Annotated in this window: 161 protein-coding genes, 1 tRNA gene and 1 pseudogene; 95 read left to right on the top strand and 68 right to left on the bottom strand. The window is 72.3% G+C overall.

Going from position 1 to position 181,464, the window contains the following annotated elements:
- Positions 1–76: 76 nt before the first annotated feature.
- From fxsT to ACZ7GJ_RS15870, 6 genes are all read right to left on the bottom strand, one after another.
- Positions 77–4,072: an FxSxx-COOH system tetratricopeptide repeat protein gene (gene fxsT, locus ACZ7GJ_RS15895; protein WP_470752086.1), complete on the bottom strand. Its 3,996-nt coding sequence runs from the start codon at positions 4,070–4,072 to the stop codon at positions 77–79.
- Positions 4,056–5,435 carry a TIR-like protein FxsC gene (locus ACZ7GJ_RS15890; RefSeq protein ID WP_470752160.1) on the bottom strand — a complete coding sequence of 460 codons (1,380 nt, stop codon included), beginning with the start codon at positions 5,433–5,435 and terminating at the stop codon, positions 4,056–4,058. The genes fxsT and ACZ7GJ_RS15890 overlap by 17 nt, the downstream gene beginning before the upstream one ends.
- 43 nt (positions 5,436–5,478) lie before the next feature.
- Complete coding sequence (locus ACZ7GJ_RS15885) at positions 5,479–6,207, bottom strand: AAC(3) family N-acetyltransferase (protein WP_470752085.1); 729 nt, start codon at positions 6,205–6,207, stop codon at positions 5,479–5,481.
- Between the two features lie 104 nt (positions 6,208–6,311).
- Positions 6,312–8,576, bottom strand: a complete 2,265-nt coding sequence (fxsBH, locus tag ACZ7GJ_RS15880) for a radical SAM/SPASM protein FxsBH, inactivated beta-hydroxylase extension form (protein WP_470752083.1) — start codon at positions 8,574–8,576, stop codon at positions 6,312–6,314.
- Between the two features lie 29 nt (positions 8,577–8,605).
- Entirely contained in the window at positions 8,606–8,770 is a 165-nt protein-coding gene (fxsA, locus tag ACZ7GJ_RS15875) for an FxSxx-COOH cyclophane-containing RiPP peptide (protein ID WP_470752082.1), read from the bottom strand.
- A gap of 235 nt (positions 8,771–9,005) precedes the next feature.
- On the bottom strand, positions 9,006–9,908 hold the full coding sequence (locus ACZ7GJ_RS15870; RefSeq protein ID WP_470752081.1) for an alpha/beta fold hydrolase: 903 nt from the start codon (positions 9,906–9,908) through the stop codon (positions 9,006–9,008).
- Positions 9,909–10,208: 300 nt separating this feature from the next.
- Between ACZ7GJ_RS15870 and adhE the strand changes: the two genes are divergently transcribed.
- The gene (gene adhE, locus ACZ7GJ_RS15865) at positions 10,209–12,866 is read left to right on the top strand and encodes a bifunctional acetaldehyde-CoA/alcohol dehydrogenase (protein ID WP_470752080.1); all 2,658 of its coding nucleotides are present in this window, start codon (positions 10,209–10,211) and stop codon (positions 12,864–12,866) included.
- A gap of 86 nt (positions 12,867–12,952) precedes the next feature.
- Here the strand turns inward: adhE and ACZ7GJ_RS15860 are convergent, their stop codons facing one another.
- From ACZ7GJ_RS15860 to ACZ7GJ_RS15850, 3 genes are read right to left on the bottom strand one after another with little or no spacing between them, the layout of a single operon-like run.
- A complete protein-coding gene (locus tag ACZ7GJ_RS15860) occupies positions 12,953–14,137 on the bottom strand; it encodes an AAA family ATPase (RefSeq protein ID WP_470752079.1) in 1,185 nt (394 codons plus the stop codon).
- Positions 14,134–14,796 (bottom strand): acetate uptake transporter, encoded by a 663-nt coding sequence (locus ACZ7GJ_RS15855; protein ID WP_470752078.1) that lies wholly within the window; start codon positions 14,794–14,796, stop codon positions 14,134–14,136. Before ACZ7GJ_RS15855 ends, ACZ7GJ_RS15860 begins: the two co-directional genes overlap by 4 nt.
- Positions 14,793–15,947: a DUF3533 domain-containing protein gene (locus tag ACZ7GJ_RS15850; protein WP_470752077.1), complete on the bottom strand. Its 1,155-nt coding sequence runs from the start codon at positions 15,945–15,947 to the stop codon at positions 14,793–14,795. Before ACZ7GJ_RS15850 ends, ACZ7GJ_RS15855 begins: the two co-directional genes overlap by 4 nt.
- A gap of 194 nt (positions 15,948–16,141) precedes the next feature.
- Between ACZ7GJ_RS15850 and ACZ7GJ_RS15845 the strand changes: the two genes are divergently transcribed.
- The 3 genes from ACZ7GJ_RS15845 (at position 16,142) to ACZ7GJ_RS15835 (ending at position 21,791) form a co-directional block, all read left to right on the top strand.
- Complete coding sequence (locus tag ACZ7GJ_RS15845) at positions 16,142–19,729, top strand: DNA polymerase III subunit alpha (protein WP_470752076.1); 3,588 nt, start codon at positions 16,142–16,144, stop codon at positions 19,727–19,729.
- Positions 19,726–20,721: a DinB/UmuC family translesion DNA polymerase gene (locus ACZ7GJ_RS15840; RefSeq protein ID WP_470752074.1), complete on the top strand. Its 996-nt coding sequence runs from the start codon at positions 19,726–19,728 to the stop codon at positions 20,719–20,721. The genes ACZ7GJ_RS15845 and ACZ7GJ_RS15840 overlap by 4 nt, the downstream gene beginning before the upstream one ends.
- Positions 20,722–20,933: 212 nt before the next feature.
- Positions 20,934–21,791, top strand: coding sequence for an esterase/lipase family protein (locus ACZ7GJ_RS15835; RefSeq protein ID WP_470752073.1), 858 nt, complete (start codon positions 20,934–20,936; stop codon positions 21,789–21,791).
- Positions 21,792–21,827: 36 nt separating this feature from the next.
- Here ACZ7GJ_RS15835 and ACZ7GJ_RS15830 read toward each other — a convergent pair whose 3' ends face one another.
- The 3 genes from ACZ7GJ_RS15830 to ACZ7GJ_RS15820 all read right to left on the bottom strand — a co-directional run bounded on the left by ACZ7GJ_RS15830 (position 21,828) and on the right by ACZ7GJ_RS15820 (position 24,503).
- Positions 21,828–22,829 (bottom strand): lytic polysaccharide monooxygenase, encoded by a 1,002-nt coding sequence (locus ACZ7GJ_RS15830; protein ID WP_470752072.1) that lies wholly within the window; start codon positions 22,827–22,829, stop codon positions 21,828–21,830.
- Between the two features lie 214 nt (positions 22,830–23,043).
- Positions 23,044–23,526: a ribonuclease FAU-1 family protein gene (locus tag ACZ7GJ_RS15825; RefSeq protein ID WP_470752070.1), complete on the bottom strand. Its 483-nt coding sequence runs from the start codon at positions 23,524–23,526 to the stop codon at positions 23,044–23,046.
- Positions 23,523–24,503: a GNAT family N-acetyltransferase gene (locus ACZ7GJ_RS15820; RefSeq protein WP_470752069.1), complete on the bottom strand. Its 981-nt coding sequence runs from the start codon at positions 24,501–24,503 to the stop codon at positions 23,523–23,525. Before ACZ7GJ_RS15820 ends, ACZ7GJ_RS15825 begins: the two co-directional genes overlap by 4 nt.
- A gap of 71 nt (positions 24,504–24,574) precedes the next feature.
- On the opposite strand from ACZ7GJ_RS15820, the gene ACZ7GJ_RS15815 reads away from it, so the two are divergent.
- Complete coding sequence (locus ACZ7GJ_RS15815; RefSeq protein ID WP_365917859.1) at positions 24,575–24,961, top strand: GntR family transcriptional regulator; 387 nt, start codon at positions 24,575–24,577, stop codon at positions 24,959–24,961.
- A 44-nt stretch (positions 24,962–25,005) separates the two neighbouring features.
- Here ACZ7GJ_RS15815 and ACZ7GJ_RS15810 read toward each other — a convergent pair whose 3' ends face one another.
- Positions 25,006–26,106, bottom strand: a complete 1,101-nt coding sequence (locus tag ACZ7GJ_RS15810) for a DUF5925 domain-containing protein (RefSeq protein ID WP_470752067.1) — start codon at positions 26,104–26,106, stop codon at positions 25,006–25,008.
- Positions 26,107–26,312: 206 nt separating this feature from the next.
- Here ACZ7GJ_RS15810 and ACZ7GJ_RS15805 point away from each other — a divergent pair, with 206 nt between their 5' ends.
- Positions 26,313–27,119, top strand: coding sequence for an SGNH/GDSL hydrolase family protein (locus ACZ7GJ_RS15805; RefSeq protein ID WP_470752159.1), 807 nt, complete (start codon positions 26,313–26,315; stop codon positions 27,117–27,119).
- A gap of 45 nt (positions 27,120–27,164) precedes the next feature.
- On the opposite strand, the gene ACZ7GJ_RS15800 is transcribed toward ACZ7GJ_RS15805, so the two are convergent.
- The gene (locus ACZ7GJ_RS15800) at positions 27,165–28,901 is read right to left on the bottom strand and encodes a serine/threonine-protein kinase (RefSeq protein ID WP_470752065.1); all 1,737 of its coding nucleotides are present in this window, start codon (positions 28,899–28,901) and stop codon (positions 27,165–27,167) included.
- 262 nt (positions 28,902–29,163) lie between these two features.
- Here ACZ7GJ_RS15800 and ACZ7GJ_RS15795 point away from each other — a divergent pair, with 262 nt between their 5' ends.
- Positions 29,164–29,433 carry a hypothetical protein gene (locus ACZ7GJ_RS15795; RefSeq protein WP_172671376.1) on the top strand — a complete coding sequence of 90 codons (270 nt, stop codon included), beginning with the start codon at positions 29,164–29,166 and terminating at the stop codon, positions 29,431–29,433.
- A 37-nt stretch (positions 29,434–29,470) separates the two neighbouring features.
- Here the strand turns inward: ACZ7GJ_RS15795 and ACZ7GJ_RS15790 are convergent, their stop codons facing one another.
- The gene (locus ACZ7GJ_RS15790) at positions 29,471–30,670 is read right to left on the bottom strand and encodes a CaiB/BaiF CoA transferase family protein (protein ID WP_470752064.1); all 1,200 of its coding nucleotides are present in this window, start codon (positions 30,668–30,670) and stop codon (positions 29,471–29,473) included.
- A 126-nt stretch (positions 30,671–30,796) separates the two neighbouring features.
- Here ACZ7GJ_RS15790 and ACZ7GJ_RS15785 point away from each other — a divergent pair, with 126 nt between their 5' ends.
- On the top strand, positions 30,797–31,747 hold the full coding sequence (locus ACZ7GJ_RS15785) for a hypothetical protein (RefSeq protein WP_470752062.1): 951 nt from the start codon (positions 30,797–30,799) through the stop codon (positions 31,745–31,747).
- A gap of 38 nt (positions 31,748–31,785) precedes the next feature.
- Here the strand turns inward: ACZ7GJ_RS15785 and ACZ7GJ_RS15780 are convergent, their stop codons facing one another.
- Positions 31,786–32,910, bottom strand: coding sequence for a type ISP restriction/modification enzyme (locus tag ACZ7GJ_RS15780; RefSeq protein WP_470752158.1), 1,125 nt, complete (start codon positions 32,908–32,910; stop codon positions 31,786–31,788).
- 141 nt (positions 32,911–33,051) lie between these two features.
- On the opposite strand from ACZ7GJ_RS15780, the gene ACZ7GJ_RS15775 reads away from it, so the two are divergent.
- Positions 33,052–33,213, top strand: coding sequence for a hypothetical protein (locus tag ACZ7GJ_RS15775; RefSeq protein ID WP_470752060.1), 162 nt, complete (start codon positions 33,052–33,054; stop codon positions 33,211–33,213).
- 54 nt (positions 33,214–33,267) lie between these two features.
- Here ACZ7GJ_RS15775 and ACZ7GJ_RS15770 read toward each other — a convergent pair whose 3' ends face one another.
- A complete protein-coding gene (locus tag ACZ7GJ_RS15770) occupies positions 33,268–34,017 on the bottom strand; it encodes a GntR family transcriptional regulator (RefSeq protein WP_470752058.1) in 750 nt (249 codons plus the stop codon).
- 60 nt (positions 34,018–34,077) lie between these two features.
- The gene (hmgA, locus tag ACZ7GJ_RS15765) at positions 34,078–35,412 is read right to left on the bottom strand and encodes a homogentisate 1,2-dioxygenase (protein WP_470752057.1); all 1,335 of its coding nucleotides are present in this window, start codon (positions 35,410–35,412) and stop codon (positions 34,078–34,080) included.
- Positions 35,413–35,609: 197 nt separating this feature from the next.
- Here hmgA and ACZ7GJ_RS15760 point away from each other — a divergent pair, with 197 nt between their 5' ends.
- The 8 genes from ACZ7GJ_RS15760 (at position 35,610) to ACZ7GJ_RS15725 (ending at position 47,204) form a co-directional block, all read left to right on the top strand.
- Positions 35,610–37,739, top strand: a complete 2,130-nt coding sequence (locus tag ACZ7GJ_RS15760; protein WP_470752055.1) for a right-handed parallel beta-helix repeat-containing protein — start codon at positions 35,610–35,612, stop codon at positions 37,737–37,739.
- A gap of 104 nt (positions 37,740–37,843) precedes the next feature.
- Entirely contained in the window at positions 37,844–38,683 is an 840-nt protein-coding gene (locus ACZ7GJ_RS15755; RefSeq protein ID WP_470752156.1) for a cupredoxin domain-containing protein, read from the top strand.
- Positions 38,680–40,017, top strand: coding sequence for a hypothetical protein (locus ACZ7GJ_RS15750; protein ID WP_470752054.1), 1,338 nt, complete (start codon positions 38,680–38,682; stop codon positions 40,015–40,017). Before ACZ7GJ_RS15755 ends, ACZ7GJ_RS15750 begins: the two co-directional genes overlap by 4 nt.
- Before the next feature lie 52 nt (positions 40,018–40,069).
- Positions 40,070–40,690 (top strand): TetR/AcrR family transcriptional regulator, encoded by a 621-nt coding sequence (locus ACZ7GJ_RS15745; protein ID WP_470752154.1) that lies wholly within the window; start codon positions 40,070–40,072, stop codon positions 40,688–40,690.
- 160 nt (positions 40,691–40,850) lie between these two features.
- The gene (locus ACZ7GJ_RS15740; protein WP_470752052.1) at positions 40,851–43,103 is read left to right on the top strand and encodes a molybdopterin oxidoreductase family protein; all 2,253 of its coding nucleotides are present in this window, start codon (positions 40,851–40,853) and stop codon (positions 43,101–43,103) included.
- Positions 43,104–43,176: 73 nt separating this feature from the next.
- Positions 43,177–44,571 carry a CitMHS family transporter gene (locus ACZ7GJ_RS15735; protein ID WP_470752050.1) on the top strand — a complete coding sequence of 465 codons (1,395 nt, stop codon included), beginning with the start codon at positions 43,177–43,179 and terminating at the stop codon, positions 44,569–44,571.
- A 123-nt stretch (positions 44,572–44,694) separates the two neighbouring features.
- Complete coding sequence (locus tag ACZ7GJ_RS15730; protein ID WP_470752049.1) at positions 44,695–46,107, top strand: aldehyde dehydrogenase family protein; 1,413 nt, start codon at positions 44,695–44,697, stop codon at positions 46,105–46,107.
- 17 nt (positions 46,108–46,124) lie between these two features.
- Entirely contained in the window at positions 46,125–47,204 is a 1,080-nt protein-coding gene (locus ACZ7GJ_RS15725) for a Zn-dependent alcohol dehydrogenase (protein WP_470752048.1), read from the top strand.
- 53 nt (positions 47,205–47,257) lie between these two features.
- On the opposite strand, the gene ACZ7GJ_RS15720 is transcribed toward ACZ7GJ_RS15725, so the two are convergent.
- The gene (locus tag ACZ7GJ_RS15720; RefSeq protein WP_470752046.1) at positions 47,258–47,899 is read right to left on the bottom strand and encodes a TetR/AcrR family transcriptional regulator; all 642 of its coding nucleotides are present in this window, start codon (positions 47,897–47,899) and stop codon (positions 47,258–47,260) included.
- An 88-nt stretch (positions 47,900–47,987) separates the two neighbouring features.
- On the opposite strand from ACZ7GJ_RS15720, the gene ACZ7GJ_RS15715 reads away from it, so the two are divergent.
- The 3 genes from ACZ7GJ_RS15715 to ACZ7GJ_RS15705 are packed head-to-tail and all read left to right on the top strand — an operon-like array spanning position 47,988 to position 50,199.
- Positions 47,988–49,139, top strand: coding sequence for an acyl-CoA dehydrogenase family protein (locus ACZ7GJ_RS15715; RefSeq protein ID WP_470752045.1), 1,152 nt, complete (start codon positions 47,988–47,990; stop codon positions 49,137–49,139).
- Positions 49,140–49,198: 59 nt separating this feature from the next.
- The gene (locus ACZ7GJ_RS15710; RefSeq protein ID WP_470752043.1) at positions 49,199–49,504 is read left to right on the top strand and encodes a YiaA/YiaB family inner membrane protein; all 306 of its coding nucleotides are present in this window, start codon (positions 49,199–49,201) and stop codon (positions 49,502–49,504) included.
- A 59-nt stretch (positions 49,505–49,563) separates the two neighbouring features.
- Positions 49,564–50,199 (top strand): TetR/AcrR family transcriptional regulator, encoded by a 636-nt coding sequence (locus tag ACZ7GJ_RS15705; protein ID WP_470752042.1) that lies wholly within the window; start codon positions 49,564–49,566, stop codon positions 50,197–50,199.
- Here the strand turns inward: ACZ7GJ_RS15705 and ACZ7GJ_RS15700 are convergent.
- Positions 50,190–50,651, bottom strand: coding sequence for a MaoC family dehydratase (locus ACZ7GJ_RS15700; RefSeq protein ID WP_470752039.1), 462 nt, complete (start codon positions 50,649–50,651; stop codon positions 50,190–50,192). The two genes, ACZ7GJ_RS15705 and ACZ7GJ_RS15700, sit on opposite strands and share 10 nt — an antisense overlap.
- A 98-nt stretch (positions 50,652–50,749) precedes the next feature.
- Here ACZ7GJ_RS15700 and soxR point away from each other — a divergent pair, with 98 nt between their 5' ends.
- Positions 50,750–51,193: a redox-sensitive transcriptional activator SoxR gene (gene soxR / locus ACZ7GJ_RS15695; protein ID WP_470752037.1), complete on the top strand. Its 444-nt coding sequence runs from the start codon at positions 50,750–50,752 to the stop codon at positions 51,191–51,193.
- On the opposite strand, the gene ACZ7GJ_RS15690 is transcribed toward soxR, so the two are convergent.
- From ACZ7GJ_RS15690 to ACZ7GJ_RS15675, 4 genes are all read right to left on the bottom strand, one after another.
- Positions 51,174–51,974, bottom strand: coding sequence for a 3-keto-5-aminohexanoate cleavage protein (locus ACZ7GJ_RS15690; protein ID WP_470752035.1), 801 nt, complete (start codon positions 51,972–51,974; stop codon positions 51,174–51,176). The genes soxR and ACZ7GJ_RS15690 overlap by 20 nt on opposite strands.
- Positions 51,971–52,618 (bottom strand): hypothetical protein, encoded by a 648-nt coding sequence (locus ACZ7GJ_RS15685; RefSeq protein WP_470752033.1) that lies wholly within the window; start codon positions 52,616–52,618, stop codon positions 51,971–51,973. Before ACZ7GJ_RS15685 ends, ACZ7GJ_RS15690 begins: the two co-directional genes overlap by 4 nt.
- Positions 52,619–52,745: 127 nt before the next feature.
- Positions 52,746–53,993, bottom strand: a complete 1,248-nt coding sequence (locus ACZ7GJ_RS15680; RefSeq protein WP_470752153.1) for a serine-threonine protein kinase — start codon at positions 53,991–53,993, stop codon at positions 52,746–52,748.
- 269 nt (positions 53,994–54,262) lie between these two features.
- Positions 54,263–55,528: an exo-beta-N-acetylmuramidase NamZ family protein gene (locus tag ACZ7GJ_RS15675; RefSeq protein WP_470752031.1), complete on the bottom strand. Its 1,266-nt coding sequence runs from the start codon at positions 55,526–55,528 to the stop codon at positions 54,263–54,265.
- An 89-nt stretch (positions 55,529–55,617) separates the two neighbouring features.
- Between ACZ7GJ_RS15675 and ACZ7GJ_RS15670 the strand changes: the two genes are divergently transcribed.
- From ACZ7GJ_RS15670 to ACZ7GJ_RS15660, 3 genes are all read left to right on the top strand, one after another.
- Positions 55,618–56,382, top strand: coding sequence for an SDR family oxidoreductase (locus ACZ7GJ_RS15670; protein WP_470752030.1), 765 nt, complete (start codon positions 55,618–55,620; stop codon positions 56,380–56,382).
- On the top strand, positions 56,367–58,067 hold the full coding sequence (locus ACZ7GJ_RS15665) for a class I adenylate-forming enzyme family protein (RefSeq protein ID WP_470752029.1): 1,701 nt from the start codon (positions 56,367–56,369) through the stop codon (positions 58,065–58,067). Before ACZ7GJ_RS15670 ends, ACZ7GJ_RS15665 begins: the two co-directional genes overlap by 16 nt.
- Positions 58,068–58,133: 66 nt before the next feature.
- Positions 58,134–58,739, top strand: coding sequence for a TetR/AcrR family transcriptional regulator (locus ACZ7GJ_RS15660; protein ID WP_470752028.1), 606 nt, complete (start codon positions 58,134–58,136; stop codon positions 58,737–58,739).
- A gap of 23 nt (positions 58,740–58,762) precedes the next feature.
- On the opposite strand, the gene ACZ7GJ_RS15655 is transcribed toward ACZ7GJ_RS15660, so the two are convergent.
- The 8 genes from ACZ7GJ_RS15655 to ACZ7GJ_RS15620 all read right to left on the bottom strand — a co-directional run bounded on the left by ACZ7GJ_RS15655 (position 58,763) and on the right by ACZ7GJ_RS15620 (position 64,628).
- Complete coding sequence (locus ACZ7GJ_RS15655; protein ID WP_470752026.1) at positions 58,763–59,395, bottom strand: acetate uptake transporter; 633 nt, start codon at positions 59,393–59,395, stop codon at positions 58,763–58,765.
- A 104-nt stretch (positions 59,396–59,499) separates the two neighbouring features.
- Positions 59,500–60,714: an acyl-CoA dehydrogenase family protein gene (locus tag ACZ7GJ_RS15650; RefSeq protein WP_470752024.1), complete on the bottom strand. Its 1,215-nt coding sequence runs from the start codon at positions 60,712–60,714 to the stop codon at positions 59,500–59,502.
- An 11-nt stretch (positions 60,715–60,725) separates the two neighbouring features.
- A complete protein-coding gene (locus ACZ7GJ_RS15645; RefSeq protein WP_470752023.1) occupies positions 60,726–61,793 on the bottom strand; it encodes a phosphotransferase family protein in 1,068 nt (355 codons plus the stop codon).
- A 129-nt stretch (positions 61,794–61,922) separates the two neighbouring features.
- On the bottom strand, positions 61,923–62,834 hold the full coding sequence (locus tag ACZ7GJ_RS15640; RefSeq protein WP_470752022.1) for an MBL fold metallo-hydrolase: 912 nt from the start codon (positions 62,832–62,834) through the stop codon (positions 61,923–61,925).
- Positions 62,835–62,949: 115 nt separating this feature from the next.
- Entirely contained in the window at positions 62,950–63,246 is a 297-nt protein-coding gene (locus ACZ7GJ_RS15635; RefSeq protein WP_470752020.1) for a hypothetical protein, read from the bottom strand.
- A gap of 104 nt (positions 63,247–63,350) precedes the next feature.
- On the bottom strand, positions 63,351–63,689 hold the full coding sequence (locus ACZ7GJ_RS15630) for a DUF202 domain-containing protein (RefSeq protein ID WP_470752018.1): 339 nt from the start codon (positions 63,687–63,689) through the stop codon (positions 63,351–63,353).
- Complete coding sequence (locus ACZ7GJ_RS15625; protein WP_470752017.1) at positions 63,686–64,084, bottom strand: YidH family protein; 399 nt, start codon at positions 64,082–64,084, stop codon at positions 63,686–63,688. The genes ACZ7GJ_RS15630 and ACZ7GJ_RS15625 overlap by 4 nt, the downstream gene beginning before the upstream one ends.
- A gap of 22 nt (positions 64,085–64,106) precedes the next feature.
- Positions 64,107–64,628, bottom strand: a complete 522-nt coding sequence (locus ACZ7GJ_RS15620; RefSeq protein WP_470752015.1) for an NUDIX hydrolase — start codon at positions 64,626–64,628, stop codon at positions 64,107–64,109.
- An 83-nt stretch (positions 64,629–64,711) separates the two neighbouring features.
- Here ACZ7GJ_RS15620 and ACZ7GJ_RS15615 point away from each other — a divergent pair, with 83 nt between their 5' ends.
- Positions 64,712–66,367, top strand: coding sequence for an FAD-binding dehydrogenase (locus tag ACZ7GJ_RS15615; protein WP_470752014.1), 1,656 nt, complete (start codon positions 64,712–64,714; stop codon positions 66,365–66,367).
- A gap of 82 nt (positions 66,368–66,449) precedes the next feature.
- Here ACZ7GJ_RS15615 and ACZ7GJ_RS15610 read toward each other — a convergent pair whose 3' ends face one another.
- The gene (locus ACZ7GJ_RS15610) at positions 66,450–66,875 is read right to left on the bottom strand and encodes an ASCH domain-containing protein (protein WP_470752012.1); all 426 of its coding nucleotides are present in this window, start codon (positions 66,873–66,875) and stop codon (positions 66,450–66,452) included.
- 194 nt (positions 66,876–67,069) lie between these two features.
- On the opposite strand from ACZ7GJ_RS15610, the gene ACZ7GJ_RS15605 reads away from it, so the two are divergent.
- The 3 genes from ACZ7GJ_RS15605 to ACZ7GJ_RS15595 all read left to right on the top strand — a co-directional run bounded on the left by ACZ7GJ_RS15605 (position 67,070) and on the right by ACZ7GJ_RS15595 (position 71,315).
- On the top strand, positions 67,070–68,020 hold the full coding sequence (locus tag ACZ7GJ_RS15605) for a hypothetical protein (protein WP_470752011.1): 951 nt from the start codon (positions 67,070–67,072) through the stop codon (positions 68,018–68,020).
- 91 nt (positions 68,021–68,111) lie between these two features.
- The gene (locus tag ACZ7GJ_RS15600) at positions 68,112–69,656 is read left to right on the top strand and encodes an APC family permease (RefSeq protein ID WP_470752010.1); all 1,545 of its coding nucleotides are present in this window, start codon (positions 68,112–68,114) and stop codon (positions 69,654–69,656) included.
- A gap of 219 nt (positions 69,657–69,875) precedes the next feature.
- Positions 69,876–71,315, top strand: coding sequence for an amino acid permease (locus ACZ7GJ_RS15595; protein ID WP_470752009.1), 1,440 nt, complete (start codon positions 69,876–69,878; stop codon positions 71,313–71,315).
- Positions 71,316–71,401: 86 nt separating this feature from the next.
- On the opposite strand, the gene ACZ7GJ_RS15590 is transcribed toward ACZ7GJ_RS15595, so the two are convergent.
- Both ACZ7GJ_RS15590 and ACZ7GJ_RS15585 read right to left on the bottom strand, forming a co-directional pair.
- Positions 71,402–73,030, bottom strand: a complete 1,629-nt coding sequence (locus ACZ7GJ_RS15590; RefSeq protein ID WP_470752007.1) for a protein kinase domain-containing protein — start codon at positions 73,028–73,030, stop codon at positions 71,402–71,404.
- A 73-nt stretch (positions 73,031–73,103) separates the two neighbouring features.
- A tRNA-Leu gene (locus ACZ7GJ_RS15585) sits at positions 73,104–73,191 on the bottom strand.
- Positions 73,192–73,360: 169 nt separating this feature from the next.
- On the opposite strand from ACZ7GJ_RS15585, the gene ACZ7GJ_RS15580 reads away from it, so the two are divergent.
- The 3 genes from ACZ7GJ_RS15580 to ACZ7GJ_RS15570 all read left to right on the top strand — a co-directional run bounded on the left by ACZ7GJ_RS15580 (position 73,361) and on the right by ACZ7GJ_RS15570 (position 76,071).
- Positions 73,361–74,686 (top strand): M20/M25/M40 family metallo-hydrolase, encoded by a 1,326-nt coding sequence (locus ACZ7GJ_RS15580; protein WP_365917940.1) that lies wholly within the window; start codon positions 73,361–73,363, stop codon positions 74,684–74,686.
- 137 nt (positions 74,687–74,823) lie between these two features.
- Entirely contained in the window at positions 74,824–75,057 is a 234-nt protein-coding gene (chpH, locus tag ACZ7GJ_RS15575; RefSeq protein WP_470752006.1) for a chaplin ChpH, read from the top strand.
- Between the two features lie 150 nt (positions 75,058–75,207).
- A complete protein-coding gene (locus ACZ7GJ_RS15570; RefSeq protein ID WP_470752005.1) occupies positions 75,208–76,071 on the top strand; it encodes a chaplin family protein in 864 nt (287 codons plus the stop codon).
- A 44-nt stretch (positions 76,072–76,115) separates the two neighbouring features.
- Here the strand turns inward: ACZ7GJ_RS15570 and ACZ7GJ_RS15565 are convergent, their stop codons facing one another.
- Positions 76,116–76,304 (bottom strand): DUF5703 family protein, encoded by a 189-nt coding sequence (locus ACZ7GJ_RS15565; RefSeq protein WP_112452273.1) that lies wholly within the window; start codon positions 76,302–76,304, stop codon positions 76,116–76,118.
- 47 nt (positions 76,305–76,351) lie between these two features.
- Here ACZ7GJ_RS15565 and ACZ7GJ_RS15560 point away from each other — a divergent pair, with 47 nt between their 5' ends.
- Positions 76,352–77,035, top strand: coding sequence for a hypothetical protein (locus tag ACZ7GJ_RS15560; protein WP_470752003.1), 684 nt, complete (start codon positions 76,352–76,354; stop codon positions 77,033–77,035).
- A 55-nt stretch (positions 77,036–77,090) separates the two neighbouring features.
- Here ACZ7GJ_RS15560 and ACZ7GJ_RS15555 read toward each other — a convergent pair whose 3' ends face one another.
- Positions 77,091–79,238: an ATP-dependent DNA helicase gene (locus tag ACZ7GJ_RS15555; RefSeq protein WP_470752002.1), complete on the bottom strand. Its 2,148-nt coding sequence runs from the start codon at positions 79,236–79,238 to the stop codon at positions 77,091–77,093.
- Positions 79,235–80,227: an aldo/keto reductase gene (locus tag ACZ7GJ_RS15550; RefSeq protein ID WP_470752000.1), complete on the bottom strand. Its 993-nt coding sequence runs from the start codon at positions 80,225–80,227 to the stop codon at positions 79,235–79,237. The genes ACZ7GJ_RS15555 and ACZ7GJ_RS15550 overlap by 4 nt, the downstream gene beginning before the upstream one ends.
- A gap of 106 nt (positions 80,228–80,333) precedes the next feature.
- On the opposite strand from ACZ7GJ_RS15550, the gene ACZ7GJ_RS15545 reads away from it, so the two are divergent.
- Together ACZ7GJ_RS15545 and ACZ7GJ_RS15540 are read left to right on the top strand one after the other, a co-directional pair.
- Positions 80,334–81,383: an LLM class F420-dependent oxidoreductase gene (locus tag ACZ7GJ_RS15545; RefSeq protein WP_470751999.1), complete on the top strand. Its 1,050-nt coding sequence runs from the start codon at positions 80,334–80,336 to the stop codon at positions 81,381–81,383.
- Positions 81,384–81,618: 235 nt separating this feature from the next.
- On the top strand, positions 81,619–82,407 hold the full coding sequence (locus tag ACZ7GJ_RS15540) for a ferritin-like domain-containing protein (RefSeq protein WP_470751997.1): 789 nt from the start codon (positions 81,619–81,621) through the stop codon (positions 82,405–82,407).
- Positions 82,408–82,425: 18 nt separating this feature from the next.
- Here ACZ7GJ_RS15540 and corA read toward each other — a convergent pair whose 3' ends face one another.
- Positions 82,426–83,418 carry a magnesium/cobalt transporter CorA gene (corA, locus tag ACZ7GJ_RS15535; RefSeq protein WP_470751996.1) on the bottom strand — a complete coding sequence of 331 codons (993 nt, stop codon included), beginning with the start codon at positions 83,416–83,418 and terminating at the stop codon, positions 82,426–82,428.
- A 54-nt stretch (positions 83,419–83,472) separates the two neighbouring features.
- Here corA and ACZ7GJ_RS15530 point away from each other — a divergent pair, with 54 nt between their 5' ends.
- The 4 genes from ACZ7GJ_RS15530 (at position 83,473) to mshC (ending at position 87,096) form a co-directional block, all read left to right on the top strand.
- Entirely contained in the window at positions 83,473–84,207 is a 735-nt protein-coding gene (locus ACZ7GJ_RS15530; protein WP_470751994.1) for a histidine phosphatase family protein, read from the top strand.
- A 77-nt stretch (positions 84,208–84,284) separates the two neighbouring features.
- A complete protein-coding gene (locus ACZ7GJ_RS15525; protein WP_365917962.1) occupies positions 84,285–84,875 on the top strand; it encodes a DUF3090 domain-containing protein in 591 nt (196 codons plus the stop codon).
- The gene (locus tag ACZ7GJ_RS15520) at positions 84,839–85,756 is read left to right on the top strand and encodes an SCO1664 family protein (protein WP_470752151.1); all 918 of its coding nucleotides are present in this window, start codon (positions 84,839–84,841) and stop codon (positions 85,754–85,756) included. The genes ACZ7GJ_RS15525 and ACZ7GJ_RS15520 overlap by 37 nt, the downstream gene beginning before the upstream one ends.
- Before the next feature lie 110 nt (positions 85,757–85,866).
- Positions 85,867–87,096: a cysteine--1-D-myo-inosityl 2-amino-2-deoxy-alpha-D-glucopyranoside ligase gene (mshC, locus tag ACZ7GJ_RS15515; RefSeq protein ID WP_470751992.1), complete on the top strand. Its 1,230-nt coding sequence runs from the start codon at positions 85,867–85,869 to the stop codon at positions 87,094–87,096.
- Between the two features lie 82 nt (positions 87,097–87,178).
- On the opposite strand, the gene ACZ7GJ_RS15510 is transcribed toward mshC, so the two are convergent.
- From ACZ7GJ_RS15510 to ACZ7GJ_RS15490, 5 genes are all read right to left on the bottom strand, one after another.
- Positions 87,179–88,273 (bottom strand): PAC2 family protein, encoded by a 1,095-nt coding sequence (locus ACZ7GJ_RS15510; RefSeq protein ID WP_470751990.1) that lies wholly within the window; start codon positions 88,271–88,273, stop codon positions 87,179–87,181.
- Between the two features lie 127 nt (positions 88,274–88,400).
- Positions 88,401–90,008, bottom strand: a complete 1,608-nt coding sequence (locus ACZ7GJ_RS15505) for a glycerol-3-phosphate dehydrogenase/oxidase (protein WP_365917968.1) — start codon at positions 90,006–90,008, stop codon at positions 88,401–88,403.
- 44 nt (positions 90,009–90,052) lie between these two features.
- Entirely contained in the window at positions 90,053–91,579 is a 1,527-nt protein-coding gene (gene glpK / locus ACZ7GJ_RS15500) for a glycerol kinase GlpK (protein WP_470751989.1), read from the bottom strand.
- 75 nt (positions 91,580–91,654) lie between these two features.
- The gene (locus tag ACZ7GJ_RS15495; RefSeq protein ID WP_470751988.1) at positions 91,655–92,437 is read right to left on the bottom strand and encodes an MIP/aquaporin family protein; all 783 of its coding nucleotides are present in this window, start codon (positions 92,435–92,437) and stop codon (positions 91,655–91,657) included.
- Between the two features lie 312 nt (positions 92,438–92,749).
- Positions 92,750–93,517 (bottom strand): IclR family transcriptional regulator, encoded by a 768-nt coding sequence (locus ACZ7GJ_RS15490; protein WP_470751987.1) that lies wholly within the window; start codon positions 93,515–93,517, stop codon positions 92,750–92,752.
- 263 nt (positions 93,518–93,780) lie between these two features.
- On the opposite strand from ACZ7GJ_RS15490, the gene metH reads away from it, so the two are divergent.
- From metH to ACZ7GJ_RS15470, 4 genes are all read left to right on the top strand, one after another.
- Positions 93,781–97,290, top strand: a complete 3,510-nt coding sequence (gene metH / locus ACZ7GJ_RS15485; RefSeq protein WP_470751986.1) for a methionine synthase — start codon at positions 93,781–93,783, stop codon at positions 97,288–97,290.
- A 110-nt stretch (positions 97,291–97,400) separates the two neighbouring features.
- Positions 97,401–98,102 carry an HAD family hydrolase gene (locus ACZ7GJ_RS15480; protein ID WP_470751985.1) on the top strand — a complete coding sequence of 234 codons (702 nt, stop codon included), beginning with the start codon at positions 97,401–97,403 and terminating at the stop codon, positions 98,100–98,102.
- A gap of 480 nt (positions 98,103–98,582) precedes the next feature.
- Positions 98,583–100,187, top strand: coding sequence for an ABC transporter substrate-binding protein (locus ACZ7GJ_RS15475; protein WP_470751984.1), 1,605 nt, complete (start codon positions 98,583–98,585; stop codon positions 100,185–100,187).
- Positions 100,188–100,258: 71 nt separating this feature from the next.
- On the top strand, positions 100,259–101,839 hold the full coding sequence (locus ACZ7GJ_RS15470; protein ID WP_470751983.1) for an ABC transporter substrate-binding protein: 1,581 nt from the start codon (positions 100,259–100,261) through the stop codon (positions 101,837–101,839).
- 87 nt (positions 101,840–101,926) lie between these two features.
- Here ACZ7GJ_RS15470 and ACZ7GJ_RS15465 read toward each other — a convergent pair whose 3' ends face one another.
- Positions 101,927–102,598: a response regulator transcription factor gene (locus tag ACZ7GJ_RS15465; protein WP_365917983.1), complete on the bottom strand. Its 672-nt coding sequence runs from the start codon at positions 102,596–102,598 to the stop codon at positions 101,927–101,929.
- Positions 102,599–102,663: 65 nt separating this feature from the next.
- Positions 102,664–103,620, bottom strand: a complete 957-nt coding sequence (locus tag ACZ7GJ_RS15460) for a RecB family exonuclease (RefSeq protein WP_470752149.1) — start codon at positions 103,618–103,620, stop codon at positions 102,664–102,666.
- Between the two features lie 196 nt (positions 103,621–103,816).
- Between ACZ7GJ_RS15460 and ACZ7GJ_RS15455 the strand changes: the two genes are divergently transcribed.
- The 3 genes from ACZ7GJ_RS15455 (at position 103,817) to ACZ7GJ_RS15445 (ending at position 106,730) form a co-directional block, all read left to right on the top strand.
- Positions 103,817–105,016, top strand: a complete 1,200-nt coding sequence (locus ACZ7GJ_RS15455) for a site-2 protease family protein (protein WP_470751982.1) — start codon at positions 103,817–103,819, stop codon at positions 105,014–105,016.
- 18 nt (positions 105,017–105,034) lie between these two features.
- Positions 105,035–105,931: a tRNA (adenine-N1)-methyltransferase gene (locus ACZ7GJ_RS15450; RefSeq protein ID WP_470751980.1), complete on the top strand. Its 897-nt coding sequence runs from the start codon at positions 105,035–105,037 to the stop codon at positions 105,929–105,931.
- A 208-nt stretch (positions 105,932–106,139) separates the two neighbouring features.
- Positions 106,140–106,730 carry a hypothetical protein gene (locus ACZ7GJ_RS15445; protein WP_470751979.1) on the top strand — a complete coding sequence of 197 codons (591 nt, stop codon included), beginning with the start codon at positions 106,140–106,142 and terminating at the stop codon, positions 106,728–106,730.
- 4 nt (positions 106,731–106,734) lie between these two features.
- Here ACZ7GJ_RS15445 and ACZ7GJ_RS15440 read toward each other — a convergent pair whose 3' ends face one another.
- Entirely contained in the window at positions 106,735–107,055 is a 321-nt protein-coding gene (locus ACZ7GJ_RS15440; RefSeq protein ID WP_470751977.1) for a ferredoxin, read from the bottom strand.
- Positions 107,056–107,319: 264 nt separating this feature from the next.
- Between ACZ7GJ_RS15440 and arc the strand changes: the two genes are divergently transcribed.
- The 6 genes from arc to prcA all read left to right on the top strand — a co-directional run bounded on the left by arc (position 107,320) and on the right by prcA (position 113,471).
- Complete coding sequence (gene arc, locus ACZ7GJ_RS15435) at positions 107,320–109,086, top strand: proteasome ATPase (RefSeq protein ID WP_470751975.1); 1,767 nt, start codon at positions 107,320–107,322, stop codon at positions 109,084–109,086.
- Positions 109,087–109,338: 252 nt separating this feature from the next.
- Positions 109,339–110,850, top strand: coding sequence for a depupylase/deamidase Dop (dop, locus tag ACZ7GJ_RS15430; RefSeq protein ID WP_470751973.1), 1,512 nt, complete (start codon positions 109,339–109,341; stop codon positions 110,848–110,850).
- A gap of 176 nt (positions 110,851–111,026) precedes the next feature.
- Positions 111,027–111,239 (top strand): ubiquitin-like protein Pup, encoded by a 213-nt coding sequence (locus ACZ7GJ_RS15425; protein WP_133898495.1) that lies wholly within the window; start codon positions 111,027–111,029, stop codon positions 111,237–111,239.
- Positions 111,240–111,560: 321 nt separating this feature from the next.
- Positions 111,561–111,869, top strand: coding sequence for an endonuclease VII domain-containing protein (locus ACZ7GJ_RS15420; RefSeq protein WP_470752148.1), 309 nt, complete (start codon positions 111,561–111,563; stop codon positions 111,867–111,869).
- A complete protein-coding gene (gene prcB / locus ACZ7GJ_RS15415) occupies positions 111,821–112,660 on the top strand; it encodes a proteasome subunit beta (RefSeq protein WP_470751971.1) in 840 nt (279 codons plus the stop codon). The genes ACZ7GJ_RS15420 and prcB overlap by 49 nt, the downstream gene beginning before the upstream one ends.
- Before the next feature lie 46 nt (positions 112,661–112,706).
- Positions 112,707–113,471, top strand: coding sequence for a proteasome subunit alpha (gene prcA / locus ACZ7GJ_RS15410; protein WP_470751970.1), 765 nt, complete (start codon positions 112,707–112,709; stop codon positions 113,469–113,471).
- Between the two features lie 59 nt (positions 113,472–113,530).
- Here the strand turns inward: prcA and ACZ7GJ_RS15405 are convergent, their stop codons facing one another.
- On the bottom strand, positions 113,531–114,523 hold the full coding sequence (locus ACZ7GJ_RS15405; RefSeq protein WP_470751969.1) for a LacI family DNA-binding transcriptional regulator: 993 nt from the start codon (positions 114,521–114,523) through the stop codon (positions 113,531–113,533).
- 156 nt (positions 114,524–114,679) lie between these two features.
- Here ACZ7GJ_RS15405 and ACZ7GJ_RS15400 point away from each other — a divergent pair.
- From ACZ7GJ_RS15400 to ACZ7GJ_RS15340, 13 genes and pseudogenes are all read left to right on the top strand, one after another.
- Positions 114,680–115,979: pseudogene (locus ACZ7GJ_RS15400) on the top strand (MFS transporter).
- Between the two features lie 9 nt (positions 115,980–115,988).
- Positions 115,989–117,350 (top strand): Pup--protein ligase, encoded by a 1,362-nt coding sequence (pafA, locus tag ACZ7GJ_RS15395; RefSeq protein WP_030016332.1) that lies wholly within the window; start codon positions 115,989–115,991, stop codon positions 117,348–117,350.
- 139 nt (positions 117,351–117,489) lie between these two features.
- Positions 117,490–118,428, top strand: a complete 939-nt coding sequence (locus ACZ7GJ_RS15390; protein WP_470751968.1) for an FKBP-type peptidyl-prolyl cis-trans isomerase — start codon at positions 117,490–117,492, stop codon at positions 118,426–118,428.
- 28 nt (positions 118,429–118,456) lie between these two features.
- Positions 118,457–118,852: an FKBP-type peptidyl-prolyl cis-trans isomerase gene (locus tag ACZ7GJ_RS15385; protein WP_470751966.1), complete on the top strand. Its 396-nt coding sequence runs from the start codon at positions 118,457–118,459 to the stop codon at positions 118,850–118,852.
- A gap of 130 nt (positions 118,853–118,982) precedes the next feature.
- Positions 118,983–119,939 (top strand): helix-turn-helix transcriptional regulator, encoded by a 957-nt coding sequence (locus ACZ7GJ_RS15380; protein ID WP_470751964.1) that lies wholly within the window; start codon positions 118,983–118,985, stop codon positions 119,937–119,939.
- Positions 119,940–119,987: 48 nt separating this feature from the next.
- Entirely contained in the window at positions 119,988–120,956 is a 969-nt protein-coding gene (locus ACZ7GJ_RS15375) for a helix-turn-helix transcriptional regulator (protein ID WP_470751962.1), read from the top strand.
- Positions 120,957–120,971: 15 nt separating this feature from the next.
- A complete protein-coding gene (locus ACZ7GJ_RS15370) occupies positions 120,972–121,220 on the top strand; it encodes a CpXC domain-containing protein (RefSeq protein ID WP_365918009.1) in 249 nt (82 codons plus the stop codon).
- A gap of 26 nt (positions 121,221–121,246) precedes the next feature.
- The gene (locus tag ACZ7GJ_RS15365) at positions 121,247–121,447 is read left to right on the top strand and encodes a hypothetical protein (protein ID WP_470751960.1); all 201 of its coding nucleotides are present in this window, start codon (positions 121,247–121,249) and stop codon (positions 121,445–121,447) included.
- A 173-nt stretch (positions 121,448–121,620) separates the two neighbouring features.
- Positions 121,621–121,914 (top strand): Sec-independent protein translocase subunit TatA, encoded by a 294-nt coding sequence (tatA, locus tag ACZ7GJ_RS15360; RefSeq protein ID WP_470751959.1) that lies wholly within the window; start codon positions 121,621–121,623, stop codon positions 121,912–121,914.
- A 52-nt stretch (positions 121,915–121,966) separates the two neighbouring features.
- Entirely contained in the window at positions 121,967–122,932 is a 966-nt protein-coding gene (gene tatC / locus ACZ7GJ_RS15355) for a twin-arginine translocase subunit TatC (RefSeq protein WP_470751958.1), read from the top strand.
- A gap of 17 nt (positions 122,933–122,949) precedes the next feature.
- Positions 122,950–123,837, top strand: a complete 888-nt coding sequence (locus ACZ7GJ_RS15350) for a diacylglycerol kinase (protein ID WP_470751956.1) — start codon at positions 122,950–122,952, stop codon at positions 123,835–123,837.
- A 46-nt stretch (positions 123,838–123,883) separates the two neighbouring features.
- The gene (locus ACZ7GJ_RS15345; protein WP_470751955.1) at positions 123,884–126,736 is read left to right on the top strand and encodes a DEAD/DEAH box helicase; all 2,853 of its coding nucleotides are present in this window, start codon (positions 123,884–123,886) and stop codon (positions 126,734–126,736) included.
- Positions 126,737–126,827: 91 nt separating this feature from the next.
- Complete coding sequence (locus tag ACZ7GJ_RS15340) at positions 126,828–127,493, top strand: TetR/AcrR family transcriptional regulator (protein ID WP_470751954.1); 666 nt, start codon at positions 126,828–126,830, stop codon at positions 127,491–127,493.
- Positions 127,494–127,514: 21 nt separating this feature from the next.
- Here the strand turns inward: ACZ7GJ_RS15340 and ACZ7GJ_RS15335 are convergent, their stop codons facing one another.
- The 4 genes from ACZ7GJ_RS15335 to ACZ7GJ_RS15320 form a co-directional block, all read right to left on the bottom strand.
- Positions 127,515–128,471, bottom strand: coding sequence for an RluA family pseudouridine synthase (locus ACZ7GJ_RS15335; protein WP_470751952.1), 957 nt, complete (start codon positions 128,469–128,471; stop codon positions 127,515–127,517).
- 42 nt (positions 128,472–128,513) lie between these two features.
- Positions 128,514–130,049, bottom strand: a complete 1,536-nt coding sequence (locus tag ACZ7GJ_RS15330; RefSeq protein WP_470751951.1) for a serine hydrolase — start codon at positions 130,047–130,049, stop codon at positions 128,514–128,516.
- Positions 130,050–130,128: 79 nt separating this feature from the next.
- Complete coding sequence (locus ACZ7GJ_RS15325) at positions 130,129–130,968, bottom strand: siderophore-interacting protein (RefSeq protein WP_470751948.1); 840 nt, start codon at positions 130,966–130,968, stop codon at positions 130,129–130,131.
- 49 nt (positions 130,969–131,017) lie between these two features.
- On the bottom strand, positions 131,018–131,923 hold the full coding sequence (locus tag ACZ7GJ_RS15320; RefSeq protein ID WP_470752147.1) for a 5'-3' exonuclease: 906 nt from the start codon (positions 131,921–131,923) through the stop codon (positions 131,018–131,020).
- Positions 131,924–132,226: 303 nt separating this feature from the next.
- Here ACZ7GJ_RS15320 and ACZ7GJ_RS15315 point away from each other — a divergent pair, with 303 nt between their 5' ends.
- Both ACZ7GJ_RS15315 and ACZ7GJ_RS15310 read left to right on the top strand, forming a co-directional pair.
- Positions 132,227–132,775, top strand: coding sequence for a helix-turn-helix domain-containing protein (locus tag ACZ7GJ_RS15315; RefSeq protein WP_365918120.1), 549 nt, complete (start codon positions 132,227–132,229; stop codon positions 132,773–132,775).
- A 5-nt stretch (positions 132,776–132,780) separates the two neighbouring features.
- Positions 132,781–133,512 (top strand): helical backbone metal receptor, encoded by a 732-nt coding sequence (locus ACZ7GJ_RS15310; protein WP_470751946.1) that lies wholly within the window; start codon positions 132,781–132,783, stop codon positions 133,510–133,512.
- Here ACZ7GJ_RS15310 and ACZ7GJ_RS15305 read toward each other — a convergent pair.
- A complete protein-coding gene (locus tag ACZ7GJ_RS15305; protein ID WP_470751944.1) occupies positions 133,481–134,602 on the bottom strand; it encodes a TDT family transporter in 1,122 nt (373 codons plus the stop codon). The genes ACZ7GJ_RS15310 and ACZ7GJ_RS15305 overlap by 32 nt on opposite strands.
- Positions 134,603–134,672: 70 nt before the next feature.
- On the opposite strand from ACZ7GJ_RS15305, the gene ACZ7GJ_RS15300 reads away from it, so the two are divergent.
- Positions 134,673–135,596, top strand: coding sequence for a LysR family transcriptional regulator (locus ACZ7GJ_RS15300; RefSeq protein ID WP_470751942.1), 924 nt, complete (start codon positions 134,673–134,675; stop codon positions 135,594–135,596).
- 857 nt (positions 135,597–136,453) lie between these two features.
- Here ACZ7GJ_RS15300 and ACZ7GJ_RS15295 read toward each other — a convergent pair.
- The 3 genes from ACZ7GJ_RS15295 to ACZ7GJ_RS15285 form a co-directional block, all read right to left on the bottom strand.
- Positions 136,454–137,167, bottom strand: coding sequence for a gamma-glutamyl-gamma-aminobutyrate hydrolase family protein (locus ACZ7GJ_RS15295; protein WP_470751941.1), 714 nt, complete (start codon positions 137,165–137,167; stop codon positions 136,454–136,456).
- 37 nt (positions 137,168–137,204) lie between these two features.
- Positions 137,205–138,686 carry an ethanolamine permease gene (eat, locus tag ACZ7GJ_RS15290; RefSeq protein WP_470751940.1) on the bottom strand — a complete coding sequence of 494 codons (1,482 nt, stop codon included), beginning with the start codon at positions 138,684–138,686 and terminating at the stop codon, positions 137,205–137,207.
- 128 nt (positions 138,687–138,814) lie between these two features.
- Positions 138,815–139,561 carry a FadR/GntR family transcriptional regulator gene (locus ACZ7GJ_RS15285; protein WP_470751938.1) on the bottom strand — a complete coding sequence of 249 codons (747 nt, stop codon included), beginning with the start codon at positions 139,559–139,561 and terminating at the stop codon, positions 138,815–138,817.
- 77 nt (positions 139,562–139,638) lie between these two features.
- On the opposite strand from ACZ7GJ_RS15285, the gene ACZ7GJ_RS15280 reads away from it, so the two are divergent.
- The 4 genes from ACZ7GJ_RS15280 (at position 139,639) to ACZ7GJ_RS15265 (ending at position 144,633) form a co-directional block, all read left to right on the top strand.
- Entirely contained in the window at positions 139,639–141,021 is a 1,383-nt protein-coding gene (locus ACZ7GJ_RS15280) for a glutamine synthetase family protein (protein ID WP_470751936.1), read from the top strand.
- A 34-nt stretch (positions 141,022–141,055) separates the two neighbouring features.
- Entirely contained in the window at positions 141,056–142,435 is a 1,380-nt protein-coding gene (locus ACZ7GJ_RS15275) for an aldehyde dehydrogenase family protein (RefSeq protein ID WP_470751933.1), read from the top strand.
- 5 nt (positions 142,436–142,440) lie between these two features.
- The gene (locus ACZ7GJ_RS15270) at positions 142,441–143,226 is read left to right on the top strand and encodes a 3-oxoacyl-ACP reductase (RefSeq protein ID WP_052877158.1); all 786 of its coding nucleotides are present in this window, start codon (positions 142,441–142,443) and stop codon (positions 143,224–143,226) included.
- A 108-nt stretch (positions 143,227–143,334) separates the two neighbouring features.
- A complete protein-coding gene (locus ACZ7GJ_RS15265; protein WP_470751931.1) occupies positions 143,335–144,633 on the top strand; it encodes a haloacid dehalogenase-like hydrolase in 1,299 nt (432 codons plus the stop codon).
- Positions 144,634–144,724: 91 nt separating this feature from the next.
- On the opposite strand, the gene ACZ7GJ_RS15260 is transcribed toward ACZ7GJ_RS15265, so the two are convergent.
- Complete coding sequence (locus ACZ7GJ_RS15260; protein ID WP_470751930.1) at positions 144,725–145,918, bottom strand: amino acid deaminase/aldolase; 1,194 nt, start codon at positions 145,916–145,918, stop codon at positions 144,725–144,727.
- A gap of 404 nt (positions 145,919–146,322) precedes the next feature.
- Between ACZ7GJ_RS15260 and ACZ7GJ_RS15255 the strand changes: the two genes are divergently transcribed.
- Genes ACZ7GJ_RS15255 through ACZ7GJ_RS15245 form a run of 3 tightly spaced genes read left to right on the top strand, consistent with a single transcriptional unit; the run spans position 146,323 to position 149,038 of the window.
- On the top strand, positions 146,323–147,090 hold the full coding sequence (locus ACZ7GJ_RS15255) for a hypothetical protein (protein ID WP_470751929.1): 768 nt from the start codon (positions 146,323–146,325) through the stop codon (positions 147,088–147,090).
- Positions 147,087–148,295, top strand: coding sequence for a type VII secretion-associated serine protease mycosin (mycP, locus tag ACZ7GJ_RS15250; protein ID WP_470751926.1), 1,209 nt, complete (start codon positions 147,087–147,089; stop codon positions 148,293–148,295). The genes ACZ7GJ_RS15255 and mycP overlap by 4 nt, the downstream gene beginning before the upstream one ends.
- Positions 148,296–148,297: 2 nt before the next feature.
- Positions 148,298–149,038, top strand: coding sequence for an SseB family protein (locus tag ACZ7GJ_RS15245; RefSeq protein WP_470751924.1), 741 nt, complete (start codon positions 148,298–148,300; stop codon positions 149,036–149,038).
- Between the two features lie 65 nt (positions 149,039–149,103).
- On the opposite strand, the gene ACZ7GJ_RS15240 is transcribed toward ACZ7GJ_RS15245, so the two are convergent.
- Entirely contained in the window at positions 149,104–149,478 is a 375-nt protein-coding gene (locus ACZ7GJ_RS15240) for a DUF1844 domain-containing protein (protein WP_393816998.1), read from the bottom strand.
- Between the two features lie 326 nt (positions 149,479–149,804).
- On the opposite strand from ACZ7GJ_RS15240, the gene infC reads away from it, so the two are divergent.
- The 10 genes from infC (at position 149,805) to ACZ7GJ_RS15190 (ending at position 160,898) form a co-directional block, all read left to right on the top strand.
- Positions 149,805–150,539, top strand: a complete 735-nt coding sequence (gene infC / locus ACZ7GJ_RS15235) for a translation initiation factor IF-3 (protein ID WP_470751921.1) — start codon at positions 149,805–149,807, stop codon at positions 150,537–150,539.
- 106 nt (positions 150,540–150,645) lie between these two features.
- Positions 150,646–150,840, top strand: coding sequence for a 50S ribosomal protein L35 (gene rpmI, locus ACZ7GJ_RS15230; RefSeq protein ID WP_266598480.1), 195 nt, complete (start codon positions 150,646–150,648; stop codon positions 150,838–150,840).
- Between the two features lie 100 nt (positions 150,841–150,940).
- Positions 150,941–151,327 (top strand): 50S ribosomal protein L20, encoded by a 387-nt coding sequence (gene rplT, locus ACZ7GJ_RS15225; RefSeq protein ID WP_030157251.1) that lies wholly within the window; start codon positions 150,941–150,943, stop codon positions 151,325–151,327.
- Between the two features lie 124 nt (positions 151,328–151,451).
- The gene (locus tag ACZ7GJ_RS15220; protein ID WP_470751917.1) at positions 151,452–152,312 is read left to right on the top strand and encodes a TrmH family RNA methyltransferase; all 861 of its coding nucleotides are present in this window, start codon (positions 151,452–151,454) and stop codon (positions 152,310–152,312) included.
- A gap of 55 nt (positions 152,313–152,367) precedes the next feature.
- On the top strand, positions 152,368–153,648 hold the full coding sequence (locus ACZ7GJ_RS15215; RefSeq protein WP_470751915.1) for a sensor histidine kinase: 1,281 nt from the start codon (positions 152,368–152,370) through the stop codon (positions 153,646–153,648).
- A gap of 156 nt (positions 153,649–153,804) precedes the next feature.
- Entirely contained in the window at positions 153,805–154,932 is a 1,128-nt protein-coding gene (gene pheS / locus ACZ7GJ_RS15210) for a phenylalanine--tRNA ligase subunit alpha (RefSeq protein ID WP_470751913.1), read from the top strand.
- Positions 154,932–157,460, top strand: a complete 2,529-nt coding sequence (gene pheT / locus ACZ7GJ_RS15205) for a phenylalanine--tRNA ligase subunit beta (RefSeq protein ID WP_470751911.1) — start codon at positions 154,932–154,934, stop codon at positions 157,458–157,460. Before pheS ends, pheT begins: the two co-directional genes overlap by 1 nt.
- Positions 157,461–157,673: 213 nt before the next feature.
- Complete coding sequence (locus ACZ7GJ_RS15200) at positions 157,674–158,636, top strand: PP2C family protein-serine/threonine phosphatase (RefSeq protein WP_470751910.1); 963 nt, start codon at positions 157,674–157,676, stop codon at positions 158,634–158,636.
- 337 nt (positions 158,637–158,973) lie between these two features.
- Positions 158,974–160,314: a tetratricopeptide repeat protein gene (locus ACZ7GJ_RS15195; RefSeq protein ID WP_470751909.1), complete on the top strand. Its 1,341-nt coding sequence runs from the start codon at positions 158,974–158,976 to the stop codon at positions 160,312–160,314.
- A 62-nt stretch (positions 160,315–160,376) separates the two neighbouring features.
- Positions 160,377–160,898 carry an NUDIX hydrolase gene (locus ACZ7GJ_RS15190; protein ID WP_470751907.1) on the top strand — a complete coding sequence of 174 codons (522 nt, stop codon included), beginning with the start codon at positions 160,377–160,379 and terminating at the stop codon, positions 160,896–160,898.
- Here ACZ7GJ_RS15190 and ACZ7GJ_RS15185 read toward each other — a convergent pair.
- Entirely contained in the window at positions 160,895–161,788 is an 894-nt protein-coding gene (locus tag ACZ7GJ_RS15185; protein ID WP_365918069.1) for a 3-hydroxybutyryl-CoA dehydrogenase, read from the bottom strand. The genes ACZ7GJ_RS15190 and ACZ7GJ_RS15185 overlap by 4 nt on opposite strands.
- Positions 161,789–161,942: 154 nt before the next feature.
- Between ACZ7GJ_RS15185 and ACZ7GJ_RS15180 the strand changes: the two genes are divergently transcribed.
- On the top strand, positions 161,943–163,214 hold the full coding sequence (locus ACZ7GJ_RS15180) for a glycoside hydrolase family 10-like protein (protein WP_470751904.1): 1,272 nt from the start codon (positions 161,943–161,945) through the stop codon (positions 163,212–163,214).
- 49 nt (positions 163,215–163,263) lie between these two features.
- On the opposite strand, the gene ACZ7GJ_RS15175 is transcribed toward ACZ7GJ_RS15180, so the two are convergent.
- The gene (locus ACZ7GJ_RS15175; protein ID WP_214938290.1) at positions 163,264–163,461 is read right to left on the bottom strand and encodes a DUF1918 domain-containing protein; all 198 of its coding nucleotides are present in this window, start codon (positions 163,459–163,461) and stop codon (positions 163,264–163,266) included.
- Positions 163,462–163,518: 57 nt separating this feature from the next.
- Complete coding sequence (locus ACZ7GJ_RS15170) at positions 163,519–164,424, bottom strand: DMT family transporter (protein ID WP_470751902.1); 906 nt, start codon at positions 164,422–164,424, stop codon at positions 163,519–163,521.
- Between ACZ7GJ_RS15170 and ACZ7GJ_RS15165 the strand changes: the two genes are divergently transcribed.
- Both ACZ7GJ_RS15165 and ACZ7GJ_RS15160 read left to right on the top strand, forming a co-directional pair.
- Entirely contained in the window at positions 164,423–165,940 is a 1,518-nt protein-coding gene (locus ACZ7GJ_RS15165; protein ID WP_470751899.1) for an aminotransferase-like domain-containing protein, read from the top strand. The genes ACZ7GJ_RS15170 and ACZ7GJ_RS15165 overlap by 2 nt on opposite strands.
- A 31-nt stretch (positions 165,941–165,971) precedes the next feature.
- On the top strand, positions 165,972–166,547 hold the full coding sequence (locus ACZ7GJ_RS15160) for a histidine phosphatase family protein (protein ID WP_470751898.1): 576 nt from the start codon (positions 165,972–165,974) through the stop codon (positions 166,545–166,547).
- Between the two features lie 19 nt (positions 166,548–166,566).
- On the opposite strand, the gene ACZ7GJ_RS15155 is transcribed toward ACZ7GJ_RS15160, so the two are convergent.
- The 3 genes from ACZ7GJ_RS15155 to ACZ7GJ_RS15145 all read right to left on the bottom strand — a co-directional run bounded on the left by ACZ7GJ_RS15155 (position 166,567) and on the right by ACZ7GJ_RS15145 (position 169,002).
- On the bottom strand, positions 166,567–167,475 hold the full coding sequence (locus ACZ7GJ_RS15155) for a hypothetical protein (RefSeq protein ID WP_470751897.1): 909 nt from the start codon (positions 167,473–167,475) through the stop codon (positions 166,567–166,569).
- A gap of 102 nt (positions 167,476–167,577) precedes the next feature.
- Positions 167,578–168,312 carry a DUF6215 domain-containing protein gene (locus ACZ7GJ_RS15150; protein WP_470751895.1) on the bottom strand — a complete coding sequence of 245 codons (735 nt, stop codon included), beginning with the start codon at positions 168,310–168,312 and terminating at the stop codon, positions 167,578–167,580.
- A 75-nt stretch (positions 168,313–168,387) separates the two neighbouring features.
- Positions 168,388–169,002, bottom strand: coding sequence for a TetR/AcrR family transcriptional regulator (locus ACZ7GJ_RS15145; RefSeq protein ID WP_470751894.1), 615 nt, complete (start codon positions 169,000–169,002; stop codon positions 168,388–168,390).
- 100 nt (positions 169,003–169,102) lie between these two features.
- On the opposite strand from ACZ7GJ_RS15145, the gene ACZ7GJ_RS15140 reads away from it, so the two are divergent.
- Positions 169,103–170,056 (top strand): oxidoreductase, encoded by a 954-nt coding sequence (locus ACZ7GJ_RS15140; protein WP_470751893.1) that lies wholly within the window; start codon positions 169,103–169,105, stop codon positions 170,054–170,056.
- Here ACZ7GJ_RS15140 and ACZ7GJ_RS15135 read toward each other — a convergent pair.
- Positions 170,028–170,486 (bottom strand): hypothetical protein, encoded by a 459-nt coding sequence (locus ACZ7GJ_RS15135; protein ID WP_470751892.1) that lies wholly within the window; start codon positions 170,484–170,486, stop codon positions 170,028–170,030. The two genes, ACZ7GJ_RS15140 and ACZ7GJ_RS15135, sit on opposite strands and share 29 nt — an antisense overlap.
- 272 nt (positions 170,487–170,758) lie before the next feature.
- Here ACZ7GJ_RS15135 and argC point away from each other — a divergent pair, with 272 nt between their 5' ends.
- The 5 genes from argC (at position 170,759) to ACZ7GJ_RS15110 (ending at position 175,696) form a co-directional block, all read left to right on the top strand.
- Positions 170,759–171,787, top strand: coding sequence for an N-acetyl-gamma-glutamyl-phosphate reductase (gene argC / locus ACZ7GJ_RS15130; protein WP_365918131.1), 1,029 nt, complete (start codon positions 170,759–170,761; stop codon positions 171,785–171,787).
- 88 nt (positions 171,788–171,875) lie between these two features.
- The gene (argJ, locus tag ACZ7GJ_RS15125) at positions 171,876–173,033 is read left to right on the top strand and encodes a bifunctional glutamate N-acetyltransferase/amino-acid acetyltransferase ArgJ (protein ID WP_470751891.1); all 1,158 of its coding nucleotides are present in this window, start codon (positions 171,876–171,878) and stop codon (positions 173,031–173,033) included.
- A complete protein-coding gene (gene argB / locus ACZ7GJ_RS15120; RefSeq protein WP_470751890.1) occupies positions 173,030–173,938 on the top strand; it encodes an acetylglutamate kinase in 909 nt (302 codons plus the stop codon). Before argJ ends, argB begins: the two co-directional genes overlap by 4 nt.
- Positions 173,935–175,152 (top strand): acetylornithine transaminase, encoded by a 1,218-nt coding sequence (locus tag ACZ7GJ_RS15115; protein ID WP_470751888.1) that lies wholly within the window; start codon positions 173,935–173,937, stop codon positions 175,150–175,152. Before argB ends, ACZ7GJ_RS15115 begins: the two co-directional genes overlap by 4 nt.
- Before the next feature lie 7 nt (positions 175,153–175,159).
- On the top strand, positions 175,160–175,696 hold the full coding sequence (locus ACZ7GJ_RS15110) for an arginine repressor (protein WP_266937803.1): 537 nt from the start codon (positions 175,160–175,162) through the stop codon (positions 175,694–175,696).
- A gap of 11 nt (positions 175,697–175,707) precedes the next feature.
- On the opposite strand, the gene ACZ7GJ_RS15105 is transcribed toward ACZ7GJ_RS15110, so the two are convergent.
- From ACZ7GJ_RS15105 to ACZ7GJ_RS15095, 3 genes are read right to left on the bottom strand one after another with little or no spacing between them, the layout of a single operon-like run.
- Positions 175,708–176,382, bottom strand: coding sequence for a L,D-transpeptidase family protein (locus tag ACZ7GJ_RS15105; protein WP_470752146.1), 675 nt, complete (start codon positions 176,380–176,382; stop codon positions 175,708–175,710).
- 18 nt (positions 176,383–176,400) lie between these two features.
- Positions 176,401–176,982 carry a pyridoxamine 5'-phosphate oxidase family protein gene (locus ACZ7GJ_RS15100; RefSeq protein WP_470751886.1) on the bottom strand — a complete coding sequence of 194 codons (582 nt, stop codon included), beginning with the start codon at positions 176,980–176,982 and terminating at the stop codon, positions 176,401–176,403.
- Positions 176,983–176,987: 5 nt separating this feature from the next.
- On the bottom strand, positions 176,988–178,403 hold the full coding sequence (locus ACZ7GJ_RS15095) for a hypothetical protein (RefSeq protein ID WP_470751885.1): 1,416 nt from the start codon (positions 178,401–178,403) through the stop codon (positions 176,988–176,990).
- 167 nt (positions 178,404–178,570) lie between these two features.
- Between ACZ7GJ_RS15095 and ACZ7GJ_RS15090 the strand changes: the two genes are divergently transcribed.
- Positions 178,571–179,764 (top strand): argininosuccinate synthase, encoded by a 1,194-nt coding sequence (locus ACZ7GJ_RS15090; RefSeq protein ID WP_470751884.1) that lies wholly within the window; start codon positions 178,571–178,573, stop codon positions 179,762–179,764.
- 110 nt (positions 179,765–179,874) lie between these two features.
- Entirely contained in the window at positions 179,875–181,302 is a 1,428-nt protein-coding gene (gene argH, locus ACZ7GJ_RS15085) for an argininosuccinate lyase (protein WP_470751883.1), read from the top strand.
- Positions 181,303–181,464: the final 162 nt, after the last annotated feature.

Genomic DNA, 181,464 nt, shown 5'->3' with positions numbered 1-181,464 from the left:
GGCTGCTTTGGGGGGCCCCGGCGTCGGGGGGGGGGCCGTTGGACCTCGGTCCCTCCCCCCCCCCCCCGCCGTGGGATCACACGGCGAGGGGCTCCAGGTCGCGGTGGACCCGCCGCTCGTCGCGCGCGTAGCGGGTCAGACCGTGGTCCTCCCCGAGCAGCCGCGCCAGTTCGGCCACCGCCTCGGCCCGTACCCGGGTCGCCTCCTCCTTGCGGCCCATCGAGTCCAGGCTGATCGCCATGTTGGAGGCGCTCGCCAGGGTCTCCGGGTGGTGCGCCCCGAGCGCTTCGCGCAGCCGCATCACCGCGAGTCGCTCCAGCTCCAGGGCGCCCTCCGGATCACCCAGGTCGGCCCGGCTGTTGGCCAGGTTGAGGTGGGCGAAGATGGTGTGCGGGTGGTTGTCGCCCAGCACCTCGCGCATGTACCGGATGGTCTGGCGCAGCATCGGCTCGGCCGTCTCCGCCGCCCCCGTGCCCCAGTGGAAGACCGCGAGGTTGTTGACCGCGGCCAGGGTGTACGGGTGCCGCTCGCCCGGCACCTTCATGTACTCGTCCACCACCTCCTGGGCCAGGTCCCGCGCCCCGCCGGGGTCCCCGGTCGCGAACATGTCCGCGGCCAGGTTCAGTTCGCAGGCCAGCAGGTCCGGGTTGACCGAGGTGTACTTCGCCCGGTAGCGGTTGCGGGTCGCCGTCGTCAGCCGCAGCGCGTCCTCCGTGACGCCCGCCCGGCGCAGCGACACCGCCAGGTTCTTCGCCGCCGACAGGGTGCCCGGGAAGGCCCGGCCCAGCGTCCGCTTGTAGATCTCGTACGTCCGGCTCAGCAGTTGCACCGAGTCGTCGTACCGGCCGACCTCGCGCAGGTCGCGCGCGAGGTTCTGCGCCGAGGACAGCGTGTACGGATGGTCCGTGCCCAGCACCTCGGTGCGCCGGTCGAAGACCTCCTGGTCGATCTCCCTGGCCCGCGCGTACTGCCCGACCATGCGCAGGTTCAGCGCCAGGTTGTTCGCGGCGGCCAGGGTGCGCGGGTGCGCCTCGTGGAAGATCTGCCCGAAGCCCTCGTGCGCGGCCGTGGCCAGCTCCATCGCCTCGCCGTACCGGCCGAGCGCGCCCAGGTCCATCGCGAGGCCGCTGGTGGTCATGTACGTGTGCGGGTGCGAGGGACCGAGCGCGTCCCGCTGCCGCTCCAGCGTGCCCTCGTCCAGCTCCATCGCCTCCACGAACCGGCCCTGCGAACGCAGGATGTTGGAGAGGTGGAACCGCAGGTAGAGGTACTGGAGGTCGTCGCCTCCCAGGGTCTCGCGCCAGGTCTCGCGCAGCTCCTCGCCCAGCTGGTAGGCAGCCTTGAAGTCACCGCGCTTCCACAGGTACCGGACGCGGTCGATCAGCAGCCGACGGGTCTCCGGCTCCTTGCAGAACCGGGCCTCCGACGGCGTCAGGTGCGGCCAGATGGTGTTGAACCGGGGCCAGGTCTCCGGGTTGTCTATCGGCTCGTCGTCGTCCGGCCGGGCACCGGCGAGGATCCGGTGCACCGCGTGCCGGGCCTCGCGCTGCTCCTCCTCCGAGAGCTGCGCCCGGATCACCGCCTGTACGAGGCGGTGCACCTGGATGCTGTTGCTGACCTGGTCGACCTTGGCCAGCGCGAAGCGGCCGATCTCCCGGATCACGCGGCCGAGCACCAGCTTCTCCTGGAGCGAGGAGTCGTACGGCTTGAGCGCGTCGATCATCTCCTTGCTGTAGAGGAGGTTCGCCGAGATCGGCTCGGGCGCGAAGAAGGCGCACAGCTGGAGCAGCCGTACGGCGGCGGGCGAGCGGGACTGGAGCCGCTCTATGGACACGTTCCAGGTCGCGGCGACCGGCTCCGGGTATCCCGGCGGCTGGTTCAGCGCCAGTACCCGGGCCGCCTGCTGGGCCAGCTGCTCGATGTACGCGGACACCGGCGTCGCGGTCTCCGCGATCCAGGCACCCGCCTGCTCGACGGCGAGGGGCAGGTCGCCCACCGCCACGGCCACCTGCTCGGCGTCGTCCTTGCTGAGCCCGGGGGCCCGGCGCTGGAGGTGCTCGATGGACTCCTCGCGCAGGAAGACGTCGACCGGGAGCGCGTCACCGTACTGCGACCAGGACTGGTTGCGGGAGGTCACCAGCACGTGCCCCGGGCCGCCCGGCGGGAAGAACCGCTTGAGCGTCTCGGGATCGTCGGCGTTGTCGAAGACCAGCAGCCAGCGCGCCGAGGGCACCCCGCGCCGCAGCAGGTCGATCGCCTCCTGGGAGGCGGCCGACATGTCCTCGCCGGTCTGCGCACCGAGGCGTACGGCCAGCTCCGCGAGGGCGGCGACCACGTCGTCGGTCTGCTCCGAGGAGATCCACCAGACCAGGTCGTAGTCGGCCATGAACCGGTGTACGTACTCCAGCGCCACCTGGGTCTTGCCCACGCCGCCGAGCCCGTACAGGGTCTGCGGCTGCGGCAGCACCACGGCCATGCCGCCGCCGAGCTGGTCGCGCATCCGCTCCAGCACGATCGAGCGCCCGGTGAACCCCGGGTTGCGCGGCGGCGCGTTCCAGATCTTCGGGACCGTCCCGGGGAACCGGGGGCCGGGCTGGGAGGCGCTGGCGACGCTGTCGGGCAGCGCCATGGGCCGCTCCACCGCACGCAGCAGCGCGGTGGTGGCGTGCACCTCGTCGAGCCGGAACAGGTCCACCGGATTGCGGTCGATGTACGGCGTGGACAGGCGTACGTCGCCCACCCTCAGCGGCACCAGCTGGCGCCGCCCGCCGGTCGGGTCCTCGGCGGCCGCGCGCTCCCACACGTCCACGGCCCGGGCGGACTTGAGGTAGGCGCTGGAGAGCAGCACCACGGTCCGGGCGGCGGTGTCGATGCTGATGCCCGTCCCGCCGCCCAGGGTGTCCCCGGCGCCGGGCGCGGCGGCCGGTACCCGCTCGGCCGAGACGTCCTTGGGGACGACCCGGAAGCCGGCCCGGGTGAGCACCGACTCGATCCAGTCGGCCCACATCCGGTTCTCGGCGACGTAGGAGAGGAACAGGTCGGCGGGCAGCGCCGGGCGGCGCCGGGTGAAGGCGTCCCGGATCCGCAGGCGCACCTCCTCGCCGATGGCGGGCATGGAGGTGATGTCGCCCTCGGTGACCACGGCCGTGAGCCGTTCGAAGGCGGACAGCAGGGAGTTGGTGAGCCCGGCCTCGTCGCCGAAGGTGGCCAGGGTCTCCTCGTAGGCGTAGTAGGGGCGGTACGGGATCTCCACCGCGCCCCAGTAGGAGGTGAGCTCGTCCCCGACGAGGCCGTTGGGGAAGCGGTCGAACTTGATGCGGGCCAGGGCGCGGCCCGCGTCCGCCTTCTCCTTCTCGCCCTCGTCGATGCGCATCGGGACCGGGTAGATCTTGATGCCGCGGTCGTTGAAGCGCTCGTCGATCTGCCGGGCGACCGAGGCGGCGCCGTCGATCGACTGGTCGGAGAGGGTGAAGCAGTCCACCAGGATGTCGGGGAGGTGGACCGTGCAGATGTCCGCGATGTCGGAGAGGCCCGTGCGGCTGTCGATCAGGACGTAGTCGTAGTTCTTCTTCATGTCGGCCCTTAAGGCGTCGAAGAAGAGCCCGCCGCCGAGCCGGTCGTAGAAGTTGTCCCAGTCGAAGGTGGACACGGTCGCCGAGTACTCGCGGTTCTGCCGGCCCGCCGAGACGAAGTCGAGGGTGCCGCCGTCGGGGAACTCCCAGCCGAGGGTCTCGGGGGTGAGCGAGACGGCGTGCGGCTGTATCCGCGCGTAGTCCTTGTGCCAGTCGTCGGCGCGCTGCACCGGGCTGGTCGCCGCCCAGGCGTACTCGCTGATCAGGTCGATGACCCCGGTCGTGGCCCCGAGCGTGGAGGGGTCCAGGAAGGGGTGGAAGAAGCGGTGCAGGCCGGGAGCCTCCAGGTCCCAGTCCACGGCCAGGACCCGCTTGCCGTTGGCGGCGAGGATCCAGGCGGTGTTGGCCAGCGCCATGGTGCGGCCCGTGCCGCCCTTGTACGAGTAGAAGGTGACGATCCGTCCGTCACGGCTTTCGAGGCTGTCACGACTCGCTGTCATCCGCGTCCCCCCGGTCGTTGTCGTTGCTCTCACTGTGCCGGTCGTTGGATGCGCCGGGCGGGAAGGGGGCGGGCGGCGCCACGGGTGGTGCGCCCATCCCCATCGGGCCCAGCAGCCTGGGCCGTTCGGTGCCGGTGCTGCCGGCCGGCGGGTAGACCTGTGCGTGTCTCAGGAACTGCTGGGCCGCCGCCTCCACCACCTGCGGCAGGATCTGCCCGAGCGTCTCCATGTTGGCCACGCCGTTGGCGGCGGCCCGGCAGGCGGCCCTGCCCTGGCTCATCTTGACGGGCATGGTGTCCTCCAGCCGGTCGGCCAACTCGCCCTCCTTCGCGCGGCTCTGGTGGTCGTAGCGGTTCCAGGGCACGACCACGTTGATCCACGGCCGGGGGGCCTGGTCGAAGGCCGCCAGCCGCTGGCGGCGCTGCTCGTCCTCCACCGCCCACCGGTCGACGATCAGGATCTCCGGCCGGGTCGGCGGCTGCTTGCTGTCGAAGTGCCCGGCCTCGTCGTCGAAGGAGCCGACGGTGGTCTGGTAGTTGAGGCTGCGCACCAGGTCCTCCGCCACGTAGGCGATGGGCCGCTGGGCGACCGGATGGTACGGATTCCACTCCAGCGCGCTGTCCCCGTAGTACTCGGGGCTGCGGCCCTCCGGCAGATCGTGCCGGGAGGCGGCCGCCACGGTGACGTGCAGGGTGCGCGCCGCGCTGCTCGGGGTGCCGAAGGCGCTCGGCACCACCCGGTAGTCCATCGGGCGGATGGGGTCGAGCCGGACGGTCTCGGCCACCCGGACGATCCGTTTGGCCAGTTCGTACACGGCCCGCTCGTACTGCTCGGCGTAGCCGCGGAGCTTGATGAGGCCGTACAGCCCGTCGGTGACGTAGCGCTCGCCGAAGGTGTTGTGGTTGAACTGCAACCGCTCTGCGGGGCCGGGCAGTTGGGAAGGCGGTACCGGAACCCACAGCGCGGGCACGATGGCCTCGGCCGGCTGGTTGCTGACGGCGCCGTGCTGGATGGCGCGCTGCGCGAAGGCGTACCACTCCTTCCCGCACATCTCACTGGCGAAGTAGCGCGGCGAGAACAGGGGGACGAAGACCCGGCAGGTGGCGAGCGCCGCCCCGAGCCGTTCCGACCAGCCCTCGCCGCTGCGTATCTCCCGGTCCATGAACCCGGCATCGGATCCGGCGGGCAGATCCGTCAGCGCCATGACATGGCTGCAGAGATCACGGAACAGGCGCTCCACCCACATGTCGGGATCGGGCCCCCCGGCCCCGAATCTCGGTGTATGCGCATAACTGAGAAAAAAGTACGGCTGCACTGATGCGGGCACACGACCCCCGTCCCGAAGATGCGAGCGAAGAAACATCATTCCGGAGCTGCTTCGCCACATCCCCTCATCGTTCAGTCAATCAGCGTCTGTTTTCGGTCATCCACTCAAGCGCGTGATCGACGGCATCCGGGATCGAGAAGAGCACGGCCGATACCCCTCCCACCCGCCCCCTGCGCACCCGGGATTCCGGGAACGACATGCCGATCTCGGCGAAATCGCTGTCATCCAGCGCGACGTCCTCGTACGCGGTCCACCTTTCCGCCTGCGGCGCTCCGGGCTGCCCTCCCGGAAGGTTCACCTTCACCACACACTCGTACATGCGCAAGGGGGGCTTCGGAATTCGATACTCCGCGAGATGGAAAGCGGTGCAGACCGAAAAACCCACATTGATCATGAGTACCTGGCCGCCCCCCCAGCACATCTTTCCCAGGGGTGTCTCCTCACCCAGATGGCTCTCGATGCGGTGACCTGCGCACAACGCCTCGGCATCCCTGCCGAGCGCGGCGAAGGACGTCTGCGGGTGCGCGCTGCGCACGGCCCCCGGAGCGGTGCGCACGGCCTCGGCCAGCGCCCCCATGCCCTGGCTCGGGGTGAGCTCGGGGTCGAAGGCGGGCATCCGGTCGAGGAACGCCTCCACCTGCGCCTCGCTGAGGCCCGCGATCTGCTTCAGATGGGCGGTGGACGTGCGCGAGTTCTCCGGGGTGAACGTGGGGACCACCAGGGTCCCGCGCGGCCCGAGGAGGCCGGTCAGCGCGTCCCGCAGCGGCTCGGCGCGCACTCCCGTGCCGCCGAGGGAGGCGTGGGCCATCACGCGCATGCCCGGGCGGACGCCGAGCAGCCGCAACTGGACGGCGAGGGAGAGGACTCCGGGCCGGGCGGGCCGGGGTGGCGGGCCCTCGCCGTCCGGGCCGCTCACGCGTCGACCGCCTTCAGCTCCCAGCGCAGCTCCGCCACCAGACGCTTGCCGGTGCTCGTCAGCTCGGCCGCCTCCGAAAGCCGGTCCAGGGCCCGGTGGATGCGGTCGGCGCCGCCCGGCTCGGGATTCGCCGTCGCCCGCCGGTACGCCTCCACCGCCACCCGCTCGTGTACGTCGGCCAGCAGCCGGGACACCGGCACCGGGCGCTCCCGCCACGGCGAGGGGTGCTGCCACTCCCCGTCCAGCGCGTACAGGTCGGCCACCTCGGTCAGCGCCCGCAGCCGCGCCCGCCTGCGCCCGGTCAGCAGCGCGAGCGCGGTCTCCCGCACCCCGGCCGTGTAAGGCACCCCGAGCGCGCCCGGTCCGTGCCGCCCGGCCTCCCCCCAGCCGCCGGCCCGCGGCCCGCCGGCGAGCGGGGTCAGCGTGGTCAGCCCGGCTCCCGCCGCCCTGGCGAAGCCGGGCACCGTGGAGTGCAGCAGTTCCCACGCCCCGGACAGCCGCAGCCGCCACTCCCCGGCCTCCCCGGCGCCGAGGCGCAGCCGGGGCGGGCGCGCGAAGCAGTTGCGGTACGGGTCGAGGTCCTCCAGCGCCACCGGAGCGGCGTCCGGCCCGGGCGACCAGGTCCGTACGGGCTGCCAGCGCGCGTCCCCCGCCGCCGGGCCGAAGCGGTGCTCGGCGCGGCCGTCGCGGACGGCGTACCCCTCGTCGGTGGCGTGCAGCGCGGCCCGCCCCTCGGTGCCCGGCTCGCCGAGGCGCAGCAGCCCGAGCGTCGGCAGGTAGACCTCGCCGTCCCGGTAGGCCACCTCGGCCGGCAGGTCCAGCCCGCCGCGCAGCACGGCGGCGGCCGTCAGCGAGGTGAGCCTGCGGGCCGGCTCCGCGCCGTCGCGCGGCCCTCCGCCCGTCGCGTCCAGGGCCGCCAGCACCCAGGTCCGGGTGAAGGGGTGGCCCAGTACGGCGTCCACCGCGTCCGCGCCCGCCTCCCCGGCCGCCTCCACGGCCGCCAGCAGCTCCCAGGCCCGCGCCCAGTCGGGGTCACCCGTCCGGTCGGCGTTCAGCCGGGCGAGCAGGACGCGGGTCAGCTCCTCCTGGGAGCGGGCGAGTTCGGCGGGGTCGGTCAGTTCCGGCGCGGTCGCACGGGCCGCCGTACGCCCCTCCACGCCGTCGACGAGCTCGCGCAGGTCGGTGCAGTAGACGGACGGGTGGTCGAAGCCTCCGCCGGTGTCGCCCTCGGCCTTGTAGCGGTGCGTGTAGAGCCCGCCCCCGCACGAACGTACGACGGGGCAGCGGCGGCACGCATCGCTGACGCCCGCCAGGCCCAGCTGCCGGGCGCGCATCCCGGGATGGGCCGCGACCTGGTCAAATGCGTGGTCGAAGACGTTGAACCCGGTGGCCGCGGCCCCCTCGAAGGCGCTCTTGAGGGAGTCCACCTGCTCCAACTGCCCGTCGGTCTCGACGACGACGAGGTCGGTGGGCGCGAGGCCGAGGGACTCGGTGAGGCTGGGCCCGCCGCTCAGGGTGGAGAGCAGGGACTCGAAGAGCCGTACGGGGACCGGGCGCTCGCGGCGCTCCCAGTGGTCGAAGACCCGCAGCAGCCAGCGCGCGTAGGCGTCGGGGGCGCCGTCGGGGCGGGCCGGGGGAGTCTCCCAGGTGGCGTGCGGGAGCAGGAAGTCCACGCGCGGGGGCTCTAGTTCGACGAGGGCGTCCAGGACGGCGACGGGATCGTTGGCCACGTCCACGGTGCAGAGCAGACCCTGGTAGAGGTGGCGGTAGGGCGCGGAGCGCAGCAGTGCCACGGCGGCCAGGACCAGGGGGTGGCTGGTGCGCCCGTCGGCGAAACGGCGGTGCCGGTCGTTGGCGGCGCGGTCCCCGTCGAGGGAGATGCCCACCCGGACGTCGAACTCGTCGAAGAGGTCGAGGTAGCGGGGGCTGAGCTGGAGCCCGTTGGTGTGGATCCGCAGGTCGAGGGCGGCGGTTCCGGCGAGTTCCCGGGTGAACGCCTCGCACACGAGCCGGAGCCGGGCGGTGCCCGCCAACAGGGGTTCCCCTCCGTGGAGAATCACCGTGACGGAGGGGAGTTCATGGTCACGGGCATGTTCGGCGAGCCGCGACGCGGTCTTGGAAATCACCTCGGGGGAGATCACCTTCGGCCGGGCTCGCCAGCTCTGATCTGCGTGTTCGTAGACATAGCAATGATCACAAGCAAGATCGCATCTGCTGTGAACCTTAAGGACGATCTCGCGAAAAGCGATCAGGCCGGTCATTCCGCCAGTCTAGAGCGCGTACTTCCGTGTCAGAGCGCAGAGTTGAAGATCGGTGCCTGAGCGCGACGAGCGGATTCCACCGGCAGCACGCGGCCGAGGGTCGAGGCCGCGGACGCACTGCGGACGTCGATCTGGGCGAGCGGGACCCGGCGGGCCTTGACCGTGCTGGTCGGGGGGGTTGCGGAAGTGTTCACGACACCGTCCTCGGGGAAGCCATGTGGAATGGGCATGGGGATTGACAACAGCGGCCTGCTGGTGTCAAGCGTGGACTTTACTCGGCCACACCCTATTGGCAACCGAGGCATGACGCATGGTCAAGCGTTCTATAGAAAGCGTGACGTATTTCTGACGTGACGCATTCCCCCGTTTGCCGGACGGCAAGATCCTTTTCCTTTTCCGGGCGGCTCCCGAGCCTCTCCTGACGCGGCCCTAGGCCGGCTGCTGTTCGCCCAGGGGCGGCGTGGGCAGCTCTTTGAGCAGCCACGTCAGTACGTCGGGCAGGGCGCGCAGCGCCGCGAAGTGCGCGGCGGCCGGGTCGATGGTCGTGGTCGCCCCGGGGATGCGGCGGGCCAGCCAGCGGGAGTGGCCCACGGGGGAGAAGACGTCCAGCTCGCCGTGCCAGATGAGCACCGGGCAGCGGATGTCGGCCGGGTCGAAGCCCCAGGGGCGGCTGAAGGCGAGGATGTCGTCGATCCAGCCGTAGGCGGAGGCGCGGACCCCCTCGCGGTAGTTGCGCAGCAGCATCTCCCGCAGCCCCGAGTCCGCGACGATCATGCGGTCGCTGTCGGTCAGCTCGCGGCGCAGCTCGTCCAGTAGTCGGCGGGGGTCCTGGGCGATGCCGGCGGCGCGCGGGATGAGCCGGGCCTCCAGCTCCTCGGGGTCGTCGGAGGCGGTGGTGTACTCCCGTACGTTGGAGGCGGCCATTCCGGCGAACCAGTCCAGGTCCTCGGCGTCCCGGGGGGCGAGGGGGACCAGGGCCGCCGTACGGGTGACCCGCTCCGGGAGCAGGGCCGCGCAGGCCAGGGCGCCGGGGGCGCCGCCGGAGCGGCCGACCACGGCGAAGGTGTCCAGCCCGAGGGAGTCGGCGATGGCCGCCACCTCCTGGGCCACGTCGGTCACACTGCGGCCCGGGTGGCGGTCGGAGCCGCCGTATCCGGGCCGGTCGTAGGCGATGAGCTGCATCTTCCGCTGGTAGAGCACCATGCCCCGGGGGGCCGGGCCCAGTCTGCTGCCGGGCATGCCGTGGAGCAGGAACACCGGTCTTCCGTCCGGGTCGCCCCAGCGCTCCACCGTCAGATTCCGCCCTTCCGCAACGCGTACCTGACTGCGCACGCGCTCCCTCCCTCTCGGTCGACGCGACTCGTCAGGCTGATTGTGCTCGCTGGGGGAGGAGTGCGGTAGGGCGCACTCCTCCCGAAATTCTTGTGAAAGATTTCACAAGCGCACAGGGGTCCTTGGTCCCTCGATGTTTCCGCAGGTCAGAGGCGGCGCTTAGGGGGCGTGAACGGGCGTGAACGGCCCTTGGTCCTGCCGGGAAAGGGCTTTTTCGGCACCGTTGCTTCCGCTTTTGGGTGTCGAATTAAGTCATCAGGAAAACGGTTCGGTCGAGTTCGATATGAAGGAGTTCCTGCCATGCAGGCCAACGAGATGGTGGACGGACTGGTCCAGGGAGCGCTGAAGGCGCTCGACCACTTCGCGTCGTTCAATCAGGAGCAGGTCGACCACATCGTCAAGAAGGCCTCGCTGGCGGCACTGGCCCGGCACGGCGAGCTGGCCGAGCTCGCCGTCGAGGAGACCGGCCGCGGCCTCTTCGAGGACAAGGCCGTCAAGAACCTCTTCGCCTGCGAGCACGTCGTCAACTCGATGCGGGGACTGAAGACCGCGGGCGTCATCCGCCGCGACGAGCTGAACGGCATCACCGAGATCGCCGAACCCGTCGGTGTCGTCTGCGCGATGACCCCGGTCACCAACCCGACCTCGACCACCGTCTTCAAGGCCCTGATCGCCCTGAAGACCCGCAACCCGATCATCTTCGCCTTCCACCCCTCCGCGCAGAACTGCTCGGCCGAGGCCGCCCGCACCGTCCGCGACGCCGCCGTCGCCGCCGGCGCCCCCGAGAACTGCGTGCAGTGGGTGACCGCCCCCTCCATGGAGGCCACCGGCGCCCTCATGAACCACCCGGGCGTCTCCACCATCCTCGCCACCGGCGGCAACGCCATGGTCAAGGCCGCCTACTCCTGCGGCAAGCCGGCCCTGGGCGTCGGCGCGGGCAACGTCCCGGCGTACGTCCACAAGAGCGCCAAGCTGGCCCGCGCGATCCACGACATCGTGCTCTCCAAGGCCTTCGACAACGGCATGATCTGCGCCTCCGAGCAGGCGGTCATCCTCGACCAGGAGGTGTACGAGCAGGGCATCGCCGAGTTCGAGCGGCTCGGCGCCCACGTGGTCAGCGCCGCCGAGAAGACCAAGCTGGAGCAGTTCGTCTTCGGTACGACCGCCTACGCGGCCGACTGCGCCGGCGCCAAGCTGAACCCGGCGGTCGTCGGCAAGTCCCCGCAGTGGATAGCCGAACAGGCCGGCTTCACCGTCCCCGCCGGGACCTCGATCCTCCTCGCCGAGTGCGCCGAGGTCGGCGAGGGCGAGCCCCTGACCCGCGAGAAGCTCTCCCCGGTACTGGCCGCACTGAAGGCCTCCGACACCGAGCACGGCCTCGAACTGGCCGCCGCGATGGTCGAGTTCAACGGTCTGGGCCACAGCGCCGCCATCCACGCCGAGGACGAGGAGCTCGTCGAGGAGTTCGGCCGGAAGGTCAAGGCGATCCGCGTCATCGCCAACTCGCCCTCCACCTTCGGCGGCATCGGCGACGTCTACAACGCCTTCCTGCCCTCGCTCACCCTCGGCTGCGGCTCGTACGGCCACAACTCGGTGTCGAACAACGTCACCGCGGTCAACCTGATCAACGTCAAGCGGATCGGACGGCGCAACAACAACATGCAGTGGTTCAAGGTCCCGCCGAAGATCTACTTCGAGCGCAACTCCATCCGCTACCTCGGTGAGATGGACGGCATCGGCCGCGTCTCGATCGTCACCGACAAGACGATGGTCGCCCTCGGCTTCGTACAGAAGGTCACCGACATCCTCCAGGCCCGCGAAGGCTCCGTCGCCATCCAGGTCATCGACAACGTCGAACCCAACCCGGAGCTCTCGACCGTCCGGGCCGGCGCCGCGCTGATGCGCGAGTTCGGGCCCGACACGATCATCGGCCTCGGCGGCGGCTCCCCGATGGACGCCGCGAAGATCATGTGGCTGATGTACGAGCGCCCGGAGGTGGAGTTCGGGGACACCAAGGAGAAGTTCTTCGACATCCGCAAGCGCGCCTACAAGTTCCCCTCGCTCGGCGAGAAGGCCAGGATGGTCGCCATCCCAACCACCTCGGGCACCGGCTCGGAGGTCACCCCCTTCGCCGTCATCTCCGACCCGGCCGCGGCCCAGAAGTACCCGCTCGCCGACTACGCGCTGACCCCGAACGTCGCCATCGTCGACCCGGTCCTGCCGATGGGCCTGCCGGCCACGGTGACCGCGGACTCCGGCTTCGACGCCCTGACGCACGCCACCGAGGCGTACGTGTCCGCGTACTCCAACGACTACACGGACGGCCTCTGCCTCCAGGCGATCAAGCTGATCTTCGAGAACCTCCAGCGGTGCGTGGTCGACGGTCCGAACGACCCCGAGGCCCGCGAGAAGATGCACAACGCCTCGACGGTGGCGGGCATGGCCTTCGCCAACGCCTTCCTCGGCCTGGTCCACGCCATGGCGCACACCCTGGGCAACACCTTCCACGTTGCCCACGGCCGCACCAACGCGCTGCTCCTGCCGCACGTGATCCGCCACAACGGCACGGTCTCGCACAAGGCCACCCCGTGGCCGAAGGCCGAGGTCTACCGGGCGCCGGAGCGCTTCCAGGAGATCGCGAAGATGCTGGGCCTGCCCGCCGCCACCGCCGCCGAGGGCGTCGAGTCCTACGCCAAGGCCGTCGAGGAACTGCGGACCAAGTGCGGGATCCCCGCCTCCTTCGCCGAGGAGGGCGTGGACGAGCAGGCCTTCATCGAGGCCCTGCCGACCCAGGCCATGAACGCCTACGCCGACCAGTGCGCGCCCGCCAACCCGCGGATGCCGATGATCGACGACATGAAGCAGCTGATGCTGCGGGCGTACTACGGCAACAGCGAGGGCGCGCCGGCCGCTAAGGCAGCTGAGAAGCCCGCCGCGAAGGCCGCCGCGAAGAAGTGACGTCCGCCTGAACGAACCCCACCGAAGACCGCGAAGGCCCGCCCCGGGACACGACCGAAGGGGCGGGCCCCTTCGTGCGCCGCGGCTCAGCGCTGGGGCCAGTACCAGAGGGGTTCGTCCAGGGGGCCCTCGCGGCCCGCCACCTCCGTGCGGCCGAACTCCTTGAGCAGGGTGATCGTCCGCAGGTCCACCCGGTGGCGGCGGGTGCCCGCGGACAGGGCTTCGGCCAACGGGGCGGCGTGGGTGACCACCACCGTCTGCGTCTCCCGGGCGACCGTCAGGATCAGGTCCGCGAGCGGGGCCAGCAGGTCCGGGTGCAGGCTGGTCTCCGGCTCGTTGAGGACCATCAGGGCGGGCGGCCGCGGGGTCAGCAGCGCCGCGGTCCACAGCAGGTACCGCAGGGTGCCGTCGGAGAGTTCGGCCGCGCCGAGGGGGCGCAGCAGGCCGTGCTGGTGCAGCTCCAGCTCGAAGCGGCCGTCGCGCTCGGCGATGCCCACCCGGCTGCCCGGGAAGGCCGCGGAGACCGCCTCGTCCAGCGCCGCGTGGTCGCCGGTCTCCCGGATGGTCTGGAGCGCCGCCGGCAGGTCGGAGCCGTCGGCGCTGAGCACGGGCGTACGGGTGCCGATCCGCGGGGTCCGGGCGGGCGCCCCGGCGTCGGTGCGGACGTGGTCGTAGAACCGCCAGGACCGGATGAGCTCGCGCAGGGCGAGCAGGTCCGGGGCGAGCTGGGGGTCCGCGAGCTCGCTGAGCATGGAGTCGTACGGGCGCAGGGCGTTCTGCGTACGGTGCCAGCCGCCGTCGGCGGTACGGGTGCGCACGGCGGGCCCCGCGCGGTCCGAGAGCAGCGCCGCCGGACGCAGGACCGGTCCGGCCCAGGTGCACTCGCGCTTGATCTCCGGGTCCAGGGCGAAGAGGGAGCCCCGCACCGGCACCGGGTGGCCGAAGTCCACCGCGTACCCGAACTCGTCCCCGGCGAAGCCCAGCCGGAGGCTGACCGGTTCGGTGCGGACGGTGCCCTGGAGCGGGTGCTGCCCCTCGCGTACGGCCCGGCCGAGCTTCTCGGGGCCGGCCCACAGGGTGGACGGGAGCCCGCCCTCCCGGGCCAGGGCGGCGACGGCGCCGCCGCGCGCGGAGTCGGCGAGCAGGCGCAGGGAGCGGTAGAGGCTGGACTTGCCGGTGCCGTTGGCTCCCGTCACGACGGTGAGCCGGCCCAGGGGAACGATCAGTTTCCGGAGCGAGCGGTAGTTCTCTACGGCGAGCGTGGTGATCACTGCTCGGGGTGCTCCTCGGGGGCGAGGAAGCGGCCCATGGGCAGCACCTGGCGGCCCCAGGTGCTCGCCAGGACCTGCCCGGCGAGCAGGTACAGCGCCCCGAGGGAGGCCAGCAGCCCGGACCAGCCGGCGATCCGGTTCCAGACCACCTCTCCGGTGAAGCCGTTGACCGTCATGGCGATGAACACGGCGAGCACGCAGGTGAAGGTCGTCAGCAGCACCAGGTGGATCCGCCAGCTGCCGATCCACAGCACGAACACCACGAACACCCAGGGCAGGGTGAACAGCCCGCTGACGTCCCCGCGCAGCGCGGGATCGGTGGCCGGCAGCACCCACTGGAGCAGGCAGGCCTTGGCCATCCAGAAGAGCCCGAAGCCGCCGAAGACGGTGGCGTGCCAGGTGTCGCCGCGCTGGGCCTGGAAGAGCCCGGCCAGCAGCTGGGCGAGCCCGCCGATGAAGAACCCGACCAGCGGCAGCACGGAGTGGCCGAGCTTCTCGGGGAAGACGCCCGCGTCGATGCCGGTGGCGATGACGGTGACCACGATGAAGCCGGTGAGGCCGAGCGCGCCCAGCTGGGCCTGGGCGCTGGGCTCCATCCGCTTGACGGAGACGGCCTGTTCGGCCGGGCCCTGGCGGTTGCGGAAGACGGGGGTGTTCACCGCGAGTCCGCCGGGCCAGCGCTTCCGCTCCCGGCGCTCCCGGCGCTTCCGGTGTCGGCGAAGCGGGGGACCGCGGGGGAGTCGTCGGGGAGCCCGCTGCCCACCGCCGCCCCGGGCCGGCCCTTGCGGAAGCCCGCGCAGGCCAGCGTGATCGCCGAGCCGGCCACCGCCCAGGCGGCCAGCACCAGCATGGGCCCGCCGGCGCCGTTGCCCTTGAAGTACGCGATGGAGCGCGCGGCGTACGTACCGGCGCCCGGCGGCAGGGCCGGGCCGATGGCCTTCCAGAACGGAGGCAGCAGCGGGTACGGGTAGGCGCCGCCCGCGCTCGGGTTGCCGAAGACCACGACCAGCAGGATCGCCAGGCCGATGCCGACCACGCCGGCCAGACCCTGGAAGGCCAGGGTGACCGCCCCGACAGCGAAGACGACCAGGGTGCCGAGCCCCCACAGGGCCATGATGGAGCCGGGCAGGGCGTCCAGGACCGGGCCCGCGATCACGGAGCCGAGCAGTCCGGCGGCGACGGAGTACAGCAGCAGGGCGGCGAGCCGGATGACGGCGCGGTGCATGTTGGCGGGCCGAGCGCCGGCGCTGATGGCGAGGATCGCGGCGCACAGGTAGCCGCCCACGCACCAGCCGACGACCAGGTAGAAGGAGCTCAGGCCGCGCCCGTCGCCGGCGGCGGCCGGGGCCACGTCGGTGACCCGGACGGTGCGGCCCTGGGCCTTCTCGGCGAGTCCCACGACCTGTTCGAGGGCCTGGGAGAGCGCGGCTCCGGAGCCGCCCGCGACCAACAGCCGGTCGGTCTTGCCGGCCGGGTCGATGATCAGCGCGCCGTCCACGTCCCGGTTCTCGATCTGCCGCAGCGCCGTCGCCTCGTCCGCGACCGCGCGGGGGTCGAGCGGCTTGCCGGGCAGGGCGCCGAGCTGCTTGGCCGTCTGCTCGGCGACCGGCGCGACGGGGGCCGCCACCGCGATCCGGATCTCGCTGGGCTTCGGCTGGTGGAAGGCTCCGATGTACGAGGTGATGAAGGCGAGCTGGAGGGCCAGCACCCCGAGGACCAGCACGGCTGCCCGGATGGTCACGGCGTCCTTGATCTCGGCGAGGAACCCCTGGGGCGGAGCTGCGTCGGTGCTGCGGGTGGGCTGGGTCATGTCTCACACGCTCGGCGCACCGGGGGCGCGGCGCAGCAGGGGTGGGCCGAACGGGTGACACGTGTCGCACGCGGGGAACGCCCCCGTGTGGAGCACCCGTGTGGAGCATCGAACAAACGTTTCGCACGGATATTCGAATTGCTCTATGGTGGAGACGGGGGTGATGTTCACCGAGTGAAAGCAGGAGGCCGCGGGTGCCCGGTTTTACGCATCTGCACACCGTTTCGGGGTTCTCCATGCGCTACGGAGCCTCCCACCCCGGGCGGCTGGCCGAGCGTGCCGCCGAACGGGGCATGGACGCCCTCGCCCTGACCGACCGCGACACCCTCGCCGGCTCGGTGCGGTTCGCGAAGGCGTGCGCGGCGGCCGGGATCCGGCCGCTGTTCGGGGTCGACCTGGCCGTGTCGCCCGCGGCGGGTCCGGCCGGGTCCGCGGGTCCGGGGGGATCCGCGGGCGCGGCCGGGTCCGCCGCGGGTTCGGGCCCGGGCCCGGGCGCGGGCTTGGGCTCGGGCCACTCCGGTGAGGCCTCCTACCGCCGCCGCAACCCCGTCAAGGGCGGGGCCTTCGTCGACGAGTCCGCCCCGCGCGCGGTCTTCCTGGCCCGGGACGGCGCCGCCGGGTGGGCCGAGCTGTGCCGGCTCGTCACCGCCGCGCACGCCGCGGCCGGTGCGTCCACCGCGGTGGGTGCGTCCGGGCCGCCGGTCCTCCCCTGGAGCGCCCTGGGCGACGCCCGCGGCCACCACGGAGTCAGCGGCGTGTTCGTACTGCTCGGCCCCGGATCCGAGGTGGGCCGGGCGCTCGCCGCCGGACGGCCCGACCGCGCCGCCCGGCTGCTCGCGCCCTGGCGGGAGATCTACGGCGATGCGCTGCGCCTGGAGGCCGTCGACCACGGCCGCACCGGCACCGGGCCCGGATCACTGCGGCTGGCCGCCCGTACGGTCGGCTTCGCCGCCGAGTACGGCGTCCCCGCCGTACTGACCAACGCCGTCCGGTATGCCGACCCCGGCCAGGGCCCGGTCGCCGACGTCCTCGACGCGGCCCGCCGGCTGGTCCCCGTAGACCCCCGCAAAGCGCTGGACGGCGGCGAGCGCTGGCTCAAGCCCCCCGACGCCATGGCCGAGGCCGCCGACCGGATCGCCCGGGCGGCCGGCCAGCGCCCCGCCGACGCGCGCCGGCTGCTCGCGGAGACCCGGCGCACCGCCGAGGCCTGCTCGGTGGACCCCGAGGACGACCTCGGCATCGGCTCCGTGCACTTCCCCGAGGCCCGGCTCGTCGGCGCCGCCCACCGCACCGCCCAGCGGGTGCTCACCTCCCGGGCGTCCGCGGGCATGGTGCTGCGCGGATACGCGGGCGGCCCCGACGCCCCCGAGTACTGGGAGCGGATGCACCACGAGCTCGACATCATCGCCTACCACGGGTACGCCTCGTACTTCCTGACGGTCGCCCAAGTCGTGGACGACGTACGGGAGATGGGCATCCGGGTGGCCGCCCGCGGGTCGGGCGCCGGCTCCCTCGTCAACCACCTGCTCGGCATCGCGCACGCCGACCCCGTCGCGCACGGCCTGCTGATGGAGCGCTTCCTCTCCAAGCGCCGCCGCGTCCTGCCCGACATCGACATCGACGTGGAGTCCGCCCGCCGGCTGGACGTCTACCGGCGGATCATCGACCGGTTCGGCACCGAGCGCGTCGCCACCGTCTCCATGCCCGAGACCTACCGGGTCCGGCACGCCATCCGAGACGTCGGCGCCGCCCTGTCCATGGACCCGGCCACCGTCGACCGGCTCGCCAAGGCCTTCCCGCACATCCGGGCCCGCGACGCCCGCACGGCCCTCGCCGAACTGCCTGAACTGCGCGACGTACGGGGAGAGTCGCACGGGAGGCTGTGGGAGCTCGTCGAGGCGCTGGACGCGCTGCCGCGCGGGATCGCCATGCACCCGTGCGGGGTGCTGCTCTCCGACGCCTCGCTGCTCGCCCGCACCCCGGTGGTGCCCACCAGTGGCGAGGGGCTGCCGATGTCCCAGTTCGACAAGGAGGACGTGGAGGAGCTCGGGCTGCTCAAACTCGACGTGCTGGGCGTGCGGATGCAGTCCGCGATGGCCCACGCGGTCGCCGAACTGCGGCGGACGACGGGGGAGGAGCTGGACCTGGACGACCCGGCGCAGGTGCCGCCGGGCGACGCGGCGACGTACGAGCTGATCCGCTCCGCCGAGACGCTGGGCTGCTTCCAGATCGAGTCGCCGGGCCAGCGCGACCTGGTGGGGCGGCTCCAGCCGGCCACCTTCCACGACCTGGTCGTCGACATCTCGCTGTTCCGGCCGGGCCCGGTGGCCGCCGACATGGTGCGGCCGTTCATCGAGGCCCGGCACGGGCGGGCCCCGGTCCGCTTCCCGCACCCGGACCTGGCCGAGGTGCTGCGCGAGACGTACGGGGTGGTGGTCTTCCACGAGCAGATCATCGAGATCGTGCACACCATGACCGGCTGCGGCCGGGACGAGGCGGACCGGGTGCGGCGCGGGCTCTCGGACCCGGAGTCGCAGGGCCGGATCAAGGTCTGGTTCGCGGCGACGGCCGCCGGGCGCGGCTACCGGGCCGAGGTGATCACCCGTACCTGGGAGATCGTCGAGGCCTTCGGCTCGTACGGCTTCTGCAAGGCGCACGCGGTGGCCTTCGCGGTGCCCACGTACCAGTCGGCCTGGCTCAAGGCCCACCACCCGGCGGCGTTCTACGCGGGGCTGCTCACGCACGACCCGGGCATGTACCCGAAGCGGCTGCTGCTGGCGGACGCGCGGCGCCGGGGCGTGCCCGTGCTGCCGCTGGACGTGAACCGGTCGGCGGTCGCCCACCGTATCGAACTGGTGTCCGGTAAGGGCTGGGGGCTCCGGCTCGCCCTGTCCGACGTCCACGGCATCAGCGGGGCGGAGGCGGCCCGGATCGAGGACGGGCAGCCGTACACCTCGCTGCGCGACTTCTGGGACCGGGCGCATCCGGGCCGGCCGGTGGCCGAACGGCTCGCACAGGTCGGAGCGTTGGACTCCTTCGGGGCCAACCGCCGGGACCTGCTGCTGCACTTGGCAGAACTGCACGGGGTCTCGCGGGCGGCCGGCGCCCGCGGCGGCTCCCAACTCCCGCTGGGCGGCGGGCTGTCCACCGCTGCCATCGGGCTGCCCGACCTGAACGGGGCCGAGCGGCTCAGCGCCGAGCTGGGCGTCCTCGGCATGGACGCCTCGCGGCACCTGATGAGCGACCACCACGCCTTCCTGGCCGAGCTGGGAGTGGTCCCGGCGCACCGGCTGCGGGAGGTCGAACACGGCCGGACCGTCCTGGTCGCGGGGGCCAAGGCGGCCACCCAGACCCCGCCGATCCGCTCCGGCAGACGGGTCATCTTCACGACCCTGGACGACGGCAGCGGCCTGGTCGACCTGGCCTTCTTCGACGACAGCCACGACGCGTGCGCGCACACCGTCTTCCACTCCTTCCTGCTGCTGGTACGGGGAGTCGTGCAGCGCCGCGGCCCGCAGAGCCTGAGCGTCGTCGGGGCGGCGGCCTGGAACCTGTCGGAACTGGTCGAACTGCGCGGGCACCACGGCCTGGAGGCCGTCACCGCGCGCCTCTCGGAGCCCCCGGCGGCGTCCGCCCCCGGCGCGGCGGCCGCGGACCCCGGCCGCCGCATCCACCTGTCCACCGGCTACGAGATGAACCCCTGGGCCGACCTCCGGCCGCCCGGCGAGGGCGCCGCGACCGGCCGCAAGCTGTGGCACTCCAGCCCGGGGAGCGCGGGATGACCGGGGCCCCGCGCGGTGTGATCCTGCACCTCCGGTGCGCCGCGGCCCTGCCGGAGGAGGGATACCGCGAGGTCCTGGAGCTGCTGAGGGAGTTCTCCCCGTTCGTCCAGGCCCTGCCGCCCCGCTCGGCCCTGGTCCAGGTCCGCGGCGCCCAGCGGTACTTCGGTGCGGACGCGGGCCGGATCGCCGAGGTCGTACGGCTGCGCGCGGTCGCCCGGCTGGGCACGGACGTACGGATCGGGGTGGCCGGCACCTGGGCGGTGGCGTCGATGGCCTCCGCGCGGGTCCCGGAGCCCGGCGGAGTGCTGAGCGTGCCCGACGGGGCGGTGGCGGAGTTCCTGGCCCCGCTGCCGGTGGAGGCGCTGTACGGCATCGGCTCCAAACAGGCGGCGGTGCTGCGCGGGTACGGACTGCACACGGTCGGCGCGCTGGCCGCCGTCCCGCCCGGGGTGGTCGAACGGGTCCTCGGCCGGCGGGCGGGCCGGCCCGCCGCGGAGCGCGCCCGCGGCATCGACCCGCGCCCCGTCACCCCGCAGGGGCTGCCGCCGTCGGCCGCCGTCCGGACCGGGTTCGCCCGGCACGAACTGGACGGCCCGCTCGCGCGCGCCGAACTGCTCGGCCTGGCCGTACGGCTGGGCGCGCTGCTGCGCGGCCGCCGCCAGGCGGCCCGTTCGCTGTCGCTGACCCTCCAGTTCGCCGGCGGCACCCGCTGGGAGAAGTCCCGGCGGCTTGCCGAGCCCTCCGCGCACGACGAGGACCTGCGGGCCCTCGCGTACCGGCTGTTGGACGCGGCCGGTCTGCAACGGGCCCGGCTGACCGGCATGGTGCTGCGCGCCGAGGACCTCACGGGCGCGGAGCGGGCGGCCCGGCAGCTCTCCCTGGACCCGGTCCGCGAGGCCCGGCTGACGGTGGAGGCGGCCATCGACCGCGCGAACGCCCGCTTCGGGCCGGGTACGGTCCGCCCGGCGGCGACGTTCGCGGTGTCGGCGTAGCCGTCCGGGGCGAGGCCGGGGCGAGGCCGCGGCGGAACTGGCGCGGCGGTGGAGCGCGGCTTGCGACACGCATCTTTTACTGACGCGTAACTTCCCTGTTTTGCTACCCGCCCGTAATTTGGCGGCAGCAGCGCCCCCTTGTGATCCGGATCACGGGACGAACCCCACGTCATCCCCACGTCATTCCCCTTGACCCGCAAGGAGATCACACGATGCTGCCCTGGAGACGCCTGCTCCGCCCGCTGGCCGTCCTCACCCTCGCCACCGCGCTCGTCGCCCCCACCGGCGCCGCGCAGGCCGCGTCCGCACCCAGCAGCGGATGGAACAACTGGTCCTGCAAGCCGTCCGCCGCCCACCCCCGGCCCGTCGTGCTCGTCCACGGCACCTTCGGCAACTCCATCGACAACTGGCTCGGCCTCGCGCCGTACCTCGTCCACCGCGGGTACTGCGTCTACTCCCTCGACTACGGCCAACTGCCCGGCGTTCCGTTCTTCAACGGGCTCGGCCCCATCGAGAAGTCCGCGGGCCAGCTCGACGTCTTCGTCGACAAGGTGCTCGCCTCCACCGGCGCCGCCGAGACGGACGTCATCGGCCACTCCCAGGGCGGCATGATGCCGCGCTACTACCTGAAGTTCCTCGGCGGAGCCGCCAAGGTCAACGCCCTGATCGGCCTCGCCCCCGACAACCACGGCACGGACCTCAACGGGTTCACCCGACTCCTCCCGTACTTCCCCGGAGCCGAGGACCTGATCAGCACGGCGACACCCGGACTGGCCGATCAGATCGCCGGATCGGACTTCCTGAACAAGCTGAACGCGGGCGGGGACACCGTGCCCGGCGTCAAGTACACGGTGATCGCCACCAAGTACGACGAGGTCGTCACCCCGTACCGCAGCGCGTTCCTCGACGGGACGAACGTACGGAACGTGGTGCTCCAGGACCTCTGCGTCCTGGACCTGTCGGAGCACGTGGCCATCGGCCTCACCGACCGGATCGCCTGGCACGAGGCGGTCAACGCCCTCGACCCGGCGCACGCCGAACGGACCACCTGCGCGTCGGTCTTCGACTGACCCGCAGGTGGTCCGCACGCCCCGACCCGCTGCGGCCTAGCGGCCGTGGCGGCTCGGGGTCGCGCGGCGCCGGGCCAGGGCGAACAGCACGGCCGCACCGACGGCCAGGACGCCCGCCCCGGCGACGGCGATCACCGGGGTGGTGCTGCTGCCGCCGGTCTCCGCGAGGTTGGTGCCCTGCGCGGAGATCGGCGCAGCCGCGGCCTGGGCGTTGGTCTTGGGGTCGTTGTCACCGTGGCCGTTGTGCTCCACCGTCGACTTGCCCGCCCCGTCGGCGATCTGCTCGTCGCTCGGCGCCTTGGGACCACTCTCCTCGGAGGGCTGCTGCGAAGCCTGCTCGGAGGGCCGGGAGCTCGGCTTCGAGCTCGGCTTGGCGGAAGCGCTCCCGCCGCTCCCGCTGTTGTCCTTGCCGAACACCACATCCGAGCAGGTGTAGAACGCCTCGGGGCTGTCCGAGCGCTGCCAGACGCTGTAGATCAGGTGGCGGCCCGTCTTGTTCGGGACCGTGCCGGAGAAGACGTAGTCGCCGTTCTGCATGCCCGGGTCGGTGACCTTCACGAACGGCGCGGGCTCCAGGTCCGACCACTTCAGCGGCTTCGACGGGTCGTAGCCGTCCTTGGTCACGTACAGCTCGAAGGAACCCCTGTGCGGGGCCGTCCCCTTGTAGCGGAAGGTGTGCGCGCCCGCCGCCATCGGGCTCGCCGGCCAGTCGGCGCGGGCCAGGTCCAGGCCCTTGTACTTGGAGTTGCCCGCCGAGCACAGCTGCCCGTCCGGGATCAGGGACTTGCTCTTGCCGGCCGCGTTGGCGATGTTCACCGCGTTCCAGTCGTAGAACGCCTGCGTCCCGCTCGCCGCCACGGCCGCCTTGCAGGCCGCCGACCTCGGGGACTCCGGCCCCTCCGCGTAGCACGCCGCCACCCGGCTGACCGGGTCCGTCATCGAACCGTGGGCCGCCGCGGGCGCCGCGGCGTACGCGGCCACCGCGAGGGGGGCCAGCGCGACGGAGGCGATACGGGTGGCGGTGCGGCGTGCGGACATGGTGGATCTCCTTCGGGCGCAAGGCAGGGGCGCGCCAGTGGACCCGGGCTGTGCGGCGCCGCCCCTCAACGGGTCCCGGCGCCGCCTCCGGCCCTCCCTGGCCCCGCCAAACTAACCGCCCGCACCCCCCGTCCCCCCACCTTCGCGCCCCCCGACCCGATCCTTAGGCTCCGCTTAAGGAACCACTAAGCGGGCCCACAGGAAGCGCCGCCGGCTACGTCAGTAGGGAGGGGAGGCCGGCCGGGGTTTTGGCTTGGGCTTCCAGGGTGTTGAGGGCGTGCACGGCCTCGGTCGCGGCCTGCGGGTCGGAGTCGGCCAGGCCGCTCTCGGCGAACTCGTCCTCGTCCAGCCGTAGTACGCAGGTTCCGTCGGCCGAGACCCACAGGTCCAGGTCCAGGTCCTCGACCACGATCACGCCGCCGTCCACCACGGCGGGGCGGGTGACGTCGCAGTACCAGCCCTTGAGGACGCCCTCGCCGGTCCGCACCTCCTTGACCGCGTACCAGCGGTCGCGCCAGAAGTGCTCCGTGAACACGTCGCCCGGCTCGAAGCGCACGAAGCCGAAGTCCCGTACGCCCTCGGCCGCCCAGGGCGCGCGTACGGAGATCCGGCTGCCGGTGTCCGCGACCAGGTCCGCCGGGTAGCGGATCTTGGTCCGGCCGGCCTTGACCAGGGCGACGGTGAGCTGTTCGGTCATGCCGTCGTGGTCTCCGCTTTCGTCGGATTCATCGGCTTCATCGGCTTCATCGGCTTCGCGTAGCGCGTCTCGGTTGCGCAGATCTCGTAGCCGAACCACTGGTTGACGGCGAGCATCGGCGCGTTCCCGGTGTCGTTGCCCGTGAACGCCTCCGTGTAGCCGGCCGCGCGGGCCCGGCGCAGGGAGTCGGTCTTCGCGAGCTTGGCCAGGCCCCGGCCTCGGAAGGCGCGCAGGGTGCCGGTCATCCCCGAGCCGTAGCGGGCGTCCCCGTCGGTCAGGGCGGCCGTGAAGGCGGCGACCGAACCGTCCACGAGGACGACGGTGGTGAGGTCCTTGTCCAGGTTCGGGCTGTTCCAGGTGTGCCGCAGCCAGTCCTCGTAGTCGTCGAACTCGCTCTGTACGTCGCCGGGTTCGTCGCGGGTGGTCTCCGCGTCGGCCTCGAAGAGCGGGCGCGGATCGGCCGCGAAGGCCGAACCGGGCCGCAGCTCCACCCCGGCGGGCAGCGGGTCCGGGAGCGCGGGCAGCGCGGCCGATGCCAGGTCCAGGCGCAGGAAGTGCGCGGAGCGGCCGACGCGGTAGCCGCGCCGCTCGGCGAAGGCGCGGTGCGCGGGCTCGTCCAGGACCCAGGCGTACGAGTCCACCGCGCCCGCGGCGCCGAGGTGTTCCTCGGCCGCCCGCAGCAGCCCGGTCCCGGCGCCGAGGCCGCGGTGCGCCGGGTGCACGTAGGCGTTGACGAAGCCCTGCCCGGGCTCGGGGCTGTCGTGGACGATGCCCACCTGGGCGGTGCCGATGACGAGCCCGTCGCCGTCCTCGGCGAGGAGCAGGCGGTAGTGCTTGTCGGGATGGGCGGAGTCCAGCTCGAAGGCGACCCCCCGCGCCGTGGTGATCGTGAAGGGCAGGGCCGCACGGCGAACCCGTACGACGGCCTCCGTGTCGGAGGCCTCGCCGGGGCGCAGGTCGCGGATCGATACGGTCATGCCCGGACAGTACGGGCGGTGCGGGGCCGGACGCCTGCGAATTTCGGGGGCGATGGGGAAGAATCACCGGCGTGACCTCGACGAACCTGAAGATCCGGATTGACGGCGCGGCCGGCGCCGCCGCCCCGTACGAGCAGCTGCGCGCGCAGATCGCGGACCGCGCCCGGTCGGGGAAGCTGCCGACGGGCTTCAAGCTGCCCACCGTGCGGGGCCTGGCGGAGGAGCTCGGCCTGGCGGCGAACACGGTCGCCAAGGCGTACCGCGCGCTGGAGGCCGACGGGGTCATCGAGACGCGCGGCCGCCACGGCACGTTCGTCGCGGCGGCGGGGGAGGGGGCCTCGCGCGAGGCCGCGGCGGCCGCGCAGGCGTTCGCGGACCGGGTCCACCGGCTGGGCCTGACCGAAGCCGAGGCGCTGGCCGCCGCCGCCGATGCCCTCCGGGCGCGGTACGGCCAGTAGCTCAGGTCTACAGGTCCACCGCGGTCTACAGGTCTACCCGCGGTCTACAGGTACAGCCCCGCGTCGGACTCGTGCCCCTGGGACGGGAGGAGGGCCGTGGGCCCCGTCGTGCCGCGGCGCAGGGCGAAGAGTTCGGCCAGGGTGGCCCCCTCGCGGGAGATGCCCTCGTCGGTGCCGAGCCAGTCCACCGCCTCGTGGTGCGTCAGGCGGCCGACCTCGATACGGGCGAGGCAGCGGCCCGGCCGGACCACCGCGGGGTGCAGCCGCTCCAGGTCCTCGTTGGTGGTGACCCCGACCAGGACGTTGCGCCCCTGGCCCAGCAGCCCGTCCGTCAGGTTGAGCAGCCGGGACAGCGCCTGCCCGGCGGTGTGCCGGGCCTCGCCGCGGATCAGCTCGTCGCAGTCCTCCAGCAGCAGCAGCCGCCAGCGGCCCTTCGCCGTGCCCTCGTCCTCGCCGATCGCGATGTCCATCAGGTAGCCGACGTCGTTGAACAGCCGCTCCGGGTCCAGGACGCAGTCCACCTGGCACCAGTCCCGCCATGAGCGGGCGAGGGTCCGCAGGGCCGAGGTCTTCCCCGTCCCGGGCGGACCGTGCAGCAACAGCAGCCGGCCCGCGATGTCGTCGGGGGTGACCTTCATCAGCCGGTCCATGGCCCCCGCCACCGGCGCCGTGTAGTTGGGCCGCACCTCCGCCCACGTACCGGCCGCGATCTGGCGCGTCGTACGGTACGGGCCGCGGCGCGGGGAGACGTACCAGAAGCCCATCGTCACGTTCTCGGGCTGCGGTTCGGGTTCGTCCTGCACCCCTTCCGTGGCCTTGCCGAGCACCCCGGCGGCGAGCTCGTCGCTGACCGCGGTCACGGTCACGTCCGCGCCCCGGCTCCAGCGGGAGACGAGCATGGTCCAGCCCTCGCCCTCCGCGAGGGTGGCGCTGCGGTCGGTGTCGCGGGCCGAGCGCAGCACGGTGGCCCCGGGCGGCAGCAGGCTCGCGTCCGCCTTGACCCGCTCGATCGACACGCTGTGCGAGTACGGCTGCTCGCCGGACGCGAACCGGCCGAGGAACAGCGCGTCGACGACGTCCGACGGCGAGTCGCTGTCGTCGACGTTGAGCCGGATCGGCAGCGCGTCATACGGGTTGGCTGGCATGGCGCCCATGATCCGGCACGAAGTGCCCTGATGCACCCGTGTTTCGCCGGATCGGGTGCCCAAGTTCCCTCTTCAAACGCATGGGACGTGAAGATTCGGGCGGCAACTCCACCCGGAACATTCTTGGCATGGACACTTCCGGCGGCTCCCGGCTGCCAGTACCACGGACTCAGGAGTAACCCCCACAAGGAGCCGCACACATGAGCATGAGAATGTCGCGCTTCGCAGCCCTGACCTCCTCCCTGTTACTCGCCGCGGGCGCCGCCCTGTTCGGCGCCGGCCAGGCCTCCGCCGCCGCCTCGGCGGACTTCGGCTACGTCGCCCTCGGCGACTCGTACTCCTCCGGCGTCGGCGCCGGCAACTACGACAGCGGGAGCGGCGACTGCAAACGCACCACCCGCGCCTACCCGGCCCTGTGGGCCGCCGCCCATTCCCCCCAGAGCTTCTCCTTCACCGCCTGCTCGGGCGCCCGTACGGGTGATGTCCTCGCCAACCAGCTCGGCCCGCTGAACTCCGGCACCGACCTGGTCAGCATCACCATCGGCGGCAACGACGCCGGATTCTCCGACGTCATGACGACGTGTGTGCTCCAGTCCGAGTCCACCTGCGTCAACCGCGTCAACCAGGCCAAGGCGTACGTCGACTCCACCCTCCCCGGCCGGCTCGACCAGGTCTACAACGCCATCCACAGCAAGGCACCGAACGCCCGCGTGGTCGTCCTCGGCTATCCCCGCTTCTACAAGCTCAACGGATCCTGCGCCGCGGGCCTCACCGAGGGCGAGCGCGCCGCCATCAACAGCGGTTCCGACTACCTCAACGCCGCCGTCGCCAAGCGCGCCGCCGACCACGGCTTCGCCTTCGCCTCGGTCGTCGGCGCCTTCACCGGCCACGAGATCTGCTCCGGCGCCGCATGGCTGCACAGCGTCAACTGGCTCAACATCGGCGAGTCCTACCACCCCACCGCCGCCGGACAATCCAGCGGCTACCTGCCCGTCTTCACCAACGCGGCCTGAGGTCCGCCCGTCCGCCGATCGCCCGGCGCCCGCCCGTCCGTCCGCTCACTCGTCGTTCTCGACGGCGTCGGCCGGGCCCGCGGGCGTCGGGTCCGTCGACGCGGGGGGACCGGCCGCCCCGGCCGCACCGGAGGCCCCGGGCGCCCCGGGCGTTCCCGGCTCTCCGGACGTTCCGGGGGAGGAGGCCCCGCCCGTCGGGGTCTCCTTCTCGCACGTCACGGAGAACTCCACCCACTCCGAGCTGCCCTCCTCGGGCGTCCGGACCTCCAGCCTGATCGCGTCCTCGAAGGTCGCGCTCTCGAAGTACGTCAGCTCCGTGTGCTCCAGCTTCCTGCTCGTGGGCCCGCCCTCCTGGTACGTGACGGACTGCCAGCCGGGTCCCGTGCTCTTCCCGCTGCGCGTGGCCCAGCGGTACTCCAGCACCGCCGGGGTCCGGTCCACCTCGACGGTGGCGCTGAACGCGGGCGCCCGGTCGGCGGGCGGCGGGCAGGTGCCGCTGTAGGAGTCCCGTACGGCCGTCACCGCGGACACCGTGAACTGCGGGGCGGCGCTGGCCGACGGGGAGGGCGACGGGCTCGGGGAGGGCGACGGGCTCGCCGATGCGGAGGGGGAGGGGGAGGCGCTCTGCGAGGTGGTCGGCGCGTCCGTCGGGCCGCCGTCGTCCCCGTCCGGGGCGTTGCGGTCCTTCAGGACCAGCCAGCCCAGCACCGCCACGGCCAGCGCCAGTACGAAGATCCCGCTCGCCAGCACCAGTCCGGCCCGGCCCTGCGGCGGCGGCTCCGGTGCGGGGTGCCGGCCCTGCGCGGGTGAGGCCGCGGGCATCGGCGCCGCCGGGGTCGCCCCGCCGTGCCCGCCCCGGGTCTCGGGTCCGCCGTACGGGTCGTGCCGGTGGTGCTGCGCGACCGCGGTAGGCGAGTCCGGCCCCGACACCGGCCCGCCGGAGGCCCGTACGGTCCCGCCCGCGCCGATGATCCGCAGCATCCGGGCCACCTCCGCCGCGGGCAGCCGCTCGGCGGGCTCCTTGCGCAGCAGCCCCGTCAGTACGGGTTCCAGCGGCCCGGCCCGGTGCGGCGGCGGCAACTCCTCGTCCACCACCGCCCGCAGCGTGGCCAGCGGGGTGTCCTGCCGGAACGGCGAGACCCCCTCGACGGCCGCGTACAGCATCACCCCGAGTGCCCACAGGTCCGACTCGGGACCCGGCTCGCGCCCGAGCGCCCGTTCCGGCGCCAGGAATTCGGGGGAGCCGATCACCTCGCCCGTCATAGTGATGGCGGAGGATCCCTCAAGGCTCGCGATCCCGAAATCGCTCAGCACCACCCGGCCGTCATTGGCGATCAGCACATTGCCCGGCTTGACGTCCCGGTGCAGCACCCCCGCGTCGTGCGCCGAGCGCAGCGCGGCCAGGACCTGGTCGCCGATGTGCGCGGCCCGCTGCGGGGTGAGCGGTCCCTCGGCCTCCAGCACCTCGGCCAGGGTGAGTCCGCGGACCAGCTCCATCACGATCCAGGGCCGGCCGTCCTCGGTCGCCACGTCGTAGACCGTGACGACCCCGCGGTGCGAGACCCGGGCCGCCGCCCAGGCCTCCCGTTCGAGCCGCCGGTACATCCGGCTCACGCCGGCCTCGTCCAGCCCGGCCGGCGCCCGTACCTCCTTGACCGCGACCTCGCGGCCGAGCACCTCGTCCCGGGCCCGCCAGACGATGCCCATGCCACCCCGGCCGAGCGGGCCCAACAGGCGGTACCGTCCGGCGATGATCCGCTCGCCGTCCGTCTCACCATTCAAGCGAGCCTCATTCACGGAGCCCCCCACTGCGTTCCCGGGTGATCACTCCAAGTTAGCGCAGTGCGCGCTGCGTGACCCCTGTTGTGCAGTGAGTCCGCATGTCGGCCGGATTGTGCGGAGAGTGACGATCGACTCCTCTGAGTAACCGTCAACTCCCCGTCGCGATAGGGGTAATTCACACCACTGGGATACCCGAGCGCGACGCGGGGGCGATAGGGTTAACCTGCCCGGGCCGGGTGCCCTCGTACGGGTGGGGAGAGACATGGAACAGATAGCAATGCGCAGCAGGCCGCCTCGCGTGCCTGCCATCACCTGCGGCAGCAGCGCGACCAGCTCGCGCCTCGACCGCCACCTCGCTGTGCTCGGCGGACCCGCCGTCCCGCACCGCGAGGCCGCCGAGGCGACGCTGCTGATGCGCGAGCTCACCTCCCGCGACCACACGCACCGCCTGCGGAGCCGGAGCGCGCGCGTCTCGCTCTTCGCGCCGCTGCGCCGTCTGCGTCGCACGCTCTTCGGCAGCCGCCGCTCGTAACTGTCCCCGTAGCAACGCCGTTTCGTCCCGGCCTGATTCACCCGATCACACCGTCCCGGCGTAGAGCCGAGATCTGTGCGCCCGTCATCCCCAGGGCGTGGAGCAGGGCTTCGGTGTGTTCGCCGAGCGCGGGCACCGCACCCATGTGCGGTGCCGCGCCACCCGGCAGCCCGATGGGCGGCAACAGCGCCCGCAGCGGACCGGCCGGCGATCCCACCTCCCGCCAGCGGTCCCGCGCCGCCAACTGCGGATGCGCGGCCAGCCGGGCCACCGAGTTCAGCCGCGCGCAGGCCAGACCCGCCGCCTCCAGTGCCGCGATCGCCTCGTCCGCGTTCAGCCGGCCCAGCGCCTCGGCCACCACCGCGTCGGTCCGCGCCCGGTTCGCGGTGCGCGCGGCATTCGTCGCGTAGGCCGGGTCCACCGCCAACTCCGGCTGCTTCAGCACCTGTTCCGCGAGGCGCCGCCACTCCCGGTCGTTCTGCACCGACAGCAGCACCTGGTCGCCGTCGGCCGTCGGGTAGGCGTCGTAGGGGGCGATCACCGCGTGCGCGAGGCCGGTCCGTACGGGCTCCTCGCCGCCGTGCATCGTCAGGTGCAGCGGATGCCCCATCCACTCGGCGAGCGCGTCCAGCATCGACACCTCCACCCGGCCCCCGCGCCCGGTGGTCCCGCGCCGCAGCAGGGCCGCGAGCACCCCCGAGAAGGCGTACATGGCGGCCGCGATGTCCGCCGCCGGGATCCCCGCCTTGACGGGCCGCTCCGGGGTGCCGGTCACCGAGACCAGGCCTGCCTCGCACTGCACGAGCATGTCGTAGGCGCGCTTGTGGGCGTACGGGCCTTCGGCGCCGTAGCCGGAGACGTCCACCGCGACCAGCCGCGGGTAGCGGGCGCACAGCGCGGCCGAGTCGAGCCCCAGTCGGGCGGCGGCCCCCTGCGCGAGGTTCTGCACGAACACGTCGGCGCCGTCGAGCAGGCCGTGCAGGACCTCCCGACCGCGCGGGTCCTTCAGATCGAGCGCGATCGACTCCTTGCCCCGGTTCGCCCAGACGAAGTGCGAGGCCAGGCCGTGCGCGGCGGTGTCGTAGGCGCGCGCGAAATCGCCGCCGTCGGGCCGCTCGACCTTGATGACCCGCGCGCCGAGGTCGGCGAGCTGGCGGGTGGCGAAGGGGGCCGAGACGGCCTGTTCGACGGCGACGACGGTGATGCCGTCCAGCGGGAGGGGCTCGATGGTGGTCATGGCGCCCTGCCTACCGGGTGGATGGCGGTCTGTCACCCGTGCGCTGTGTGAAATGCACGCAGATAATCTGTTTTGCGTGCGTAATGTACGGGGCGTCGTCCGTCGACTCGCACAGAAGGGCCGCCCATGAGACGCCCGATCGCCTCGATTCCGCGCTCCGCAGTCCGACGCGCGGCGGTCGTCCTGATAGCGCTGCTCGCCGGGCTGGTGGTCATGGCCCCGCCCGCGGGCGCGCAGGGCCTCGCCCCGCACCCGTTGAACGTGACCGTGGGCAGCGCGAACGGCGCCGTGACCAGCGGCCCGGGCTGTTCCTCGGGGCCGCTCACCGAGACCCGGCGGCTCACCGGCAGCGCCGCGCTCTCCGCCGGACTGTTCTCGGCACTGCCCTCCCAACTGGGCGTCGACCTCCCGTTCCGGGTGGGCGGAACCCAGGCCGCCTTGGACTCCGCCGACGCGCGGGTGACCCTGACCAACGCCCGCGGCACCCTGACCCTGGCCCTGCAGAGCGGAAGCTGCGACGCGCCGGGCCTGAGCTACAACGGGACCGCGGTGTTCGGCACCGGGACCTGGACCGTCGTACCGGACGCCACCACGACCAACGCCTACCGCGGCGCCACGGGGTCGGGCACCTTCTCCATCCCGGCCGCCAACGTCACCGTCGGCACCGGCAAGCCGTGGCAGCTCACCCTCGCCGGGTCGATCACGGTCCTGCAGCCGCAGCTCGCCGTGACCCACCGCGCCTTCTGGGGCGGCGCCTTCAACTACCTCTCCCGCAACCTCGCCGTCGAGTACCGGATCCGGAACACGGGACCCGGTGACGCCTTCGGGGTGGTGCTCACCGACGCCCTGCCCACGGGCTCCGCGGTGACCAGGATCGGCCCGGTGCCGCAGGCCGTGGGCGCGATTGCGGCCGGCACCGAGAAGCGGGTCGTGGTCCGCTACCGGGTGTGCGGCGTCGCCGTGCTCAACTGCCGGTTCACGGCCGACGCGCAGGTGCTGCGCACCGACGCGCTCGACGACGGGGCCACCGAGTCCTTCCCGAGGGCCGTCCAGGTGCCGTTGGTCCCCGTCCCGTAGCGCCGGTTCCGTGGTGCCGGCTTCCTCCCCGGCCCGGGCTACAGCAGTGCGAACTGCCCTCCCGGGCCCTCCTCCTGGTGGTCCAGCACCGAGGCCGGGCGCCGGGCCCAGCGGGGCGCCGGCAGCACCCCGGCCGCCCGCAGCGCGGCGGCGCCCAGCGGCGGCCCGGGGCTGAACCGGGCCCGCTCCGGCGCCAGTTCGGCCAGCAGTGCCAGGGTCGTGACGAGGGCCAGGAGCTCCGAGGTCCAGTGCTGCGGCCACTCGGCCGGGCCCAGCGCCTCGAGCCCGTCGGCCTCCGGGTCGCGGTGGGCGCAGCGGGCGGCGAACCACGCCTCCAGCACCCGGACGCCCTGGACCTCGTACTCCCAGGCCGCGGCCGGGACGGGGGAGACGGTGCCGCTCCCGAGGCTCAGCGTCTCGGTCTCCGGGTCGTACGCGGCCTCGCGCGGCCACGCCGGAAGCGCGGAACGCACGTACGGCCGGCGCCCGCCCGGCAGCCGGGGCGCCTCCCCGCCGCGGGCTCCGCGCAGCTGGACGGTGAGCAGGCGGTGGCCCAGCTCCAGACCGGCCCGCCAGTGCCCTGGGTCCGCGGCCAGCGGGACCTCGAACCCCCGCGGCCCGGGGCGGCCCGCGGCGAGGATCCAGCACAGCACGTCCTCGGGGGTGACCCAGCCGCCGTAGCGCTCGCCGAGCAGGGGCAGCAGCCCGGGGGCGAGATTGGGCTCCGCGCCGCCGGGGCGCCGGTGCAGCGGGCGGATCCGGCCGAGCCGCCCGGCCGGGAGATGGGCCGTGACCAGCAGGTCCGGAACCTCGACGGCGAAGAGCTGGTGCTCGTCGCGGACCCGCCACAGCTCCGGCCGGGCCATGTCGATCAGCCGCTGGTCGGGCAGGAGCCACTGCTCGTCGAAGGGCTCGCGCAGCACCCGTACGGGGTCGGGACAGGGTCCGGGCGTGTCCGCGAACCGGGCCGTGGAGCCGGCGCGCTGGCCCGGGAGCGCGGCCGCCCCGGCGGCGGGCGTACGGCTCCGGGTCGGGCGGAACAGGCGCTCCCGCTCCGCTCCTTCGGCGCCGGCCAGGGCCGCCCAGCGGGCGCGCAGGGCGGCCGGGTCGGGGGCCGCGACCCAGGCCCGGCCCAGGCGCAGGCCGCCCACGGCCCAGGGCATCAGATCGTCCAGCAGCGGTACGTCTTCGCTCACCCGGCCGATGGTAGCGACGGCGCGGTGCGGCAGGGCTGCGTCCAGGCCGGAGAGCTACGCTCGTGGTGTACGCGAAATGTGCGCAATGCTCCGATCGAGGAGACGGTCATGAGTCAGTACGACGAATACTCGACTCCGTCGCAGGCCGAGGGCGAACGGCTCGACGAGGACATGGACGACCAGCAGCGCAAGGAGCGCCACCCGCAGACGATGCGCACGACGCCGTCCCAGGCGGAGGGCGAGCGCCGGTCGGAGGAGGACGAGAAGTAGCGCGACCACCTGCCCGTGGTGAGGCGCGGTGAGGCGCCTTGAGTCGTCGCCGGGTCAGTGGGCGTCGACGGTGACCGTGAAGGAGAAGCGGTCGCCGCGGTACCGGATCCGCGCGACGTCCACCACCCGGCCCTCCTTGTCGTACGTCACCCCGGTGTAGTGCAGGATCGGGCTGAGCAGGGGGACCTGGAGCAGCTCGGCCGTGACCGGGTCGGCGAGGCGGGCCTCGACGGTGTCGGTGATACGGCTGATCCGCACCCCCACGATGTCACGCAGCACCTTGGTCATCGGCCAGCGCTCCAGATCGGCCAGATCGATGGCCTCGGCGAGCTCCGGGAGCACCGCGTTCTCCACCCAGTTGGTCGGCTCGCCGCTCTCGCTGTCGTGGCGCAGCCTTCGGTACGAGACCACCTCGGGCGTGTCCGGGAAGTGCTCCAGCAGCTCCCCGGACACGGCCGTGCGCTCGTGGCCGAGAATCGTCGTACGGTCGCCCGACTGCTGGGCCACGATCGCGTCGACCGAGCCCAGCAGCCGCACCGGGGCCCCGCGCATCGCGGCCGGCTCGATGAAGGTGCCGCGCCGCCGGTGGCGGCTGATCAGGCCCTCGCCCTCCAGTTCCTTGAGCGCCTGCCGCATGGTCAGCACGCTCACCCCGTAGTGCTCGGCGAGCCGCTCCTCGGTGGGCAGGCGCAGCGAGGAGTCCGGGGTGCGCCCCAGTATCGAGGCGCGCAGCGACTGGGAGACCTGGTACCAGAGCGGCAGCTTCCGGTTCAGTACCAGCGAGTCGGGGGCGAAGGCGGTCACGGGTGGTTCTCCGAACGGCTGGACTGCGGTGACGACGGCGATGAGGGCGTGCAGCGAATGTTAGGCGCGGAAGTGGCGCTGGAGCCCCTGCCAGACGTCGTCGTATGCGGACTGGAGGTGATCCGCGCCGGCGGCCTGGGCGGTGGCGGTGATCGGCCAGCGGGTCTCGAACATGAAGGCCAGCCCGTCGTCGATCTTCTGCGGCTTCAGCTCGGCGGCGCTCGCCCGGTCGAAGGTCTCCCGGTCGGGGCCGTGCGCGGACATCATGTTGTGCAGCGAGCCGCCGCCGGGGACAAACCCTCCCTTGCCCGCAGTCTTGGCGTCGTAGGCCCCCTCGATCAGGCCCATGTACTCGCTCATCACGTTCCGGTGGAAGTACGGCGGGCGGAAGGTGTCCTCGCCGACGAGCCAGCGCGGGGCGAAGACCACGAAGTCCACCCCCGCCAGGCCCGGGGTGTCGGAGGGCGAGGTGAGGACGGTGAAGATCGACGGGTCGGGGTGGTCGTAGCTGATGGAGCCGATCACGTTGAAGCGCCGCAGGTCGTAGACGTACGGGACGTGCGTGCCGTGCCAGGCCACGACGTCGAGCGGGGAGTGGTCGTAGGTCGCGGACCAGAGGTTGCCGCAGAACTTGTTGACCACCTCGGTCGGGCGGTCGGCGTCCTCGTACGCCGCCACCGGGGCCCGGAAGTCGCGGGCGGCGGCGAGGCCGTTGGCGCCGATCGGCCCCAGGTCCGGCAGCTCGAAGGGCTGGCCGTAGTTCTCGCAGACGTAGCCGCGGGCGGGGGCGCCGTCCTCGGGGTCCAGCAGCTCGACGCGGAAACGCACGCCGCGCGGGATCAGCGCCATCTCGCCCGGACCGGCGCTGAGCAGGCCGAACTCGGTGTGCAGCAGCAGCCCGCCGCGCTCGGGGACGATCAGCAGCTCGCCGTCCGAGTCGCTGAAGACGCGGTCGGTCATGGAGGAGTCGGCGGCGTAGAGGTGGATGGCCATTCCGGTGCGCTGGGTCGCGTCGCCGTTGCCGCCCAGGGTCCACAGGCCGCTCAGGAAGTCGGTGCCGCGCGCCGGGTCGGGCAGCGGGTTCCAGCGGAGCCGGTTGGGGTCGGGCACGGTCTCGGTGAAGGGCGCGGTGCGCAGCCCGCCGTTGTCGGTCCGGGTGAAGGGCGGGTGCGCGGCCGAGGGGCGGATCCGGTAGAGCCACGAGCGGCGGTTGTGGATGCGCGGCTCGGTGAAGGCGCTGCCGCTGAGCTGCTCCGCGTACAGGCCGAGGGGCGCGCGCTGGGGTGAGTTCCGGCCGAGCGGGAGCGCGCCGGGGACGGCCTCCGAGCTGTGCTCGTTGCCGAAGCCGGTGAGGTACTCCAGCCCCTCCGCCGTCTTCCTGGCCTGCTCGCTCATGGCTGCTCCCGCTCTGTCGAAGGTCCGTTGCCGGGCTGTCGAGGAATCCTATGGCTGACAGTAGGATTCCGCGCCCCGCACGTCAACGGCGGCTTTCGGCGGCCCGGCCGAATGAATGCCGCGAATGCCGCGACTGCTGCGAGCGATTGCTGTGAGAGGGGATCCAAAAAGATGAACAATGCTCTACTCTCACGCCCATGTCGTGGACCCGCAGGTTCCCTGCCGTGCCGGCGGCGCTCCTCGCCGCCCTCCTCGCCCTCCTCACCGTCCTCGTCGCGGCGCCCCCCGCCGGCGCGCACGAGGAGCGCCCCGTCGTCTTCCCGGACGGCACCGGCTCCGTGCCGCAGTACCGGAGCGCCGAGCCGGACCTCGTCGTCTGCAAAACCGACCGGGCCGCCTTCGAGCGCCGGATATCCGCCTTCCCGGACGAGCTCAGGCAGCGCAACCTCGCCCTGTACGAGCGGTGCGAGAAGAGCGGCTACCGGCACTTGCAGGAAGCCGTGGACGCCGTCGACCGGCCGGGGATGAACATCGCGATCCTCCCCGGCCTCTACGAGGAGGAGCCCTCGCTCACCAAGCCGACGGGCGAGTGCGCCTCGCTCTCGGCCCCCAACTCCTCGCTCGGCTACCAGATCCTCACCTACGAGCAGCAGGCGGCCTGCCGCCACAACCAGAACCTCGTCGCGGTCCTCGGCAAGACCGACCTGCAGATCGAGGGCACCGGCGCCTCCCGGCTCGACGTCGTGATCGACGCCAAGTACCAGAAGCTGAACGGGATCCGCGCCGACAAGTCCAACGGCGTCTACTTCCGCAACTTCACCGCGCAGCGCACCACCTTCAACTCGCTGTACGTCCTGGCGGCCGACGGCTTCGTCATCGACGACGTGCTGACCCGCTGGAACGACGAGTACGGCTTCCTGACCTTCGCCAGTGACCACGGGCTCTACAAGAACTGCGAGTCGTACGGGAACGGCGACTCCGGCATCTATCCGGGCAGCGCGTCCGACATCAACGAGGGTCGCGGCTACGACGTCCCGCGCTACTCCATCGAGATCACCGGCTGCCGCAGCCACCACAACATGGTGGGCTATTCCGGCACGGCCGGCGACTCGGTGTGGGTGCACGACAACGAGTTCGACCAGAACATGGGCGGCGCCTCGATGGACAGCGCCTTCCCCGGACACCCCGGACTCCCGCAGAACCACGCGAAGTTCGAGCGGAACCTGATCCACGACAACAACGCGGACTACTACCACCACGTCGCCGACGGCACCTGCGCCAAGCCGCCCGCCGAGCGCGGCTACGAGCAGGGGGTCGTCTGCCCGCAGATCTCCATGCCGCCGGGCACCGGCATCATCACCGCCGGCGGCAACTGGAACCTGTACGAGAACAACTGGGTGTACGGGCACGAGCGCGCGGCCTTCTTCCTCAGCGCCGTCCCCGCCTTCATCCGCGGCGAGGAGTCCTGGGACAAGCAGACGGACACCTCCCACCACAACCGCTACGCCGCCAACATCCTCGGCAAGGACAAGTCCGGAGCCTCCCGCCCCAACGGCGCGGACGTGTGGTGGGACGGCCAGGGCCGCGGCAACTGCTGGAACTCGGGCCCGGACGGCTCGACCCCCGGCACGCTCCCGCAGTGCGGGGACCGGCGCGGTTCGGTCTCCGGGGCGTCGGCCCGCCTGGTGGGCGAACCGGTGAAGCTGGCCCAGCTGCTCGTCTGCGCCGACTACAACGTCCAGGCCCGCAAACTGCCGGCCGGCTGCGACTGGTACGGCGCCCGGGGCCTGGAGCGGGTGGAGACCCAGATCGCGCTGGCCGTCGCGGCCGTGCTGCTGCTGGTGGGCGGCCTGCTGTGGTGGCGCCGCCTGCGTGCCTCGCGCCTGGGCACCGCGGCCTTCCTGCTGGGCGTGGCGGGACTGGCCCTGGACGTGGCCGGCTCCACGATGTCCCTGGTGGCCACCCCCGTCCCGGCGCTGGGGCTGCTGTGCCTGGGCCTGTGGTGGACGGGTACCGGCGTCGCCCTGAACCCCACCCGCCCCTGGCTGGGGCGGCTGAGCCTGCTGCTCGGGGCGCTGACCCTGCTCGACGCGTTCGACAAGGCCGTCCTGATGATCCCCTGGATCCCGCTGAGCCCCGCCTGGGTCCGCGCCCTGGTCGCCGTGCTCTGGGTGCTGTGGGCCGCGGTCGCCGCAGCCCGGACCGCCGCCCCGGCCGGCCCTCCGTCCGACGACCCCACCCCGGCCGCGGCGGGCCCGAGCGTGGCGGGCCCGGCCTCGGCAGGCCCGGCCGCGGCGGGCCCGGCTCCCACCGGCGGTGCGGCGTGACCCGGGACCCGGGGGAGCCCGTGCGGTGCGGGGTCGGCGGTCGGCCGCCCCGCAGGTCCCGCCGGGGCGGCAGCAACGCCCGCACCGCAGCGGTACTCGCCCTCGTGCTGCTGCTCGCCGGAGGCGCGGCGGGCGGCTGCGGCGGGCGGGCCACCACTCACCACAAGCCCGGCACCACCCACGAGCAGGCCTCCGGCAGCACGGGGACGCTGCTGACCTCCGACGACGGCAGCGGCCACCGGCTCCGCCAGGTCCCGGCCGAAGGTGCGCCGGAGGTGCAGGTCGCCGCCCGGCCGGACTCCGAGGACGGGTGGAACCTCCACCTGACCGTGCGGCACTTCACCTTCACCCCCGACAGCACCGGCGGCGCCGCCCTCCCGGGTGCCGGCCACGCGCACCTGGAGCTGGACGGCCGCAAGCTGGCCCGCCTCTACGGCCCCTGGTTCCACCTGCCCGCCGCGCAGGTGCCCGAGGGCGCGCACACCCTGACCGTCCGCCTCTACGCGGACGACCACACCGCCTGGGCCGTCGCCGGCAAGCCGGTGGAGGGCACCCTCCAGCTCACCGCCGGCGCCCAGGGCGCGACCGGCCACAACCACCCCCCGGCCGCAACCCAGCCCGGATCCCCGGCCACGAACCCGCCCGCGAACCCGACTCCGGACCCGCCCGCGCAAGCGCCGGCCGACCGCACGGTCACCATCGCCGTCCGGGACGGCAAGGTCACGCCCGCCCCGGGCCGCATCGAGCTCAAGCGCGGCGAACGCCTCGCCCTGCGCGTCACCAGCGACCGCGCGGACACTCTCCACGCCCATGGCTTCGACAAGGAACTCGCCCTGCCGGCAGGCCAGGAGGCCACCCTGGTCCTGACGGCCGACCGCACGGGCCTCTTCGAGGTCGAGACCCACGAGTCCGGCCTCGTCCTGACCCAGCTCCTCGTCCGATGACCGCGCTCCCGGCGGCGGCCGGCGGCGGCCGGGGCGTGGTCCTTCCCCCGGCCGATCCGCCCACCGTGCTCGCGCACGGCATCGGTTCCCAGCACGATCTGCCCATCTCCCCCTTCTATGCCTTTGCCGGTGCCTTCACCGCGCTCTTCCTCTCCTTCCTCGCCCTCGGCCTGCTCTGGTCCGTCTCCCGGTTCCGCGGCGACCGCTCCGGCCTCGCCCTGCCCGCCGGGATCCAGCGGGTGGCCGACGCGCCGGCCACCCGCACCACCCTGCGCGGGCTCGGCCTCACGGCCGCGCTCGCCGTCCTCCTCCACCTCCTCCTCGGTCCCGACGACCCCGCCCGCAACCCCGCTCCCGGCGCCGTCTACGTCCTGCTCTGGGTCGGACTCGTGCCCGCCTCCCTCCTCCTCGGCCCCCTCTGGCGCCTCCTCAACCCGCTCCGCGCGCTGCACGGCCTCCTCTCCCGGGCGTGGCGTCCCCGCGCCGCCCGCCCTCTCCCCGCCCGGCTCGGCCAGTGGCCGGCCGCCGCCGGACTGTTCGCCTTCACCTGGCTCGAACTCGTCTCTCCCGATCCCGCTTCCACCACCACCCTCCTGACAGCCCTCGCCGTCTACGCCACCGTCCAGCTCCTGCTCGCCGCCCGCTTCGGCGAGCGCTGGTTCGCCGACGGAGACGCCTTCGAGGTGTACTCCGGCCTCCTGGCCCGGCTCTCCCCGCTCGGCCGTCGCAGCGACGGCCGCCTGGTGCTCCGTAACCCCTTCCACGGACTCGACGCGACGCCCGAGCGGCCCGGACTCGTCGCCACCGTCTGCGTCCTGCTCGGGTCCACCGCCTACGACGGCTTCTCGGACAACCCCTCCTGGATCAACGCGATCCAGACCTCCCCCCTCGGCCGCACCCCCACGGCCACGCTCGGACTCCTCGGCTCCATCGCCCTCGTCGCCACCCTGTACTGCCTCTGCGCGGCGGCGACCCGCCTCGTCTGCGGGCCGCACCCCGGCCCGCTGACCGCCTTCGCGCACTCACTCGTGCCGATCGCACTCGGCTATCTCATCGCCCATTACTTCTCCCTTCTGGTAACCGCAGGACCACGCACAGTGAGCATCGCACTCGGCACTGACAATGCCTCAGAACCCTTGCCGCCACTGGGCCCGGGGGCTCTCGCGGCCCTCCAGGTCATCGCCGTCGTCGGCGGCCACGTGCTCGGCGTGATCGCGGCGCACGACCGTTCCGTCCGCCTCTTCCCGCCCGCGAAAGCCGTGGCCGGGCAACTCCCGATGCTCGCGCTGATGATCACGTACACCGTCGGCGGACTCAGCCTCCTGCTGAACTGAACCCGATGTCCTGCACCCCCGCCGCGACCCGGCGCTACCCAGGAGCGGCATGATGGACTACGTGCCCCCAGACCACCCCCTGCGCCGCGCGCCGATCCAGCAACGCAGCGCCGACCGGCTCGCCCGGATCCTCGACGCCTGTGCGGAGCTCCTGGACGAGACCGGGTACGAGCACCTCAGCACCCGGGCCGTGGCCCTGCGCGCGGGCGTGCCGATCGGCTCGGTGTACCGGTTCTTCGGCAATAAGCGGGCCATGGCCATAGCTCTGGCCCACCGCAACCTCGACCACTACGCCGAGGGCATCGCGGACCGGCTCGCCGACCTCCCGGGCACCGACTGGCGGCCCGTCGTGGACGCCGTGCTGGACGAGTACCTGGCCATGAAGCGCACCGTCCCCGGCTTCGCACTGGTCGACTTCGGAGTCCCCGCGCCGCCCGCCGAGGGCCCGGCCTCCGACCCCAATCATCTGGTCGCGGGCCGCCTCACCGAACTCCTCAGCGCGCACCTCGGCCTCAGCCCGGACGCGGCCCTGGAGCGGGCCGTCCTGGTCGCCGTCGAGGCCACCGACGCGCTGATCCAGCTGGCCTTCCGCAACGACCCGGACGGCGACCCCGACATCGTCACCGAGACCCGCGTGATGATGCAGGCCTACCTGTCCCGCGTCCTGGACTGACCCGCCGCACCAGCCCCTGCGCCCGCACCGGCCCGCACCGCGCTACCCGGACCCCCGGCCCGGGCAGTTCGTGCCGCAGGGGGCTCCCCGGCATGCGTACTGGTCGGTATGCTCGGGGCGCCCGCGTGTTCGTGCCGCTGCCTGCCGCCCAGGAGGGCCCATGCCCCGCACCGCCCTGCGCATATGCCCCCTGTGTGAAGCCACCTGCGGTCTCACCCTCACCATCGAAGGCACCACCGTCACCGGCGCCCGCGGCGACCGGGAGGACGTCTTCAGCCAGGGGTTCATCTGCCCCAAGGGTGCCGCCTTCGGTGCGCTCGACGCCGATCCGGACCGGCTGCGCACCCCACTCGTACGCCGGGACGGCCGCCTGCGCGAAGCGACCTGGGAGGAGGCCTACGAGGCCATCGCCGCGGCCGTAGCCGCCCTCGTGCGGGAGCACGGGTCCCAGTCGGTCGGCGTCGTCCTCGGCAACCCGAACACCCACACCATGGCCGGCCACCTCTACCCGCCGCTGCTCCTCAAGGCCCTCGGCACGCGCAACCTGTTCACCGCCAGCACCCTCGACCAGATGCCCAAGCACGTCTCCAGCGGGCTGCTCTTCGGCGACCCCTTCGCCATCCCGGTGCCCGACCTCGACCGCACCGACTTCCTGCTGCTCCTCGGTGCCAACCCGGTCGAATCCAACGGCTCCCTGTGCACCGCCCCAGACTTCCCCGGCCGGCTCAAGGCCCTGCGCGCCCGCGGCGGCACGCTCGTCGTCGTAGACCCGCGCCGCACCCGCACCGCCAAGCTGGCCGACCGCCACCTCGCGCCGCGCCCGGGCAGCGACGCGCTGCTGCTGGCCGCCCTCGCGCACACCCTGATCGAGGAACGGCTCGCCGACCCCGCGGAACTGCGCGAACAGGCCGAGGGATTCGGGGAACTCGCCGAAGCACTGGAGAGTTTCACTCCTGAGGCCGTCGCCCCCGCCTGCGACCTCACGGCCGCCGAGATCCGCGATCTCGCCCGCGAACTCGCGGCCGCGCCGACCGCCGCCGTCTACGGGCGGATCGGCAGCTGCACCGTGGAGTACGGCACGCTCGCGAGCTGGCTCGTGGACGTACTGAACATCCTCACCGGCAATCTCGACCGGCCGGGCGGGGCCCTCTTCCCGCTCCCCGCGGCCGGCCCGCGGCCCCGTACCGCGGGACCCGGCAAGGGCTTCAACCTCGGCCGCTGGCACAGCCGGGTCAGCGGACACCCCGAGGCCAAGGCCGAACTCCCCATCGCCGCCCTGGCAGAGGAGATCGAGACCCCGGGGGCGGGGCGGATCCGCGCCCTGATCTCCATCGCGGCGAACCCCGTGCTGTCCGCCCCCGACGGACAACGCCTCGACGCGGCCTTGGCCGGGCTCGACTTCATGGTCAGCGTCGACCCGTACCTCAACGAGACCTCGCGCCACGCCCACGTCGTGCTGCCCCCGCCGCCGCCCTCGCAGAGCGCGCACCACGACTTCTCCTTCAACGCCTTCGCCATCCGCAACCAGGTGCGCTACACCCGCCCCGCCGTGCCCCTGGACGCGGGCCGGCTCGACGAGTGCGAGATACACGCCCGCCTCGTGCTCGCCGTCTCCGGCATGCACGGCACCGCGGGCCCCGCTGCCGTGGACGAACTCGCCATCCAGGCCGCCCTCGGCAAGGAGACCGCCGATCCGGGCTCGCCGCTGCACGGCCAGGACCCGGCGCGCCTCGCCGGGCTCCTGACGGGCGAGAGCGGCCCGGAGCGCCGCCTCGACCTGATGCTCCGACTGGGGCCGTACGGAGACCGGTTCGGCGCGGGCGAGGGCCTGGGCGAGGGCGCCGACGAGCAGGGGCTCAGCCTGGAGCGGCTGCTCGCCCAGCCGCACGGCATCGACCTGGGCCCGCTGCGGTCCCGGCTCCCGGGCGTGCTCAGGACCCGCAGCGGCAGGATCGAGCTGCTGCCGGAGCCGATCGCGGCCGAGCTCCCCAGACTGCGCGCGGCGCTCGCCGACCGCCCCGCCGCGCTGGTGCTCGTGGGCCGCCGCCATCTGCGCTCCAACAACAGCTGGTTGCACAACGTCCCGGCCCTGGTCGGAGGTTCCAACCGGTGCACCCTTCAGGTCCATCCGGCGGACGCGGGGCGGCTCGGCCTCGCCGACGGCGGCCGCGCCAGGGTCACCGCCGACGGCGGCAGCCTGGAGGTCCCCGTGGAGATCACGGACGCCGTCCGCACCGGAGTGGTGAGCCTTCCGCACGGCTGGGGCCACGACCGGGAAGGGGTCCGGCTCTCGGTGGCCGCCGCCTCGCCCGGGGTCAACGTCAACCAGCTCCTCGACGGCACCCTGCTCGACCCGCTCTCCGGCACGGCGGTGCTCAACGGATTCCCCGTCGTTCTGACACCCATGCCCTGAGCTGGGGTTTTGCTCGTATTGCTCACGCGCATACGTCTTGTTGACGCCAGGAGGCGACACCTACGTTCCCTGCATGCTGACCTTCCTCGGATTCGCCATGATCGCGACCTTCCTGGTCCTGATCATGATGAAGAAACTGTCGCCCATCGCGGCGCTCGTCCTCATCCCCGCGCTCTTCTGCGTGTTCGCCGGGCGGGGTGCGCACCTGGGCGACTACGTCATCGAAGGCGTCGGCAAACTCGCGCCGACCGCCGCCATGCTGATGTTCGCCATCGTCTACTTCGGCGTGATGATCGACGTCGGTCTCTTCGACCCGGTCGTGCGCGGCATCCTGCGGTTCTGCAAGGCCGACCCGATGCGGGTCGTGGTCGGCACCGCCGTCCTCGCCGCCATCGTCTCGCTCGACGGCGACGGCTCGACCACGTTCATGATCACCGTCTCCGCGATGTACCCGCTCTACAAGCGGCTCGGCATGAGCCTCGTGGTCATGACGGGCGTGGCCGCCACCGCCAACGGCGTGATGAACACCCTGCCCTGGGGCGGCCCCACGGCGCGCGCCGCCACCGCCCTCAAGCTCGACGCGGCCGACATCTTCGTACCGATGATCCCGGCCCTCGCGGCCGGCCTGCTCTTCGTCTTCGTCCTCGCCTACGTCCTCGGGCTCAAGGAACGCCGCCGCGTCGGCACCCTCGTACTCCCGGTGGACGCCGAGCCCGAGCTGGTCACCGCCGGAGGAGGCACCGCTGCCCCCACCGCCACCGCCACCGCCACCGCCACCGCCACCGCCACCGGCCCCGCCCCCTCCACCGGCCCCGACGGTGACGGCTTCCAGGGCCTCGGCCCGCACCGCTCCACCCTGCGCCCGCGGCTCTACTGGTTCAACGCCGCCCTCACCGTGACCCTCCTCACCGCGATGATCATGGAGCTGCTCCCCATCCCGGTGCTCTTCCTGCTCGGCGCCGCCCTCGCCCTCACCGTCAACTTCCCCCACATGCCCGACCAGAAGGCCCGGATCGCCGCCCACGCCGACAACGTCCTGAACGTCGCCGGCATGGTCTTCGCCGCGGCCGTCTTCACCGGCGTCCTCACCGGCACCGGCATGGTCAAGCACATGGCCGACTGGCTCGTCGGCGCCGTCCCCGACGCCATGGGCCCGCACATGGCCCTCGTCACCGGCCTGCTGAGCCTGCCCCTCACCTACTTCATGTCCAACGACGGCTTCTACTTCGGCGTCCTGCCCGTCCTCGCCGAGGCGGGCGCCGCGCACGGCGTCTCCCCGCTGGAGATCGCCCGCGCCTCCCTGGTCGGCCAGGCCCTGCACATGTCCAGCCCGCTGGTTCCGGCCGTCTACGTGCTCGTCGGCATGGCCAAGGTCGAGTTCGGCGACCACACCCGCTTCACGGTGAAATGGGCGGCGCTGACCTCTCTGGTCGTCCTCGCGGCAGGGATGCTTTTCGGCATCATCTGAGCCCGGCGGCCTCTGGCGGCCGCAAAACTACCGGCGCTAATTTGTAGGGTGTTCGCGAGGTCCGGGTGATACGGGCCGGTCCGTGCCAGGTCCACGCGCTCGCGCGTGCTCGGGAGGAGTGCCATGAAGGCCCACGACGGGATGTACATCGGCGGCGAGTGGCGGCCCGCCGCCGGACGCGACCGCATCGAGGTCGTGAACCCGGCCGACGAGCAGGTCATCGCCGGGGTCCCGGCCGGCAGCGCCGACGACGTCGACGCGGCCGTACGGGCCGCCCGTGCGGCCCTGCCCGGCTGGGCGGCCACGGCTCCGGCCGAGCGGGCCGCCCTGATCGGGGCCCTGCGCGACGTACTGGTCGCCCGCAAGAGCGAGATCGCCGAGACGGTCACCGCCGAGCTGGGATCCCCGCTGGGATTCTCGGAGATGGTCCACGTCGGGGCGCCGATCGCGGTGGCCTCCTCGTTCGCCGAGCTCGGGGCCTCGTACGCCTTCGAGGAGCGGATCGGGAACTCGACCGTGCTGCTGGAACCGGTCGGCGTGGTCGGAGCCATCACGCCCTGGAACTACCCGCTGCACCAGATCGTTGCAAAGGTGGCGCCCGCTCTCGCCGCCGGCTGCACCCTCGTCCTCAAGCCGGCCGAGGACACCCCGCTGACCGCACAGCTCTTCGCCGAAGCCGTGCACGAGGCGGGGATCCCGGCCGGTGTCTTCAACCTGGTGACCGGCACGGGCCCGGTCGCCGGCCAGGCGCTGGCCGCCCATGAGGGAGTCGACCTGGTCTCCTTCACCGGCTCCACCGCGGTCGGCAGGCAGATCGGCGCCACGGCCGGCGCCGCCGTGAAGCGAGTCGCCCTCGAACTGGGTGGCAAATCAGCCAATGTCATCCTGCCCGGCGCCGACCTCGCCAAGGCCGTCGCGGCAGGCGTGGGCCACGTCATGAACAACTCCGGCCAGAGCTGCAACGCGCTCACCCGCATGCTCGTCCACCGGGACCAGTACGAGGAGGCCGTCGCGCTCGCGGCCGCCGCCGTCGCCAAGTATCCCACCGGCGACCCGCGGGACCCGGGCACCCGACTCGGCCCGGTGATCAACGCCAAGCAGCGCGACCGCGTGCGCGGCTTCATCGCCAAGGGCGTCGAGGAGGGCGCGCGCCTCGTCGCGGGCGGCCCCGAGGCGCCGCACGAGCACGGGTACTTCATCGCCCCGACCGTGTTCGCCGACGTCACACCCGAGATGACCATCGCCCAGGAGGAGATCTTCGGCCCCGTGCTGTCGATCCTCCCGTACGAGGACCAGGACGAGGCCCTGCGCATCGCCAACGGCACCGTGTACGGGCTCGGCGGAGCCGTCTGGGCGGCCGACGAGGAGACGGCCGTGGCCTTCGCCCGCCGCATGGACACCGGCCAGGTGGACATCAACGGCGGCCGGTTCAACCCGCTCGCGCCCTTCGGCGGCTACAAGCAGTCGGGCGTCGGCCGCGAACTGGGCCCGCACGGTCTGGCCGAGTACCTCCAGACCAAGTCCCTGCAGTTCTGAAGAGGGAGACGACGACCATGGTCCGCGCCGCCATCCTGCCCGCCGTCGGAGCTCCGCTGGAGATACGGGAGATCGTGCTGCCCGACCCCGGCCCCGGGCAGGTCCGCGTCCGGCTCGCAGCCGCCGGGGTCTGCCACTCCGACCTCTCCCTCACCAACGGCACCATGCGCGTCCCCGTGCCCGCCGTCCTCGGCCACGAGGGCGCGGGCACGGTGCTGGCCGTGGGCGCGGGGGTCACGCACGTCGCCCCCGGCGACGGGGTCGTGCTCAACTGGGCCCCGTCCTGCGGGGAGTGCCACCACTGCTCGATCGGCGAGGTCTGGCTCTGCGCCAAGGCCCTCACCGGCGTCGGCGCCGTCCACGCGCACGACGCGCAGGGCACCGAACTGCACCCCGGGCTGAACGTCGCCGCCTTCGCCGAGGAGACCGTCGTCGCGGCGAACTGCGTCCTGCCCGCCCCCGCCGGGATCCCGCTGGCGGAAGCCGCCCTGCTCGGCTGCGCCGTCCTGACCGGCTACGGGGCCGTCCACCACAGCGCCCAGGTCCGCCCGGGCGAGTCGGTGGCCGTCTTCGGCGTCGGCGGAGTGGGCCTGGCCGCCCTCCAGGCCGCCCGGATCGCGACGGCGGGCCCGATCGTCGCCGTGGACGTCTCCCCGGCCAAGGAGGAACTGGCCCGAGCGGCCGGGGCCACCGAGTTCGTGCTCGCCTGCGACACCACCGCCAAGCAGATCCGCGCCCTCACCGGCGGCCGGGGCGCGGACGTCGCCATCGAGTGCGTGGGCCGGGCCGAGACCATCCGCGGGGCCTGGGAGTCCACCCGCCGCGGCGGCCGCACCACGGTCGTCGGCATCGGCGGCAAGGAGCAGCAGGTCGCCTTCCACGCGTTGGAGATCTTCCACTTCGCCCGCACCCTCACCGGCTGTGTCTACGGCAACAGCGATCCGGCCCGCGACCTCCCGGTGATCGCCGAGCACGTCCGCGCCGGCCGTCTCGACCTCGGTGCCATGGTCACCGACCGCATCACCCTCGACGGGATACCGGCGGCCTTCGACGCCATGCTCGCAGGCAAGGGCGGCCGCTCGCTGGTCGTCTTCTGAGCGGCCGCTTCTGAGCGGCGGCTTCTCAGCAGCCGCTCCGCCGGGCGCCGCCGTCAGGCGGTGTCCGGCAACGCCGCGTACTGGAGCGCCAGTCCGTCCAGCAGGGCCGCAAGTCCCGTTTCGAAGGCCCCCTCGTCCACCTCCCGGCGGCGCTCCGCCAGGAGGTGGGCCTGGCCCAGGTGCGGGTAGTCCGACGGGTCGTATGCCGTCTCGTCGTCCACGAAACCCCCGGCGAACGAGGCCACCGCCGAGCCCAGGATGAAGTACCGCATCAGCGCGCCGATCCGGGTCGCCTGCGCGGGCGGCCACCCGGCCGCCGTCATCGCGCCGAACACCGCGTCCGCCACCCGCAGTCCGGCCGGCCGCCGACCCGGCCCGCGCGCCAGTACGGGCACGATGTTCGGGTGGTCGGCCAGGGCGTCCCGGTACGAGTGCGCCCAGTCGTGCAGTGCGGTCCGCCAATCCCCGGCGCCGTCGAACATCGACAAGTCGACCCGGGCGCTCACCGCGTCGGCAACCGCCTCCAGGATCTCGTCCTTGGTGCGGAAGTGGTTGTACAGCGAGGGTCCGCTGACCCCCAGTGCGGCGGCGAGCCGCCGCGTCGACACCGCCTCCAGCCCCTCCGCGTCCACGAGCGAACCCGCCGCCTCGACGATGCGGTCTCTGCTGAGGAGGGGCTTGCGCGGTCTGGCCATGCGCCACATAGTAGGGCCTGCCCGCCATAAACTACCGGTGCTAGTTAACCGCGCCGGACCCGACCCGACCCCGCCCCGGAGGTGCCCGGTGAACCTGGAGCTGAGCGAGGAGCAGAGCGCCGTACGGCAGCTGGCCCGCGAGTTCACCGAGCGCGAGGTCGCCCCGTACGCAGCCGAGTGGGACCGCGCAGAGAGCGTGGACCGGGCGATCGTGAAGAAGCTCGGGGACCTCGGCTTCCTCGGCCTGACCGTCCCCGAGGAGTACGGCGGCTCCGGCGGCGACCACCTCGCCTACGTCCTGGTCAACGAGGAGCTCGGCCGCGGCGACTCCGCCGTGCGCGGGATCGTGTCCGTCTCCCTCGGCCTGGTCGCCAAGACCATCGCCGCCTGGGGCGCCGAGGAGCAGAAGCGGGACTGGCTGCCCCGCCTGTGCTCCGGCGAGGCGCTCGGCTGCTTCGGCCTCACCGAGCCCGGCACCGGTTCCGACGCGGGCAGCCTCACCACCCGGGCCGTGCGCGACGGGGACTCGTACGTCATCAGCGGCAGCAAGATGTTCATCACCAACGGCACCTGGGCCGACGTGGTGCTGCTCTTCGCCCGCACCGGCGGCGAGCCCGGCCACCGCGGCGTCTCCGCCTTCCTCGTCCCCGCCGACGCCCCCGGCCTGACCCGCCGCGAGATCCACGGGAAGCTCGGCCTGCGCGGCCAGGCCACCGCCGAACTCGCCCTCGACGGGGTCCGGGTCCCCGCCTCCGCGATGCTCGGCCCCGAGGGCAAGGGCTTCTCGGTGGCCATGTCCGCGCTGGCCAAGGGCCGGATGTCGGTCGCCGCGGGCTGCGTCGGCATCGCGCAGGCGGCGCTCGACGCGGCCGTCTCGTACGCGGGGCAGCGCGAGCAGTTCGGCAAGCCCATCGCCCACCACCAGCTGGTGCAGGAGCTGATCGCGGACATCTCGGTCGACGTGGACGCCGCGCGGCTGCTCACCTGGCGCGTCGCCGACCTCATCGACCGCGGGCTGCCCTTCGCCACCGAGTCCTCGACCGCCAAGCTCTTCGCCTCCGAGGCCGCCGTGCGCGCCGCGAGCAACGCCCTCCAGGTGCACGGCGGGTACGGCTACATCGACGAGTACCCCGCGGGCAAACTCCTGCGCGACGCCCGGGTGATGACCCTGTACGAGGGCACGAGCCAGATCCAGAAGCTGCTCATCGGCCGCGCCCGCACCGGGGTTTCCGCGTTCTGAGTACGTACGTGAGTACGTGCGCGGATGTGACCCGGCACACCCCGCCGGATGCTGGGGCCATGAACGAGACACAGGTCAAGCAGCAGAACACGGGGGCGTACTACGGCCAGGCGGTCGCCTCCTTCGGCATCGCCCTCGGTGCGGTGGCCCTGGGGATCTACAACCTGGAGGCCGACGCCTGGGTGCGGGCCTTCCTCGGGATCGCGGTCCTGTACCTGACCACCTCGGCCTTCACCCTCGCCAAGGTGATCCGCGACCGTCAGGAGGTCACCCAGATCGTCAGCCGGGTCGACCAGGCCCGGATGGAGAAGATCATGACGGAGTACGACCCCTTCTCGCCGAAGCCCTCCCCGCAAGAGCGCTAAGCGCTTGCTCACCCTCCGGTAGTCTGTTCAGTCCTACAGGACGAAGAGGGTGAGTGGCGATGGACAGCGCGGAGGAGACGGCCGACGGCAGTCAGCCGTGGTCGCAGGTCACCCCCGACGCCGCGCGGCGGCTGCTCGTCGCCGCCGTCGACGCCTTCGCCGAGCGCGGGTACCACGCGACCACCACGCGTGACATCGCCGGGCGGGCCGGCATGAGCCCGGCCGCGCTCTACATCCACTACAAGACCAAGGAAGAACTGCTCCACCGGATCAGCCGGATCGGCCACGACAAGGCCCTGGAGATCCTGGAGACGGCGGCTTCCGGGTCCGGGAGCGCGGCCGAGCGCCTCGACGAGGCCGTTCGCTCCTTCGTGCGGTGGCACGCGGCACATCACACCACCGCGCGCGTGGTCCAGTACGAGCTCGATGCTCTCGGTCCGGAGCACCGCTCCGAAATCGTGGCACTGCGCCGGCAGAGCGACGCCGCCGTGCGCCGCATCATCGCCGACGGGGTCGAGGCGGGGGAGTTCGACGTCCCGAACGTGCCCGGCACCACCCTCGCCGTGCTGTCCCTGTGCATCGACGTGGCCCGCTGGTTCAACGTCGCCGGACAGCGCACGCCCGACGAGGTCGGCGCGCTCTACGCCGACCTCGTACTCCGCATGGTGGGCTCGCGCCCGGGCCCTCAGAAGTAGTACCGGGACACCGACTCCGCGACGCACACCGGCTTGTCGCCGCCCTCGATCTCGATCGTGACCGTGGCGGCCACCTGCACACCGCCGCCCGCCTCCGTCACCTCGGTGATCACCGCGGTGGCGCGCAGCCGCGAGCCCACCGGCACCGGAGCCGGGAAACGCACCTTGTTCGTGCCGTAGTTGATACCCATCTTCATGCCCTCGACCCGCATGATCTGCGGCACCAGGCTCGGCAGCAGCGACAGCGTGAGGTAGCCGTGCGCGATGGTGGAGCCGAAGGGTCCGTCCGCCGCCCGCTCCGGGTCCACATGGATCCACTGGTGGTCGCCGGTGGCGTCCGCGAAGAGGTCGATGCGCTTCTGGTCCACCTCGAGCCAGCCGCTCGGGCCGAGCGGCTCGCCGATCCCGGCGCGCAGTTCCTCGGCGGACGTGAAGATCCTCGGCTCGGCCATACCGGCTCCCTTTCCCAGACGAATAAGCGCTTGCTCAGCATGCTGGGGCCGCATGTATCTGTCAACGGACCCGATCGCGGCCGACTAGGCTCGGCGCTGTGCCGCAGATTCCCGAGAAAGTCCACGAACTGACCGTCGGCCAGCTGTCCGCCCGCAGCGGCGCGGCCGTCTCCGCGCTCCACTTCTACGAGACCAAGGGCCTGATCAGCAGCCGCCGCACCTCCGGCAACCAGCGCCGCTACACCCGCGACGCGCTGCGCCGGGTGGCCTTCGTACGCGCCGCCCAGCGCGTGGGCATCCCGCTCGCCAGCATCCGCGACGCCCTCGCCCAGCTCCCCGAGGGCCGCACCCCCAACCGCGAGGACTGGGCCAAGCTTTCCGAGGCCTGGCGCACCGAGCTCGATCAGCGCATCTCCCAGCTGGGGCGCCTGCGCGACCACTTGACGGACTGCATCGCCTGCGGCTGCCTCTCGCTGGAGAACTGCGCGCTGTCCAACCCCGACGACGCCTTCGGCGCCCGCCTCACCGGCTCGCGCCTTTAGTGCTGGCCACCGCTGCCGTCTCCGCGCGGGCCGCCGCGACCAGTTCGGCGTTGGATCGCGCCGAGCGCCCGTCCGGCAGGTGCAGGACGTCGCCCACGCCGGTCCGCGCGTCCCTCCCGTACCGCGCGGCCATCCGTAGGACCGGCCAGGCGGCCTCCTCCCGCCCGTACAGCAGCACCGCCACCGGGGGCAGCCACCGCATCCCCCACACCAGCGCCGGGTCGTCGGCCGCCAGTTCGACGGCGAGGCGGACCGGGGCGTGGGTCCGTACCGGCGCGTGAGTCGGTACGGGCGCGTGGCTGCGTACCGGCGCGTGGCTGCGTACCGGCCAGGCCAGGAAGCGCGCCAGCGGCTCCTGCCCGGCCTCCCCGCCCAGCGGAACCACCGCGTCCACCGCGACCCCCCGCGCCAGCAGGGCCTCCGCAAGCTCCCGCGCCCCCGGCTCCGCGAACCGCACCTCCGCCCGGTCGGGCAGCACCGTCCAGGACCGGACCCGCGCGAGGCGCTCCGCCGGATCGGGCTCGGCGGCGATGCTCGCGGCCACGCAGAGCGGTACCCCGCACCCCGCACCCCGCAGTGCCTCAAGCACCGGCCCCACCACCCGCGCCGAAAGGCTCTCCCGCCCGCACGGGGTCCTGGGGTGCACCAGCACCTCGCCGGCCCCGGCGGCGACCGCCCCGAGCGCCGACTCCACCAGATCCTCGGGGGACATCGGCACGGCCGCCCCGTCGGCCGCGCCCCGCGCCCCGTTCAGCGACACCAGCAGCCGCGGCACGCTCACGCGGCGGCCCCCGCCCCCGAGCCCGCCCCGGCCGAGCCGCCCAGAGCCGAGCCGCCCAGAGCCGACTCGCCCAGAGCCGACTCGGCCAGCGCCGGCCTCGGCACGACGATCCCGCAGCCCGCGCACAACGGCCCGTCCCAGGCCCACGCGCCCGCCCAGGGCCCGCCCCCGGCCCCCGCGGCCGACGGCCAGTGCAACTCCTGCTCCCCGCACACCGGGCACGCCGTCCCCGGCGTCGACTCCAGTGCGGCCACCAGTCTTCGCAGCACGTCGCCCAGTGTCCCCTCCGGCCGCACCCCCGGATCCGCGCACCGCACGACCGCGTCCCCGCTCCCGCCCCACGCCCACTCCGGCCGGCGCAGCCCGTGGTGCTTCTCCCGCCGGCGCCGCTCCGCGAACTGGCGCTCGTACTCCAGCCAGACCGCCCGCGCCTCCTCCAGTTCCTCCAGCGCGGCGACCAGCCGCTGCGGATCGGCCGCCCGGTCCTCAGGGGCGATCCCGTGCCGGTCGCACAGGTGCCACCAGGTCGCCCGGTGCCCGTAGGGGGCGAACCGCTCCAGGCAGCGACGCAGCGAATGGCGCCGCAGGGCGCGGTCGTTGCGCGCATCGCGCACCTGGTAGGCCAGACTCCGGAAACCTGCCATCACACCTTCACCTCCGCCATGCGCCGCGCCCGCGCTTCATCGCGTACCTTGATGTGCCCAACATGCCCTGCCGGGTGTGGGCGCATGCGGGGGCGGTCGAGGCGTGCGGGTGGCACATGGCCGGAATTCAGCGCCCCATGCGCCCCGCGGCAACCACCACCCGGGCCAGCTCCTCGTGGCAGATATCGCTGTGCGCCCCCGAGGGCGCGCCGCCCCGCCGGACGACCGAGCCCGCGTCCACACTGACGCATCCGGCCGTCGGCAGCCCCTCGCGCAGCACCGCGTCCAAGGTCAGCCGCGGCGCGCCCGGCACCGCCTGGACCCCGTCGTGTCCGATCGCGCCCCACCGCTCGTCGAAGCCGAGGAGTCCGGCCGAATCACCCGCCATCCGGGAGGCCAGCGGGTAGAAGACCTTGAGCGCCGAGTCGTGCGGGGAATGGCAGGCGGCCACCGGTCCGTCGACCTTGCCCTGGAGCCCGCGCAGGGCGCCGCCTCGGCCTCTGGCGTGGGGCAGGCTGTCGGCGAACGCGTAGTGGGAGAAGGCGCCTTGGAGCAGGGTCAGGGACTTCACGTTCCGGATCCCGTCCGGCACCGCGCGCAGCGAGAAGGACACCACCCGGGCGCCGAAGCTGTGCCCGACGAGATGGATCCGCAGCGCCGGACGGTGGCCGGCCAGCTCGGCGAGCACCGGGCCGAGACCGCGCTCGCCGACCACCCCCGCGCGCGCCTTCATCTGGTAGTACGTCGCCTGGCGCAGCAGCTCCTTGGCGCCGTTCCACAGTTTCCGCAGGCCCCCGCCGACCGAGAACCCCGGTACGGAGGGGCCCTCGGGCAGTGCCGCGCCGGCCTCGGCCAGGGCCTCGGTGAGGGCCCGGCACACCTCCAGGACATCGGCGGTGAAGATCATCGGCACGGCCGGGGCGATGGCCGTGGCGACCGAGTCCACCCCGGCCAGCTCCCGTACCAGGGCGCCGAACTCGGTGAAGGCCGCCTCCGACTCCGGCTGCTCCTCCAGCAGTTCGGCGACCCGGTCCAGCTCGGCCTGCCGGCGCGGCCAGAAGGCCCCGAGCGCCTCCCGGGTACGGGGGTCCAGGGCCGGACCGTAGCCCGGCTCCGCGAGTGCGCCCGGGGCGTCGAAGTCGGGTATCGGCTCGTCGGAGAAGCGGATCGAGGGCCACACGACCCCCACGTACCCCAGTCGCACCCCTGAGCCCACCAGTCCCGGGAAGGGGGCGAAGAACCGGTCGAAGAGCCGGGTCGCGGTGGACGGGTCGGTGTTCCAGCCGTGCGCGAAGACCAGCAGATCGGTGGCCTCGATGCGCGAGAGCGCCTCCTGCGCGCCCCGGTCCGGGTCGCCGTCGGCGTCGAAGACCAGCTCCGCGTACGGCCCGACGCCGAGGGCCGCCCCGCCGACCGCATGCGCACCCGCATGCGCACGCCCCCCAGGCGCACTCGCACCCGTGCCCGTGCCCGTACCCGTACTCGTACCGATGTCCGCCACGACGTCCCCCTCCGCGCTCACGCGTACGCCTCCAGCGGAGCCAGCATCCTGCGGCCGCGCCCGCCCGGCCAGACCCGCGGCACGGTCAGTCGCAGCCCCGGCCGCGGACCCGCCCCCGACCCCGCCGGCGACCCGCCGCGGACTCAGTACAAGAGGTACCGCCCCCGCACCGCCTCGAAGCGCGCCAGCTCCGCCGCCCAGTCGCCCGCGATCTCCTCCACCCCGGCCCCCGCGTCCACCATCCGCCGCACCCGGTCCGAGCCCGTCAGCCGGTCGATCCACTGGTCCGCGCGCCAGCCGAAGCCGCTCCACGCGCGCCGCGCGGTGACCAGCAGGCCGATCCCGGCCCGTACCGGGTCGAAGGCCTCCCGGTCGTGCACGATGAGCCGGACCCCGCCGCACACCTTCCCGGCGTACTTGGAGAAGGACGGCGTGAAGTACGCCTCCCGGAACCACACCCCGCCCAGCCCCAGCCCGTTCGCCGCCTCCGCCCACCGCCGGTCGAGGCCCTCCGCGCCCAGCACCTCGAACGGCGTGGTCGTCCCGCGCCCCTCGGACAGGTTGGTCCCCTCGAACAGGCAGGTCCCGGCGTACGCGAGGGCCGTGTCCGGCGTCGGCATGTTCGGGCTCGGCGGCACCCAGGGCAGCCCGGTCGCCCCGAAGAACGACTCCCGCCGCCAGCCGGACATCCGCACCACCCGGAGCCGGGGCGGGCTCGCGGCCAGGAACTCCCCCTTGAAGAGCAGGGCCAGCTCGCCCGCCGTCATCCCGTGGGCGAGCGCGATGGGCTCCCGGCCCACGAAGCTCGCGTACGGGCGCTGCAGCACCGGCCCCGCGGCCCGCCGCCCGCCCGCCGGGTTCGGCCGGTCGAGGACCACCACCGCCTTGCCGGCCAGGGCGGCCGCGCGCATGCAGTCGTAGAGGGTCCAGATGTAGGTGTAGAAGCGGGCCCCGACGTCCTGGATGTCGAAGACGACGGTGTCGACACCGGCCGCCATGAACACGTCCGCGAGCCGCTGCCCGCTCTTGTCGTACGTGTCGTACACGGGCAGCCCGGTCGCCGGGTCCCGGCCCGCGCCCTCCGAGCCGCCCGCCTGCGCGGTCCCGCGGAAGCCGTGCTCGGGCCCGAACACCGCGACCAGGTCCACCCGCGGGTCCGCGTGCAGTACGTCGACGATGTGGCGGGCGTCGGCGGTGATCCCGGTGGGGTTGGTGACCACCCCGACCTTCTGTCCGGCGAGCACGCGGTACCCGTCCGCGGCGAGCTGCTCGAACCCGGTCCGCACCCGCTCCGCGGCCGCCACCGCCCCTTCCGCGGCCGCCACCGCCCGGGGTGCGGCGGCCCCGGCCGCCCCCGCGGCCCCCACCGCACCCGCCAGCCCCAGCAACCCCCGTCGCGACAGAGTCATCCCGCCACGCTAGGCGCGGGACCCCTTCCACCCGCACATACCGACCGGTTAGTCTGCCGGGCATCAGTCGGCGGTGAAAGGTGAATCCCGTGAGCGCGTTCCAGGACCAGCGAGTCGTCGTCACCGGCGCGGGAGGCGGCATCGGCGCCGCCCTCGCCCACCGCTTCGCCGCCGAGGGCGCCACGGTCGTGGTCAACGACCTCGACCCCGCAAAGGCCGCCGCCGTCGCGGACGCGATCGGCGCCCGGGCCGTCGCGGTGCCCGGCGACGCCTCGGCGATCGTGGCCGAGGCCCGCGCGGCCCTGGGCGGCACGGTCGACGTCTACTGCGCCAACGCCGGACTCGCCTCCGGCGGCGACGCGTTCGCGGACGAGTCCGTCTGGGAGGCCGCCTGGGACACCAACGTCATGGCCCACGTGCGCGCGGCCAGGCTGCTGCTGCCGGACTGGCTGGAGCGGGGGAGCGGCCGCTTCGTGTCCACCGTCTCGGCCGCCGGGCTGCTGACCATGATCGGAGCGGCGCCGTACAGTGTCACCAAGCACGGCGCGCTGGCCTTCGCGGAATGGCTCTCGCTGACCTACCGCCACCGCGGTGTCAAGGTCCACGCCATCTGCCCGCAGGGAGTGCGCACCGACATGCTCACCGCCGCGGGCTCGGCGGGCGAGCTGGTCCTCGCGCCGACCGCGATCGAGCCCGAAGCGGTCGCGTCCGCACTGTTCGACGGCATGGAGAAGGGCCGGTTCTTGATCCTCCCGCACCCCGAGGTCGCGGACTTCTACGCCGCCCGCGCGACCGAGCCGGACCGCTGGCTGAGCGGCATGAACCACCTCCAGCAGAAATGGGAGTCGCGTTGACGCAAGGCCCCACCCCGCCCTCGCGGTACGCCGCCAAGCCCTGGGTGGCCCGGCTCAGCCCGGCCCAGCGGGCGCCGATCTCCCCGGCTCCCAGCGTGCTCCAGGCCTTCCGCGACGCCGTGGCCCGTGCCCCCGGGCGCACCGTGCTGGCCTACTTCGACGGCCGGATCGGCTACGCCGAGGCCGACGCGCTCTCCGACTCCGTCGCGGGCCACCTCGCCGCGCAGGGCATCGGCCGCGGCGACCGGGTCGCGGTCATGCTCCAGAACACCCCGTACTTCGTGCTCGCCGTCCTGGCCGCCTGGAAGGCCGGGGCGGTCGTCGTTCCGCTCAACCCGATGTACAAGTCGCTGGAGGTCGGGCACATCCTGCGCGACTCGGGCGCCGCCGCGCTGGTCTGCGAGCGCGGCGCCTGGTCGGCGCACCTCGCCGAGGCCGCCCGCGGGACGGGCGTACGGGTCACCCTGACCGCCTCGGACCGCGACTTCCAGACCCGCGACGACCCCCGCGTCTTCGGCGACCCCGCCGTGCCCCCGCCGGCCCCTCAGCCCGCGGGCCACAGCACCGCAGACCTCGGCGCCGTGGCCCGACTGGGCCACCCCGCCCCGCCGGACCCGGGGCTCACCGCCGCCGACACCGCCCTGATCAGCTACACCTCGGGGACCAGCGGCACCCCCAAGGGCGCCATGAACCCGCACGGCGCCCTGACCCACAACGCCGGCCGGCAGGTCGCCGGCCACCCCCTGCCCGAGGGCGCCGCCTACTTCGCGCTCGCCCCGCTCTTCCACATCACCGGCATGGTCTGCGAGCTCGCCACCTGCCTCACCAACGCCGGCACCCTCGTCCTCGCGAACCGCTTCGACGCGGGCGTCGTCCTCGACGCCTTCCTCGAACACCGCCCCGCCTACACCATCGGCCCGGCCACCGCCTTCATGGCCCTCGCCGCCCACCCCGCCGTCACCCCCGACCACTTCTCCTCGTTCCAGGTCGTCTCCTCCGGCGGGGCCCCGCTCCCGCCCGCCCTCGTGGAACGCCTGCGCGCCGCCTTCGGCTTCTACCTGCGCAACGGCTACGGCCTCACCGAGTGCACCGCCCCCTGTGCCTCGGTCCCCGTGCACCGCGAGGCGCCCGTCGACCCCGCCTCCGGCACCCTCTCGGTGGGCCTGCCCGGCGCCGACACCCTCGTACGGATCCTGGACGAGCGCGGCGCAGAGGTGCCCTTCGGTGAGACCGGCGAGATAGCCGTCCGCGGCCCGCAGGTGGTTCCCGGCTACTGGGGCCTGCCGGCCGACACCGCCAAGGCCTTCCCGGACGGCGAACTGCGCACCGGGGACGTCGGGTTCATGGACCCGGACGGCTGGCTCTACGTCGTGGACCGCAAGAAGGACATGATCAACGCCTCCGGGTTCAAGGTCTGGCCGCGCGAGGTGGAGGACGTGCTCTACACCCACCCCGCCGTCCGCGAGGCGGCCGTGGTCGGGGTCCCGGACCCGTACCGCGGCGAGAGCGTGAAGGCCTACGTCAGCCTGCGCCCCGGGACCACGGCCGACCCGGCGGAACTGTCCGCGTACTGCGCCGCGCGCATCGCCGCGTACAAATACCCGCGCCAGGTCGAGATCCTGCCTGTCCTTCCGAAGACGACCAGTGGCAAGATCCTGCGACGGGAACTGCGCGAGCGCGGCTGAAAACGGCCGTACGGCCGCACAGCGTCACGCAGGAACGTCCGCAAGAAGGAAGGGAAGGCGAGCGCCATGGCCGCCAAGACCACGGAAACCGAAGCCGCGCACGAGGCGCCGGTACCGCAGCGACTGCTGGCCGTCGCCACCAGGCTGTTCGCCGAGCGCGGCTACGACCGCACCTCGGTCCAGGAGATCGTCGAGGCGGCCGGAGTCACCAAGGGAGCGCTCTACCACTACTTCGGCTCCAAGGACGACCTGCTGCACGAGGTGTACGCACGCATGCTGCGCCTTCAGCAGCAGCGGCTGGACGCGGTGGCCGAATCCGATGCCCCCGTCGAGGACCGGCTGCGCGCCGCGGCCGCCGACGTGGTCGTCACGACCATCGAGAACCTCGACGACGCGATGATCTTCTTCCGGTCGATGCACCAGCTGAGCCCGGAGAAGTTCAAGCAGGTACGGGCGGAGCGCCGGCGCTACCACGAGCGGTTCCGGGCACTGGTCGAGGAGGGCCAGCGCACGGGCGTCTTCTCCACGGCCACTCCGGCCGACCTGGTGGTGGACTACCACTTCGGGTCGGTCCACCACCTGTCCACCTGGTACCGGGAGGACGGCCCGCTCACGCCGCAGCAGGTCGCCGACCACCTCGCGGACCTGCTGCTGCGGGCACTGCGCCCGTAGCGGGCGCCGGGTGGTCGGGGGCCTCAGCCCAGCGGAAGGACCTTGCGGCCCCAGGTCTCCTGCGCCACGACGGCGAAGGAGATGTACCACGCGATGCCCGCGCACAGCAGGCCGAGGAAGCCGCCGGTGTGGGTCAGGCCGGTGGTCTCGGCCAGGTCGCCGAGCGCGAGGAAGAGGAAGGTCAGCGCCAGCACGATGAACAGCGCCCGGTGCGCGAGGTCGAGGCGCAGCGCGGCGACGGACATGTACGCGGTGAAGATGAACCAGGCCACGAGGAACCAGCCGGTGGCGACGTGCGCCTGGTCGGCGGGCAGGGTGGGGACGACGAACTTCACGTAGCCCGCGAAGGACATCCAGAACGCGCCGTACGAGACGAACGCGGTGGTCCCGAAGGTGTTGCCGCGGCGGAACTCCAGGATGCCCGCGACGAACTGCGCGAGGCCGCCGTAGAAGAGGGCCAGCGGCAGTACGACCGCGCTGAGGGCCGCGTTCGAGATCAGCCCCGAGTTGAAGAGGCTGAGCACGAAGGTGGTGAGGGCGAACGCGGCCAGGCCGAGCGGGCCGGGGTTGGCCGTCCTTCCCGCGGCGGCGGTGGCGGCGGTGGTGACCGCGGGGGTGACGGCGGTGGCGGGCGGGGCCAGGGTGGAGCTGGGCATGGCGGTACGCACTTTCAGTGGGGGGAGAAGCCGAATATATCGGACCTTTCGGGGTGGTTTAGACCACCCCGAAAGTTCGCCCGACCCCCTGCCCGGAGTGCGCGTCAGCGGTAGCGCTTCAGCTCCCGGTGCGCCAGCGAGCGCTGGTGCACCTCGTCCGGCCCGTCCGCCAGCCGCAGCGTCCGCGCCGCCGCCCACAGCTCGGCCAGCGGGAAGTCCTGGCTGACCCCGCCCGCGCCGTGCAGCTGCACCGCGTCGTCCAGGATCCGTACGACCGCCCGCGGGGTCGCGATCTTGATGGCCTGGATCTCGGTGTGCGCCCCCCGGTTGCCGACCGTGTCCATCAGCCAGGCCGTCTTGAGCACCAGCAGCCGCAGCTGCTCGACGGTGACCCGGGCGTCCGCGATCCAGTTCTGTACGACGCCCTGCGCGGCCAGCTCCTTGCCGAAGGCGGTACGTCCGACCGCGCGGCGGCACATCAGCTCGATGGCCCGCTCCGCCATGCCGATCAGCCGCATGCAGTGGTGGATCCGGCCCGGCCCGAGGCGGGCCTGGGCGATGGCGAAGCCCGCGCCCTCCTCTGCGATCAGGTTCCCCGCCGGGACCCGGGCGCCGTCGAAGACCACCTCGGCGTGGCCGCCGTGGTCGTGGTCCTCGTACCCGTACACGGTCATCGCCCGGCGCACCTCCACGCCCGGGGTGTCGCGGGGGACCAGGATCATCGACTGCTGGCGGCGCGGGTCGGGGCCGTCCGGGTCGGTCTTGCCCATGACGATGAAGATCCGGCAGTCCGGGTTCATGGCCCCGGAGATGAACCACTTGCGTCCGGTGACCACGTACTCGTCGCCGACGCGCTCGATCCGCGTCTCGATGTTCGTCGCGTCCGAGGAGGCCACCTCGGGCTCGGTCATCGCGAAGGCGGAGCGGATCTCGCCCGCCAGCAGCGGATGCAGCCACTGCTTCTTCTGCTCCTCGCTCGCGAACTGGGCGAGGAGCTCCATGTTCCCCGTGTCCGGGGCCGCGCAGTTGGTCGCCATCGGCGCCAGGTGCGGGCTGCGGCCGGTGATCTCGGCCAGCGGGGCGTACTGGAGGTTGGTCAGCCCGGCGCCGTACTCGGCATCGGGCAGGAAGAGGTTCCACAGGCCCTGACGGCGCGCTTCGGCCTTCAGTTCACCGAAGACGGCCGGGGTGTCCCAGGGTGAGGCCAGCCGCGCGCGCTGCTCGGCGGCGACGGGTTCCGCCGGGTAGACGTACTCCTCCATGAACGCGAGGAGGCGCTCGCGGAGTTCCTCGGTCCGGGCGTCGAATGCGAAGTCCATGGGTGCGTGCCTCAGCCTTCCTGGAGGTCCTTGAGGGTGGTCAGTCCGTGCTCGATGAAGACCGGCACCAGCTCGCCGATCCGGTCGAAGCCGGCTCCGACGGTCTGCCCGAGCGTGTACCGGTAGTGGATGCCTTCGAGGATCACCGCGAGCTTGAACCAGGCGAAGGCCGTGTACCAGGCGATGGCTCCGGTGTCCCGGCCGGAGCGGGCGGCGTACCGCTCGACGAGCTCGGCGGGCGTCGGATGGCCGGGCGCCCCGCTCGTCGTACTGACCGGGGAGTCGGTAAGGCCCAGGTCGGAGCTGTACATCACCAGCAGCCCGAGGTCCGTCAGCGGATCGCCGAGCGTGGACATCTCCCAGTCCAGCACCGCGCGGATGGTGTCGGTGCCCGACGGGGATCGGCCGATCAGCACGTTGTCCAGCCGGAAGTCCCCGTGCACCACAGTGGCGGCGGGGGAGTCGGGCAGCGTGCGGCCGAGCGCGCCGTGCAGCTCGTCGATGCCCGCCAGCTCCCGGCCCCGGGAGGCGGCGAGCTGCTTGCCCCAGCGGCGCAGCTGCCGGTCGAGGAAGCCCTCGGGACGGCCGAAGTCGCCCAGGCCCACCGCCTGCGGGTCCACCGCGTGCAGCTCGACCAGCGTGTCCACCAGGCTCAGCACGGCCCGCCGGGTGCGCTCGGGGCCGAGGGCCGCGAGCTGGCCGGCCGTCCGGTACGGCACCCCGTCCACGTACTCCATGACGTAGAACGGCGCCCCGAGGACCGCCTCGTCCTCGCAGAGCAGCACAGGCTCGGGCACCGGCACGGCGGTCGGGTGCAGCGCCGCGATGACCCGGTGCTCGCGCCGCATGTCGTGCGCGGTGGCCAGTACGTGGCCGAGCGGCGGCCGGCGCACCACCCAGCGGGCGGTCCCGTCGGTGATCTCGTACGTGAGGTTCGAGCGGCCGCCCTCGATCAGCCGGCCGCTCAGCGCCCCGCCCACGAGTCCCGGCCGCGCGGCGTCGAGATGGCCGCGCAGCCGCTCCAGATCCAGGCCCCGCGGACCGGTCGGTGCCGAGGCCGAAGCTGAGGCTGAGGTCATGGCGGGCGCCTCCGTACTGAGTCGATGGTGTCGTGAGCCATCATGCCGACCAGTCGGTATGCCGTCCAGAGTGCGGGCCGAAAGAACTCTTCCGGCCCGCCCGGCCGCCGGCCCCCCGCCGCCCTCTCGTCAGGCGTGGCAGAGGATCGGCGTCCCGCCGTTCATCACCGTCATGTCCCGCAGCACCGCCAGGATGTCCAGCGCAGCGCCCTCCGGCTCCCCGGCGAGCTCCGAGTACGCCCGGTGGACGTTGGCCACCAGCCGCTCGCTCTCCCGCCAGGCGGCGAACTCGCCGAGGTCGGCCTGTCGCGCGACCTCCAGCGGGGTCAGCCCCTTCGCCCGGCCCTCCCGGGCGAGGGCGTCCACGTACCGCAGGTAGCGCTCGGTGGACTCGTACGCCGAGGGATCGGTCAGCGGCCCGTGCCCCGGTACGACGGTCTGCGCGCCCAGCGAGCGCAGCAGCTCCAGTGCCCGCAGGGACCCGGACAGCGAACCCATCGCGAGGAACGGCGTGCCCTCGGCGAAGACCAGGTCGCCGGTGAACACGACCTGCTGGCGCGGGAGCCACACGACCGAGTCCCCGGTGGTGTGCGCCGTGCCGGGGTGGATGACCTGCACCTCCGTCTCGCCGACGTGCAGGGTCATCCGGTCGCTGTAGGTGAGGGTGGGTGCGGTGATCTCTATCGCCCCGAAGTCGGTGGCGGGCCAGATCATCTCCAGCTGGTGCCCGGCGGCGAGCTGCTCGGCCCGCGCGTTGTCGTGGCCGAGGACCAGCGCCTCGGGGGCGAACACGCCGTTGCCGTAGGTGTGGTCGCCGTGGTGGTGGGTGTTGACCACCGTGCGGGGCGGTGCCGCCCCGGCCGCGAGGACCGCGTCGCGCAGCGCCAGGGCGCGCCGCTCGGTGGCGGCGGTGTCGACGAGCAGCGTGCGGCCCCCGTCGCTGACGAAGCCGGCGTTGTTGAGGCACCAGCCGCCGTCCGGCTGGACGTAGGCGTGGACCCCGGCCGCGGGCTGGACGAGGTACGGGTCGCCGATGGTCATTCGCGCTCTCCCCGGGTCGCTTTGACGGACGCTCGGCATCCTGCCAGCCGCGGCGACGCCGGGGGAGGAGGGGTGGGCGCGGGGGAGGGAGGGGTGGGCGGGGGAGAGCGGCGGCTCAGTGGTCGTCGTAGTGGCCGTCGTGCGCGGCGTGCCGGTGCCCGTCGTGCACGTAGTCGACGTGGTCGCCGTGCCGGACCGCCTCGTGCCCGCAGTCCGCGCCGTGCGTGTGCTCGTGGCCCTCGTGGGCCGAGTGCCCGGAGGGCTCGCACTCGTCCCAGTGGCCCGAGTGCTCGCGGTGCAGGTGGCCGTCGTGCGCGTAGTCGATGTGATCGCCGTGTTCGACCCGGGTGTGACCGCAGTCCGGGCCGTGCGCGTGCGCGTGCGTGGGGTGTTCGTGGTGCAGGGTCGTCATGGCGCCGAGGCTAGTGCGGATTGCCCCGCATCGCCCGTTGTGCCCGCCCCGTGTTCCCGCCGTTTCCCCGGGGCGCACGCAAGCCGGACCATCCGATCAACGGCTCAGGTGATGACCGTCAGCGCCACCGACGCCAGCGCGACCGTGCACGCCACCGCCGCCAGTGCCGCCCGCGGCGCCAGCGCCGCGGGCCGGTCCGCCGCCAGCTCGCGGATCCGCCGGTGCGCCACCCACAGGAAGGCCAGATAGAGCAGGGCGATGCCCGCCGCCCCGATGACCTCCAGGGAGGAGCCGGACCCGTGCAGCACCTGCCGCAGCGCCAGTACGGCCGTCACCGAACAGGCGAGCGTCGTACGCCGCCACGCGAGCCGGGTCCGCTCCGGCTGCAACCCGGCGTCGCGCTGCGCGCCGGCAGCGTCCTCGCGGTGCGCGCCGGTGCTCACCGCCCCGTCGTCCAGCCCAGCAGCACGACGACCACCATCGCCACCGCGACCAGCCCCACTCCCAGGCTCAGCACCACCGGGAACCGGGACACCGGCAGGTCGTCGCCCCGCCGCATCGCCCGCTCGCAGCGCACCCAGTGGTTCACCGCCCGCAGCGCACAGGCCGCACCCACCGCGAGCAGTGCGAAGGCCATCCCGACCCGCACCCCCCACCGCAGGTCCGGCAGGAACTGGTCCACCGCGAAGCCGCCGCCCACGAGGGCGAGGGCGGTACGGATCCAGGCCAGGAAGGTCCGCTCGTTGGCCAGCGAGAAGCGGTAGTCGGGGGTCTCGCCCTCGTCCCGCACCCGCTGGGGTGCGAACCAGAGCCGCACGTCCTTGACGAAGTCGATCACCCCGCCAATCTACTGGCGCGACCTACTGGCGCGACTCCAGGAACCCTTGCAGCCGCCGGTGGGCCTCCAGCCCGTCGGGCACCCAGGCCCACTGCCCGTCCGCCACCCGCCGCTCCAGTTCCGCCTCGGGGAGCCAGTCGTGCCACGCCACCTCCGAGACCTGCGGCCGGACCGGGAGTTCGCACCGCACCTCGTGCACGTAGCTCCACCAGGCCCCGCCCGCGCCCTCGTACAGGAACTTGAACAGCGGCTGCGGCTGCGCCAGTCCCGTCACGCCCAGCTCCTCCTCGGCCTCCCGCAGGGCGGCCTGCGCGTAGCTCTCCCCGGCGCCCAGGACCCCGCCCACGAACATGTCGTAGTACGAGGGGAAGACCAGCTTCGACGCGGTCCTGCGGTGGACGAAGGTCCGCCCGGCGGCGTCCCTCACCCGCACGAACACGCACCGGTGGATCAGCCCGCCCGCGTACACCTCGCCCCGCGGGGCCTGTCCCGTCACCCGGTCGTCCCGGTCCACCACGTCCAGTACTTCATCAGCGGCGCTCATGAGATCCATCCAATCACCCCTGTTGACGGGTTACCGGTCCGTAGCCAAGGATCGCCCCACCATCGACGGAGGACGGGTTTCGCATGACGTACGACGCAGACGTGATCGTGATCGGGGCGGGGCTCGCGGGCCTCGTGGCCACCGCCGAACTCGTCGACGCCGGCCGCAAGGTCATCCTGCTCGACCAGGAGCCCGAGCAGTCCATCGGGGGGCAGGCGCACTGGTCCTTCGGCGGCCTGTTCTTCGTCGATTCGCCCGAGCAGCGCCGGATGCGGATCAAGGACAGCCACGACCTCGCCCTCCAGGACTGGCTGGGCACCGCCGGCTTCGACCGGACCGAGGACGCCTGGCCGCGCCGCTGGGCCGAGGCGTACGTCGACTTCGCGGCCGGCGAGAAGCGCCCCTGGCTGCACGCGCAGGGCGTGCGCTTCTTCCCCGTGGTCGGCTGGGCCGAGCGCGGCGGCTACGACGCCAACGGCCACGGCAACTCCGTACCCCGCTTCCACATCACCTGGGGCACCGGCCCCGGCCTGGTGGAGCCCTTCGAGCGGCGCGTCCGCGCGGGCGTGGCCCGCGGCCTGGTCCAGCTGAGGTTCCGCCACCGGGTCACCGGGCTCTCCCGCACGGCGGGCGCGGTGGACACCGTCACCGGTGAGGTCCTGGAGCCCTCCGACGCCGCACGGGGAACCGCGAGCGGCCGCGAGAGCGCCGGGGCCTTCTCCCTGCGCGCCCAGGCCGTGATCGTGACCAGCGGCGGCATCGGCGGCAACCACGACCTCGTGCGCAGCCAGTGGCCGGCCCGGCTCGGCACCCCGCCGCAGCGGATGCTCTCCGGGGTCCCGGCGCACGTGGACGGGCTGATGCTCGGCATCGCGGAGGCGGCCGGCGCCAGCCACATCAACAAGGACCGGATGTGGCACTACACCGAGGGCATCGAGAACTGGAACCCGATCTGGGCCAAGCACGGCATCCGCATCCTGCCCGGGCCGTCCTCGCTCTGGCTGGACGCGACGGGCAAGCGGCTTCCCGTACCGCTCTTCCCGGGCTTCGACACCCTCGGCACCCTCGACCACATCATGAAGTCGGGCCACGACCACACCTGGTTCGTGCTCAACCAGCGGATCATCGGCAAGGAGTTCGGCCTCTCCGGCTCCGAGCAGAACCCGGACCTGACCGGCAAGTCGATCCGCGGTGTCATCGACCGCGCCCGGCAGGCCGTACCGGGCCCGGTGCAGGCGTTCATGGACAACGGGGCGGACTTCGTCGTCGAGCGGGACCTGTCCGCGCTGGTCCGCCGGATGAACGAGATCACCAAGGAGGACCTGCTCGACGAGGAGACGGTGCGCCGGGAGATCGTCTCCCGGGACCGGGAGATCGCCAACCCCTTCACCAAGGACCTCCAGGTGACGGCCATCCACGGCGCCCGCAAGTACCTCGGCGACAAGCTGATCCGCACCGCCGCCCCGCACCGGATCCTGGACCCCGCGGCCGGCCCGCTGATCGCGGTGCGGCTCTCGATCCTGACCCGCAAGTCCCTGGGCGGACTGGAGACCGACCTGTCCTCGCGGGTCCTGGCCGCGGACGGCGAGCCGCTGCCGGGCGTGTACGCGGCGGGCGAGGCGGCCGGCTTCGGAGGCGGCGGGGTGCACGGCTACCGCGCCCTGGAGGGCACCTTCCTCGGCGGCTGCATCTTCTCGGGCCGCGCCGCCGGGCGCGCCGCGGCGAAGGCGGTCGGCTGACCGTACGAGGTGTCCGCGGGGGCTTGCCCCCGGCCCGGCGGGCTGCCCCCCGGGCCGGGGGCAGAGCGCCCCGGGGGCGGCCTCAGGCCGGCCGGGCCACGATCCGGAACCGCTCCGCCACCACCTGGGTGTCGTCGTCCACCGTGAACTCCGGATCGCCGAGCTCCTCGCGCAGCGGCGCACTGTGCCAGAACCCCTCGTGCGAGGCACGCCATTCGGCCACTGACGCGTATCCCTCGCCCTCGTCCAGCGCGTGTTGCAGGTCCACGTCGGCGAGCCGGAGCACCCGGACATCCGTGATTTCCAGGACGGCCACCGCGCGCTCCTCGGAGTCCACCATCGCGAACCGCTCGCCGACCTCGGGCAGCGGCTCGCCCGCGGTCCCGTACCACTGGAGCAGCCCCGTCGTGGTGGTCTTCGCACCGCTCAGAACGGCCGCCACCAGCATGTCGCGCAGCGGTCCGGGGAAGCCCAGCTCGAACGGCTGAAGATCGTCGTAGGTCGCCATGAGTCCACCCTACGTGCTCCCCCCACGAGCCAGGCGAACCGGAACAAGCCGCTCAACTCACTCCCTCGCCGCACCAGTTGAAACACGCCACCCAGTGGACTGGACCTTGACTCGGAGCAGTGCCTACCGCTTTGCTGTGCGTGATCATTCGGCCACACCGTCCAATCGCCCGCGTCCTGGAGGGAATTCCGCGGATGTCCCCCCCTCCGCCGCCCCTCGGCCGCGCCCGCAAGCGGGACGCCCAGCTCTTCGACTCGGCCCTCTGCGACAGCGAACTGGTCGATGTGCGGAGCCAGTTCACGCAAGGGCGCTGGGCCAAGGCCCGCTCCCTCCTGGTCGCCACCGGCGACGACTGGGACCGCCGCGGCCACCGCCTCGTCGTCCTCGCCGAGACCCCGGCCGCCACCGCCTGGGCCCGCGAATGGCTGCTCGCCGAGCCCGAGAGCGCCGACGCCACGACCCTCCTCGCCTGCGCGGCCGTCTTCACCGCCCTGCGCCGCAAGGGCACGCCCGAGGCTGCCGAGGAGGCCTGCCGGCGGGCCGCCGCCCTGTTCCCCGCCGACCCCACGCCCTGGCTCGGCCTGCTGCTGCTCACCCGTGCCTTCGGCAGCGAGGAGGAGTTCAGCCGCCACTTCGACCAGGTGCGGGCCCGCCACCGCGAGCACCACCACGCCCACCACCTGATGGTCGCCAAGCTGGCCGAGCGCACCCCCGCGTCCGGCCACGACCCGCTCCACGAGGTCTACGACTTCGCCGCCTGGGCCGCCGAGGAGTCCCCGGCCGACTCCCCGCTCGCCGTGCTCCCCGTCATCGCCCACGCCGAGCGCTACCGGGTGCTCGCCGGCAAGTACGGCTCCGACAGCAGCGCCGGCGCCGTGGCCCACTGGTCGGGCCGCCGCGCCCGCCAGGTGCTGCGCTCCGCCTTCGACTGGTGGCTGGAGTGGGAGCGCGAGGACCACCCCCGCAACCGCGTGGACCTCAACTTCCTGGCCCACGCCAAGCTCTGCGAGGGCCGCCCCGCCGAGGCCGCCGCACTCTTCCACCGCATCGGGAGCCACGCGACCCCGGCCCCCTGGTCCTACCCGGACCTAGACCCCCACAAGGCCTTCCTCGCCGCGCGCAGTGTCGCGCTCGGGACCGCCTGAGCCTTCGTCCCCACAACCCCCGAAGAGCCTTCGCCCCCGAAACCCCCTGAAGACCCCCGAAGGCTCGCCCACCCCCGAAAGGACACCCGCCATGGCGACGGGCAGATCCACCACGCTCCAGGACGCGGCCGAGATCCGCACGTACAAGGGTCAGGACCGCGCCCTGCGCGCCGACCGCCTCGGCACCGCCGGGCTGCTGCTCTCCGTACTCGCCGCCAGCGCCCCCCTCATGGTGGTCGCAGGTGTCATGCCCACGACCTTCGGGGTCATGGGGGTCGTCGGCCAGCCGCTGCTGTTCGTCATCCTCGGAGCCGTCCTCGCGCTCTTCAGCGTCGGCTACGCCGAGATGAGCCGCCACGTCCACAACGCCGGCGCCTTCTACGCGTACATCGCCCGCGGCCTCGGCCCCACCGCCGGCGCCGGCGCCTCGGTCCTCGCCCTCGTCGCCTACAGCGCCATGCAGGTCGGCGTCTACGGCATCCTCGGCTTCGAGATCTCCGGCCTCTTCGCCACCTACCTCGAAATCGAACTCGCCTGGTGGATACCGGCCCTGCTCGCGGTCGCCGCCACCGGCGCCCTCGGCTGGCTCAAGATCGACCTCAACGCCAAGGTCCTCGGCGTCCTCCTGCTCATCGAGTGCGCCCTCGTCGTCGCCTTCGACGCCGCCGCCCTCGGCAAGCCCGGCCCCGAAGGCCTCTCGCTGCACGCCTTCAACCCCGAGACCCTCAGCGGCGCCGGGCTCGGCACCGCCCTGTGTTTCTGCATCGCCGCCTTCGTCGGCTTCGAGCAGTCCCCGGTCTACGCCGAGGAGACCAGCAAGCCGCACATCGTCGTCTCCCGCGTCATGTTCCTCGCCGTCGGCTTCGTCGCCCTCTTCTTCGCCTTCAGCGCCTGGGCCCTCACCGTCGCCACCGGCCCCGCCGAGGTCGTCAAGACCTCCGCCGAAGCCGGCCCCGGCCTGCTCTTCCAGCTCACCGAGGACCGCCTCGGCACCGCCTTCACCGACACCCTGCACGTCCTGTTCGTGACTGGCATGTTCGCCGCGATGCTCAGCTTCCACAACGTCGTCGCCCGCTACGCCTTCGCCATGGGCCGTGAGGGCCTGCTCCCGGCCGCCTTCGGCCGTACCAACGCCGGCACCGGCGCCCCCGCCACCGGCTCGCTCCTGCAGACCGTCGTCGCCACCGTCGTCGTCCTCGCCTTCGCCTTCACCGACGACAAGCCCGCGGGCGACCCCACCGCACCGGTCCTGCACCTGTTCACCTGGATGGGCAGCGTCGGGGCCCTCGGTGTGACCCTGCTCATGGCCGCCGCCTCCTTCGCCGTCATCGCCTTCTTCGTCCGGCGCGGCACCGCCGGCGCCCAGATCTGGCGGCTGATCGCGGCCGGCGCCGCGGGCCTCGCCCTCCTCGCCATCGCCGTCTACACCGTCCGCGACTTCGGCGTCCTGGTCGGCGCCGGGGACGGCTCCGCACTCAGCTGGGTACTGCCCGGCATCATCGGCGCCGCCGTCGTGAGCGGCCTGCTCTACGGGGCCGTGCTGCGCAGCCGCCGCCCCGAGGTGCACGCCCGCATCGGCCTGGGCAACGAGGCCTTCCGCCTCGACCAGGCAGCGGAGGCGGCGCCGCAGGAGTAGCCCCCGCGCCTCGCATTCGAGCTCACGCGAAGCCCCCGACGCCCGTTTCCAAGGTCGTCGGGGGCTTCGGCGCGTAAGGGGAGGATTTTGGCGGGTGGCGGAGGCTCATGGTCTCCTGGGGCGACAAAAACACCGGATCGCGGCACAGGGGACACCACCCAGCTCCCCTGCACGCCGGTCCGGACCTGCCTGTCCGACCCCATGAAGGCGAAGTCATACATGAGTGACCGCACCTTGACCGAGGCTCCCGCCCCGGCGTCTTCCCCCCATGTCGACGCCGGTGACGAGGGCTACAGCAAGGACCTCAAGTCCCGCCACATCAACATGATCGCGATCGGCGGGGCGATAGGCACCGGCCTGTTCCTCGGCGCCGGCGGCCGCCTCGCCGGCGCGGGCCCCTCCCTCGCCATCGCCTACGCGGTGTGCGGGGTCTTCGCCTTCTTCGTGGTCCGGGCCCTCGGCGAGCTCGTCCTCTACCGCCCCTCCTCCGGCGCCTTCGTCTCCTACGCCCGCGAGTTCATGGGGGAGAAGGGCGCCTACACGGCCGGCTGGCTCTACTTCCTCAACTGGTCCACGACCACCGTCGCCGACATCACCGCCGCGGCCACCTACGCCCACTTCTGGTCGATGTTCACCGACGTCCCCCAGTGGGTCCTCGCGTTCATCGCCCTCGCCATCGTCCTCACCGCGAACCTGATCTCGGTGAAGTACTTCGGCGAGATGGAGTTCTGGTTCTCCCTGGTCAAGGTCGCCGCCCTGACGATCTTCCTGATCGTCGGCATCTACCTCGTCGCCACCAGCCACGAGATCGACGGCCACACCCCGGGCCTGTCCACCATCACCGACAACGGCGGCATCTTCCCCGTCGGCATGCTCCCGATGCTGCTCGTGATCCAGGGCGTGGTCTTCGCCTACGCCTCCGTCGAGCTGTGCGGCGTCGCCGCCGGCGAGACCGAGAACCCCGAGAAGATCATGCCCAAGGCGATCAACTCGATCATGTGGCGCGTCGGCATCTTCTACGTCGGCTCGGTCATCCTCCTCGCGCTGCTGCTCCCGTACACCGAGTACACGGACGGTCAGAGCCCCTTCGTCACCGTCTTCGACAAGCTGGGCATCCCCGGCACCGCCGGGATCATGAACCTGGTCGTCCTGACCGCGGCCCTCTCCAGCCTCAACTCCGGCCTCTACTCCACCGGCCGCATCCTGCGCTCGATGGCCATGTCCGGCTCCGCGCCGAAGTTCACCGCCCGCATGAACAAGGGCAAGGTCCCCTACGGCGGCGTCCTGTTCACCGCCGCCTTCGGCCTGGCCGGCGTCGCGCTGAACAAGTTCATGCCGTCCGAGGCCTTCGAGATCGTCCTGAACTTCGCCTCCCTCGGCATCCTCGGCACCTGGGCGATGGTCATGATCTGCTCGCTCTTCTTCTGGCGCCGCGCGCGCGAGGGCAAGGTCGAGCGCCCGTCCTACCGCCTGCCCTGGGCCCCCTACACCCAGCTCGTCACGCTGGCCTTCCTCGTCACGGTCCTGGTCCTGATGTGGTGCGACGGCGGCGTCGGCCGCACCACGGTCATGTTCGTCCCGGTCATCGGAGCCGCCCTGGTCGGCGGCTGGTACCTGGTCCGCGGCCGGGTCGCCGAGCTCGCCGCGTCCCGCGACTGAGGCGGGCACCGAGCGCCGGCCGACACAGGGCCCCGCCGTCCGGATCACACTCCGGAGGGCGGGGCCCTGTCCGCGCTCCGGCGCCGTCAGGGGCTCGCGGAGCCCCGTACGCCCGGCACGAAGGAGTCCAGCGCCGCGTCGAAGTGCCCGCGCGCCTCGGCGGTCCGGCCGACGGGCGTCGACACCCACACGTCGTACAGCAGCCCGTCCTGCTCCCAGCACAGGTCGAAGGTGTGCCGGGCGCCCTCGGTGCGGGTGAAACCGTCCCAGGTGAACTCCCACAGGGCGGCCGGCAGCCCGTCGTGCGTCGTCGGGACGACCTTGTTCTCCCGGTAGCCGGGGTTGGTCTCCGCGCCCTGCCGGTCGGCGAAGCGCATCGCCCCCAGCGGGCCCCCGGCCGGCGCAGCCGACGTCCTGATCCCGATGCGCACGGACCCGTCCGGCGACCCGTAGAACACCCGCTGGTCGTCGGTGGTACGGACATACCCGGCCGGTACGGCGAGGCTGAACCCCCGGGGGTCGGCGACGACCTGGTACCCGGCCGGCGCGGGCCGCACCGACCCGGCGGGCGAGGCCGACGGGGACGGCGCGGGGGACGGTGAAGCGGAGGCGGAAGCGGACCTGGACGGGCCCGCCGCGCCCGCCGTCGCACCGGACTCCCGCCCCTTCGCCCGGCCGTCGCTGCCGCCGTCGCCGAGGAGCGAGGTCGCGGTCACCGTCGCGCCGACCGTCAAGACGATCAGCGCGGCGACCAGCCCCGCCCGCAGCGCCCGCCGCCGCCCGGACTCCGGGGGAAGCGGCCCGCCCGGCCGGGTCGCCCGCTCGGCCGGCGCCTGCTTCGCGGCCGGTACGGGCTCCTCCGCCCCGCCCCCGTCCGCCGCACAGGCCGACAGCAGCCGCGCCGCCCCGGCCGCGCCCAGCCGCAGCTCCGGGTCGCGCTCCAGCAGGCCCCGTACGACCGGAACCAGCGGCCCGAGCCCGGCGGGCGGGCGGATCTCGCCGAACACGACGGCGTGCAGGATCCCGCCCACCGAATCCCGGCGGAACGGAGACTCGCCGGTCACGGCCGCGCACAGCAGGGCGCCGAGCGACCACAGATCGGCCGCGGGCCCCGCTTCCCCGCCCTGCATCCGCTCGGGCGCCGTGTACTCGGGGGAGCCCATGAAGGCCCCGGCCTCGCTGATGGTCGTGGCCCCGGCGAGCCGGGCGATCCCGAAGTCGGTCAGCACCACCCGCCCCGTGCCCGCCTCCAGGAGCACATTGGCCGGCTTCACGTCCCGGTGCAGCACACCCCGCTCGTGCGCCGCACCGAGGGCCCCGAGGAGCGCCAGCCCGAGCCGGGCCGCCTCACCGGGGGCCAGCGGCCCGGCGCCCGCGAGCCGGTCGGCCAGCGAACCGCCGTCGACGAGCTCCATGACGATGAAGGGGATCCCCTCGTGCTCCACGACGTCGTGCACGACCACGACGTGCGGATGCCTGATCTGCGCGACGACCCGCGCCTCGCGCAGGGCGGCCGCACCGCGCCCAGCGGCGTCGACATGGAGTTCCTTGACGGCCACCGACCGCCCGAGCAGTTCGTCGGAGGCCCGCCAGACCGTCCCCATGCCGCCCCGGCCCAGCCGCTGCTGAAGCCGGTAACGGCCACCGATCACCGTGCTGTTGCCCGGACCGTCCTGCGCCACGCCCTCAACCCCCGTCCGCCGCTCAGGGGCCATGATGCCGCAAACCCCGCCCGGCACCCCGCGGCCCGCAAACGCAAAGAACCCCACCGGAGTGGGGTTCTTCGTTTGGTGTCCGAGGGGGGACTTGAACCCCCACGCCCGATAAAGGGCACTAGCACCTCAAGCTAGCGCGTCTGCCATTCCGCCACCCGGACAAGGTGTCTGTCTCGCGTCCCTCGCGGGCCGTTCCGACGTGGAAAACATTACCAAACATTCCGGGGTCCTCGATCACACCCCCCGACGGCCGGGGATCGCCCTTGGGGAGAACGGCCCGGAGCGGGAGGATGGGAGGCAGTTCGGTACCGATCAGTGGGAGGAAGCAGCGTGAGCGAGTCGAGCGCGGGCAGGACAGTCTCCGGCGAGGACGAGGTGGTCGACCTCTGCCGGGACCTCATCCGGATCGACACCAGCAACTACGGCGACCACTCCGGGCCCGGCGAGCGCAAGGCGGCCGAATGGGTCGCCGAGAAGCTCGCCGAGGTCGGGCTGGAGCCGCAGATCTTCGAATCGCACAAGGGGCGCGCCTCGACGGTCGCGCGGATCGAGGGCGAGGACCCGTCCCGGCCCGCGCTCCTGATCCACGGGCACACCGACGTGGTCCCGGCCAATGCCGCCGACTGGACCTACGACCCCTTCGCGGGCGAGATCGCCGACGGCTGCGTGTGGGGCCGCGGCGCGGTCGACATGAAGGACATGGACGCGATGACGCTGGCCGTCGTACGCGACCGCATGCGCAGCGGGCGCAAGCCCCCGCGGGACATCGTGCTGGCCTTCCTCGCCGACGAGGAGGCGGGCGGCGTCTACGGCGCACGGCACCTCGTGGACAAGCACCCCGGGCTGTTCGAGGGGGTCACGGAGGCGATCGGCGAGGTCGGCGGCTTCTCCTTCACGGTCAACGAGAACCTGCGGCTCTACCTCGTGGAGACGGCCCAGAAGGGCATGCACTGGATGCGGCTCACGGTGGAGGGCACCGCGGGCCACGGCTCCATGACCAACAACGACAACGCGATCACGGAGCTGTGCGAGGCCGTCGGGCGCCTGGGCCGCCACCAGTGGCCGGTGCGCGTCACCAAGACCGTCCGGCACTTCCTGGACGAGCTCTCGGACGCTCTCGGCACCCCGCTCGACCCCGACGACATGGACGCCACGCTCGCCAAGCTCGGCGGCATCGCCAAGATGGTCGGCGCGACGCTGCGCAATTCGGCCGCCCCGACCATGCTCGGCGCCGGCTACAAGGTCAACGTCATCCCCGGCCAGGCCACGGCGCACGTGGACGGCCGCTTCCTGCCGGGCTACGAGGACGAGTTCTTCGCCGACCTCGACCGGATCCTCGGCCCGCGCGTGAAGCGCGAGGACGTGCACGGGGACAGGGCCCTGGAGACGGACTTCGACGGCAGGCTCGTGGACGCCATGCAGGGCGCCCTGCGGGCCGAGGACCCGATCGCGCGCGCGGTCCCGTACATGCTCTCGGGCGGTACGGACGCGAAGTCCTTCGACGACCTCGGCATCCGCTGCTTCGGCTTCGCGCCGCTGCAACTGCCGCCGGAGCTGGACTTCGCCGGGATGTTCCACGGCGTGGACGAGCGGGTTCCGGTCGACGGGCTCAAGTTCGGCGTTCGGGTGCTCGACCGATTCATTGACAACGCCTAACGCCCGGGAATCGCAGAGGTGTGCGCAAACCACTGAGAAGAGTGAATGCGCTCATACGCTCGTAGCCCTGGTGAACCCTCCTCGTTACAGGTGGTGCGGTCCGCGGCTGGGACCGCACTTGCCTACTAGGAGGAACAATGCTCAAGAAGGTTGTCGCTGCTGCGGCTGCCACCGGTGGTCTGGTGCTCGCGGGTGCGGGTCTGGCTGTCGCCGACGCGGGTGCCCAGGGTGCGGCCATCGGCTCCCCCGGTGTCGCGTCCGGCAACGTCATCCAGGTGCCGGTCCACATCCCCGTGAACGTCTGCGGTAACACCGTCAACGTGATCGGCCTGCTGAACCCGGCCTTCGGCAACACCTGCGTCAACGCCTGACGCATCTGAAGTTCTCGGCCCCGGAGCGCATTCCAGCGCTCCGGGGCTGCCGGGCTTTACGGCCCGGCGCTGATCTTTCGGCGTACGAGGCGGGGGAGCCTGTACGGCCAGTGCGTCGACCACACGTACACACCAGGGGACGAAGTACACATGCGACGACAGGTACAGGTCACCACCGGGAAGACCTTGATCACCATGGCGGCCGCGGGGGGTCTGCTCGCGCTCGGCGGGGGCTACGCACACGCGGACTCCGGCGCGTCCGGGCATGCCGCGAACTCGCCCGGACTGCTGTCCGGCAACAACGTCCAGGCGCCCGTGGACACACCGGTGAACGCCTGCGGCAACACGGTCACGGTGGTCGGGGCCCTGAACCCGGCCTTCGGCAACCGCTGTTCCAACACCCAGTCCAAGCCCGCCCACCCGGGCCACCCCGGTAACCCGGGCACGCCGGGCCACCCGGGTCATCCCGGTACACCGGGCCACCCCGGCAATCCGGGCACGCCCGGCCACCCGGACGAGCCGTGCGACGAGGACGGCCCCGGCCACCCCGGCACGCCGGGCCACCCCGGCAACCCGGGTACGCCGGGCCACCCCGGCAACCCGGGTACGCCGGGCCACCCGGGCAATCCGGGCACGCCCGGCAACCCCGGCACGCCTGGAAACCCGGGCACGCCTGGAAACCCGGGCACGCCTGGAAACCCGGGCACGCCCGGTCAGCCGGGAACCCCGGGCAACCCCGGCACTCCGGGCACCCCCGGACAGCCCGGCACGGGCCCCGGCACCGGCACTCCCGGACAGCCCGGTACGGGCCCCGGCACCGGCACTCCCGGACAGCCCGGTACGGGCCCCGGTACGGGCAGCGGCACCGGAACCCCCGCACAGCCCGGCACGGGCAGCGGCCCCGGTCTCGCCGCCACCGGCGCCGGTGACGTCCTCAGCGCCGGCGTACCGCTGGCCGGAGGCATGCTGCTGGCCGGCGCCGTGCTCTACCGCCGGGCGCGCAACGCCGCCTGACGTGGCGTGACGCGGTCCCCGCCCCCGGGGACCGCGTCACCGCGTCACCAGGTCGCGCGGACCTGTCGGATGATCCGGCGGCGCAGTCGCACGCGGCGACTGCCGTCCCGAAGCAGGGTCAGCCGGTCGAGCTCCCAATGCCCGTACTCGGCATGATCGGTCAGCAGGCGGGTCGTTTCCTGGCGAGGAACCCCGCGGGGCACGTACAGGTCGACAAATTCGTATTCCGGCATCGCATCTATTGTGCGGGCAGAGCCCTGCTACGGATAGCGTCTGCACTATGTCTGATGCCGCTCTGCCCACTGTTGCCGAGGTACGCGCCGCCGCCGAGGCGGTCAAGGCCGCGCTCGACCGTCACCTCGCCGCGGTCGAGAGCAGGATCGGGGACGAGGACCCGGCCGTCTACGCGGCGTTCAACGAACTCGCCGCCGCGGCCGAGGAGTACGACGAACTCCTCTACGACCGCTACGACGAGGTCACCCCGTTCGAGATCCCCACGCCCGAGGACGGGGTCCCGTACACGGGTCCCGCCGAGCCCGCCGCCTTCAGCGTGCTCGTCCGCCGCGACTACGCCGTCGTCGAACCGGCCCGGCTGATCGCCCAGGCCGAGCGCGTCGCCGCGCACGACCGGGACGCCGACCTCGACCACGACGGCGGCACCGCCGGTGCGCTGGGCGTGCTGTTCGGGGAGTACGAGCCGGACGAGATCGCCTCCCGCGCCAAGGACTTCGGCCTGGAGGAGGGCGACTCCACCCTCTGGATCGCGGCGTCGGAGGAGATCGCGGAACCGGGGGAGTGGCTGGGCTCGCCCTTCGGGCACACCGATCCGCAGGACGTCCTGCACCGCTTCGACGTCAGCTCCGTCTTCGACGAGGAGGCCGACGAGTTCGACGAGGAGGCGGACGAGGAGCCCGGCGACGAGCGGCGGGACGAGACCGCCGAGCAGGGCCTGACACCCGCCTGAACCACCGCGGCCCCCGTCCCCGGCAACCGCTGGGGGACGGGGGCCGCGGCCCGGCTCACTCCTGCCCGGCCGCCGACTCCCGGGCCGAGTCCGCCAGCGCCCGCAGCAGACCCGCCAGCCGGGTCGTACGGGGCTTCGCCGGCACCTCCGCGACCGCGTGCGGCAGCGCCTGGTCCACGCCGTGCACCACCGAAAGGTGCCGTTCGGCGCGGCCGAACGCCGTGTACACCCAGTCCCGGGACAGCGCCGCGGCCGCGTCCCCGGGCAGTACGACGACCACCGCGGGCCAGCGCGCCCCGACGGCCTGATGCGCCGTCACCGCCCAGCCGTGCCGTACCTGGGCCTCCACCCGCTCCTTCGGTACGGTGATCCGCGCGCCCGCGGCCTCCAGGTGCAGCCCCTGCGCGTCCGCCGACACCACGACGGCCGGCAGCGCGCGCCCGGGTGAGGGGACATGGACCACGCGGTCCCCGGGGTCGAAGCCGCCGAACCGGCCGGGGCCCGGGTTCAGCCGCTCCTTGAGGGCGGCGTTGAGCGCCCGGGTGCCCGCGGAGCCGCCGTGGCCCGGGGTGATCACCTGCACGCTCCCGGCCGGGATCCCGAAGGCGCGCGGCACCGACTCGGCGACCAGCTGCACGGTGCGGTGGACGGCTTCCCCGGCGTCGCGCACCGGGACGATGACGACCTCCTTGCCGGGAGCGTCCACCTGGTTGAGCTCCCCGATCCCGACCCCGGAGACCAGCTCGCCGAGCGGGCCGGGGTCCGGCATGCGGGAGGTCACCCGGGGGCAGGCACCGGCGGCCAGCACATCGGCGAACACCCGTCCCGGCCCGGCGGATCCCAGCACCCCGGGATCGCCCGACAGCACCAGCCGGGCCCCGTCGGGGACCGACTCCACCAGTGCCGCCGCGGTCTCCACGTCCAGCTGCGGGGCGTCCAGGACCACGAGGAGGTCCAGCTCGAACTGCCCGTCGGTGTCCCGCCCGGGCCCCTCGGCCCCGGCGAGCAGACCGGCCACGGTGACGGCCCCGTCGGCGGGGGCGTGGGCGGCCAGGCAGGCGCGCAGGCCGAACTCCCGGGCGGCGGCCAGCAGGGCCCGCGGTTCGGCGCGGGCCGCCTCGCCGCCGGTGTGGGCGACCAGGCCGTGCCCGGCGGCGGTGCGGATCAGCTCGGCGCCCGGCCCGGTGGCGGCCTTCTCCCAGTCCGCCGGGTCCGTGAAGGTGTTGGCCAGCCGGGCCAGGCCGTCGGCCAGGCTCTCCTCGGCCATCGCCGAACCCTCCAGGCCGACGAGGATGCGTACCGGCTGCTCCTCGCCCTCCGCGACGGGCTCGCCCAGCGGCTCGTGGAACACCAGAACCGCGCCGTCCCCCACCGCCGCCTCCAGGGCCTCGGCGGGATCCGGTACGCCGTACTGCGCGAGGGCGGACTCCAGGGTCGGGGCCTCCAGGGCGGTGTGCCCCTTGGCGGCGGCCTGGGCCAGCAGCCAGCCCACCAGGGCCGTCGCCCGTCGCTCGTCCCCGGGACCGGCTTCGGCGCCGAGCAGGGCCCGCGCGAAGCCGTCCGCCTGGGCCGGGCGGACGGCGGGGACGGCCAGCAGCCGCCAGGGGTCCTCGGCGAGCTGCTCGGCGGCGCCCTCGCCGAGGGCCGCGGCTGCGGGCTCCGCGAGGGCCTCGGGGGCCCCGCCGCGAGCCAGTACGGCGCGGACGTCCTGGACGGAGTCGGCGGAGGGCGCGGGCGCCGGGGTGCGCTGCGCCGGGGGAGCCGGGGCCGCCTTGCGCGGCGCGGCCGGCGCCTCGTCGAAGTACACGGCGGGGGGCTTGGCCCCGCTCTCCACGGCCCGTACGGCGGCCAGCAGATCGGCGGCCTTCCCGCTGAGCTTGCCGCCGGCCTCGACGGGCGCCTCGCGCTCCGCCTTGCGGCGGGCGATGCGCTCGCGCTCGACCTTCTGTGCCGCCAGTTCGGCCGCCGCCTCGCTCAGCGCGGGCGCTGCGGCGGCTTCGCCTTCGGCGGTGCCGCTCGCCGCCGCGGGCTCGTCCTCGGCGGCGAGGGCGGGCCCTGCGGGGCCCTCCTCCCCGTCCCTTCCCGAGACCGGGGACTCCGCCCCCGGACCCCCTTCACTGCCGGACGGCTCCCGGGCTTCGCCCGGACCGGCTTCGGCGGCAGCCTCGGGTGCGGTCGTGGGGTCGGCGGGGTCCGTGGTCACAGGGTGCTCCAGTCCTGGTCGGGGTAGCGGTGCACGGGCGCGGAAACGTCGTCCAGCGCCCGGCAGATCTCCTCCGGAAGACTAAGGGCCTCCACCGACAGCGCGGCCGCGAGCTGCTCCGCCGTGCGCGCGCCGACGATCGGGGCGGCCACGCCCGGGCGGTCGCGGACCCAGGCCAGGGCCACCTGGAGCGGGGTCACGGCCAGGCCGTGCGCGGCCGTCGCCACCGCGTCCACGATCCGGCTCGCCGCCTCGTCCAGGTACGGGTCCACGAAGGCCCCGAGCGTCTCGGACGCGGCCCGGGAGTCCGCCGGGATGCCGTCCCGGTACTTGCCCGTCAGGACCCCGCGGCCCAGCGGGGACGAGGGCAGGAGGCCGACGCCCAGGTCCAGCGCGGCCGGCAGCACCTCGCGCTCGACCCCGCGCTGGAGCAGGGAGTACTCCATCTGCGTCGAGGCGAGCCGGGTCCGTACTCCGGGCGCCGCGAGCTGCCAGGTCGCCGCCTTCGCCAGCTGCCAGCCGCAGAAGTCCGCCACCCCCGCGTACCGGGCCCGGCCGCTGCTGACCGCGAGGTCCAGCGCCTGGAGGGTCTCCTCCAGCGGGGTCTGCGCGTCGAAGGCGTGCACCTGCCACAGGTCCACGTGGTCCGTGCCCAGCCGGGCCAGGGAGTCGTCGAGCGCGGCGAGCAGGTGCCCGCGCGAGCCGTCGACGCGCCGCAGCGGGTCGGGCACGCTGCCCGCCTTGGTCGCGATGACCAGGTCCCGGCGCGGCACCAGCCCGCCGATCAGCCGGCCCAGGAGGTACTCCGCCTCCCCGCCCCCGTACACGTCCGCGGTGTCGACGAGGGTGCCGCCCGCTTCCCAGAACGTCTTCAACTGCTCGGCAGCTTCCGCCTCGTCGGGCCCTTCCGCCGAACGGCCCCAGGTCAGCGTGCCGAGGCCGATCCGGGACACGCGCAGTCCGGTGCGGCCGAGATGCCTCTGCTCCATGAGCGCTGAGACTACTGGGGCACTGACGCGGGACACCCGGGCGCGCTACAGTCCACCGCAGACCTACGTTACTGATCGGTAAAGCGCACACCGTAAGGGGACGAACATGCGGCTCGGCATCAATCTCGGCTACTGGGGTGCGGGCATGGACGCCGACAACCTCGCCGTCGCCCAGGAGGCCGACCGGCTCGGCTACGACGTCTGCTGGGCAGCGGAGGCGTACGGATCGGACGCGCCCACCGTGCTCGCCTGGGTCGCCGCCCAGACCGAGCGCATCGACGTGGGCTCCGCCATCCTGCAGATCCCGGCCCGCCAGCCCGCCATGACCGCGATGACGGCCGCCACCCTCGACTCGCTCACCAAGGGCCGCTTCCGCCTGGGCCTCGGCGTCTCGGGGCCGCAGGTCTCCGAGGGCTGGTACGGCGTGAAGTTCGACAAGCCCCTCGCGCGGACCCGCGAGTACGTGGAGATCGTCCGCAAGGCGATGAGCCGCGAGCGCCTGTCCTACGAGGGCGAGCACTGGACCCTGCCGCTGCCCGGCGGCCCGGGCAAGCCGCTCAAGCTGACCGTGCACCCGGAGCGCGAGCACATCCCGCTCTACATCGCCGCCATCGGGCCGAAGAACCTGGAGCAGACCGGCGAGATCGCCGACGGCGCGCTGCTGATCTTCCCGGCGGCCGAGCACCTGGAGGCCACCGCGCTCACCCACATCCGGGCGGGCCGCGAGAAGGCCGGGCTGACGATGGACGGCTTCGACGTCTGCCCGACGGTGCCGCTGGCCCTCGGCGACGACGTGACCGCCCTCGCGGACATGTTCCGCCCGTACACCGCCCTGTACGTCGGGGGGATGGGCAGCCGGAAGCAGAACTTCTACAACCAGCTCGCCCAGCGCATGGGCTACGAGAAGGAAGCCGCCGAGATCCAGGACAAGTACCTGGCGGGCGACAAGGAGGGCGCGGCCGCCGCGATCCCGCACTCGCTGATCGACTCCACCACCCTGCTCGGCCCCGTCGAGCGGATCGCGGACGGAATGCGGGCCTACGCGGAGGCCGGGGTCACCACCCTGACGCTGGCCCCGGCCGGCTTCACCCTCGACGAACGGCTCGCCGCCCTGCGGGCCGGCACCCGGGCCATGGAGATCGCCGGACTCGCCTAGGGGGTGTCCGACGGATGTCCGTGGCGTCGCCACGGACATCCGCCAGACACCCCCTAGTACGCCTGCGGCCGTGGTGGGGGCTCGGGGGGTCTTCCCCGCCACGGCCGACACAGCCAACAACGCGCCGGGCGGTCGCCGGGTTACGCGCCGCCGGCCATCTCCGGGGTTCGGTCATTCGGACGAGCAGCGCGGCCCCTCGGTTGCCCGCTCCGTCGAGCGGCGTTTGACTCGGTGCATGCTCTCTGCCCGCAGTCTGTTCCAGGAGATCGTCGACAACGACGACTCCTTCCAGCTGTTCTGTTCCATCGCCGCCAGCGGGGAGTCCCAGGGCGGCTGGGAGAACGGCCGCATCGCGGCCCTGGTGCCGGCCGGCATGCGCGACCTCGCGCCGAAGATCACCCGGCACGGGGCCGACGAGGACAAGCACGGCCGGATCTTCAACGCGCTGCTGCGCAAGCGCGGCCTGCCACCCGTCCCGGTCCCGCCGGAGACCGACTACACGATGCTGCTGGAGCGGCGCGGCATCGGGCTGGCGCACGAGAAGCTCCGCCGCGACGAGGCCCTGACCGAGGAGGACATCGTCGTCTACCTCGCACACAGCAGGGTCACCGAGCAGCGCGCCGCCGACCAGATGGAAATGCTGGTCAAGCACTTCGGCGACCACCCCGAGGTCGGCAGGGCCATCCGCCTGATCAGCCATGACGAGGACAACCACCTGGCCTACTGCCACGAGGAGTTGCTGCGCCTCGCCCGAGAGGGACACGGCCGCACCATCCACCGGGTGCTGCGCGAGAGCGCCCTCGCCGAGATCGCCGTCTACCGCGACGTCAGCCTCGCCGTCATGGACCACATGGGCCGCCTGCTGGGCTGGTCCGCGCCGAAGGCCGCCGCGCTCGCCGCCGGGATCCGCGGGATGTACGCGTACGAGAGGTTCAGCGGCTGGCACCGCATGATCGACCTGCGCGTGCCGGAGCGGCACGACGCGCTCGGCGGCGCCCCGGCCACCGCGCCCGAGTTCGTCTGACGGAGCCGGCCGGGAGCCCTACAGCCAGCCCCGGCGCTTGAACATCCGGTGCAGGCCCAGGCACAGCACGACCATGAGGACCACCACGGCCGGGTAGCCCCAGGACTGCCTGAGCTCCGGCATGTGGTCGAAGTTCATCCCGTAGATCCCCGCGACCATCGTGGGGACCGCCGCCATCGCCGCCCAGGCCGAGATCTTGCGCATGTCGTCGTTCTGCCGGACGCCCATCTGGGCCAGGTGGGCGGCCAGCGCGTCCGAGAGCAGCCGGTCCAGTCCCTCGATGTACTCGTTCGCCTTCGTCAGGTGGTCGGCGACGTCCCGGAAGAACGGCTGGGAGTGCTCGTGCACGAAGGGCACGGCTCCGGAGGCCAGCCGGTCCATCGGCTGGAGCAGCGGGCTGGTGGCCCGGCGGAACTCCAGGACCTGCCGCTTGAACCCGTAGATCCGGGCGGCGGTGTTCTTGGTGTCCGCGGTGTTGGGCGCGAAGACCTCCGCCTCCAGCTCCTCCAGGTCGGCCTGGAGCTCGGCCGCCACCGCGATGTAGTGGTCCACCACCGCGTCGGAGACCGCGTACAGCACCGCCGTCGGACCGTGCTTGAGCACGTCGGGCTCCTGCTCCAGCCGCCGCCGTACGGCGGCCAGCGCGGCCCCCTCGCCGTGCCGGACGGTGACCACGAAGGAGTCCCCTATGAAGACCATGAGCTCGCCGGTGGTGACCGTGTCGGAGTCGTCGTCGTACATCACCGGCTTGAGGACCACGAAGAGCGAGTCGTCGTACACCTCCAGCTTCGGGCGCTGGTGCGCGGTCAGCGCGTCCTCCACCGCCAGCTGGTGCAGGCCGAACTCCTGGCTGACGTGCTCGAATTCCTTCGCCGTCGGCTCGTGCATGCCGACCCAGAGGAAGGCGTCACCGGACACCCGCGCCTCGTCGAGAGCGTCCGAGAAGTCCTCGGGCGCCTCGGAGCGGCGGCCGTTGCGGTACATCGCGCAGTCCACAATCACGCGGGGCATTCTTCCCTGCCGGCGGCCGGCCCGCACAACGGCACCACCGCATACCCTGGCGCCATGGCCACGCTGATCCTCGTACGACACGGGCGTTCCACCGCCAACACCGCAGGGCTGCTCGCCGGATGGACCCCGGGGGTCGCCCTCGACGAGCGCGGCAACGAGCAGGCCGCGGCGCTGCCCGGCCGGCTCGCCGGGGTGCCGCTCGCGGCCGTCGTCAGCAGCCCGCTGCAACGCTGCCGGGAGACCATGGCCCCGCTGCTGGCCGCCCGCCCGGAGCTCGCGACGCACACCGACGAGCGGATCGGCGAGTGCCACTACGGCGACTGGTCGGGCCGCAAACTCTCCGAGCTCTCCGGAGAGCCCCTGATGAGGATCGTCCAGCAGCACCCGTCGGCCGCGACCTTCCCCGGAGGCGAGTCCATGCGGGCCATGCAGGCGCGCGCCGTGGACTGCGTACGGGACTGGAACGCGCGGGTCGAGGAGGAGCACGGCAGCGACGCCGTCTTCCTGATGTGCTCGCACGGGGACATCATCAAGTCCCTCGTCGCCGACGCCCTGGGCATGCACCTGGACCTCTTCCAGCGCGTCCACGTCGACCCCTGCTCGGTCACCGCCATCCGCTACACGCCGACCCGGCCCTTCCTGCTCCGGCTCGGCGACACCGGGGACTTCGCGTCGTTCGCGCCCCGCGAAGACCCCGCGCCGCCGGACGCCGCCGCGGCCGCCGCCTCGGACAAAGCGACCGAAGACGGCGGGAACGCCGTGGTGGGAGGCGGCGCGGGCGCGGTGTGATCGAACGGCGCAGTAGGGTGGACGGGCCAACACAAGGGCGCAGACCTGCCCCTGCCGCCGAGACTTGGAGACTGGACGTGCCCCGTCAGGTGTTCCTCTACGACCCCCCGGACCGCTTCGTGGCCGGCACGGTCGGTCTGCCGGGACGCCGTACGTTCTTCCTGCAGGCCTCCTCCGGCCCCCGGGTCACCAGCGTCTCCCTGGAGAAGACCCAGGTCGCGGCGCTCGCCGAGCGGATGGACGAGCTGCTGGACGAGGTCGTGCGGCGCACCGGCGGCAGTTCCCCGGTCCCGGCGGTCGCCTCCGCCGAGGCCGCCGACACCGCGCCCCTGGACGTTCCCGTCGAGGAGGAGTTCCGCGTCGGGACCATGGCCCTGGCCTGGGACGGCGAGGAACAGCGCATGATCGTCGAGGCGCAGGCGCTGGTGGAGCTCGACGCGGACTCGGACGAGGACCTCGCCGAGGCGGAGGAGCGGCTGCTCCAGGACGAGGAGAACGGCCCGCCGATGCTGCGGGTCCGCCTCAGCGGCGCCCAGGCCCGGGCCTTCGCCAAGCGGGCCCTGGACGTGGTCAACGCGGGCCGGCCGCCGTGCCCGCTGTGCAGCCTGCCGCTGGACCCCGAGGGGCACGTCTGCCCGCGCCAGAACGGCTACCGGCGCCAGGCGTGAGCGCCACGGGGGGAACGACGGAATGGGAAGCACTGCTCGCCAAGGGCGAGCTGACCGTCCTCGGCCGGATCCGCGAGGCGTCCAACGCGGTACTGCTGTGCAGCGTCGCGTACGGGGGCCTCACCGCGGACTGCGTGTACAAGCCGGTCAAGGGCGAGCGTCCGCTGTGGGACTTCCCCGACGGGAACCTCGCGCAGCGCGAGGTCGCCGCCTATCTGGTCTCCGAGGCCACGGGATGGGGACTGGTCCCGCCGACCGTGCTGCGCGACGGGCCGTACGGCGAGGGCATGGTCCAGCAGTGGATCGAGTCCGCGGGGCCGGGCGGACTGGAGGACGCCGCCGCCGAGCCGGCCGACTCCGCCGAGGCTGATGGGGCCGGCGCCGGCGGCCCCGCCGGGCCCGGGCTGCTCGCGCTCGTGGACGGCGAGGAGGCCGGGGAGGGCTGGAAGCCGATCGCCCTCGCCGAGGTGGGGGAGGGCCGCACCGCCCTCCTCGTGCACGCCGACGACCCCAGACTGCGCCGGCTCGCCGTCCTCGACGCCGTGATCAACAACGGCGACCGCAAGGGCGGCCACCTGCTGCCCGCGCCCGACGGGCGGCTCTACGGCATCGACCACGGGGTGAGCTTCCACGCCGAGGACAAGCTGCGCACCCTGCTGTGGGGCTGGGCGGGAGAGCCGCTGACCGCCGAGGCGACCGCGGTGCTGTCCGATCTGGCGGCCCGGCTGGCCGACGGGGAGCCGCTCGCCACCCGGCTGGCCGAACTGATCACCCCAGTCGAGCTGGCCGCCGTACGGGCCCGTGTGGCCCGGCTGCGGGCCTCCGGAGTGCACCCCCGGCCGTCCGGGCAGTGGCCCGCGATCCCCTGGCCGCCGGTCTGAACCAGACCTGTGCGGCTCGCACAGAACCGGCCAGATGGCAAGAGTGCGGATCCGGCCAAGAGTGCAGGTCCGGTTCGTTTGAAGAACACGCGTCCGGTTACGCTCGACACATGCATGCCTGGCCCGCTTCTGAGGTCCCCGCCCTGCCTGGCAAGGGCCGCGACCTCCAGATCCACGACACCGCGACCCAGGGGACGATCACCCTCGCCCCCGGTCCCGTCGCCCGTATCTACGTCTGTGGGATCACCCCCTACGACGCGACCCACATCGGTCACGCGGCGACCTACAACGCGTTCGACCTCGTGCAGCGCGTGTGGCTCGACACCAAGCGGCAGGTCATTTACGTCCAGAACGTCACGGACGTGGACGATCCACTGCTGGAGCGTGCGCTGCGCGACAACGAGGACTGGACCGAGCTCGCCGAACGCGAGACGGCCCTCTTCCGCGAGGACATGACGGCCCTGCGGATGCTGCCGCCGCAGCACTACATCGGAGCCGTAGAGGCCATACCGGGCATCGTGCCCCTGGTCGAGCGGCTGCGGGACGCGGGCGCGGCGTACGAGCTCGACGGCGACGTCTACTTCTCGGTGGAGTCCGACCCCGACTTCGGCAAGGTCTCGAACCTGGACGCCGAAGCCATGCGCCTCCTGTCCGCCGAGCGGGGCGGCGACCCCGAGCGCCCGGGCAAGAAGAACCCGCTCGACCCGATGCTGTGGATGGCCGCGCGCGAGGGCGAGCCGAGCTGGGACGGCGGCTCGCTGGGCCGCGGCCGGCCCGGCTGGCACATCGAGTGCGTCGCCATCGCCCTGGACCACCTCGGGATGACCTTCGACATCCAGGGCGGCGGCTCGGACCTGGCGTTCCCGCACCACGAGATGGGCGCCTCGCACGCGCAGGTCCTGACGGGCGAGTTCCCGATGGCCAAGGCGTACGTGCACGCGGGCATGGTCGCGCTGCACGGCCAGAAGATGTCGAAGTCCAAGGGCAACCTGGTCTTCGTGTCCGCGCTGCGTCGCGCCGGCGTCGACCCGGCGGCGATCCGCCTCGCCCTGCTGTCGCACCACTACCGCGCCGACTGGGAGTGGACGGACGCCGTCCTCACCGAGGCCGAGGCGCGCCTGGAGCGGTGGCGCGCGGCCGTGTCCCGCCCGGACGGCATCCCGGCCGACGCCCTGGTCGAGGAGGTCCGCGAGGCCCTCGCCAACGACCTGGACGCCCCGGCCGCGCTGGCGGCCGTCGACCGCTGGGTCGAGCTCCAGATCGCCACGGACGGCGACGACGAGTCCGCCCCCGGCCTGGTCTCCCGCACGGTCGACGCGCTGCTGGGCGTGGCGCTGTAACACCGACCGGCGCAGCAACGGCGAAGCGCCCCCGGCATGATGCCGGGGGCGCTTCGCCGTTCACCGCCGTGGTGCGGACGGCCTATGTCGCGGGGGTGTCCCCGGTCTCACCCGTCTCACCGGTGTGCCCGGTCTCCCCGGTGCCTTCCGGCGGGCTGCCGGGCTCCGACGGGCTCTCCGCCTCCGCCTGGCCCTCGGCCTCCGCGGGGCCGGCCGCCTCGGCCCTGCCGTTCGCGTCCGCCGTGTCCTCCGGCTTCGGCTTCGGCTGGGTGCGGCCGCCGCCGGACAGGTCGCGGAAGAACGAGCCCGTGTCGGTGGCCGTCTCCGGACCCGCGGACGGGTCGCGACGGCGCAGGTAGCGCTCGAACTCCCGCGCGATGGCGTCGCCCGAGGCCTCGGGGAGGTCCGCCGTGTCGCGCGCCTCCTCCAGCGTCTGGACGTACTCCGCCACCTCGCTGTCCTCGGCGGCCAGTTGGTCGACGCCGAGCTGCCAGGCCCGCGCGTCCTCCGGGAGTTCGCCCAGCGGGATCCGGATGTCGATCAGATCCTCCAGCCGGTTCAGCAGCGCCAGCGTCGCCTTCGGGTTCGGCGGCTGCGACACGTAGTGCGGCACCGCCGCCCACAGCGACACCGCGGGCACCCCCGCGTGCGTGCACGCCTCCTGGAGGACCCCCACGATGCCCGTGGGGCCCTCGTACTTCGTCTCCTCCAGGTCCATCGTCCGCGCCAGGTCCGCGTCCGAGGTGACCCCGCTCACCGGCACCGGCCGCGTGTGCGGGGTGTCACCGAGCAGCGCGCCCAGGATGACCACCATCTCCACGCCCAGTTCGTGCGCGAAGCCGAGGATCTCGTTGCAGAACGACCGCCACCGCATGGACGGTTCGATCCCGCGGACCAGCACCAGGTCCCGGGGCTTGGCACCGCCGATCCGGACCACCGACAGCCGCGTCGTCGGCCACGTGATCTTCCGTACCCCGTTGTCCAGCCACACCGTCGGCCGGTTGACCTGGAAGTCGTAGTAGTCCTCGGCGTCCAGAGCCGCGAAGACCTCGCCCTTCCACTCCCGGTCCAGGTGCGCGACCGCACCGGAGGCCGCGTCACCCGCGTCGTTCCAGCCCTCGAACGCGGCCACCATGACCGGGTCGATCAGCTCGGGCACGCCCTCAAGCTCGATCACCCAGGTCTCCTTCCGAAGTTCCCTTGTGTACGTGGGCCAGCCTAAGCCTTGATGCGACGCCAACCACAGCCCACGACAGAGGGGCGGTTCCCCTCGGAACCGCCCCTCTGCCCACCTGCCGGTGCGGCTATGCCTTGCGGGCCAGCATCTCCTCGACCCGGCCGCGGACCTCGTCGCTGTCCAGGCCGCGGATCGTCACCGTCGTACGGCGGCGCAGCACGTCGTCGGCCGTCTCGGCCCACTCGTTGTCCCGGGCGTAGGCGACCTGCGCCCAGATCTCCGGACCGTCCGGGTGGATGCGCTCGGCCAGCGCCGGGTCCTCGTTCGCGATGCGCGCGATGTCGAAGGCCAGCGAGCCGTAGTGGGACGCCAGGTGGCGGGCGGTCAGCGGGTCCATCCGCGTACCCGGCTCACGGTCCACCAGCAGCCGGTGCGCGACCGCGTTCGGGTTGGCGACACCGGGCAGCGGGATCCGGCGTACGAGCGACTTCGCCGGCTCCATGTCATCGGTCAGCGGGCTGCCCGGGAGCTTGGCCAGCTTGTCCATGACCACGCGGCCGATGTGACGGTACGTCGTCCACTTGCCGCCGGCCACGGACAGCATGCCGCCCGCGCCCTCGGAGACGACCGTCTCGCGCTTGGCCTTCTCGACGCCGCCGGGGCCGCCGGGCAGCACCCGCAGGCCCGCGAAGGCGTACGTCATCAGGGAGCGGTCGAGGTCGGCGTCCTTCACCGAGAAGGCCGCCTCGTCCAGGATCTGCTGGATGTCGGACTCGGTGGCGCGCACGTCGCCCGGGTCGCCCTCGTACACCTCGTCGGTGGTGCCGAGCAGCAGCTGGTCCTCCCAGGGGAGGGCGAAGGTGATGCGGTACTTGTCGATCGGGGTGGCCATGGCGGCCTTCCAGGGCGACTTGCGCTTCATCACGATGTGCGCGCCCTTGGAGAGGCGGATCGACGGCATGGAGTGCTTGTCCTCCATGCGCCGCAGGTGGTCCACCCACGGGCCGGTGGCGTTGAGCACCACGCGTGCGTCCACTCCGAACTCGGTGCCGTCGAGACGGTCCTTGAGCTCGGCGCCCGAGACCCGGCCGCGCGTCATGCGCAGCCCGGTGACCTCGGCGTGGTTGAGGACGACCGCGCCCGACTCGACGGCCGCGCGGACCGTCATGACGGCGACGCGGGAGTCGTTCATCTGGTGGTCGTAGTAGACCGCGACGGCCTTGAGGTTGTCCGTCTTCAGGCCCGGGTTGTCGGCGGCGGCACGGGCGGGCGATATGACCTTGCCCATGCCGTCGCCGAAGGCGGAGAGCGCCGAGTACGCGAAGACGCCCGCGCCCAGCTTCGCGGCGCCGACCGGCCCGCCCTTGTACACGGGGAGGTAGAAGGTGAGCGGGTTGACCAGGTGCGGGGCCACGTCCTTGGCCAGCACCCGGCGCTCGTGGTGGTTCTCGGCGACCAGCTTGACCGCGCCGGTCTGCAGGTAGCGCAGGCCGCCGTGGACGAGCTTGGAGGAGGCCGAGGAGGTGGCGCCGGCGAAGTCGCCGGCGTCCACCATGGCGACCCGCAGACCCGACTGCGCGGCGTGCCAGGCCACCGAGGTGCCCAGGATTCCACCGCCGATGACCAGCAGGTCGTACGTGGCCTTGGCCAGCTGCTCACGGGTCTCGGCGCGGCTCGCGTTCGAACCGGCGGTCGGGTGCGTACCCAGTGCGGGAACGCTCTGCAGGCTGCTCATATCCCTTGACTCCTACTTACTCGTCGATTGCGCCGGCCGTGCGGTCAGCTGGCGTCTTCGTCGTCGACCCAGCCCATCGACCGCTCCACGGCCTTGAGCCAGCTCTTGTACTCGCGCTCCCGCTGCTCGGCGGGCATCCGCGGGGTCCACTCCGCCGCGCGGCGCCAGTTGGCGCGCAGGGCGTCGGTGTCGGGCCAGAAGCCGACGGCCAGGCCGGCGGCGTAGGCGGCGCCGAGGCAGGTGGTCTCGGCGACCATCGGGCGCACCACGGGGGCGTCCAGGAAGTCCGAGAGCGTCTGCATCAGCAGGTTGTTGGAGGTCATGCCGCCGTCGACCTTCAGGGCCGCGAGCTCGACGCCCGAGTCCTTGGTCATGGCGTCGGTGATCTCGCGGGTCTGCCAGGCGGTGGCCTCCAGGACGGCACGGGCGATGTGCGCCTTGGTGACGTACCGGGTGAGGCCGGTGATCACACCGCGGGCGTCGGAGCGCCAGTACGGGGCGAACAGGCCGGAGAAGGCCGGCACGAAGTACGCGCCGCCGTTGTCCTCGACGGAGGAGGCGAGGGTCTCGATCTCGGCCGCGGACTTGATCAGGCCCATCTGGTCGCGCATCCACTGGACGAGCGAGCCGGTGACGGCGATGGAGCCCTCCAGCGCGTAGACCGGCTTCTGCTCGCCGATCTGGTAGCCGACCGTGGTCAGCAGGCCGCTGTAGGAGTTGATGATCTTGTCGCCGGTGTTCATCAGCATGAACGTGCCGGTGCCGTACGTGGACTTCGCCTCGCCCTCGGCGAAACAGGTCTGGCCGAACAGCGCGGCCTGCTGGTCACCGAGCGCCGAGGCGACCGGGACGCCGGCGAGGACGCCGTCCTTGACGTGGCCGTAGACCTCGGCGGAGGACTTGATCTCCGGGAGGACGTTGAGCGGCACGTCCATGGACTCGGCGATCTTCTCGTCCCAGGCCAGGGTGTGCAGGTTCATCAGCATGGTGCGCGAGGCGTTGGTGACGTCGGTGACGTGCACACCGCCCTGGGCGCCGCCGGTGAGGTTCCAGATGACCCAGGAGTCCATGGTGCCGAAGAGGATGTCGCCCGCCTCGGCGCGCTCGCGCAGGCCCTCGACGTTGTCGAGCAGCCAGCGGACCTTGGGGCCGGCGAAGTAGCTCGCCAGCGGCAGGCCGGTCTCGCGGCGGAAGCGGTCCTGGCCGACGTTGCGGCCGAGCTCCTTGCACAGGGCGTCGGTGCGGGTGTCCTGCCAGACCAGCGCGTTGTGCACCGGCTCGCCGGTGTTCTTGTCCCACAGGACGGTGGTCTCGCGCTGGTTGGTGATGCCGACGGCCTTGACGTCCGCGGCGGTGATCTCGGCCTTGGCGATGGCGCTGGCGACGACCTCCTGGACGTTGGTCCAGATCTCGGCGGCGTCGTGCTCCACCCAGCCCGGCTTCGGGAAGATCTGCTCGTGCTCCTTCTGGTCGACGGCGACGATGCGGCCGTCGCGGTCGAAGACGATGCAGCGGGAGGAGGTGGTGCCCTGGTCGATCGCGGCGATGAAGGGGCCGGTGCTGCTGGTCATGATGGCTGCTCCTGGCAGATCTCTAGGTAGGCAGATTCAGGTGCGGTGCAGATCTTGCGATCGTGCCGATGCTGATCAGGCGAACGCGATGTTGTACAGACCGCCGGCGGCGGCGGCACCGACGAGCGGGCCGACCACCGGGATCCAGGAGTATCCCCAGTCCGAGCCGCCCTTGTTGGGCAGCGGCAGCAGGGCGTGCACGATGCGCGGACCGAGGTCGCGCACCGGGTTGATGGCGTAGCCGGTCGGGCCGCCGAGGGAGAGGCCGATGCCGACGACGACGAACGAGGTGATCAGGACGCCGATGACGCCGAGGCCCTTGCCGTCGGCCTGGAGCCCCTGGGTGAGGATGGCCAGGACCAGGACCGCGGTGCCGATGATCTCGGTGGCGAGGTTCTGGACGACATTGCGGATCTCGGGGCCGGTCGAGAAGACGCCGAGCACCGGACCGGCCACGTCGTGCGGGTGCGGGTCCTCAGGACCGAGCTTCGCGTCGCGGATGTGCTCCGGGTCCGCCAGGTGCACGCGGAACTGTCCGTAGTAGGTGACCCACATCAGGACCGCGCCGAGCATCGCGCCCAGCAGCTGGCCGGCGAAGTAGACCGGCACGTCGTTCCACTCGCCGGTCTTGACGGCGAGGCCGACGGTGACCGCCGGGTTGAGGTGCGCGCCGGAGAGCGGCGCGGAGACGTACGCGGCGATCAGGACGGCGAAACCCCAGCCGAACGTGATGGCAAGCCAACCCGCGTTGCGGGCCTTGGAGCTCTTGAGCGTCACGGCGGCGCAGACGCCACCGCCGAGCAGGGTGAGCAGGGCGGTACCGATGGTCTCGCCGATGAAGATGTCGGAGGTGGACACCCGCGACTCCTTTGTCGTTCAGGGGGTGAGCGGTCACCGGTCCCGTCCGGCGGTCCGCGCACTCGGTGAGTGCTGCACCGGTCCTTGGCCTTGCCACACCCTAGCGCGTATTGCCGGTAGGTGTTCGACAATGCCGACCGATGAACGGCAGTTTTCCGCTGAAGTGAAGAACGCGTCAAGAGTCGGCCAGGCCAAAGTGTCGGATCGTTACCACTAGGTACGATCGAACAAATCAGGCCATCGGATGGCCGAGTTATGGCGAAAAGAGGGCAGAAAGCGGCCAGGGAGTGGCCGAGAAGGCCCTACAGGGGGCTAGAACCGGCCCGCGCCGAGGTCGCGTGAAACAGCGCGCGCACAGTCCCGCACGGACGCCACGAGGGCCGCACGCGGCTCCCCGCCCTCCGTGCAGACCCGCTCCACGGCGCCCGCGACCGCCACGGCCCCGACGGGCATCCGGCGCCGGTCGTGGATGGGCGCGGCCACCGAGGCGATGCCGTCCCAGGTCTCCTCGACGTCCGACGCCCAGCCGCGGGCCCGCGTCAGGTCCAGGACCTCCTCGAAGCCCGCCGGGTCGGTGACCGTGCGCGGCGTGAACGCCTCGCGCTCCGCCTCCACGGCCTCGGTGTGCGCGACCGGGTCGTACGCCGACAGGACCTTGCCCAGCGCGGTGGAGTGCAGCGGCTGCATCGCCCCCACCTCCAGCACCTGGCGGCTGTCGTCGGGCCGGAAGACGTGGTGCATGATCAGCACCCCGCTCTTGTGCAGGACCCCCACGTACACGCTCTCGCCGCTCGCGCGCGCGAGGTCGTCCGTCCACACCAGGGCCCGGGCGCGCAGCTCGTGCACGTCCAGGTAGCTGTTGCCCAGGCGCAGCAGTTCCGCGCCGAGCTGGTAGCGCCCGGAGGCCGGGTCCTGCTCGACGAAGCCCTCGGCCTGCAGGGTGCGCAGGATCCCGTGGGCGGTGCCCTTGGCCAGGCCCAGGGACGACGCCACGTCCGACAGTCCCAGCCGGCGCTCGCCGCCCGCCAGGAGCCGCAGCATCGCAGCGGCTCGTTCGAGCGACTGGATGTTCCGTGCCATCGTTCAGCCTCCTGCTGACGTAGTTCGACAATGCTGAACAGTATCGGTCGATGTCGACCCCGCGCACTGGGGGAGAAGTGTTCGAGCCGGTGGTGGGCGCGACAGGTCCCCGACACTTCCCGGACACTCCCGCGCACAGAATGCAGTCCGCCACGTGGGACGCCCCCACCGGGGTTGCCGGAGCGCGGTTACGCTGACCGCGTGCACCCTTGACACAGAGGGGGTGCAAAGCCGACAGCCGTCGCATCCCAGGGAGCACAACCATGGCCTCGTTGCCGAACCCGTCCGCCGACACCCAGACCCGGGCAGACGCCCTCCGAGAGGCACTGGCCACCCGCGTGGTGGTCGCCGACGGAGCCATGGGGACGATGCTCCAGGCGCAGGACCCGACGATGGAGGACTTCCAGCAGCTCGAAGGCTGCAACGAGGTCCTCAACGTCACCCGCCCCGACATCGTGCGCTCCGTCCACGAGGCGTACTACTCGGTGGGCGTGGACTGTGTCGAGACCAACACCTTCGGCGCGAACTTCGCGGCACTCGCCGAGTACGACATCGCCGAACGCAACTTCGAGCTCTCGGAGGCCGGCGCCCGCATCGCCCGCGAGGTCGCCGACGAGTTCACCGCCTCCACCGGACAGCAGCGCTGGGTCCTCGGCTCGATCGGCCCCGGCACCAAGCTGCCGACCCTCGGCCACATCACCTACGCCCAGATCCGCGACGCCTACCAGATCAACGCCGAGGGCCTGCTCTCCGGCGGCGCCGACGCGCTGCTCGTCGAGACCACCCAGGACCTTCTGCAGACCAAGTCCTCCATCATCGGCGCCCGCCGCGCCATGGAGCGGCTCGGCGTCTCCGTCCCGCTGATCTGCTCCGTCACCGTCGAGACCACCGGCACCATGCTGCTGGGCTCCGAGATCGGCGCGGCCCTGACGGCCCTGGAGCCGCTCGGCATCGACATGATCGGCCTGAACTGCGCGACCGGCCCCGCCGAGATGAGCGAGCACCTGCGCTACCTCGCGCGCAACTCCCGCATCCCGCTCTCCTGCATGCCCAACGCCGGCCTGCCCGTCCTCACCAAGGACGGCGCGCACTACCCGCTGAGCGCCCCCGAGCTCGCCGACGCCCAGGAGACCTTCGTCCGCGAATACGGGCTCTCCCTCGTCGGCGGCTGCTGCGGCACCACCCCCGAGCACCTGCGCCAGGTCGTGGAGCGGGTCCGCGGCACGGCCGTCACCGAGCGCACCCCGCAGCCCGAGCCCGGCGCCGCCTCGCTCTACCAGACCGTGCCGTTCCGCCAGGACACCTCGTACATGGCGATCGGCGAGCGCACGAACGCCAACGGCTCGAAGAAGTTCCGCGAGGCCATGCTGGAGGCCCGCTGGGACGACTGCGTGGAGATGGCGCGCGACCAGATCCGCGAGGGCGCGCACATGCTCGACCTCTGCGTGGACTACGTCGGCCGCGACGGCGTCGCCGACATGCAGGAGCTCGCCGGCCGCTTCGCCACCGCCTCGACCCTGCCGATCGTCCTGGACTCCACCGAGGTTCCCGTCCTCCAGGCCGGCCTGGAGAAGCTCGGCGGCCGCGCCGTCATCAACTCCGTCAACTACGAGGACGGCGACGGCCCCGACTCCCGCTTCGCCAAGGTCACCCGGCTGGCGCAGGAGCACGGCGCCGCGCTCATCGCGCTGACCATCGACGAGGAGGGCCAGGCCCGTACCGTCGAGCACAAGGTCGCCATCGCCGAACGCCTCATCGAGGACCTGACGGCCAACTGGGGGATCCGCGAGTCGGACATCCTCATCGACACCCTGACCTTCACCATCTGCACCGGCCAGGAGGAGTCCCGCAAGGACGGCATCGCCACGATCGAGTCGATCCGCGAGCTCAAGCGCCGCCACCCCGACGTCCAGACCACGCTGGGCCTGTCGAACATCTCCTTCGGCCTCAACCCGGCCGCCCGCGTCCTTTTGAACTCCGTCTTCCTCGACGAGTGCGTCAAGGCCGGCCTGGACTCCGCCATCGTCCACGCCTCCAAGATCCTGCCGATCGCCCGGTTCGACGACGAGCAGGTCGGCACCGCCCTGGACCTCATCTACGACAGGCGGGCCGAGGGCTACGACCCGCTCCAGAAGCTGATGGCGCTGTTCGAGGGCGTCAACACCAAGTCGCTGAAGGCCGGCCGCGCCGAGGAGCTCCTCGCCCTGCCGCTGGACGAGCGCCTCCAGCGCCGCATCATCGACGGCGAGAAGAACGGCCTGGACGCCGACCTCGACGAGGCCCTGCAGACCCGCCCCGCCCTCGACATCGTCAACGACACCCTCCTGGAGGGCATGAAGGTCGTCGGCGAGCTCTTCGGCTCCGGCCAGATGCAGCTGCCCTTCGTCCTGCAGTCCGCCGAGGTCATGAAGACCGCCGTCGCCTTCCTCGAACCCCACATGGAGAAGACGGACGACGAGGGTAAAGGCACGATCGTGCTGGCCACCGTCCGCGGCGACGTCCACGACATCGGCAAGAACCTCGTCGACATCATCCTGACCAACAACGGCTACAACGTCGTCAACATCGGCATCAAGCAGCCGGTCTCCGCGATCCTCGAAGCCGCCCAGGAACACAAGGCCGACGTCATCGGCATGTCGGGCCTCCTCGTGAAGTCCACCGTGATCATGAAGGAGAACCTCCAGGAGCTGAACCAGCGCAAGCTGGCCGCCGACTACCCGGTGATCCTCGGCGGCGCGGCCCTCACCCGCGCCTACGTCGAGCAGGACCTGCACGAGATCTACGAGGGCGAGGTCCGCTACGCCCGCGATGCCTTCGAGGGCCTGCGCCTGATGGACGCCCTCATCGCCGTCAAGCGCGGCGTCCCCGGAGCCGCCCTGCCCGAGCTCAAGCAGCGCCGCGTGGCCAAGCGGGACACCCCCCTCCAGGTGGAGGAGCCCGAGGAGTCCGGCGGCCGCTCCGACGTCCCCTTCGACAACCCCGTCCCCACCCCGCCGTTCTGGGGCACCCGCGTCGTCAAGGGCATCCCGCTCAAGGACTACGCCTCCTGGCTCGACGAGGGCGCCCTGTTCAAGGGGCAGTGGGGCCTCAAGCAGGCCCGCGCGGGCGGCGCGACGTACGAGGAGCTCGTCGAGACCGAGGGCCGTCCGCGGCTGCGCGGCCTCCTGGACAAGCTGCACACCGAGAACCTGCTGGAAGCCGCCGTCGTCTACGGGTACTTCCCCTGCGTCGCCAAGGGCGAGGACCTGATCATCCTCGACGAACAGGGCAACGAGCGGACCCGCTTCACCTTCCCGCGCCAGCGCCGCGGCCGCCGCCTGTGCCTCGCGGACTTCTTCCGCCCGGAGGAGTCCGGCGAGACCGACGTCGTCGGCCTCCAGGTCGTCACCGTCGGATCGAAGATCGGCGAGGCCACGGCCAAGCTCTTCGAGTCCGACTCCTACCGCGAGTACCTGGAGCTGCACGGACTGTCCGTCCAGCTCGCCGAGGCCATGGCCGAGTACTGGCACGCCCGGGTCCGCGCGGAACTGGGATTCGGCGGCGAGGACCCGGCCAAGGTCGAGGACATGTTCGACCTCAAGTACCGCGGCGCCCGCTTCTCGCTCGGCTACGGCGCCTGCCCCGACCTGGAGGACCGCGCCAAGATCGCCGACCTCCTCCAGCCGGAGCGGATCGGGGTCCACCTGTCGGAGGAGTTCCAGCTCCACCCCGAGCAGTCCACCGACGCCATTGTGATTCACCACCCCGACGCGAAGTATTTCAACGCACGCTGACGCGGGCCGACGTACACTTGTCGGTCCCATACAGGCCGGTCGCCTGTTCCTCCGGGCTCGCCCCGCAGGAAGAGGTGACCGGCCTTCTCGTCCCCCGAGAGGTGTGCCGAATGACCAGCACCGTCCCCGCCCCCGTCGCCCGCACGGCCGACGGGCACGCCCTGCAGGCGGTGCTGCTCGACATGGACGGCACCCTCGTCGACACCGAGGGATTCTGGTGGGAGATCGAGGCGGAGATCTTCCACGAGCTGGGCCACCGGCTCGACGAGTCCTGGCGCGACATCGTCGTCGGCGGCCCCATGAGTCGCAGCGCGGCCTTCCTGATCGAGTCCACCGGCGCCTCCATCGGCCTCGCCGAGCTCAGCGTGCTGCTCAACGAGCGCTTCGAGGCGCGCATCGCCGACCGCGTCCCGCTCATGCCCGGCGCCGAGCGGCTGCTGAGCGAGCTGGCCCGGCACAACGTGCCCACCGCCCTGGTCTCCGCCTCGCACCGCCGCGTCATCGACCAGGTCCTGCTCACCCTCGGCCGCGACCGCTTCACGATGACGGTCGCCGGCGACGAGGTCGCCCGTACCAAGCCGCACCCCGACCCGTACCTGCTCGCCGCGAGCACCCTGGGCGCGCACCCCTCGCGCTGCGCCGTCATCGAGGACACCGCCACCGGCGTGGCCGCCGCCGAGGCCGCCGGCTGCCGGGTCGTCGCGGTCCCCTCGGTCGGCCGGATCGAGGCCGCCCCGGGCCGTACCGTCGTGCGCTCGCTGGAGGAAGTCGACCTGCCGTTCCTGCGCTCCCTCATCACTCCGATGAACTGAACGCACACGCTCAGTGCCGAACGGAACGCCCGTGGGTCCAAGGTCCCGCGGGAAGATGTTCCGTATAGGGCCCCGGAGGCTGAAATTCCATCCCTTCCGTGGCAGTTGCCCCAGGTGACCTTCGTCACCCGCGGGGCCACCGCCGGACGGGCCCGGAGGCCGCCGGGGCTTCCCTTGTGTCCGGATTGATCAGCACCTGACCGAATCTGTGAACGCCCCCGCGCGAACAGCCCGTCCGCTCCCGTCACAGTGCGATTACGCCCCAAGTCCTGCCAGTTCCAGCCATCCCGTCCAGGGCCACTAATGTCGAACCGGGCACCGCGCCGCACCTCAGCCGTTCCGGACACACACCCCTGTTCCGGAATCGCGTGGACCGATCGTCACAACACCGGCCCGATCGTTCCGCCCTGAACGGGCGACCGCCGCGAAGTGCCCTTCACACCGCTTTGAGCAAGTGCCGGTATAGGGAGTACTTCCAGCATGAACCGCAAGACCCTGGTGCTGACGGCCGCGGCCGGACTGCTCACCCCCGTGCTGACCGCATGCGGCAGCACGAGCGGCGGAGGAGCAGGATCCGGAGCGATCGTCGTCGGAACCACCGACCGGTTCGAGGCCGCCGACTACGCCCCCGCCCCGTTCGACCCCGCCTACGCCTACGACGCCGGCGCCTGGAACGTACTGCGCCAGACCGTCCAGACGCTGATGCACACCCCGCGCGGCGGCGGTCAGCCCGTCCCCGAAGCAGCCTCCGACTGCCGTTTCACCGACACCGGCAACGAGAGCTACCGCTGCACCCTGCGCCCCGGACTCAAGTTCGCCTCCGGCGACCCCCTCACCGCCCAGGACGTCAAGTTCTCCCTGGAGCGAGTCCTCGCCATCAAGGACGAGAACGGCCCCTCCTCGCTGCTCTCCACCCTCGACACCATCGAGACCAAGAGCGCCGACACCATCGTCTTCCACCTGAAGACCCCGGACGCGACCTTCCCCTACAAGCTCTCCACCCCGGCCGCCGGCATCGTCAGCGCCAAGAACTACGACGCCAAGAAGCTCCGCGAGGGCTTCGCCGTGGACGGCTCAGGCCCGTACACGATGAAGGCCGAGGTCAAGGGCAACCAGCTGGTCCGCGCCGTCTTCAGCAAGAACCCCAACTACAAGGGCGACATCAAGCTCCAGAACGACAAGGCGGAGCTGCGCACCTTCGCCGACTCCGACGCCATGAGCAAGGCGCTCACCTCGGGATCCATCCAGATGGTCTCCCGCACCCTGTCGCCCGCCCAGATCACCGAGCTCTCCGCCAAGCCCCCCAAGGGCGTCAAGCTCGTCCCCCTGCCCGGCCTGGAGATCCGCTACCTCGGCTTCAACACCGACGCCCCGGTCGTCAAGGACAAGGCCGTACGCCAGGCCCTCGCCGCGGCAGTCGACCGTAACGCCCTCATCTCCAAGGTCTACGGCAAGTCGGCCCAGCCCCTCTACTCGCTGGTCCCCACCACCGTGACCGGCCACGTCAACTCCTTCTTCAACAAGTACGGCGAGGCCAACACCGCCAAGGCCGCCGACCTGCTGAAGGCAGCCGGGATCAAGACCCCCGTCAAGCTGACGCTCAACTACACCAGCGACCACTACGGCGACGGCACCGCGGCCGAGTTCGAGGCCCTCAAGGCCCAGCTCAACTCCACCCAGCTCTTCGACATCACCGTCCAGGGCAACGAGTGGGGCGACTTCCGGCCCGCGCAGAAGAAGGGCGACTACGCCGCCTACGGGCTCGGCTGGTTCCCCGACTACCCCGACGCCGACAACTTCCTCGCCCCGTTCCTGGAGCAGGACAACTTCCTGGGCACGCCGTACGCCAACGCCGCGGTGCGCACCAAGCTCATCCCCGAATCCCGGCGCGCCGTCGACCGCAACGTCGCCGTCCCCGCGATCACGGAGATGCAGGACATCGTCGCCGACGACGTACCCGTCCTGCCCCTGTGGCAGGGCAAGCAGTACGTCGCCGCACGCGACGGGATCACCGGAGTGGAGTGGTCGGTCAACGCCATCTCCGACCTCCAGCTGTGGGAACTCGGCCGGGGCGTCAGCGGCTGAGAACGGCAAGGACCGGCAGCGGGATCCGCAGGCCGGAGCAACGAAACAGTTCGACTGTGAAGGACGTTCGCGTGATGAGACGTAACCAGTGGTTGGCGGCCCCGCTCGGCGCTGCCACCGCCGCCGCGCTGCTCAGCGGTTGCGGTTCGACGGAGGGCTCCGCCGGTGGCGGCAAGGGCGTCGTCATGGGCATATCCGACAAGGTGAAGGCCACCGACCCGGCCTCGGGCTACGACCCGGGCTCCTGGCTGCTCTTCAACAACGTCTTCCAGTCGCTGCTCAGCTTCCCCAAGGGCGGCACCACGCCCGAGCCCGACGCCGCGCAGTCCTGCGCCTTCGAGGGCGGCGACAGCAAGCTCTACAAGTGCACCCTGCGCGGCGGCCTGAAGTTCAGCAACGGCCACAGCCTCACCTCGAAGGACGTCAAGTACTCCTTCGAGCGCACGCTCAAGATCAACGACGAGAACGGCCCGGCCGTCATGCTCTCGTCGATCGCCGGCATCGACGCCCCGGATGACAAGACCGTCGTCTTCCGCCTCAAGACGTCCGACGCGACCTTCCCCAGCAAGATCGCCTCGGGCGCGGGCTCCATCGTCGACCACGCCGAATACCCGGCGGACAAGCTCCGCACCGACGGCAAGGCGGTCGGCTCCGGCGTCTACAAGCTGGACTCCATCAACGACAAGAGCGCGGCCTTCTCGGTCAACGACTCCTACAGCGGCAAGGCCAAGGCCAAGAACAGCGGCGTGACGCTGAAGTTCTTCAACGGCGACCAGGCCGCCCTCAAGACGGTCCTGGAGAGAGGCGACGTCGACTTCGCCTTCCGCGGCCTGGCCGCCAAGGACATCGCCGCCCTCGCCGCGACCAAGACCGGCGACCAGAAGGTCGACGTCGTCCAGGGCACGGGCGCCGAAGTCGAGCACATGGTCTTCAACGTCAACGACCCCGTCGTCGGCAAGCTCCCCGTCCGCAAGGCCATCGCGTACCTCGTGGACCGCGAGGCCCTCGTCAAGGACGTCTACGCCGGCACCGCCGCCCCGCTCTACTCGATCGTCCCGGCCGGCATCGCCGGACACACCACCCCCTTCTTCGACCGGTACGGCGGCACCCCGCAGCCGGAGAAGGCCAAGACCGTCCTGCGGGCCGCGGGCATCAACAACAAGGTCAAGGTGACCCTGTACTCCACGCCGTCCCGCTACGGCCCCTCCACCGACCAGCAGTTCCAGGTCATCGCCAAGCAGCTCAACGACAGCGGCCTCTTCGAGGCCGACATGAAGTCCGTCGAGTTCGAGCAGTACGAGAAGGACATCCAGGACGGCAAGTACGGCATCTACGTGAAGGGCTGGGTGCCCGACTACCCGGACGCCGACAACTTCACGCAGCCGTTCTTCGGCCCGGACAACGTGCTGCACAACAACTACGACAACAAGGAGATCACCGGGACGATCATCCCGTCGACCTCCGCCAAGTCCGACCGCACCTCGGCCAACATGGACTACAACCGCCTCCAGGACATCGTCGCCGACGAGGTCCCGCTCCTCCCGCTCTGGCAGGGCAAGCAGTACGCGGTCACCCGGCAGAACGTGAACGGCCTGCAGTGGTCCCTCGACGCCTCCACCGTCTTCCGCTTCTGGGAGATCAGCAAGGGCTGAGCCACCCGCACACACAGCAACGGCAACGGGCCGGCAACCGCGCGAAGCGGCTGCCGGCCCGTTGCCGTACCAGCGGGAAAGGGACCGCTACTGCGCCCCGGGGCGCACCAGGCCGCTCTCGTACGCGTACACCGCGGCCTGCACCCGGTCGCGCAGACCCAGCTTCGTCAGCACATGACCCACATGCGTCTTCACCGTGGTCTCGCTCACGAACAGGTCCGCCGCGATCTCCGCATTCGACAGACCCCGGGCCACCAGCTTCAACACCTCGACCTCGCGCTCGGTCAGCGTCCCCAGGGTGTTGGGCACGCTCTCCTCACCCGACGGCAGGTGACCGGCGTACTTGTCCAGCAGCCGGCGCGTGATGCTCGGCGCGAGCATCGCCTCGCCCGCCGCCACCACCCGGATCGCCTGGACCAGCTCATTGGCCGGCGCATCCTTCAGAAGGAAACCGCTGGCACCCGCCCGCAGCGCCTCCACCACGTACTCGTCCAGATCGAAGGTCGTCAGCACCAGCACCTTCGCCGGACCGTCCCGACCGGGACCGGTGATCTGCCGGGTCGCCTCCACCCCGTCCATCCGCGGCATCCGGATGTCCATCAGCACCACGTCGGGCTGCAGCGCCCGTACCTGGTCCAGCGCCTGCAGACCGTCCCCGGCCTCCCCGACCACCGCCAGGTCCTGTTCGGCCTCCAGGATCATCCGGAAGCCGGTGCGCAGCAGCGGCTGGTCGTCGACCAGTAGGACGCGGATCGCCACGGGGTCTACCTCGTATTCCTCAAACGGCTTCGGCGGGCCCCGCCCATTCTGCCCTGCCCCGACGATCAGGAATCCGCGGGCCTTTCCGCCCCGGCCTCAGCCTGAGCCCCGGCCGCGGGCGCCTCCCGGCGGTAGCCCGGGGAGATCACCAGAGGATAGGCCGGGGGAGTCCCACCGAACTCCGGACACACCGCCTGATGATCACACCAGCCGCACAGCTTCGTCGGACGCGGCCGCCAGTCACCCGACAGCGTCGCCTCCCGGATCGCCTCCCACAAAGCCAGCAGCTTGCGCTCCACCCGCTCCAGGTCCTCCACCACCGGGTCGTACGTCAGCACGTCACCACTGCCCAGATACACCAGCTGAAGGCGCCGCGGCACGACCTGCCGCAGCCGCCACACCACCAACGCGTAGAACTTCATCTGGAACAGCGCGCCTTCGGCATACTCCGGCCGCGGCGCCTTGCCCGTCTTGTAGTCGACGATCCGCACCTCGCCCGTCGGCGCCACATCCACCCGGTCGATGATCCCGCGCAACCGCAGCCCCGACTCCAGCTCCGTCTCCACGAAGAACTCCCGCTCCACCGGCTCCAGCCGCGTCGGGTCCTCCAACGTGAACCACCGCTCCACCAGCGCCTCGGCCTCCGTCAGCCACCGCGCCAGCCCCGCCCCCTCGTCCCCGTCCGGGAACAGCTCCATCAGCTCCGGCTTCGACTCCAAAAGCCGGTCCCACTGCCCAGGGATCAACGCCTTCGCCCGCGGCGCCGTCCGCTCCTGCGCCGGATGATCGAAGAGCCGCTCCAGCACCGCGTGCACCAACGTCCCCCGCGTCGCCGCCGCACTCGGCTTCTCCGGCAGCTTGTCGATCACCCGGAACCGGTACAGCAGCGGACACCGCATGAAATCGCTCGCCCGCGAAGGCGACAGCGAAGCCGGCGCCACCGCACCCGCGCCGCCCGTCACCGCACCCGCGCCCGTCGCTGCATCGGCATCGGCCGCGCCTGGCACGGCACCGGAGCTCATCGTCATACCCGAAACCCTACGACCCGCCACCGACAGCAGGCGCATACCATCGACGCCAAGCCCCCTCGCACTGCATGATCGGAGCATCACACCGCGCGATCGGCGCGACCCGGAACACAGGCGCAGACGCAACACAACGGCCGGCGCACCCCACAGCACCCCACCAGCACCGGACAGCAGCGAACGAAGGACAACCGTGGCAGACACCGACGAAACCGGCGAGCGCGCAGACCGGCGCTCCGGACCGGGCGGCGGACTCCTCATGGGCCGCCCCTTCGGCGTACCCGTCTACGTCTCGCCCAGCTGGTTCCTGGTAGCCGCCCTCATCACCTGGGTCTTCGGCGACCAGCTCGACCGGATCCTGCCCGACCTCGGACCGGCCCGCTACCTCGTCTCCCTCTTCTTCGCCGTCGCCTTCTACGCCTCCGTCCTCGTCCACGAACTCGCCCACACCGTCGCCGCACTCCGCTTCAAACTCCCCGTGCGCCGCATCCAGCTCCAGTTCTTCGGCGGAGTCTCCGAGATCGAGAAGGAATCCGAGACCCCCGGCCGCGAATTCGTCCTCGCCTTCGTCGGCCCCCTGCTCTCCCTCCTCCTCGCCGGCGCCTTCTACCTCGGCATGAAAGCCGTCGACCCGGCCACCGTCCCCGGCGTCCTCCTCGCCGGCCTCATGATCTCCAACCTCCTCGTCGCCGCCTTCAACCTCCTCCCCGGCCTCCCCCTCGACGGCGGCCGCATGCTCCGCGCCGTCATCTGGGGCATCACCGGCAAACCCATGACCGGCACCATCGCCGCCGCCTGGGTCGGCCGCGGCCTCGCCGTCACCGTCCTCCTCGGCCTCCCCCTGCTCACCCACACCGGGATCCTCGGCAACCCCGCCCAGGACATCGGCGGCATGGACACCGTCATGGACGCCCTCCTCGCAGCGATCCTCGCCGCCATCATCTGGACCGGCGCCGGCAACAGCCTGCGCATGGCCCGCCTGCGCGAACACCTCCCCGAACTACGCGCCCGCACCCTCACCCGCCGCGCCATCCCCGTCGAGAACACCACCCCCCTCTCCGAGGCCCTGCGCCGCGCCAACGAAGCCGGAGCCCGCGCCCTCGTCGTCGTCGACGGCCACGGCGACCCCACCGCCATCGTCCGCGAGACCGCCATCGCCTCCGTACCCGAACACCGACGTCCCTGGGTCGCCGTCAGCACCCTCGCCCAGGACCTCACCGACGGCATGAAGGTCTCCGCCGAGCTCACCGGCGAAGAACTCCTCGACCACCTCCGCGCCACCCCCGCCACCGAATACCTCGTCCTCGAAACCGGCGGCCAGATCTACGGCGTGCTCTCCACCCAGGACGTCGAAAGAGCCTTCGTGAAGGCCATGGCGCGGCCCCAGTCCTGAAGCCAATACACTGGTCACATGTCCGAACCGACCGGTGCCGCCCGCCGACGCGGGCCCTTCGAGGTCGGGGACCAGGTTCAGCTCACCGACCCCAAGGGCCGCCACTACACGTTCACGCTCGAAGCCGGGAAGAATTTCCACACCCACAAGGGTTCCTTCCCGCACGACGAGCTGATCGGCTCCCCCGAGGGCAGTGTTGTCCGTACCACGGGCAACGTCGCGTACCTCGCGCTGCGTCCCCTGCTCCCCGACTATGTCCTGTCCATGCCCCGCGGTGCCGCCGTGGTCTACCCCAAGGACGCGGGCCAGATCCTGGCCTTCGCCGACATCTTCCCCGGCGCCCGCGTCGTGGAAGCAGGTGTGGGCTCCGGCTCCCTGAGCAGCTTCCTGCTGCGCGCCATCGGCGACCAGGGCATGCTCCACAGCTACGAGCGCCGCGCGGACTTCGCCGAGATCGCCACCGCCAACGTCGAGCGCTACTTCGGAGGCCCGCACCCCGCGTGGCAGCTGACCGTGGGCGACCTCCAGGACAACCTGTCCGACACCGACGTCGACCGCGTGATCCTCGACATGCTCGCCCCCTGGGAATGCCTGGAAGCCGTCTCCAAGGCGCTCGTCCCCGGCGGCATCCTGTGCTGCTACGTGGCCACCACCACCCAGCTCTCGCGCACCGTCGAGTCCATCCGCGAGTTCGGCTGCTACGCCGAACCGCAGCCCTGGGAATCGATGATCCGCAACTGGCACGTCGAGGGCCTGGCCGTCCGCCCCGACCACCGGATGATCGGACACACCGGCTTCCTCGTCACCGCCCGCCGCCTCGCGGACGGCGTCGAGCCCCCCATGCGCCGCCGCCGCCCCTCCAAGGGCGCCTACGGCGAGGACTACGAGGGCCCCGGCAGCGACCGCTCCGCGTAGCCGCACCACAGGGCCCGTCCGCCGGACCGGCCCACCCAACACGAAGGCGCTGTGGCGCAGTTCCCCGCACGATCCGGGAACTGCGCCACAGCGCCTTTTCGTTGTCGGGGAAGCCGGGCCGCCGGCTGCGGACCCGGCCGTTCCACCTCCGTGTGAGGTGTGGCACGATGCTGGCTCCCCGTCACCCTTCGCACAGGAGACACCCCGCGTGCTGCACAGCCCCGCCGAGCTGACGCCCACCCTGGAAACCCTGGCGCACAACCACGCCAGGCCCATCCACTGGCTCGCCACGGCCTCCGCCATGGCCGCCGTCATAGCCGGCGCGGGACTCCTCCAACCCGATGCGGCCACCGGAGCCCCCACGGGGCCCCACAGCGGCCCACAGGCCACCGCACCCGACGCCCACGCCGTCACCTACCCCCTGGACTGCAAGGGCGCCCCGCAGACCGTCACGGCCACCGCCGAAGGCGATCTCGACGGCGACGGCCGCCCCGAGACGGTCGCCGCCGTCCGCTGCGAAGCAGGCTCCGGAACCCCGCCGCACGCGATCTACGTACTCACCCGCGACAAGGCCGAAGGCGCGCCGCCCCGCGTGGTCGCCACCCTGCTCGACACCGCCCGGCGCCAGACCGCCACCGACCTCACCATCCGCGACCGGACCATCACCGCGAGTCTCCTCGGCTACTCCGGACCCGAGGTCCCACGCTGCTGCCCCGACAAGAAGCAGCTCGCCAAGTGGCTCTGGAGCGGCGGGAAATTCCGCCAGGAGCTTACGGACTCCGGCTCAGGAAGTGTTTGAACCGTCACTCCGCGTCGGGACCGAAGACCTCGACCCTGTCCGAAACGCGCCTTACGTGAATGCAGTCACCCGGGCATTCCTTCGCCGAATCCACCACGTCCTGGAGCAGGACCAGCGGAACCGGAGTACTCGCCCCCGCCTCCTGCAGCAGCTCGTCGTCGGCGCCCTTCACATACGCCAGACCGTCGATGTCCAGCTCGAACACCTCCGGGGCGTACTGCACGCAGATGCCGTCACCGGTGCAGAGGTCCTGGTCGATCCACACCTCGAGCGGTTCTCCGGCCCCGCCGGCACCGCTCGTGGGAGCCTCCTGCTGCACGGTCATATCTCCTGCACTTCCCTGCCCTGAGTGATCCATCCCGGACACAACTCGCAGCAAGTCGCGCGAGCTCCGGCGGGTGTTGAACAGTTCGACCTTACAACCGGCTGCTTTCCGATGTTGATGGGTGGGTATTTCCTTGGCGTGAGGGAGTACGCAAGGGTGAAGATCGGACACACCTCTACCGTCTTTGTGATCTAGGGGTTTCAATCACCACCAGCCCAGGTAGGGTCAGGAAGCGTCCAGCTCCCCTTGGAGGAGGTGAGGACCGTGGCAGCCCACGACGACGACATCAACCGCGGCATCCGGCCGGGGCGAGGGTCTGAGGACCCCGCCGGTCAGGTTGCCTATCTCGAGCAGGAAATCGCCGTCCTGCGACGTAAGCTCGCCGACTCTCCGCGACACACGAGGATTCTCGAAGAGCGGATCGTCGAGCTCCAGACAAACCTGGCCGGCGTCTCCGCACAAAACGAGCGCCTGGCCAATACCCTCCGCGAAGCCCGCGACCAGATCGTGGCCCTCAAGGAGGAAGTCGACCGGCTCGCACAGCCGCCGGCCGGCTTCGGTGTCTTCCTTCAGGCGAACGAGGACGGCACCGTCGACATCTTCACCGGCGGCCGAAAGCTCCGCGTGAACGTGAGCCCCAGCGTCGAGCCGGAAGACCTCCGGCGCGGCCAGGAGGTCATGCTCAACGAAGCGCTCAACGTGGTCGAAGCCATGGAATTCGAGCGGGCCGGGGACATCGTCACCCTCAAGGAGATCCTCGAGGACGGCGAGCGCGCCCTGGTGGTCGGGCACACCGACGAGGAGAGGGTGGTGAGGCTCGCCGAGCCGCTCCTGGACGTCACCATCCGCCCCGGCGACTCCCTGCTGCTCGAACCCCGCTCCGGCTACGTCTACGAGATCGTCCCCAAGAGCGAGGTCGAGGACCTCGTCCTCGAAGAGGTCCCCGACATCGACTACGACAAGATCGGCGGCCTGGGCGACCAGATCGAGCTGATCCGCGACGCGGTCGAGCTCCCGTACCTCTACCCCGACCTCTTCAAGGAACACGAACTGCGGCCCCCGAAGGGCATCCTGCTCTACGGCCCGCCCGGCTGCGGCAAGACGCTCATCGCCAAGGCCGTCGCCAACTCCCTTGCCAAGAAGGTCGCCGAGGTCACCGGCCAGCCCGCCGGGAAGTCCTACTTCCTGAACATCAAGGGCCCCGAACTCCTCAACAAGTACGTCGGCGAGACCGAGCGGCACATCCGCCTCGTCTTCCAGCGTGCCCGGGAGAAGGCGAGCGAGGGCACCCCCGTCATCGTCTTCTTCGACGAGATGGAATCCCTCTTCCGCACCCGCGGATCCGGAGTCAGCTCGGACGTCGAGAACACCATCGTCCCCCAGCTGCTCGCCGAGATCGACGGCGTGGAAGGCCTGGAGAACGTCATCGTCATCGGCGCCTCCAACCGCGAGGACATGATCGACCCGGCCATCCTGCGCCCCGGCCGGCTCGACGTGAAGATCAAGATCGAGCGCCCGGACGCCGAGGCCGCGAAGGACATCTTCGCGAAGTACCTCAAGGTCTCGCTGCCCCTGCACACCGACGACCTGTCCGAGCACTCGGGCTCGCCGGCCGGCACCGTCCACAGCATGATCCAGACCGTCGTCGAGCAGATGTACGCCGAAACCGAGGAAAACCGCTTCCTCGAGGTCACGTACGCCAACGGCGACAAGGAAGTCCTCTACTTCAAGGACTTCAACTCCGGCGCCATGATCCAGAACATCGTGGACCGTGCGAAGAAGATGGCGATCAAGGCCTTCCTCGAGCACAACCAGAAGGGCCTCCGCGTCTCCCACCTCCTCCAGGCCTGCGTGGACGAGTTCAAGGAGAACGAGGACCTGCCGAACACCACCAACCCCGACGACTGGGCCCGAATCTCCGGAAAGAAGGGCGAGCGGATCGTATTCATCCGCACACTCGTCACCGGAAAGCAGGGCGCGGACACCGGACGCTCCATCGACACGGTGGCCAACACCGGTCAGTACCTCTGACGAAGCGGGGCGGCTGCGGGTGCCCCGACCGGGGCACCCGCAGCCGACTGCTTTACCGACTGCCTTTTTCAGCCGGTGACAAGGCAAAGTCAATGACTGAAATGATCTCCCCACCAGCGCGGAGTGGTTCTAGGCTCTTCCGTACCGCCGGTCGCGCAGTGCGGGGACGGACACCGCACCAGACGCACCGGAGCACCAGCGGTACTTGAGCGCCGCCCCCGAACGGGAGCGCCGCCGGGCAAGGAGGGCCGCATGACCGTACGGCGAGTAATGGGGATCGAGACGGAGTACGGGATCTCCGTCCCCGGGCACCCGAACGCCAATGCCATGCTCACCTCGTCCCAGATCGTCAACGCCTACGCGGCGGCGATGCACCGGGCGCGACGCGCCCGCTGGGACTTCGAGGAAGAGAATCCACTACGGGACGCCCGCGGCTTCGACCTCGCCCGCGAGGCCGCCGACAACAGCCAGCTCACCGACGAGGACATCGGCCTCGCCAACGTGATCCTCACCAACGGCGCACGGCTCTACGTCGACCACGCGCACCCCGAGTACAGCTCGCCGGAGATCACCAATCCGCTGGACGCCGTGCTCTGGGACAAGGCCGGCGAACGGATCATGGCCGAGGCGGCGGTACGGGCGGCACAACTGCCCGGCGCCCAGCCGATCCACCTCTACAAGAACAACACCGACAACAAGGGCGCCTCCTACGGCACGCACGAGAACTACCTGATGAAGCGGGAGACCCCCTTCTCGGACATCGTGCGCCACCTCACCCCCTTCTTCGTCTCGCGGCAGGTCGTCACCGGCGCCGGCCGCGTGGGCATCGGCCAGGACGGACGCGAGCACGGCTTCCAGATCAGCCAGCGCGCGGACTACTTCGAGGTCGAGGTGGGACTGGAGACCACCCTCAAGCGACCCATCATCAACACCCGCGACGAACCGCACTCGGACGCGGAGAAGTACCGCCGCCTCCACGTGATCATCGGCGACGCCAACCTCTCCGAGATCTCCACCTACCTCAAACTCGGCACGACGGCCCTGGTCCTGTCCATGATCGAGGACGGGTTCATCAACGTCGACCTGGCCGTGGACCAGCCGGTGCGCACCCTGCACCAGGTCTCCCACGACCCGGACCTCCAGCACCTGATCACGCTGCGCAGCGGGCGGACCCTGACGGCCGTGCAGCTGCAGATGGAGTACTTCGAGCTGGCCAGGAAGTACGTGGAGGAGCGTTTCGGCTCCGACGCGGACGAGCAGACCAAGGACGTGCTGCTCCGCTGGGAGGACGTACTGGGCCGGCTGGAGAGCGACCCGATGAGCCTGTCGGGAGAGCTGGACTGGATCGCGAAGCGGGAGATCCTGGAGGGCTACCGCAGGCGCGACGGACTCGGCTGGGACGCGGCCCGGCTGCACCTGGTGGACCTCCAGTACGCGGACGTACGGCCCGAGAAGGGCCTGTACAACCGTCTGGTGGCCCGCGGCAAGATGCGGCGGCTGCTGGAGGAGCCGGCCGTGGAGCGGGCCCAGAGCAAGCCACCGGAGGACACCCGGGCGTACTTCCGGGGGCGCTGCCTGGAGCAGTACGCCGATGACGTGGCCGCGGCCTCGTGGGACTCGGTCATCTTCGACCTGCCGGGGCACGACTCGCTCCAGCGGGTCCCGACGATGGAGCCGCTGCGGGGCACGCGGGCGCACGTGAAGGAGCTCCTGGACCGCTGCCGCACGGCGGAGGACCTGGTGCGGGTGCTTTCGGGGCGCTGAGCGGGGCTGAAAGGCCTCCGGCCCGGGAATCATGAAGACAGCCGGACGTTAATGAAAGTACGGGGACGGATGTCGGACCCTCCTTGTAGGGTCCGACGTAGGGTCTGATCTTGAGGGATCCCGAATTCGCGGGATCTCTCGACGTGAGCGTGCGAACCGAGCGGGGTGAGGTAGACATGGCGACCAAGGACACCGGCGGCGGACAGCAGAAGGCGCAGCGCTCGACCGAGGAGGTCGAGGAGGCGGCGGTCGAGGAATCGACCGACCTCAAGGAGCGCCAGGAAAAGCTCTCCGACGACGTCGACTCCGTCCTCGACGAAATCGATGATGTGCTCGAGGAGAATGCTGAGGATTTCGTGAGGTCGTTCGTTCAGAAGGGTGGCCAGTAGGCCATTTGACCTTCGGATCGAAGGTGGGGGGCGTTGGTGTAGTTGTCCGAGGTCACGAAGCGGTGCTCGCGATGCAAGCAGGACAAGCCGCGAACGGAATACGCGAGCAATCGCTCCATAGCCGACGGCTTGCAGTCGTATTGCCGTACGTGCGCAGCGGCCTACTACAAAGCGCGCCAGGAAGCGAAGGGTCGGACGGTGCGGGAGAAGGTTCCCGTACCGCCCGGTCACAAGCGGTGCCCCCAATGCGAGGAGATCAAGCCTCACTCGGAATGGGAACCGAACAAGACCACATCCGACGGGTGGTCCAGCTACTGCCGCATGTGCCGGGCGCAGCGGAACCGGGCGAGCTACTTCAAACGGAAGTACGGGATCACCGAGGCCGAGCGCGACGAGATGATCGGCGCTCAAGGCGGAGTCTGCTTACTCTGCCGAGTGGGTCCGGCGGAGCACGTGGATCACGATCATCAGACGGGTAAGGTCCGAGGCGTACTGTGCTTCAGCTGTAACGCAGCCTTGGGGCAGTTCAAGGATCGGCCGGACGTCATACGGCGTGCAGCCGCTTATGTGGAAGGAAACCTGTGGAACCCAACACTCGTAGCACAGGGCGTCTACCGGCAGCCTTCCTGACGCCGGGGTCGTCGTCCTTCATGGACTTCCTGGGCGCGCACTCGCCCGAGATGCTGCCCGGCAACCGCAAGCTGCCGGACGGGGTCATCGAGGCGCCGCACGGGACGACCATCGTGGCCGCCACCTTCCCCGGCGGGGTCGTGCTCGCCGGTGACCGGCGGGCGACCATGGGGAACATGATCGCGCAGCGGGACATCGAGAAGGTGTTCCCGGCGGACGAGTACTCCGCGGTGGGCATCGCCGGTACGGCCGGCCTGGCCGTGGAGATGGTCAAGCTGTTCCAGCTGGAGCTGGAGCACTTCGAGAAGGTGGAGGGCGCGACGCTCTCCCTGGAGGGCAAGGCCAACCGGCTCTCGACCATGATCCGGAGCAATCTGGGCATGGCGATGCAGGGGCTGGCGGTCGTACCGCTCTTCGCGGGTTACGACGAGGGCAAGGAGAAGGGCCGGATCTTCTCCTACGACGTGACCGGCGGCCGCTCCGAGGAGCACGGCTTCGCCGCCACCGGTTCCGGCTCGATCTTCGCGCGCGGCTCGATGAAGAAGCTCTACCGCCCCGATCTGACGGAGGAGCAGGCCACCACGCTGGTCGTCCAGGCGCTGTTCGACGCCGCGGACGACGACTCGGCGACGGGTGGGCCGGACCTGTACCGGCACATCTACCCGATCGTCACCGTCATCACCGACGAGGGCTTCCGCAGGCTGACCGACGAGCAGTCGCAGGACCTCGCCCGTACGGTCACCGACCGCCGGCTGGAGCAGCCCGACGGTCCGCGCGCCGCCCTCCTCTGACCATCCGCCGTTCCTCAGGAGCCCAGAAGAAAGGGACGGACAGCCGGTGTCGACTCCGTTCTATGTGTCACCCCAGCAGGCCATGGCCGACCGGGCGGAATACGCCCGGAAGGGCATTGCCCGCGGTCGCAGCCTTGTCGTGCTGCAGTACGCCGACGGCATCGTGTTCGTCGGTGAGAACCCGTCCCGTGCGCTGCACAAGTTCAGCGAGATCTATGACCGGATCGGCTTCGCGGCCGCCGGCAAGTACAACGAGTACGAGAACCTGCGGATCGGCGGGGTGCGCTATGCCGATCTGCGCGGATACACCTATGACCGTGACGATGTGACGGCCCGTGGGTTGGCGAACGTGTACGCGCAGACGCTCGGCACGATCTTTTCGAGTGCCGGTGAGAAGCCGTACGAGGTGGAGCTGGTCGTCGCCGAGGTCGGGGCGACCGCCGCGGGCGACCAGATCTACCGGTTGCCGCACGACGGGTCGATCGTGGATGAGCACGGGTCGGTCGCGGTGGGCGGCAACGCCGAGCAGATCAGTACGTTCCTCGATCAGCGCCACCAGGACGGGATGACCCTGTCGGAGGCGTTGAAGCTGGCGGTGCAGGCGCTGTCGAGCCAGGCGAACGGTGCGGAGAAGGCGATTCCGGCCGAGCGGCTGGAGGTTGCGGTGCTGGACCGGACGCGTGCGCAGCAGCGGAAGTTCAAGCGGATCCGGGGTCGGCAGTTGTCGCGGCTGCTGGAGGCTGATGTTCCGGCGGCGGTGCAGGCGGATGCCGTGTCGAACGACGAGGCTCCGGAGGACGAGGCCGAGTAGGTCCTGTCCGGCGCGTTGGCCCCGGTCTGCCGTTTTCGGCGGGCCGGGGCTTCGTCGTGTCAGCGGGCGGGTCCGGTGGAGCCGCGGACGACGAGTTGTACGGGGATGTCGGGGGCGGTCCAGGGGGTGCCTTCGAGGACGGCGAGGAGTGCGGTCATGCCTTGTTCGCCGATGCGTTCGGCGGGGAGGCTGACGGTGGTGAGTTCGGGTTCGACGGCGGTGGCGAGGGCGAGGTCGTCGAAGCCGGTGACGGAGAGGTCGTCGGGGACGCGCAGGCCGAGGCGGCGGGCGGCTTTGCAGGCGCCGGCGGCGAGGATGTCGTCGTCGCAGATGACGGCGGTGGGGCGGGTCGCGGGGGTTGCCAGGGCGCTTTCCATGGCCGTACGGGCGCTGTCGACGCTGAGGGGGGCTCGTACGGTGCGCAGGTCGGCGTGGGGGCCCAGGAGGGCGGTGAGGGCCTGGGCGCGGGCTTGGAAGGTCCAGGTGTCGATGTCGGAGGCGAGGTGGAGGAAGCGGTGGTGGCCGAGGGCGTGGAGGTGTTCGGTGACCTGGCGCATGCCGTCGGCGACGGCGAGGTTGACGTGGGCGGCGGCGCGGTCGGAGGCGGGGTCGCTGTCGAGCATGACGAGGGGGAGTCCGTCGCCGCCGATGGCTTCGAGGGCGCGGGCGGCCATGGATGAGGCGATGACTCCGTCGAGTGCGGCGCGGGCGGAGGCGAAGGGGTCGCGGGCGGGGCCGGTGCCGTCGGGGGAGGGGTAGAGGACGACGCCGAAGCCGTGTTCGGCGGCGATGCGGGCGGCGCCGGTGTAGACGCGGGCGAAGAATTCGTTGGTGAGGGCGGGGACGACGAGGAGGGCGGTGCGGGTGGAGCCGAGGCGCAGGTTGCGGGCGGCGAGGTTGGGGCGGTAGCCGAGTCGGGTGGCGGCTTCGCGGACGAGGGTGACGGTGCGTTGGGAGACGCGGCCGTGCCATTTGTCGCCGAGGACGAGGGAGACGGTGGCTTGGGAGACCCCGGCGGCGGCGGCCACGTCGCGGCTGGTGGGTCTGGTCACAGGTGGCTCCCGAAGCGGGTGGTCAGGGGGGTGGCGGGGGGTCGTCGGGGGGTCGTCGGTTGGACCGGCGGCCTGTGGCCATGGTACGTATGACTGGTCAAGTTATACGTATTACCTAGGTTACTCCCGGCGGGGTCCGGGCAGAAGGGGGCGGACATGGCCGCGGGTTACGCGGAGCTGCTCAGGACCCGGCACGCCGCGAGGCTGCTGGTGGGGACGCTCATAGGCCGGCTGCCCAACGGCACGGCGGCCATCGCCATCGTGCTGTTCACGCGGGCCGAGGGCGGCAGCTACAGCCTCGCGGGGGCGCTGGCCGCCTCGTACGGGCTGGCCAATGCGATCGGGCAGCCGTTGCTCGGGCGGGCCGTGGATCTGTTCGGGCAGCCGCGGGTGCAGCTGCCGGCGGCGGTGGTGTCCGCGCTGGGCATGGTGTGGCTGGCTCTGGCGGGTACGGGGTCGGCGCTGCCGGCCTATTCGGCGGTGGTGATCGCCGGGCTGTTCACGCCTCCGCTGGAGGGCGGGCTGCGGGCGCTGTGGCCGGGGGTGCTGGGCGGCCGTGAGGAGCGGGTGCACGCGGCGTACGCGATGGACGCGGTGGCGCAGGAGGTCATGTTCACGGTCGGTCCGCTGCTGGTGACGCTGTTCGTGTCGCTGTGGTCGCCGGCGGGGGCGCTGCTGGCGCTGAATGCGATCGGGGTGCTGGGCGCGCTGTCGGTGGTGGTCAGCGAGCCGTCGCGCAGCTGGCGGTCGGAGCCGCGCGAGGCGCACTGGCTGGGGGCGCTGCGTTCCAAGGGGCTGCTGGCGCTGCTCGGTGCCTTCTTCTTCGTGGGTATGGCGCTGGGTTCGATCGCCGTGGCGGCGGTGGCGTATGCGGATGATCACGGGAACCAGGCGGTGTACGGCTGGCTGATGGCGGCGCTGGGGCTGGGCGCGTTGATCGGCGGGGTGGTCTATGGTGCGCGGCAGTGGGCCGGTGCGCCGGAGCGGCGGCTGCGGATGCTGGTGGCGCTGCTGGCGTTGGGTTACCTGCCGCTGATGCTGACGCCGGGTCCGGTGGCGATGACGGCGCTGGCGGCGCTGTCGGGTGTGTTCCTGGCGCCGGCGCTGGCGTGTGCGTTCATCGTGGTGGACCGGCATGCTCCGGCGGGCACGGTGACGGAGGCGTTCTCCTGGCTGGTGACGTTCTTCGGGGTGGGGGCGTCGATCGGTACGGCGGCGGCCGGGCCGGCGGTGGAGCTGGGTGGTACGGCGACGAGCTTCGCGGTGGCGAGTTTCGCCGGGGTGGCGGCGCTGGTGGTGCTGACGGCCACTCAGAGGGTGCTGGCGACGGCGGGTCGCAGTCGTGCGGTGGCGGGTTCGGCGGAGGGTGTGTCGGGGGTGCCGTCGGAGCGGCTCGTCGGTAATTGATCGAAACGGCACCGGCGAACCCGGTTTCAGAAGAGGGCAGAAGGCGTAATGTTCAGTCATGGACCGCCGCATTTTCGGGCTGGAGAACGAGTACGGCGTCACGTGCACGTTCAGGGGACAGCGCCGACTGTCTCCTGACGAAGTGGCGCGCTACCTCTTCCGCCGTGTTGTGTCATGGGGCCGCAGCAGCAATGTCTTCCTGCGGAACGGCGCCCGCCTCTACCTCGACGTGGGTTCGCATCCGGAATATGCAACTCCCGAATGCGACAACGTGACCGAACTGGTCACGCACGACAAGGCCGGCGAGCGCATTCTCGAAGGCCTGCTCGTCGATGCCGAACGCCGCCTGCACGAGGAGGGAATCGCGGGCGACGTATACCTCTTCAAGAACAACACCGACTCGGCGGGCAACTCCTACGGCTGCCACGAGAACTACCTGGTGGCCCGACACGGAGAATTCTCCCGCCTGGCGGACATCCTGATTCCGTTCCTTGTCACGCGGCAGTTGATCTGCGGTGCGGGCAAGGTGCTGCAGACGCCGCGGGGTGCGGTCTACTGCGTGAGCCAGCGGGCCGAGCACATCTGGGAGGGCGTCAGCTCCGCGACGACCCGTTCCCGGCCGATCATCAACACGCGGGACGAGCCGCATGCGGACGCGGAGCGCTACCGCCGTCTGCATGTCATCGTGGGCGACTCGAACATGTCGGAGACGACGATGCTGCTCAAGGTCGGGGCCACCGACCTGGTGCTGCGCATGATCGAGGCGGGCACGGTGATGCGTGACCTGACGCTGGAGAACCCGATCCGGGCGATCCGCGAGGTCAGCCACGACATCACCGGTCAGCGCAAGGTGCGTCTGGCGAGCGGCCGGGAGGCGTCGGCGCTGGAGATCCAGCGGGAGTACTACGACAAGGCGGTGGACTTCGCCGAGCGCCGGGGCATCCGGACCGGTGTGGTGGACCAGGTGCTGGAGCTGTGGGGCCGGACCCTGGACGCGATCGACGCGGAGGACCTGGACCGGATCGGCACCGAGATCGACTGGGTGATGAAGTACCAGTTGATCGAGCGGTACCGGGCGAAGCACAACATGACGATGTCGAACCCGCGGGTGGCTCAGATAGACCTCGCGTACCACGACATCCACCGTCGGCGCGGCTTGTACTACTTGCTGGAGCGCAAGGGGCAGGCGGCGCGGATCTGCAACGACCTGAAGATCTTCGAGGGCAAGTCGGTGCCCCCGCAGACCACGAGGGCGCGGCTGCGCGGGGACTTCATCCGGCGGGCCCAGGAGCAGCGCCGGGACTTCACGGTCGACTGGGTGCACCTGAAGTTGAACGACCAGGCGCAGCGCACGGTGCTGTGCAAGGACCCGTTCCGTTCGGTGGACGACCGGGTGGAGAAGCTCATCGCGGGGATGTAGCGCGCCGCTGGTGATGCACACGTGGCGCGATGTGACATCGCACTGATCTGGCCCAGGGCCTCGTACGGATCTCGTACGAGGCCCTGTGCACGGCTTAGAGTGGCGACGACCGTCCAGCCGTCTGAGATCTGAGGAACACGTGCGCCGACTTGCCGGCCTGCTTGTCGTACCCCTTCTGCTGCTGTCGACAGCAGCCTGTGGTGACAGCGGCTCCGACTCCGCCCAGATGAAGAACGGGGTGCCCGCGATCACGAAGGGCGCCAAGTTCGGGGAGACGCCCACCCTGTCGAAGGGGACGGGCGAACCGCCCAAGGAACTGAAGGTGGAGACCATCAGCGAGGGCGACGGCCCGGCGCTGAAGAAGGGCGACATCGCCCAGGTCAACTACCTCGGCCAGGTGTGGGACGGTACGACGCCGTTCGACGCGAGCTTCGGCAAGGGCAAGCCGTTCGAGGTCACCATCGGTGCCGGCCAGGTCATCAAGGGCTGGGACCAGGGCCTGGAGGGCAAGAAGGTCGGCAGCCGTCTGGAGCTGGTGATCCCGCCGGACCTCGGTTACGGCGACAAGGGCTCGGGCGACAAGATCAAGCCGAACGCCACGCTGGTCTTCGTCGTGGACATCGTCAAGGGCACCACCATCCCTGCCTCCGCCAAGGGCAAGGAGGTCGCGCAGGACAACAAGGACCTGCCCAAGATCGGTACGAACACGGACGGCAAGGAAGTCTCCGTGGCCGTCCCGAAGGACGTGACGCCGCCGGCCAAGCTGGTCTCGGACTACGTCCTGGAGGGCGACGGCGCGGTCGTCAAGGACACCGACAACGTCGTGGTCAAGTTCAACGGCAAGACGTGGAAGGACGACAAGACCTTCGAGAGCACGTACACGTCGGACACGACGGTGACCTGGCCGATGGAGCAGCTCTCGGTCAAGGGCCTGAAGGACGGCCTGGTCGGCAAGAAGGTCGGCAGCCGCATCCTTCTCGTCATCCCGCCGGACCAGGGCTTCGGCGACAAGGAGCAGGGCACCATCCCGGCGAACTCCACGCTGGTCTTCAGCCTCGACATCCTCGCCGTGGTGTAAGACTGTTCCGGTTGACCGTTTCGTACGTATGAGGAGCAGTTCCGTGAGCGACAAGCTCGAGAAGCCCGAGATCGACTTCCCCGAGGGCGAGGCCCCCAAGGACCTCGTGTCCGAGGACATCTGGCTGGGCGACGGCGCCGAGGCCAAGGCCGGCGACCGGGTTTCCGTCCACTACGTGGGCGTGGCCTTCTCCACCGGCGAGGAGTTCGACGCCTCCTGGAACCGCGGCTCCGCGCTGCAGTTCCAGCTCGGTGTCGGCCAGGTCATCTCCGGCTGGGACCAGGGTGTCCAGGGCATGAAGGTGGGCGGTCGCCGCAAGCTGACGATCCCCGCGCACCTCGCCTACGGCGACCGCGGCGCGGGCAGCGCGATCGCCCCGGGCGAGACGCTGATCTTCGTCTGCGACCTGGTCAAGGTCGGCTGATCCGGACATCCGCGATCAGTGCAGGGGCCCCCGCCGTTCGGCGGGGGCCCCTCGCTTTTGCCGGAGACCGCCGGGGCGGTACGGTCAACGGTCACGAGTGTGTACGTCGAGCAACGGGGGACTGGCGTCGATGGCGATTGCCAAGGCCGAGCGGCTGATGAATCTGGCGTTGTGTCTGCTGGGGACCCGCCGGCCGCTCAGCAAGCGCGAACTGCGCGGTTCCATCGAGGCCTACATGGAAGCCGGCAACGACGAGTCCTTCAACCGCATGTTCGAGCGGGACAAGGACGATCTGCGTGAACTCGGCCTGGTCATCGAGACGGTGGAGAACCTGGAGGGGGAGACGGGCTACCTGGCCCGCCGTGACAGCAACCGGCTGCCGCCCGTGTCCCTGGACGCCGAGGAGGCCGCCGCCCTCGGGCTCGCGGCCAAGGTCTGGCAGCAGGCCCGCCTCGCCGGTGCGGCCAGCGGCGCCCTGCAGAAGCTGCGCGCGGGCGGGATGCCCGAGGCCGGTGACCCGTACGAGGGCCAGCACAGCGCAATCGAGCCGCGCATCCCGGTCCACGAGGCGGCCTTCGAGCCGCTGATGCTGGCCTGCCGGGACCGCCGGCCGGTGGTCTTCGACTACCGCAAGTCCACCGCCGCCCGGCCCGAGACCCGCCAGGTCGAGCCGTGGGCGCTGGAATGCTGGCGCGGCCACTGGTACCTGGCCGGATACGACCGCGACCGCGGGGCGGAGCGCGTGTTCCGGCTGTCCCGGATCACCGGCAAGGTCCGCTCCCGCGCCGCCAAGTACACCGCCGAGGTCCCGGACGTGGTGACCGTACGGGAGACCGTGGCGAGCTGGGCCGGGGAGAGCGCCGACCGCTCCGCGGTCATCCGGCTGCGCGCCGGCGCGGGCTACCCGCTGCGGGCGAAGGCCACGGCCGTGCGCGAGGGCGGCGACGGCTGGGACGAGCTGGAGATCCCCTACGGGCACGGACTGGACGCCTGGCTGGTGGAGTTCGGCCCGGACGTCGTGGTGCTGGACCCCGCCGACCTGCGGGCCGACGTGGTGGACCGGCTGCGTGCCGTCGCCAAGGGCTGACCCGACCGCAACATCAGTAGCAACGCCCTGAGGGGGAGACGTACCAGCATGGCTGCCAACGCCATCGACCAGACGCGCCGGATGCTGTCCCTGGTGACGTACCTGCGCGAGCGCCCCGGCGCGCACGTCGCCGACGTCGCCCGCGCCTTCGGGATCACCGAGGACGAGCTGATCTCGGACCTCGACGTGCTGCCCATGTGCGGGACCAGCTTCCGCGGCGGGGACCTGCTCGACATCGACACCGACGGGGAGCGCATCTGGTGGCGCAATCCCGACGCCTCGGGAGAGTCCACCGCCGAGCCCCTGCGGCTGGCCGCCGACGAGGCGACCGCGCTGCTGGTCGCCGCCCGCGCCGTGGCCACCCTGCCCGGCCTGCGCGAGAGCGACCGGGACGCGCTGCTGCGGGCCACCGCCAAGCTGGAGGCCGCCGCGGGCGAGGTCGCCGGCGCCAGCTCCCGGCTGTCGGTGACCTTCGAGTCCGAGGGCGGGGTCTTCGCCGACGTGGACCGGGCCATCGCCGAGCGCCGCCGGCTGTGGCTGCGCTACTACTCGCCCGCGCGCGACGAGCTCACCGAGCGCCGGGTCGACCCGATCAGGCTCTTCGCCGTGGGGCACACCTACATGGAGGGCTGGTGCCACCTCTCCGAGGCCCGGCGCACCTTCCGCCTCGACCGGGTGGCCGAGATCAGGCTGCTCGACGAGCGGGCCGACCCGCCCGCCATCGAGCCGCGCGACCTGTCCGAGGGGCTCGTCCAGCCGGCCGCCGAGGACCCGGAGGTCGTGGTCGAGGTGGGCCCGGGCGGGCGCTGGGTGGCGGAGTACTACCCGCACGACAGCGCCGAGGAGCTCGCCGACGGCGGGCTGCGCATCACCCTGCGCAGCCCGGACCCGGCCTCGCTGCGCCGGCTCGCGCTGCGCCTGGGCCGCGAGGGGCGCATCGTGGCGCCGGTGGAGCTGGCGGACAGCGCCCGGCAGGCGGCGCGGGAAGCACTGGCGGGATACGGGGAACAGGGCTGAGGGGAGCGCCGAGCGATGTCGCCAACGTCCGGGACACCAGGGACATCCGGGACACCGGTCGCCTTCAAGGCGGCCTGTCCCGACTGCCGAGCCCGCTTCGAGCTGGACGCCGGCGCCCTGCGCCTGGCCATCGGCGGCAGCAGGCGCACCACCTTCTACTCCTTCACCTGCCCCGAGTGCGGTGCCTCCGTACGCAAACCGGCCGGTGAGCGGATCGTGGAGCTGCTGACCGGTGGTGGCGTGAGCACCCTGCGCAGCATCTGAGACGGGTGGTGGCCTAGGCTCTTCCCATGCTGTGGCCGATGTTCGCAATTGCCCTGGGCTTCCTCGGGCTCGCCGTCCTCGCCGTCCTCGCGGTGCGGGTGTTCGTGGAGGTGCGGCGGCTGTCGGTGCAGGTCGCGGACGCCAGCCGCCGGATCACGGACGCCTCGGGCGACCTGGAGCGGGCGGCGGGCGACCTGGCGCGCGCGGGCCGGGCCGCACGGCCGTAGCAATGGTGGAGCAACAGTCGTACTGTCGGACTGCCGCGCAAGCAGGGAGACCCCGGGGGATTGCCTGGCGTTAACCCCCGGGGGTTACGATCCTTGTCAGAGCGGCCACCGGATCTTGGGTCCGGGCCGCCCGGCCACCACAACCAGCCGTTTCGGTGAGAAGGAAGACACACATGATCGGCAATCTGAAGCCCCTTGAGATCCTTCTGATCATCGCTGTCATCGTGCTGCTGTTCGGCGCCAAGAAGCTCCCCGACATGGCCCGCTCGCTCGGCAAGTCGGCCCGCATCCTCAAGAGCGAGGCCAAGGCGATGAAGAAGGACGGCGAGGCGGACGACGCCGCCGCGTCCCCGGTCGCCGACGCCGCCCCGCAGCAGCCGGTCGCCCCCCGCACCATCCAGGCCGCGCCCGGTGACGTCACCAGCGCCCGCCCGGTGAGCGAGCCGAACCACACCACCAAGAGCTGACAACGGCCGGTCACGGCGCGCCAGTCATCTGCAACGAGACAAGGGACGTGGGTTGCTCAAGTCTGCCCGCAAGCAGGGGAAGCAGGACCAGAAGGCGAAGGACGCCGAAGGGCGGATGCCTCTCGTCGAGCACCTGCGTGAGCTGAGAAACCGCCTGCTGAAGTCGGTACTGGCGATTCTCGTCATCACCATCGTGGCGGCGGTCTACTACCGGCCGATCATCGACTTCCTGCTGGAGCCCATGCTCAGCTCCGTCGGCTGCGTCAACGGCGCCACCGTCCAGCGCAACGGCGCGCCCTGCGCCGAGATGACCACCAGCGGTCTGACCGCCCCGTTCTCCATCGCGCTGAAGGTCGGCCTGTCCGCCGGCATCGTGCTCTCGGCCCCGGTCTGGCTCTACCAGCTGTGGGCGTTCGCCGCCCCGGGCCTGCACAGGAGCGAGAAGAAGTACGCGCTCAGCTTCGTCGCGGTCGGCGCGCCGCTGTTCCTGACCGGCGCCGTGCTCGCGTACAAGATCCTGCCCCAGACGGCGGAGATCCTCCTCGGCTTCACGCCCGACCACGTCAAGAACCTGCTGCCGGTCGACGACTACCTCGACCTGGTCACGCGCATGGTCGTGGTCTTCGGCATCGCCTTCGAGCTGCCGCTGATGCTGGTGCTGCTGAACTTCACCGGCGTCCTCACCGCCAAGCGCCTCGCCGGCTGGTGGCGCGCCATGGTCCTGGGCATCACGGTCTTCGCCGCCTTCGCGACGCCCACCGGCGACCCGATCACCATGCTGACCCTGGCCTCGCCGATCGTGGCCCTGTACTTCCTCGCGCTGGGCGTGTGCCTCGTCAACGACCGCAGGCGCAAGCGCAACAACCCCGACGCCGGCCTCGACGACGACGAGGCCTCCCAGCTCGACCTGACCCCCTCCGACCTCGGCGACGTCGAGACGGTGGCGGCGCCCGGCGCGCTGCCCGAGCAGGCCGACGGGAGCCGGCACCGGATCAACGGTTACGACGACGCGACCTGACAGGTACATTCCGGTGGGTGAGCGCTGAGATCACCCTCTTCGTCAATCCCACCGCGGGACGCGGCCGGGGCGCGCACGCCGCGCAGCCGGCCGCTTCCGCTCTGCGGGCCGCGGGCTTCTGCGTACGGACGGTCGTCGGCACCGACGCCGAGGACGCGCTGGCCCGGCTGCGGACCGCCGTGCGCGAGGGCACCGGCGCGGTGATCGCGGTCGGCGGCGACGGCATGGTCTCCCTCGCGCTCCAGGCGCTGGCCGGGACGCTGGTGCCGCTCGGAGTGGTCGCGGTGGGCACCGGCAACGACTTCGCCCGCGCGCTCGGCCTGCCCGTACGGGAACCCGCGCAGGCGGGCCGGCTGGCCGCCGAGTCCCTCAAGGAGAGCCGGATCCGGGAGATCGACCTGGGGCGTGCGGCCGGCAAGTGGTACGGGACCGTGCTGTGCTCGGGCTTCGACTCGCGGGTCAACGACCGGGGCAACCGGATGCGGCTGCCGGCGGGCCGGTTCAAGTACGACCTGGCCATGGTCGCCGAGCTGGCCGCCTTCGAGCCCTTCCCGTACCGGATCACCCTGGACGGCGGCGCGGTGATCGAGACCGAGGCCACGCTGGTGGCAGTCGGCAACGGGTCCTCCTACGGCGGCGGGATGCGCATCTGCGCCGACGCCGTACCCGACGACGGCCTGTTCGACATCACGGTCGTCGGCGACTGCAGCCGCGCCACCCTCCTCAAGGTCTTCCCGCAGGTCTACAAGGGGACCCACCTCAGCCACCCGAAGGTGACCGTCCACCGCGCCGCGAAGGTGACCCTGGAGGCCGCCGGGATCACCGCCTACGCGGACGGCGAGCCGCTCGGACCGCTGCCGGTGACCGCCGAATGCGTACCCGGGGCGCTGCGCCTGCTCACTTAAATGATCGCGACTGTTGTCAGAGGTGGCGGGTAGGCTCGATACCAAGATGACCGAAGAACTCTCCCCCGCCGAGCGGTACGCCGCTGCCCGGATCCGCGCCGCCGAAGAGGCCACCGCCCTGGCCCCCTTCCGCGAGCTGTACGAATTCGACCTGGACCCCTATCAGGTCGAGGCCTGCAAGGCACTGGAGGCCGACAAGGGCGTGCTGGTGGCCGCCCCGACCGGCTCGGGCAAGACGATCGTCGGCGAGTTCGCCGTGCACCTTGCCCTCCGACAGGGCCGCAAGTGCTTCTACACGACACCCATCAAGGCCCTGTCGAACCAGAAGTACGCCGACCTCGTCAAGCGCTACGGCGCCGACAAGGTGGGCCTGCTGACGGGCGACAACAGCGTCAACTCCGAGGCGCCCGTGGTCGTGATGACCACCGAGGTGCTCCGCAACATGCTGTACGCGGGCTCGCAGTCGCTGCGCGGCCTCGGCTACGTCGTGATGGACGAGGTGCACTACCTCTCCGACCGGTTCCGCGGAGCCGTCTGGGAGGAAGTGATCATCCACCTCCCCGAGTCGGTGACCCTGGTCTCCCTGTCCGCCACCGTCTCCAACGCCGAGGAGTTCGGCGACTGGCTGGACACCGTGCGCGGCGACACCGAGGTGATCGTCTCCGAGGAGCGGCCCGTACCGCTGTGGCAGCACGTCATGGCCGGCCGGCGGATCTACGACCTCTTCGAGGAGGAGTCCGACCACGGCGGCCGCGGCTCCGCCCGCCGGGAGGTCAACCCCGACCTGCTGCGCATGGCGCGCGAGGAGAACAGCCGCACGTACAACCCGAAGGACCGGCGGCGCGGAAAGATGGTCCGCGAGGCCGACCGCGAGCGCGAGCGGCGCTCCCGCAGCCGCATCTGGACCCCGGGCCGCCCCGAGGTCATCGCCCGCCTGGACAACGACGGGCTGCTGCCCGCCATCAACTTCATCTTCAGCCGGGCCGGCTGCGAGGCCGCCGTCCAGCAGTGCCTGTTCGCGGGCCTGCGGCTCAACGACGACTCCGCCCGGCTGAAGGTGCGCGAGATCGTCGAGGAGCGGACCGCCTCCATCCCCACCGAGGACCTGCACGTCCTGGGGTACTACGAGTGGCTCGAAGGGCTGGAGCGGGGCATCGCCGCGCACCACGCGGGCATGCTCCCCACCTTCAAGGAGGTCGTCGAGGAGCTGTTCGTACGCGGCCTCGTCAAGGCCGTCTTCGCCACCGAGACCCTCGCGCTGGGCATCAACATGCCCGCGCGCACGGTGATCCTGGAGAAGCTGGTCAAGTGGAACGGCGAACAGCACGCCGACATCACCCCCGGTGAGTACACGCAGCTCACCGGCCGGGCCGGGCGGCGCGGCATCGACGTCGAGGGTCACGCGGTCGTGCTGTGGCAGCGCGGCATGGACCCGGCGGCACTCGCCGGGCTCGCGGGCACCCGTACGTATCCGCTGCGCTCCAGCTTCAAGCCCTCCTACAACATGGCCGTCAACCTCGTGCAGCAGTTCGGGCGGCACCGCTCGCGCGAGCTGCTGGAGACCTCCTTCGCGCAGTTCCAGGCCGACCGCTCGGTCGTCGGGATCTCCCGTCAGGTGCAGCGCAACGAGGAGGGCCTGGAGGGCTACCGGGAGGGCATGACCTGCCACCTCGGCAACTTCGAGGAGTACGCGCAGCTGCGCCGCGACCTCAAGGACCGCGAGACCGACCTGGCCAAGCAGGGCGCGGCCCAGCGGCGGGTGCAGGCGGCCGGTTCGCTGGAGAGGCTCAAGCCGGGCGACGTCATCCACGTGCCGACCGGCAAGTTCGCCGGGCTCGCCCTGGTCCTGGACCCGGGTGTGCCGGCGGGGCGGTCCAACGGGCACCGCGGGCACGAGTACACCGAGGGCCCGCGCCCGCTGGTGCTCACCGCCGAGCGGCAGGTCAAGCGGCTCGCCGCGATCGACTTCCCGGTCCCGGTCGAGGCCATCGAGCGGATGCGGATCCCCAAGACGTTCAACGCCCGCTCTCCGCAGTCCCGTCGGGACCTGGCCTCCCAGCTGCGCGCCAAGGCCGGGCACATCGCGCCCGACCGGCACAAGAGGGGCCGGGCGGCGGCCGCCGACGACCGGGAGATCACCCGGCTGCGCGCGGCGCTGCGGGCGCACCCCTGCCACGGCTGCGACGAGCGCGAGGACCACGCCCGCTGGGCGGAGCGCTACCACCGGCTCAAGCGGGACACCCAGCAGCTGGAGCGGCGCATCGAGGGGCGGACGAACACCATCGCCCGCACCTTCGACCGGATCCACGCGCTGCTGACCGAACTGGACTACCTGCGCGAGGACGAGGTCACCGAGCACGGCCGGCGCCTCGCCCGGCTGTACGGCGAGCTCGACCTGCTGGCGTCGGAGTGCCTGCGCGCCGGTGTCTGGGAGGGCCTGAGCCCGGCCGAACTGGCCGCCTGCGTCTCGGCGCTGGTCTTCGAGGCGCGCCAGTCCGACGACGCGGTCGCCCCGAAGGTGCCGGGGGGCGCGGCGAAGGAGGCGCTCGGCGAGATGGTCCGCATCTGGGGCCGGCTCGACGCGCTGGAGGAGGAGCACCGCATCAACCAGGCGGAGGGCGTGGGCCAGCGCGAGCCGGACCTCGGCTTCGCGTGGGCGGCGTACCAGTGGGCCTCCGACAAGAGCCTGGACGAGGTGCTGCGCGAGGCGGAGATGCCGGCCGGCGACTTCGTGCGCTGGTGCAAGCAGGTCATCGACGTGCTGGGGCAGGTGGCCGCGGCGGCACCGTCCTCCTCGGCTCCGCCGTCTTCGGAGGGCGGGAGCACGGTGGCGCGAAATGCCCGTAAGGCCGTGGACGCGCTGCTTCGGGGCGTAGTGGCCTACAGCTCGGTCGGGTAGGTCTTTTTGGGGCTTCCTCCGAAGATTGGGATGGCCGGATCTCATCTCTTGCCATGATCGATTCGGCGTGCCCTGTGCGACGATCGAGTCCATGAGTGGGGGAGCGGGAGAGGGTGCGAGACGGGTCGGTCGGCCGCGCGCCGATCAGCTGAGACCGGACAGCGGCCGGCCGCCGCGCGAGGAACTCCTGTGCGCGGCGGCCGAGCTGTTCACCGTCAAGGGGTACGCGGCCACCACCACGCGGGCGGTGGCCGAACGGGCCGGAATGCGCCAGGCCACGATGTACCACTATTTCGGCGGCAAGGAGGAACTCCTCGCCGAGCTCCTGGAGTCCACGGTCGCCCCCTCGCTGGTGCTGGCCCGTCGGCTGCTCGCCGAACCGCAGCGGCCGGCCGCCGAGCGGCTGTGGGAGTTGTGCCGCTCCGACGTGCTGCTGCTGTGCGGGGGGCCGTACAACCTGGGCGCCCTCTACCTCCTGCCCGAGGTGGGCGGCTCGCGGTTCATCCAGTTCCGCCGGATGCGCCTCGAACTCAAGGACACCTACCGGACGTTGCTCGACGGCACCGCCGCCGGGGTCGAACTCTCCGGCGACCGGGCCGGGTTGGCGCTGCGCAACGACCTGGTCTTCGGCCTCATCGAAGGGGTCATGCTGATCCACCGGGCCGATCCCGCCCGGCCGGTGGCCGCCTTCGCCGAGGCCACCGCCGACGCCGCGCTGCGGATCGCCGGCGTGGGCCGGCCGCCGCCGCCCGGCTGACCCCGCGGTCCCGCCAGCCCGCTAGCCGGCCTCCCAGCCTTCCCGGTCGTGCCAGGCCTGCAAGGCGCGGCCGCTCTCGAAGCGGTGTGCCGCACCGGTGACGGGATCGGTGAACTCCAGCACCTTGGCGAGCAGTTGCAGGGGCCGCCGGTAGTCGTCCGGCGCCGGATCGGTGACCTGCGGGTACACCGGATCGCCGAGGATCGGCAGGCCCAGGCTGTTCATGTGCACCCGCAGCTGGTGGGTGCGGCCGGTGTGCGGGACCAGCCGGTAGCGCCCCAGACCGCCCTCGGACTCGACCAGCTCGATCACGCTCTCGGCGTTCGGCTCGGCGTCCGGGACCTCCACGGCGGCGATGACCCCGCGCAGCTTCTCGATGTGGCTGCGGACCGTACGGGGCACGGCGAGCCCGGGATCCAGGGCCGCGAGGGCCTCGTACTCCTTGCGGATCCGCCGCTCCTGGAACAGCGTCTGGTACGCCCCGCGGTCCTCCGGGCGGATGCTGAAGATCACCAGTCCCGCGGTGAGCCGGTCCAGCCGGTGCGCGGGGCTCAGCTCGGGCAGGTCGAGTTCCTCGCGCAGCCGCGCCAGGGCCGTCTGGAACACGTGGCTGCCGCGCGGGGTGGTCGCCAGGAAGTGCGGCTTGTCCACCACCAGCAGGTGCTCGTCGCGGTGGACGACGGGAATCGGGAACGGCACGGGCTGCTCGGGCGGCATGTCGCGGTGGAACCACAGGTAGGAGCCCGGCTCGTACGGGTCCCGCGCGTCCAGCACCCGGCCCCCGGCCCCCAGCACCCGGCCGGTCGCCAGCAGGCGGGCCATCGACTCGGCGCCGCGGGTGCCCGCGTAGCGCGCGGTGAGCCAGCTGCCGAGATCGGGCCAGATCCCCTGCGGGTCGCCGGGCAGGCGCAGCCGGACGGGGTCGATGCCGGCGATCTGGGGGAGGGGCGATTCGGGGGCCCGCTTGTGGCGTTTCATCGGGTCCAGGCTAAGTGGCCGCTCCTGGTCCGGGCCAAGCGGCTACTGCTGGGTGAAGGTCCCCATGTGGTTGCCGTCCAGGTACTCCACGCGGACCGTGCCGTCGGAGAAGAACACCCCGGTGCGGCCCGCCGCGTTCTCCCCGGCGGTCTCGTAGCTGAAGGTGTCCCCGTCGTAGTGGCTGAGCGGGAAGCGCATCGGCTTCGGGCCGAGCGAGAGGGTCAGGCCGCCGTCGGCGCCCGCCGTGACGGTGAGTCTGCCGAAGTACGGGTTGTCGTAGGTCCCGGTGTACGCCGAGTCGTCCTGGGCCGGCTTCGCGCCCGCGGGCGGGTGCGCGTAGTCGGTCTCGGAGCGGCCCTGGGATTCCAGCTCCGCGTAGAGGGAGCGGGCCAGGGGCAGCCAGTCGGTGGTCGCCTTGCCGTACGCGGCGGTGTCGAAGAAGTCCAGGGCCACGGCGTCGGCGAGGCCGACGGGGGCGCCGTTGGTGAGCACGACGATGCCGAGCCGCTCCAGTGGCAGCATCGTCACGTTCGCGTTGGTGCCGAGCAGGAAGGCACCGGAGTGGCTCAGGCGCAGCCGGCCGGCGTCGTCGTAGGAGACGTTCCAGCCCAGCCCGTAGAAGCCGGTGCGGCCGGCGGCCCCGCTGGGCGGCTGCGAGACGATCTCGGGCAGGTGCGTACGGGCGAGGGTGTCGGCCGGGACGATCCGCTTCCCGTCGAGGGAGCCGTCGCCGAGTTGGAGCCGCAACCAGCGGGACAGGTCGCGGGCGGTGGAGCTGACTCCGCCGGCCGGTGCCTGCGCGTCGGGGTTGCGCACGAAGCGGGGGCTCCACGTGCCGTCGGGGTTCTTGACGTGGGTGGAGGCACGGTTGGCGGCGTTCTCGTAGGCGGAGAACAGGGTGCTCGTGCGGGTCATGCCGGCGGGCTTGAAGAGGGTGTCCTCGCTCAGCTTCTGCCAGCTCGTGCCCTTGGCCCTGGCGACGGCCTCGGCGGCGGCCGTGAGACCGAAGTTGGTGTAGGCGTAACTGGAGCGGAACGCGGTCAGCGGCTCCAGGCGCAGGTGGTCGAGGATGTACGACTGGTCGTAGCCGAGGTCCTCCAGGAGGTCTCCCGCATGGTCGGGCAGGCCGCTGCGGTGGGAGAACAGGTCGGCGGTGGAGACGTGCCCGGTGACCCACGGGTCCTTGAGGGCGAAGCCCGGCAGGTCGGTGTGGCGGTCCCACTCGTCGGCGGAGGTGAGGGCGCCGGCGACGACCGTGGAGGAGACCGGTTTGGAGAGCGAGGCGATCTGGAAGACGGTGTCGGGATCCACCTTGGCGCTCTCGCCGGTGCGCCGCAGGCCGAAGCCCTTGAGGTAGAGGACCTCGTCGTCGTGGACCACCGCGACCGAGACCCCGGGGACGCCGGTGCGGGTCATCATGTCGTTGACCGTGGCGTCGAGCCGGCCCACTGCCGTCTTGACCTGGGCGTCGCTGATCTGGGGTTTCGGCGCGGGGGGCGGGCTGGGTGCGGCCGCCGCCGTCGCCGCGGCCAGGAGTGCAGCGGCCCCGGCCGAGCCGATGACGCGTACCGTGCGCATGGCTCATTGTCCCGCCGGACGGGTGAACGCGCTTGCGGAGCAGGCGCACATCGAGCCCGGCGCCGGACGCGCGGCGGACTCAGGCGGCGGAGCGCATCTCCTGCTCGGCTTCCACGGCGGCGTTCCAGTCGCGCTTGATCGCGCGCCAGCCCTCGTCCGTCTCGCCGTGGCGCCAGTAGCCCGAGATGGACAGGCGCTCGCGGGGGATGCCGCGCTCCACGCGCAGGTGGCGGCGCAGCTCCTTGACGAAGCCGGCCTCGCCGTGGACGAAGGCGTGGACGTCCGCGGAGGGGAACCGCAGGGCGGACACGGCCTCCACCAGGGCCTCGCCGACCGGGCGGCCGGCGCGGTGGATCCAGACCGGCACGATGCCGCACGCGGTGGCGATCTTCTGCTCGTCGTCCGGGCCCTCGACCTCGACGAAGGCGAGCACCTTCGCGCCGACCGGCATCCGCTCCATCGCCGCGCCGATGGCCGGCAGGGCGCTCTCGTCGCCGACCAGGAGGTGCCAGCCGGCCTCGGGCTGCGGGGCGTAGCCCCCGCCCGGGCCGAGGAACCGTACGACCTCGCCCGGCTGGACGCGGGCCGCCCAGGGGCCGGCCAGGCCCTCGTCCCCGTGCACCACGAAGTCCAGCGTCAGTTCGAGGTGGGCCGGGTCCCAGCAGCGCACGGTGTACGCCCGCTGGCGCGGCCACTCCTCGCGCGGGTGCGCCGAGCGGATCTGCTCCAGGTCCCAGGGCTCGGCGTAGCGGACGCCCTCGGCGGCGAAGAGCAGCTTGACGTAATGGTCGGTGAACTCGCCGGCGTGGAATCCGGCCAGCCCCTCACCGCCCAGCACGATCCGCACCATGTGCGGCGTCAACCGCTCGGTGCGTACGACGACTGCGGTGCCGACTGTGCGGACGCGTCCTTCTGCCACGGCGTATCCCCTGACTCCCCAGAAACTTAGGATTACCTAAGTTAGCACCTCAAGTGCGCAGCGCGCTGCTCAGGCGCGACACGGCTCCGGTCAGACCCCACCGGTGCGCAAGAGCATCGACGAGTTCCGGCTGCGCGGGGACCGCGGGCAGGGCGGGGTCGAACTCGGGCAGCGGGACGTCGGAGGCCACCTGCACCACCTTCGGGGCCACCGCCAGATATGGCCGGGACTCGTCCAGACGCTTGCGCTGGGTGGGTGTCAGCTTCGACTTCGGATCGTCGATCGCGGCGATGATTCCGGCCAGCGTGCCGTACGCGTCGAGGAGCTTGGCCGCCGTCTTCTCGCCGATGCCCGGCACGCCCGGCAGGCCGTCACTGGGGTCGCCGCGCAGCAGTGCCAGGTCCGCGTATCCGGGGCCGTCCACCCCGTACTTCTCGCGCAGCCAGGCCTCGTCCGTCACCTGCAGGGAGCCGACGCCCTTGAGTGGGTACAGCACGCGCCGCCGCTTGGCGTCGTCCACCAGCTGGTAGAGGTCCCGGTCGCCCGTGACGATGTCCACCGGCCCGGTGGCGCGGGCCGTCAGGGTGCCGATCACGTCGTCCGCCTCGTACCCGGCGACCCCCACGCGGGCGATCCCGAACGCGTCCAGGGCCGTCTCGATGATCGGTACCTGCGGGGCCAGCGTGTCCGGGGTCTCCTCCACGTCCGGGCCGGTGGCGGTCTCCTCGGCGACCCGGTGGGCCTTGTACGAGGGGATCAGCTCGACCCGCCAGTGCGGCCGCCAGTCGGCGTCCATGCACGCCACCAGATCGTCCGGCCGGTGGTCCTGCACCAGGCGCCCGATGAAGTCGAGCAGCCCGCGCACGGCGTTGACCGGGGTGCCGTCGGGGGCCTTCACGGAGTCCGGCACACCGAAGTACGCGCGGTAGTAGAGGGAGGCGGTGTCCAGGAGCATCAGGCGTCGTGTCGTCGTCACGACGACGATGATGCCGCACCCGCAGAACCCAGGGCCGCCGGGAAAGCGCTCGATGCGCGGTGGGCCGGTCAGCCCGTGCACGCGAAACCGGGGGCGGTTGCTGCGTAAGGTGCTTACAGCACACCCATGTGCGACGGACAAGGGGAGGGCAGCCCCGACATGAACGACAGGGACGGCACGCACGACCTGTACGCAGCGGACGGCAAGAGCGAGCGGAACGGCCGGGACGACAAGTACGACGACCGGGACGACAAGCACAAGGACGCCAAGGAGCCACTGCGGGTGGGCGTGGCCGTGCGCAAGCGGCGCCGCGCGCTGCACCTGACGCTCGCCGCCGTGTCGGCGCGCAGCGGCCTGTCGGTGCCCTTCCTGAGCCAGATAGAGAACGAGCGGGCCCGGCCCAGCATGCGGTCCCTGGAGCGGGTCGCGGACGCGCTGGAGACCACCGCCGTCGAACTGCTGGCCGCCTCCGACACCGCGCGCACGGTGGACCTCGTACGGGCCGGTGACGACTCCGGGCTCACCCCCGTCCCGGGGGTACGGCCCCTGGTGCGCGGGCACCACCAGCTGCACGCGCTGGAGTTCACCGGCGACCAGGACGCGGGACGCGAGTACCAGCACCGCAACGACGAGCTGATGTACGTGGTCTCCGGCGCGTGCCAGGTGGAGGCCGAGGGGCGGGCGTACCGGCTGGAGAGCGGCGACGCGCTGTTCCTCTCGGGCGGGGTCCGGCACCGGTGGCGGGCCGTCACCGAGGACACCCGGATCCTCGTCGTCGCCGTCGGGGACCACATCCACGCCACCTCCGAGCCGCCGGCGCCGGGGCGCTGAGCCGGATGCGGGTCGTCTCGCTGGTGCCGTCGCTGACCGAGGCGGTGGCGTCAAGCGCGCCCGGACTGCTGGTCGGGGTGACCGACTGGTGCACGCACCCCGCGGACCTCGGGGGCGCCGCGCGGATCGGGGGCACGAAGAACCCCGACGTACCGGGGATCGCGGAGCTGCGCCCGGACCTGGTGATCGCCAACGAGGAGGAGAACCGGGCCCCGGACCTGGCGGCGCTGCGGGCGGCCGGGCTGGAGGTGCTGGTCACCGAGGTCCGGGACCTGCCGCAGGCGTTCGCCGAACTGGACCGGGTCCTGGTGGGAGCGCTGGGGCTGGAGCGGCCCGAGTGGCTCGACCGTGCCGAGGCCGCCTGGGCGGACGTGGAGCCCGTCGGGGAGCTCCGCGCCTTCGTGCCCGTCTGGCGGCGGCCCTGGATGGTGCTGGGCCGGGACACCTTCGCCGGGGACGTGCTCGCCCGGCTGGGGGTGCGCAATGCCTATGCGGGGCACCCGGAGCGGTACCCGAAGGTGCCGGTGGAAGAGCTGGCCGCCGCCGGCTGCGATCTGGTGGTGCTCCCCGACGAGCCGTACGCCTTCAGTGCGCAGGACGGTCCGGAGGCCTTCCCCGGCCTCCGGGCCGCCCTCGTGAGCGGACGCCACCTGACCTGGTACGGGCCCTCGCTGGCAGAGGCCCCGGCGGTCCTGTCGGCGGCGATCAGGCGGTCTTCGGCAGCAGCCGGCCGGTGAACAGGCCGCGCAGGGTGTGGACCGCGGCGAGCAGCCAGGCGGTGACCAGGCCCAGGAAGAGGGCGGTGGCCAGCCAGGCGAAGGCGTCCAGGCCGGTGTGGCGGGCCAGTCCGGCCGCGCCGGTGACGCAGGTGCCGACGGGGAAGGTCAGGGCCCACCAGGTCATCGCGAAGCCCATGCCGTTACGGGCGGCCCGCACCAGCATGGCTGCGGCGAGGGCAAGCCACAGCAGGGCGAAGCCCATCACGGGCACCCCGTAGACCACGGCGAAGGCGCCGAAGGCATGGGCGTAGGAGGCGTCGATGGCGCCGGGTGCCACGTCCGCGAGCTGGTTGACGGCGGTGGTGGACTGCCCGAGGGGGCCCAGGACCAGGAACAGGGTGGGGGTCAGGGCCAGGGGCAGGGGCCCGTGCACGATCAGGCGGCCGAAGACCAGGGGGAGCATCAGCAGGGTGGCCAGCAGGCTGATGCCGAACATGGCGTAGCAGGCGAGCAGCAGGGCCTCGCGGGGCTGCCCGGCGGGCAGGTGGGGGACGAGCAGGGGCCCGACGGCGGCGGAGACCATGGGGGAGACCACGGGCAGCAGCCAGACGGGGGTGGCCTGGGAGGCCTCGACCTTGTGCCGCGCCACCATCAGGTAGGGCACGACGACGGCCATGACCAGGCCGATCACGGTGCCGGCGGTGAACAGGACCGTGTCCACCGCTATCGCCGCGGGCATTCCGATCAGGTCCTTGCCGACGATCAGGGTGCCGCCGCCGACGGCCAGCAGGGCCATCGAGAGGCAGCCGTAGAAGGGGGCCACGGCGGGGTCGAGGAGGTGGGCGCGGGCCTGGTCGCGGTGGTGGAGCCAGTGCCCGGCGCGGGCGGTCAGCAGTATGGCGAGGGCCACGGCGGACAGCGCCCAGACGAGCTGGCAGGCCGCGCGCTGCCCGGGGAGCTGGTACGGGAGGGTCGCTCCGGCGTTGGCGATGATGGCCGTGCCCATGACCGAGGCGTACCAGTTCGGGCCGAGGTGGCGCAGGGCGGGGACCTTGTGGGTCCGGGTGAGTTCGATGACGGTGCGGGGTCGCACGATGGTGGTGGCCATGGGTCCAGCGTCGTCGCAGGTGGGAGCGGGCGGCAGAGGTCGCACTCCTATGAGGCCATAAACTGATGTTATGGGTGATGAGGACGTAGTACCGCTGGCGCACCGCGTGCCGGACCTGGGCGCGCTGGAACTTCTGCTGGCGGTCGCGCGGATCGGCAGCCTGAGCGGGGCCGCGCGCCGGCTGGGCATCACCCAGCCCGCGGCGAGCAGCCGGATCCGGGCGATGGAGACCCGGCTGGGGGTGGCCCTGGTGGACCGCTCCCCGCGCGGCTCGACGCTCACGGCGGAGGGCGCGCTCGTCACCGACTGGGCCCGGCGGGTGGTGGAGGCCGCGGAGGCCTTCGACGCGGGGGCGCAGGCGCTGCGCGGGCGGCGGGACTCGCGGCTGCGGGTGGCGGCCAGCATGACCATCGCGGAGTACCTGCTGCCCGGCTGGCTGATCGCCCTGCGCGGGGACCGCCCGGACACGGCGGTGTCCCTGCACGCCGGGAACTCGGCGGACGTCGCCCAGCGGGTCCTGGCCCACGAGGCGGACCTGGGCTTCGTGGAGGGGCTGAGCGTCCCCGACGGGCTGGACTCCGCCGTCATCGCGCAGGACCGCCTGGTGGTGGCGGTGGCGCCGCAGCACCCCTGGGCGCGGCGCTCGAAGGGGGTGGACGCCGGGGAACTGGCGTCGACCCCGCTGATCCTGCGCGAGCGCGGCTCGGGCACCCGGCAGGTCCTGGACGCAGCCCTGGCGGGGTCCGGGGGCCTGGCCGCGCCGCTGCTGGAGCTGGCCTCGACCACCGCGGTCAAGGCGGCGGCGCTGAGCGGGGCCGGGCCGTGCGTCCTGTCGGAACTCGCGCTGGACGACGAGCTGTCGGCCCGCCGGCTGGTGGAGGTGCCCGTACCGGGCGCCGCCCTGGCCCGCGCACTGCGCGCCGTCTGGCCGACGGGGGCCCGCCCGTCGGGCCCGGCCCGTGACCTGCTGTCGCTGACCCGGCGGCGTACGTAGGCCGTTCGGGCGAGGAGGGATCGAGTCGGCGGGGGTCGGACGGTGACCCGGGGCCGCCCCCTTCAGGAAGGTGGCCCTGCACGTTGCCGCCCGTTGTGAAAGGAAGCACCCCCATGCGTCTTTGCCACGCAGCCGTCGCCGCCTTCGCCGCCACGGGGATCTTCGAGTAGGCGTACGTCGGCCCCGGCGGCGCCACGCACCGGGCGCACCTGGAGGGCCGGGCGGGCGGCGATTGCCAGACCTTCCCCGAGGCCGCCGACCCCAGCGCCGGCGAGCCCGCGCACTCGCCGCGCAACCGGACCACCGCGACGGCCACGGTGTTCACCGAACCGGACTGCGAGGGCGGCTGGTTCACGTTGAAGCCGCTCACGGGCCAGGCTCGGACCGGATGAAGATCCGGTCGGTCAACGTCGACGGCTGATCCCGCTAGGGGGGCGCCGGGCGCAGTGGGCCGCCCCCGCCCTCGCGCTCGCCCTGACCACGCCGCCGCCGGTCTGGTGGTCGCGCCCGCCGCCCAGGCGGCTCCCGCCCTCTGCGGGACCGACGTCTCCGACTTCACGGGTGCCACCACCAAGGACCCTCCGGGTCAACGCGCTCAACCACGGGCAGCTCATCTTCCCCACCTACACCGGCGGGATCGGCCGGGTCACGGACGTGGCCTGCAGCGCCGGGCTGCTCCGTCCAGCCGGGTCACCACCATCACCGGCACCGTGACCACCACCGGCGTGGAGAAGGCCCCGGGCCTGCTCAAGACGCTCAACTTCACCGCCAGCCGCGTCTGATCGCCCCGGGAGGGGGGATCCACGGGGCCCCGGCGCCGGGGGAGAGGCGCCGGGGCCCGTCGGGGCGGAGCGGGGTCAGCCCACCGGCACCGCGACCGCCCGGCGGGCGGCGGCCGCCTCGACGAGGGAGGCCATCACCCGGGTGTCCTTGTCCCGCTCCGGGTGCCACTGGACGCCCAGGACGTGGCGGGAGCGGTCGGGGTCCTCGATCGCCTCGACCGTGCCGTCGACCGCGTGGGCCGAGACGACCAGGCCGCGGCCGAGGCGGTCCACCGCCTGGTGGTGGTAGGTCGGGACCTCCGCCTCCTCCGGGACCAGCGCCGCGTAGCGGGTGCCCGGCACCGGCCGGACCGGGTGCCAGGAGGTGACGCCCGGGGTGTCGACGTGGCCGTCGATGTGCTGGTGCAGCGTCCCGCCCAGGACCACGTTCAGTGCCTGCATGCCCCGGCAGATCCCCAGCAGCGGCACGCCGGAGGCGAGCGCGGCCCCGATCAGAGCCAGCTCCCAGTGGTCGCGCACCGTGGCGGGCGCGCCCGTGCGGGGGTCGCGGGCGGCTCCGTAGTGGACCGGGTCCACGTCGGGGCCGCCCGCGATGACCAGGCCGTCCACTCGGCTCAGCACCTCCGCCGCCCTCCCGGGTTCGTCCGGCGGCAGCAGCACGGCCGCGCCGCCCGCTGCCTGGACGAGTTCGTAGTACCCGGTGGGGACCAGGGCCGTGGGAAGGTCCCACACCCCGTAGCGGGTGGAATCCTCCACGTAGGTGGAGATGCCGATGAGCGGCCTGTGCACGGTTGTTACCTCCAGAGGGCTGTTCGGGGGCAGGATTTCAGTCGCGGGACAGTTCCGCCTCCGCTTCCGCGAGGGCCGCGAACTCTTCCTCGGGTGCGGAGGCCACCAGGTGGTGCCGACTGTAGAGCGCGAAGTAGGCCAGGGCGACGGCGTACACGGCCAGCGCGATGAAAGCCGCGTCCTTGTCCACCAGGAAGGTGGCGACCAGGGCCGAGAGGGCGAGTACGAAAGCGACCGATGAGGTCGCGACGCCGCCCGGAGTGCGGTACGGACGCTCCAGGTCCGGCTCGCGGCGGCGCAGGACGATGTGGGACAGGGCCATCAGGGCGTAGCTGATGGTCGCGCCGAAGACCGCGATGTTCAGCATGCGGGGGCCGTTGCCGGTGGCGGCGGCCAGGGCGAAGCCGATCGCGCCGGGGATCAGCAGGCCCAGGTAGGGGGCCTTGCGCCGGGAGGTCAGGGAGAGGAAGCGCGGGAGGTAGCCCGCCCGGGACAGGGCGAACAGCTGCCGCGAGCCGGCGTAGATGAGGGAGAAGAAGGAGGCCACGAGCCCGGCGAGACCCGCGTAGTTGACGAAGGTCTTCAACCAGGACAGGCCGGGGTTGCCCTCCAGGGCGACGACCAACGGGTTGCCCGCGTCCTTGATGGCGTCGGCGCCGCGCGCCCCGGTCGAGGCGAGGAAGGTGATCAGCGCCAGCAGGATCAGGATGCCCATCGAGATCGACAGGGCGCGGGGCATGGAGCGCACCGGGTCCTTGGCCTCCTCGGCCGCCAGCGGCACGCCCTCGACGCCGAGGAAGAACCACATGCCGAAGGGGAAGGCGGCCCAGATGCCGAGGATGCCCAGCGGCAGCCAGGAGCCCGCGCCGAAGGCGGTGGTGTCCACGGCGATGTCGTCGAGGTTGCCCGCGTCGAACTCGGTGAAGGCGCCGACGGCGAAGACGACCAGCGCGAGGACGGCGACGGCGGTGACGACGAGCGAGAAGCGCAGGGCCTCGCCGACGCCCCAGAGGTGGATGCCGATGAAGATGGCGAAGCAGGCGAGGTAGACGGGCCAGCCGGAGGTGAGGCCGAAGAGGTTGAGGGACTCGACGTAGTCGCCGATGAAGATGGCGATGGCGGCGGGGGCGAGGATGTACTCGATGAGGATGGCGGTGCCGGTCAGGAAGCCGCCCCAAGTGCCCAGCGCCCGGCGGGCGAAGCCGTAGCCGCCGCCGGCGGTCGGCAGGATCGCCGACAGCTCCGCGAGGGAGAAGACCAGGCAGGCGTACATCGCGCCCATCAGGAGGGTCGCTATGGCGAGGCCGCCGAAACCGCCCTGGGCGAGGCCGATGTTCCAGCCGGAGAAGTCGCCGGAGACGACGTACGCGACGCCGAGGCCGGTGAGGAGCAGCCAGCCGGCGCTGCCGCGGCGCAGGGTGCGGCGCTCCAGATAGCCGTCGCCCTCGGGGACGGCCTTCGCCGGGGACGTGGTGGGGTCGGGCACGGCTGCCAGCCGTGCCTCGGTGTCGTCGGCCATGTGCGCTCCTGCCTAGGGCAATGGTTGTGGGGCGTACCTTTGCCCCTCGGGAGTGGCAGGCGCAAGACCCGTGCGTTAAACAGGGGTTACGAAAACCTCTCCGGACGTCGGCCACCCTGCCCCGGAGCTCAGGCCAGAAACCCCCGCAGCAGCGCGGCCGTGCCGCAGCAGTGCTCGCGCATCACCTCGCGCGCCGCGTCCGCGTCCCGCTCCAGCACCGCCTCCACCAGGGCGGTGTGCTGCTGCTGCGAGTGCTCCAGGTTGCGCACCAGCAGCGGGATGCAGTCCAGCAGGTCGTTCACGGTGGCCCGGACGGCCGCGTACTGGGCCGTGAGCGTGGCGGATCCGGCCAGTTCGCACAGGGTGAGGTGGAAGAGGGTGTCCTGGCGCCGGTAGTCGGCGAGCTGGGCGTCATGGGTGGCCGTCAGCGCCCCGAGCAGCCGCTCCGCGCCCTCCTCGGTCAGCCCCTGGGAGGCGCACAGTCCGGCCGCGCCCACCTCCAGGACCTCGCGGAACCGCAGGACGTCCTCGATGTCCACGCCCGCCACCCGCCGGCGCAGCTCCTCCTCGGCGCCGCCCGCCGGGGTGTCGGGGCGGGGCAGCACGAACGTTCCGCCGTACCGGCCGCGCCGGGCCTCCACCAGGCCCTGGTCCTGGAGGACCTTCAGCACCTCGCGGAGCGTGACCCGGCTGATGCCCATCCGCTCGGCCAGCTCCCGCTCGGGCGGGAGCCGTTCCCCGCCGGGCACCAGGCCGAGCCGGACCACTTGCAGGATCTGCTCCAGCGCCTCCTCGAAACCGCTGCCCGCCCGCACCTGCCGCAGTACGGGATTCAGCCGCGCGACGGCGCCGCCTTCACTCGCCGTATCGGTCATGTCGGCTCCTCCCCTTCCCAAGCAATGGTTCTATTCAATACCTTAGGCGCACTCGGCTCACCGAAGGAGAGATTCCCGTGGTAGACCGCAAGCCGCCGCTCGCGACCGAGGAGCTCCGTGCCCTCGTCGCCAGCGGTGAGATCGACACAGTGGTCCTGGCCTTCCCCGACATGCAGGGGCGGCTCCAGGGCAAGCGGTTCGCCGCACAGTTCTTCCTCGACGAGGTCCTCGCGCACGGCACCGAGGGCTGCAACTACCTCCTCGCCGTCGACACCGACATGAACACCGTCGACGGATACGAGATGTCCTCCTGGGACCGGGGATACGGCGACTTCGCCATGCACCCCGACCTCGCCACCCTGCGCCGGATCCCCTGGAACCCCGGCAGCGCCTTCCTCATGGCCGACCTCGCCTGGAACGACGGCTCGCCCGTCGTCGCCGCGCCCCGCCAGATCCTGCGCCGGCAGCTGGAGCGCCTCGCCGAGCACGGGTACACCGCGATGGTCGGCACCGAGCTGGAGTTCATGGTCTTCCAGGACACCTACGAGCAGGCCTGGAACTCCCACTACAAGAACCTGACCCCCGCCAACCAGTACAACATCGACTACTCCGTCCTCGGGACCGGCCGCATCGAGCCCCTGCTGCGCCGCATCCGCAACGAGATGCAGGCCGCGGGCCTGGTCGTCGAGTCGGCGAAGGGGGAGTGCAACCTCGGCCAGCACGAGATCGCCTTCCGCTACGACGAGGCGCTGACCACCTGTGACCAGCACGCGGTCTACAAGACCGGGGCGAAGGAGATCGCCGCCCAGGAAGGCGTCTCGCTCACCTTCATGGCCAAGTACGACGAGCGCGAGGGCAACTCCTGTCACATCCACCTCTCGCTCAGCGACGCCGACGGACGCAACGCCATGGCCGGTGAGGACCCCGACGGCCCCGGCCATCACGGTGGAATGTCACCCGTGATGCGCCACTTCCTGGCCGGTCAGTTGGCCGCGCTGCGCGACTTCTCCCTTCTCTACGCCCCGAACATCAACTCGTACAAGCGTTTCCGCCCGGGATCCTTCGCCCCGACCGCGGTCGCCTGGGGCGTGGACAACCGGACCTGCGCCCTGCGCGTCGTCGGCCACGGCCGCTCCATGCGCTTCGAGAACCGCCTCCCCGGCGGCGACGTCAACCCGTACCTCGCCGTCGCGGGCCTGGTCGCGGCCGGTCTCTACGGCGTCGAGAACCGCCTGGAACTGCCCGAGGCCTGCCCGGGCAACGCCTACACCGCCGACTACGCCCACGTCCCGACGACCCTGCGCGAGGCCGCCGAACTCTGGGAGAACAGCGAGATCGCCAAGGCCGCCTTCGGGCCCGAAGTGGTCGCCCACTACCGGAACATGGCCCGCGTGGAACTGGACGCCTACGACTCCGCCGTGACCGACTGGGAGCTGCGCCGCTCCTTCGAACGCCTGTAAAACCCCTCCCCTGAGAAGATCTGTGAGGAACCACGTGTCCGATGAGCTGGCCCCCCTCGAACTAGAGGTCCTGAACCCGGCCACCGAGGAAGTCATCGCCACCGTCCCGGCCGCCACACGGGACGATGTCGACGCCGCCGTCGCAAGGGCCGCCGCGGCCCAGCGCGGCTGGGCCGCCGCCGCCCCCGCCGACCGGGCCAGACTGCTCCGCCGCTTCGCCGCGGTCGTCGACGGCCACATCGAGGAACTGGCGCAGCTGGAGGTCCGCGAGGCCGGCCACACCATCGGCAACGCCCGCTGGGAAGCCGGCAACGTACGGGACCTGCTCGACTTCGCCGCCGGGGGAGTGGAACGCCTCGCCGGCCGCCAGATCCCCGTCGCCGGCGGCATCGACGTGACCTTCCTCGAACCCCTCGGCGTCATCGGCGTGATCGCCCCCTGGAACTTCCCCATGCCGATCGCCGCCTGGGGCCTGGCCCCCGCCCTGGCCGCGGGCAACGCCGTCATCCTCAAGCCCGCCGAGACCACCCCGCTCACCGCGCTGCGCCTCGCCGAACTCGCCCTCGAAGCCGGGATCCCCGAGCACCTCTTCCAGGTGCTCCCCGGCCGGGGTACCGAAACGGGCGACGCGCTGGTCGAGCACCCGGGCGTCGCGAAGATCGTCTTCACCGGCTCCACCAGGGTCGGCAAGCAGATCATGGCCAAATGCGCCGACCGCGTGAAGCGGGTCACCCTCGAACTCGGCGGCAAGAGCCCCAACATCGTCTTCGCCGACGCGGACCTGGAGGCCGCGGCGGCCGCCGCACCCATGTCCTTCCTGGACAACACCGGGCAGGACTGCTGCGCCCGCACCCGCATCCTCGTACAGCGCTCGGTCTACGACCGGTTCCTGGACCTGGTGGCCCCCGGGATCGAGGGCGTGGTCGTGGGTGACCCGGCCGACGAGAAGACGCAGATGGGGCCGCTGATCTCGCGGCTGCAACTGGACCGCGTACGGTCCTACGTCACCGACGACCTCAAGGCGATCCGCGGCGCCGCCCCCCGGGGCCCCGGCTTCTGGTTCCCGCCGACCCTGGTCACGGACGTCGCCCCCACCGCGCCCGTGGCCGCCGAGGAGGTCTTCGGCCCGGTCGCCGTCGTCCTGCCCTTCGAGGACGAGGAGGACGCCGTACGCCTGGCCAACGCGACCGAGTACGGCCTCTCCGGCTCCCTCTGGACCCGCGACATCGGCCGCGCGCTGCGCGTCTCGCGCGCCGTCGCCGCGGGCAACCTGTCCGTCAACTCCCACAGCAGCGTCCGCTACTGGACCCCCTTCGGCGGCTACAAGCAGTCCGGACTCGGCCGCGAGCTCGGACCCGACGCCCTCACCGCATTCACCGAGACCAAGAACGTCTTCATCAGCACGGAGGCCTGAAGCACATGTCCAACGAAGAGATCATCTGCCGCCGCCTGGTCGGCCGTACCGCCGTCATCACCGGGGCCGGCAGCGGCATCGGACTCGCCACCGCCCGCCGGCTGGCCTCCGAGGGCGCCAACATCGTCTGCGGCGACATCGACGAGACGGCCGGCAAGGCCGCCGCCGAGGAGGTCGGCGGCACCTTCGTGAAGGTCGACGTCACCAGCCCCGAGGAGGTCGAGGCCCTCTTCAAGACCGCCTTCGACACCTACGGCTCCGTCGACATCGCCTTCAACAACGCCGGCATCTCGCCCCCGGACGACGACTCGATCCTCACCACCGGCCTGGAGGCCTGGAAGCGGGTCCAGGACGTCAACCTCACGTCCGTCTACCTGTGCTGCAAGGCCGCGCTGCCCTACATGCAGCGCCAGGGCCGCGGCTCGATCATCAACACCGCGTCCTTCGTGGCCATCATGGGCGCCGCGACCTCGCAGATCTCCTACACCGCCTCCAAGGGCGGCGTCCTGGCCATGTCCCGCGAGCTCGGCGTCCAGTTCGCCCGCGAGGGCATCCGCGTCAACGCGCTCTGCCCGGGGCCGGTCAACACCCCGCTGCTCCAGGAGCTGTTCGCCAAGGACCCGGAGCGCGCCGCCCGCAGGCTCGTGCACATCCCGCTGGGCCGGTTCGCCGAGCCCACCGAGATCGCCGCGGCCGTCGCCTTCCTCGCCAGCGACGACTCCTCCTTCATCAACGCCACCGACTTCCTCGTCGACGGCGGCATCTCCGGCGCGTACGTGACCCCCCTGTAAGCCTTCACCCGAAAGCCACCCTCCCGACAGCCGGGCGTCGCACGACGCCCGGCTGTCGTGTTCTACCGTCCGCGACGATCTACGTCAGAAACAGGAGCGTCCACCTCAGTGACCCGACCCACCACCGCGCGCCGCCTCCAGGCCGTCGCCGCCGCCGTCGCGATATCCGCCGGCACCCTCGTCGCCGCCGCACCCGCCGCCCAGGCGGCCCGCCCCGGTACCCACTGCACCGCCCCGCAGCTCGCGGCCGGCTGGTACGGGGACAACCAGGCCCGCCTCCAGCAGCTCATCGACGAGTACGGCAGCTGCAACCCGTACCGGCCCAGCCGCAACAAGCCCGTCGCCGTCTTCGACTGGGACAACACCGTCGTCAAGAACGACGTCGGCGACGCCACCATGTTCTGGCTGCTGCGCAACGGCAAGATCCGCCAGCCCGCCCGCGGCGACTGGTCCACCACCAGCCGCTACCTCACCCCGGCCGCCGCCCAGGCCCTCGCCGACGCCTGCGCCGCGCTCGCCCGCCCCGGCGCCCCGCTGCCCACCGGCACCCCCGAGGGCGCCGACTGCGCCGACGAGCTCAACGCCGTCTACGGCACCGCCGCGACGAAGGCCGGCGCCGCCGCCTTCGCCGGCTGGGACCGCCGTACGATCGAACCCGCCTACGCCTGGCTGCCGCAGCTGATGCAGGGCTGGACCGCGAGCGAGGTCCGCGGCTTCGCGGCCGCCGCGCAGGCCGAGAACCTGGCCGCGCCCGTCGGCGCCAAGCAGCAGGTCGGCAGCGCCACCGCCACCGGCTGGGTGCGCTACTACGACCAGCAGAAGGACCTGATCGCGGGCCTGCAGAAGGCCGGCTTCGACGTCTGGATCAGCTCGGCCTCGCCGCAGCCGGTCGTCGAGGTGTGGGCCAACGGCGTCGGGATCAAGGCGGACCACGTCATCGGCATCCGCAACACCACCACCGGCGGCGGGAAGTTCACCTCCCACCTCCAGGGCTGCGGATCCGTCAAGGACGGCGCCGACTCGATGATCACGTACATCGACGGCAAGCGCTGCTGGATCAACAAGGAGATCTTCAAGGTCCGCGGCGCCGCGGCCGAGAAGGTCCAGCCGGCCGCGCGCCGCCAGGTGTTCGCCGCGGGCGACTCCGACACCGACATCTCGTTCCTGCGCGATGCGACCGCCCTGCGGCTGGTGGTGAACCGCAACAAGAACGAGCTCATGTGCCGCGCGTACGACAACAGCGACGGCAAGTGGATCGTGAACCCGATGTTCATCGAGCCGAAGAAGCAGAAGGCCACGCCCTACCCGTGCGCCACGACGGGCTACGTCGACCGCGACGGCACGGCCGGTCCCGTCCGCCGGGGCGACACGAGCGTCATCCCCGACCAGACGGACACCGTCTTCTAGCTACTGGTGCGGCACTAGGTCGTGTCGTCAAAGTCCCGTCTGGCCGGCGGGGCCTCCCTTCGGGCGGCCGACGCCACATTGACGACACTCCCTAGAGGAACGTGCGGCCCTCGCCCCGGTACGTCGGGGCGGTGGCCGTCACCCGGTCGCCCTCGACCAGGTGCAGCTCATCGAAGCGCTCGCACAGTTCGCCGGCCTTCGCGTGCCGGAACCAGACCCGGTCGCCGATCAGCAGATCGTCGGCCGCACTGCCCAGCAGCGGCGTCTGCACCTCGCCCGCGCCCTCCTGCGGGTCGTAGCGCAGCCCCTCGGGCAGGTACGGCACGGGCAGCCGGTCGGCGCCCGCGGCCCCCGAGGCGGGATACCCGCCGCCCAGCACCGTCACCACGCCCACGCCGGGCCTGCGGACCACGGGCTGGGCGAAGAGCGCCGCCGGACGGCCCCGGAACGACGTGTAGTTGTCGAACAGCCGCGGTACGTACAGCCCCGACCCGGCGGCGATCTCCGTGACCGCGTCCTCGGCCGCGGTCTGCTGGACGCTGCCGGTCCCGCCGCCGTTGACGAACTCCAGGTCCGGCACGACCGCCCGGACGGCCCGTACGGTCTCGCCCCGGCGCGCGGCCAGCTCCTTGCGGGCGGCGCCCTGCATCAGCCGGATCGCACGCGACCGCAGCGGGCGCCCGGCGAGCGAGTCGCCCACCCCGGCCACGTGGCCCTCGTACCCCATCAGCCCGACGACGCGGAAACCGGGCCGCGCGCTCACGATGCGGGCCAGCTCGGCGAGTTGCCCGGGCTCGCGCAGCGGCGAGCGGCGGGCCCCGACGCGCACCCGGCCGCCGAGGAGGTGGAGGGCGGTGTCCAGCTCCAGGCAGACCCGCACCTCCTGCGTGCCGCCGTCCCGCGAGCGGTCGATGAGCTCCAGCTGCGCCGGGTCGTCCACCATGACGGTGACCGCGGCGGCCAGCTTGGGATCGCCCGCCAGCTCGGCGAAGCCCCTCCGGTCGGCGGACGGATAGGCCAGCAGCACGTCCTCGAACCCGGACCGGGCCAGCCAGATCGACTCGGCGAGGGTGTACGACATGATCCCGGCGAAGCCCGGCCGCGCCAGGACCCGTTCGAGGAGCGCGCGGCACCGTACGGACTTGCTGGCCACGCGGATCGGCTTGCCGCCGGCCCGGCGTACGAGGTCGTCGGCGTTGGCGTCGAACGCGTCGAGGTCCACGATGGCCAGGGGCGCGTCGAGATGCGCGGTCGCCCGGTCGTACCGGGCCCGGTCGGAAGACATGGCGGCAGCTTGCCACGTGGGGGTACCGGTGGGTAGGGGTGCCGGGAGAGCGGTCGGCAGGGCCGGGGCGGGCCGGTCCGTCCGCCGGGGTGCAAAACGTGACGTGTGGCGCACGGGAGCTGCGGGGCGGCCCGCTGCGGCCCTGCCGAGGCCTCCTCGGACCCGGCCGGGACGCGGCAGGGTCCGGGCCCCGTACAGTACGGGCTAAGCGGTCTCGGGGTAGTGGGGCACGCCTCCACGCCGCCCGGCACGGCGCCTCGCCGCACTGCCGCATCACCCAAGTACGTCCAGTACGCGGGCGATGCGTCGCCGCGCCGAGGCACCGCACCGGACGACGCGGAGACGCACCCCACCACCCCGAGACCGCTCGGGCAGCCGTACGGAACGGGGGGTGGAGCCGCCGGATGAGCACGTCGACACCGCAGACCGCGGTCCTGGCCGAGCCCGAACCGGCCACGCCCCGGCGGCGGCCCGGACGGGTGTTCGCCGCCGCGCTGTGCGCCTTCCTCGGCGCCGGGACGGCCGGCGCCGCGGCCTACGGGGCCGTCGCCGAACACCGCGCCGCACACCGGCCGTTGGCCGCCGACGCCGCCTACCGCAAGGCCGCCTCCCTCTGGCGGGCCACTCCCGTCGACACCCTCTTCCCGCCCGTGCTCGACGGCCGCGGAGCCGGCCCCGGCGGCGCCGACCGCACCTGGACCCGGATCGCGGTGGCGCCCGACGCCGACTGCCCCGCCGCGCTGGCCCCCGACTGGCAGGCGCTGTTCGCCGGGGCCGGCTGCACCCGCGTGCTGCGGGCCACCTACACCGACGCCACCCGCAGCTCCCTCGTCACTGTCGGCATGGTCTTCACCCCGGCCGACGCCGCCGCCATGGAAGGGCTCCGCGGCAGACTCGGCGCCCCGGCCGGCTTCGGCTTCGACGACGACCGGCGCGCCGCCTGGACCGCCTCCGTACTCCCCGAGGCCCCCGTCGTGGTCTACGCCGTCTCCGCCTTCCGCGACGGCCGGGCCCTGGACGCGCCCCGCCCCGCCGACGACCTCATGCGCAAGGACGCCACCGGACCCGCGGCCCAGGCCGGCCTCGGACACGAGGCCAAGGGCGTCGCCGACCGCGTCGAACGCGCCGTACGGGCCCTCGCGGCCCCTCCCGCCCCGGAGCCCGCCCGATGAACCGGACCCCCGCGGCGACCGCCCGCGCGGCAACCACCCGCGCCGCGACCGCCCTCGCGCTCGGCGGCCTCCTCGTCACCACCGCGGCGCCCCCGGCCGCCGCGGACGCGATCCGCGACCGCCAGTGGGGGCTCACGGCCCTGCGTGCGGAAGAGGCCTGGGGCACCACCCGGGGCGAGGGGATCACCGTCGCCGTCCTCGACACCGGGGTCGACGACGCCCACCCCGACCTCGCGGGCCAGGTACTCGCGGGCACCGACCTCGTCGGCATGGGCGCGGGCCCCGGCGACCGGGCCTGGGCCCGGCACGGCACGGCCATGGCCGGGATCATCGCCGGGCACGGCCACGGCCCCAACCGCCGCCAGGGCGTACTCGGCATCGCACCCCAGGCCAAGATCCTCCCGGTCCGGGTGATCCTGGAGGAGGGCGACCCCGGCCGGGCCAAGGCCCGCGACAGCAAGGGCGGAGCCCTCGCCGAGGGCATCCGCTGGGCCGCCGACCACGACGCCGACGTGATCAACCTGTCCCTCGGCGACGACAGCAGCTCCGCCCACCACGAGGCCGCCGAGGACGAGGCCGTCCAGTACGCCCTCGCCAAGGGCGCCGTCGTCGTCGCCTCCGCCGGCAACGGCGGCGAACAAGGCGACCACGCCTCCTACCCGGCCGCCTACCCCGGGGTGATCGCCGTCACCGCCGTCGACCGGCGCGGCCGCAAAGCCCGCTTCTCCACCAGCAATTGGTACGCCACCGTCTGCGCACCGGGCGTCGACGTCGTCATCGCCGACCCCGACCGCTCCTACTACGAGGGCTGGGGCACCAGCGCCGCCGCCGCCTTCGTCTCCGGCGCGGTCGCCCTGGTCCGCGCCGCCCACCCCGACCTGTCCCCGGCCCAGGTCAAGAAGCTGCTGGAGGACACCGCCGCCGACTCCCCGGCCGGCGGCCGCGACGACGCCCGCGGCCGCGGCCTGGTGGATCCCGTCGCCGCCCTCCAGGCCGCGGACACGCTGCGCGCCGAGCCGCAGGCACCCGCGGCCGCCGCTGCCGCAGGGCCGTACTTCGGCGAAGGCCCCGAGCCGGTACGGACTCCCGAGCGCCGGGCGCGCCTGGGGACCCACGCCGCCGCGGCCGCGGGTCTCGCGCTGCTCGCACTGGCCGCCGTACTGGCCCGGCGTCCGAGGGCCGCGCGGCGGAGTAGGGTCGGGTAACTGTGGCGAACAAGAACATCCCCGACCCCGGTTTCTCCGACGACGACGGCTCCGCCGATCCCAGGCTGAGCGCGGCCCTGGCCGCCTGGGCCGAGGACAGAGGCAAGGAGCCGCAGGTGCTGGCCGCCCTCAAGGACGCCCGCCTGCTGGTCCCCGTCGTCGCCGTCCTCGGCGAGGTCGAGACGGACCCCGAGACCGGTCTCAAGCGCGAGAAGACCAGCGACATGGCCGTCCCCACCCTGCGGGCGGGCGACCGGCGGGCACTGCCCGCCTTCACCTCGATCGCCTCGCTGGCCCTGTGGGACCCCGCGGCCCGGCCGGTGGCCGTCCCGCTGCACCAGGCCCTGGCGGCCGCCGCGCACGAGAAGGCCGACACCCTCGTACTGGACCTGTCCGGCCCGGTCACCTACCAGCTCACCGGCTCCGCGCTGCTCGCGCTGGCCGAGGGCCGCACCGACGCGGGCCCGCTCGCCGACCCCGCCGTACGGGAGGCCGTACGCGCCGCCGTGGCGGCCGAGCCCGCTGTGCTGCGCGCCCACCTGGGCCCGGGCGGCGGGGACTGCGACGGGACCCTCGCCATCGTGCTGGCGGCCGGCGAGCAGGCCCCGGCGGCGGCCCGCCGGGTCGCGGAGGCCCTGGCGGCCGACGAGACCCTGCGCGCACGCCTCGTACGCGGGCTGGACCTGGCCCTGCTCCCGGCCGAGGCTCCGGCCCCGCCCGGCGAGCCGCTCTTCGCGCGCTGAAACGGAAGGAGGGCCGGGGCTGTGGCCCCGGCCCTCCTGCTGTACCCGTGTCCGCTGCGACCCGCTTACGCGTACACCGGGCCCGTGAACTTCTCGCCCGGACCCTGGCCCGGCTCGTCCGGGACGATGGACGCCTCGCGGAAGGCCAGCTGGAGCGACTTCAGGCCGTCGCGCAGCGGGGCCGCGTGGAAGGAGCTGATCTCGGTGGCGCTCGCGGTGACCAGGCCGGCGAGGGCGTTGATCAGCTTGCGGGCCTCGTCGAGGTCCTTGTGCTCGGAGTCGGGCTTGTCCAAGCCCAGGTTGACCGCCGCGGCGCTCAGCAGGTGGACGGCCACCGTGGTGATGACCTCGACGGCCGGGACGTCCGCGATGTCGCGGGTCATCTCGTCGTAGTCGGGGGCGGCGGGGGAAGTGGAATCGGAGGGCGTCGCGTCAGTCATACGGCCCACGATATGCCGTGCGGCGGGCTTGTAACGCGGGTGCTAGTATGTACTTCGACCGGCCGGACACCTGCGTGCCCGGCCCACAAGTGGAGGCTCCGATCTCCCACCCGGCCACCCTCACGGGAGGCGGGTCATCCGGTCAGGCGGTATCCATCGTTCCGTACGGACGATGGAAAGCTGCCCGAGTCTGCGCCCCGCGGTTCGCACGCGGCGGTGCTCCGGTTGTTTTTGGAGCCCCTGCCTGTGCCCGGCGGGGCTTTTTTCATTCTCCGCCGCGGTAGGTCTGACGGCAAAAAACGTCAGCGGCTGTCTGCCAGGCAGCCGTGTGGTGCTACCGAGGAGGATCCATCAGCACCGAGCCCCGCATCAACGACCGGATTCGCGTTCCCGAGGTACGACTCGTCGGTCCCAGCGGCGAGCAGGTCGGCATCGTGCCGCTTGCGAAGGCCCTTGAGCTTGCGCAGGAGTACGACCTCGACCTGGTCGAGGTCGCGGCGTCCGCACGCCCGCCGGTCTGCAAGCTCATGGACTACGGCAAGTTCAAGTACGAGTCGGCCATGAAGGCCCGTGAGGCGCGCAAGAACCAGGCGCACACGGTCATCAAGGAAATGAAGCTCCGGCCGAAGATCGACCCGCACGACTATGACACCAAGAAGGGTCACGTCGTTCGGTTCCTCAAGCAGGGCGACAAGGTCAAGATCACGATCATGTTCCGTGGTCGCGAGCAGTCCCGGCCGGAACTCGGCTACCGACTGCTGCAGCGTCTCGCTTCGGACGTCGAGGACCTCGGGTTCATCGAGTCGAACCCGAAGCAGGACGGCCGAAACATGATCATGGTCCTCGGTCCGCACAAGAAGAAGACCGAGGCGATGGCCGAAGCCCGCGAGGCGCAGGCCGCCCGCAAGGCCGAGCGCCAGGGTGTCGCCCTCACCGACGAGGAGGCTCCCGCCGAGGACGCCGCCGTCGAGGCCGAGGAGCTCACCGACGAGGTCGCCTCTGCCGAGGCGGCCGAGGACGCGCCCGCAGAGGCGGACGCCTCTCACGAGGCATCCGCCTAGGCCTGATCCCGGGGCAGCCCGTCTCGGATCACCGAAAACAACATGACGCTCCCGCAACCCGGTCCCCGGACCGGGGGGAGTGCCACCGACGAGGAGATACGGCGCTATGCCGAAGAACAAGACGCACAGCGGTACCAAGAAGCGCTTCAAGGTCACCGGCTCCGGCAAGGTGCTCCGCGAGCGCGCCGGCAAGCGCCACCTGCTCGAGCACAAGTCGTCCCGTGTCACCCGCCGCCTGACCGGCACCGCGGAGATGGCCCCCGGCGACGCCGCGAAGATCAAGAAGCTTCTCGGCATCTGATGTTCTCCGCTCCCTGCCGGGAGCGGGACGTCAGGACCGGGACCCCATCGAATTCGGGCCGTGTGAAGACATCCACGGCCCCGCTACAAGGAGTTAAAAAGTGGCACGCGTCAAGCGGGCAGTAAACGCCCACAAGAAGCGCCGGGCAATCCTCGAGGCGGCCTCCGGCTACCGCGGTCAGCGTTCGCGCCTGTACCGCAAGGCCAAGGAGCAGGTCACCCACTCGCTGGTCTACAACTTCAACGACCGCAAGAAGCGCAAGGGCGACTTCCGTCAGCTGTGGATCCAGCGCATCAACGCCGCTGCCCGCCAGAACGGCATGACGTACAACCGCCTCATCCAGGGTCTGAAGGCCGCCAACATCGAGGTGGACCGCAAGATCCTCGCGGAGCTGGCCGTCAACGACGCCAACGCGTTCGCCGCCCTCGTCGAGGTCGCGCAGAAGGCCCTCCCGGCCGACGTCAACGCGCCGAAGGTTGCTGCCTAAGCCTTTGCCGGCGGCGTAAGCAGTCGGCACCCACGGACCCGCAGGCGATTGCCTGCGGGTCCGTGTGCGTTCGCCCCCGCACGGCAGGGGCGCCCACGGAACCCCGAGAGAGAACCCTGAGACCATGCGCACCCCCGACGAGCTGATCTCCCCCCGATCCACTCGGGTGGCCGCCGCCAGGCGACTGGCGCGCCGCAACTTCCGCACCAAGGAGCGCCGGTTCATCGCCGAGGGCCCGCAGGCCGTCCGCGAAGCCGTCGAGCACCGCGGGGCGGACGGCGAGTCGACCCTGATCGAGCTGTTCGCGACCGTCGAGGCCGCCGAGCGCTACGCCGACATCATCGACGCGGCGCTCGCCGCCGGCGCCCGGGTCCACTACGCCTCCGACGAGGTGCTCGCCGAGGTCTCGCAGACCGTCACCCCGCAGGGCCTGGTCGGGGTCTGCCACTTCCTCGACTCGCCCTTCGAGGAGATCCTGAAGGCGCGGCCCAAGCTGGTCGCCGTCCTCGCGCACGTCCGCGACCCCGGCAACGCCGGTACGGTGCTGCGCTGCGCGGACGCCGCCGGCGCGGACGCGGTCGTCCTGACCGACGCCTCTGTGGACCTCTACAACCCGAAGTCCGTACGGGCCTCCGTGGGCTCCCTCTTCCACCTCCCGGTCGCCGTCGGCGTGCCGGTGGAGCAGGCCGTCGAGGGGCTGCGGGCGGCGGGCGTACGGATCCTGGCCGCCGACGGGGCGGGCGAGGAGGACCTGGACGCGGAGCTGGACGCGGGCACCATGGGCGGTCCCTCGGCCTGGGTCTTCGGCAACGAGGCGTGGGGCCTGCCCGAGGAGACCCGGGCGCTCGCGGACGCCGTGGTGCGGGTCCCGATCCACGGCAAGGCCGAGAGCCTGAACCTCGCCACGGCCGCCGCGGTGTGCCTGTACGCGTCGGCGCGTGCACAGCGGGCGCCCGGAGGGTGCCGCTCCGTGACCCCCAGCTAGTAATGTGGCGGCCCGGGGGCCCACTGCGCTACTCGGAGATGTGGGGTACGGGGACATGACCGTCGGTACGAACAGCTCGCCCGGGGCCGCGGACGCGGCCGAGGAGCGGTTGCACGCCGCTCCCGGGCCCCGTGCGGCCGGCGAGTCCGTCGCGACGCTGGGCGCCGTACCGCCACCGCAGGCGGCGTCCGCGGCGCATGCGCGCGGCCAGGTCCGCCCCGGGCCACAGGCCGCCCCGAGCGCCGCCGGCGTCCCCGCGCCCCGGGCCACCGGCCCGCGCACGGCTCCGCAGGAGGGGTTCGACATCGACCCCGACGACCTGCCCGACGGGCTCGTCGTCGCCGATCACACCGGGGTCGTCATCTGCTTCAACCGGGCCGCGGGCCGGATGACCGCCACCGACCCCGCGCGGGCGCTCGGCACCCTGATCGACCGGGCCCTGCCGCTCGAAGACCTCGACGGCCGCCGCTGGTGGGCGCTGACCGACCCGTACGGGGGTCTCGCCACCCGGCGCGGGCAGCCCGAGCGCAACCTCCTGCTGCCCGGCGGGCGCGAGGTCCTGGTCTCCGCGCGGTACGTACGGGAACGGCCCACCGGCCCGCTGCGGCGGCTCGTCGTCACGCTCCGCGGCACCGAGGCCCGCCGCCGCACGGAGCGCAGCCACGCCGAGCTGATCGCCACCGTCGCGCACGAGCTCCGCTCGCCGCTCACCTCCGTCAAGGGGTTCACCGCGACCCTGCTCGCCAAGTGGGAGCGGTTCACCGACGACCAGAAGCGCCTGATGCTGGAGACCGTGGACGCCGACGCGAACCGCGTCACCCGGCTCATCGCCGAGCTCCTCGACATCTCCCGCATCGACTCCGGACGCCTGGAGGTGCGCCGCCAGCCGGTGGACATCGCCACCGCCGTCGGCCGGCACGTCCAGGCGCTCACCGCCAACGGCCAGGACCCCGAGCGCTTCCTCGTGAGCGTCTGCCGGCCGCTGCCCGATCTGTGGGCCGATCCGGACAAGATCGACCAGATTCTCGGCAACCTCCTCGAAAATGCGGTGCGACACGGTGAGGGAACGGTCACCATCGACGTGTCGCCGCATGAGAAGGGAACCGCCGTCACCGTGACCGACGAAGGCCCCGGGATCCCCGAGGAGTCGATGGGCCGCGTCTTCACCCGCTTCTGGCGGGGGAGCAAGCGCGGCGGCACCGGCCTGGGCCTTTACATCGTCAAGGGCATCGTGGAGGCCCACGGCGGCACCATCACGGTCGGCCGCGGCCCCGGCGGCGGCGCCGAGTTCCGATTTATCCTGCCCGTGAGCGCCCCGGCCTACCTCACGCAGTAACCCTGCTGAGCGTCTCGCCAGGCGGCCCACGGGCCCCCTCCACCCCCAGCGACCTTTAGACTCGACCTTTGGCACCTTTGTGTCCTTGTGGCGAGCGTGTCGGTCGAGCGCGCCGCGCGGGGATCCACCAGCCAGCCATCGGAAGTACGGGAAGAGATGTCGGCACCGAACAAGTCGTACGACCCTGTCGAGGTCGAGGCACTGAAACCGGAAGAGATCGAGCGCATGCGGGACGAGGCGCTCGCCGCCTTCGCCTCCGCCGGCGACCTCGAAGAGCTCCGCGAGGCGAAGACCGCGCACATGGGCGACCGCTCGCCCCTGGCGCTCGCCAACCGCGAGATCGGCGCCCTGCCGCCCCAGGCCAAGGCCGAGGCGGGCAAGCGCGTGGGCCAGGCCCGCGGCGCCGTGAACAAGGCCTTCGGGGCCCGCACGGTCGCGCTCGAAGCCGAGCGCGACGAGCGGGTGCTGGTCGAGGAGGCCGTGGACGTCACGCTGCCCTACGACCGCGTGCCCGCGGGCGCCCGGCACCCCCTGACCACGCTGATGGACCGCATCGCGGACATCTTCGTGGCCATGGGGTACGAGGTCGCCGAGGGCCCCGAGGTCGAGGCGGAGTGGTTCAACTTCGACGCCCTCAACTTCACGCCCGACCACCCGGCGCGCCAGATGCAGGACACCTTCTTCGTCCAGGGCCCCAAGGGCACCGAGGGCGACGAGTCCGGCGTCGTGCTGCGCACCCACACCTCCCCGGTGCAGGCGCGCTCGCTGCTGGAGCGCAAGCCCCCCGTCTACATCGTGTGCCCGGGGCGGGTGTACCGCACCGACGAGCTCGACGCGACGCACACCCCGGTCTTCCACCAGGTCGAGCTGCTGGCCGTGGACGAGGGCCTGACCATGGCGGACCTCAAGGGCACCATGGACCACATGGTCCAGGAGCTGTTCGGCGAGGGCACCACCACGCGCCTGCGCCCGCACTTCTTCCCCTTCACCGAGCCGTCCGCCGAGATGGACATGCAGTGCTACGTGTGCCGCGGCGAGTCGGTGGGCAACCCCGACCGCCCGTGCCGTACCTGCTCCAGCGAGGGCTGGATCGAGCTCGGCGGCTGCGGAATGGTCAACCCCAAGGTGCTCACGGCCTGCGGTGTGGACCCCGAGAAGTACAGCGGGTTCGCCTTCGGGTTCGGCATCGAGCGGATGCTGATGTTCCGCCACAACGTTGAAGACATGCGAGACATGGTCGAGGGTGACGTTCGCTTCACCCGGCCGTTCGGGATGGAGATCTGATGCGGGTCCCGCTTTCTTGGCTGCGGGAGTACGTCGACCTCCCCGCGGGTGAAACCGGTCGTGACGTGGCGGCCAAGCTCGTCGACGCCGGCCTTGAGGTCGAGACCGTCGAACAGCTCGGCGGCGGGCTCAAGGGCCCCCTCGTCGTCGGCCGCGTGCTGACCATCGAGGAGCTCGACGGCTTCCGCAAGCCGATCCGCTTCTGCACGGTCGACGTCGGCCAGGCCAACGGCACCGGCGAGCCCCAGGAGATCGTCTGCGGCGCCCGCAACTTCGCCGTCGGCGACAAGGTCGTCGTGGTCCTGCCCGGCGCGGTCCTGCCCGGCGACTTCGCGATCGCCTCGCGCAAGACGTACGGCAAGACCTCGCACGGCATGATCTGCTCCGGCGACGAGCTGGGCATGGGCGACGACGGCACGCACGGCATCATCGTGCTGCCGCACGAGTACGAGGTCGGCACCGACGCGATCGAGCTGCTCCAGCTCGTCGACGAGGTCCTCGACATCGACATCACCCCGGACCGCGGCTACTGCATGTCCATGCGCGGTGTGGCCCGCGAGGCCGCCACCGCCTACGGGCTGCCGCTGCGCGACCCGGCGCTGCTCGACGTGCCCGCGCCGAACTCGTACGGCTATGCGGTGCAGATCTCCGACCCGCAGGGCTGCGACCGCTTCACCGCCCGCACGGTGACCGGTCTCGACCCCGAGGCGCGCTCCCCGATCTGGCTCACCCGGCGCCTGCAGAAGGCGGGCATGCGCCCGATCTCGCTGGCCGTCGACATCACCAACTACGTGATGCTGGAGCTCGGTCAGCCGCTGCACGCCTACGACCGCTCGCGGCTCGACGGCGCCATCGGCGTCCGCCGCGCCGAGCAGGGCGAGAAGTTCACCACCCTGGACGGGGTCAAGCGCACGCTCGACGCCGAAGACCTGGTGATCACCGACAACAACGGCCCGATCGGCATCGCCGGTGTCATGGGCGGCGCCAACACCGAGATCGCCGACTCCGTGACGGACCCCGAGACCGGCCAGGTCACGGGCACCACGGACGTCGTCGTCGAGGCCGCGCACTTCGACTCCGTGTCGATCTCGCGCACCGCCCGCCGCCTGAAGCTGTCCTCCGAGGCGTCCAAGCGCTTCGAGCGGGGCGTCGACCCGCAGGCCGCCGCCGCGGCCGCGCAGCGGACCGTCGACCTGCTCGTGCTGCTCGCGGGCGGCACCGCCGAGGCCGGCGTCACCGAGCTCACCGCCCCGGGTGCCCCGCGCACCGTCGCCATGGCCGCGAACCACCCCGACCGGGTCGCGGGCATGGACTACGGCCGCGAGACCGTCGTGCGCCGCCTCCAGGAGATCGGCTGCGACGTCTACGGCCAGGACGAACTCGTCGTCACCGTCCCGTCGTGGCGGCCCGACCTCGCCGAGCCCAACGACCTCGCCGAAGAGGTCATCCGGCTGGAGGGCTACGGGAACCTCCCGTCCACCCTCCCGCAGGTGCCCTCCGGCCGCGGTCTGACCGCCCGGCAGCAGCTGCACCGCCGGGTCGGCCGCGCGCTGGCCGGCGCCGGGTACGTCGAGGCGCTGAGCTACCCGTTCATCGGGGAGCAGGTCTTCGACCAGCTCCAGCTGTCGGCGCACGACGCGACCCGCCAGGTCGTCAAGCTCGTCAACCCGATCTCCGACGAGGAGCCGGCGCTGCGCACCACGCTGCTGCCGGGTCTGCTCGGCGCGCTGCGCCGCAACGACAGCCGGGGCAGCCACGACCTCGCGCTCTTCGAGACCGGTTCGGTCTTCCGCGCGGGCAGCGAGCCGGGGGTAGCCGTACGGCTGCCCGTCGACCGCCGTCCCACGGACGAGGAGATCGCCACCCTGAACGCGGCCCTGCCCGCGCAGCCGCGCTACGCCGCGGTCGTGCTGGCCGGTGCGCGCGAGCAGGCCGGCTGGTGGGGCAAGGGCCGCCCGGCCGACTGGGCGGACGCCGTCGAGGCCGCTCGCTCGCTGGCCGTCGAGGCCGGCGCCGAACTGGTGGTCCGCCAGGGCCAGTACGGCCCCTGGCACCCGGGCCGCTGCGCCGAGCTCGTCGTCACCCTGGACGGGGTGGAGACGGTGATCGGCCACGCCGGCGAGCTGCACCCGCGCGTCGTCAAGGCGCTCGGCCTGCCGGCCCGCACCAGCGCGATGGAGCTCGACCTGGACCGCCTCGCGGCGGCCGGCGGCGAGGCCCTCCAGGCGCCCCGGATCTCCAGCTTCCCGGTGGCGACCCAGGACGTCGCGCTGATCGTCGACGCGTCCGTCCCGGCGGCCGCGGTGGAGAGCGCCCTGCGCAAGGGGGCCGGCGAACTGCTGGAGTCCCTGCGGCTGTTCGACGTGTTCACCGGTGAGCAGGTCGGCGAGGGCAAGAAGTCCCTCGCGTACGCGCTGCGCTTCCGCGCGGCCGACCGCACGCTGACGGCCGAGGAGTCCACGGCCGCCCGCGACGCGGCGGTGGCGCTGGCCGGCGAGCGTACGGGAGCGGTGCTGCGGGGCGCGTGACCGCCGAGTCCGCGTGAGGTCTTCCGCGTGAGGGCTTCCACGTGACGCATTCGCGCTGCTGAGGGGCGCATCCGGGTCACCGGGTGCGCCCCTTGCGCGTGTGCGGGCGCCGCGCGACGCCCATCTCACTCATTCGGGTGAGAACCCCAGTGACCCGCGTTCCGTGCATCCGCTGGTCGGCACAATCGTTCGGGCCGAGGGGAGGCCGGAACGATGATCACGCGCGGGGAGATGCCCCAGGTGCGCCGGGTGTGCGTCCTTGCCTGGGGCGGCGCCGCGGTGTCCTGGGAGCTGTCCTCCCCGGGGCGGCTGGTGCCGAGCCTCGCCTCCTGCGCGGCCTTCCTCCTCCTCGCGCTGCACGTCCGGCACAGACTCGCGGCCGAGCTGCGGCGGGTGCGCGAGACCGCGGGAGTGGCCCAGCAGGCGCTCCTGCGGCCGCTGCCCGGGCGGATCGACGGCCTGACCCCGGCCGCGTCCCAGCTGTCGCTCGGCGGCGACCTGTACGAGGCGCTGCCGACGGCGTACGGGGTCCGCGCGGTCATCGGGGACGTACGGGGCCACGGGCTGCCGGCCGTGGGCGCGGCGGCCGTGGTGCTGGGTTCCTTCCGCGAAGCGGCGCACGACGAGCCGGCCCTCGGCGGCGTGCTCCACCGCATGGAGCTCTCGCTCGACCGCCACCTGCGCGCCCGCGCCCGCGCCGAGCACCCGTCGTCCGGTCTGGGCGAGCCCGCGTCGCCGTGGACCGAGGAGTTCGTGACGGTGCTGCTGGTCGAGATCGCGGCGGACGGCGCTCTGACGGCCGTCAACTGCGGGCACCCGTGGCCCTACCTGATCCGCCCCCCGGGCGGCGTGCCGCGGGCCGGGGCCGAGGTGGTGTCGCTGGCCGGGGGCGAGACGCTGCCGCCGCTCGGCGTCGCACCGCTGCCCGAGAAGGTGGAGGCGCAGGACTGCGGGTTCCTCGGGTCGGGCGAGCTGCTGTTCCTGCACACCGACGGGGCCGAGGACGCCAGGGACCGCGAGGGCCGGTTCTTCCCGCTTGCGGGCGTGCTCGCCGAGGCGTCCGCCGGCACGCCCGCGCGGCTGGTGGCGGGCGTGCACGCCGCACTGCTGCGGCACACCGGCGGGCGACTCGCCGACGATGTCGCCCTGCTGGTGCTCCGCAACGACCGGTCCTGACCACGCGCACCGGGCCCGGTGGGTGGGCCCGGCGCGCGTTCGGTCCGGCCCCTGCCGGGACCCGGCGACCAACCGGGTGCCGGCGGAACCGAAGCGCGCCGCCCGCCTGCCGTGGAGTGTCGGGCAGACAGCAGGACGGGCGGCGCGGTTGACGGGTCGTCGCACTGTACGAGGGGGAGCCGACGACCCGAGCTACCTCTTGGCGAGGCCCCTAAGTGAACCGCCCGCGCAGGCCCTCGCGGCAGAGTGCGCGGCGCATTTATGCGCGTACTTGGTTCACACCCCGTGTGAAGCGCGCACCCACTAGCCTGAGAACGACGAGCCCTTGGAGCGGCCCATGCAGCCCAATGCCCTGCTCGATGCCCTCCTCGCCGAGGCGGGCATGTCGCACGCCGGACTTGCCGCGCACGTGAACCAGGCCGGCCGCACCCGCGGACTCGCCCTGCGCTACGAACACACCGCCGTCACCCGGTGGTTGAAGGGCCAGCGGCCCCGCGGCCAGGTCCCCGACCTGATCTGCGAGGTGCTCGGGGGCCGACTGCGCAGGTCGCTCTCCCTCGACGACGTGGGGCTCGGCGTGCCGGGACAGCCCACCGGCCCGCACACCTCCCCGCTCAGCGGCTTCGTGGACCGCGCTGCCGCCCTGTGGCGCTCCGACGAGCAGGGCCGCCTCCAGCTCCTTGCCGCCGAGGCCGTCACGGGCACGCCCGCCGTGATCCCGGTGTGGGAGTGGGAGAACCCGCCCGAGGACGCCGACGTGTCCCGGGAGGGGCCCACGCGGGTGGGGCCCGAGCACATCGAGATCCTGCGGGCCGCCCGCGCCCACTACGAGCTGATGTACCGGCGGGCCGGCGGCGTGGCCACCCGGGCCCGGATCGTGCGCTTCCTCGGCGCCGAGACCGCGCCGATACTGCGGGGCAGCTACTCCGACGGCCTCGGCCGCCAACTGCACCGCGCCACCGGGTCGCTGGTGGCGGTGGCGGGGATCTGCGCGTACGACTCGGACGCGCACGGGCTCGCCCAGCGCTACTTTCACCAGGCGCTGCGGCTCGCGAAGGCGAGCGGGGACCGGGGGCTCGGGGCGTACGTCATCGCGCTGATCGTCAACCAGTCCCTGCACCTTCGGGAGTACCGCCAGGCCGTGGCCTTCGCCGAGGCCGCGCTGCGCTCGGCCGGACGGCACACGACTCCGGCGCTGGCCGCCGACCTGTACGCCATGCAGGCCAAGGCGTACGCCCAACTCGGCGACACCCAGGCCGCATTGGCCTGCATCCGCAAGGCGGAGGCGGCCGCGGAGCGGATCCGGCCCGGTACGGAACCCGACGAGACCGGCTACGTACAGCCCGGGCTCGTCAACGTACAGGTGGCCGAGGCGCTGCTCAGTCTGGGGGACCTGCACGCGGCCCACGAGCAGGCGACCGCCGCCGTCGGCACCCCCGCGCACGACCGCGGGCGCGTGCACCGGCTCGCGATGCTGTGCGAGATCCAGCTGCGCCAGGGGGAGGCCGATCAGGCGGTCGCGGCAGCGGCCGAAATGGCCGAGCGGGCCAAGGGGATGGAGTCGCTGCGGTTGCGGGACCGGCTCAGGGCGGTCCGGGAACAGCTGCTGACCAGCGGGTGTTCGGGCGCGGAGGAGACCGCGGAGCTCATCGACGGGGCGCTTCGCGTTCCCCTGTGACGGCTGGAACTGCTGCCATGTTGCCACCTACTCGATCGGAAGGTGGCAGAACCGTGCAGTGGATGAACCTGAGTGAGCAGACTGTGTACAAGAATCGCTGGTTCGACGTGAATCTCGCCGATGTGGAACTCCCCGACGGCCGGCACCTGGACCACTTCGTGATCCGGCTGCGCCCGGTCGCCGTCGCCACGGCCGTCAACGAGGCCAACGAGGTGCTGCTGCTGTGGCGCCACCGCTTCATCACCGGCAGCTGGGGCTGGGAACTGCCCGCCGGGGTGGTCGAGGACGGCGAGGACATCGCCGCGGCCGCCGCCCGGGAGATGGAGGAGGAGTCGGGCTGGCGCCCGGGCCCGCTCCACCACCTGATGACCGTCGAGCCGTCCAACGGGCTGACCGACGCCCGCCACCACCTCTACTGGGCGGACGGGGCCACCCACATCGGCCACCCCGAGGACGACTTCGAGTCCTCACGCCGCGAGTGGGTCCCGCTCAAGCTCGTGCCGGACATGATCGCGCGCGGCGAGATCCCGGCCGCCAACATGGCGGCCGGGCTCCTGTTGTTGCACCACCTGCGGCTCGGCTAGCCGTACGGGTAGAAGCCCGAGCCGGTCTTCCGGCCGAGGCGGCCGGCGTCGACCATCCGCTGGAGCAGCGGGGGAGCGGCGTACAGGGGCTCCTTGAACTCCGAGTACATCGAGTCGGCCACCGAGGCCACGGTGTCCAGGCCGATCAGGTCCGCCAGCTTCAGCGGGCCCATCGGGTGGGCGCAGCCCAGCTCCATGCCGTTGTCGATGTCCTCGCGGCTCGCGATGCCGGACTCGAACATCCGGATCGCGGACAGCAGGTACGGGATGAGGAGCGCGTTGACCACGAAGCCGGAACGGTCCTGGGCGCGGATCGCGTGCTTGCCCAGCACGCGTGCGACCAGGGCCTCGGCGCGCTTGATGGTCTCGTCGGCCGTGGTCAGCGCCGGGATCAGCTCGACGAGCTGCTGGACCGGGGCCGGGTTGAAGAAGTGGATGCCGATGACCTGGTCGGGCCGCGAGGTCGCGACGGCCAGCTTCACCAGCGGGATCGAGGAGGTGTTGGAGGCGAGGATCGCGTCCGGCCGGGTGATCACCTGGTCGAGGACCTGGAAGATCTCCGTCTTGACCTGCTCGTTCTCGACGACCGCCTCGATGACCAGGTCGCGGTCGGCGAACTCGCCGAGGTCGGTGGTGAAGGACAGTCGGGCCAGGGTGGCGTCCCGCTCCTCCACGCTGATCTTGCCGCGTTCGGCGGCCTTCGTCAGCGAGCTGTACAGCCGGGTGCGCCCGAGCTCCAGGGCCTCGCCGGTGGTCTCGGCGACCTTCACCTCAAGACCGCTGCGGGCGCACACCTCCGCGATGCCCGCGCCCATCTGGCCACAGCCCACTACGCCGACGCGTGCGATGTCGTCTGGGAGGTCCGTCACATCGTGCCTTTCGCTGCTCATCCATCGCGGGTCCCCCGTACTCGGCAGTGGTAACTGCGTTCCGGCGCCCGCCACGCCCCCCGACGTTACCCCCGACCTTGCCCCGCGTGGCGGGCCGGGGCGGGCATGCTGGGCGCACGCAGAGCAATGTCACGCAGCGAAATGGAGTCCTCACATGGCGTGCATGGGGCGGCGGGGAGTGCTGGCCACGGCCGCGGGGGTGCTGGCCGCTGCCGCCGCGGGCAACCCGGCGCAAGCGGCGCAGGGGCCGAAACCGGACGGGCCGGGGCGGGCGGAGCGACCGGCTCGGTCGACGGCGCCCGTGGTGGAGTTCCGCGGCATGTGGATCGCGTCCGTACTGAACGTGGACTGGCCCTCCGAAAGCGGGCTCTCCGCCGGGGAGCAGAAGGCCGAGCTACTGGCCCTCCTCGACACCGCGGTGCGGCGCCGGCTCAACGCGGTCATCCTCCAGGTGCGGCCCGCGGCCGACGCGATGTGGCCCGCAGCGCGCGAGCCGTGGTCGCAGTGGCTCACCGGCGAGCAGGGCGTCGACCCGGGCTGGGACCCGCTGGGCACGGCCGTGGCCGAAGCGCACGCCCGGGGGCTGGAGTTGCACGCCTGGTTCAACCCGTACCGCGTGGCGAACCATACCGACCGCAGCCTGCTCGCCGCCGGGCACCCGGCCCGCCGCAACCCGGGCTGGGCGGTCCCGTACGGCGGCAAGCTCTACTACAACCCCGGGCTGCCGCAGGTGCGGCGCTTCGTGCAGGAGGCGATGCTCGACGCCGTGTCCCGCTACGCCGTCGACGGGGTGCACTGGGACGACTACTTCTACCCGTACCCCGTGGAGGGGCAGGAGTTCGACGACGACGAGGCGTACGAGCTGCACGGCGGCTCCTTCGCCACCCGCGCCGACTGGCGCCGCCACAACACCGACACGCTGGTCCGGGAGATGTCCGAGCGGCTGCGGGTGCTGCGGCCCGCCGCCCGCTTCGGCATCAGCCCCTTCGCGGTCTGGCGCAACGACGACGTGGACCCGCTCGGCTCGCCCACCCGGGCGGGCATCGGCACGTACGACGACCTGTACGCGGACACCCGCAAGTGGGTCACCGAGGGCTGGATCGACTACGTCGTGCCGCAGGCCTACTGGCACATCGGGCACCCGACCGCCGACTACGCCAAGATCGTCCCGTGGTGGGCGCGGACGGTCGCGGGCACCCGCGTACAGCTCTACGTGGGCGAGGCGCTGTACCGCTGCGACGCGAACAGCCCCACCGCCGCGTGGCGCGATCCGCGCGAGCTGTCGCGCCACGTGAGCGTGGCCCGGCGGTACGCCGAGGTCCGCGGCCACGTCTACTTCTCGGCGAAGCAGGTGGTCGCGGACCCCAATGGGGCGATGGCCAGGGTGGTGGCCGACCACTATCCGACGGCGGCGGCGCCGCGCTGAGCCGGTGTGCGGGTGGTGGGCCGGTGGTGTGCGGGTGTTCAGCCGGTCATCAGTGGGTGGGCTCGGTGGGGTGCTTCACGACGCAGTCGGGGCCCGGGGACATGACGGCCTCGTGACCGTCGGCGAAACGGACCCGGTAGGGCGGGGTTCCGTTCTCTCCCAGGACCTGGGTGATCTCACCCACCTTGTCGTGCTGGCCCACGATCCTGCCGTGCTGCACCAACTGGTCGCCCTCGGTTGCGCGCATAGCTGACCTCCTCGGTGGCGGGCCGATCCGGTGCTAGCAGTTTAGGGCGTTATGGCGCTATTTGACCCGTTGGGTCACGGTGATGCAGACCAGCACCGCACAGGCGGCCACCGGCGCCGCGGGTGTCAGGTGCTCGCCGAGCAGGGCCACCGACCAGACCAGGGTCAGCAGCGGCTGGGCGAGCTGGAGCTGGCTGGCCCGCGCCGCGCCGATCTCGGCCATGCCGCGGTACCAGACGTACAGGCCGAAGAAGGTCGAGCCGACCGCCACCCAGACCAGCCCGATCAGCCCGTGCGCGCCGAGGTGGACCGGCTCGTACGCCAGTCCGATCACCGAACCGGCCACGCTGAGCGGCAGGCACAGCACCAGCGCCCAGCCCACCACCTGCCAGCCGGGCAGCACCCGGGCCAGGCGTCCGCCCTCGGTGTACCCGGCGGCGCACACCAGCAGGGCCGCGAAGAGGAACCCGTCGCCCGCCGAGAGCGCGCCGCCGCTCTGGGCCAGGGTGAAGCCGAGCACCACCGCGGCCCCGGCGACGGCCGCGCCCCAGAAGCGCCGCGAGGGCCGGGCCCCCGTACGCAGCGAGGACACCACGGCGGTGGTCAGCGGGAGGAGGCCCACCACCACGGCGGCGTGCGAGGTGGTGGAGGTCTGGAGCGCCAGGGTGGTGAGCAGCGGGAAGCCGACGACGACCCCCGCGGCGACGACCGCGAGCCCCGCCCAGTGCTCGCGGGCGGGCACCGGTACGCGCAGGGCCACCAGGAAGCCGCCGGCCGTCAGCGCCGCGAGCACGCTGCGCAGGGCGACCAGGGACCAGGGGCCGAAGCTCTCCAGGCCCCACGCGGTGCCGGGGAAGGTCAGCGAGAAGGCGACGACGCCGAGCGAGGCGAGGACCGTACCGCTGCTCACCGGTCCCCGAACCGCTATCGAGGTCGGGCGAGTAGCGCTATTCTGTGCTGTCATGTACGAGCGTAGCAGCGTGACTCAGCTGGCGGAATCACTGCGATCCGAACTCAACCGCTACCCGGTGGGTGGAAAGCTGCCGTCGAGCCGGGCCCTTGTCGAGCGCTATCGGGTCAGCCCCGTCACCGTCTCCCGGGCCCTCGCGCAGCTCGCCTCCGAGGGGCTCGTCACTACCCGGCCCGGCGCCGGGGTGTTCCGCTCGCCGCCCCGTACGTCGGCCCACGCGCCCGGGGACACCTCCTGGCAGGAGGTCGCCCTCAGCGCGGAGGGGGCCGGGGACGTGGTGCCGCGTTCCGTCGACGCCGCGGGGGTGCTGGCCTCGCTCACCGCGCCCCCGACCGGGGTGATCGAGCTCAACGGCGGCTACCTGCACTCCGCGCTCCAGCCCGAGCGGGCCATGGCGGCCGCGCTGGCCCGGGCCGGCCGGCGGCCCGGGGCGTGGGGGCGGCCGCCGGTGGAAGGGCTGCCGGAGCTGCGGGACTGGTTCGCGCGGGAGATCGGCGGCGCGGTGGGGGCCGCCGGTCGCGCCGGTGCGGTCGGCGCCGCCGACGTACTGGTCACCGCGGGCGGGCAGAGCGCGCTGACCACGGCCCTGCGGGCACTGGCCCCGCCCGGGGCGCCGATCCTGGTGGAGTCCCCGACATACCCGGGACTGCTGGCCATCGCGCGGGCCTCGGGCTGTCGGCCCGTACCGGTCCCGGTGGACGCCGACGGGGTCCGGCCGGAGCTGCTGGCCGCCGCCTTCGAGGCGACCGGGGCTCGGGTCTTCGTGTGCCAGCCGCTGTTCCAGAACCCGACGGGGGCCGTGCTGGCCCCCGAGCGGCGGGGCGAGGTGCTGCGGATCGCGCGGGCCGCAGGGGCCTTCGTGGTGGAGGACGACTACGCGCGGGCGCTCGCCCACGAGGACGCCGGCCCGCTGCCCGCGACCCTCGCCGCCGAGGACGCGGACGGCGTGGTGGTGCACGTACGGTCGCTGACCAAGATCACCTCGCCCAGCCTGCGGGTGGGGGCGCTGGCCGCCCGGGGTCCGGTCCTGGACCGGCTGCGCGCCATCCAGGTCGTGGACAGCTTCTTCGTGCCCCGGCCGCTCCAGGAGGCGGCCCTGGAACTGGTCGGCGCCCCTGCCTGGCCGCGCCACCTGCGGACGGTCGCCGCGGAGCTGCGCCACCGGCGGGACGTGCTCGCGGGGGCCCTGCGGCGGGAGCTGCCCGGCGTCGAACTGCCCCATCTGCCCACCGGGGGCTACCAGTTGTGGGTCCGCCCGGGCGAGGGCGACGACGCGTCCTTCACGGCAGGGGCCCTGCGCGCCGGGGTGGCGGTGGCCCCGGGCCGGCCCTACTTCTGCGCCGAGCCGCCGGGTCCGTACGTCCGGCTCAGCTTCGCCGGGGTCTCGGGTGCGGGGGAGCTGACCGAGGCGGTACGGCGGCTGCGGGCCGGCCTGGGAAGCGTTCCGGGAGGCCCGGCCGGGAGCGCCGCCGCGGACGGCGCGCGCAATGTGCTCGGCCCAGACGCTTGACCCCGTGCGACACGCGGCTCACCATCGCCGCATGCATGTTCGGGTTTCGCTCGTTGCCGCAGCCCGTAGTTCCTCGCTGCTCACCGAGCGCTTCGACGACGACCGCCCCCTCGACGGGGTCGGCTGGCGGGCCGTGGAGTCCGCCGCGCGGGGGCTGGTGCCGCTCGGGGCCGCCGAGCTGCGCTACTGCTCGCCGACCCCGCGCAGCCGGGCCACCGGCGAGGCCCTCGGGTACGCGCCGCTCGCCCAGCCCGCGCTGCGGGAGTGCGACATGGGCCGCTGGCGCGGGCTGACCCTGGCGGAGGTGACGGCCCACGAGCCCGCGGCGGTGGACCTCTGGCTCACCGACCCGCTGGCCGCCCCGCACGGCGGGGAGTGCCTGCTCACCTTCATCTCCCGGATCGGGAGCTGGCTGGACACCCGGCCGGCGGACGACGGGGGAGCCATCGTGGCGGTGGCGGAACCCTCGGTGGTCCGCGCCGCCCTGGTGTACGCCCTGAAGGCGCCCCCGCTGACGTACTGGAACGTAGACGTCCGCCCGCTCTCCACCGTCACCCTGACGGGCTGGTCGGGGCGCTGGCACCTCTCCCTCCAGGCCCCGGTGTGAGCGAAGGGACGCCACCGGCCTACCGCTTGACCCTGACCAGGTGCACGGCCGCCACCTCGCTGACGGTCACCGCGGACTGGTAGTCGGGGTCGAAGGCGCTGCCGGTCGCCTTGACCTCGACGTCACCGGCCTGGAACGGGGTCGTCCCGGTCGGGTCCGCCTCGGCGCTCCAGGCGGCGGGCGCGCCCGGTGCGCACCGGACCGTGGCCGTGTACGGGCCGCGGATCAGGACGTTGCGCTTGACCTGCGTCACCAGGCCCGAGACGTCCACCTGGACCGGCTTGTTGCAGGTGACCTTGCCGCTCACGTAGGCCCGGCCGTTGAGCGCGCTGGCCTTGCCGTCGACCGCGATGCCGACGCCGAGCGAGAGCTGGGCCGGAGCCGCCGGGTTCTTGAGGTGCACCTCGCCGCGCAGCGCGGGCGCGCCGCCCTCGCAGTGCTGCTCGTACGAGGCGTCGAGGGCCTCGACGTAGCCGTTGGGGCCCCAGGTGACCTTCGAGACGGTGAAGGACCCGGTGAGCGTGTTGCACCCGCGGCCGTTGCCGCTGAGGTTCAGGCCCGGGGCCCGGCCCTCGTTGAGCGGGAAGCGGGTGGCCCCCGCGTACGTCCCGGCCTTGAGCTCCGTACCGGAGGGCGCGGCCAGGTCCAGGTTCCACCAGTCGCCGTTGGTCCCGCTGATGGTGACGCCGACCTGGCCGTGGTCGGCGGACCCGCTCACGCTGAGGCGGTCCTGGGCGGCCGAGTAGCTGTACGACCGGCCGCCGCTGATGTAGTCGTCCGGGTCCCCGTCGAAGGCGACGGTCCCCTCCGTCACCGGCTGCGCCTGCGCGGCGCCGGCCGTGGCCAGGCCGCCCGCGGTCAGTGCCAGTGCGATGCCCAGGGCGGTCGCGGCGCCCGCGAAGGCGCGCCGCATCGTCTGTCGGGTCAAGGTCTCGATCCCCCCGTGCAGGTGCTCGGAAGCCTGGTGCGCGGCGGTCTGCCGGACCGGCGAGCGGAGTCTTGCAACCGCCCGCGTGGAGCGGCAACCCATTTACACAGAAGGGGAGTTGGAGGGTTCGGAGAGCGCCGGCAGGACCTGCTCGGCGACGCGGACCAGTACCTCGTCCTCCGGCAGCATGCCGTTCTCGCGCCACATGACCACCTCGAAGCTGCCGCCGCCGTCCTTCGGGTCCTGGGCCACGGCCAGGACGCGGGCCGGGACGCCTGGGCCGCTCTTCGTGTCGCTGCCGTCGAGCCGGAAGCTGATGTTGAGGGTGCGCTCCGAGTAGAAGACCGCTGGGCGGTCCAGGACCGTGGCCCGCCGCCCGACGGGCCCCAGGAGCGCGGCGGTCGCGGACACCGGCGCCCCGTCGTAGGTGGCCGAGAGCGTCACGGTGTAGCTGTCGAACTCGATCTTCGCCGAGGGGGTGATGACCTGCAGGCCGCCGACGGACCTCCCGGTGCCGTCGTCGTTGCTGATGGACTTCGGCACCTCTCCCGGAGTGCCCAGCAGTGCGGCGAGGTCGGGGCGGTTCAGCGTCTCGCAGAGCCGCATCCCGGACAGGTGCCCGGGCTGGCGCGCCGGCTCCTGCGCGGGCTTTGCGGGCTTTGCGGGCTTTGCGGGCGAGCACTTGGGCGGCGGCGGAGCGGCTCCGCCCGAGGAGGCCGAATGCTGCGCGATCACCCAGAAGCCGGCGGCCAGCGCTCCCACGAGCACCACGGCCGTGACGGCCTGCCCCCACGGGTTCGGTTCCTCCGCGTGCGCGTTCACGTCGTCGTACGTCATGTCCCCCACCTGGCGTGATCCCCCGATACGTGCCCGGGACCGTAACCCGTGATCATCGGGCGGACAAGGGCGAGGTCAGGGTGCCGGCAGCACCCCGGCGCGGGCGGCGGCCAGTGCGACGGCCACGGCCCGGTCCGCGGTCGCCCCGTCGACGGGTTCGCCGGTGAACACGAGCCGGAAGTAGATCGGCGCGACGAGGGTCTTGAGGAGTTCGGCGGGGTCGGTGTCCGCGGGCAGTTCGCCCCGCTCGACGGCCCGGGTGACGACCGGCTCCGCCCGCCGGAACCGGTCGTCGAAGAGCGCGTGCTTGACCTCGGCGAGCCGGGGGATGCGCACGGCGTCCGAGAGGGCGGCGGTCAGCAGGGCCCGGCCGGCCCGCGTGGTCATGGCGGCGACGAGGGAGCGGGCCAGCGCGCGCAGGTCGCCCTCCACCGCTCCGGTGTCGGGGATCGGGATGTCCGTGGCGAAGTGGCTGGTCAGCGCGTCGGCGACCAGGCCGTCGGAGTCGCTCCAGTTCCGGTAGATCGTCGTCTTGTGTACGCCGGCCCGGCGCGCGACGCCTTCGACGGTCAGCGCCGCGTACCCCGTCTCCGTGAGCTCGGCGAGGGCCGCCTCCAGCACCGCGGCCCGCATCTTGCTGCCCCGCCCGACGGCGGGGGCGCGCCCGGAGGGCGACCCGACAGACTCCATTGCAACTCCCAGTTGCGTTGATGGCGGAACGTGCGACAGGATCAGATTAACGCAACTGAGAGTTGCAATGCCGACTCGTGACCCATGAATCGAGACCTCCGTGACCCGTCAGCCCCACGAGTCCGTCCCCGACCAGTCGGGGCGCCTGGCCGTCGTTACCGGCGCCAACAGCGGCATCGGTTACGTCACCGCCCGCGAACTCGCCCGCCGCGGCGCCCACGTCGTCCTGGCCTGCCGCAACGGCCAGCGCGGGCGGGACGCGCTGGAGCGGCTGCGCGCCGAAGTCCCCGGCGCCCGCGCGGAACTGCGTACCCTCGACCTCGCCGACCTCACTTCCATCCGGCGCTTCGCCGAGGCCTGGGAGCACGACCGGCTCGACCTCCTGGTCAACAACGCCGGCGTGGCCATGGTGCCGTTCTCCCGGACCGCCGACGGCTTCGAGTCCCAGTTCGGCGTCAACCACCTCGGCACGTTCGCGCTCACCGGCCTCCTCATGCCCCACCTGCTGGCCGCCGCCGCCCCGCGCGTCGTCACGGTCAGCAGCGAGGGCCAGCGCTTCGCCCGCTTCGACATGGCCAACCTCAACGCCGAGCGCCGCTACCGGTCCCCCTTCGCCTACCTGCAGTCCAAGCGGGCCAACCTCTACTTCGCCGTGGAACTCCAGCGCAGGGCCGACGCCGCCGGGCTGGCGCTGCGCAGCATGGCCGTCGCCCCCGGACTCACCCGCTCCAACGTCCTCACCGGCGGCGCCAACCGCGCCCGGGGCCGCGCCTACGCGACCCTCGTGCGCCTCCTCCTGCGCGTCGCCTTCCGCCCCACGCCCGAGGGGGCCAGGACCTCCCTGTACGCCGCGACCACCCCCGGCCTGCCCGGGGGCAGCTACGTCGTGCCCGACGGCCCGCTCCAGCTCCGCGGCGCGCCCGTCCTGCGCCATCGGGAACGTGCGATCCGGGACGGGGCGACGGCCCGGGAGTTGTGGGCGCGCTCGGAACGCCTCACCGGCGTGCGCTTTCCGTTCCCTCGCTTCACTCCGGATTCCGTTCCGGGCCCGTGAAGTCGGGCTGGGCATAGCCCGGGGCGACGTTCTCCTTGACGCGCGGGACGGGCGGCGGTGGCGGCACGTACCGGTCGATGCCCCGGTGCGCCAGGAGCAGCGCCTCGCGCTCCTCGCCCGCCGGTCCGCCCTTGACCGTGACCAGGGCCGGGGTGTTGTCGGAGTCGTGGCCGTCGAGGTCCACGCCCGGCGTCCAGCCGCCGGCTTCGGTCCACGTGGTGTGGCGGAGCCTGCTGACCTTCGGATCGGCCTGCGGGTAGACGGCGTGGAGCCTGCCGTCGTAGGGGGACGGCGCGGCCGTGCGGGAGGACAGCTCGGTCGCGGGCAGGGCGCCCTGCGCGATGCGGGCGCCCCGGTGCAGGCGGTGGACGACGCCGTCCACCGCGGCCACGGCGGGGGCGGCCACGCTCAGGTGGTTCACGAACGGCACACCCGTGTTCCATCCACCGTCCGTGGTGAACGCCGCCCGCCACGGATTCTGGTCGTCCTTGAGTTCCTCTGACGCGTGTGCTCCTTGCTCGTCAGTCGCGCGGGCCGCTACGCAACGTACGGGCCCGGTGGCCCGAGCCCCCGAGGGAGTCGGGAATGAGCACCCTGTGGACCCGGGAAAGGCTGAAGCGATTCACCAAGGAATGGCGACCCAACTGTTTTGCATAAACGTGCGGTGATACGTATAGTCATGCCATCGAGGAGGAGGGTCCGATGGTGGTACGTGTAGCGGTGGCCGGAGCCAGTGGGTATGCGGGCGGTGAAGTCCTGCGCCTGCTGCTCTCGCACCCCGAGGTGGAGATCGGCGCGCTGACCGCGAACTCCAACGCCGGGCAGCTGCTCGGCGGCCTGCAGCCGCACCTCGTGCCGCTCGCCGGGCGCACCCTGGAGGCGACCACGCCCGAGGTCCTCGCCGGCCACGATGTCGTGTTCCTCGCCCTGCCGCACGGGCAGTCCGCCGCCGTCGCGGCGCAGCTCGGCGAGGACGTCCTCGTCGTCGACATGGGCGCCGACCACCGGCTCAAGGACTCCGCGGACTGGGACAAGTTCTACGGCGCCCCGCATGCCGGGACCTGGCCGTACGGGCTCCCCGAGCTGCCCGGCGGCCGCGCCGCGCTCGCGGGGTCCAAGCGCATCGCGGTCCCCGGCTGCTATCCGACCGCCGTCACGCTGGCGCTCTTCCCGGCGTACGCCGCCCAGCTCGCCGAGCCCGATGCCGTCATCGTCGCCGCCACCGGCACCTCCGGCGCGGGCAAGGCGCTCAAGCCGCACCTGCTCGGCTCCGAGGTCATGGGCTCCATGAGCCCGTACGGCGTCGGCGGCGGACACCGGCACATCCCCGAGATGATCCAAAACCTCAGCCCCGCGGCCGGACAGCGGGTGACGGTGTCGTTCACGCCGACCCTCGCCCCCATGCCCCGCGGCATCCTCGCCACCTGCTCCGCCAAGGCGCTCCCCGGCACCACCGCCGACGCGGTCCGCGCCGCGTACGAGAAGGCGTACGCGGACGAGCCCTTCGTGCACCTGCTGCCCGAGGGGCAGTGGCCGGCGACGGCGTCCGTCTACGGTTCCAACGCCGTTCAGATCCAGGTCGCGTACGACGAGGCCGCGCAGCGGATCATCGCGATCAGCGCCATCGACAACCTCACCAAGGGCACCGCCGGCGGCGCGGTGCAGAGCATGAACATCGCCCTCGGCCTCCACGAGGGCCTGGGTCTTTCCACGATCGGAGTCGCACCGTGAGCGTCGCACGCGCAGCCACCGGGCTGCAGACGACGACGATGGCAGCAGGTCCGCGCTGCGCGGGCGGAGAAGCGAACAAGGAGGCGCAGTGAGCGTCACGGCAGCACAGGGATTCACCGCCGCGGGCATCGCGGCCGGGATCAAGGCGAACGGCAACCCGGACCTCGCCCTCGTCGTCAACAACGGCCCCCGACTCGCCGCCGCCGGCGTCTTCACCTCCAACCGCGTCAAGGCCGCGCCCGTGCACTGGTCCGAGCAGGTCCTGCGGGGCGGCACCGTCAGCGCGGTCGTCCTGAACTCGGGCGGCGCCAACGCCTGCACCGGTCCCAAGGGCTTCCAGGACACCCACGCCACCGCCGAGCACGTCGCCGCCGCACTGGGCGGCGAGCACAACGCCGGCGAGGTCGCCGTCGCGTCGACCGGGCTGATCGGCGTCCTGCTGCCCATGGACAAGCTGCTGCCGGGCGTCGACACCGCGGTCGCCGCGCTGAGCGCGGACGGCGGCGAGGCCGCGGCCATCGCCATCAAGACCACCGACACCGTGCACAAGACGGCCACCGTCTCGCGGGGAGGCTGGACCGTCGGCGGCATGGCCAAGGGCGCGGGCATGCTCGCCCCGGGCCTGGCCACCATGCTCGTCGTCCTGACCACCGACGCCGACGTGGACGCCGCCACCCTCGACAAGGCGCTGCGCGGCGCCACCCGCACCACCTTCGACCGGGTGGACTCCGACGGCTGCATGTCCACCAACGACACGGTGCTGCTGCTCGCCTCGGGCGCCTCCGGCCAGGTGCCGGCGTACGAGGAGTTCGCGGAGGCCGTACGCACGGTCTGCGACGACCTCGCCCGCCAGCTGATCGGCGACGCCGAGGGCGCCAGCAAGGACATCCGCATCGAGGTCATCGGCGCGGCCAGCGAGGAGGACGCGGTCGAGGTCGGCCGGTCCATCGCCCGCAACAACCTGCTCAAGTGCGCCATCCACGGCGAGGACCCGAACTGGGGCCGGGTGCTCTCGGCCATCGGCACCACCAAGGCGGCCTTCGACCCCGACCGCCTCAATGTCGCCATCAACGGCGTCTGGGTCTGCAAGAACGGCTCGGTCGGTGACGACCGGGACCTGGTCTCCATGAAGGACCGGGAGGTCCGCATCACCGCCGACCTGTCCACCGGCGGCGAATCGGCCGTGATCTGGGCCAACGACCTGACCGCCGAGTACGTCCACGAGAACAGCGCGTACAGCTCGTGAGTACGGCGAGGAAGCACACCGCGCTGCCGAAGGCAGAGATCCTCATCGAGGCCCTGCCCTGGCTCACCCGCCACAACGGCAAGATCGTCGTGATCAAGTTCGGCGGCAACGCCATGATCGACGAGGACCTCAAGGCGGCCTTCGCCCAGGACGTCGTCTTCCTGCGCCAGGCGGGCCTCAAGCCCGTCGTGGTGCACGGCGGCGGTCCCCAGATCAACGCCCAGCTCGACAAGCAGGGCCTGGTGAGCGAGTTCAAGGCGGGCCTGCGCGTCACCACCCCGGAGGCCATGGACGTCGTACGGATGGTCCTGGCGGGGCAGGTCCAGCGCGAGCTGGTCGGGCTGCTCAACCAGCACGGGCCCCTCGCGGTCGGCATGACCGGCGAGGACGCCCACACCATCACCGCTGCCAAGCACACCCCGGAGATCGAGGGCGAGCTCGTCGACATCGGGCGGGTCGGCGAGATCACCGCCATCGACACGGGCGCGATCGAGGCGCTGCTGGCGGACGGCCGGATCCCGGTCATCTCCTCCATCGCGCGCAGCGCCGACGACCACCACGTGTACAACGTGAACGCAGACACGGCCGCCGCCGCGCTCGCCGCCGCGCTGGGCGCCGAGACGCTGATGGTCCTCACGGACGTCGAGGGCCTCTACGCGGACTGGCCCAACAGCGACGAGGTCATCAGCCGCCTCACCGTCAGCGAGCTGGAGAAGCTGCTGCCCGAGCTGTCCAGCGGCATGGTGCCCAAGATGGAGGGCTGCCTGCACGCCGTACGGGGCGGGGTGAGCACGGCCCGCGTGATCGATGGGCGGGTCCAGCACTCGATCCTGCTGGAGATCTTCACCGACGAGGGAATCGGCACGATGGTCGTGCCCGACGGGCAGCAAGGGGGAGCACAGTGAGCGAGTCGACAGGCAACCAGGGGTACGCTGCCCGCTGGCAGAACGCGCTGACCAACAACTACGGCACCCCCGCGACGGCCCTGGTGCGGGGCGAGGGCGCCCAGGTCTGGGACGCGGACGGCAAGCAGTACACCGACTTCGTCGGCGGCATCGCGGTCAACGCCCTCGGCCACGCCCACCCGGCGATCGTCGAGGCGGTCTCCGCGCAGGTGCGGACCCTCGGACACGTCTCCAACCTCTTCGCCTCCGAGCCGGTCGTCGCGCTCGGCGAGCGGCTGCTCCAGCTCTTCGGCCGCCCCGGCAAGGTTTTCTTCTGCAACTCCGGCGCCGAGGCCATCGAGGCCGCCTTCAAGATCGGCCGACTGACCGGGCGGACCCATATGGTGTCCACCACCGGCGGCTTCCACGGCCGGACCATGGGCGCCCTCGCGCTCACCGGCCAGCCCGCGAAGCAGGGCCCCTTCCTGCCGCTGCCTGGCGATGTCACGCACGTTCCGTACGGCGACGTCGAAGCGCTGCGGGCCGCCGTGACCGAGGAGACGGCCTTCGTCGTCATCGAGCCGATCCAGGGCGAGAACGGCGTGGTCGTCCCGCCGGCCGGCTACCTGACGGCCGCCCGGGAGATCACCCGCGCGACCGGCACCCTGCTCGTCCTCGACGAGGTGCAGACCGGCATCGGGCGCTGCGGCCAGTGGTTCGAGCACCAGGCACACGAGGGCGTCGAGCCCGACCTCGTCGCACTCGCGAAGGGCCTGGGCGGCGGACTGCCGATCGGCGCCGTCGCCGCCTTCGGCCCGGCCGCGGACCTGCTCCAGCCCGGCCAGCACGGCACCACCTTCGGCGGCAATCCGATCGCCTGCGCCGCCGGCCTCGCCGTGATCGACACCATCGCCGCCGAGGGTCTCCTTGAGCAGGTCAAGGCACGTGGCGAGCGGCTGCGGGCCGGAATCGAAGGTTCCGGGCATGCGCTCGTCTCCCATGTCCGTGGTGAGGGCCTTCTGCTGGGTATCGTGCTGACCGAGTCGCTCGCACCGCTGGTGCAGAAGGCCGCTCAGGACGCCGGCTTCCTGGTCAACGCGCCCGCCCCCGCCGTCGTACGGCTCATGCCCCCGTACGTGATCTCCGAGGCCGAGGTGGACGCGTTCCTCCGGGCGCTGCCCGGCATCCTCGACGCGGCCGGCGATGCAGCCCATGGGGACGGATCCGGAGAATGAGACGACGATGAGTCAGGCGCAGGACAACGAGCACGGCGGGCAGGCCGTCCCGCAGACCCGCACCGCCCGCCACCGCCGGATCGTGGACATCCTCAACCGGCAGCCGGTCCGCTCCCAGAGCCAGCTGGCCAAACTGCTCGCCGACGACGGGCTGAGCGTCACCCAGGCGACGCTCTCCCGCGACCTCGACGAGCTGGGCGCGGTGAAGATCCGCAACACCGGCGGCGAGCTGATCTACGCGGTCCCGAGCGAGGGCGGTTTCCGCACCCCGCAGGCACCGCTCGGCGAGTCGGCGAAGGAGGAGCGCATGCGGCGCCTCTCCGGTGAACTGCTGATCTCGGCGGAGGCCTCCGCGAACCTCGTCGTCCTGCGCACCCCGCCGGGCGCGGCCCAGTTCCTCGCCTCGGCGATCGACCAGGCCGAGCTCCAGGCCATCCTCGGGACGATCGCGGGCGACGACACCCTGATGCTGATCAGCCGCGACCCGGCGGGCGGCCAGGCCCTCGCCGACCACCTCCTGCGCCTGGCGCAGAAGGAAGGCTGAGCGCCCGCTGCTCAGTAGCGGGTCACCGCCAGCGCCCCGGACTCGGTGCCGACCGCGATGTGCGGGCGGCGCCGGGGGTTCGCCCAGCGCAGGATCGCCCGCATGGCCCGCTCCGGGACCGAGACGCAGCCGGCCGTCGCGCCCTTGCCGTTCACGTGCAGGAAGATGCCCGCGCCCCGGCCGCGTACCGGGCGGTCGTAGTTGAAGCCGATGACCAGTGCGTGCGCGTACTGCTTCTCGTACGAGACCAGGTGCTCGGCCTCGCCCGGCGCGCAGTCCGCGGGCAGCGGCTCCACCCAGCGGTTGTAACTGCCCGAGGCGTTGTCCTGGCACCACCACGACGCGGGGCTCACCCGCCGGTAGCCGACCTCCGTCCCGGCGGGGGCGCGCGCGATGCCGAACGCGTACGGGAGGTCGTACAGGCCGGTCGGTGTGGTGCTCGTGCCCTGCCTGCGGGTCGCGCCCTCGGTCAGGCCGTTCGCACCGAAGCGGGCCGGCGCGCTGCCGGCCTCGAACCAGTGCCCCGCCCGCCGGTCCCACCAGGTCACCCGCCCGGTCGTGGACCCGGGAGCCGGGGCGACGGCCGTGATCAGCTGGCTGCCGCCGCCGGTGTCGGCGAGGCGGTCGGGCAGCGGCGAAGAGCCGTGGGGGAAGAGGCCGGTGACGACCAGTGAGCCGGCGAGCAGAGCGGTACGCAGCACCCGTCAGACGGTACGCGGCGGCAGGGGCAGCGGCAGCGCAGGCAGGCCGTCGATGCTCGTTTCGATGAACTCCTTCTTCTCGCAGTACGCCGCGAACTCCTCGTCCGTCTTGCGGCCGAAGTACTCCGCGTGGAGCGTGCGCTCGCCCTGGTACTCCATGAAGGGGACGGCGTACCCGCACACGTCCGTGATCCGGCGGGCGCGCACCACGATGACGGCCCGCGCGGAGGGTCCGTCGGCATCCCCGAACAGGGCGATCAGCCCACCCCAGCGCGGGTCGTCGCGGAAGACGGCCTCGCCCTCGCCGTGGATGCGCACGATGTTCGGCGGGCCGCTGAAGGCGCACCACATGAGCGTGATCCGGCCGTTCTCCCGGACGTGCGCGATGGTCTCGGCGCCGCTGCCGCCGAAGTCGAGGTAGGCGAGGGTCTGTTCGTCGATGACGACGAGCGTCCCGGCGCGGCCCTTGGGGGAGAGGTTGATGTGGCCGTCCCCGGTGAGCGGGGCGGTCGCGGTGAAGAAGACGGGCTGCGCCTCGATGAACTCGCGCAGCCGGCCGTCTATGCGTTCGTGGAGCTTTCCCATGGCGGTCAGTATCCGCCCCTCGTGGATCCGCCCGGAGGCAGCCCGAGCCGTGAGCGCATCTGCCTCATGACCCAGTCGTCGAACAGCCCCGTGCAGCGGTCCAGCAGGGCGCCGACCTCCGGGTCCCGCACCGGCAGGGGGAGCGGCCCGTACGGGGACCACAGGCTCTGGACGTGCCCCGCGGCGATGCGCCGCAGGGTCGGGTCATCGTCCGTCAGCAGCTCCACGGCGGCACGGAATCCGACCGCACCGCCCTGCGCGTGCAGCAGCCGGTAGGCGGCCCGGCGGGTGTGCACCGGTCGGCCGGGCTCGGTCCGGGCCCGCAGCCAGTCGGCGGGCAACTGCCCGGCCGAGGTGCGCAGGCTCAGGGAGGCCTCGCGGGCCACGGCCGCCGACGGGTCGTCCAGCAGCGGGCGCAGCAGCCCGATGTCGGTGGTGTCCAGCACCCGTAGCCCGCCCACGGCGGCGGCCCGCACGGCGTTGTCGGGGTGCGCCAGCAGCCCGCGCAGCAGCGGCGCGTCCTCGCGGCGGGCGCACTCGGCGAAGCCCGTCACCGCGTACGGAGTGATGCGGCCCGGGTCCTCGACCAGCTCGCGGTAGCGGCCGTACGGGTCGCCGCCGCCCTGGCGGACCGCCCACCGGGCGCAGGCCCGGACCAGCCCGGAGCGGTCGGCGAGGTGGTCCGCGGCCCCGTCGGCCCGCCCGGCCCGGCGCAGGGCGGTGACCCCGGCGGCGCGGACCGCCGGGCTGTGGGAGCCGAGCAGGGAGGCGAAGGCCTCGTCGTCCGGCCCGTCGGCCGCCATGGCCGCGAGCGCGGCGTCCGTCCACAGCTGGCCGGTCTGCGGATCCAGCTCGGCGGCGGCCAGCCGGGCGAGTTCCCGTACGCCGAACCGGCCGCTCTCCAGCGACAGCCGCGCCGCGTACCGCCGCGTCGGCAGGTCCGCGCTCGCGCGCAGCTCGGCCTGCATCTGCGTGTCGCGCAGGGCCGCGGGCAGCAGCTCAAGGACCCAGGTGCCGTGCTCGCGCCGGGCCAGCCGCAGGAGGAACGGGGTCAGTCGGCGCAGGGTGCCGGCGGGATCGGCGGCCATCGCCGCGAGCAGTACGCGCCTGGCCTGTTCGCGTACGGCCGGAACCCAGTCGGTGCAGCGGATCGCGACGAGTTCGGGCACCGGATCCGGCCCCCGGAGCGCGGCCTCGCGGACGTAGCCGTCGGGGTGGCACAGCGCGACCACCGGGCGGCCGTCGGGCGCGGTCCCGTGGCGCCGGCGGTGGATCTCGCGTACGGCCTGCTCGAAGGCGATCCACGTGTGCGTCGAGCCCTCCGGGAGCGGCGCCGGGGTGTGACCGGGCTCCCCGCCGTCCATCAGCCGCGACGCGCTCGCGTACCCCGCCTGTACCGCCCGTTCCCGCCTCGCGCCCATGCGGCCTCCCCGCCCCTTGTCCGTGACTGCTGAGCGTAGGCAACCCGTCGGCCTGCGCGCCTGCGATATTCCCGCTGGTCAGGAGGCGAGACAGGGGATCGATTGACGAAACATACGGAGCAGTGCATAGTTATGCCTGTCGTTGAATGCACCGTAAGGAGAACCCCGTGGCCGAGCGCGTCGTACTCGCCTATTCGGGCGGCCTGGACACCTCCGTCGCCATCGGCTGGATCGCCGAGGAGACGGGCGCCGAGGTCATCGCCGTTGCCGTGGACGTCGGCCAGGGCGGCGAGGACCTGGACGTCATCCGCAAGCGCGCTCTCGCATGCGGTGCCGTCGAGGCCGAGGTCGCCGACGCCAAGGACGAGTTCGCCAATGAGTACTGCCTCCCGGCGATCAAGGCGAACGCCCTCTACATGGACCGCTACCCGCTGGTCTCGGCACTCTCCCGGCCCACGATCGTCAAGCACCTGGTCGCCGCCGCCAAGAAGCACGGCGCCTCGACCGTCGCCCACGGCTGCACCGGCAAGGGCAACGACCAGGTCCGCTTCGAGGCCGGCATCGCCGCCCTCGGCCCCGACCTCAGGTGCATCGCCCCGGTCCGCGACTACGCGATGACCCGGGACAAGGCCATCGCCTTCGCGGAGAAGGCCGACCTACCGATCGCGACCACCAAGAAGTCCCCGTACTCCATCGACCAGAACGTCTTCGGGCGCGCCGTCGAGACGGGCTTCCTGGAGGACATCTGGAACGCCCCGATCGAGGACATCTACGAGTACACCTCCAACCCGGCGCTCCCTCGTGAGGCCGACGAGGTCGTCATCTCCTTCGAGGCCGGCGTCCCGGTCGCCATCGACGGCAGGCCCGTCACCGTCCTGCAGGCCATCCAGCAGCTCAACGAGCGCGCCGGAGCCCAGGGCGTCGGCCGGATCGACATCGTCGAGGACCGCCTGGTCGGCATCAAGTCCCGCGAGGTGTACGAGGCTCCGGGCGCGATCGCGCTGATCACCGCCCACCAGGAGCTGGAGAACGTCACCGTCGAGCGCGAGCTGGCCCGCTACAAGCGGCAGGTCGAGCAGCGCTGGGGCGAGATGGTCTACGACGGCCTGTGGTTCTCCCCGCTCAAGCGGGCGCTGGACGGCTTCATCAACGAGGCCAACCAGCACGTCACCGGTGACATCCGGATGACGCTGCACGGCGGCCGCGCCGTCGTCACCGGCCGCAGGTCCGAGGAGTCGCTCTACGACTTCAACCTGGCGACCTACGACTCGGGTGACACCTTCGACCAGTCCAAGGCCCAGGGGTTCATCGAGATCTTCGGCCTCTCCTCGAAGATCGCGGCCCGCCGCGACCTCGCCTGAGCCGTCGCACGCAGTACGCAGTACGCAGTACCAGGGCGGCCTCCCCGTTACCTCCGCGGCGGGGAGGCCGTTGCACACCCGAAGCCATGCAGTCTTGAGGAGCAGTAGCTGTGAGCAGCAACAACGGTGACGTCCGGCTCTGGGGCGGGCGCTTCGCCGACGGCCCCGCCGAGGCCCTCGCGAAGCTGTCCGCGTCGGTCCACTTCGACTGGCGCCTCGCGCCGTACGACATCGCCGGCTCGCGCGCCCACGCCCGCGTGCTCCACAAGGCGGGCCTGCTCACGGCCGAGGAACTGGACCGCATGATCGCGGGCCTGGACCAGCTGGAGGCCGACGTGGCCGACGGCTCCTTCGTGGGCACCATCGCCGACGAGGACGTGCACACCGCCCTGGAGCGGGGCCTCCTGGAGCGGCTCGGCGCCGACCTCGGCGGCAAGCTGCGGGCCGGGCGGTCGCGCAACGACCAGGTGGCCACCCTCTTCCGGATGTACCTGCGCGATCACGCCCGGACCATCGGCGGCCTGGTCGCCGAGCTCCAGGACGCCCTGGTCGGGCTGGCCGAGACGCACGCCGACGTGGCCATGCCGGGCCGCACGCACCTCCAGCACGCGCAGCCGGTGCTCTTCGCCCACCACGTACTGGCCCACGTGCAGTCCCTGTCCCGGGACGCGGAGCGGCTGCGGCAGTGGGACACCCGGACCGCGGTCTCCCCGTACGGCTCGGGCGCGCTGGCCGGCTCCTCGCTGGGCCTGGACCCGGAGGCGGTCGCCGCCGACCTGGGCTTCGAGCGCGGTTCGGTCGGCAACTCCATCGACGGGACGGCCTCGCGCGACTTCGTCGCCGAGTTCGCCTTCATCACCGCGATGATCGGGATCAACCTGTCCCGGATCGCGGAGGAGATCATCATCTGGAACACGAAGGAGTTCTCCTTCGTGACCCTGCACGACGCCTTCTCGACCGGGTCGTCGATCATGCCGCAGAAGAAGAACCCGGACATCGCCGAGCTGGCGCGCGGCAAGTCGGGCCGCCTCATCGGCAACCTGACCGGGCTCCTGGCCACGCTGAAGGCGCTGCCGCTCGCGTACAACCGCGACCTCCAGGAGGACAAGGAGCCGGTCTTCGACTCCTGCGACACCCTCGAAGTGCTGCTGCCGGCCTTCACCGGGATGATGGCGACCCTCACGGTCAACCGGGAGCGGATGGAGGAGCTGGCTCCGGCGGGCTTCTCGCTCGCCACCGACATCGCGGAGTGGCTGGTCAAGCAGGGCGTCCCGTTCCGGGTGGCGCACGAGGTCGCGGGCGAGTGCGTCAAGGAGTGCGAGGGGCTCGGCATCGAGCTCGACGAGCTCACGGACGAGCAGTTCGCGAAGATCTCGGAGCACCTGACGCCCGAGGTCCGCACCGTCCTCAACGTGCCCGGCGCGCTGGCCTCCCGCAACGGCCGCGGCGGCACCGCCCCGTCGGCGGTCGCGGTCCAGCTCACCGAGCTGAAGGCCGACCTGGTCATCCAGCACGCCTGGGCGATCCACAAGCAGTAGCGAGTAGCAGTAGCCGTCACACCGGAAGGGGGGGGGGGGGGGGGGGGGGGGGGGGGGGGGGAGGGGCGGGGGGGGGGGGGGGGGGGGGGGGGGGGGGAGGAAGGGGAAAAAGAAGCACCGGAACACCCCCCCACCAAGGGGGAGGGGGGCCGGGGGGGAGCG

This window comes from Streptomyces sp. NPDC037242 (assembly GCF_055604165.1).
The sequence above is the reverse complement of the archived record's forward strand: the minus strand, read 5'-3'. Positions and strand labels throughout refer to the sequence as shown.

Bases quoted from the DNA above. Each gene is read 5' to 3' on its own strand.
- tatA (WP_470751959.1), top strand. From the start codon at position 121,621: ATGATCGGCAATCTGAAGCCCCTTGAGATCCTTCTGATCATCGCTGTC.
- ACZ7GJ_RS15705 (WP_470752042.1), top strand. From the start codon at position 49,564: ATGGACAGCGCGGAGGAGACGGCCGACGGCAGTCAGCCGTGGTCGCAG.
- ACZ7GJ_RS15590 (WP_470752007.1), bottom strand. From the start codon at position 73,030: ATGGCCCCTGAGCGGCGGACGGGGGTTGAGGGCGTGGCGCAGGACGGT.
- glpK (WP_470751989.1), bottom strand. From the start codon at position 91,579: ATGACCAGCAGCACCGGCCCCTTCATCGCCGCGATCGACCAGGGCACC.
- ACZ7GJ_RS15685 (WP_470752033.1), bottom strand. From the start codon at position 52,618: ATGGCAGGTTTCCGGAGTCTGGCCTACCAGGTGCGCGATGCGCGCAAC.
- ACZ7GJ_RS15635 (WP_470752020.1), bottom strand. From the start codon at position 63,246: ATGACGACCCTGCACCACGAACACCCCACGCACGCGCACGCGCACGGC.
- ACZ7GJ_RS15570 (WP_470752005.1), top strand. From the start codon at position 75,208: ATGCGACGACAGGTACAGGTCACCACCGGGAAGACCTTGATCACCATG.
- eat (WP_470751940.1), bottom strand. From the start codon at position 138,686: ATGGCCGACGACACCGAGGCACGGCTGGCAGCCGTGCCCGACCCCACC.
- ACZ7GJ_RS15620 (WP_470752015.1), bottom strand. From the start codon at position 64,628: ATGAGCGCCGCTGATGAAGTACTGGACGTGGTGGACCGGGACGACCGG.
- ACZ7GJ_RS15645 (WP_470752023.1), bottom strand. From the start codon at position 61,793: ATGACCTCAGCCTCAGCTTCGGCCTCGGCACCGACCGGTCCGCGGGGC.
- ACZ7GJ_RS15480 (WP_470751985.1), top strand. From the start codon at position 97,401: ATGACCAGCACCGTCCCCGCCCCCGTCGCCCGCACGGCCGACGGGCAC.
- ACZ7GJ_RS15890 (WP_470752160.1), bottom strand. From the start codon at position 5,435: ATGTTTCTTCGCTCGCATCTTCGGGACGGGGGTCGTGTGCCCGCATCA.
- ACZ7GJ_RS15840 (WP_470752074.1), top strand. From the start codon at position 19,726: ATGACCGGGGCCCCGCGCGGTGTGATCCTGCACCTCCGGTGCGCCGCG.
- ACZ7GJ_RS15760 (WP_470752055.1), top strand. From the start codon at position 35,610: ATGTCGTGGACCCGCAGGTTCCCTGCCGTGCCGGCGGCGCTCCTCGCC.
- dop (WP_470751973.1), top strand. From the start codon at position 109,339: ATGACCGTACGGCGAGTAATGGGGATCGAGACGGAGTACGGGATCTCC.
- ACZ7GJ_RS15300 (WP_470751942.1), top strand. From the start codon at position 134,673: ATGGGTGATGAGGACGTAGTACCGCTGGCGCACCGCGTGCCGGACCTG.
- ACZ7GJ_RS15370 (WP_365918009.1), top strand. From the start codon at position 120,972: ATGTCGCCAACGTCCGGGACACCAGGGACATCCGGGACACCGGTCGCC.
- rpmI (WP_266598480.1), top strand. From the start codon at position 150,646: ATGCCGAAGAACAAGACGCACAGCGGTACCAAGAAGCGCTTCAAGGTC.
- ACZ7GJ_RS15655 (WP_470752026.1), bottom strand. From the start codon at position 59,395: ATGCCCAGCTCCACCCTGGCCCCGCCCGCCACCGCCGTCACCCCCGCG.
- ACZ7GJ_RS15795 (WP_172671376.1), top strand. From the start codon at position 29,164: ATGGAACAGATAGCAATGCGCAGCAGGCCGCCTCGCGTGCCTGCCATC.
- ACZ7GJ_RS15460 (WP_470752149.1), bottom strand. From the start codon at position 103,620: ATGAGCTCCGGTGCCGTGCCAGGCGCGGCCGATGCCGATGCAGCGACG.
- ACZ7GJ_RS15175 (WP_214938290.1), bottom strand. From the start codon at position 163,461: ATGCGCGCAACCGAGGGCGACCAGTTGGTGCAGCACGGCAGGATCGTG.
- ACZ7GJ_RS15190 (WP_470751907.1), top strand. From the start codon at position 160,377: ATGAACCTGAGTGAGCAGACTGTGTACAAGAATCGCTGGTTCGACGTG.
- ACZ7GJ_RS15450 (WP_470751980.1), top strand. From the start codon at position 105,035: ATGTCCGAACCGACCGGTGCCGCCCGCCGACGCGGGCCCTTCGAGGTC.
- ACZ7GJ_RS15675 (WP_470752031.1), bottom strand. From the start codon at position 55,528: ATGACTCTGTCGCGACGGGGGTTGCTGGGGCTGGCGGGTGCGGTGGGG.
- ACZ7GJ_RS15335 (WP_470751952.1), bottom strand. From the start codon at position 128,471: ATGAAACGCCACAAGCGGGCCCCCGAATCGCCCCTCCCCCAGATCGCC.
- pafA (WP_030016332.1), top strand. From the start codon at position 115,989: ATGGACCGCCGCATTTTCGGGCTGGAGAACGAGTACGGCGTCACGTGC.
- ACZ7GJ_RS15340 (WP_470751954.1), top strand. From the start codon at position 126,828: ATGAGTGGGGGAGCGGGAGAGGGTGCGAGACGGGTCGGTCGGCCGCGC.
- ACZ7GJ_RS15595 (WP_470752009.1), top strand. From the start codon at position 69,876: ATGAGTGACCGCACCTTGACCGAGGCTCCCGCCCCGGCGTCTTCCCCC.
- adhE (WP_470752080.1), top strand. From the start codon at position 10,209: ATGCAGGCCAACGAGATGGTGGACGGACTGGTCCAGGGAGCGCTGAAG.
- ACZ7GJ_RS15150 (WP_470751895.1), bottom strand. From the start codon at position 168,312: ATGACGTACGACGACGTGAACGCGCACGCGGAGGAACCGAACCCGTGG.
- ACZ7GJ_RS15825 (WP_470752070.1), bottom strand. From the start codon at position 23,526: ATGACCGAACAGCTCACCGTCGCCCTGGTCAAGGCCGGCCGGACCAAG.
- ACZ7GJ_RS15780 (WP_470752158.1), bottom strand. From the start codon at position 32,910: ATGCCCTGGGCCGTGGGCGGCCTGCGCCTGGGCCGGGCCTGGGTCGCG.
- ACZ7GJ_RS15260 (WP_470751930.1), bottom strand. From the start codon at position 145,918: ATGTCTTCCGACCGGGCCCGGTACGACCGGGCGACCGCGCATCTCGAC.
- ACZ7GJ_RS15180 (WP_470751904.1), top strand. From the start codon at position 161,943: ATGGCGTGCATGGGGCGGCGGGGAGTGCTGGCCACGGCCGCGGGGGTG.
- ACZ7GJ_RS15330 (WP_470751951.1), bottom strand. From the start codon at position 130,049: ATGCGCACGGTACGCGTCATCGGCTCGGCCGGGGCCGCTGCACTCCTG.
- ACZ7GJ_RS15810 (WP_470752067.1), bottom strand. From the start codon at position 26,106: ATGCCAGCCAACCCGTATGACGCGCTGCCGATCCGGCTCAACGTCGAC.
- fxsBH (WP_470752083.1), bottom strand. From the start codon at position 8,576: ATGACCGGCCTGATCGCTTTTCGCGAGATCGTCCTTAAGGTTCACAGC.
- ACZ7GJ_RS15540 (WP_470751997.1), top strand. From the start codon at position 81,619: ATGCTCTCTGCCCGCAGTCTGTTCCAGGAGATCGTCGACAACGACGAC.
- ACZ7GJ_RS15730 (WP_470752049.1), top strand. From the start codon at position 44,695: ATGAAGGCCCACGACGGGATGTACATCGGCGGCGAGTGGCGGCCCGCC.
- ACZ7GJ_RS15735 (WP_470752050.1), top strand. From the start codon at position 43,177: ATGCTGACCTTCCTCGGATTCGCCATGATCGCGACCTTCCTGGTCCTG.
- ACZ7GJ_RS15850 (WP_470752077.1), bottom strand. From the start codon at position 15,947: ATGACCCAGCCCACCCGCAGCACCGACGCAGCTCCGCCCCAGGGGTTC.
- ACZ7GJ_RS15805 (WP_470752159.1), top strand. From the start codon at position 26,313: ATGAGAATGTCGCGCTTCGCAGCCCTGACCTCCTCCCTGTTACTCGCC.
- ACZ7GJ_RS15145 (WP_470751894.1), bottom strand. From the start codon at position 169,002: ATGGAGTCTGTCGGGTCGCCCTCCGGGCGCGCCCCCGCCGTCGGGCGG.
- ACZ7GJ_RS15565 (WP_112452273.1), bottom strand. From the start codon at position 76,304: ATGCCGGAATACGAATTTGTCGACCTGTACGTGCCCCGCGGGGTTCCT.
- fxsT (WP_470752086.1), bottom strand. From the start codon at position 4,072: ATGACAGCGAGTCGTGACAGCCTCGAAAGCCGTGACGGACGGATCGTC.
- ACZ7GJ_RS15200 (WP_470751910.1), top strand. From the start codon at position 157,674: ATGATCACGCGCGGGGAGATGCCCCAGGTGCGCCGGGTGTGCGTCCTT.
- ACZ7GJ_RS15220 (WP_470751917.1), top strand. From the start codon at position 151,452: ATGCGCACCCCCGACGAGCTGATCTCCCCCCGATCCACTCGGGTGGCC.
- ACZ7GJ_RS15160 (WP_470751898.1), top strand. From the start codon at position 165,972: ATGCATGTTCGGGTTTCGCTCGTTGCCGCAGCCCGTAGTTCCTCGCTG.
- ACZ7GJ_RS15165 (WP_470751899.1), top strand. From the start codon at position 164,423: ATGTACGAGCGTAGCAGCGTGACTCAGCTGGCGGAATCACTGCGATCC.
- pheT (WP_470751911.1), top strand. From the start codon at position 154,932: ATGCGGGTCCCGCTTTCTTGGCTGCGGGAGTACGTCGACCTCCCCGCG.
- ACZ7GJ_RS15830 (WP_470752072.1), bottom strand. From the start codon at position 22,829: ATGTCCGCACGCCGCACCGCCACCCGTATCGCCTCCGTCGCGCTGGCC.
- ACZ7GJ_RS15820 (WP_470752069.1), bottom strand. From the start codon at position 24,503: ATGACCGTATCGATCCGCGACCTGCGCCCCGGCGAGGCCTCCGACACG.
- ACZ7GJ_RS15660 (WP_470752028.1), top strand. From the start codon at position 58,134: ATGGCCGCCAAGACCACGGAAACCGAAGCCGCGCACGAGGCGCCGGTA.
- ACZ7GJ_RS15615 (WP_470752014.1), top strand. From the start codon at position 64,712: ATGACGTACGACGCAGACGTGATCGTGATCGGGGCGGGGCTCGCGGGC.
- ACZ7GJ_RS15785 (WP_470752062.1), top strand. From the start codon at position 30,797: ATGAGACGCCCGATCGCCTCGATTCCGCGCTCCGCAGTCCGACGCGCG.
- mycP (WP_470751926.1), top strand. From the start codon at position 147,087: ATGAACCGGACCCCCGCGGCGACCGCCCGCGCGGCAACCACCCGCGCC.
- ACZ7GJ_RS15240 (WP_393816998.1), bottom strand. From the start codon at position 149,478: ATGACTGACGCGACGCCCTCCGATTCCACTTCCCCCGCCGCCCCCGAC.
- ACZ7GJ_RS15380 (WP_470751964.1), top strand. From the start codon at position 118,983: ATGGCGATTGCCAAGGCCGAGCGGCTGATGAATCTGGCGTTGTGTCTG.
- ACZ7GJ_RS15610 (WP_470752012.1), bottom strand. From the start codon at position 66,875: ATGGCGACCTACGACGATCTTCAGCCGTTCGAGCTGGGCTTCCCCGGA.
- ACZ7GJ_RS15365 (WP_470751960.1), top strand. From the start codon at position 121,247: ATGCTGTGGCCGATGTTCGCAATTGCCCTGGGCTTCCTCGGGCTCGCC.
- ACZ7GJ_RS15440 (WP_470751977.1), bottom strand. From the start codon at position 107,055: ATGACCGTGCAGCAGGAGGCTCCCACGAGCGGTGCCGGCGGGGCCGGA.
- ACZ7GJ_RS15745 (WP_470752154.1), top strand. From the start codon at position 40,070: ATGGACTACGTGCCCCCAGACCACCCCCTGCGCCGCGCGCCGATCCAG.
- ACZ7GJ_RS15095 (WP_470751885.1), bottom strand. From the start codon at position 178,403: ATGGGCGCGAGGCGGGAACGGGCGGTACAGGCGGGGTACGCGAGCGCG.
- ACZ7GJ_RS15385 (WP_470751966.1), top strand. From the start codon at position 118,457: ATGAGGAGCAGTTCCGTGAGCGACAAGCTCGAGAAGCCCGAGATCGAC.
- ACZ7GJ_RS15305 (WP_470751944.1), bottom strand. From the start codon at position 134,602: ATGGCCACCACCATCGTGCGACCCCGCACCGTCATCGAACTCACCCGG.
- ACZ7GJ_RS15345 (WP_470751955.1), top strand. From the start codon at position 123,884: ATGACCGAAGAACTCTCCCCCGCCGAGCGGTACGCCGCTGCCCGGATC.
- metH (WP_470751986.1), top strand. From the start codon at position 93,781: ATGGCCTCGTTGCCGAACCCGTCCGCCGACACCCAGACCCGGGCAGAC.
- ACZ7GJ_RS15505 (WP_365917968.1), bottom strand. From the start codon at position 90,008: ATGAGCAGCCTGCAGAGCGTTCCCGCACTGGGTACGCACCCGACCGCC.
- ACZ7GJ_RS15530 (WP_470751994.1), top strand. From the start codon at position 83,473: ATGGCCACGCTGATCCTCGTACGACACGGGCGTTCCACCGCCAACACC.
- ACZ7GJ_RS15545 (WP_470751999.1), top strand. From the start codon at position 80,334: ATGCGGCTCGGCATCAATCTCGGCTACTGGGGTGCGGGCATGGACGCC.
- ACZ7GJ_RS15600 (WP_470752010.1), top strand. From the start codon at position 68,112: ATGGCGACGGGCAGATCCACCACGCTCCAGGACGCGGCCGAGATCCGC.
- pheS (WP_470751913.1), top strand. From the start codon at position 153,805: ATGTCGGCACCGAACAAGTCGTACGACCCTGTCGAGGTCGAGGCACTG.
- ACZ7GJ_RS15490 (WP_470751987.1), bottom strand. From the start codon at position 93,517: ATGGCACGGAACATCCAGTCGCTCGAACGAGCCGCTGCGATGCTGCGG.
- ACZ7GJ_RS15720 (WP_470752046.1), bottom strand. From the start codon at position 47,899: ATGGCCAGACCGCGCAAGCCCCTCCTCAGCAGAGACCGCATCGTCGAG.
- ACZ7GJ_RS15835 (WP_470752073.1), top strand. From the start codon at position 20,934: ATGCTGCCCTGGAGACGCCTGCTCCGCCCGCTGGCCGTCCTCACCCTC.
- argC (WP_365918131.1), top strand. From the start codon at position 170,759: ATGGTGGTACGTGTAGCGGTGGCCGGAGCCAGTGGGTATGCGGGCGGT.
- corA (WP_470751996.1), bottom strand. From the start codon at position 83,418: ATGCCCCGCGTGATTGTGGACTGCGCGATGTACCGCAACGGCCGCCGC.
- ACZ7GJ_RS15790 (WP_470752064.1), bottom strand. From the start codon at position 30,670: ATGACCACCATCGAGCCCCTCCCGCTGGACGGCATCACCGTCGTCGCC.
- ACZ7GJ_RS15640 (WP_470752022.1), bottom strand. From the start codon at position 62,834: ATGACCATCGGCGACCCGTACCTCGTCCAGCCCGCGGCCGGGGTCCAC.
- hmgA (WP_470752057.1), bottom strand. From the start codon at position 35,412: ATGAGCGAGCAGGCCAGGAAGACGGCGGAGGGGCTGGAGTACCTCACC.
- ACZ7GJ_RS15725 (WP_470752048.1), top strand. From the start codon at position 46,125: ATGGTCCGCGCCGCCATCCTGCCCGCCGTCGGAGCTCCGCTGGAGATA.
- ACZ7GJ_RS15170 (WP_470751902.1), bottom strand. From the start codon at position 164,424: ATGACAGCACAGAATAGCGCTACTCGCCCGACCTCGATAGCGGTTCGG.
- ACZ7GJ_RS15710 (WP_470752043.1), top strand. From the start codon at position 49,199: ATGAACGAGACACAGGTCAAGCAGCAGAACACGGGGGCGTACTACGGC.
- ACZ7GJ_RS15750 (WP_470752054.1), top strand. From the start codon at position 38,680: ATGACCGCGCTCCCGGCGGCGGCCGGCGGCGGCCGGGGCGTGGTCCTT.
- ACZ7GJ_RS15270 (WP_052877158.1), top strand. From the start codon at position 142,441: ATGTCCAACGAAGAGATCATCTGCCGCCGCCTGGTCGGCCGTACCGCC.
- ACZ7GJ_RS15215 (WP_470751915.1), top strand. From the start codon at position 152,368: ATGACCGTCGGTACGAACAGCTCGCCCGGGGCCGCGGACGCGGCCGAG.
- ACZ7GJ_RS15110 (WP_266937803.1), top strand. From the start codon at position 175,160: ATGAGTCAGGCGCAGGACAACGAGCACGGCGGGCAGGCCGTCCCGCAG.
- ACZ7GJ_RS15100 (WP_470751886.1), bottom strand. From the start codon at position 176,982: ATGGGAAAGCTCCACGAACGCATAGACGGCCGGCTGCGCGAGTTCATC.
- ACZ7GJ_RS15740 (WP_470752052.1), top strand. From the start codon at position 40,851: ATGCCCCGCACCGCCCTGCGCATATGCCCCCTGTGTGAAGCCACCTGC.
- chpH (WP_470752006.1), top strand. From the start codon at position 74,824: ATGCTCAAGAAGGTTGTCGCTGCTGCGGCTGCCACCGGTGGTCTGGTG.
- ACZ7GJ_RS15605 (WP_470752011.1), top strand. From the start codon at position 67,070: ATGTCCCCCCCTCCGCCGCCCCTCGGCCGCGCCCGCAAGCGGGACGCC.
- ACZ7GJ_RS15560 (WP_470752003.1), top strand. From the start codon at position 76,352: ATGTCTGATGCCGCTCTGCCCACTGTTGCCGAGGTACGCGCCGCCGCC.
- ACZ7GJ_RS15775 (WP_470752060.1), top strand. From the start codon at position 33,052: ATGAGTCAGTACGACGAATACTCGACTCCGTCGCAGGCCGAGGGCGAA.
- ACZ7GJ_RS15185 (WP_365918069.1), bottom strand. From the start codon at position 161,788: ATGAGCAGCGAAAGGCACGATGTGACGGACCTCCCAGACGACATCGCA.
- ACZ7GJ_RS15665 (WP_470752029.1), top strand. From the start codon at position 56,367: ATGGGAGTCGCGTTGACGCAAGGCCCCACCCCGCCCTCGCGGTACGCC.
- ACZ7GJ_RS15320 (WP_470752147.1), bottom strand. From the start codon at position 131,923: ATGCTCCTGGACACCGCCTCCCTCTACTACCGCGCGTACTTCGGTGTG.
- ACZ7GJ_RS15550 (WP_470752000.1), bottom strand. From the start codon at position 80,227: ATGGAGCAGAGGCATCTCGGCCGCACCGGACTGCGCGTGTCCCGGATC.
- ACZ7GJ_RS15650 (WP_470752024.1), bottom strand. From the start codon at position 60,714: ATGGACTTCGCATTCGACGCCCGGACCGAGGAACTCCGCGAGCGCCTC.
- ACZ7GJ_RS15285 (WP_470751938.1), bottom strand. From the start codon at position 139,561: ATGACCGATACGGCGAGTGAAGGCGGCGCCGTCGCGCGGCTGAATCCC.
- ACZ7GJ_RS15310 (WP_470751946.1), top strand. From the start codon at position 132,781: ATGCGGGTCGTCTCGCTGGTGCCGTCGCTGACCGAGGCGGTGGCGTCA.
- ACZ7GJ_RS15885 (WP_470752085.1), bottom strand. From the start codon at position 6,207: ATGGCCCACGCCTCCCTCGGCGGCACGGGAGTGCGCGCCGAGCCGCTG.
- ACZ7GJ_RS15255 (WP_470751929.1), top strand. From the start codon at position 146,323: ATGAGCACGTCGACACCGCAGACCGCGGTCCTGGCCGAGCCCGAACCG.
- ACZ7GJ_RS15420 (WP_470752148.1), top strand. From the start codon at position 111,561: ATGTGCCGGGCGCAGCGGAACCGGGCGAGCTACTTCAAACGGAAGTAC.
- ACZ7GJ_RS15700 (WP_470752039.1), bottom strand. From the start codon at position 50,651: ATGGCCGAGCCGAGGATCTTCACGTCCGCCGAGGAACTGCGCGCCGGG.
- ACZ7GJ_RS15375 (WP_470751962.1), top strand. From the start codon at position 119,988: ATGGCTGCCAACGCCATCGACCAGACGCGCCGGATGCTGTCCCTGGTG.
- ACZ7GJ_RS15195 (WP_470751909.1), top strand. From the start codon at position 158,974: ATGCAGCCCAATGCCCTGCTCGATGCCCTCCTCGCCGAGGCGGGCATG.
- mshC (WP_470751992.1), top strand. From the start codon at position 85,867: ATGCATGCCTGGCCCGCTTCTGAGGTCCCCGCCCTGCCTGGCAAGGGC.
- ACZ7GJ_RS15425 (WP_133898495.1), top strand. From the start codon at position 111,027: ATGGCGACCAAGGACACCGGCGGCGGACAGCAGAAGGCGCAGCGCTCG.
- ACZ7GJ_RS15475 (WP_470751984.1), top strand. From the start codon at position 98,583: ATGAACCGCAAGACCCTGGTGCTGACGGCCGCGGCCGGACTGCTCACC.